At 39.0% G+C, this 230,686-nt stretch carries 251 protein-coding genes, 3 pseudogenes and 2 riboswitches (2 of these 256 only partly in view); of the genes and pseudogenes, 46 read left to right on the forward strand and 208 right to left on the reverse strand.

Translation table 11 applies throughout. The annotated features are described in order from the left end of the window. The 5 genes in view from bshA to L1999_RS20495 are tightly spaced (at most 10 nt apart) and all read right to left on the reverse strand, a layout consistent with a single transcriptional unit that may run on beyond the window. Window positions 1-369 carry the beginning of an N-acetyl-alpha-D-glucosaminyl L-malate synthase BshA gene (bshA, locus tag L1999_RS20475; RefSeq protein WP_235740258.1) on the reverse strand. It extends 759 nt beyond the left edge of the window, so only the first 369 of its 1,128 coding nucleotides appear in the window; its start codon is at window positions 367-369; its stop codon lies off the left edge, out of view. Continuing rightward, the gene (bshB1, locus tag L1999_RS20480) at window positions 357-1,082 is read right to left on the reverse strand and encodes a bacillithiol biosynthesis deacetylase BshB1 (protein ID WP_235744412.1); all 726 of its coding nucleotides are present in this window, start codon (window positions 1,080-1,082) and stop codon (window positions 357-359) included. Before bshB1 ends, bshA begins: the two co-directional genes overlap by 13 nt. After that, window positions 1,072-1,491 carry a methylglyoxal synthase gene (gene mgsA, locus L1999_RS20485; RefSeq protein WP_235740259.1) on the reverse strand — a complete coding sequence of 140 codons (420 nt, stop codon included), beginning with the start codon at window positions 1,489-1,491 and terminating at the stop codon, window positions 1,072-1,074. Before mgsA ends, bshB1 begins: the two co-directional genes overlap by 11 nt. A 10-nt stretch (window positions 1,492-1,501) precedes the next feature. Further along, on the reverse strand, window positions 1,502-2,305 hold the full coding sequence (dapB, locus tag L1999_RS20490) for a 4-hydroxy-tetrahydrodipicolinate reductase (RefSeq protein ID WP_235740260.1): 804 nt from the start codon (window positions 2,303-2,305) through the stop codon (window positions 1,502-1,504). A gap of 4 nt (window positions 2,306-2,309) precedes the next feature. Further along, window positions 2,310-2,654, reverse strand: coding sequence for a nucleotide pyrophosphohydrolase (locus tag L1999_RS20495; RefSeq protein ID WP_235740261.1), 345 nt, complete (start codon window positions 2,652-2,654; stop codon window positions 2,310-2,312). Window positions 2,655-2,852: 198 nt separating this feature from the next. Here L1999_RS20495 and L1999_RS20500 point away from each other — a divergent pair, with 198 nt between their 5' ends. After that, the gene (locus tag L1999_RS20500; protein ID WP_235740262.1) at window positions 2,853-3,725 is read left to right on the forward strand and encodes a YitT family protein; all 873 of its coding nucleotides are present in this window, start codon (window positions 2,853-2,855) and stop codon (window positions 3,723-3,725) included. Window positions 3,726-3,808: 83 nt separating this feature from the next. Here L1999_RS20500 and L1999_RS20505 read toward each other — a convergent pair whose 3' ends face one another. The 29 genes from L1999_RS20505 to L1999_RS20645 all read right to left on the reverse strand — a co-directional run bounded on the left by L1999_RS20505 (window position 3,809) and on the right by L1999_RS20645 (window position 29,415). After that, window positions 3,809-4,486 (reverse strand): zinc metallopeptidase, encoded by a 678-nt coding sequence (locus L1999_RS20505; protein WP_235740263.1) that lies wholly within the window; start codon window positions 4,484-4,486, stop codon window positions 3,809-3,811. Window positions 4,487-4,543: 57 nt separating this feature from the next. Further along, a complete protein-coding gene (ypjB, locus tag L1999_RS20510) occupies window positions 4,544-5,338 on the reverse strand; it encodes a sporulation protein YpjB (protein WP_235740264.1) in 795 nt (264 codons plus the stop codon). 62 nt (window positions 5,339-5,400) lie between these two features. After that, window positions 5,401-5,997, reverse strand: a complete 597-nt coding sequence (locus L1999_RS20515) for a lipoprotein heptaprenylglyceryl N-acetyltransferase LhaT (RefSeq protein ID WP_235740265.1) — start codon at window positions 5,995-5,997, stop codon at window positions 5,401-5,403. Between the two features lie 62 nt (window positions 5,998-6,059). After that, window positions 6,060-6,836: a menaquinol-cytochrome c reductase cytochrome b/c subunit gene (locus tag L1999_RS20520; RefSeq protein WP_235740266.1), complete on the reverse strand. Its 777-nt coding sequence runs from the start codon at window positions 6,834-6,836 to the stop codon at window positions 6,060-6,062. A gap of 58 nt (window positions 6,837-6,894) precedes the next feature. After that, entirely contained in the window at window positions 6,895-7,569 is a 675-nt protein-coding gene (gene qcrB, locus L1999_RS20525; protein WP_098530418.1) for a menaquinol-cytochrome c reductase cytochrome b subunit, read from the reverse strand. Between the two features lie 3 nt (window positions 7,570-7,572). Next, complete coding sequence (locus L1999_RS20530; RefSeq protein ID WP_251028649.1) at window positions 7,573-8,097, reverse strand: QcrA and Rieske domain-containing protein; 525 nt, start codon at window positions 8,095-8,097, stop codon at window positions 7,573-7,575. Between the two features lie 120 nt (window positions 8,098-8,217). Next, complete coding sequence (locus tag L1999_RS20535; RefSeq protein WP_235740267.1) at window positions 8,218-8,682, reverse strand: YpiF family protein; 465 nt, start codon at window positions 8,680-8,682, stop codon at window positions 8,218-8,220. Between the two features lie 135 nt (window positions 8,683-8,817). Continuing rightward, window positions 8,818-9,384 carry a ReoY family proteolytic degradation factor gene (locus L1999_RS20540; RefSeq protein WP_235740268.1) on the reverse strand — a complete coding sequence of 189 codons (567 nt, stop codon included), beginning with the start codon at window positions 9,382-9,384 and terminating at the stop codon, window positions 8,818-8,820. A gap of 32 nt (window positions 9,385-9,416) precedes the next feature. Beyond that, complete coding sequence (locus L1999_RS20545; protein WP_235740269.1) at window positions 9,417-10,682, reverse strand: tetratricopeptide repeat protein; 1,266 nt, start codon at window positions 10,680-10,682, stop codon at window positions 9,417-9,419. 24 nt (window positions 10,683-10,706) lie between these two features. Next, window positions 10,707-11,603 (reverse strand): hypothetical protein, encoded by an 897-nt coding sequence (locus L1999_RS20550; protein WP_235740270.1) that lies wholly within the window; start codon window positions 11,601-11,603, stop codon window positions 10,707-10,709. Between the two features lie 104 nt (window positions 11,604-11,707). Beyond that, the gene (gene aroA / locus L1999_RS20555) at window positions 11,708-12,997 is read right to left on the reverse strand and encodes a 3-phosphoshikimate 1-carboxyvinyltransferase (RefSeq protein WP_235740271.1); all 1,290 of its coding nucleotides are present in this window, start codon (window positions 12,995-12,997) and stop codon (window positions 11,708-11,710) included. Between the two features lie 37 nt (window positions 12,998-13,034). Further along, window positions 13,035-14,141 (reverse strand): prephenate dehydrogenase, encoded by a 1,107-nt coding sequence (locus L1999_RS20560; protein WP_235740272.1) that lies wholly within the window; start codon window positions 14,139-14,141, stop codon window positions 13,035-13,037. Window positions 14,142-14,174: 33 nt separating this feature from the next. Next, window positions 14,175-15,263 (reverse strand): histidinol-phosphate transaminase, encoded by a 1,089-nt coding sequence (gene hisC, locus L1999_RS20565; protein WP_235740273.1) that lies wholly within the window; start codon window positions 15,261-15,263, stop codon window positions 14,175-14,177. A gap of 35 nt (window positions 15,264-15,298) precedes the next feature. After that, a complete protein-coding gene (aroH, locus tag L1999_RS20570; RefSeq protein ID WP_235740274.1) occupies window positions 15,299-15,673 on the reverse strand; it encodes a chorismate mutase in 375 nt (124 codons plus the stop codon). Window positions 15,674-15,691: 18 nt separating this feature from the next. Further along, window positions 15,692-16,762 carry a 3-dehydroquinate synthase gene (gene aroB / locus L1999_RS20575; protein ID WP_235740275.1) on the reverse strand — a complete coding sequence of 357 codons (1,071 nt, stop codon included), beginning with the start codon at window positions 16,760-16,762 and terminating at the stop codon, window positions 15,692-15,694. Then, window positions 16,762-17,934, reverse strand: coding sequence for a chorismate synthase (gene aroC, locus L1999_RS20580; protein ID WP_235744413.1), 1,173 nt, complete (start codon window positions 17,932-17,934; stop codon window positions 16,762-16,764). The genes aroB and aroC overlap by 1 nt, the downstream gene beginning before the upstream one ends. Before the next feature lie 167 nt (window positions 17,935-18,101). Beyond that, entirely contained in the window at window positions 18,102-18,548 is a 447-nt protein-coding gene (ndk, locus tag L1999_RS20585) for a nucleoside-diphosphate kinase (RefSeq protein WP_235740276.1), read from the reverse strand. A gap of 108 nt (window positions 18,549-18,656) precedes the next feature. Then, on the reverse strand, window positions 18,657-19,619 hold the full coding sequence (gene hepT / locus L1999_RS20590) for a heptaprenyl diphosphate synthase component II (protein WP_235740277.1): 963 nt from the start codon (window positions 19,617-19,619) through the stop codon (window positions 18,657-18,659). Window positions 19,620-19,662: 43 nt separating this feature from the next. Then, on the reverse strand, window positions 19,663-20,367 hold the full coding sequence (locus L1999_RS20595; protein WP_235740278.1) for a demethylmenaquinone methyltransferase: 705 nt from the start codon (window positions 20,365-20,367) through the stop codon (window positions 19,663-19,665). A gap of 3 nt (window positions 20,368-20,370) precedes the next feature. Then, window positions 20,371-21,177: a heptaprenyl diphosphate synthase component 1 gene (locus tag L1999_RS20600; RefSeq protein ID WP_235740279.1), complete on the reverse strand. Its 807-nt coding sequence runs from the start codon at window positions 21,175-21,177 to the stop codon at window positions 20,371-20,373. Between the two features lie 186 nt (window positions 21,178-21,363). Beyond that, on the reverse strand, window positions 21,364-21,600 hold the full coding sequence (gene mtrB, locus L1999_RS20605; protein WP_235740280.1) for a trp RNA-binding attenuation protein MtrB: 237 nt from the start codon (window positions 21,598-21,600) through the stop codon (window positions 21,364-21,366). Window positions 21,601-21,634: 34 nt separating this feature from the next. After that, window positions 21,635-22,201 carry a GTP cyclohydrolase I FolE gene (folE, locus tag L1999_RS20610; protein ID WP_235740281.1) on the reverse strand — a complete coding sequence of 189 codons (567 nt, stop codon included), beginning with the start codon at window positions 22,199-22,201 and terminating at the stop codon, window positions 21,635-21,637. A 185-nt stretch (window positions 22,202-22,386) separates the two neighbouring features. After that, window positions 22,387-22,659 carry an HU family DNA-binding protein gene (locus tag L1999_RS20615; protein WP_007084878.1) on the reverse strand — a complete coding sequence of 91 codons (273 nt, stop codon included), beginning with the start codon at window positions 22,657-22,659 and terminating at the stop codon, window positions 22,387-22,389. 360 nt (window positions 22,660-23,019) lie between these two features. Further along, entirely contained in the window at window positions 23,020-24,498 is a 1,479-nt protein-coding gene (gene spoIVA, locus L1999_RS20620) for a stage IV sporulation protein A (RefSeq protein WP_235740282.1), read from the reverse strand. 358 nt (window positions 24,499-24,856) lie between these two features. Then, window positions 24,857-25,567 (reverse strand): hypothetical protein, encoded by a 711-nt coding sequence (locus tag L1999_RS20625; protein ID WP_235740283.1) that lies wholly within the window; start codon window positions 25,565-25,567, stop codon window positions 24,857-24,859. 34 nt (window positions 25,568-25,601) lie between these two features. Then, on the reverse strand, window positions 25,602-25,787 hold the full coding sequence (locus L1999_RS20630; RefSeq protein ID WP_215043149.1) for a DUF2768 domain-containing protein: 186 nt from the start codon (window positions 25,785-25,787) through the stop codon (window positions 25,602-25,604). Between the two features lie 432 nt (window positions 25,788-26,219). Beyond that, entirely contained in the window at window positions 26,220-27,278 is a 1,059-nt protein-coding gene (locus L1999_RS20635; protein ID WP_235740284.1) for an NAD(P)H-dependent glycerol-3-phosphate dehydrogenase, read from the reverse strand. Between the two features lie 19 nt (window positions 27,279-27,297). After that, a complete protein-coding gene (der, locus tag L1999_RS20640) occupies window positions 27,298-28,608 on the reverse strand; it encodes a ribosome biogenesis GTPase Der (RefSeq protein WP_215043160.1) in 1,311 nt (436 codons plus the stop codon). Between the two features lie 198 nt (window positions 28,609-28,806). Further along, a complete protein-coding gene (locus L1999_RS20645) occupies window positions 28,807-29,415 on the reverse strand; it encodes a YphA family membrane protein (protein ID WP_235740285.1) in 609 nt (202 codons plus the stop codon). Window positions 29,416-29,521: 106 nt separating this feature from the next. Between L1999_RS20645 and L1999_RS20650 the strand changes: the two genes are divergently transcribed. Continuing rightward, window positions 29,522-29,668, forward strand: a complete 147-nt coding sequence (locus L1999_RS20650) for a YpzI family protein (RefSeq protein WP_235740286.1) — start codon at window positions 29,522-29,524, stop codon at window positions 29,666-29,668. 30 nt (window positions 29,669-29,698) lie between these two features. Here L1999_RS20650 and fni read toward each other — a convergent pair whose 3' ends face one another. The 14 genes from fni to L1999_RS20720 form a co-directional block, all read right to left on the reverse strand. Next, the gene (fni, locus tag L1999_RS20655) at window positions 29,699-30,757 is read right to left on the reverse strand and encodes a type 2 isopentenyl-diphosphate Delta-isomerase (RefSeq protein ID WP_235740287.1); all 1,059 of its coding nucleotides are present in this window, start codon (window positions 30,755-30,757) and stop codon (window positions 29,699-29,701) included. Window positions 30,758-30,768: 11 nt separating this feature from the next. After that, window positions 30,769-31,908: a 30S ribosomal protein S1 gene (gene rpsA / locus L1999_RS20660; RefSeq protein ID WP_235740288.1), complete on the reverse strand. Its 1,140-nt coding sequence runs from the start codon at window positions 31,906-31,908 to the stop codon at window positions 30,769-30,771. A gap of 160 nt (window positions 31,909-32,068) precedes the next feature. Continuing rightward, window positions 32,069-32,650, reverse strand: a complete 582-nt coding sequence (locus tag L1999_RS20665; RefSeq protein ID WP_235740289.1) for a lysophospholipid acyltransferase family protein — start codon at window positions 32,648-32,650, stop codon at window positions 32,069-32,071. 2 nt (window positions 32,651-32,652) lie between these two features. Then, complete coding sequence (gene cmk, locus L1999_RS20670; protein WP_235740290.1) at window positions 32,653-33,327, reverse strand: (d)CMP kinase; 675 nt, start codon at window positions 33,325-33,327, stop codon at window positions 32,653-32,655. A gap of 232 nt (window positions 33,328-33,559) precedes the next feature. After that, window positions 33,560-33,745, reverse strand: a complete 186-nt coding sequence (locus L1999_RS20675; RefSeq protein ID WP_235740291.1) for a YpfB family protein — start codon at window positions 33,743-33,745, stop codon at window positions 33,560-33,562. 267 nt (window positions 33,746-34,012) lie between these two features. Continuing rightward, the gene (gene ypeB, locus L1999_RS20680; protein WP_235740292.1) at window positions 34,013-35,362 is read right to left on the reverse strand and encodes a germination protein YpeB; all 1,350 of its coding nucleotides are present in this window, start codon (window positions 35,360-35,362) and stop codon (window positions 34,013-34,015) included. A gap of 14 nt (window positions 35,363-35,376) precedes the next feature. Next, window positions 35,377-36,069, reverse strand: a complete 693-nt coding sequence (gene sleB / locus L1999_RS20685) for a spore cortex-lytic enzyme (RefSeq protein ID WP_345790907.1) — start codon at window positions 36,067-36,069, stop codon at window positions 35,377-35,379. Between the two features lie 188 nt (window positions 36,070-36,257). Then, the gene (gene prsW / locus L1999_RS20690) at window positions 36,258-36,947 is read right to left on the reverse strand and encodes a glutamic-type intramembrane protease PrsW (protein ID WP_235740294.1); all 690 of its coding nucleotides are present in this window, start codon (window positions 36,945-36,947) and stop codon (window positions 36,258-36,260) included. 96 nt (window positions 36,948-37,043) lie between these two features. Further along, on the reverse strand, window positions 37,044-38,000 hold the full coding sequence (locus L1999_RS20695; RefSeq protein WP_235740295.1) for an asparaginase: 957 nt from the start codon (window positions 37,998-38,000) through the stop codon (window positions 37,044-37,046). Window positions 38,001-38,006: 6 nt separating this feature from the next. Then, window positions 38,007-38,978, reverse strand: a complete 972-nt coding sequence (locus L1999_RS20700; protein ID WP_235740296.1) for a YpdA family putative bacillithiol disulfide reductase — start codon at window positions 38,976-38,978, stop codon at window positions 38,007-38,009. Window positions 38,979-39,109: 131 nt separating this feature from the next. Next, window positions 39,110-40,390 (reverse strand): Glu/Leu/Phe/Val family dehydrogenase, encoded by a 1,281-nt coding sequence (locus tag L1999_RS20705; protein ID WP_215043186.1) that lies wholly within the window; start codon window positions 40,388-40,390, stop codon window positions 39,110-39,112. A 208-nt stretch (window positions 40,391-40,598) separates the two neighbouring features. After that, the gene (locus L1999_RS20710; RefSeq protein ID WP_235740297.1) at window positions 40,599-41,180 is read right to left on the reverse strand and encodes a genetic competence negative regulator; all 582 of its coding nucleotides are present in this window, start codon (window positions 41,178-41,180) and stop codon (window positions 40,599-40,601) included. 74 nt (window positions 41,181-41,254) lie between these two features. Then, on the reverse strand, window positions 41,255-42,043 hold the full coding sequence (locus L1999_RS20715) for a metallophosphoesterase (RefSeq protein WP_235740298.1): 789 nt from the start codon (window positions 42,041-42,043) through the stop codon (window positions 41,255-41,257). 111 nt (window positions 42,044-42,154) lie between these two features. Then, window positions 42,155-42,787, reverse strand: coding sequence for a CBS domain-containing protein (locus L1999_RS20720; RefSeq protein ID WP_235740299.1), 633 nt, complete (start codon window positions 42,785-42,787; stop codon window positions 42,155-42,157). Window positions 42,788-42,932: 145 nt separating this feature from the next. Here L1999_RS20720 and L1999_RS20725 point away from each other — a divergent pair, with 145 nt between their 5' ends. Genes L1999_RS20725 through L1999_RS20735 form a run of 3 tightly spaced genes read left to right on the forward strand, consistent with a single transcriptional unit; the run spans window position 42,933 to window position 44,011 of the window. Then, entirely contained in the window at window positions 42,933-43,163 is a 231-nt protein-coding gene (locus tag L1999_RS20725) for a spore coat associated protein CotJA (protein WP_235740300.1), read from the forward strand. Further along, complete coding sequence (locus L1999_RS20730) at window positions 43,160-43,420, forward strand: spore coat protein CotJB (protein ID WP_235740301.1); 261 nt, start codon at window positions 43,160-43,162, stop codon at window positions 43,418-43,420. The genes L1999_RS20725 and L1999_RS20730 overlap by 4 nt, the downstream gene beginning before the upstream one ends. 21 nt (window positions 43,421-43,441) lie before the next feature. Continuing rightward, window positions 43,442-44,011 carry a manganese catalase family protein gene (locus L1999_RS20735; RefSeq protein ID WP_235740302.1) on the forward strand — a complete coding sequence of 190 codons (570 nt, stop codon included), beginning with the start codon at window positions 43,442-43,444 and terminating at the stop codon, window positions 44,009-44,011. Window positions 44,012-44,043: 32 nt separating this feature from the next. On the opposite strand, the gene L1999_RS20740 is transcribed toward L1999_RS20735, so the two are convergent. From L1999_RS20740 to L1999_RS20760, 5 genes are all read right to left on the reverse strand, one after another. Further along, window positions 44,044-44,499 carry a DUF2663 family protein gene (locus tag L1999_RS20740; protein WP_235740303.1) on the reverse strand — a complete coding sequence of 152 codons (456 nt, stop codon included), beginning with the start codon at window positions 44,497-44,499 and terminating at the stop codon, window positions 44,044-44,046. 89 nt (window positions 44,500-44,588) lie between these two features. Continuing rightward, entirely contained in the window at window positions 44,589-45,305 is a 717-nt protein-coding gene (locus tag L1999_RS20745) for a LysM peptidoglycan-binding domain-containing protein (RefSeq protein WP_235740304.1), read from the reverse strand. Continuing rightward, window positions 45,298-45,906: a CPBP family intramembrane glutamic endopeptidase gene (locus L1999_RS20750; RefSeq protein WP_235740305.1), complete on the reverse strand. Its 609-nt coding sequence runs from the start codon at window positions 45,904-45,906 to the stop codon at window positions 45,298-45,300. The genes L1999_RS20745 and L1999_RS20750 overlap by 8 nt, the downstream gene beginning before the upstream one ends. After that, the gene (locus L1999_RS20755) at window positions 45,903-47,417 is read right to left on the reverse strand and encodes a RecQ family ATP-dependent DNA helicase (RefSeq protein WP_235740306.1); all 1,515 of its coding nucleotides are present in this window, start codon (window positions 47,415-47,417) and stop codon (window positions 45,903-45,905) included. The genes L1999_RS20750 and L1999_RS20755 overlap by 4 nt, the downstream gene beginning before the upstream one ends. Further along, entirely contained in the window at window positions 47,408-48,451 is a 1,044-nt protein-coding gene (locus tag L1999_RS20760) for a YpbB family protein (protein WP_235740307.1), read from the reverse strand. The genes L1999_RS20755 and L1999_RS20760 overlap by 10 nt, the downstream gene beginning before the upstream one ends. A gap of 261 nt (window positions 48,452-48,712) precedes the next feature. Here L1999_RS20760 and L1999_RS20765 point away from each other — a divergent pair, with 261 nt between their 5' ends. Beyond that, a complete protein-coding gene (locus tag L1999_RS20765; protein WP_098533024.1) occupies window positions 48,713-48,961 on the forward strand; it encodes a ferredoxin in 249 nt (82 codons plus the stop codon). Between the two features lie 107 nt (window positions 48,962-49,068). Here the strand turns inward: L1999_RS20765 and L1999_RS20770 are convergent, their stop codons facing one another. The 18 genes from L1999_RS20770 to L1999_RS20855 form a co-directional block, all read right to left on the reverse strand. Beyond that, window positions 49,069-49,644, reverse strand: a complete 576-nt coding sequence (locus L1999_RS20770; protein ID WP_235740308.1) for an ECF transporter S component — start codon at window positions 49,642-49,644, stop codon at window positions 49,069-49,071. 162 nt (window positions 49,645-49,806) lie between these two features. Continuing rightward, a riboswitch (FMN riboswitch) is annotated at window positions 49,807-49,939 on the reverse strand. 123 nt (window positions 49,940-50,062) lie between these two features. After that, on the reverse strand, window positions 50,063-50,818 hold the full coding sequence (locus tag L1999_RS20775; protein WP_235740309.1) for a peptidoglycan DD-metalloendopeptidase family protein: 756 nt from the start codon (window positions 50,816-50,818) through the stop codon (window positions 50,063-50,065). A gap of 176 nt (window positions 50,819-50,994) precedes the next feature. Beyond that, window positions 50,995-52,173 carry a hypothetical protein gene (locus L1999_RS20780; protein ID WP_235740310.1) on the reverse strand — a complete coding sequence of 393 codons (1,179 nt, stop codon included), beginning with the start codon at window positions 52,171-52,173 and terminating at the stop codon, window positions 50,995-50,997. Beyond that, window positions 52,148-52,699 (reverse strand): RNA polymerase sigma factor SigX, encoded by a 552-nt coding sequence (gene sigX, locus L1999_RS20785; RefSeq protein ID WP_235740311.1) that lies wholly within the window; start codon window positions 52,697-52,699, stop codon window positions 52,148-52,150. The genes L1999_RS20780 and sigX overlap by 26 nt, the downstream gene beginning before the upstream one ends. A gap of 280 nt (window positions 52,700-52,979) precedes the next feature. After that, window positions 52,980-54,761, reverse strand: coding sequence for an ATP-binding protein (locus tag L1999_RS20790; protein WP_235740312.1), 1,782 nt, complete (start codon window positions 54,759-54,761; stop codon window positions 52,980-52,982). Continuing rightward, window positions 54,758-55,474 carry a response regulator transcription factor gene (locus L1999_RS20795; RefSeq protein WP_235740313.1) on the reverse strand — a complete coding sequence of 239 codons (717 nt, stop codon included), beginning with the start codon at window positions 55,472-55,474 and terminating at the stop codon, window positions 54,758-54,760. The genes L1999_RS20790 and L1999_RS20795 overlap by 4 nt, the downstream gene beginning before the upstream one ends. Window positions 55,475-55,657: 183 nt before the next feature. After that, window positions 55,658-56,842, reverse strand: a complete 1,185-nt coding sequence (gene ccsB / locus L1999_RS20800) for a c-type cytochrome biogenesis protein CcsB (protein WP_235740314.1) — start codon at window positions 56,840-56,842, stop codon at window positions 55,658-55,660. Beyond that, window positions 56,843-58,468: a cytochrome c biogenesis protein ResB gene (resB, locus tag L1999_RS20805; RefSeq protein WP_235740315.1), complete on the reverse strand. Its 1,626-nt coding sequence runs from the start codon at window positions 58,466-58,468 to the stop codon at window positions 56,843-56,845. A gap of 23 nt (window positions 58,469-58,491) precedes the next feature. Next, window positions 58,492-59,016, reverse strand: a complete 525-nt coding sequence (gene resA, locus L1999_RS20810) for a thiol-disulfide oxidoreductase ResA (RefSeq protein WP_235740316.1) — start codon at window positions 59,014-59,016, stop codon at window positions 58,492-58,494. A 98-nt stretch (window positions 59,017-59,114) separates the two neighbouring features. After that, a complete protein-coding gene (rluB, locus tag L1999_RS20815; protein WP_235740317.1) occupies window positions 59,115-59,852 on the reverse strand; it encodes a 23S rRNA pseudouridine(2605) synthase RluB in 738 nt (245 codons plus the stop codon). 191 nt (window positions 59,853-60,043) lie between these two features. Beyond that, window positions 60,044-60,580: a spore maturation protein gene (locus L1999_RS20820; protein WP_235744414.1), complete on the reverse strand. Its 537-nt coding sequence runs from the start codon at window positions 60,578-60,580 to the stop codon at window positions 60,044-60,046. 7 nt (window positions 60,581-60,587) lie between these two features. Beyond that, a complete protein-coding gene (locus tag L1999_RS20825; protein WP_235740318.1) occupies window positions 60,588-61,175 on the reverse strand; it encodes a nucleoside recognition domain-containing protein in 588 nt (195 codons plus the stop codon). Further along, window positions 61,168-62,313: a D-alanyl-D-alanine carboxypeptidase family protein gene (locus L1999_RS20830; protein WP_235740319.1), complete on the reverse strand. Its 1,146-nt coding sequence runs from the start codon at window positions 62,311-62,313 to the stop codon at window positions 61,168-61,170. Before L1999_RS20830 ends, L1999_RS20825 begins: the two co-directional genes overlap by 8 nt. A gap of 279 nt (window positions 62,314-62,592) precedes the next feature. Next, the gene (locus L1999_RS20835; RefSeq protein WP_235740320.1) at window positions 62,593-63,483 is read right to left on the reverse strand and encodes a superoxide dismutase; all 891 of its coding nucleotides are present in this window, start codon (window positions 63,481-63,483) and stop codon (window positions 62,593-62,595) included. 120 nt (window positions 63,484-63,603) lie between these two features. Beyond that, window positions 63,604-64,092, reverse strand: coding sequence for a YpuI family protein (locus tag L1999_RS20840; RefSeq protein WP_235740321.1), 489 nt, complete (start codon window positions 64,090-64,092; stop codon window positions 63,604-63,606). 28 nt (window positions 64,093-64,120) lie between these two features. Further along, window positions 64,121-64,540, reverse strand: coding sequence for a hypothetical protein (locus tag L1999_RS20845; protein WP_235740322.1), 420 nt, complete (start codon window positions 64,538-64,540; stop codon window positions 64,121-64,123). Between the two features lie 98 nt (window positions 64,541-64,638). Further along, window positions 64,639-65,226, reverse strand: a complete 588-nt coding sequence (gene scpB / locus L1999_RS20850) for an SMC-Scp complex subunit ScpB (protein ID WP_275677174.1) — start codon at window positions 65,224-65,226, stop codon at window positions 64,639-64,641. Beyond that, the gene (locus L1999_RS20855; protein ID WP_235740323.1) at window positions 65,227-65,982 is read right to left on the reverse strand and encodes a segregation/condensation protein A; all 756 of its coding nucleotides are present in this window, start codon (window positions 65,980-65,982) and stop codon (window positions 65,227-65,229) included. It lies immediately after the preceding gene. Between the two features lie 212 nt (window positions 65,983-66,194). Here L1999_RS20855 and L1999_RS20860 point away from each other — a divergent pair, with 212 nt between their 5' ends. Both L1999_RS20860 and L1999_RS20865 read left to right on the forward strand, forming a co-directional pair. Then, a complete protein-coding gene (locus L1999_RS20860) occupies window positions 66,195-66,281 on the forward strand; it encodes a YjcZ family sporulation protein (RefSeq protein ID WP_160722190.1) in 87 nt (28 codons plus the stop codon). A gap of 151 nt (window positions 66,282-66,432) precedes the next feature. Continuing rightward, on the forward strand, window positions 66,433-66,954 hold the full coding sequence (locus L1999_RS20865; RefSeq protein WP_235740324.1) for a DUF309 domain-containing protein: 522 nt from the start codon (window positions 66,433-66,435) through the stop codon (window positions 66,952-66,954). A gap of 21 nt (window positions 66,955-66,975) precedes the next feature. Here L1999_RS20865 and L1999_RS20870 read toward each other — a convergent pair whose 3' ends face one another. Further along, window positions 66,976-67,326: a GNAT family N-acetyltransferase gene (locus L1999_RS20870; protein ID WP_235740325.1), complete on the reverse strand. Its 351-nt coding sequence runs from the start codon at window positions 67,324-67,326 to the stop codon at window positions 66,976-66,978. A gap of 489 nt (window positions 67,327-67,815) precedes the next feature. Here L1999_RS20870 and L1999_RS20875 point away from each other — a divergent pair, with 489 nt between their 5' ends. Beyond that, the gene (locus tag L1999_RS20875) at window positions 67,816-68,679 is read left to right on the forward strand and encodes a DUF1002 domain-containing protein (RefSeq protein ID WP_235740326.1); all 864 of its coding nucleotides are present in this window, start codon (window positions 67,816-67,818) and stop codon (window positions 68,677-68,679) included. Window positions 68,680-68,759: 80 nt separating this feature from the next. Here L1999_RS20875 and lysA read toward each other — a convergent pair whose 3' ends face one another. The 18 genes from lysA to L1999_RS20965 all read right to left on the reverse strand — a co-directional run bounded on the left by lysA (window position 68,760) and on the right by L1999_RS20965 (window position 84,459). Further along, on the reverse strand, window positions 68,760-70,064 hold the full coding sequence (gene lysA / locus L1999_RS20880; protein WP_235740327.1) for a diaminopimelate decarboxylase: 1,305 nt from the start codon (window positions 70,062-70,064) through the stop codon (window positions 68,760-68,762). 164 nt (window positions 70,065-70,228) lie between these two features. Continuing rightward, on the reverse strand, window positions 70,229-71,719 hold the full coding sequence (locus tag L1999_RS20885) for a spore germination protein (RefSeq protein ID WP_235740328.1): 1,491 nt from the start codon (window positions 71,717-71,719) through the stop codon (window positions 70,229-70,231). After that, entirely contained in the window at window positions 71,703-72,281 is a 579-nt protein-coding gene (locus L1999_RS20890) for a stage V sporulation protein SpoVABEA (protein WP_235740329.1), read from the reverse strand. The genes L1999_RS20885 and L1999_RS20890 overlap by 17 nt, the downstream gene beginning before the upstream one ends. A gap of 76 nt (window positions 72,282-72,357) precedes the next feature. Beyond that, complete coding sequence (locus tag L1999_RS20895) at window positions 72,358-72,780, reverse strand: stage V sporulation protein AB (RefSeq protein ID WP_235740330.1); 423 nt, start codon at window positions 72,778-72,780, stop codon at window positions 72,358-72,360. After that, window positions 72,770-73,390 (reverse strand): stage V sporulation protein AA, encoded by a 621-nt coding sequence (locus tag L1999_RS20900; protein ID WP_235740331.1) that lies wholly within the window; start codon window positions 73,388-73,390, stop codon window positions 72,770-72,772. The genes L1999_RS20895 and L1999_RS20900 overlap by 11 nt, the downstream gene beginning before the upstream one ends. An 88-nt stretch (window positions 73,391-73,478) precedes the next feature. Beyond that, the gene (gene sigF / locus L1999_RS20905; protein WP_235740332.1) at window positions 73,479-74,237 is read right to left on the reverse strand and encodes an RNA polymerase sporulation sigma factor SigF; all 759 of its coding nucleotides are present in this window, start codon (window positions 74,235-74,237) and stop codon (window positions 73,479-73,481) included. A gap of 12 nt (window positions 74,238-74,249) precedes the next feature. Beyond that, the gene (gene spoIIAB / locus L1999_RS20910; protein ID WP_235740333.1) at window positions 74,250-74,690 is read right to left on the reverse strand and encodes an anti-sigma F factor; all 441 of its coding nucleotides are present in this window, start codon (window positions 74,688-74,690) and stop codon (window positions 74,250-74,252) included. After that, the gene (gene spoIIAA / locus L1999_RS20915; protein ID WP_235740334.1) at window positions 74,691-75,041 is read right to left on the reverse strand and encodes an anti-sigma F factor antagonist; all 351 of its coding nucleotides are present in this window, start codon (window positions 75,039-75,041) and stop codon (window positions 74,691-74,693) included. A gap of 159 nt (window positions 75,042-75,200) precedes the next feature. After that, window positions 75,201-76,373, reverse strand: a complete 1,173-nt coding sequence (locus L1999_RS20920) for a D-alanyl-D-alanine carboxypeptidase family protein (RefSeq protein WP_235740335.1) — start codon at window positions 76,371-76,373, stop codon at window positions 75,201-75,203. A 148-nt stretch (window positions 76,374-76,521) separates the two neighbouring features. Further along, window positions 76,522-77,826 (reverse strand): pyrimidine-nucleoside phosphorylase, encoded by a 1,305-nt coding sequence (locus L1999_RS20925; RefSeq protein ID WP_235740336.1) that lies wholly within the window; start codon window positions 77,824-77,826, stop codon window positions 76,522-76,524. 60 nt (window positions 77,827-77,886) lie between these two features. Then, window positions 77,887-78,708: a purine-nucleoside phosphorylase gene (locus L1999_RS20930; RefSeq protein ID WP_235740337.1), complete on the reverse strand. Its 822-nt coding sequence runs from the start codon at window positions 78,706-78,708 to the stop codon at window positions 77,887-77,889. Between the two features lie 14 nt (window positions 78,709-78,722). Continuing rightward, entirely contained in the window at window positions 78,723-79,907 is a 1,185-nt protein-coding gene (gene deoB / locus L1999_RS20935; RefSeq protein ID WP_235740338.1) for a phosphopentomutase, read from the reverse strand. Between the two features lie 226 nt (window positions 79,908-80,133). Then, window positions 80,134-81,027 carry a site-specific tyrosine recombinase XerD gene (gene xerD / locus L1999_RS20940; protein ID WP_235740339.1) on the reverse strand — a complete coding sequence of 298 codons (894 nt, stop codon included), beginning with the start codon at window positions 81,025-81,027 and terminating at the stop codon, window positions 80,134-80,136. A gap of 5 nt (window positions 81,028-81,032) precedes the next feature. Then, window positions 81,033-81,260 carry a YqzK family protein gene (locus tag L1999_RS20945; RefSeq protein ID WP_235740340.1) on the reverse strand — a complete coding sequence of 76 codons (228 nt, stop codon included), beginning with the start codon at window positions 81,258-81,260 and terminating at the stop codon, window positions 81,033-81,035. Between the two features lie 124 nt (window positions 81,261-81,384). Then, window positions 81,385-81,846 carry a ferric iron uptake transcriptional regulator gene (locus tag L1999_RS20950; protein ID WP_235740341.1) on the reverse strand — a complete coding sequence of 154 codons (462 nt, stop codon included), beginning with the start codon at window positions 81,844-81,846 and terminating at the stop codon, window positions 81,385-81,387. A gap of 108 nt (window positions 81,847-81,954) precedes the next feature. Further along, window positions 81,955-82,602: a stage II sporulation protein M gene (gene spoIIM, locus L1999_RS20955; protein ID WP_235740342.1), complete on the reverse strand. Its 648-nt coding sequence runs from the start codon at window positions 82,600-82,602 to the stop codon at window positions 81,955-81,957. Between the two features lie 142 nt (window positions 82,603-82,744). After that, window positions 82,745-83,908, reverse strand: a complete 1,164-nt coding sequence (locus L1999_RS20960; RefSeq protein WP_235740343.1) for an endonuclease Q family protein — start codon at window positions 83,906-83,908, stop codon at window positions 82,745-82,747. Further along, entirely contained in the window at window positions 83,905-84,459 is a 555-nt protein-coding gene (locus L1999_RS20965) for an NUDIX hydrolase (protein WP_235740344.1), read from the reverse strand. Before L1999_RS20965 ends, L1999_RS20960 begins: the two co-directional genes overlap by 4 nt. 75 nt (window positions 84,460-84,534) lie before the next feature. Here L1999_RS20965 and mciZ point away from each other — a divergent pair, with 75 nt between their 5' ends. Together mciZ and L1999_RS20975 are read left to right on the forward strand one after the other, a co-directional pair. After that, window positions 84,535-84,669 carry a Z-ring formation inhibitor MciZ gene (gene mciZ / locus L1999_RS20970; protein WP_235740345.1) on the forward strand — a complete coding sequence of 45 codons (135 nt, stop codon included), beginning with the start codon at window positions 84,535-84,537 and terminating at the stop codon, window positions 84,667-84,669. 64 nt (window positions 84,670-84,733) lie between these two features. Then, window positions 84,734-85,645, forward strand: coding sequence for an aldo/keto reductase (locus L1999_RS20975; RefSeq protein WP_235740346.1), 912 nt, complete (start codon window positions 84,734-84,736; stop codon window positions 85,643-85,645). Between the two features lie 24 nt (window positions 85,646-85,669). Here L1999_RS20975 and L1999_RS20980 read toward each other — a convergent pair whose 3' ends face one another. The 3 genes from L1999_RS20980 to L1999_RS20990 all read right to left on the reverse strand — a co-directional run bounded on the left by L1999_RS20980 (window position 85,670) and on the right by L1999_RS20990 (window position 87,702). Beyond that, window positions 85,670-85,924 (reverse strand): YqkE family protein, encoded by a 255-nt coding sequence (locus L1999_RS20980; RefSeq protein ID WP_235740347.1) that lies wholly within the window; start codon window positions 85,922-85,924, stop codon window positions 85,670-85,672. Between the two features lie 396 nt (window positions 85,925-86,320). After that, window positions 86,321-86,989, reverse strand: a complete 669-nt coding sequence (locus L1999_RS20985; protein WP_235740348.1) for a CoA transferase subunit B — start codon at window positions 86,987-86,989, stop codon at window positions 86,321-86,323. 23 nt (window positions 86,990-87,012) lie between these two features. Then, window positions 87,013-87,702: a CoA transferase subunit A gene (locus L1999_RS20990; protein ID WP_235740349.1), complete on the reverse strand. Its 690-nt coding sequence runs from the start codon at window positions 87,700-87,702 to the stop codon at window positions 87,013-87,015. Between the two features lie 171 nt (window positions 87,703-87,873). Between L1999_RS20990 and L1999_RS20995 the strand changes: the two genes are divergently transcribed. The 3 genes from L1999_RS20995 (at window position 87,874) to L1999_RS21005 (ending at window position 90,186) form a co-directional block, all read left to right on the forward strand. Beyond that, entirely contained in the window at window positions 87,874-88,779 is a 906-nt protein-coding gene (locus L1999_RS20995; RefSeq protein WP_235740350.1) for a hydroxymethylglutaryl-CoA lyase, read from the forward strand. A 75-nt stretch (window positions 88,780-88,854) separates the two neighbouring features. Beyond that, the gene (locus L1999_RS21000) at window positions 88,855-88,995 is read left to right on the forward strand and encodes a hypothetical protein (RefSeq protein WP_176541399.1); all 141 of its coding nucleotides are present in this window, start codon (window positions 88,855-88,857) and stop codon (window positions 88,993-88,995) included. A gap of 270 nt (window positions 88,996-89,265) precedes the next feature. Continuing rightward, the gene (locus L1999_RS21005; RefSeq protein WP_235740351.1) at window positions 89,266-90,186 is read left to right on the forward strand and encodes an alpha/beta hydrolase; all 921 of its coding nucleotides are present in this window, start codon (window positions 89,266-89,268) and stop codon (window positions 90,184-90,186) included. 45 nt (window positions 90,187-90,231) lie between these two features. Here the strand turns inward: L1999_RS21005 and L1999_RS21010 are convergent, their stop codons facing one another. After that, entirely contained in the window at window positions 90,232-90,567 is a 336-nt protein-coding gene (locus L1999_RS21010; RefSeq protein WP_235740352.1) for a YolD-like family protein, read from the reverse strand. A gap of 18 nt (window positions 90,568-90,585) precedes the next feature. Then, on the reverse strand, window positions 90,586-91,845 hold the full coding sequence (locus L1999_RS21015; protein WP_235740353.1) for a Y-family DNA polymerase: 1,260 nt from the start codon (window positions 91,843-91,845) through the stop codon (window positions 90,586-90,588). Between the two features lie 143 nt (window positions 91,846-91,988). On the opposite strand from L1999_RS21015, the gene L1999_RS21020 reads away from it, so the two are divergent. Next, window positions 91,989-92,180, forward strand: coding sequence for a YqzH family protein (locus tag L1999_RS21020; protein ID WP_235740354.1), 192 nt, complete (start codon window positions 91,989-91,991; stop codon window positions 92,178-92,180). A gap of 323 nt (window positions 92,181-92,503) precedes the next feature. On the opposite strand, the gene L1999_RS21025 is transcribed toward L1999_RS21020, so the two are convergent. The 3 genes from L1999_RS21025 to L1999_RS21035 all read right to left on the reverse strand — a co-directional run bounded on the left by L1999_RS21025 (window position 92,504) and on the right by L1999_RS21035 (window position 97,600). Beyond that, window positions 92,504-95,686 (reverse strand): DEAD/DEAH box helicase, encoded by a 3,183-nt coding sequence (locus L1999_RS21025; RefSeq protein ID WP_235740355.1) that lies wholly within the window; start codon window positions 95,684-95,686, stop codon window positions 92,504-92,506. Window positions 95,687-95,805: 119 nt separating this feature from the next. Continuing rightward, a complete protein-coding gene (locus L1999_RS21030; RefSeq protein WP_235740356.1) occupies window positions 95,806-96,603 on the reverse strand; it encodes an SDR family NAD(P)-dependent oxidoreductase in 798 nt (265 codons plus the stop codon). A gap of 34 nt (window positions 96,604-96,637) precedes the next feature. Continuing rightward, on the reverse strand, window positions 96,638-97,600 hold the full coding sequence (locus L1999_RS21035; protein WP_235740357.1) for an MBL fold metallo-hydrolase: 963 nt from the start codon (window positions 97,598-97,600) through the stop codon (window positions 96,638-96,640). 194 nt (window positions 97,601-97,794) lie between these two features. Here L1999_RS21035 and proC point away from each other — a divergent pair, with 194 nt between their 5' ends. Continuing rightward, window positions 97,795-98,637 carry a pyrroline-5-carboxylate reductase gene (proC, locus tag L1999_RS21040; RefSeq protein WP_235740358.1) on the forward strand — a complete coding sequence of 281 codons (843 nt, stop codon included), beginning with the start codon at window positions 97,795-97,797 and terminating at the stop codon, window positions 98,635-98,637. 69 nt (window positions 98,638-98,706) lie between these two features. Then, a complete protein-coding gene (locus L1999_RS21045; RefSeq protein ID WP_235740359.1) occupies window positions 98,707-99,855 on the forward strand; it encodes a glycosyltransferase family 2 protein in 1,149 nt (382 codons plus the stop codon). 126 nt (window positions 99,856-99,981) lie between these two features. On the opposite strand, the gene rnz is transcribed toward L1999_RS21045, so the two are convergent. Beyond that, window positions 99,982-100,905, reverse strand: a complete 924-nt coding sequence (rnz, locus tag L1999_RS21050; RefSeq protein ID WP_215043325.1) for a ribonuclease Z — start codon at window positions 100,903-100,905, stop codon at window positions 99,982-99,984. Between the two features lie 234 nt (window positions 100,906-101,139). Between rnz and zwf the strand changes: the two genes are divergently transcribed. After that, complete coding sequence (zwf, locus tag L1999_RS21055) at window positions 101,140-102,606, forward strand: glucose-6-phosphate dehydrogenase (protein ID WP_235744416.1); 1,467 nt, start codon at window positions 101,140-101,142, stop codon at window positions 102,604-102,606. A 73-nt stretch (window positions 102,607-102,679) separates the two neighbouring features. Here the strand turns inward: zwf and L1999_RS21060 are convergent, their stop codons facing one another. The 4 genes from L1999_RS21060 to mce all read right to left on the reverse strand — a co-directional run bounded on the left by L1999_RS21060 (window position 102,680) and on the right by mce (window position 107,255). Continuing rightward, window positions 102,680-103,957: a DNA polymerase IV gene (locus L1999_RS21060; protein ID WP_235740360.1), complete on the reverse strand. Its 1,278-nt coding sequence runs from the start codon at window positions 103,955-103,957 to the stop codon at window positions 102,680-102,682. Window positions 103,958-104,040: 83 nt separating this feature from the next. After that, entirely contained in the window at window positions 104,041-105,162 is a 1,122-nt protein-coding gene (locus L1999_RS21065) for a tripeptidase T (protein ID WP_235740361.1), read from the reverse strand. Window positions 105,163-105,288: 126 nt separating this feature from the next. After that, a complete protein-coding gene (locus tag L1999_RS21070; protein WP_235740362.1) occupies window positions 105,289-106,839 on the reverse strand; it encodes an acyl-CoA carboxylase subunit beta in 1,551 nt (516 codons plus the stop codon). Beyond that, complete coding sequence (gene mce, locus L1999_RS21075) at window positions 106,836-107,255, reverse strand: methylmalonyl-CoA epimerase (protein ID WP_235740363.1); 420 nt, start codon at window positions 107,253-107,255, stop codon at window positions 106,836-106,838. The genes L1999_RS21070 and mce overlap by 4 nt, the downstream gene beginning before the upstream one ends. 164 nt (window positions 107,256-107,419) lie before the next feature. Here mce and prli42 point away from each other — a divergent pair, with 164 nt between their 5' ends. Continuing rightward, window positions 107,420-107,518, forward strand: a complete 99-nt coding sequence (gene prli42, locus L1999_RS21080; RefSeq protein ID WP_235740364.1) for a stressosome-associated protein Prli42 — start codon at window positions 107,420-107,422, stop codon at window positions 107,516-107,518. Between the two features lie 294 nt (window positions 107,519-107,812). Here prli42 and L1999_RS21085 read toward each other — a convergent pair whose 3' ends face one another. The 18 genes from L1999_RS21085 to L1999_RS21170 all read right to left on the reverse strand — a co-directional run bounded on the left by L1999_RS21085 (window position 107,813) and on the right by L1999_RS21170 (window position 129,560). After that, window positions 107,813-108,298 carry a L,D-transpeptidase gene (locus tag L1999_RS21085; protein ID WP_235744417.1) on the reverse strand — a complete coding sequence of 162 codons (486 nt, stop codon included), beginning with the start codon at window positions 108,296-108,298 and terminating at the stop codon, window positions 107,813-107,815. A gap of 49 nt (window positions 108,299-108,347) precedes the next feature. Continuing rightward, entirely contained in the window at window positions 108,348-109,331 is a 984-nt protein-coding gene (locus L1999_RS21090; protein WP_235740365.1) for an aromatic acid exporter family protein, read from the reverse strand. Window positions 109,332-109,435: 104 nt separating this feature from the next. Then, a complete protein-coding gene (locus L1999_RS21095) occupies window positions 109,436-110,158 on the reverse strand; it encodes an amino acid ABC transporter ATP-binding protein (protein WP_235740366.1) in 723 nt (240 codons plus the stop codon). Further along, window positions 110,151-110,810 carry an amino acid ABC transporter permease gene (locus tag L1999_RS21100; RefSeq protein WP_215043339.1) on the reverse strand — a complete coding sequence of 220 codons (660 nt, stop codon included), beginning with the start codon at window positions 110,808-110,810 and terminating at the stop codon, window positions 110,151-110,153. Before L1999_RS21100 ends, L1999_RS21095 begins: the two co-directional genes overlap by 8 nt. 52 nt (window positions 110,811-110,862) lie before the next feature. Then, window positions 110,863-111,639 (reverse strand): transporter substrate-binding domain-containing protein, encoded by a 777-nt coding sequence (locus L1999_RS21105; protein ID WP_235740367.1) that lies wholly within the window; start codon window positions 111,637-111,639, stop codon window positions 110,863-110,865. Between the two features lie 407 nt (window positions 111,640-112,046). Then, entirely contained in the window at window positions 112,047-113,219 is a 1,173-nt protein-coding gene (locus tag L1999_RS21110) for a M20 family metallopeptidase (protein WP_235740368.1), read from the reverse strand. A 123-nt stretch (window positions 113,220-113,342) separates the two neighbouring features. Then, window positions 113,343-113,780, reverse strand: coding sequence for a BrxA/BrxB family bacilliredoxin (locus tag L1999_RS21115; protein WP_215043346.1), 438 nt, complete (start codon window positions 113,778-113,780; stop codon window positions 113,343-113,345). A 107-nt stretch (window positions 113,781-113,887) separates the two neighbouring features. Continuing rightward, a complete protein-coding gene (gene meaB, locus L1999_RS21120; RefSeq protein ID WP_235740369.1) occupies window positions 113,888-115,012 on the reverse strand; it encodes a methylmalonyl Co-A mutase-associated GTPase MeaB in 1,125 nt (374 codons plus the stop codon). After that, window positions 115,013-117,211, reverse strand: coding sequence for a methylmalonyl-CoA mutase (gene scpA, locus L1999_RS21125; protein ID WP_430539983.1), 2,199 nt, complete (start codon window positions 117,209-117,211; stop codon window positions 115,013-115,015). It abuts the gene before it with no gap. Beyond that, window positions 117,192-119,087 (reverse strand): methylmalonyl-CoA mutase subunit beta, encoded by a 1,896-nt coding sequence (locus tag L1999_RS21130; RefSeq protein WP_235740370.1) that lies wholly within the window; start codon window positions 119,085-119,087, stop codon window positions 117,192-117,194. Before L1999_RS21130 ends, scpA begins: the two co-directional genes overlap by 20 nt. 185 nt (window positions 119,088-119,272) lie before the next feature. Continuing rightward, entirely contained in the window at window positions 119,273-120,592 is a 1,320-nt protein-coding gene (locus L1999_RS21135) for a dihydrolipoamide acetyltransferase family protein (protein WP_235740371.1), read from the reverse strand. A 15-nt stretch (window positions 120,593-120,607) separates the two neighbouring features. Then, window positions 120,608-121,591 (reverse strand): alpha-ketoacid dehydrogenase subunit beta, encoded by a 984-nt coding sequence (locus tag L1999_RS21140; RefSeq protein ID WP_235740372.1) that lies wholly within the window; start codon window positions 121,589-121,591, stop codon window positions 120,608-120,610. Between the two features lie 12 nt (window positions 121,592-121,603). Beyond that, window positions 121,604-122,605: a thiamine pyrophosphate-dependent dehydrogenase E1 component subunit alpha gene (locus tag L1999_RS21145; RefSeq protein ID WP_235740373.1), complete on the reverse strand. Its 1,002-nt coding sequence runs from the start codon at window positions 122,603-122,605 to the stop codon at window positions 121,604-121,606. 65 nt (window positions 122,606-122,670) lie between these two features. Continuing rightward, window positions 122,671-124,092: a dihydrolipoyl dehydrogenase gene (gene lpdA, locus L1999_RS21150; RefSeq protein WP_235740374.1), complete on the reverse strand. Its 1,422-nt coding sequence runs from the start codon at window positions 124,090-124,092 to the stop codon at window positions 122,671-122,673. 22 nt (window positions 124,093-124,114) lie between these two features. After that, window positions 124,115-125,218, reverse strand: coding sequence for a butyrate kinase (gene buk / locus L1999_RS21155; protein ID WP_235740375.1), 1,104 nt, complete (start codon window positions 125,216-125,218; stop codon window positions 124,115-124,117). Window positions 125,219-125,317: 99 nt separating this feature from the next. Beyond that, window positions 125,318-126,421, reverse strand: a complete 1,104-nt coding sequence (gene bcd, locus L1999_RS21160; protein ID WP_235740376.1) for a Leu/Phe/Val dehydrogenase — start codon at window positions 126,419-126,421, stop codon at window positions 125,318-125,320. Between the two features lie 28 nt (window positions 126,422-126,449). Continuing rightward, entirely contained in the window at window positions 126,450-127,355 is a 906-nt protein-coding gene (gene yqiS / locus L1999_RS21165) for a phosphate butyryltransferase (protein WP_235740377.1), read from the reverse strand. A 129-nt stretch (window positions 127,356-127,484) separates the two neighbouring features. Then, complete coding sequence (locus L1999_RS21170) at window positions 127,485-129,560, reverse strand: sigma-54 interaction domain-containing protein (protein WP_235740378.1); 2,076 nt, start codon at window positions 129,558-129,560, stop codon at window positions 127,485-127,487. A 187-nt stretch (window positions 129,561-129,747) separates the two neighbouring features. Here L1999_RS21170 and L1999_RS21175 point away from each other — a divergent pair, with 187 nt between their 5' ends. After that, window positions 129,748-129,981, forward strand: coding sequence for a DUF2627 domain-containing protein (locus L1999_RS21175; RefSeq protein ID WP_215043367.1), 234 nt, complete (start codon window positions 129,748-129,750; stop codon window positions 129,979-129,981). A gap of 74 nt (window positions 129,982-130,055) precedes the next feature. Here the strand turns inward: L1999_RS21175 and L1999_RS21180 are convergent, their stop codons facing one another. Beyond that, entirely contained in the window at window positions 130,056-130,784 is a 729-nt protein-coding gene (locus L1999_RS21180; protein ID WP_235740379.1) for a glycerophosphodiester phosphodiesterase, read from the reverse strand. Window positions 130,785-130,820: 36 nt separating this feature from the next. Here L1999_RS21180 and L1999_RS21185 point away from each other — a divergent pair, with 36 nt between their 5' ends. Further along, window positions 130,821-130,961, forward strand: coding sequence for a YycC family protein (locus L1999_RS21185; protein ID WP_235740380.1), 141 nt, complete (start codon window positions 130,821-130,823; stop codon window positions 130,959-130,961). Window positions 130,962-131,032: 71 nt separating this feature from the next. Here the strand turns inward: L1999_RS21185 and spo0A are convergent, their stop codons facing one another. From spo0A to spoIIIAA, 22 genes are all read right to left on the reverse strand, one after another. Continuing rightward, entirely contained in the window at window positions 131,033-131,824 is a 792-nt protein-coding gene (gene spo0A, locus L1999_RS21190) for a sporulation transcription factor Spo0A (RefSeq protein ID WP_215043373.1), read from the reverse strand. Between the two features lie 289 nt (window positions 131,825-132,113). Further along, window positions 132,114-133,412, reverse strand: coding sequence for a SpoIVB peptidase (gene spoIVB, locus L1999_RS21195; protein WP_430539984.1), 1,299 nt, complete (start codon window positions 133,410-133,412; stop codon window positions 132,114-132,116). 117 nt (window positions 133,413-133,529) lie between these two features. Next, window positions 133,530-135,218: a DNA repair protein RecN gene (recN, locus tag L1999_RS21200; RefSeq protein ID WP_235740382.1), complete on the reverse strand. Its 1,689-nt coding sequence runs from the start codon at window positions 135,216-135,218 to the stop codon at window positions 133,530-133,532. Window positions 135,219-135,234: 16 nt separating this feature from the next. Next, a complete protein-coding gene (gene ahrC, locus L1999_RS21205; RefSeq protein WP_235740383.1) occupies window positions 135,235-135,684 on the reverse strand; it encodes a transcriptional regulator AhrC/ArgR in 450 nt (149 codons plus the stop codon). Between the two features lie 251 nt (window positions 135,685-135,935). After that, complete coding sequence (locus tag L1999_RS21210; RefSeq protein ID WP_235740384.1) at window positions 135,936-136,772, reverse strand: TlyA family RNA methyltransferase; 837 nt, start codon at window positions 136,770-136,772, stop codon at window positions 135,936-135,938. A gap of 3 nt (window positions 136,773-136,775) precedes the next feature. Further along, window positions 136,776-138,677: a 1-deoxy-D-xylulose-5-phosphate synthase gene (dxs, locus tag L1999_RS21215; RefSeq protein ID WP_235740385.1), complete on the reverse strand. Its 1,902-nt coding sequence runs from the start codon at window positions 138,675-138,677 to the stop codon at window positions 136,776-136,778. A 167-nt stretch (window positions 138,678-138,844) separates the two neighbouring features. Continuing rightward, on the reverse strand, window positions 138,845-139,738 hold the full coding sequence (locus L1999_RS21220) for a polyprenyl synthetase family protein (RefSeq protein WP_235740386.1): 894 nt from the start codon (window positions 139,736-139,738) through the stop codon (window positions 138,845-138,847). A gap of 3 nt (window positions 139,739-139,741) precedes the next feature. Continuing rightward, window positions 139,742-139,975, reverse strand: coding sequence for an exodeoxyribonuclease VII small subunit (locus L1999_RS21225; protein ID WP_215043384.1), 234 nt, complete (start codon window positions 139,973-139,975; stop codon window positions 139,742-139,744). Further along, window positions 139,965-141,323, reverse strand: a complete 1,359-nt coding sequence (gene xseA, locus L1999_RS21230) for an exodeoxyribonuclease VII large subunit (RefSeq protein ID WP_235740387.1) — start codon at window positions 141,321-141,323, stop codon at window positions 139,965-139,967. The genes L1999_RS21225 and xseA overlap by 11 nt, the downstream gene beginning before the upstream one ends. A 115-nt stretch (window positions 141,324-141,438) precedes the next feature. Next, entirely contained in the window at window positions 141,439-142,296 is an 858-nt protein-coding gene (gene folD, locus L1999_RS21235) for a bifunctional methylenetetrahydrofolate dehydrogenase/methenyltetrahydrofolate cyclohydrolase FolD (RefSeq protein ID WP_235744420.1), read from the reverse strand. Window positions 142,297-142,330: 34 nt separating this feature from the next. After that, a complete protein-coding gene (gene nusB / locus L1999_RS21240) occupies window positions 142,331-142,726 on the reverse strand; it encodes a transcription antitermination factor NusB (protein WP_235740388.1) in 396 nt (131 codons plus the stop codon). Window positions 142,727-142,983: 257 nt separating this feature from the next. Beyond that, the gene (locus tag L1999_RS21245; RefSeq protein ID WP_235740389.1) at window positions 142,984-143,391 is read right to left on the reverse strand and encodes an Asp23/Gls24 family envelope stress response protein; all 408 of its coding nucleotides are present in this window, start codon (window positions 143,389-143,391) and stop codon (window positions 142,984-142,986) included. 18 nt (window positions 143,392-143,409) lie between these two features. After that, a complete protein-coding gene (accC, locus tag L1999_RS21250; protein ID WP_235740390.1) occupies window positions 143,410-144,765 on the reverse strand; it encodes an acetyl-CoA carboxylase biotin carboxylase subunit in 1,356 nt (451 codons plus the stop codon). Window positions 144,766-144,779: 14 nt separating this feature from the next. Then, window positions 144,780-145,289 (reverse strand): acetyl-CoA carboxylase biotin carboxyl carrier protein, encoded by a 510-nt coding sequence (gene accB / locus L1999_RS21255; RefSeq protein WP_235740391.1) that lies wholly within the window; start codon window positions 145,287-145,289, stop codon window positions 144,780-144,782. A gap of 507 nt (window positions 145,290-145,796) precedes the next feature. Beyond that, entirely contained in the window at window positions 145,797-146,354 is a 558-nt protein-coding gene (locus L1999_RS21260; RefSeq protein ID WP_235740392.1) for a SpoIIIAH-like family protein, read from the reverse strand. A gap of 13 nt (window positions 146,355-146,367) precedes the next feature. Next, window positions 146,368-147,018 carry a stage III sporulation protein AG gene (gene spoIIIAG / locus L1999_RS21265; protein ID WP_235740393.1) on the reverse strand — a complete coding sequence of 217 codons (651 nt, stop codon included), beginning with the start codon at window positions 147,016-147,018 and terminating at the stop codon, window positions 146,368-146,370. Then, window positions 147,011-147,640, reverse strand: coding sequence for a stage III sporulation protein AF (gene spoIIIAF, locus L1999_RS21270; protein WP_235744421.1), 630 nt, complete (start codon window positions 147,638-147,640; stop codon window positions 147,011-147,013). The genes spoIIIAG and spoIIIAF overlap by 8 nt, the downstream gene beginning before the upstream one ends. A gap of 11 nt (window positions 147,641-147,651) precedes the next feature. After that, window positions 147,652-148,851: a stage III sporulation protein AE gene (gene spoIIIAE, locus L1999_RS21275; RefSeq protein WP_235740394.1), complete on the reverse strand. Its 1,200-nt coding sequence runs from the start codon at window positions 148,849-148,851 to the stop codon at window positions 147,652-147,654. Between the two features lie 26 nt (window positions 148,852-148,877). Then, window positions 148,878-149,267: a stage III sporulation protein AD gene (gene spoIIIAD, locus L1999_RS21280; RefSeq protein WP_098530063.1), complete on the reverse strand. Its 390-nt coding sequence runs from the start codon at window positions 149,265-149,267 to the stop codon at window positions 148,878-148,880. A 16-nt stretch (window positions 149,268-149,283) separates the two neighbouring features. Next, window positions 149,284-149,487 (reverse strand): stage III sporulation protein AC, encoded by a 204-nt coding sequence (gene spoIIIAC, locus L1999_RS21285; RefSeq protein WP_026572556.1) that lies wholly within the window; start codon window positions 149,485-149,487, stop codon window positions 149,284-149,286. 11 nt (window positions 149,488-149,498) lie between these two features. Further along, window positions 149,499-150,014, reverse strand: a complete 516-nt coding sequence (gene spoIIIAB, locus L1999_RS21290; RefSeq protein WP_235740395.1) for a stage III sporulation protein SpoIIIAB — start codon at window positions 150,012-150,014, stop codon at window positions 149,499-149,501. A 1-nt stretch (window position 150,015) separates the two neighbouring features. Further along, window positions 150,016-150,939: a stage III sporulation protein AA gene (gene spoIIIAA / locus L1999_RS21295; protein ID WP_235740396.1), complete on the reverse strand. Its 924-nt coding sequence runs from the start codon at window positions 150,937-150,939 to the stop codon at window positions 150,016-150,018. Between the two features lie 210 nt (window positions 150,940-151,149). Between spoIIIAA and L1999_RS21300 the strand changes: the two genes are divergently transcribed. Beyond that, a complete protein-coding gene (locus L1999_RS21300) occupies window positions 151,150-151,821 on the forward strand; it encodes an SIMPL domain-containing protein (RefSeq protein WP_235740397.1) in 672 nt (223 codons plus the stop codon). 55 nt (window positions 151,822-151,876) lie between these two features. On the opposite strand, the gene L1999_RS21305 is transcribed toward L1999_RS21300, so the two are convergent. The 16 genes from L1999_RS21305 to L1999_RS21380 all read right to left on the reverse strand — a co-directional run bounded on the left by L1999_RS21305 (window position 151,877) and on the right by L1999_RS21380 (window position 164,331). Continuing rightward, on the reverse strand, window positions 151,877-152,386 hold the full coding sequence (locus L1999_RS21305; RefSeq protein ID WP_215043413.1) for a TlpA family protein disulfide reductase: 510 nt from the start codon (window positions 152,384-152,386) through the stop codon (window positions 151,877-151,879). Window positions 152,387-152,455: 69 nt separating this feature from the next. Continuing rightward, on the reverse strand, window positions 152,456-152,587 hold the full coding sequence (locus L1999_RS21310; protein WP_235740398.1) for a CcmD family protein: 132 nt from the start codon (window positions 152,585-152,587) through the stop codon (window positions 152,456-152,458). 12 nt (window positions 152,588-152,599) lie between these two features. After that, the gene (locus tag L1999_RS21315; protein WP_235740399.1) at window positions 152,600-153,361 is read right to left on the reverse strand and encodes a cytochrome c biogenesis protein; all 762 of its coding nucleotides are present in this window, start codon (window positions 153,359-153,361) and stop codon (window positions 152,600-152,602) included. Window positions 153,362-153,364: 3 nt separating this feature from the next. Beyond that, window positions 153,365-154,045, reverse strand: coding sequence for a heme exporter protein CcmB (locus tag L1999_RS21320; RefSeq protein WP_235740400.1), 681 nt, complete (start codon window positions 154,043-154,045; stop codon window positions 153,365-153,367). Beyond that, window positions 154,042-154,749, reverse strand: a complete 708-nt coding sequence (locus L1999_RS21325; protein ID WP_235740401.1) for an ABC transporter ATP-binding protein — start codon at window positions 154,747-154,749, stop codon at window positions 154,042-154,044. The genes L1999_RS21320 and L1999_RS21325 overlap by 4 nt, the downstream gene beginning before the upstream one ends. Window positions 154,750-154,770: 21 nt before the next feature. Continuing rightward, window positions 154,771-155,766: a hypothetical protein gene (locus tag L1999_RS21330; RefSeq protein WP_235740402.1), complete on the reverse strand. Its 996-nt coding sequence runs from the start codon at window positions 155,764-155,766 to the stop codon at window positions 154,771-154,773. Continuing rightward, the gene (locus tag L1999_RS21335; protein WP_235740403.1) at window positions 155,763-156,137 is read right to left on the reverse strand and encodes a hypothetical protein; all 375 of its coding nucleotides are present in this window, start codon (window positions 156,135-156,137) and stop codon (window positions 155,763-155,765) included. The genes L1999_RS21330 and L1999_RS21335 overlap by 4 nt, the downstream gene beginning before the upstream one ends. A 12-nt stretch (window positions 156,138-156,149) precedes the next feature. Further along, entirely contained in the window at window positions 156,150-156,653 is a 504-nt protein-coding gene (locus L1999_RS21340; protein WP_235740404.1) for a cytochrome c-type biogenesis protein, read from the reverse strand. A gap of 2 nt (window positions 156,654-156,655) precedes the next feature. Continuing rightward, window positions 156,656-158,638 (reverse strand): heme lyase CcmF/NrfE family subunit, encoded by a 1,983-nt coding sequence (locus tag L1999_RS21345; protein WP_235740405.1) that lies wholly within the window; start codon window positions 158,636-158,638, stop codon window positions 156,656-156,658. Window positions 158,639-158,662: 24 nt separating this feature from the next. Then, window positions 158,663-159,115 carry a cytochrome c maturation protein CcmE gene (locus tag L1999_RS21350; protein ID WP_235740406.1) on the reverse strand — a complete coding sequence of 151 codons (453 nt, stop codon included), beginning with the start codon at window positions 159,113-159,115 and terminating at the stop codon, window positions 158,663-158,665. Window positions 159,116-159,128: 13 nt separating this feature from the next. Beyond that, the gene (locus tag L1999_RS21355; protein WP_235740407.1) at window positions 159,129-160,181 is read right to left on the reverse strand and encodes a hypothetical protein; all 1,053 of its coding nucleotides are present in this window, start codon (window positions 160,179-160,181) and stop codon (window positions 159,129-159,131) included. 590 nt (window positions 160,182-160,771) lie between these two features. After that, window positions 160,772-161,428 carry a c-type cytochrome gene (locus L1999_RS21360; protein WP_235740408.1) on the reverse strand — a complete coding sequence of 219 codons (657 nt, stop codon included), beginning with the start codon at window positions 161,426-161,428 and terminating at the stop codon, window positions 160,772-160,774. 9 nt (window positions 161,429-161,437) lie between these two features. Then, the gene (locus tag L1999_RS29705) at window positions 161,438-161,887 is read right to left on the reverse strand and encodes a PCYCGC motif-containing (lipo)protein (protein ID WP_345790861.1); all 450 of its coding nucleotides are present in this window, start codon (window positions 161,885-161,887) and stop codon (window positions 161,438-161,440) included. Window positions 161,888-162,117: 230 nt separating this feature from the next. Next, window positions 162,118-162,675: an elongation factor P gene (gene efp / locus L1999_RS21370; protein ID WP_098530045.1), complete on the reverse strand. Its 558-nt coding sequence runs from the start codon at window positions 162,673-162,675 to the stop codon at window positions 162,118-162,120. A gap of 20 nt (window positions 162,676-162,695) precedes the next feature. Then, on the reverse strand, window positions 162,696-163,757 hold the full coding sequence (locus L1999_RS21375; protein WP_235740409.1) for a M24 family metallopeptidase: 1,062 nt from the start codon (window positions 163,755-163,757) through the stop codon (window positions 162,696-162,698). 76 nt (window positions 163,758-163,833) lie between these two features. Further along, window positions 163,834-164,331, reverse strand: a complete 498-nt coding sequence (locus L1999_RS21380) for a YqhR family membrane protein (protein ID WP_235740410.1) — start codon at window positions 164,329-164,331, stop codon at window positions 163,834-163,836. Window positions 164,332-164,571: 240 nt separating this feature from the next. On the opposite strand from L1999_RS21380, the gene L1999_RS21385 reads away from it, so the two are divergent. Beyond that, on the forward strand, window positions 164,572-165,516 hold the full coding sequence (locus L1999_RS21385) for a DUF1385 domain-containing protein (protein ID WP_235740411.1): 945 nt from the start codon (window positions 164,572-164,574) through the stop codon (window positions 165,514-165,516). A gap of 57 nt (window positions 165,517-165,573) precedes the next feature. Beyond that, on the forward strand, window positions 165,574-165,966 hold the full coding sequence (locus tag L1999_RS21390) for an SA1362 family protein (RefSeq protein WP_345790862.1): 393 nt from the start codon (window positions 165,574-165,576) through the stop codon (window positions 165,964-165,966). Window positions 165,967-166,006: 40 nt separating this feature from the next. Here the strand turns inward: L1999_RS21390 and L1999_RS21395 are convergent, their stop codons facing one another. The 7 genes and pseudogenes from L1999_RS21395 to L1999_RS21425 form a co-directional block, all read right to left on the reverse strand. Continuing rightward, on the reverse strand, window positions 166,007-166,891 hold the full coding sequence (locus L1999_RS21395; protein ID WP_235740413.1) for a patatin-like phospholipase family protein: 885 nt from the start codon (window positions 166,889-166,891) through the stop codon (window positions 166,007-166,009). A gap of 80 nt (window positions 166,892-166,971) precedes the next feature. Next, window positions 166,972-167,997, reverse strand: a complete 1,026-nt coding sequence (gene splB / locus L1999_RS21400) for a spore photoproduct lyase (protein WP_215043451.1) — start codon at window positions 167,995-167,997, stop codon at window positions 166,972-166,974. Between the two features lie 140 nt (window positions 167,998-168,137). Continuing rightward, a pseudogene (locus L1999_RS21405) lies at window positions 168,138-168,740 on the reverse strand (hypothetical protein); the annotation flags it as partial. Window positions 168,741-168,824: 84 nt separating this feature from the next. Then, the gene (locus L1999_RS21410; protein WP_235740414.1) at window positions 168,825-169,490 is read right to left on the reverse strand and encodes an HNH endonuclease; all 666 of its coding nucleotides are present in this window, start codon (window positions 169,488-169,490) and stop codon (window positions 168,825-168,827) included. A 406-nt stretch (window positions 169,491-169,896) separates the two neighbouring features. Continuing rightward, window positions 169,897-170,412, reverse strand: a pseudogene (locus tag L1999_RS21415) (vitamin B12-dependent ribonucleotide reductase); the annotation flags it as partial. A 249-nt stretch (window positions 170,413-170,661) separates the two neighbouring features. Continuing rightward, a pseudogene (locus L1999_RS21420) lies at window positions 170,662-172,098 on the reverse strand (vitamin B12-dependent ribonucleotide reductase); the annotation flags it as partial. A gap of 325 nt (window positions 172,099-172,423) precedes the next feature. Continuing rightward, window positions 172,424-173,260, reverse strand: a complete 837-nt coding sequence (locus tag L1999_RS21425) for a lipoate--protein ligase family protein (protein ID WP_235740415.1) — start codon at window positions 173,258-173,260, stop codon at window positions 172,424-172,426. A 190-nt stretch (window positions 173,261-173,450) separates the two neighbouring features. On the opposite strand from L1999_RS21425, the gene L1999_RS21430 reads away from it, so the two are divergent. After that, window positions 173,451-173,834 (forward strand): rhodanese-like domain-containing protein, encoded by a 384-nt coding sequence (locus L1999_RS21430; protein WP_235740416.1) that lies wholly within the window; start codon window positions 173,451-173,453, stop codon window positions 173,832-173,834. A 90-nt stretch (window positions 173,835-173,924) separates the two neighbouring features. On the opposite strand, the gene gcvPB is transcribed toward L1999_RS21430, so the two are convergent. The 3 genes from gcvPB to gcvT are packed head-to-tail and all read right to left on the reverse strand — an operon-like array spanning window position 173,925 to window position 177,849. Further along, window positions 173,925-175,385, reverse strand: coding sequence for an aminomethyl-transferring glycine dehydrogenase subunit GcvPB (gcvPB, locus tag L1999_RS21435; RefSeq protein WP_235740417.1), 1,461 nt, complete (start codon window positions 175,383-175,385; stop codon window positions 173,925-173,927). Then, complete coding sequence (gcvPA, locus tag L1999_RS21440) at window positions 175,378-176,724, reverse strand: aminomethyl-transferring glycine dehydrogenase subunit GcvPA (RefSeq protein ID WP_235740418.1); 1,347 nt, start codon at window positions 176,722-176,724, stop codon at window positions 175,378-175,380. Before gcvPA ends, gcvPB begins: the two co-directional genes overlap by 8 nt. A gap of 21 nt (window positions 176,725-176,745) precedes the next feature. Beyond that, complete coding sequence (gene gcvT, locus L1999_RS21445; protein WP_235740419.1) at window positions 176,746-177,849, reverse strand: glycine cleavage system aminomethyltransferase GcvT; 1,104 nt, start codon at window positions 177,847-177,849, stop codon at window positions 176,746-176,748. Between the two features lie 159 nt (window positions 177,850-178,008). Continuing rightward, window positions 178,009-178,097: riboswitch (glycine riboswitch) on the reverse strand. A 209-nt stretch (window positions 178,098-178,306) separates the two neighbouring features. Here gcvT and L1999_RS21450 point away from each other — a divergent pair. The 12 genes from L1999_RS21450 to L1999_RS21505 all read left to right on the forward strand — a co-directional run bounded on the left by L1999_RS21450 (window position 178,307) and on the right by L1999_RS21505 (window position 186,668). Beyond that, complete coding sequence (locus tag L1999_RS21450) at window positions 178,307-179,995, forward strand: DEAD/DEAH box helicase (protein ID WP_235744422.1); 1,689 nt, start codon at window positions 178,307-178,309, stop codon at window positions 179,993-179,995. Continuing rightward, complete coding sequence (locus tag L1999_RS21455; protein WP_235740420.1) at window positions 179,973-180,764, forward strand: YqhG family protein; 792 nt, start codon at window positions 179,973-179,975, stop codon at window positions 180,762-180,764. The genes L1999_RS21450 and L1999_RS21455 overlap by 23 nt, the downstream gene beginning before the upstream one ends. A 149-nt stretch (window positions 180,765-180,913) precedes the next feature. Continuing rightward, window positions 180,914-181,999: a competence type IV pilus ATPase ComGA gene (comGA, locus tag L1999_RS21460; protein ID WP_235740421.1), complete on the forward strand. Its 1,086-nt coding sequence runs from the start codon at window positions 180,914-180,916 to the stop codon at window positions 181,997-181,999. After that, window positions 181,986-183,017: a competence type IV pilus assembly protein ComGB gene (comGB, locus tag L1999_RS21465; protein WP_235740422.1), complete on the forward strand. Its 1,032-nt coding sequence runs from the start codon at window positions 181,986-181,988 to the stop codon at window positions 183,015-183,017. The genes comGA and comGB overlap by 14 nt, the downstream gene beginning before the upstream one ends. A 272-nt stretch (window positions 183,018-183,289) precedes the next feature. Then, window positions 183,290-183,598: a competence type IV pilus major pilin ComGC gene (gene comGC, locus L1999_RS21470; RefSeq protein ID WP_235744423.1), complete on the forward strand. Its 309-nt coding sequence runs from the start codon at window positions 183,290-183,292 to the stop codon at window positions 183,596-183,598. Window positions 183,599-183,606: 8 nt separating this feature from the next. Then, window positions 183,607-184,047 carry a competence type IV pilus minor pilin ComGD gene (gene comGD, locus L1999_RS21475; RefSeq protein WP_235740423.1) on the forward strand — a complete coding sequence of 147 codons (441 nt, stop codon included), beginning with the start codon at window positions 183,607-183,609 and terminating at the stop codon, window positions 184,045-184,047. Then, a complete protein-coding gene (comGE, locus tag L1999_RS21480; protein WP_235740424.1) occupies window positions 184,031-184,369 on the forward strand; it encodes a competence type IV pilus minor pilin ComGE in 339 nt (112 codons plus the stop codon). The genes comGD and comGE overlap by 17 nt, the downstream gene beginning before the upstream one ends. Beyond that, window positions 184,317-184,793 carry a competence type IV pilus minor pilin ComGF gene (gene comGF, locus L1999_RS21485; RefSeq protein WP_235740425.1) on the forward strand — a complete coding sequence of 159 codons (477 nt, stop codon included), beginning with the start codon at window positions 184,317-184,319 and terminating at the stop codon, window positions 184,791-184,793. Before comGE ends, comGF begins: the two co-directional genes overlap by 53 nt. Beyond that, a complete protein-coding gene (gene comGG / locus L1999_RS21490; protein WP_235740426.1) occupies window positions 184,790-185,173 on the forward strand; it encodes a competence type IV pilus minor pilin ComGG in 384 nt (127 codons plus the stop codon). Before comGF ends, comGG begins: the two co-directional genes overlap by 4 nt. Window positions 185,174-185,229: 56 nt before the next feature. Continuing rightward, entirely contained in the window at window positions 185,230-185,418 is a 189-nt protein-coding gene (locus tag L1999_RS21495; protein ID WP_235740427.1) for a YqzE family protein, read from the forward strand. A gap of 225 nt (window positions 185,419-185,643) precedes the next feature. Next, a complete protein-coding gene (locus L1999_RS21500) occupies window positions 185,644-186,342 on the forward strand; it encodes a helix-turn-helix transcriptional regulator (protein WP_235740428.1) in 699 nt (232 codons plus the stop codon). A gap of 83 nt (window positions 186,343-186,425) precedes the next feature. Beyond that, window positions 186,426-186,668 carry a DUF2626 domain-containing protein gene (locus tag L1999_RS21505; protein ID WP_235740429.1) on the forward strand — a complete coding sequence of 81 codons (243 nt, stop codon included), beginning with the start codon at window positions 186,426-186,428 and terminating at the stop codon, window positions 186,666-186,668. Window positions 186,669-186,737: 69 nt separating this feature from the next. On the opposite strand, the gene L1999_RS21510 is transcribed toward L1999_RS21505, so the two are convergent. Continuing rightward, window positions 186,738-187,832 (reverse strand): class I SAM-dependent methyltransferase, encoded by a 1,095-nt coding sequence (locus tag L1999_RS21510; protein WP_235740430.1) that lies wholly within the window; start codon window positions 187,830-187,832, stop codon window positions 186,738-186,740. Window positions 187,833-187,837: 5 nt separating this feature from the next. Further along, complete coding sequence (locus L1999_RS21515; protein ID WP_235740431.1) at window positions 187,838-188,473, reverse strand: MBL fold metallo-hydrolase; 636 nt, start codon at window positions 188,471-188,473, stop codon at window positions 187,838-187,840. A 193-nt stretch (window positions 188,474-188,666) separates the two neighbouring features. Here L1999_RS21515 and L1999_RS21520 point away from each other — a divergent pair, with 193 nt between their 5' ends. After that, window positions 188,667-188,843 (forward strand): DUF2759 domain-containing protein, encoded by a 177-nt coding sequence (locus L1999_RS21520; RefSeq protein ID WP_235740432.1) that lies wholly within the window; start codon window positions 188,667-188,669, stop codon window positions 188,841-188,843. Window positions 188,844-188,881: 38 nt separating this feature from the next. Here the strand turns inward: L1999_RS21520 and L1999_RS21525 are convergent, their stop codons facing one another. The 26 genes from L1999_RS21525 to L1999_RS21650 form a co-directional block, all read right to left on the reverse strand. Beyond that, window positions 188,882-189,208: an MTH1187 family thiamine-binding protein gene (locus tag L1999_RS21525; RefSeq protein ID WP_235740433.1), complete on the reverse strand. Its 327-nt coding sequence runs from the start codon at window positions 189,206-189,208 to the stop codon at window positions 188,882-188,884. Window positions 189,209-189,298: 90 nt separating this feature from the next. After that, complete coding sequence (locus L1999_RS21530; RefSeq protein ID WP_235740434.1) at window positions 189,299-190,447, reverse strand: YqgU-like beta propeller domain-containing protein; 1,149 nt, start codon at window positions 190,445-190,447, stop codon at window positions 189,299-189,301. A 231-nt stretch (window positions 190,448-190,678) separates the two neighbouring features. After that, on the reverse strand, window positions 190,679-191,866 hold the full coding sequence (locus L1999_RS21535; RefSeq protein WP_235740435.1) for a M14 family metallopeptidase: 1,188 nt from the start codon (window positions 191,864-191,866) through the stop codon (window positions 190,679-190,681). A 73-nt stretch (window positions 191,867-191,939) separates the two neighbouring features. Continuing rightward, the gene (locus tag L1999_RS21540) at window positions 191,940-192,152 is read right to left on the reverse strand and encodes a YqgQ family protein (protein ID WP_235740436.1); all 213 of its coding nucleotides are present in this window, start codon (window positions 192,150-192,152) and stop codon (window positions 191,940-191,942) included. Between the two features lie 11 nt (window positions 192,153-192,163). Beyond that, window positions 192,164-193,723 carry a rhomboid family protein gene (locus tag L1999_RS21545; protein WP_235740437.1) on the reverse strand — a complete coding sequence of 520 codons (1,560 nt, stop codon included), beginning with the start codon at window positions 193,721-193,723 and terminating at the stop codon, window positions 192,164-192,166. A gap of 221 nt (window positions 193,724-193,944) precedes the next feature. After that, window positions 193,945-194,139 carry a hypothetical protein gene (locus L1999_RS21550; RefSeq protein WP_215043607.1) on the reverse strand — a complete coding sequence of 65 codons (195 nt, stop codon included), beginning with the start codon at window positions 194,137-194,139 and terminating at the stop codon, window positions 193,945-193,947. Between the two features lie 99 nt (window positions 194,140-194,238). Next, entirely contained in the window at window positions 194,239-195,192 is a 954-nt protein-coding gene (locus L1999_RS21555; RefSeq protein WP_235740438.1) for an L-lactate dehydrogenase, read from the reverse strand. A 70-nt stretch (window positions 195,193-195,262) separates the two neighbouring features. Next, window positions 195,263-196,051 carry a DUF92 domain-containing protein gene (locus tag L1999_RS21560; protein ID WP_235740439.1) on the reverse strand — a complete coding sequence of 263 codons (789 nt, stop codon included), beginning with the start codon at window positions 196,049-196,051 and terminating at the stop codon, window positions 195,263-195,265. Beyond that, complete coding sequence (locus L1999_RS21565) at window positions 196,048-196,614, reverse strand: 5-formyltetrahydrofolate cyclo-ligase (protein WP_235740440.1); 567 nt, start codon at window positions 196,612-196,614, stop codon at window positions 196,048-196,050. The genes L1999_RS21560 and L1999_RS21565 overlap by 4 nt, the downstream gene beginning before the upstream one ends. Window positions 196,615-196,672: 58 nt before the next feature. Further along, complete coding sequence (rpmG, locus tag L1999_RS21570) at window positions 196,673-196,822, reverse strand: 50S ribosomal protein L33 (RefSeq protein ID WP_015594975.1); 150 nt, start codon at window positions 196,820-196,822, stop codon at window positions 196,673-196,675. A 64-nt stretch (window positions 196,823-196,886) separates the two neighbouring features. Beyond that, window positions 196,887-197,513 (reverse strand): hypothetical protein, encoded by a 627-nt coding sequence (locus L1999_RS21575; protein WP_235740441.1) that lies wholly within the window; start codon window positions 197,511-197,513, stop codon window positions 196,887-196,889. A gap of 20 nt (window positions 197,514-197,533) precedes the next feature. Beyond that, window positions 197,534-198,790: a glycosyltransferase family 4 protein gene (locus L1999_RS21580; protein ID WP_235740442.1), complete on the reverse strand. Its 1,257-nt coding sequence runs from the start codon at window positions 198,788-198,790 to the stop codon at window positions 197,534-197,536. Next, window positions 198,787-199,359 (reverse strand): DUF4912 domain-containing protein, encoded by a 573-nt coding sequence (locus tag L1999_RS21585; protein WP_235740443.1) that lies wholly within the window; start codon window positions 199,357-199,359, stop codon window positions 198,787-198,789. Before L1999_RS21585 ends, L1999_RS21580 begins: the two co-directional genes overlap by 4 nt. A gap of 438 nt (window positions 199,360-199,797) precedes the next feature. Continuing rightward, the gene (locus L1999_RS21590) at window positions 199,798-200,769 is read right to left on the reverse strand and encodes an agmatinase family protein (protein ID WP_235740444.1); all 972 of its coding nucleotides are present in this window, start codon (window positions 200,767-200,769) and stop codon (window positions 199,798-199,800) included. Next, on the reverse strand, window positions 200,750-202,030 hold the full coding sequence (hutI, locus tag L1999_RS21595; RefSeq protein WP_235740445.1) for an imidazolonepropionase: 1,281 nt from the start codon (window positions 202,028-202,030) through the stop codon (window positions 200,750-200,752). Before hutI ends, L1999_RS21590 begins: the two co-directional genes overlap by 20 nt. Then, window positions 202,030-203,706 carry a urocanate hydratase gene (hutU, locus tag L1999_RS21600; protein WP_235740446.1) on the reverse strand — a complete coding sequence of 559 codons (1,677 nt, stop codon included), beginning with the start codon at window positions 203,704-203,706 and terminating at the stop codon, window positions 202,030-202,032. Before hutU ends, hutI begins: the two co-directional genes overlap by 1 nt. A 94-nt stretch (window positions 203,707-203,800) precedes the next feature. Beyond that, on the reverse strand, window positions 203,801-205,276 hold the full coding sequence (locus L1999_RS21605; RefSeq protein WP_235744424.1) for an amino acid permease: 1,476 nt from the start codon (window positions 205,274-205,276) through the stop codon (window positions 203,801-203,803). Window positions 205,277-205,414: 138 nt separating this feature from the next. Further along, window positions 205,415-206,932, reverse strand: a complete 1,518-nt coding sequence (gene hutH, locus L1999_RS21610; RefSeq protein WP_235740447.1) for a histidine ammonia-lyase — start codon at window positions 206,930-206,932, stop codon at window positions 205,415-205,417. 326 nt (window positions 206,933-207,258) lie between these two features. Beyond that, a complete protein-coding gene (phoU, locus tag L1999_RS21615; protein WP_235740448.1) occupies window positions 207,259-207,918 on the reverse strand; it encodes a phosphate signaling complex protein PhoU in 660 nt (219 codons plus the stop codon). 13 nt (window positions 207,919-207,931) lie between these two features. Continuing rightward, window positions 207,932-208,705, reverse strand: a complete 774-nt coding sequence (gene pstB, locus L1999_RS21620) for a phosphate ABC transporter ATP-binding protein PstB (RefSeq protein ID WP_235740449.1) — start codon at window positions 208,703-208,705, stop codon at window positions 207,932-207,934. A 12-nt stretch (window positions 208,706-208,717) separates the two neighbouring features. Then, entirely contained in the window at window positions 208,718-209,509 is a 792-nt protein-coding gene (gene pstB / locus L1999_RS21625; RefSeq protein WP_235744425.1) for a phosphate ABC transporter ATP-binding protein PstB, read from the reverse strand. 47 nt (window positions 209,510-209,556) lie between these two features. Then, window positions 209,557-210,444 (reverse strand): phosphate ABC transporter permease PstA, encoded by an 888-nt coding sequence (gene pstA / locus L1999_RS21630; protein ID WP_235740450.1) that lies wholly within the window; start codon window positions 210,442-210,444, stop codon window positions 209,557-209,559. Further along, window positions 210,444-211,364, reverse strand: coding sequence for a phosphate ABC transporter permease subunit PstC (gene pstC / locus L1999_RS21635; protein WP_235740451.1), 921 nt, complete (start codon window positions 211,362-211,364; stop codon window positions 210,444-210,446). The genes pstA and pstC overlap by 1 nt, the downstream gene beginning before the upstream one ends. Window positions 211,365-211,653: 289 nt before the next feature. Next, window positions 211,654-213,756, reverse strand: a complete 2,103-nt coding sequence (locus tag L1999_RS21640) for a peptidoglycan D,D-transpeptidase FtsI family protein (RefSeq protein WP_235744426.1) — start codon at window positions 213,754-213,756, stop codon at window positions 211,654-211,656. Window positions 213,757-214,330: 574 nt separating this feature from the next. Continuing rightward, entirely contained in the window at window positions 214,331-215,548 is a 1,218-nt protein-coding gene (locus L1999_RS21645; RefSeq protein WP_235740452.1) for an MFS transporter, read from the reverse strand. 109 nt (window positions 215,549-215,657) lie between these two features. Next, window positions 215,658-216,266, reverse strand: a complete 609-nt coding sequence (locus tag L1999_RS21650; RefSeq protein WP_235740453.1) for a superoxide dismutase — start codon at window positions 216,264-216,266, stop codon at window positions 215,658-215,660. Between the two features lie 367 nt (window positions 216,267-216,633). Here L1999_RS21650 and L1999_RS21655 point away from each other — a divergent pair, with 367 nt between their 5' ends. Beyond that, window positions 216,634-217,329 (forward strand): Crp/Fnr family transcriptional regulator, encoded by a 696-nt coding sequence (locus tag L1999_RS21655; RefSeq protein ID WP_235740454.1) that lies wholly within the window; start codon window positions 216,634-216,636, stop codon window positions 217,327-217,329. A gap of 59 nt (window positions 217,330-217,388) precedes the next feature. Here L1999_RS21655 and L1999_RS21660 read toward each other — a convergent pair whose 3' ends face one another. Beyond that, window positions 217,389-217,871 (reverse strand): DUF456 domain-containing protein, encoded by a 483-nt coding sequence (locus L1999_RS21660; protein WP_235740455.1) that lies wholly within the window; start codon window positions 217,869-217,871, stop codon window positions 217,389-217,391. A 145-nt stretch (window positions 217,872-218,016) separates the two neighbouring features. Between L1999_RS21660 and L1999_RS21665 the strand changes: the two genes are divergently transcribed. From L1999_RS21665 to ispG, 3 genes are all read left to right on the forward strand, one after another. Next, a complete protein-coding gene (locus L1999_RS21665; RefSeq protein ID WP_235740456.1) occupies window positions 218,017-218,784 on the forward strand; it encodes a DUF1189 domain-containing protein in 768 nt (255 codons plus the stop codon). Window positions 218,785-218,869: 85 nt separating this feature from the next. After that, complete coding sequence (locus tag L1999_RS21670; RefSeq protein WP_235740457.1) at window positions 218,870-219,199, forward strand: hypothetical protein; 330 nt, start codon at window positions 218,870-218,872, stop codon at window positions 219,197-219,199. Between the two features lie 179 nt (window positions 219,200-219,378). After that, window positions 219,379-220,494, forward strand: coding sequence for a flavodoxin-dependent (E)-4-hydroxy-3-methylbut-2-enyl-diphosphate synthase (gene ispG, locus L1999_RS21675; RefSeq protein ID WP_275677193.1), 1,116 nt, complete (start codon window positions 219,379-219,381; stop codon window positions 220,492-220,494). 73 nt (window positions 220,495-220,567) lie between these two features. Here ispG and L1999_RS21680 read toward each other — a convergent pair whose 3' ends face one another. Beyond that, window positions 220,568-220,924: a DUF4190 domain-containing protein gene (locus L1999_RS21680; RefSeq protein WP_374104058.1), complete on the reverse strand. Its 357-nt coding sequence runs from the start codon at window positions 220,922-220,924 to the stop codon at window positions 220,568-220,570. Between the two features lie 331 nt (window positions 220,925-221,255). On the opposite strand from L1999_RS21680, the gene L1999_RS21685 reads away from it, so the two are divergent. After that, on the forward strand, window positions 221,256-221,852 hold the full coding sequence (locus L1999_RS21685) for a 5' nucleotidase, NT5C type (RefSeq protein ID WP_235744428.1): 597 nt from the start codon (window positions 221,256-221,258) through the stop codon (window positions 221,850-221,852). Between the two features lie 16 nt (window positions 221,853-221,868). On the opposite strand, the gene L1999_RS21690 is transcribed toward L1999_RS21685, so the two are convergent. Genes L1999_RS21690 through L1999_RS21700 form a run of 3 tightly spaced genes read right to left on the reverse strand, consistent with a single transcriptional unit; the run spans window position 221,869 to window position 223,900 of the window. Beyond that, window positions 221,869-222,282 carry a zinc uptake transcriptional repressor Zur gene (locus tag L1999_RS21690; RefSeq protein ID WP_215043654.1) on the reverse strand — a complete coding sequence of 138 codons (414 nt, stop codon included), beginning with the start codon at window positions 222,280-222,282 and terminating at the stop codon, window positions 221,869-221,871. Then, window positions 222,279-223,130 (reverse strand): metal ABC transporter permease, encoded by an 852-nt coding sequence (locus L1999_RS21695; RefSeq protein ID WP_235740459.1) that lies wholly within the window; start codon window positions 223,128-223,130, stop codon window positions 222,279-222,281. The genes L1999_RS21690 and L1999_RS21695 overlap by 4 nt, the downstream gene beginning before the upstream one ends. Beyond that, a complete protein-coding gene (locus L1999_RS21700) occupies window positions 223,127-223,900 on the reverse strand; it encodes a metal ABC transporter ATP-binding protein (protein ID WP_235740460.1) in 774 nt (257 codons plus the stop codon). The genes L1999_RS21695 and L1999_RS21700 overlap by 4 nt, the downstream gene beginning before the upstream one ends. 167 nt (window positions 223,901-224,067) lie before the next feature. On the opposite strand from L1999_RS21700, the gene L1999_RS21705 reads away from it, so the two are divergent. Continuing rightward, entirely contained in the window at window positions 224,068-224,325 is a 258-nt protein-coding gene (locus L1999_RS21705; protein WP_235744429.1) for a DUF2624 domain-containing protein, read from the forward strand. A gap of 27 nt (window positions 224,326-224,352) precedes the next feature. On the opposite strand, the gene L1999_RS21710 is transcribed toward L1999_RS21705, so the two are convergent. Together L1999_RS21710 and L1999_RS21715 are read right to left on the reverse strand one after the other, a co-directional pair. Continuing rightward, complete coding sequence (locus tag L1999_RS21710) at window positions 224,353-225,246, reverse strand: deoxyribonuclease IV (RefSeq protein WP_235740461.1); 894 nt, start codon at window positions 225,244-225,246, stop codon at window positions 224,353-224,355. 22 nt (window positions 225,247-225,268) lie between these two features. Next, entirely contained in the window at window positions 225,269-226,585 is a 1,317-nt protein-coding gene (locus L1999_RS21715; protein WP_235740462.1) for a DEAD/DEAH box helicase, read from the reverse strand. A gap of 257 nt (window positions 226,586-226,842) precedes the next feature. Between L1999_RS21715 and L1999_RS21720 the strand changes: the two genes are divergently transcribed. Both L1999_RS21720 and L1999_RS21725 read left to right on the forward strand, forming a co-directional pair. Beyond that, window positions 226,843-227,490, forward strand: coding sequence for a YqfQ family protein (locus tag L1999_RS21720; protein WP_235740463.1), 648 nt, complete (start codon window positions 226,843-226,845; stop codon window positions 227,488-227,490). A gap of 186 nt (window positions 227,491-227,676) precedes the next feature. Beyond that, window positions 227,677-228,627, forward strand: a complete 951-nt coding sequence (locus L1999_RS21725) for a 4-hydroxy-3-methylbut-2-enyl diphosphate reductase (protein ID WP_235740464.1) — start codon at window positions 227,677-227,679, stop codon at window positions 228,625-228,627. 86 nt (window positions 228,628-228,713) lie between these two features. Here L1999_RS21725 and L1999_RS21730 read toward each other — a convergent pair whose 3' ends face one another. The 3 genes from L1999_RS21730 to cccA form a co-directional block, all read right to left on the reverse strand. Continuing rightward, window positions 228,714-229,829, reverse strand: coding sequence for a Nif3-like dinuclear metal center hexameric protein (locus L1999_RS21730; protein ID WP_235740465.1), 1,116 nt, complete (start codon window positions 229,827-229,829; stop codon window positions 228,714-228,716). After that, complete coding sequence (locus tag L1999_RS21735) at window positions 229,807-230,535, reverse strand: tRNA (adenine(22)-N(1))-methyltransferase (protein ID WP_235740466.1); 729 nt, start codon at window positions 230,533-230,535, stop codon at window positions 229,807-229,809. The genes L1999_RS21730 and L1999_RS21735 overlap by 23 nt, the downstream gene beginning before the upstream one ends. A 77-nt stretch (window positions 230,536-230,612) precedes the next feature. Continuing rightward, a protein-coding gene (gene cccA, locus L1999_RS21740; protein WP_235740467.1) for a cytochrome c550 crosses the window boundary here: on the reverse strand, window positions 230,613-230,686 show its 3' portion. It continues 295 nt past the right edge of the window; the window shows 74 of its 369 coding nt (coding positions 296-369); the start codon falls outside the window, past its right edge; it ends in the stop codon at window positions 230,613-230,615.

Below are 230,686 nucleotides of genomic sequence, written 5' to 3' on the forward strand. Positions count from 1 at the left end.
TGTCCCATGTAAGGTTGTGACAATCTTAATTTCCCTTTTTGACATTTGCTTTGCTAATATAGCACAAACAGCATGTGGAATCGCGTAATGGACATGGAGAATATCCAATTTTTCACGATCAGCTACTTCTGCCATTTTACTCGCTAAGGCAATATCATATGGGGGGTATTGAAAAACTGAATATTGATTAACTTCGACTTGGTGATAATGGATATTATGGTACATCCTGTTTAAACGAAAAGGGAGACTTGACGAGATGAAGTGGATTTCATGCCCCTTCTCAGCAAGCATTTTCCCTAATTCAGTAGCAACAACTCCCGACCCACCAACAGTCGGATAGCAGGTAATTCCAATTTTTAGTTTCCGCATGGTTCTTCTCCTAGTAAATCATGTTTCAAAACAAGCGGCACCTTCGTCTTAAATCCTTCAGCATAAGACACACCAACCAGTTTTCCAAACATTCTTTCCCTTGACTCGACCGTTTCGATATAATCATTCACAAGCGGTGTTTGAACACTTTCCGTTGTTAATTCAAACTGGCTTCGATAAGCCCTTAAGGAGGCCAGCTTTTTATCCATCACTGGTGTAATATCAAAGGTAAAATCAGGTTTATGAAATCCGTTTATCATATAAAAGTACATTTTTTCCACGCGATGCGGTTCGTTCCATTCATCTGTTCGATATTTTCTAATCCCAGCAGAAAATATCGCTTCCTCGACAATTTTCGCACAATTCCCATGATCCGGATGCCGATCTTCCGAATATGGAGCAAACACTATCTTCGGTTTGTACTTTCGAATGGTTTCGGCAACCTTTTGAATATACTCTTCTTTTAGGAATAACCCTCTATCCGGAAAACCTAGCGAAGTACGGACTGATACACCTAAAATATCTGCCGCTCTGCCAGCTTCCTCTTTTCTTAGGACTACATTTCCATTGGAAGATAAATCAGCATCGGTTAAATCACAAATACCTATCTGTTTTCCTTCTTCCGCTAATTTCGCAATGGTACCAGCCATGCCGATCTCTACATCATCAGCATGTGCACCAAATGCGAGGATATGTAATTGATTAAGCTTCATTAACATCACCATTCTCTTTAGCTACATTTCTCCATTCCAACAATCCCATTTCTAATCCTCTTATGAGTAATTCAGCAGTACCCATATTTGTTGCTAAAGGAATCGAATAGACATCGCAAAGTCTTACTAACGCTGTTACATCAGGTTCATGTGGCTGCGCGGTTAATGGATCTCGGAAAAAGAAAATGGCATCCATTTGATTTTTAGCAATCATTGCTCCAATTTCTTGGTCTCCACCTAGAGGTCCGGATTTAAAGCGGGTTACATCTAATCCTGTAGCTTCATGAATCCTTGATCCTGTGGTTCCCGTGGCAAATAAGGTATGTTTAGCAAAAATGCTTCGATAGGCTGTAACGAATTGTACTAAGTCATTTTTCTTTTGGTCATGTGCTATTAATGCTATATTCATATCCTTGCCCCTAATCTAATATATTTTCAAGTCCATAAACAAAAGTATTGTTCTTCATAACGGTTTCAACCGCAACTTTTACACCTGACATAAAAGAACCGCGGTTATAGGAATCATGCCGAATCGTTAATGTTTGTCCATCAGAACCAAATAAAACCTGTTGATGGGCAATTAGTCCTGGCAAACGAACAGAATGAATATGCATTCCATCGTATTCTCCGCCTCTTGCCCCTGTAATAGTTTCTTTTTCATTCGGATGACCTTGTTTTTTACTTTCCCTTACAGCAGAAATCATCTCTGCTGTTTTTACCGCGGTTCCTGATGGTGCATCAAGCTTCTGGTCATGATGCATCTCAATAATCTCAACATCTGCAAAGTATTTAGCGGCCATTTGTGAAAATTTCATCATTAATACAGCACCAACCGCAAAGTTTGGTGCAATGATACAGCCAAGTTCTTTTTCAAAGCAAAGCTTCTCAAGTTCCTCCAAATCCTGTTTGGTAAACCCAGTCGTTCCAACAACAGGACGAACATTATGTTCAAGTGCAGTTTTTGCGTGGTACATACCTACTTCAGGGGTCGTTAAGTCAATTAATACATCTGCTTCAATATCTAGGAGACATTTTTCAATGTCTGAATAAACAGGTACATTAGGAATGGATTGAAAACCTTCCACATCACTCAACATCATTCCATCATTCTTATGGTCAATAGTCGCAACTAGTTCAAAGTGTCCTGTATTAGTGACTAATTTGACTGCTTCACTGCCCATCCGACCGCGTGGGCCTGCAATGATAATTTTAATCGAATTCATATCTTCACTCCACACTCTCTTGATCAAGTCTTGTCCAACGGTTTTTATCCCTGGTATTAAATTTATTCATCACATAATCATGAGCCTCTTCTAAATCAATGTTTAAGGAATTAGCTAAACAAATTATGACAAAAAGGAGATCCCCAAGCTCTTCTTCAATTGCTTTTTCCGTCTCCGTCGACTTTTTCGGTTTTTCTCCATAATAATGGTTAACTTCCCTTGCCAGTTCACCAAGCTCCTCTGTAAGTCTTGCAAGCATAGCGAGTGGACTAAAATATCCTTCTTTAAATTGACTTATGTATTGATCTACTTCCGCTTGAAGCTCTTTCATCGACTTCCCGTTAGTCATTTCACTCCACCTCATTTTCGTAAACGGGCAATTTGCTTTTTATTAATATTCCTTATAATGTTAGCTAAATTACGCTTGATTTACAAATGTTTTCGCTTTTAAGAAGCGGTTTTCCTAGTTCACATTGCTCTTCATAACCTTATTGGTTATAATTAGAAAAGCCATTATAGAGAAAGAAGAAAAGAGGCGAAAAAAATTATGATCCTGGGTATGAAAATAAAGAATATACTATTTATCCTTATTGGTTCCGCAATTATGTCATTTGGACTAGTAAATTTTAATATGCAGAATAAACTTGCTGAAGGAGGATTCACGGGTATTACATTACTCGTCTATTTCCTGTTTAAATGGGATCCTTCTTATACGAACTTAATTCTTAATATTCCTTTGTTTTTTATAGGATGGAAGCTGTTGGGAAGGAATGCCTTTTTGTATACCATGATTGGAACGGTTGGGGTTTCGATTTTTTTATGGATATTTCAGCGCAATACAATTGAAATGCCGCTAGAACATGATTTAACATTGGCTGCTTTATTTGCTGGGGCTTTTACTGGGATTGGATTAGGTATTATTTTTCGATTTGGAGGTACAACCGGCGGGGTAGATATTATTGCACGACTTGTTCAAAAATATGCAGGCTGGAATATGGGAAAAACAATGTTTCTATTCGATGCCTGTGTGATTGCAATTTCATGGTTTACATACTTAAATTATAAACAAGCAATGTATACGTTAGTAGCTGTTTTTGTCGGTGCTCGGGTGATTGACATTATTCAAGAAGGAGCATACTCGGCAAGAGGGGCAATGATTATATCTGATCTAAACGAACAAATAGCTGCAAAAATAATGGCCGAGATGGACCGCGGTGTAACTGCTCTCAGAGCCTATGGCTCTTATACAAAAAATGAGCGTGAAGTGCTCTATTGTGTTGTGGCCAAAAATGAAATTATCCGATTGAAGAATTTAGTTACCTCAGTCGATCCACATGCCTTCGTCTCTATCTCCGTAGTCCATGATGTTCATGGAGAGGGTTTTACCCTTGATGAAAATAAAATGCCGATTGGCCAGTAAAAAAAAAGTCCCCACTTGAGATCTGCCTGTGAATGTTAGACATCAACTAACATTCACAGGCAGATAATTGTGAGGACATTTTTTTAATCGTCATTTCTATTCATTCCAGTAAAAATCAACACAAGTCTTAATAATTCTAATACGGCCACAGCGGCAGCTGCAACATACGTAAGTGCTGCTGCGTTTAATACCTTCCTTGCTTCTCTTTGTTCCCGATTACCGATTAATCCAAGTGAAACCACCTGTTTCATGGCCCGGTTTGAAGCATTAAACTCCACTGGCAGGGTAACCAGTTGAAAGAGAACAGCTGCGGCCATAAAAATAATTCCAAGCAACAATAGCCCGCTTAAATGAGCAAAGATACCAATCATAATCAGAATCCATGAAGCATTTGAACCTAGATTTGCAACTGGTACTAAGGCGTGACGGAAGCGTAGGAAAGCATATCTCTCTCCATCTTGAATAGCATGTCCACATTCATGGGCAGCAATAGCCGATGCTGCAATCGAATGTCCATGGTAATTTTCAGGTGAAAGACGAACAGTCTTACTTCTGGGATCATAATGGTCGCTTAAAAACCCTCGACCTTCTTCTACCGCTACATTATATAGTCCATTTGCATTTAGGATTTCCCTCGCAACATCAGCCCCTCTTCGATAGCTTGATGTTGGTACACGTGAATATCTTGCAAAAGTATTTTTCACTCTCATTTGTGCCCATAAAGGAATTAAAACAATGATTGCAAAGTAAATTAGATACATTGAGTCCTCCAAATCAGCTCGTGATGTTATTAGTATAGGTCTTGCCGATTAGACGCGTCAATCCTTTAAGTCTCTGGAACGGCCCTTCTTTAGTTCTTTATCTCCTTGGTACTTTCTCCACCCTACATAGGATAATGTCATGATAATAATACTTCCTGTTGAAATAATCACCCACCATAATGATGGATCTGCTTCATCCTCTTCCATATTGGCAAAAAGATTTTTAAGGTCAGTGTCAAGGGCATCAAGTTCTTGCTGGCTTTTTACATCACTAACCACTTGTGATTGGTATTCATTAATAAAGTCAATGCGTGCATCCAACCTTTGAATATTTTCCACAGGAACATCTATTTTCATACTTGGATAAATGACATTATATAAGGAGAGGAAGGTGTTAAAATTGGTATGGAAATGGGCAGTATCACCCATTAGGGCTGCTTCTTTCGCCTGGTGGAAGGAAGTCATGATTTGATCTTCCATTTCTGTCCATAAAGGTTGATGACTCGTTGCTAATGCATCAATAACAAGACGGAACTTAGTTAGTTTATTTAGTCTTTCTTCATATTTCATATTGGGACTTACGGCCGCTTCCATCGCCTCATCATGGGAGGTATTTACAATTCTAACCTCATCCATTGATAGCGGTTCTTCTGTCCCTTTAATGCTTGTAAATTGATCCGAAAAATAATCAAGCAATTTTTTTGCATCTTCATATCTTTGAAACTTCACCATTTGGAGAGCTTCATCCGAGATATCATCGAGCTTCTCCATTGGAGATTGCTGTTCGGCAAAAACAGTTATGGGAGTAAGCATCATGATCATTACAAAAAAAGATAACCATTTGGATTTCAAACCCTGTCCCCCCTTTCCTTACTAATAAAATGTATGTAGGGGTGGACAAGGTTAGACCATCTTCAACTATTAATTTTTAATTTAAAGCGGCCAGGCCTCATTCCTAAATAATAGGCGATGCCAATGGAGATACATGAAAGCCAAAAGGTAAAATAACCAATTTGCGGTATATATTTATCTAGCATTTGATAGCTTGGCATCATAAAAAAAACATAATCAATTACATCATTGTGGAATGTCCAAATCGCAGTCACAATTAAGTGCCAACCCTTGAATCGATAAAATGGCGCATATAATATCCCTTGAACAGCCATAGCAAAATGAGAGAAAATTAGCATGTAGCCAATCCAGTCCAGTTCTCCTTGGACAATGAAAACGAGTATGTTCATCACGACAGCCCAAATCCCGTATTTAAACAAAGTCACGATTGCGAGTGCTTCAATTAACGGCCAATTTCTTTTTAGTAAAAACGCCAGCAGGACAAGGACAAAAAATAAGCTCGCTGTTGGACTATCAGGTACAAAGGCAAGAAACACAGGCGGCGTTTCTCGTAACTGCCAGCCATACCAGTAATATCCATAAATCGTTCCAGCAATGTTAACAAGCAGTAAAAGTTTCATTACCGACCGATTAGACAGGAGAGGATAAATCCACCTCACAAATACTCCCCCTTTCAAGAAAAAAGCTGACGAATTTCCGTCAGCTTTTACTATTGCTTCAATTATTTTTTTCCAAGACCTGAGATATACTCAGAGAGTGTTTTAAGTTCCGCGTCGGTACCTTTAAAAACACCTGCTGGCATCTTTCCGCCTTTACCTTTTTTAGCAATCGTAGCCACTTCTTCTGCGGATAAGCCTGTACCAATTAGGGTAGGAGCACCAGCCCCACCTTGGAAGCTGTCACCATGACAGGTAATACACGTATTGGCGCTAGCGATTTTATATCCTGCACTATTCTTGTCAATTTCAACCTTGGCAACAATTTTACCTTGTCGTTCTGCAGCTGCCCAGTCATGTGTTGCAACTGACTGCCATGTTAAAAATACAGTTGCTGCAAGTGCTAACAGCATAAACCCGGTTGCGAACGGACGTTTTCTTGGACGACGTTCTGGTCCCCGATCAAGGAACGGAGCTAGTAGTAGCCCTCCAAAAGCTAAACCAGGCATAATCATTGCACCAATAACCGTATATGGGCCAGATGCAAATGAGTATTTTAATAATTGATACAAGAATAAGAAATACCAGTCTGGTAATGGAATATAACCTGTATCGGTTGGATCTGCTATCCTTTCAAGCGGAGCCGGATGGGCTACTGTTAAACATAAATAGCCGACAAGGAATACTGCTCCAACCATCCATTCTTTCAAAAGAAAGTTAGGCCAGAACGCTTCCGTTTTACCTGGATATTCAGAGTAATCTTTCGGAAGTTTTGGCGTCCGCATTTCTGGTGCTAATACACGTGAATCACCGACAAACTTCATACCTTTACCGCGATGCATTGAGCAATCCCCTCCTTTTTTCTGTAATAACCCTTACACTGTCAGAAAAAAATGTTTTTTAAAGCGGTCCAGAGATCCCTTGTCTACGAATCATGATAAAGTGTGCCGCCATTAATCCAAACAGCACTGCAGGTAAGAAGAATACATGAATCGCAAAGAATCGGGTTAATGTTTGAGCACCAACAATGTGTTCATGTCCGGCTAGTAAAACTTTTACATAAGATCCGATGAACGGTGTTGCCTCAGCAATTTGCAGACCAACTTTTGTAGCGAACAGCGCTTTCATATCCCAAGGTAATAGATAACCAGTAAAACCTAAACCGAGCATGACGAAGAAAATTAGTACTCCGACAATCCAGTTTAATTCACGAGGTTTTTTATAAGCACCTTGGAAAAAGACGCGCAACGTATGTAAAAACATCATTACAAGTACTAAACTGGCTCCCCAGTGATGCATTCCACGTACGATTTGTCCAAATGCAACTTCATTTTGCAGATAATAAACCGATTCCCATGCATTCTTAATGTCCGGTACATAATACATTGTTAAGAACATACCGGAAAGTATCTGAATAACAGTAACAAAGAATGTCAGACCACCAAAGCAATAAACAAACGCTGAAAAATGATGCGCTGGGTTTACATGCTCAGGAACTTCATGGTCTGCGATATCGCGCCACAGCGGCGTAATATCTAAACGTTCATCTACCCAATCGTAAATTTTGTTTAACAATGATTACGCCTCCTTCCGTGGTTCAGCTTTTCCTAAGTATAGATAGCCGCCTTTTTCCTTGTATGGGTATTCATCAAGCGGGGCTAACGGCGGTGTACCTGGAATATTGGTTCCATCCTTCTCGTAGCGTCCATAATGGCATGGACAGAAAAATTGGTTTGGATGATCCTTGTTCGTATTCCAGCCAACAGTACAGCCCAGGTGTTTACAAACTGGTGAAAGGGCAATAATTTTGTCCCCATCCTTATAAACCCAAGCGGTGTTCGTAACTTCTGACTCATACCATGCATCCTTTTGTTTAAAGGTAAAGTCTACACGAACTGGTTCATCGGTTAATTCAGAAACCTTTTGTTTGGTCGCGATGAAATTTCCGGCTGCTTCTCCTTTTAAAACAGGATCGACAGCAAATCTTACCATTGGCATTAACATTCCTGCTGCCATAAATCCGCCTACACCAGTTAATGTGTAGTTTAAAAATTGACGTCTTGAAACGCGTTCTTTACTCAAGCTTATCCCCCCCTTGTTCATAAGTTTTTAGTCCAACGGACACAATTTAAACACATATAAAACTAGGACATAACAATGATATATCAATCTTAAAGCAAGGTCAATATCATACTATTTTAAAAACATATAATATAGGTTGTTTTACTCGTTATTACTCCATTTCTGTGTGAAAATCGATAATAACTGCTTCACTTGACTATCAACAAGCTCAATTTTTTGAGTTTCACTCATGTTTCCAAGCGGCAGGGCTGGAAGCCAAATTAATGATCCGCCTATTCTGTTTTCATACATACGCCAATCAAGCTCAGAAGTTATGTAAAAAATGTGTTTAAATTCATTTTTTAAAACGGTTTCTTCCCATTTTAGTAATTCGCTTATTACCTCTTCCATATTATTGCTTTTTAGATAGGTAAAAGGAGGGAACATTAAGATTCTTCCTGTAAATTGCCTTTCAAGATAACCTGTCAAAAGCGAAATGAATTCAAATGCCGCAGCTGACTGTTTCATCTCCTCTCCAAACGATAAAGAGTAAACTGGAATAACCGCGGTATCAACGAACTCCTTGGCATTTAGATACGTTTCAACCTCTTGTGGTATCCATTTCATTCATTACACCAACCTTTTTAATTCACTAGTTCTATCATAACATTATCTCCCAAAAATATAAAAGATAAAGTAGAATATTTTGAAAGATTCTTCACATGCGATTGGGAGATTAAAAAATTGAAAAAGGAAGCCGGCTTAGCGCAGACTTCCCTTTTCCTGTGTTTGAGATAATTTATTTAATTTCTCGGTTAGCATTTGGAATAATTGCTGATCCTGTTGATCGAGAGCCTCATCAATTAACTCCATTAGTTTTTCCCGTTGAAAACGCTCGATGCTGTATTGCAATAATTGTTCGGCGACGATGCCATCCTTCTCATTTACCTGTAAATGCTTGGGAACAAACGGATTTTCCTCCAAAACTGCTGCATACTGATGTGCCTGATTAGAGGCATGAAAATTTAACTGAATAAAAATATCCTCGTCTCGATTCAGGCGAATATCATGAAAGGATTTTTCAGCATCGGTTGTCATGACATTTTCCTTATAAAAACGAAACGGAACTTTATCAACACAGTGTGTAGACATAATTAGACCGCGTGGACAATATTGTGCCTGCTCAACAAAATGTACCTTCTCCATTAATTGGTCGTGGCTCATTAGATAGTTTAAAATCCAAACACATTCTCTTCTTTTCAATTGATAATGATTTAAAAACCAGCGAATAAAATCCTTCTTCTCGTTGACAGAAACAGGGGTTGTCATGATAGTTTCCCTCCTCTGCATAATCAGCTTTTTTAGATGTTCACATCAGTAAGACGTTCAAGTAAATCCAGATACTCTTCGTTTGTTGGATCCCCCATTAACAGCTGTTTAAAAATTTCTACGGCGCGTTCGTTTTTTCCTTCTTCTACAAGAAAATAACCATAATCCTGTAAAAACGCTTCATTATTCCTAAAAAAAGTATATGCAGCTTCATATTTGTCTAATGCGAAAGAATATTCTTCAAGTTTATCGGAGGCTAAAGCTGAATCCCAAAGCAGCTGTGGCTCCTCTTCACCATGAATATCTAGCTGGGTGATTAATTCAATTACATCCTCGTACCTTTCCTGGCGGAAAAAAAGCTTATTTAACGTAATGGCAGCTTCCATAAATCCTGGGTCTAGCGCAAGAGCTTCACGGAAATATTGCTCTGCGTCCTCTTCATTGCCAAGTTTTAAACTGATTTTACCTCCATAGAAAAATAACTCTTTATTAAATTCATCTTGTTTAATGCCATCTTTAATAGCTTGTAAACTATTTTCAAGTTCTTCTTCCCGTTCATATGCCTTAGCTAGATGCAGATATAGGGAATGGTATTCCGGATCGAATTCTTTTAATTCATTAAACCTTTCAATTGCGGTCCGATTATATCCTGCTTGAAGTGCTGTAAACGCATAACCAAATAGAGTATTAATCTCTATCTTTTCTCTCAATGCCTGATCATAAAAGGAGAGAGCCTCTTCAAATGCTCCTGAGGCACTTAATAGGTCAGCGAGCCTGCCATGGATATTAACTCCGGCAATTTCATCTTCTTCTCTCAAAACTCGTTCATATGCACTCTGAGCTTTGATAACTTCACCTGTCTCACTGTAGAGCTCCCCTAAGGCAAAATCAATAATAACCTCATCAGGCAGCAGCTCTTTTGCTATTAATAACTTTCTTTCACACACTTCATAAAGCCCTTGAATTTGGTAAAGATCTGCCAGTAATAATAGCGACTGAGCAAAATGGGCATCCTGCTCTGAAATTTTCTCTAAAACAAGGATTGCTTCTTCCTCTTCACCTGCTTCAACCAGTATTTCCCCCAGCAGAACAAGGAGCTCGCCTTCTTCAGGATAGATTTTCAACAAACTTTCCATCAGTGCCTTTGCCTCTTCTAAAAAACCATAATGGTACAGTTCTTCCCCGAGAAGAAATTTTTCTTCCGGATTTCCGCTTTGTAATACATCATTATATTCATTTAAAGCCTCTTTATGTTGGCCGTTTTCTAACATTTGAATAATTTTATCTACACGTTCCATGGCTTATACCTCTACTTCCCAGAATTACAATGAAAAATAAGATGGGGTTTTCACCTTTACATATTCTCCACTTCCCGGGCTATATAAAACTTTTTTGCCCGAGCGAATCACTTTTCCTTTGTGAACTGTTACAACAAGTCTATTACTATGATAATGAAATAAACTTTCTTCATCAACCTTCCTGATTTCTTTTTCCATAAGATATAAATTATAGCTTAATTCCGTCCCCGTCATAAGGCTGCCTTTTTGCGGGTAAAGACCAATCTTATTAAGAATAGGAATGGACAAGGGGTGATTTTCTTCTATTGGCTCGTATAAGGCTGGAATTTTTTCTTTTACCATCCTATCTTTCCATTTCGACAGAACCAGGCTGGCTTCCTTCTTTTGTGGGAAAGAAATTAATGGAATTAATGGACAGTTAAAGGGAAACATTGCTTCCCTAACCCATCCCCACGGAATCGACTCCAATTCATCAAACTCATGCAGTTCAACAAAAATGGCTGGAATTTTATATTTTTTACAGGTTCTCATAAAAGAAGGAGTAATCAAGTTAGCGGAAATCTTAACCCCAATGAAAAAATCGATTGGACTGCTGATTAAGGCCGTCTTCAATTCATTTATTTTGTCTAACAGTTGATTTTCGTATAATAGGTCAACATAGGTGAAAATGGTGGTACAACCTTTTAATAAGAATTGTTCAGATATATAGGACTTTAATGCTTGAAAGGATTCTTTATACGGTATGGATGAACTTAAAAGGACATAAGAAGGGGTCATGATAAAGGGCTCTACGTTCATTCTCATATACTGATCATGGGATGTACATTTTTTAACCATTGTTATTCGTTCATCCGCAATGAAAAGTGAAGTAGTTGTTATCTGCTTATTTTTAAGGATATTGGCATTTTCAATAATATACATCGTCCACCACCTTTTTACTTTTCTTAAGACAAGCTATGCTAAAAATGATAAAACTATGACTTTAATACAGTGTAAAAATAGCAAAAAGCTGCACAAAGGCAGCTTTATCGGATTAGATTATTTAAATGCGTGAAAAAGTTCGGGTAGGAAACAGAAATAGCCTCGGATTGTTCAAGGTCAACAGTATCCTCACATAAAAGGGCAGCTATGGCAAGCATCATCCCAATCCGGTGATCTCCATGACTAGAGACCTTTCCACCTGTTAATTTAGATTTCCCCTGGATGATCATCCCATCTTCAGTGGCTTCAATAACAGCCCCCAATTTACCTAGCTCTTGAACGACTGTATCGATGCGATTTGTTTCTTTTACCTTTAATTCTTCGGCATCCTTGATGATCGTTGGCCCTTCTGCTTGTGTAGCTAGGAGAGCAATAATCGGAATTTCATCAATTAGTCTTGGAATTAAGCTTCCCTCTACTACAGTCCCTTTAAGATTCGAAGTTTTTATTATGAGATCCCCAGCAGGTTCAAAACCATTTGAAGCAGCTTGAACAATCTCTAAATCTGCGCCCATTTTCTGCATAACCTCAATAATTCCGGTCCTAGTAGGATTTAATCCCACATTTTTTAAGATAATTTCACTTTCAGGGATAATAGCACCTGCAACAAGGAAAAAAGCTGCCGACGAAATATCACCAGGAACATGAATGGTAGATGCTGTCAGTTTTTGTCCGCCTTTAACCTGAATAGTCTGGTTATCTTTGGTTATTTCACCGCCAAATTGTCGAATCATCCGTTCTGTATGATCACGAGTCTCAGCAGGTTCAATAATGGTACTAACCCCATCTGCCTGTAATCCGGCAAGGATTATTGCAGATTTAACCTGTGCACTGGCGACTGGAAGTTCATATTGAATAGGCTGTAATTGCCCTCCACGGATCGAAATCGGAGTAAAGTCACCGCTTTTTCTGCCATCCAGTTTAGCACCCATTTGCGTCAATGGAACCGTTACCCGAGTCATTGGCCGTTTACCAATCGAAGCATCACCCACTAAAGATGAGAAAAATGGTCTGCCGGACAAGATTCCCATTAATAAACGAATGGTTGTTCCGGAATTTCCAACATCTAAAACCTCAGAAGGCTCTGTTAATCCTTCAAAGCCATTTCCATAAATTCGCAGCTCATCATTAGATTCCTCAATCGTTACGCCAAGCTTTCGAAAGCAGGAGATGGTACTTAAACAATCATCACCCGGCAAAAAATTAGTTACCTTTGTTTCCCCATGGGCGATAGAACCAAACATAACAGAGCGATGAGATATAGATTTATCACCTGGGATTGTTACTTCACCAACTAAACGATTAATGTTGGTCTTAAGTTTTAATGTTTCCATCAAAAATCACCTTTTTAAATTCATAATATTTTATCCATTACGTACCCACTGAAGTTGCGTAGTTGGAATAACTCTCTATACACCGCTCAGCTCTTTGACGATCCTCTTCCGTTTGAAAACTGATAACTAACACTCCATTAATATCCTCGCGCGTTTCTAAAATACGAATATTAGTGATGCTAATGTGTTCCTTTGCTAGATAACCAGTTATCTCAGAGATCACCCCAGGATAGTCCGGAATATCCACAAACAAGTCATAAAATGAAGGAATAGCCCCTTTTTCTTTCTGAGGCAGCCCGTCACGGAACTGCTTTGCTTGATTAAAATAATTATATATTGCAGTACTGTCTTCTTGTTCTAACAGCGTTTTGACCTCATTCATTTCTGAAAGCCATTGGTTAAGTAATTCAATTAATATTTCACGGTTGTGAAGCAAGATATCTTTCCACATTTTTGGACTGCTGGAAGCAATCCTTGTAATATCACGAAAACCTCCCGCAGCAAGGCGGGGGATTAGACCCTCTGATTCAGAGAGTCTTTCAGTTTGCCGAACAATTGAAGCAGCGATAATATGCGGAAAATGGCTGACAATACCTGTAAGATAATCATGTGTTTCCGGGGTTATTGTTAAGAATTTTGCATGTGTCCCGGTTAACCACTCTTTTAGAATATCCACTTTAGAGTTTTCAATATGGTCCTCAGGTGTTAACAAATAAAAGGCATTTTCAAATAATATTTCCTTTGCAGCTGATACTCCGCTTTTATGTGAGCCCGCCATAGGATGACCGCCAATGAAAGTAAACCCACGTTTTGTTAAACATAGACTACTCTCAACAATTTTCCCCTTTGTACTGCCTGTGTCAGTTACTATTACTTCTGGATTAAGTGGGAGTTCAGAGAGTAGGTGAATGATTTCTTTTGTTTCATTAACTGGCGCAGCAATAATAATTAAATCGGCACCAATTGCTCCATCCTGTATACTATGTGCTATTTCATCAATGACACCAAGCATACTAGCCAGCCTTGCCTGTTCGTTGTTAATATCGAATCCTACAATTTTCGAATCGAAATGTTCCTTCTTAATACATAACGCCAAGGATCCACCTATTAATCCTAAGCCAATGACAAAAACCCGGCCCTTCAATGTCCATCCCCCTATTTAGAAAAAACTGCTTTTCTAGTTTGTCCTAAGAAATTCACTTAGTACCTTTAAAACACCATCGTTTTGTTCTGTGGAGCCCACCGTTATTCTTACTGAGGTTGGGAAGCCCAGTGCTTTTCCGGAACGAACAATAAATCCTCTCTCTTGTAAATAATGAAAAATCTGATCTCCGTCTACTTTAAAATCTATTAAGATAAAGTTGGTCTGGGTAGGATAATATTCTAGATTATGCTGTTCGCAAAATTGATAAAATTGTGCAATTCCCTGTCTGTTCTTATCTTTACAGTCTTCGACAAATTGCTGATCCTGAATTGCCGCACTTGCAGCTAGCTGGCCTAAAGAATTAACGTTAAATGGCTCCCTAGCAGGTTCTAAGGCCTTGATAATTGCTGGATTAGCTACTCCATAACCAATCCTTAAGGCTGCCAAACCATAAATTTTTGAAAACGTTCGTAATACGATTAGGTTATCAAACTTACGGGTCAAACTAATAGAATTATAATAATCCTCGGCCACTACGTACTCATAGTAAGCTTCGTCAAGAACGACCAGAATGTGTGGCGGAACCTTTTCAAGGAACGGGATTAATTTATTCTCCGAAACATATGTACCAGTCGGATTATTAGGGCTGCACACCCAAATGACATTAGTCTGGTCATCAATGGCCTCTAACATAGCGTCTAGGTCATGCTCTCCGTTTACAAGAGGGATTTCTTTAATAATGGCTCCTTCAATTACCGCATTGTGCTTATACTGGGAAAAAGTCGGATGAGCCATTACTGTACTTGCTTTTGGATGTAAAAGAGCCCTAGAAATCATTTGAATTAAATTATCTGAGCCATTTCCTAAAATGAGCTCGTTCTCTTCAACCTCCAAAAAGGATGCTAATGTTTCTCTTAAATTTGTCGCATAGCCATCAGGATAAATCGCCAGACTGGTTGAATTTGAATTTAGTACAGAATGAACTGAATCTGAACACCCAAAGGGGTTTTCATTGGAAGCTAATTTTACGATTCTTTCAAGATTAAATTGTTTCTTCACTGCATCAATTGACTTTCCTGGTTGATATGGAGTCAGTGTTAATAACTGTTCTTTCCATCTCATTTTCCACACCCCGTTTGCTTTAAAAATTTGAAATTTTATAATGTCACGCTATTATTTAAATCAGGTCTTAACACTTGTGCATCATTTAGATAAACATGGACAATTTTTTCCTGTGGAACACTTGTATTGACGTGCATCATTACTCTTACACACATCTTTAAGGAGTTAGGCACAGGCATTTCTCGCATACACATTACTGGTACATAGGTCCAGCCTTGGAATTTCCGCAATGCCTTAGCTGGAAACGCAGCATCAACATCATCAGTTGTTGAAACTAATACGGAGGCAACGGAATCAGGTTGAATTTGATTTACTTCAATTAATTTAGCAAACAGTTCCTCTGTCGCAGTAATAATAGCTTCTTCAGAATTAGCAGTAACCGTAGTGGCACCCCTCACACCTCTGATCATAAAACATTCTCCCTTATATTAAAATCTTGTCAACTCTTTCCATAATACCTCTTCTGACACTTCCTGGAGTAAAGGATGCCCCACTTGTTCAAGTAAAACAAAACGAATTGCATCCCCAACAGATTTTTTATCCTGCCTCATTTTCGCTATCAAGCTTTCAAAGGATAATTGTTTGGGAACAGTGGTTTCATAGCCCAACTCGGTAACCCAATCAATAAATTCATTGGTATTAAACGATAAACCTAATAAGTTTTTACTTAATTTCAAGGCAAAGATCGTCCCAATCATCACTGCTTCACCATGGGTGAAATTTCCGTAGCCCATTTCTGCTTCGATTGCATGTCCAAGGGTATGTCCTAAATTCAAAAAAGCACGGACTCCTGTTTCTTTTTCATCCTGTGAAACGAATTTGTTTTTAATCTTTATCCCTTGAACAAGTGAAGCGGATAATTGTTCTTTAGTAAGAGTATTTAAATCATGAATATTTAACTTTAACCAATCATAAAAAGGAGGATCAGCAATAAGGGCATGTTTAATAACCTCTGCAAACCCTGAACGAATTTCATGAATGGGAAGGGTATCTAAAAATTCAAGATCATAAAATACAGCTTCTGGCTGATAAAATGCACCAATCATATTCTTCCCCAGAGGATGATTGATGGCAACTTTCCCGCCAACGGCACTATCATGTGCAAGAATGGTGGTAGGGACTTGAATAAAAGGTATCCCGCGCATAAAGGAAGCTGCTACAAATCCAGTTAAATCTCCGACTGCCCCTCCGCCAAGAGAAAGAACAACCGATTTACGATCCAAATGACTTGCTAAAGCAGTTGAAAGGGCCTCATAATACACCTCGAAGGTCTTTGCTTTCTCACCTGATGGCGCCGTAAAAATAACTGGTTCCAACGGTTTCAGTCCTTGAAGTAATTTATCAAGATGAAGCTTTGCAACCGTTTCATCGGTAATTAGTAGTATTTTGGTTAAGGTAGGAAAATGGTCTGCCAGGAATGCGCGAAGTTCATTTCTCACCCCATCTCCTACAAAAACAGGATACTGTTTGGATTCAGTTAGGATTTGAATCGTCTCCATTAAAATTCCCTCGCATATTCACGATGTCTATTAATTTCATCGACAAGGGTATCAAAACGGTCACTATTAAACTGTTCGATCAATGCGTTGGCAAGTTCCCATGCTACTACTTGCTCGGCAACAACAGCCGCCGCAGGAACTGCACAACTGTCAGATCGCTCAACACTTGCTGCAAATGGCTCCTTTGTTTCAATATCGACGCTCATCAATGGTTTATATAGTGTTGGTATAGGTTTCATGACCCCTCTCACTACAAGCGGCATTCCAGTCGTCATACCGCCTTCCACTCCGCCCAAACGATTGGTCTTACGGTAATAGCCCGTTTTTTCATCCCATGCTATTTCATCATGTACCTGACTTCCAGGTAATCTTGCGGCTTCGAAGCCAATTCCTATTTCAACGCCTTTAAAAGCGTTAATACTCATAATCGCTGCTGCTAACTTCCCATCGATTTTCCGATCGTAGTGAACATAACTTCCAATACCTGCAGGCATCCCTGTTGCTATAACCTCGACGACCCCGCCTATCGAATCACCATTTTTCTTTGCTTCGTCAATAGCAGACATCATTGCTTGCTCGACAGTAGGATCTGCCACACGAACTGGAGATAATTCAGTTACTTCTTTTAATGTTTCTATCGAAAGATTAGGATCAACATTCGCCTTAACTCCTCCAATTTCGACAACATGTGCGACGATTTCCACACCAACTAATGAAAGCAGCTTCTTTGCTACAGCACCAGCTGCAACTCTGACAGTTGTTTCTCTAGCTGAAGAACGCTCTAATACATTTCTCATATCGCGGTGGCCATATTTAATGGCCCCATTTAGATCAGCATGACCAGGCCGTGCTCTTGTCACCTTCCGCTTTACTTCATCCTCTTGACCTTCCTCTAAAGCCTCAATACCCATTATCTTAGTCCAATGCTTCCAATCATTGTTCTTTACCACAAGGGCTATCGGTGAACCAAGTGTTTGTCCATGACGAACTCCTGAAACAATTTCTGCAGTATCCTTTTCTATTTGCATACGTCTTCCACGGCCATAGCCTTTTTGCCGCCTGGCTAATTCATTATTTATATCTGAAGCTTCAATCGGCATACCTGCCGGTAAGCCCTCTAATATTGTCGTTAACTGCGGCCCATGGGATTCTCCTGCTGTTAAATATCTCATTCCCATCGCTCTTTCCCCCTTCAACTCATTAAAGAATTATGTATCAATATAACATATTGAGCAAAATAAACATAGTATAACTATTCAGAAAATAAGGAAGAAATTTTTGTAACCGGATACAAAAAAAGGCACTTGTACATGACTTATACAAGTGCCTTTCCGATAAATTAATAAATCCACTCATTAACTAACTTAGAATAATCAACTAATTCTACTTCTTTAAAGAATAAGCCAATTTCACGTTCCGCACTAGCAGGTGAATCAGAACCGTGAATGATATTTTTACCAACAGTTAGGCCAAAATCTCCGCGAATCGTTCCTGGCGCTGCGTCCTTAGGATTTGTAGATCCCATCATTTGACGAGCTGAGAAAATCACATTTTCTCCTTGCCAAACCATCGCAAATACAGGTCCGGATGTAATGAAGTCCACTAATTCCCCAAAAAATGGACGTTCCTTATGCTCACCATAATGATGTTCAGCAAGTTCATTCGGAATTGTCATTAATTTTGCCCCTACTAATTGGAAACCTTTCTTTTCGAAACGAGCCACAATTTCCCCAATAAGGTTACGCTGAACACCGTCAGGCTTGACCATTAAAAATGTTTTTTCCATGAAATCCCACTCCCAAAGAATATTATGTATATTGATTGTTAGTTTGAACAATCCATGAAAATGTTATCATTTTTTTGAATATTTAGCAAGATGATGTCGGCAGAGAAATTAAAACTTTCGTCTGCCTATATATTTAGCGATATCTCTTAGTGTTTTTTTGGTTTTATTTTCAGGTAACTCTTCTAGAATAGTTAATGCTTTATCCAGGTAGTGGTCACTTAAAGCAAAGGACTTTTCAATCGCACCCGATTGTTTGATTAAGGAAATAATTTGTCCAATTTCATTAGGTTCCATATTTTCATGGACCTTTTCAATTTCACAAAGTATATGAGGATTATCCATAGCAAACAAGGCAGGGGCTGTAATATTTCCTTGGAGGAGGTCGCTGCCAGCCGGCTTTCCAAGTTCCTTTTCATTCGAAGTAAAATCCAAAATATCATCAATAATCTGATAGGACATGCCAACATAATAACCAAATCGAAATAGTTTCTTATGATAATATTCCTCTACACCTGCAGCAACAGCTCCTAATTGGCAGCTTACTGCAATTAATAAAGCAGTCTTCCTTTTAATTCTTCTCAGATAATCCTTCAGGTTTTGATTAAAGCGGTATTTATCTTTTATTTGTTGAATTTCCCCAATCGTTACTTCGACAATGGTGTTGGCCAATATTTTATGAGCTTCTGGGCTTTTAATATTTGTCATCAATTCAAGGGCCAATGCAAATACAAAGTCACCTGTATACATGGCTATTTTGTTGTCCCATTTGGATTTGACAGTGGGCTGCCCCCGGCGCAGATCCGCATCGTCAATGACATCATCATGAACGAGCGAGGCCATATGAATTAATTCTAATGCGACAGCTACATTTTTCAGGACATGGATATCGTAATGTCCAAATTTACCTGCAAGTAAAACAAAAACAGGACGAATTCGTTTACCTCCGGCTTGTAGTGTATGCATAGAAGCCTGTTTCAAAAGAAGAGACTCCGGTTGGATGGTCTCTTCAAGTTCTTTTTCTATTATGCTAATATCCGAATTCAAAAATGAATACATCATTTTTAATTTCATTTGTATTCACCCTGCTTTTCATCCTGTCTTCATTTTTGACGAATTAAAGTTTTTTACCTATATGAACAGCGGCAGCGCCACCACTATATGGTTTATATTTCACTTCTTTAAGCCCTGCTGTTTCAAACAACCTAGCTAGCTCTCTCATTCCTGGAAAATCACGGGCAGATTCATGGAGCCACGCATATTCCCGATAGCTTTTCGCCAGCATTTTTCCAAACAGCGGCATGATAAAACGAAAGTAAAAATAATAAAGCTGTTTATAGCCAATTAAGGTAGGCTGTGACGTTTCCAAGCACACTGCTATTCCGCCTGGTTTTAGAACGCGATGCATTTCCTTTAATACCTGCAGGTAATCAGGTACATTCCTTAAGCCAAAGCCAATTGTAACATAATCAAAGCTGTTATCAGGGAAAGGTAATTCCATTGCATTTCCATGAATTAATGTCACCTGGTCAAGCCCTAGTTCCTTAACTTTTTCTATCCCAACATTTAACATGTTTTGGCTAAAATCGAGGCCTGTAACTTTTCCGGTCGGGCCAACTGCTTCCGCTAAGGCAATGGTCCAATCAGCTGTTCCGCAGCAGACATCGAGAGCTTTTGAACCAGGTTGAACATTCATTCTTCTCATGGTATCCTTCCGCCACTTGATGTGCTGCTGAAAACTAATAACCGAATTCATTTTATCATAGTTATCAGAAATCTTTTCAAACACATTGTGAACGCGCTGTTCTTTCGATTGCTGCATGTTTTACCCTTCTTCCACAAAAGTTTTTGCATATGGATGGTACTGACCCAATAACACGCTGACCCTTTTTGCAAGGAAGTCATTCAAGTAAGGAAGTTGTTTTTCAACCGCATGTTTGGAACGTTCTAAATATTCGTCACAAGCCTGTATTAAACGCTGTTGCTGTTCTTCAGTTAAATCTTCCATTTTCGCTCCCGAGAAAAGGAATTTCTTCAGAGTTTGAAATAAAAAAGAACATCCCGATTGGAAATATTGGTTTCTCTCATTTAGTAACCTTTTAAATAAAAACAGCTCACAAAGAAACTCGTTCCAAACCTCTACTTTAAAATAATCAGCAACCTTAGTCAGTAAAGAACTTTCAATTCTTTTAATACTAGCCATCAAGCTCTCTATTCCATCCAGGTCATTTTTGTTGTAAACAAAAATTTTATGTTCGTTTACTTCTTTTACCCCTGCAGATAGACATTTTATCATGTTAATATCTTCTGCATCTGCAAGAAGTTTATAGTATAGTCCGCTAAAATAGTCTCCAGCAAGTACTGTTAGTTGCCGTTTTTTCTCATCTATGGCAGTACTTGATATATAATCATGGGTGTCAAGGGCAATTTGAATTAGCATGGTTGACAATGTATAGTTTTGAATCTGATTAAAAGACAGTTCTAGTGGTTCCATCATAGAGACGAGGACTAACAACTTTTCCTCATCAATCTTTGGGGGTTCTATATATTCAAGCAAGTAGGAATCAAAAACCCTCTTTTCGACCTGCTCTTTAATCGTTATATATTTTTGTCGAATGTCATGCACTGTCATCACCCTTGCTTCCCCGATGTAATCACTTTATGTATTTTATATTGTCTATTTTCACGAAGATTTCATGCCCACTAAAAGGAAAAATTACTGTCTTCTTAATAAAATAAGGCAGACACAATTATAACATAAAAGGTTTGATGTGGGCAGGAATTCACAAAATAATCACTTACCATTCTATGTTCGGATTTATTTCTTCATTTCACTCTCAACTTCACCGAATTGAGTGAGAATTTTAGCGTTACCACGAATTTTAATCGCAGAGGTATGCTCGGTAAATTGAGCAATGAGGACTTCCCCTTTATCAAGCTTTTCCGAATGATGGAATCTTGTATCCGATCCCCTTGTTAATCCGATTACACTGACACCATCATCTTCAGCTTTAATCACAACATAATCACTATTTTGTGGATTACGCTTTTCCAATTTGATCACTCCATATGCCAAGAAATAATTACTTTTAATATTTAATTAAAGATAGAACCTCTGATCGTGCCACTGAATCCTCTGCAAGAACTCCTCTAACAGCTGTTGTAACCGTTTTGGAACCAGGCTTTTTTACACCACGCATCGTCATGCACATATGCTCAGCTTCCACAACAACCATTACACCTCTAGGATCAAGCTTTTCCATCATACTATCTGCTATAGTGGATGTAATCCGTTCCTGCAGCTGCGGCCTTTTAGCAACAGCTTCGACAGCCCGGGCTAATTTACTTAGTCCTGTAACACGTCCATTCTGTGGAATATAGGCTACATGGGCTTTTCCAAAGAAAGGGACTAAATGATGTTCACACATTGAGTAGAATGGAATATCTTTAACTAAAACAAGTTCTTCGTGATCTTCACTAAAAATAGTTTCAAAGTGCTGCTTTGGATCTTCCTTTAATCCGCTGAATACTTCTTCATACATTTTTGCTACTCGCTTTGGTGTGTCAAGAAGTCCTTCACGATTTGGATTCTCACCAATTGCCTCTAATATTAAACGTACCGCCTCTTCTATTTGGGCACGATTGATTTCCGACATACCGATTTCCTCCTAAAGTATATCTTTTAAGAATAAACAACAACTACATATTAGCACAATCATTTCCCTGCAAGCAAAAAAATAGATACTTACTCATATGTTTAACTTTAAAATAGAAAAAAGGCCATGGAGTGATCCATGACCTTTTTGCCTAAGCTACCCGCTTTAAGCAATCATTTATGTAATTACTTAACTGCATCTTTAAGTGCCTTACCTGGTTTGAAAGCTGGTACCTTGCTAGCAGCGATTTCGATTTCATCACCTGTTTGTGGGTTACGACCTTTACGGGCAGCACGCTCACGTACTTCAAAGTTACCAAAACCAATTAGTTGTACCTTATCACCATTCTTTAAAGCATCTAAAATCGCATCAAAAACAGCATCAACTGCTTTTGTAGCGTCCTTTTTTGAAAGCTCGCTAGCTTCAGCAACTGCGTTAATAAGTTCTGTCTTGTTCATGCCATTCACCTCCTCCCGAAGAAATTATCAAGATTCGTAAATAAGATTACTTATCTACATTTCTAAACAATTTTTCTAATTTCTATACGTCATAGCAAGGTTTTATTACCAAAGTAATCCATTTTGACTACTTTAGTGACCTTAAATCTATTTTTTTAATAAAAACCCAATGATATAAAGGGTTTAAGGACTATAACGTAATTCTGTTAAAAGATTATCATAATCATTTCCGCATATCAAGAAGATTTCATGAAATTATGGTAATCTTTTCTTTGTTTATCAACATTCTTCTATAATTGACCTAAATTTTGTCATAATTAGCCCAAATAAAAAAAGGGACTCCGAATCGGAGCCCAAAAATTAGAGGATAATCGCGATTAATCCGCCTGAACCCTCGTTAATAATTCTCTCTAATGTTTCTTTTAACTTATATCTGGCATTCTCTGGCATTAAAGATAGTTTACCTTGAATCCCCTCTCGAACAATAGAACTCAAAGACCGGCCAAAAATATCGGAATTCCAAATCGACAATGGATCATCCTCGAAGTCCTGCATTAAATAACGGACTAACTCTTCACTTTGTTTTTCCGTACCGATAATCGGAGCAAATTCTGATTCTACATCGACTTTGATCATATGAATCGATGGAGCGACCGCTCTAAGCCTTACACCGAACCTAGCACCCTGACGGATGATTTCTGGTTCTTCAAGACTCATATCAGAAAGTGATGGTGAGGCAATCCCATAACCTGTTTGTTTAACCATTTTTATTGCATCGGAGATATGGTCATATTCTGCTTTCGCATGGGCAAAATCCTGCATTAATTCTAGAAGATGATCCTTACCTCTGATTTCCACTCCGACGATTTCTTTTAAAATATCATCATATAACTCATCTGGAGCGATTAAGTCGATTTCAGCAACACCAGAACCCATCTCTATACCGGCGAGTCCGGCTTTTTCAATGAAATCAAAGTCACTAAACTGCTGCACGACACGATCTACATCTCGTAATCTCTTTATATCTTTAACTGTTTCTTTCACCGCATCTTGATAGCTTTCACGGAGCCAGTGGTTCTCTCTTAGTACCATAACCCAGCTTGGCAGGTTTACATTGACTTCAAGTACCGGGAACTCGTATAGTGCCTCGCGAAGGACATTGTATACATCACTGTCACGCATGCTTTCTACACTCATTGCAATAACAGGAATATCATATTTCTCTGCTAAGCTTGATCTTAATGTTTCTGTGCTAGGGTGGTATGGCTGAGCGCTATTGACCACCATAATAAATGGTTTGCCCACTTCCTTCAGTTCGTTTATGACTCTTTCTTCGGCTTCGATATAGTTACTCCTAGGGATTTCACCAATTGTTCCATCGGTTGTAACTACAACCCCAATCGTTGAATGTTCCTGGATTACTTTTCTTGTGCCAATTTCTGCCGCTTCATGGAATGGAATAGGTTCCTCATACCATGGAGTATTAATCATCCTAGGTCCATTTTCATCTTCATATCCTTTAGCACCCGGGACTGTGTATCCCACACAATCCACTAACCTGATATTAACATTAAGTCCCTCATCAACATGTACAGTAGCCGCCTGATTTGGGACAAATTTCGGTTCAGTTGTCATGATGGTTTTACCAGCTGCACTTTGTGGAAGCTCATCCTGTGCGCGAGACCTCTCCGCTTCACTGTTTATATTTGGTAAGACAACAAGCTCCATGAACTTTTTAATAAATGTTGATTTGCCTGTTCGTACTGCTCCGACTACTCCTAGATAAATATCACCGCCTGTTCTCTCGGCAATATCTTTAAAAATATCAACCTTTTCCAAGTGATCCCCTCCCGATCATAGAGTAAAGTGGGATAATAACATCCATTTTAGGTATTTTTGGACAGTATATATTTATGACGTTGTCCTATCTTGTTATGACACTTTTCTAAAATTTTTACCCCCTTGTTAATATTTCACACGATGTAATGATATCTGTTTTCTCTGAACTTTTAAGTTGTATGGAGGGTTTCTAACTATGGTTAACGGATAAGGCAATAACAATTGAATCTATACTGCCATTCATGATTAATCATAAAAAAACCCTTCTCCTACAATATATTTCATAGGAAAAGGGTTATGACAAAAATTAAAGCAAAGGAGGTTCTCTAGGAGTAGTGAGGAGGACCTAATCAAATTCTTATTTTTCTAAAAAAATAGGTTCCTTTGTCTTAGAATCAATGGTATAGGGCAGCGAATAGGCGGGAACAAACATGGAATTATCCACTAAAATAGAACGGATATCCTCGCCTGGTTTCGGCTCCTTACCCGTCTTTTTTAAAATTTGATAGAGGTCGGGCCGATAATCAACGTAAACCTCGGCATCACCTGTTATGACGAACGAAAGGTTTTGATTTGTAAAGGGACTCACTGCGTATGGAGCTTTCTTGAATCCAAGTTTTGAATAGTCAAGTGAATAAACATTTTTGGCCAATTGCGTTTTATATGGTGGATAACCATTCGTTCTTATCCTTAAATTAATATCACGAATCGTTTCCGCCATCCGCAAATCCAACAATTTAACGGTAGGATTTGTCTCCTCATTTACAAGTACATATTGAAATATACCACCGCTCTCATAAGCATTTCCAGGTGGTTCTGCTATATACTTGGGCGCAATTTTTTTAAAATCTATAGGATACTTTTGATAAATCGGTGTTTCAGCTTCCTTGGTTTTAATGGGCAGAATTCCGCCATTATCTTTTTGAAAGTCATCTACTGCCGATTGTACTGCCTTAATTTGATCTTTATAAGGTACCTGGTTTTGCGTTAATTCCTCTTTCGGATACATGCAGCCTGATAAGATAACTGCCATAATCATGAGTGTGCTAAACAACATTATTCTTTTCATAAAATCACCTTTAGATTTATGTATGGTCGAAAATTCAAGTTAAAAAAACAATCAGTAAGGTTATTCCTGCCACAATCATAAACAAATAAGCAATAATAGCAGTTAGAATTCGAAATACTCCTTGTAACTTATACCGGCTCAAATAAATCGTAACGATCGCAAGAAACATAAGAGCCATACCCGCAATGGATATCCACATCTTTATCATGGCTGGCGACAATTTTATTCCCCCTTTTTCGAAGATTAATTATAACATAGCTATTATTATAAAAAAATTCATTTGAACAAAAGCGCAAGCGCCCGTTTAGCGGCGTATGGCCTGGAGCCCTTTGACTGAGATAAAGGAAACACGAAGAGCGTTAGCGATTCGATGTTGACTTATCGTAGGGAAAAGAGCGAAGGACACTAGCCGTTGGGCGCTGGAGCTGGACGTGTATATACCTGTAAAAAGGTATTTCAAATTACTAAATCTATAATATTCTAGAACATAAAAAAACTGAAGTAAAGAGGGGCGAGTTCTTTACTTCAGCCAAATTTGGACTAAATAACCCATTCTCCAGCGTCTACTACTAGGTTGCTTCGTTGCATTGTATGCAACCTAGAGAAAAAACGCATCATAAGATTGCCTATTTCTTAATAAAAAAGCACATTTTTATTCTTCAAGGGATTTTTCCTCAAGAACATTGACTAAGTCTTCCATCTCATGGGTTCTTCCGCGCGACATTAAAACATCAACTGCATCTTTCGCGTTTTTGCCATTAAACAAAACATTATACAAGACAGATGTAATCGGCATATTAACATTATACTTTTCTGCAAGCTGATTCGCCGCTTTCGTTGTTCTTACACCTTCGACCACCATTCCCATATTATCGAGAACCTCAGTTAACGTTTTCCCCTTACCAAGCAAATTTCCTGCTTTCCAGTTTCTTGAATGTACACTTGTGCAGGTAACAATTAGATCTCCTATTCCCGCTAACCCTGAGAACGTTAATGGATTGGCACCCATTTTTGTTCCGAGCCGGGCTATTTCCGCTAATCCCCGCGTCATTAAAGCCGCCTTAGCATTATCACCGTAACCAAGTCCGTCTGTAATACCTGCCGCCAAGGCTATAATGTTCTTTAAGGCTCCGCCAATTTCCACGCCAATGACATCTGAATTGGTATATACGCGGAAATTTTGATTGATAAAAAGATCCTGTATATGTTCAGCTGCTTCCATATTTTCAGATGAGACTGCAACGGTTGTAGGGTGTCTAAGACTGACTTCTTCCGCATGACTAGGTCCTGAAAGAACCACGACATCTTTAAGAAGTTCTTTAGGCATTTCTTCTTTAATGATTTCGGTTATTCGCAGCAGGGTATTAGGCTCTATCCCTTTACTCACATGCGTAATCGTCAATGGTTCACTCTGAACTGCCCGAATACTGCCTAGCACTTCCCGAATGGCTTTTGTCGGAACAGCCAGGATAATGTTTTCCACTCCCTTTAATGCATCATATAACGAAGCATACCCCACAATTAATCCTGGCAATTTGATATCAGGTAAATATTTTTTATTGGTATGGAATTGATTTATTTCCTTTACCTGATCCTCATTATGACTCCATAAACGTACTTCATGACCGTTGTCTGCAAGTACCATTGCGAGGGCTGTTCCCCAGCTTCCTGCACCAATAACAGTTACGGCTGTTTTGCTATCCTCCCGCATAACCCTTCACCTGCCTTTATTATTTTCTTTCTCGAGCATAAATCTTGATTGGCGTCCCCTCAAATCCAAAGGCGTCCCGAATCCTGTTTTCAAGAAAGCGTTCATAGGAAAAATGCATTAATTCAGGTTCATTTACAAAAACAACAAAAGTTGGTGGTTTGACAGCCACTTGGGTAGCATAATAAATTTTTAATCGTCGGCCCTTGTCTGTCGGAGTTGGATTCATCGCGACCGCATCCATAATGACGTCATTTAACACGCTTGTTTCAACCCGCATCGAATGGTTATCACTTGCCGTATTGATCATTGGCATTAGAGTATGGATACGCTTTTTCGTTTTTGCCGATAGGAAAACAATTGGAGCATAGCTAAGAAATAAGAAATGTTCTCTTATTTTTTGTTCCAATTCTTTCATTGTTTTCTCATCTTTTTCAACCGCATCCCATTTATTCACCACAATCACGACAGCTCGTCCTGCTTCATGGGCATAGCCGGCAATTTTCTTATCTTGCTCAATAATTCCTTCTTCAGCGTTAATGACCACTAAAACAACATCTGAACGTTCAATCGCCCTTAGTGCACGCAACACACTATACTTTTCTGTAGTTTCATACACTTTTCCTCTTTTTCTTATTCCAGCTGTATCAATAATGACATATCTTTGCCCGTTATAAGTATAAGGGGAGTCAACTGCATCTCGAGTGGTACCCGCAATATTGCTGACTATGACACGATCTTCTCCTAATATCGCATTTACGAGAGAGGACTTTCCAACATTCGGTCTTCCAATTAAAGAAAACTTGACCACATCTTCATCATATTCTATTGGCTTTGATTTTGGGAAATATTTAGCTGCCTCATCTAATAAATCACCAAGGCCAAGTCCGTGAGACCCTGACACTGGGATTGGCTCACCAAAACCCAATGAATAAAAATCATAAAGTAACTCTCTCATTTCAGGGTTATCGATCTTATTTACTCCTAAGACGATTGGCTTTTTGGACTTATAGAGGATTTTTGCCACTTCTTCATCCGCTGCTGTTACCCCTTCACGACCATTTGTTAGAAAGATAATGACATCAGCTTCATCAATTGCAACCTCCGCCTGCTGACGAATCTGCTCTAAAAAAGGCTCATCTCCAATATCAATCCCGCCCGTATCGATCACATTAAAATCATGTGTTAACCATTCACCTGAACTATAAATCCGATCTCTAGTAACTCCCGGCACGTCTTCAACGATGGAAACACGCTCACCCACAATCCTATTAAAAATGGTGGATTTTCCAACGTTTGGTCTTCCGACAATGGCAATAACAGGTTTAACCATCTTAATCGCCATCCTTTCTAATATATTTCACAATAGTGTTATTAGTTAGCATTATTCAAATTGAAAGTTCTTACGTAAGTAAGGCGGACAATAGCCTTAAGTAAAGAAACCCTTCTGTTAACAAGAAGGGCCTAACTTCAATTATTTTAACAATGTTAGTCCTTTCCTGCAATGGTAAGGATTCTCCAAGCTGCCCATTTAGGATGATTTTTGTTTTCCTCTTTCAAAAAAATGATAGTGTGTTTGAAAAAACGTTCCTGCATTTTCGAATGCACTCCAAGCAACCAGTAAAGCAGAAATCAACGCACATGCATCTAGATATTCAAACCCGCCTATTTCATATGGAAAAGGAAATTTACTTAAGGTATATGCATAAAGAAACTCCCCTTGCATCGTTCCACAAATCGCAATCAGTAATCTGCCTTTTAAGCTTTTTTGCAGCAGGATGGCCAGGTATCCAAAAGTAATTCCCATCATCCATTCCTTTTTAAAAATAATCCATACTGGGTCAAAAATCTCAAACAAATGGAACGCCACATATCCTATTGATACAATCAATGAACAAAGATAGAAATAAAGAATAGCTCCCCGTTTTTCACGGCTGAAAAAAAGATAACACATTACTAATAAAAATATTCCACTGGCATGAATGTCATATTCCCCCAGTTTAAAGTGCAGATTGGACAATAGGATTGCGATTAAAATAATTGCAGATAGTTTTCTCCGATACGGGTTTTTCTTATCTGTCAGAAAAGTAAGATAAACCCAAAATGACCAATAAATCCAATAAAACATCGTACCTTCCATGCATACACCTCCTATTATTTTCATTATTGGTAAACTTTATGTACTTTCATACTTCCTTGAATAATATTTCAGTAGTGAATCATCTTATAAAGAGGAGGTGTGGAAAATGGGAAAAGACCGCCAAGAAAAAAAGCTTAAAGCTAGTAGAAGAGTGGAGTCAGACCGGGACCAAGCATTACACTATGCTGGGTCTACCAAATTATCAGGTCCTGAAGAAGCAAGGGACTTAAACGATGGAAAATATGATGAATAACTAGTAAAAGCTCCCGCATATGCGGGAGCTTTATTTAATCTCTCGTTGGCTATATTGCTTTGTATCGATTCCTCTTTGCATTAACCAGTGATAGGTCTCACCTGAAATAATGACGGGCGCATTTTTTAAGTCTGAAATAGACTTTGCACCTAATGCAGTCATAATCATTGTTAATTCCGAATGGAGAGTGTTAATTTCTTCAATTAAAGCATCCAGACCATCCTGTACAAGTATTTGCAAGAAGAAGCCAGCTAGACCAATCGCACTAGCACCAATTGCTAACCCTTTTGCAATATCAATGCTTGAGGAAAAACCTCCAGATCCAATAATCGGAATACGATTAGGAATACTTGCTGCCTCAAGAATTGAAATAGGTGTAGGGATTCCCCAATTATTGAAAAACGGAAGAGATTGTTTCCTGCGCTTATTTTCTATTTCAGCAAAATTTGTCCCTCCGGAACCTCCTACATCAACAAAAGCTATACCTGCCGAAATGAGAGACTCAACCGTTTCCTTAGACATACCAAAGCCGACTTCCTTTACGATAATCGGTACGTTTACCCCATTGGCAATCTCTGTGATTCTGTTTAGAGATCCGAAAAAATTTCGATCCCCCTCCGGCATCGTTAATTCTTGAATCACATTTAAATGAATTTGTAAGGCATTGGCCCCAATCATATCAATGGCCAATTTAGCATTTTCAATGGTCGCTTCACTGCCTAAATTGGCGATGACAATCCCATTGGGATTCTCTTTACGGACAATTTCATATGTATATCTTTCTTGTTTATCCCTGATAGCAGACATTTGTGACCCAACAGCCATAGCCACTCCGGTATGCTTTGCAGCGATTGCCAGCTGCTTATTAATTTGATAGGTTTTTTCGCCGCCGCCGCCCGTCATAGCATTGATAAAAATTGGCGAACTTAAAGAAAGTTCGCCAATTAAATAATTTAATCGAACATCGGACACATTGATATTCGGTAAGCTTTGGTGAATAAATTTGATATCGTCGAAAACTGTAGAACGATTTTGCCTATTTTCCAAGGCAAAGCGAATATGATCCCATTTTCGTTCAGATCTTGACACTTACATCACCATTATTTTCCTAGATTCTTTAATTTATCTCCAATCATTTCACCAAGCTGGAACCCTTTAGACTCTTCTGGAAGCTCGTAATCAAAGTTTTCCTCCACTTCTTTTTCAAGCAATTCCTTTATGCTTAATGATAAACGCTGATCCTGCTCATTGACATCAAGAACCTTTACATTTACTTCTTGACCTTCTTTTAAAACTTCATGCGGAGTTCCGATATGTTTATGAGCAATTTGAGAGATATGAACAAGTCCTTCTACACCAGGAAATACTTCCACGAAAGCCCCATAAGAAACCAATCTTTTCACTGTTCCGCTTAAAGTACTTCCTTTAGGAGCTTTCTCTGAGATATTACTCCAAGGTCCTGGAAGGGTTTCTTTAATTGATAATGAAATTCTTTCATTATCGCGGTCAACACTCAACACTTTTACATTCACTTGTTGTCCTTCGTGTACAACATCAGATGGTTTATTAACATGTTCATGGGAAAGCTGTGAAATATGAACTAGTCCATCAATTCCGCCGATGTCTACAAAAGCGCCAAAATCAGTAATTCTTTGGACAGTTCCCTCAATAACTTGCCCCACTTCCAGAGCACCAAGACGGTTTTGTTTTTGCTTTCCTTTTTCTTGTTCGACAACTGCACGATGGGAGAGAATTAAACGGTTCTTTTCCTTGTCAAGTTCAACGATTTTAAATGAGAGCGTACGGCCTTTGTAATCACTGAAATCCTCGACAAAATGCGCCTCTACCAAGGAAGCAGGAACAAATCCACGAACGCCAAGGTCTACAACCAATCCGCCTTTAACAACGTCTTTAACCTCTGTTTCGAAAATCTCTCCAGCCTGGAATTTATTTTCTAAGCTTTCCCAAGCTTTCTCTGCATCCACTTTCCGTTTCGATAATACTAATGCATCTTCTTCTACCTTTGTTACTTCTAATTCCAGTTCATCGCCTTCTGCAACAGCATCAGATGCCTTTTCAATATGAAGGCTTGAAAGTTCACTGATTGGGATAATTCCATCCAGCTTGCTGCCTGGAATATTCACAAGCACCTGTTTTTCCTCAACCTTAGTAACTTGTCCAGTTACTTTATCCCCGATTTCAAAGTTTTTCACTTCTACTTGATTTAATTCTTCCGACATATGTATTCCTCCTTATTCCATTTACTCTTAAAAATCTATATATGATTTGGTGAAAAACACTCTGTTCACCACATATAAAATAAAACAAAACCAATAGAATTTTCAAAAAAAATCTCTTTTTATTAACTTCTTACAAATAGCCTTTTTTGTCAAGCAGAAGCTATTTATGCTCTTTTATAAGTTTATCGATTTCTGACATAATTAATTCAGTTACTTCCTCAGCTGAGGCTTTTGTTTGTCTCATTTCAGTCATATCGATTGGTTTACCATAAACCATTTTTAATTTTTTTAGACTTTTATAAGGACCAATGACCGCACAAGGTACTACTTGAGCTTCCGTTCTTAATGCAAAAAAGCCTGCTCCTGAAAGCCCTTTTCCTAGTTCCCCAGTTTTGCTTCTGGTTCCTTCCGGAAAGAGTCCAAAAACATGTCCGTCCTTTAAAAGCTTTAATCCTGTCCTTAGCGCCTCTCGGTCACTGAATCCCCTTTTTACAGGGAATGCATTACATTTTCTTACGATCCCTCCCAATACCGGGACCTGAAAAAGCTCATCTTTAGCCATATAATGCACGGGACGGGGACACATGATACCGACAACGATTGGGTCGATTACAGAGATATGGTTGGAGCAAAGAAGCACGCCACCCTCTTTCGGGATATTTTCTACACCTACTGCTTGTATCCGATACCACGGTTTAAAAATGGTATAAACCACTGATTTGGCAAACCCATAAAACGTCATACTCAACCAATCCTTTCATTCACCAACGCCATTATTTTTTCGACAACATCAGGAATGGTCAAAGAGGTTGTGTCGATTTCAATTGCATCACTTGCCTTTTTTAAAGGAGCTACTGCTCTTTCCGAGTCAATTTTATCACGCTGGGCAATCTCTTCTTTTAATTTTTCCAAATCAGAAGGAAAGCCTTTCTCTAAGTTTTCAGTATGCCTTCTCTCAGCTCTCTCTTCTACACTTGCAAGCAAAAATACTTTTACTTCAGCATTTGGTAAAACATGTGTTCCGATGTCTCTACCATCCATCACCACTCCGCCTTCTGTGGCGAATGCCTGCTGTCTCTTCACCATTTCTTCACGGACTTTTGGCTGCCGTGCCACGTAGGACACAGAATTAGTTACTTCAGATGTACGAATTAAATCTGTAACATCGCAGTTATCAAGAATAACCAATTGTCCTGTATTGGAAGGTTTTAGTTCAATAACTGTCGATAAGAGCGTGTCCAATAATGATGCTTCATCTTCCAGATCAAGTTGATTGTTGATTGCTTTATATGTCAATGCTCTGTACATTGCACCAGTATCAATATAAATATAAGAAAGTCTTTCTGCCACAATTTTTGCTACTGTACTTTTCCCGGCTGCGGCAGGGCCGTCAATTGCAATTGATATTTTATTTTCCATAAATCCTCCTAAATGCTCTCATGATCGTCTCATCTACCTTATTTATTTTACCACAAGATAAAGATATGCCTCTTTTTTTTAGCAATTATATAAAAGAAAAATGCTGAAATAAACCCCATTTAATTAGTACAATTGCCTAATACTCTATAATAAAAATAGGAAAGTATAAACCTTCCAACTAAGAGGAAGCATTTATACTTTCCTATTTTATTTTGTTAACAAAATGTGCAGGTTATGGGTTATTATCCTGAAAGGTTTGCAGAATTTCAGTTATTGTATTTTCATTAACCCCTTCGTATTTTGTTAAATGTTTAATTTGCGGAAAAATATCTAACTGATGCAATAGTAATTGTGATAAAAATAAAAAGATAAATTGTACAATCACCAATTTAATTAAAATTCTTTCTATTGTTTTCATGCCAATCACTCCAAAAGCCATATGTCGTTAGTATTGGAGCAGCCTGCCGATTTTATTCTTTTCTTCTAATTATGGACTGATTTAAACTAGTCTGTTGATTTCCGCTTCAGGCGCTTCGCTTTCCGCGGGCGGTACGGGGAGCCTCCTCGTCGCTTCGCTCCTGCGGGGTCTCCCCTGCCCCGTACTCCCCCAGGAGTCTGTGCGCCTTCCGCTCCAATCAACAGAGTGTGTGCAATATTATTTATCAAATACCTTTTGGGTCAGGCTCTATAAAACATCTTCGTATGTTGCCTCAGCATTTTTTAGTTTTTCTACTTCTTCTTCTAATCCTGTTTTAGCATTAATAAAGATCCGATAGGTATCATCACCCAATGTTCCTAAGAATTCATAGCATAATACATCCTCATTTAGATCATTAACAATCATGGCTTGGCGTTGTTCCATTACCTTTAATTTTGGATTTACCTTGGTACGAGCTTGTTCAAGTGTAAGCGTTGGTTTTTCTATGGTTCGTGTTTGGAATGATTTTAAGTATTCTTCAGCAGAAATACCAACTATATCTCCATTATCCAGCGCTACTTTGACTTTCACTGATTCTGGATAAATTCTAACTCCATTTATATTGGTAACAAAATCAAATACTCCCACATTATCATATTGTGTACTCTCAAATGTTTCTAAATTTTTAAAGCCTGTTTTCTTCAAAAATGCTGCCGCCTTATTATTGGCATCATTTAAACTCAAAGATTGTTTTTTGATATCACGGTTATTAATAAACCAAATGGGCTTGCCTGCCTTTTTCGTAATATCCATACTTGCTTCTTGCCCTGCCGTTTTATTTTTAATGGATACACTGTAAAAACCATAATCAGAGCCTTTACCATTATCGGTGACTTTTACGTTTGCATTTCCATCAAACTTCATATACCTTTTTGCAATTTGAATTGCCTCATTGCGGGTAATGGTTTTCCCTTTAATTTTCTTATAGTTTTCATCCTTTTTTTGAAAATTGCTAAATGTTGGCCCCAAATCTGATTCCGCAAAGCTTGTAACTGTTTTTTCAACAGTTTTAAACCCATCAATAATCGTATTGTCTGTGTTTTCCTTCCCAGATGCCAGGGCAAGTTCCACATCCATCCACCGAAGATTATTTTTCAAGACCATATGCTGTACATTTCGAAGCTCATTTTGGATGTCACCAGACTGCTTGTACAGTGCTTGAAGTGTTTGATATTCTTTATCAGTCAATGGTTCCTTCGATAAATCTCTAACTGCAGTACGATAGCTAAAGTTACCAATATTCGCTAAAAATTCCTCAGTTTTATTGAAAGGCAATAGTGTTAACGGAAGCTGTCCAACATCGCCATGTGCCTGTGAAGTGAGCCTCCATACTTCGATTAAGGAGGGCGATAAGGATTCTTTGGAATTCATCGCAAGTGTAGTTCCTATTTTATCATTTAATAGATCCATACGATAAGAAAGATTATGGAATGCCCGTTGATAGTTGTTTTCCGCATTGATAAGGATTGCATTTTTTTCCTGATGTTCTTGATAGCCCCAATAAGCTGTTCCCGCAATACCAACAGCGAGAACACCTATCAATATGCCTCTAATCAATTGAGCTCACCCCTCTATTTACAAAAAATATGCTTGCCAATACGTTTAATTTGCGGTCTGCCCCAAATCCATCCGCTGGTGGCCGTTGCTGGATTAAAGTAATACAGTGCCTCTCCCGTTGGATCCCATCCATTTATGGCATCTATTACTGCTTTTTTAGCGGATTCATTTGGAGTCAGCCAAATTTGTCCATCTGCTACTGCTGTAAAGGCACCCGGTTCAAAAATAACACCGGAAACTGTGCTTGGAAATGATGAGCTGTTGACACGATTCAAAATAACTGCAGCAACAGCCACCTGACCAATATACGGTTCTCCCCTTGACTCACCATGAACAGCATTGGCCATTAATCTTATATCATTTTGCGAGTACCCTTTTGGTGTGTTTAAGGCTGTCGGCTTTTTTGCGGCTGCCTTGGGCGACGTTGAATTCTGTGCTGTTTGTTTGTTATATTTCGTGGCTTTTGTTAATTTTGTTTTTGTTGTAGCACCTGCAATTCCATCAATAGGTAAACCGAATTCATATTGAAAATTTCTTAATGCCCAATAAGTGCCCCATCCAAATACCCCATCAATTTTCCCATGATAGAAGCCTATATATGTGAGCCTAGATTGCAGCTCGATTACATCCTCCCCTACTGCTCCTCTTTGAATTACCTGATTCGAAAACGCATATACCTTTTGGCTCTCCAAGGAAGAAAATGTCATGGTACATGAAAAGATTAAGATGAAGAATCTGATGAAGATGTTTTTCTTTATCATGGAATAATAACCCCCATTATGAATCTTTTTAGCATTAAGGCTATTTTTTGTTTTATTGGTATTTTTATTCCATTTCTCGCAGAAAAAAACCCTTCAACCAATTGTGAAGGGCTTTAAAAGGTATTATCGGTAAATTAAACAGGTGCTTGTGCTTTATGTTCGGGATATTTTTTAAAATGATTTGCACTTAAAATTTTCGCTTTTTTTACTTTTCGTAATCCAAACCACCAAAGGAAAATCATAAATGGAAAAATAATAAACAACCAGTTTTCAAGTGAAATCAAAATAAAGTCATAGGAGCCATGCAAAAGAATCGGCAACAACAAGGATAATAAGATCCATTTTGCTTTATGATCCTTCGTAAACTTTGCTTTTCCTAGATAAAAGCCCATAATAACACCGAATAGTGCATGACTAGATACAGGCAATAGAGCACGGGTCATGGCATGCTCAATTCCATTTGCCACTAAATAAAAGATATTTTCAACAGTAGCAAAACCAAGCGAAACGGCTACACCATAAACAATTCCATCAAACGGTTCATCAAATTCGACGTGCTGATATATAAGATAAAAAAGGATAAACCATTTAAAAAACTCTTCTAAAATACCTGAACCAAAAAAGGCATTTATTAAATCGGATTGTAATAAATGCTCTGTTTCCAAAACATGCTGGATAAACATAATGGGGAACACCAGCAGCACACCGTACAAAAATGTTCGAAAAACAAAGGAAACAGGCTCTGGTTCATATTCATCCTTTAAATAAAAATAACTTAATAAGGCCAAACCTGGAGCAATTCCGGCCGATAATATTCCAAGCATGCTGAACCTCTTTTCCAATCCTTTTTCTTTATGGTACCATGTAAAGCACGTAAAGAAAATGAAAGATTCATTCCAGCGGCCGAAGAAACCTACGCATTAAAAGTTTATGTTTTCAATGCTGCTTGCCATCGCAACAGCCAATTTCATCCTTGCTTTTTTAGAATCATTATCACTTCCAAGAATGACTCCCTTTTTATAAAGATCATATGCACTGCCTTCATAATCGTACGTTGTATAGACCGCACCCTCTTCAGCACTGGTAGTTATGACTATTTTGATCCCCGCTTTTATGGACGCTTCGATTTCTTCCATCATTTTCGGAGCTACCTGACCTCTTCCCACTCCCTCAAGGATGATTCCAGATACACCTGCCTCTCGGGCAGCCTTTATAAACTTCCCATCTGCCCCAATATAGCACTTAATAATTTCTACAGCCGGAATGGGCGATTTTAATTGATAGTACTCTCTTCTAATCGGTCTCTGGAAAACATGGACATTGTCATTATCAATAATACCAAGATAACCAAACCCAAAAGCATTAAAACCCTGAATATTAGAGGCATGTTCTTTTTTTACATATCTCGCCGCAAAAATTCGTTCATTAAACACAACGACGGTGCCTACATCGTGTAGATCGGGCGAACATGCCGAATAAATGGCATGTCGCAAATTAATGTACACGTCACTACCTAAATCCTCCGGTGAGCGCTGCGAGCCTGTGACGACAACAGGCCTGCGGTCATTAATAGTTAAATCTAGAAAATAGGAAGTTTCCTCCATCGTATCAGTCCCATGGGTGACAACCACACCAGAAACGGACTCATCCTTAAAGTAATCCTCAATTTTAGTTTTTAAAAAGACTAAATCGTCAAATGTAATATGTATACTCGCTTTTTGAAAGACAGAGTCCACGATTACTTCTATTTCATTGGGTAAATGACACATCGCTGCCAGTTCTTCTCCGGTAATAGCTCCGGAAGCTAATTTACCAGAGGTTTTATTTGGTTTACTAGCAATCGTCCCCCCTGTTGTTAATAAAACGACCTTTTTCATTATTTATCACCCTTTAGCTTCTTTATCTAGTATAGATTGTGCGATTTGACCGCCATGGAAACGACCATTTTCAATAAAAATTTCATTTGCATTATTGCCTGCTGCAATAACCCCAGCAATATAGATTCCACTGATATTAGTTTCCATTGTATCAGTATTATAGAAAGGTCTTCCGGTTTCTTCATCCATTCTTATCCCCATCTTCACTAGGAAATCATGGTCAGGATGATATCCGGTCATCGCAAAGACAAAATCATTCTTTATCGTTAGTTGTTCCCCATCCTTTATATAAGTTACTTGATTTTCAGTAATTCCTTTTACATCTGCTTCAAACTCCATTGTTATGGTTCCATTTTTGACTAATGATTCAAATTCAGGGAGAATCCATGGTTTTATACTTGGTGAATATTCTTTACCTCGGTATAAAACCGTTACGCGGGCTCCTGCCTTTACAAGTTCAAGTGCCGCATCGACACTTGAATTTTTTCCTCCGATTACACAAACATCCTTATCAAAATAGGGATGTGCTTCTTTAAAGTAATGGAATACTTTTGGAAGGCTTTCACCTGGTACATTCATAAAGTTTGGATGATCATAGTAACCCGTTGCAATGACAATATAACTACTCTGATAAATATCTTTATCTGTTTTGACGTGGAATAGTTGTTCATCTTTTGAAACTTCTATAACTGTTTCAAATGCATTTATCCGTAGCTGTTTGCGCTTAGCAACCTCCCGATAATACACTAATGCCTGATTACGTTTGGGCTTGTAACTATCCGTCACAAAAGGAAAACCACCTATTTCTAATTTTTCGCTTGTACTAAAAAAGGTTTGATGGGTTGGATAATGATAGATGGAATTTACAACATTCCCCTTTTCGATAATTAATGGCTTCTTCCCAATTTCTTGTAAAGCGATTGCTGCAGCTAATCCACAGGGACCCCCGCCAATAATAATGATATCTTCAATTTGCATTTAGGCCAGCTCCTTACAACGAATATATATAAAGTATTATTTCTCTACAAAAAAATCTCCTACCGTATCATGATAGGAGATTTTTTATTTAGTTTCAACAAACAAAACTTTTAATCATGTTACTTATTTGGTTAAATCCAGCCTCTGAAGCGGCTGGCCTCTGCCATTTTCCTTACCCCGACCATATAGGCAGCAAGCCGCATATCCACTCTGCGAGTTTGCGCAGTATCATATATATTCATAAATGATTTGACCATTACTTTTTCTAGTTTTTCTTCTACTTCTTCTTCTGTCCAATAATACCCTTGATTATTTTGAACCCATTCAAAGTAGGAAACCGTAACGCCACCAGCTGATGCTAGAACATCTGGAACAAGCAGAATACCACGTTCAGTTAAAATTTCTGTTGCCTCCAAGGTTGTTGGACCATTGGCAGCCTCGACCACAATTTTCGCACGAATATTATGAGCATTTTCAGCTGTAATTTGATTTTCAATAGCCGCAGGAACTAAAATATCACAATCAAGCTCAAGTAATTCTTTATTTGAAATCGTATTATTGAATAATTTTGTGACAGTTCCGAAGCTATCCCGTCTATCTAATAAATAGTCGATGTCTAGACCATTAGGATCATATAATGCACCATAAGCATCTGAAATACCGATTACGATAGCACCGGCATCATGCATGAACTTAGATAAATAACTTCCTGCATTTCCAAAGCCTTGAACGACTACCTTGGCTCCTTCAATTTGAATGCCTTTCTTTTTAGCAGCTTCACGAATACAGATGGTCACCCCTTTTGCGGTTGCAGATTCTCGACCATGGGAGCCTCCTAATACAAGCGGCTTTCCTGTGATAAATCCTGGAGAATTGAATTCATCAATTCGGCTATATTCGTCCATCATCCAGGCCATAATTTGTGAATTAGTAAATACATCCGGAGCAGGGATATCCTTTGTTGGTCCAACAATTTGACTGATTGCTCTCACGTAGCCACGACTAAGTCTTTCAAGCTCTCTAAAAGACATGTCCCGCGGATCGCAGACAATTCCGCCTTTCCCTCCGCCATATGGGAGATCGACAATCCCGCATTTCAAACTCATCCATATTGAAAGGGCTTTCACTTCCGTTTCAGTTACATTAGGATGAAAACGAATACCGCCCTTTGTTGGTCCGACTGCATCATTATGTTGTGCACGGTATCCAGTAAATATTTTAATAGAACCGTCATCCATTCTGATTGGAATTTTGACTGTCAGCAAACGTAATGGCTCTTTTAAAAGCTCATATACTTCTTCAGGATAACCTAACTTTTCAAGGGCTTTATGTATAACGGTTTGTGTTGATTTCAACACATCGTGGTGCTCTCCCTCTTGATTAGTTTGACCATTTGCTTTTTCGGCAACCATTTAAAATCCTCCTAGAAAATGCTTTACGAATGTTGTCTTCTTTCAGAGACAAGTATACACGTTTCATTGATTTATGCAAGAAGAAAAACCAAGACTAAATCTTAATTTGTAAACGCTGCGCTAAAATTTAAACCTAACAAAGTATGGAGGTTTAAAAGACCTTATAAAGGGGCATCCGCCCCTTTAGGGTGATATTGATCCAATCAAGTTATTTAAAAAAATGGAGGATTGTTTCAACAGCAAATTGTTTCATCACAGGCTTACCATATTCAGCAAGAACGTATGGACTTAGAATAGATGGGGTGCCAAACTCCGATAAAATACAGGCAACCATTTCTTTTTTATCAGTTTCGACCTCATCCATTACAAGGTAATAGCGGTTATGCATGGCATAAAGGCTTCCACCAAAAATGTCTATAATTGATAATCTTTTGGCTAGGCCTACTAAATCCTCAAATTCATTAAACTCGTATAAGAGAGCTTCACAGCCTTCAACTCTTACCTGCATTTCAATATACCCATCGTATAATAATTCTTCATCGTCTTTTACTTCATCAACGGTAATGATTAAAATCATTCCTTGAGCCTGAAGGGAGAAAATTTCTACAGCTACAGAACCCTGGATATCAACATCAAATTCCTCACTTGCCTCTTCGAGCATATCATGAAAAAGCTGATTCCATTTACTAGAATCCTTCCAAATATCCTCTTTTGAAAGTCCTCTTTCAAATAAATCATCAGAGGTTAAAAATATTTTTATTTTATTGGCCGTTAAGCGTTCTAAGCGCATGCTTTTGCCCCCTGCCGTGACGTAACTCTTGTTTTCAGTGTATGCCGCAGGGAATCTTTGGTGAATTGTCTAACTTAGCCTATCTTTTCTAAACCTCGTTTAAGTGTAATAAGATGCGTTTCAGCAGGAGCTCCTAACCGTAAGGGCACAGTTGTTGTTCCATAGCCGTTACTAATTAACAGGATTGTATTTTTAAGTTTTTTTAAGCTTCCTCTTGGATACGGGCTATACCCCAAAATATGTATTTGTCCGCCATGGGTATGTCCGCTCAGTACCAGCTGAATATTATGCTCAGGTAAAATCTTATCTGTAATGGTTGGAATATGACAAGCTAAGATTTTAAAACTGCCCTCCTCGGCATCCATAAGCGCAAAATCAAGCCGGTCTCGCTCCTGGCTGCAGTCATCAACCCCCAAGAGAGATAATTTATCCCCACGATTTGACTCAAAAGTAACGGCTGTATTATCCAAGACTTTTATACCCATATCGAGCAATATTGCATCCAATTTACGAAAATCCACTTCATAATCATTATTTCCCCAGACAAAATAAGCAGGTCCCACTTGTTTTAATTTCCGCAAATTTTCCTTTACTTGCGAAAAGGATACCCCTTTTTCCATCAAGTCTCCTCCGATTATAACAAAGTCGGCTTTCCCTTTTACATTCTGAATAATACGATCGGAAATAACCCGTCTATGAATATCCGAAATAAAAAAAATGGTCACCTTGCCAAACGAGTCAGGAAAATCTGGAAAGGTTATCTCATGCTCTACCACTTTATTTAAAAAGGCCTCTCTCACCATAAATAAGAAGAGACAGATACCTCCCAATAACAATAAAACGATTATCCCCCATATAATCATCTTGTTCTCCCTCCTCAACAGTTCTACGGAAATCATACCATAAAGACGACTTAAACTAAAAAAATCCCCCCATACAATGTATGAGAAGGATTTTCTTTCTTTCCCTTGATTTTAATCCTCATGTATATCTAGAATACGGAAGCCGTGTTCTTCGAGCTTCTTAGTAAACCTGTCAATATTGTCTTTCTTTTCAATCTTCATCACAATTCTGCGTACAAGCTTATCGGTTTCATCGAACGTAACAAGAGAGATGATGTGCTCATGGAATTGATGGGCTATTTCTGATAGCCTTGCAATCCTTCCTTCCGTCTCAACTGATGTAAACGCAATCCTTACTCCCGGTCGATTTACACCAAATGCACTTTCAAATGCAGTTAAACAATCAGATCGTGTGACTACCCCATGAAAGGTCTTCCCATTATCAACCACAGCTAATAATGGGAAATCCTTCAAATCAAGAAGTGTTTTTTCAAATAATTCCCCACCTAGCAAAAACTGATCTTCATGGGATGCAATATCCCCCACCACTGTCGATGTCAGATATTCATCCTTTTGTTTCCCGGACTTAAAAAAACCTTCATATATATTAAATCTTGTTACAACACCTACATATTTATTACCCATTAAAACAGGGAGCCCATCAATTTGGTGTTTTTCTAACAGCTCCAGTGCATCCTTAAGGGTTACATCAGGTTGAGTGGTAATACACTCATGCTTGGGGATCATAATATTTTTAACAAACACTTACTATCACCTCATAAATTAGTCCTATATCCATTATTATACATCTACCATACCATTAAAAACCCCTCTTATTATTAAAGTTTTATGTCATGTAACGGAAATACTCTCATAAGATTAAATGATATCGAAATAAGGGAGGGCAACTATGAATACACATTTTAAAACCTATCATCCCTATGCTAGTCCGTTTGACCCTTGTCCACCAATCCTTGAGAAGACATATTCCACACCACCCAATTTATATATGGGCTTTCAGCCGCCAAATTTGCCCCAATTCACCCCGCTTGAAGCACTTAGGGCAGGGACATTGTGGAAAGCCTTTCATGACCCTTGGTTTAGCCCGCTTGAACCAGGTAAAGGGGGACTCCCGCAATGAAACAAGTTCCTGCGGAATATTATCAACTAATGGAACAGCTTCAAGCTGTGGACTTTGTATTAGTTGAGTTAACCTTGTACTTAGATACACATAATGATGATCAAGAAGCTATTAATCAATTTAATCATTATGCCAAAGAAAGAAAACGATTAAAAAAATTATTTGAGAGCCAGTTTGGACCTTTACAGCAATATGGAAACAGCTACTCTGGTTATCCTTGGAACTGGGATGATGCACCATGGCCATGGCAAGTTTAAGATGGGGAGGGATTTCATCCAATGTGGATTTACGAAAAAAAACTTCAATATCCTGTTCGGGTTAGTTCATGTAATCCAAGATTAGCTAAGTATTTGATTGAGCAATACGGCGGAGCCGATGGAGAATTAGCAGCTGCACTTAGGTATTTAAATCAAAGGTACACAATTCCTGATAAGGTAATCGGCCTTTTGACAGATATTGGAACTGAAGAATTTGCTCATCTCGAAATGATTGCTACTATGGTCTATAAATTAACGAAAGATGCTACACCTGAACAAATAAAAGCTGCAGGCATTGAGGATCATTATGTTGACCATGACAAGGCATTATTCTATCATAATGCCGCGGGTGTTCCATTTACTGCCACTTATATTCAAGCTAAAGGGGACCCAATTGCCGACCTCTATGAGGATATTGCCGCTGAAGAAAAGGCGCGGGCTACTTATCAATGGATTATTAATATTAGCGATGATCCAGATTTAAATGATGGATTAAGATTTTTACGGGAAAGAGAAATTATTCATTCACAGCGATTCCGCGAGGCTGTCGAAATCTTAAAAGAAGAACAGGGTAAAAAGAAAATCTTTTAATTCGTAATAAGAAGCAGTTGAAGGTCTGCTTCTTATTTTTTTTCATGGTATAGGTTAATATCATATTGCTTTTTCATTATTTCAAAGACAATATGCCGATTTTTCCATTCCTCTTCCTTTTTCCACAAATCCTTACTCCGATCAACAATTTCGCATCGCAACTCTTGATATTCCTTTTCCTTCTTTTCCTTTTGCTGTTTTAACAAATTCATAGCCCCAAACCCGACAATTGTGAAAGCCAACAAGTAAACAGCAACGGCATCATTTAATACCGCCGACAACATGGCTAAAAAAGAAAATGAAAATGGTTTTACGAAAGTAATATAGAAATACACAGTAAATATAAAGGCAAAAAAGAGTGTTGCATAAACCGATAGATAATGCCACATTTTAATGTCATCAAATTTCTTCTTTCTCTTTCTTACATTCTCTAACATTTGTTTGGTTGCCTGATCGGTATATTCTAGTTTTTGAATTGCTGCATCCATCTCTGTCACCCTCCCTATTTCGATATATATATTTATGTTCTTGTCCTATAAATTATGTTGGGAAACAAAAAAAACCGATCAAAGATCGGCTAATTTAAAGGTATTTTGAGTACTTGACCAACATATATATTTTCATTTTGCAGATTATTAGTTCTCTTGATAATGGTGACACCACTTTTAGAATGGTAATACCTTATCGCTAGTTTAAACAATGTTTCTTGAGGCTTTACCTTATGATAAATAATTTTACTATTTTTTTGGGGTGCAGTTGGTATGGGTTGACTTTTTACTGCCTCGATTGGCTGACTATTTTTATCTGATACCTGCTGATCAGCTGTCCCTTGATTTGATGTTGGAAAAGACGTTTCAGCAGGGCTATTCGCTGGCTGCTCAACCTGTGTGGAAGTTTCTACACTTTTTTCCTCAGGACCCGTTACCTTTTCATCATCTTGAGCAGGTTTTGATGATTCTTCTAACATATCTTCATTAACCGGAATAGACTTTTCAAGATTAATGGTTTCATATCCAACTGAACTTCCAGAAGTTTTTTGTGTTCCATTGACTTTCCCGCCACTGTCCCGATAGGAAATGACACTAAAAATAATGATGGGAAGGAGAATAAAACATAAAACTAATAGCCGGATAACAGGATATTTAACCTTCCATTTAGTTTTCTTTCTTTTTTGTCTGTGGACCTGCTCCCTTGGCGGCAGTTTTTCATTGTCACCATCCACTTTTTCATTTATTTTTTGAATCCGTTGTTTTAATCGTTCCGCTTGGTCTCTGTATGGTTCTTCTTTATTCACAGAGCTGCTCCTCCCTGTTCTGATCATCTGTTTTCTTTCTAAATTTTATATATACTCCCAGAAGAAAGTCTATGACAAAATGCATCATAATGGTCACTGCTAAATTACCAGTCCATTTATAAATAAATCCTATCAAAAAACTTAACAGAATAATATTCAAAAAGAGGTACCAGTTAAAGAGGTATCGATAATGAATAATGGCAAAAATTATACTTGCCATGATTAGACCAACCTTTGTTTGGATAATTCCCCGGAAAAGCAATTCTTCGCTAAACGCAACAAAAAAAGCAATGACAAATGTATGAACTACATGTCTATTTTTAAAGATTCTCTCATTTAATCCCCCGTCATCATAATAGGATGCAGGCAGCCATTTCATTAACAAAATATCAGCTATTACAATGATTACTCCTGCAGGAATACCTATTGTAAGGATATGGTCGTCATTCAAATCTATATTTTGCAGATAAGAAAAATGATCAAACAAAATAGCTCCCAAGATAAGTGAGATAACTAAAAGGATGACTTGCGTAAGGTATAAGTGAGATAACAGCTCTTTATCTGTTAAATCTGCGATAATTTGGTTATACTTTCTTTTCATTCACTCAACTCACATTTAATTAGAATTTTGGCAAGGTAGTCCTTCCAGTTCTCTTCACGAGCTTGTATGGATGGTGTATTTATATGTGTTTGGTAATCATTTAAATTTACTCCGCATATATCACAACAGCATGGAATCTTCTGGAACCTGTCTTCGGCAAAGTACTGTAAAATAAATTCTCGCCTGCATGTTTCGGCATCGACCAGTTTTTTCATATAGAAGATATTATCATGCTTTAGCTTAAATCTTTCCCTTACAAACTCTTTAAGTGAAGTTTTTAACATCTCAAGATTAGTGATCTGGTGGTCTGGATGATTCACATATTCCTTTATGATTCGCCATTGGATTTCTGAAAACCCGCCCAGTGTACTTAACTCCTGATTTAATTCAATTACACCATCGTTTAACATACGCTGATTGATTAATTTTGTAAATAACCAATCGATTTGCTGCTCAGATGGCAATTCACCCTCTACAAGTTGAAAAGGAAGCTGCTCATCACCTGGTGCATATAAAAGAATGGCGACACTCGGAAGCCCATCCCGCCCCGCCCTTCCAATCTCCTGGAGATACGACTCAATCTGCATCGGCATATGATAATGGATAATAAAACGAATATTTTCTTTATTGATTCCCATACCAAACGCACTTGTAGCACAAACAACATCCAGTTGATTATGAATAAACTGCTGTTGAATCAATACTCTCGTTGTTGCATCCAATCCCCCGTGATAGGCCATTGCTTGGCAAATCCCTTTTTCCATTAAGAGAGACGCCATTTGATCAGCAGCCTTTTTACTAGAAAAATAGATAATACCAGGTTTTTGCAGTTGTGATACAAGTTCGATGATTCGATTTTGCTTATCATGATAATCCGTTAATTTTTCAAAACGGAAAGCTATGTTAGGCCGATCAATGGTTGATTCTATTTTAATGATTTCATCATTTTCGAACCCAAGGGAAGTTACAATATCTTCGCGGACCTTTTTGGTTGCAGTTGCTGTAAGTGCAAGGGTTAAGGGATAGCCTAATTTCTTGCGGATATCACCTAACTTTGAATAGTCGGGCCGGAAATCAAATCCCCATTGTGAAATACAATGAGCTTCGTCTACAACGAATAAAGAAATAGTAAGCCCCTGCAGAATCCTAATAACAAATGGAACACTTAACATTTCAGGGGAAATAAAGATGAACTTATATTCTCTTAAATGACGAAGTACCTTATTTCTCTCTGTCAAAGAAAGAAAAGAGTTCAATGCAACAACTCTTTTCTCTCCTAATCGCTTCATTTGCTCTACCTGATCCTGCATTAAAGATAGTAAGGGAGAAATAATCAAAATCTGCCCACTAAAAATATAGCCAGGTAATTGGTAACACAATGATTTTCCTGTTCCTGTCGGGAGCATAGCTAATGTATGCTGACCAGAAAGTATGGAGGTTACCACCTCTTTTTGTCCTTTTTTAAAGGTAGAATAACCAAAGTACTTTTTTAAAAGAATTTCTAATTCCATTTTTCATCACCATACTTCGCCAGTACTAACCTTATTTGAAAATAAGTCACAGACTTCAATTCATCCTTTATCCGCTTTAATTGTCTCGTTCCTATACTTCGAGAAATTTCAATAATCTTTGTTTGTAACTCCTTATCTACATATGGATCAATTGAGAAGTTGGGGAGATGCAGGGCAAATTCAACGAGATGATCTTCTATTGTACTTAATTTTAAGTTTCTTAAATCAGCAATTTTTCCAGGTGAGTTTCCCTGTATTAAAAAATTCCAAGTTTTCCTTGCAGAAATAGTTAATTCATCATCCTTCTCTAAATCTTTCAATAGAAAAGTTAGTATATGAAAGCTATTAGAATCCTTAATTTTTTGAATTAAATAATGCAGTGTGTTAATAAATTCAAGCTGGTAATCGTGAAGGGCCATTTCTCTCTTTCTTGCTGCTTGGAGTGCTGTCAATCCTATTTGCTGGAAACCTGTTAATCTATAAACTAAAATAGCCGGGTCTAAATCTTTTGCCCCATTTAAGCAGTCAAGTATTTCCGAATATAAAATGCTGCCTAATTCATTCCTAGGTACCTGTATTTCTGTTAACAGCGATTTAAGCCAATTATGCACATCTTTATTTTTTTGAATTGGGATATATTTAGACTCCTCATAAACGAGATTTGAAGTGACCTGAATAAGAAACGAGAGTCTTTCCCAAAACAGAGTTGTAAATAAGTGAAAATTCCATCCATTTAAATAATGATCCATTGACGTATTTTTTAAATGATCTAATCCTAAAACCGTCAATTGGTATCTTTGTTCACCACAACCATCAATTAAGTTCTTTTTGAATAAATCTTCTGTGATATGTTCGAAATCTTCTCTTGTTAACGTCTCATATACACCAAAAAATTCCTTCAAGGAGAATAAATGGGCATCTTGAATGGTTTGCGATGACTTTTTTCCATTTAGTAAATGAAAGATAGAATAAATAGTTCGTTCGTTATTGAGTTGTTTTAAACAATATAAAATAACGGTTTCTAACTGTAGCATCTTTTTCCACCACTTTTACCCATTTATTCGACAAAAATCCTCATTTTTTCTTATTTTATTTTAACATGAATTTTGTATAACGGGTTGGTTAATAATGAAGAAGTTTCATCAATTTGATCTCATTCAATCATTTCACTAATATCATTTTTCTATTGAAAAGTTGACCATACAGCTTTACAATAGGAATGAGTAATTCGTTTCCATAACTGTGAAGGAAACAGGGAAGCATATTATCTGTTATTTACTGGGAGGTTTTTTTTCATGGCAAAGTATACAATTGTTGACAAGGAAACTTGCATCGCATGTGGTGCATGTGGCGCAGCAGCACCAGATATTTATGATTATGATGATGAAGGCATTGCATTTGTAACTCTTGACGAAAATGAAGGAATTGTTGAAATTCCAGATGTATTAATCGATGACATGATGGATGCTTTCGAAGGCTGTCCAACAGATTCAATCAAAGTTGCTGACGAGCCATTTGAAGGTAACCCAACTAAGTTTGAATAAAATCATCTTTAAGCTACTGTAAAACCACACCTCGTCTTCCCTAGACGAGGTTTTTCTTTTAGCGGCACAACAACAAGAGCTGCCAAATGGCAGCTCTTGTTGTTGTGCTATGCACCCTTTACAACTGAAAATTTATTAATCCATGCTTGCATTTTAATAAACAATAGCATGAAGATACCTGACATCATGACACCTTTTAGGATATTAAAAGGTAAAATTGCTGGAACGACCAAATTTCTCATATCTGGAAACCCCATGAGTAGTGTGTAGGCAGGAAGGATGACGAGATAATTTAAAATACTCATAACCACAGCCATAATAGCTGTTCCGACTACTAACGCAATCGTCATACCCTTCTTAGTTTTGAGTTTATTATAAACAAATAATGTCGGAAGAACAAAAACAATCCCTGCAATAAAGTTTGAGATATGGCCTACAGGTATTCCAGTTTGACTTCCAGTGGCAAGATAGTTAAGCACATTTTTGAAAAATTCTACTAAAATTCCTGCAAGCGGTCCAAAAACTAATGCAGCAATTAACGCTGGGATGTCGCTGAAATCGACAAATAGAAAATTTGGGAATATTGGCAGTGGAAAATTTAGTAACATTAATAAATAAGCGATACTGCTCAGCATTCCAATTGAAACATAAGCTTTTACATTTAACCTTTTTCTTTTTTCCATTTTCCTCTCTCCTTTTTGATCCATCACGTTAGGAAGAGAGGTTCAGCATATAGACGACCCAGGTGACTAAAAAATCCCTCAAGAAGAATCACTTGAGGGATTTTACAAAGGCACGCTTAATAAACATTCAATGTATCAACATTTTTTGAATGTCTGCAGAACCTCCATCTTCTCCCATCCAGACTATACTGTCGGCTTTGGAATCACACCAAATCCTGCCCCAAAAGGCTCGCGGGCTTAAGAGCACTGCTCTAATACCGCCGATCGGGAATTTCACCCTGCCCCGAAGATAGATCGATATTAAATTACGATTTTATTATACTAAAGAATACACATTTTGTTAAGAAAAAAGTTTTAAATCCTTATTTTTCATCCTATAATCTAAAAAGAATCCGCAGTCTAAGGCTGCGGATTCTTTTTAAGGTACCATTAGTATCTGGTTAGGTTTAATAAGATCTGATGTTAAATGATTGAGATTTTTAACTGCCGATACAGTTGTATTCTGTCTCTGGGCTATAGAGGATAAGGTGTCCCCTTCTTTGACCATATACTTGTCCAAAGGTTGAGAGCTGTTTGTACTTTCATTCTGCTGTAAGCGCAGCAGTGAGCTTGCTGCTAACACCGAATCACCCATACTTGCAATTCCTGCTTGTACTGATTCTCCAACATTAGCTTTACCTAATAGCTTTTCAGGGTCCAGGGCAAATTTTTTATCATATCTCCATTCCAGTTGATGGGCTTCAAAATGTAAATGTGTCCCAGTAGCTTGACCTGTCCTTCCCATCTTTCCTATAACATCGCCTTGTTTAAGCATTTGACCTTTGGCCACATTCCGTCTATTTAAATGTGCATATACAGTTACAAAATGACTTGGATGCTTAACAAAAACTACATTTCCATATGTATTAGAATAATAAGACTTTTCAACAACGCCATCCTCAACGACGAGGATGGGTGTATCTATTCTTCCAGCAATATCAATTCCTTTATGCCTTCCCTGCCTTGTTCCATATGTATCTGAAATGATGCCGTCTGCCGGCCAAATCCAGTGGTCATTGATGACTTCAGCGTCTTGTGTCCCTGCTGCTTCGGAATGTTTTCCTCCTAAAAATAATAAACTGACACAAAGCGCCATAATAATGGCAATTAAAAATCTCTTTATGTAGTCACGCATTCCTTTCTTTTCCTCCTTGTATATTGTACTCTCCTCCACACCATATGTTATATGGGTCCTATTTAGAACGAATTGAATAGTAAGTTTTATGGGGAGCGTGAGCATATTTGTTATAATTTGGAGACTTATCGGATTTTATTCATAAAAAAATCAACCACAAGGGTTGATCCGTATTTTTATGGTATATTCCGTAAATTAGGAGCAATTGGGACGTTAATTTCTTTCGTTAGATCAAATGGACCAAGATTTGCTAAAGGAGAATTTTTTATCCTTACTTTTTCAATGCCGAACTCTTTTGCTGTTAAGAGTAATGCCTCGAAAGATAAGATTGATTCCTGATTATCCTGTAAACTGGAGTTAACATCGAATGTTAGATACATAATTTTATTAGAAATTGATACATGATCTATTTGAGGGAAAGACTGTAAAGAACTTTTTAATCCCCCTGATTGATCTGTTTTCATTGCTTCAAAAGCAGAGTTTATATTATTATAAGTTTCTATAGATGGTGCTAGGAAAGGTAATTTACTATCCACAGGGAAATAGAAGTAATAGGCATGATTATTCTGAGAAGCAATATCAATTTCTTCCTTCCTGCCGATATTTCCTAACTCAATACCGGGTAGACCATTGGTGGTAAACTTAATTTTTTTACAATTACTATTGGTTGATATATCCTTCTGTACTATATTAATGAAATTCACTTCAGTAGTGGAGCCTTGACCATATTGGTGATTGGAAGGAACATCCACAATTACTGTATTTCCATCTTTCTCGAGTTTCATAGTTGCATTTAGAGGATAGAAGTCTGATAGCCCCCACTCTTCTTCCTGTAAATTGGCCATTAATTCAGTATAGTTAGTAAGCCAGGATTGTCCAGAACTCTGATTAGCAATGATTGAAACGGGTATGAGTATTTGGGCTTGTGCATCTGGTACCCAATAAGTTAAAACAGTTCCTTTGCCGACTTCATCTTCATAAATGGCTGTCTTAACATTTTCCGTTTTAAGCAAATTGGCCTGCTGGCTCTTAGTAGTCACCGCATCTTTGGATGAAGCATTCTCTTTTTTGAAGGCACTGCTGTCCTTTTGCGCAGCTGTATTGCCACTGAACGAGGACTTTTCTTCTGCGCTTTCATGAGAGAAATGCATTCCCCCCATCAACTTAGGCATTAAAATTAGGAAAAGCAGCAAGGCTGCTGTTGCAGCTAGGCCCGGTAACATCCATTGTCTAGTCTTTTTTCTTTTAAGAGAAATATTTTGGTAAATGTCACGAGGATCGCGATAATCATGTATTCTGGGCATTTGTCTTAATAGTTCTTCGAGCTCTCTATCGCTCCACTCTGACTTTTTCACTAGATAATCCCTCCTTTTCATAAAACATTTCCATATACTTTTTCAATACTTTTAAGGAGCGATGTTGAGTTGTTTTCACTTTACTCTCTGTCCAGCCTAGAACTTTAGCTGTTTCGGATATGGATAAATCCTGTAAATATCGAAGAACGATGACAGACCTCTGATCCACCGTACAAAATTCTAGACATTTGTATATCCCTTTTATCTCCTCATTTTGGATCGTGATTTCCTCTGGAATAGGGTATTCATCCTTTACCTGGTTGGTTGACCAATCAAACTTTTCAAGCAATCGATCTTTCCACCCCTTTTGTTTACGGAAGTAATCGATTGCAACATTCCGGGCAATTGAAAAAAGCCATGTTTTCTCACTACTTTTCCCTTCAAAACGGTCATATGACTTGAATACCCGAATGTAAACCTCTTGGACAAGATCCTCGGCCTGCTCCTTATTTCTAACCATATAAAATAGAAATTGAAAGACATCATGATGATATTTTTGATAAAGCTCATCGAAAACGGAGTCCATCCATTCCCCTCCCCGTTCATTACTATTAGTCGATTTATTTATTTAAAAAGTTTCACTCATATTAATATAGACTTTTATTGGGTAAAAAGGAAGATATTATCAGAAAATGATTACACTTTAGGCTACGAAAAAAAGCTCATCTTTATGGATGAGCAGTTAATCTTTACTAAATATCTAGCAACAGTGCCTAGGGGCGATAGGTCATAAGCCCCTAGGCAAGTCACTTCGCCTTTAATTGTTCCTTGTGAATCAAGAACAATCGGCAAATTGTTTGTAAATTTTACTTTTTTCGTGGTAAGTAGAAGGAAAAGGTGGTTCCCGTTCCAATTTTACTTCGAACAGAAATCGTCCCACGATGGGCATCAATGATATTCTTTGCAATGGCAAGTCCTAAACCAGTACCTGCCCTGCCCCTCGTTCGAGCCTTGTCCGCTTTATAAAAACGTTCAAAAACAAACGGCAAATCCTCTTCTGGAATGCCAGAGCCAGAATCCTTTACTTCCATTCTAACTCCCCTGTCTTCTAAAACAACTGATACCTTTACCTTGCCGCCTTTTGGTGTATGTCGCATCGCATTATCGATTAAATTTGTCAACACTTGCTCGATTCGATCAGGATCAAAAAGTACCGGTGAACCGTCGTTTTCTACTTCAGAATACAATTGGATTTCATTATCCTTGGCTAGACCTTGGAACTTATAAATAATCCGATTAATAAATGCGGACAAATTTACCTCTTCCACAGAGAGATGGATATGTCCAGCCTCCATACGAGCTAAATCCAATAGTTCATTCACAAGCCGTCCCATACGTAAGGATTCATCGTAGATGACTCTTGCCATTTCTTTTTTCTCTTCCTGCGATTCAGCAATATCATCAACAATTGCTTCACTATAGCCCTGCAGCATTGAAATAGGCGTTCTTAGTTCATGTGATACATTGGCAATAAAATCTTTCCGCATTTTTTCCAGCTGTCTTTCCTCGGTCATATCCCTAAGGACGACAACTGCCCCTCGAATAAATCGATTGCTATAAAGCGGACTTACTAAAATCACCCAGTGGTGCCCTTGAAGAGATAGTTCCCCGATTTGCTCCTTCTCTGTTTCCAAAGACTTTTGGAAGAGATCCATAACTTGTGAAGGAATGGCTTCAGCATCATTTGTAAATCCGCCCTTTTCGAAATACCAATATTGCAAAAAACGATCTGCAGGAGGATTGGTATTCAATATCGTGCCATCACGGTTAAAGGTGATTACCCCATCAGCCATACTACTTAGAATACTTGCCAGCTGCTCTTTTTCCTGGCTTAACGCATTCATATTAAACTTTAATTGTCTTCCCATTTGATTAAATGCTGTGGCCAATTCCCCGATTTCATCATGTGTTAAAATCGGAACTTTTGTATCGAATTTTCCTCTTGCCACTTCAAAAGCAGCTTCTCTCATTTTTCTAAGCGGCGCTGTAATTCTGGTAGACAGGAAAAAGGCGAAGATAGTAGTTAAAATAATAGCAACACCAGCAACAAGTAAAATGTATTTCGTTGTTTCATTAGATGTTTCCTTCATAACCTCGAGTGATTGATAAATAAATACAGCTCCATTTTTTTCACCAGGGAGCTGCAAAGGAACACCAATGATGGAAAAACTCGAATCCTGATTATTGTTTTTTGAAGATAAATTAGAAACCTTATCAACAGATTTTTTGTGATGAAACACAGCAAAAAAATCTGGATCCTGTTTGATATCATCAAAGGATAGCTTGTTATCCTTCTCCGTATTTGGAGAATAATAGACTTCATGATCATTTTTAACAATTACTACTTTGGTCACATCATCAATAATCTCCCAAGAAATTTCTAAACCCAGTGGAAATTTGTCATTGGGATGGGCTTCCAATACATCGGCAATCTTCTCGGCTGTATTGGTTAAATTATTTTTTGTTTCAAGAATGTTATGGTTTTGAAAAAGCTCAAGGAGCATCACTGTTAGGATGAAAAGTACAAATGACACTAAAAAAATAATGGTAAACCAAAGTTTACCTACGACACTTCGTAAAAAGGTCATTCATTAATTACCTCAAATTTGTAACCCACACCCCAAACAGTAACAATCATTCTTGCAGCCTGCTCTGAAACCTTATTTAATTTTTCACGAAGTCGTTTTACATGGGTATCCACAGTTCGTAAATCCCCAAAGAATTCATAATGCCAAACTTCTTTTAATAATTGCTCACGATCAAATACTTTATCTGGCGCTTTAGCCAAGAAATAGAGCAATTCGTATTCTTTGGGAGTTAAACTGACCTCTTTCCCATCAGCCGTTACCCGGTGTGCATCATTATCAATAGTTAAATGCGGAAAAACAATTACATCTTTTGTCGTTGTTTCTGTTTGTAAATAGCTTGTTTGAGATGAGCGTCTTAACAATGCCTTTACACGTAAAACCACTTCCCTTGGGCTGAATGGCTTGACAATATAATCATCTGTTCCAACTTCAAAGCCCTGTACCCTGTTGATTTCCTCACCTTTAGCAGTCAACATAATTACAGGAGTTGCCTTTTTTTCTCTGAGCTCACGACAGACTTCAATTCCATCTTTACCAGGCATCATTAAATCAAGCAAAATAACATCGTAATCATTAGCAAAAGCTTTTGACAAAGCATCATTACCATCTTCCGCTTCATCAATTATATATTCTTCACGCTCTAAATACATTTTTAATAAACGGCGAATTCTTTCCTCATCATCTACTACTAATATTTTTACGTCTCTTTCCATTATTAATCCCCCCATGGAGTTTATTTTACAAAATGGTACTGAATTTTGCTACATTTTCAAGGTAATTACTCTTATAAAGTGTGTCAATAATTTGACAATATGATTTTTCTATTAAAATCCCTTGATTTTATAAAAGCCTTCACTTATTCAAGTGAAGGCTTATTTGGTTATGCGGCACTTTTCTTAACCTGCGTAGGAATGAAGCCCTGCAATAACAAGATTAACTGCAACCAAATTAAACATAATAATGACAAAGCCAATTACGGCAAGCCATGCTGATTTTTCTCCGTGCCACCCTTTGGATAAGCGAAGATGTAAAAATGCTGCATAAAAAAGCCAAGTGATTAAAGCCCACACTTCCTTTGGATCCCAGCCCCAAAATCTTGACCAGGCCATCTGCGCCCATATCATCGCAAAAATAAGGGCACCCAGTGTGAATACAGGAAAACCGATTAATACGGAGCGATAACTAATTTCATCGACGAAGTCCAGTTTAATATTTTTCACAAATGGTTTAAGGGCAGCGGCAATCCGTTTGCGTAACACAGAGCGGATTAATCCATATAAAATTAACCCTCCAATTAAAGACCAAATAACTGTATTTAACTTTTTCGCATTAATGAAAGCTGGTACTTCAACTAACGGTTTAAATGCATTTTTAGTTAATAATTCTCCATCATGAGGGCCAGTAATAGCTGGCATTGTATACGTCACAGCCACTTGATTATCATGTTTATCTACCCAATTAAATTTTTCATGATAACCCATTGCTGAAAAGATAGATGAAACTGCTACAAAGCCAAGGACCGTGACAAGGGCAAACATCACAACCTCGAGCCAAAAAGTTCGTTTATTCGACTTTGTCTGATCTATTGCCTTTACAAGATAAATTAATCCGGCGGCAAAACTAATCGCAAGAATGGCCTCTCCCATTGCTGCAGTTGTCACATGGATATGGAGCCAATAACTTTGTAAAGCCGGAATTAAAGGTGTAATCTCTCTTGGAAACATACTTGCATAGGCGATCACCAAGATTGCGACAGGCATGGTAAATAGTCCAAGCAAGGTGGTTCTGTAAATATAATAAATAACAATAAATGCACCAACAAGAGCCATTCCAAAAAAAGTGGTAAACTCAAACATATTACTGACTGGCGCATGACCTGCTGCGATCCATCTAGTGATAAAATAGCCTAGTTGAGAAATGAAACCCACGATTGTTAAGGAAACAGCAATTTTCCCCCATGTGTTTGTTTCTGCTTTTTCACCCGAGCTAGTCTTCGATTTAATTGATCCTCCATAAAATAATGTTGCAATTAAATAAAGAATAAAAGCAATAAATAATAAATTACTACTTAATGCTGCCAACTAATCTCCCTCCTTATCCAAATTATCTTTTTGTTGCTGATCTTCTGGAATATCAAGTTTGGTATCTTTTAATACTGCCTCAATTTCCCGCTTTAAGCCGTACCAATTTTTATTGGTATGGGCCGCAATCCAAACTTGTCCGTTTTTATTTTGAACCCATATCCGGCGATGGTTCCAATATGCCCCTTGCATAACACCGAGCATAAAGATAATCCCGCCGATAATAATCACCCATAACGATGAGTCCTTTCGAACGGTGAATCCCGAGACATTTTTAGTTTGAATTCCTTGAAAGGCCATTTTATAAGTGTTTTCTCCTAATGGCTCTAGCGTTTGTTTAATAGCTACAAAACTTGTTTCAGGTTTAGATTTATCCGGTGTAACCATCTGGAACACGAAGGCAGGATTATTAGGGAGCCTTGATTTTGTAGATGGTTCGTTATTTTTATCAAATTCGAAATCCGGAAAATAATTAATTATTTTTACAGAATAGCCATTACCTAAATCATATGTAGCTTTGGGATTCTCAAGATCAATATTCACTGCTCCAAATGATTGTCCTGTCTTTTTATTCGCCAGCACAAATGACATTGTTTTTAGCTCACTGCGATAGGATGATTGGAAAACAGAATAACCATTAAAATCTAACGGATGATTCACTCTGACTTTATATTCCTTGAGCTTTTTAAGCTCTGGTTTTTCCCCCGGAAGATTTTTGCTGACACGTTCATACAGAACAACATTTGATTGGTAGTTTTTAACTACTTGGCCTGCTTGTTCTATTGCTTTTTCAAACGTCTTATCTTTGTTTTTATCATAATGCTGCAGAATAAATTGATTGTTTTTTATATAGTATTTTTCACCTGTTTCAGGAACAACAGCAGTTTCCCCTTCTTTTACCCACAGATTTTCATTCACATAAAATCCCGGAATAAACCGGAGCATGGCACCTAATAGGAAGATAATTAACCCAACATGATTAATATACGGACCCCAGCGAGAAAAACGGCCTTTTTCCGCTAACAAGTCGCCATTCTCTTCCCGAACGTGATAACGTCTGCCCTTTAAATGCTCTTTGATCGTTGTCAAATCCTTTTCGTCTGCACGCTCAGTTACTCCAAAAATCCGCTGACGTTTTAAAAAGCCCTCATGTCTTGTAACCCTTTGAGCTTTTAGGGCTTTATAAAGCGGTACTACTCGGTCAAGACTGCAAATAACTAAAGAAATACCAATCATAGCAATTAATAATAAATACCACCATGAACCATATAAATCATGCAAACCTAATTGGTAATATAATTTTCCGAACCAGCCATATTCCTGCTCGTAATACACTTCCGGAGGAAGATTAATATACATTTTTTGCGGAAGGATGGTTCCAAGGGTGGATGCAAGTAACGTGATCACAATCAGCCAGATCCCCACCTTGACTGACGAGAAAAAGTTCCAAATTTTATCTATAATCGTCTTATTGTATGTTTGTGAACGGCGTGCACTTCCCTCATAGCGCATGTCAAGAAGTTCTTTATTATTTTTCTCTTGCTCATCCAGCACTTTTCCACAGGCCTCACACAACACGGTTCCATGCGGATTTACATGACCGCATTCACATTTAACATCGTTCATTGTAAAAACTCCCTCAGGTCCCCTTAAGGTTTTATTTGCTCCATAAATTCCTTTACCTTGTTTTCAGATAGTTCGCCTGTATAATATTTGACTACCTTCCCGTTCTTGTCGACTAAGAATGTTGCCGGTAAGAGATCAATCCCGTATACATTCATTACTTCCTTTTCAGTGTCAATCATGATGGGAAAGTCCAACCCAAGGCGTTCGGCAAATTGGTTTACAGCAAGCTTTGGTTCCTGAATATCTACACTCAATACCTGAACACCTTTGTCCTTATATTGGAGGTACTGATTATTGATATAAGGCATTTCTTTCTTACATGGGGGACACCATGTTCCCCAAAAATTTAAAAATACCCCTTGCCCTCGATATTCAGAGAGACGATGTTTATTCCCTTGCATATCAACTAAAGCAAAATCTGGAGCTGTGTCCCCAACCGCAACTTTTTGTTTTGTATCTTTTGTAAGATTAGCATAAAGTGAATAGGCAACGGCAGCACCTAAGACAACTAATATAAGCGTTCTAATGACTAATCGCCGTCTTTTCATACATTCCCCTCCAGTAGATCCCCCAACACATTCGTCTAAGATTATAGCACTTTACAACAAATTCATAGTGTTAATGCAAGAAACTAAATGTGACGATTTTATGAATTTTTTTTCGATTGGTCCATGGCAAGGGCCCTCAATTGTTTCACCTCATGGGGAGTCAATTCTCTTGCTTCCCCTGCTTTTAAGCCGCCCAGTGTTAAAAATCCATAACGTTCTCTTTTTAATTTTATCACTTCATTACCGATTGCCTCAAACATCCTTCTAACCTGACGATTCCTGCCTTCATGGATTGCGATTTCAATGATCGCCGTTTGCTTCTTATTATCTGCAGAAAGAAGCTTCACTTTAGCAGGTGCTGTTTTACCATCCTCAAGACGAATTCCTTTTTCTAATTTCCTTATATTTTCTCTTAAGGGTATGCCTTTCGTCTTAGCCACATAAACTTTGTCGATTTCGTTTTTAGGATGCATTAATAAATTAGCAAATTCACCATCATTCGTTAAGATTAATAACCCCGAAGTATCATAATCCAGCCGGCCAACCGGAAAAATTCTTTCTTTAAAATGAGAAAAATAATCGGTAACGACCTTTCTCCCTTTGTCATCGCTTACACTTGAAATCACACCTCTTGGCTTATACAGAAGAAAATAAACAGGCTCTTCCTTCTCAATCTGTACTTCATTAACCTCAACTCGATCGGAAGGCGATACCTTCAGGCCTAATTCTGTTACTACTTTGCCATTTACTTTAACTTTGCCTTCTTTAATGAGTTCCTCGGACTTTCTCCTAGAGGCAATTCCTGCTCGAGCGATAACCTTTTGCAATCTTTCCATTATTTCACCTCAAAAATTCTATTTGTTGCAATCATTGTTAGTAGTAAAGAGATTTATTTCAATTGATTCACGAAAAAATCACTATTCTATCCTAATGAATTATGACACAATTTCTCCACTTTTCAAAGTAACGGGTATTAATTACACAAAAAAAAGCATGTTCCAATCAGAACATACCTAGGTCACTTTTATTAGGTTGTACCAAAAATGAGGGCGACTACTAAAATAGACACAATAATCCCGACTACATCTGCAAGTAAGCCCACCTTTAATGCATCTCCCATTTTCTTAATTCCAACTGCACCAAAGTAAACGGTTAATACATAGAAGGTAGTATCTGTACTTCCTTGAAGAACAGAGGCAAGTCGGCCAATAAATGAATCAGGACCATAAACTGCAATTAAATCACTTGTCATTCCTAATGCCGCAGTCCCTGAAATAGGTCTAATAATCAATAATGGCACAATCTCAGCTGGTACCCCCATTGTTTTCATAAAAGGTCTCAACCAATTCATTAGCGCGTCCAATGCACCTGATGCACGGAAAATGGATATGGCTACAAGCATCCCAACCAAGAAAGGAATGATCGACACCGCAATTTTAATTCCTTCTTTTCCACCCTCAACAAAGCTTTCATAGGTCGGTACCCGCTTATACGTTCCATATAATAATATAATTCCTATTAGTAAAGGAATAAACGTTAGCGAAATATACGAAATGAATTCCATTACTTCATCATCCTTTTCGACTTCGGCGATAATAAAAATAGCGGTCAATCAATATAGCACCTATAGCTGAGAGAATGGTAGCGATAATGGTTGGAACCACAATTTCTGTTGGGGATCCAGAATGATAATTTATTCTTATCGCAATTACTGTTGTCGGGATTATGGTAATACTGGCGGTATTAAGGGCCAAAAAGGTCACCATACTTCTAGAGGCTTCAGGTTTCCCTCCATTTAGTCTTTTCAGCTCTTCCATTGCCTTTATTCCAAGAGGTGTTGCCGCATTTCCTAAACCAAACATGTTAGAAATCATATTAGATAAAATATAGCCCATTGCAGGGTGATTAGCAGGCACTTCAGGAAATATTCTTTTTACCATCGGTCTGAAAAGTTTCGTAAGTTTCTGAAGTAGTCCTGACTCTTCAGCGATACGCATCATACCAAGCCAAAAAACAAGTACGCTGATTAACCCGATACATAAAATAACAGCTTCTTTGGCTCCATCAAAAACAGCTTTATTCACTGCTTCCATAGTTCCGTTTATAAGTGCAAAGACAATACCAATAATAGTCATAGCAACCCATATATAGTTAACCATTGACGTTCACACCAATCACTGATAGAAACATTTCTTTTATAGAGTTAAGCAATCCCTTCTTCTCTTTTTTTTGAATTTTTTCGAAGTAGATTGGAGCTTCTTCCACCACTCGGCCATTCAAATAAACTTCAGCCTTTCCCACGATGGCTTCATTGTGGGAGGCAATCAGGTTTTTTCGAGGTTTTTCCACTTTATATTTAATGGAAAATTGGTCCATCTCCTTACTCGTGACCGGGTACACAATCGACTTTTTGAGAAATAAATGGCCTTTATAAAGTTTATTCTTGGAAATATCGACCTTTCCCTTTGTTAACACTTCCGCCATATCAAAATCTTTAAATCCGTTTTCGTACATAGAAATATGGTCATTCCAATCGTCCGGATCGTTTAGAGTTACAGCAATTAAGTTCATATCCCCTTTTGTTGCGGTTGTCACCAATGTTCGCTTTGCCCGTTTTGTGTATCCTGTTTTTCCACCAGTAGCAAATTTATATTTGGTTAGGAGGCGATTTTTGTTCTTCCATACTCGATCCCAATCCTCTGTGGGGTTAGGAGCACGATAGACCTTTGTGCCAGATATTTTTTGAAATGTTTTATTTTGCATGGCATAACGCATTAGGATTGCCATGTCATAGGCTGTTGAATAATGATTTTCATGATCATCTAGTCCATGTGGATTTGCAAAATGGGTATCATACATCCCTATTTCCCTTGCCTTCTGGTTCATTAAATAGGCAAAGCCGTCCACACTTCCGCCAACATATTCAGCAATAGCCACGGCCGTGTCGTTTCCAGACCTCAGCATTAAGCCGTAGACAAGGTCATTTAGTTTAATCTTTTCTCCGGGTTTTAAATAAACCGAAGACCCTTCCGCTCTTGTCGCCTGTTCACTCACCTTTACATATTGGTTCATTTTCCCTGATTCAATCGCAAGGATAGCCGTCATGATTTTTGTTATACTTGCGATTCTTCTCTTTGTATGTGCATCCTTTTCAAACAAGACCCGCCCAGATTTTTGTTCAATCAATACGGCACTCGCAGCATTTACACCAGTAGAAGCACCAACCTTTTGAGGAATGTTTACGATCAAGAGTGAGATCATGAGGGTTATAATAACTAGCTTGGAAATCAGTCTCATCAGATTAACCTCGTCTCCTTTATGTCTGTTAACTTGTCCAGCTTAAGAGCCAAAGGCAAGGCGCCTCCGCTTTTCTTATTGTCTAGCTCCGGCGCCTAGGGGCTCGGGGTCATAAGCCAATCCGTCAAGAAGGCTAAAGTACAGCCTTCTCGCCGGCTCGTCTTATGCCTGTCACCCCTGGGCAAGGCGCCTCCGCTTTTCTTATTTGTACAAGTTTATGCTGGACATGGTAGGTTATGACACTAAATAAGGAAAACTCGCCCATGAGCGAGTCCCCCATTAAAATGCCGGCCATTTTATGTCGGCTGCTTTTTCAAATCTCATTTCAACATCATGCCAGTTTACTAGATTCCACCACTTGTCAACATATTCACTTCGATTGTTTTGATATTGTAGATAATAGGCATGCTCCCAAACATCCAAAACAAGTAAGGGAATTGTATCCCATTGTGTTAGTAGATTATGACGTTCAGATTGAAGTACCTCTAAATGCCTTGCTCTCGGACTCCAAACAAGTAATGCCCAGCCAACACCCTCTACTTGCTTGGCTGCCTCCGAAAATTGACGCTTGAAGGCATTAAAACTTCCGAAATAATTCTCGATTTCTCCTTTTAGTAAACCCTGGGGATTGCCGCCGCCATTTGGACTCATGTTATTCCAAAAAATGGTATGCAAATAATGGCCTGAACCGTGAAACGAAAGCTCTCTTGACCAATGCTTAACCAACGAAAAGTCATTCGATTCCCTAGCTTTCTTTAAATTAACTTCAGCTCGGTTTAATCCCTCCACATAGGAACGGTGATGTTTGTCATGATGCAGCTTCATGATTTCCCCATTAATATACGGTTCTAAGGCGTTATAGTCGTACGGTAGTTCCGGCAATGAATGTCCACCAGGCGGGAGTGCTTTTTCCACCATCCAAATCTTCCCGACTTCTTGTTTATTCCTAAAGTAATATTCCATTTGCTGATGGATGTTTTCTGCCTTTGCTTGAAGACTGATTAGCTCCTCGTTGGATAGCTCTCGATTCGTACTTTCAATTAATTCCGTAAACTCATCTAATTTATCCCATAATTCCGCGTCTTGACGGACCTGCTCAGATTGAAGAAATTGTTTCATTTGCTCATTCCAAACAAATAAATCGTTAATATATTGGCTAAAACGTCCCATCAAATTCCCTCATTTCAGCTTATAAGTAATCCTTCTAAATGGTATGAGGAGCCACACTCAATAAGAACGAAAAAAGACTGTTCACAGGGGAACAGTCTTTAGAGGTATTGATTCATTTTTTTATTTTGATTGAATCATTTTTGTTCGATAATCTGTTTCATAGTATTCAAGTTCTTCCCTTATTCTCTGGAAGTCACTTTCTAAGCTCTTGATCAGCGCTGATATTTTTTCAGATACATTGCGGTAAAATTTAATCGAGTTCCTGCCTGTATAGGCCGAGCGGCTATTTTCAAACCATGCATCATTTTTAGGTGAGAAAAATTCTTCAATACATTGATGATAAATCTTATATAGCGTTTTCTCAGCGGCAGCTTTTTGAAAAGGCTCGCTTTGTAAGAGAACTGAGCATGCCTCTAACCCCTCTTCACTATAAACAACCAACTTCCGCATGTTTGCCAAGATTAATTTAATATAAACTCGGTCTTCTTCGTTTTCTACATTTAATTGTGAAATGGTGGTTTCATTTAAAAAATCTTCAAGTGTGAAAATCGATTTTGTTAAGAATTCCTTTACATCATTAAGTTGTGTTTTCACCAAGGTATTTCCCATAATTACCCTCCTAAATTAGCTGTGCTTATTAATGTGATTGCAAAATGAACTCAAGTGGAGAACTGAGATCAAACTCTTTGTTTTGCTGAATACCAAGAAATACTGCAGGCAATTTATCAAAATTTATATCTTGAAAATAGGAAGCAAATTCGTGCTTAGAATTAATATATAATCTTTTTCGACTGCGAAGTCCTGGATTTTTCAAGAGACAAACAAGTGCAACAATATCCTTAAAATAAACTTCATTGCTTCCTTGATTTAAAATAGGGTCTTGCTTGTACGGAGTAAACTCTTGAAAGAGCTCATCAAAATACCTAACGTATAAAACATGAAGCGTTTTTTCCTGTCCATCTTCGAAAAACGTAACTTCACTTCTGTTAAAAAAGTCCTCTGAAGTATTTGATTTTTCTTTCTCCAATTCATACCCTTTACACTCTTTGATTAGCAATGTACTCCCTCTCCTTATCAACTGGCTGCACAATAAATAAAAAAGAAACATCTTTTAAATTTATATTTATTTTAGCATAAATTCCATCAGAAGATTGATTAAGAGTTAATTGTTTCCTGAAATTTCTCAAAAAACAAGTCTGCTTCCTCCTGGATATATTCTTCCTCCACTTTCTCAGGTAATTGGGGCAGTTCTTTTAAGTTCTTTAATCCAAAGTAGTCTAGAAATTCTTTTGTTGTTCCATACAGAATGGCTCGTCCTGTTCCTTCTGCTCTTCCAACCTCTTTTATTAAAGCTTTAGCCATTAGGGTATGGAGTGGCCGCTCTGTTTTCACTCCACGGATATCTTCAATTTCGGCACGGGTAATTGGTTGTTTATAAGCTATAATTGCCAATGTTTCTAAAGCAGCTTGTGATAAGGCAGAAGTATTCGGAGAATCTACTAATTTTTTTAAATACGCGGCATTTTCCTTTTTAGTGGCAAGCTGAAATGTGCCAGCCATTTGAACAATCATAATGCCTCTTTTCTCATCTCGATCGTACTCTTGACGCAAATCCTCAATCATTTCACTAGCATGCAGCTCATTTACTTCTAGTACCTCAACAAGTTGCTTTAGGGATAGACCCTCATCTCCGGCGGCAAATAGGAGACTCTCTAGTATGCTGTTCCAATTAATCATTTCCACCTAATTTGCCCCTTCCTTTACAGCTTCCACAAATATATCTCCAAAATTTTCTTTCTGGTCTACATCTATGACATTTCTTTTGATTAATTCCAATACGGCCAAAAAAGTAACCACAATATGCTCTTTTCCTGGGTAAGGAAACAAGTCATTGAAATTTTTCCTTCCCTGCAATTGCTGTAATTCATCCATTATTTCAGTCATTCTTTTTTCAATCGAAATCTCTTGACGGGCAATCTTTGTCGCCATCGGCCGCTGCAATTTTTTTCTACGCAAAAGTTTCTGAAAGGCAGCAAGCATATCATACAAAGATACATTTAATTCTGTCCGGTCAGGCTTGGTCTCTTTTGTAAAATCAGAAAGATCACTTGGGGGTTTGGTATACATGAGCCCACGTTCTTCCTCCAAAGCTTTCAAGTCATGGGCAGCTTCTTTAAATTTTCGATATTCAATTAAGCGCTCCACCAGCTCATCTCTAGGATCGTCCCCATAGGCTATTTCCGGGTCGACTTCATCTAAAATCTCTTCATGCTTTGGTAAGAGCATTTTGCTCTTAATGGCCAGCAATGTCGCAGCCATAACCAAGAACTCACTAGCGACATCAAGCTGCAGTTCATTCATTGTTTGAATATATAGTAAGTATTGCTCCGTAATTTCAGCTACCGGAATGTCATATATATCAATTTCGAGCCGGTTAATAAGATGAAGAAGTAAATCTAACGGCCCTTCAAATGCATCAATTTTTACCTGATAAGGCATTTTCATTCACCAAAATTCTAAATATAAAATGATCTTTGTTCATTAGTCTCATTGACTATTATTAGTATAGAGGATTCAAGTTTGTTATCCAATAGAAAATTCACCCTATAGATGGTTAAACACAAAGTTGGGGTGTTTGCCCATAACAATGGACAAATATTCTACATATGATGACAAGGAAAAGAACATAAATTTTCAAGGAGGTCTTTCATATGGATGGCGGATTTGGATCCGGTTTTGCTTTAATCGTCGTTTTATTTATCTTGTTAATTATTGTTGGTGCTTCCTGGGTTTACTAAGAAGTCGAGAGCTCCGGCAAGACGTTTTAATTAGTCAATAAGAAATTAAAAGGAAAGGATCCGTCAATTTGGCGGATCTTTTTTACCGGTTAAATGGCTAAGCCCTATATGGTAAACTATACATACACTACAATTATAAAGGGGTGATTTTTTGTACCCAAATGAGTATATCCAATTTTTAGCTCATTTCCATGGTGACAGAGATTATTTTGAATGCCATGAGATACTTGAAGAGTATTGGAAAAAAAACGATAGCAGAAATAAAAACTCCATCTGGGTCGGCCTTATTTTATTAGCCGTATCGACCTATCATCACCGGAGAGAAAACTTTAATGGGGCCAAAAGAACATTAGAAAAAGCGATAAAGATTTTTAAGACACAGTCCGATTTGGTAATAAAACTTGGAATTAACTTCCCATTGCTTCAAGATTTATTAAAAGAGCGCCTTTCCATCATCACCAATCAACAAAGATATAGTAGTTTTAACCTGCCAATAGGGGATCTAGCTCTATTGGAACTTTGCAAGAGATATTGTGAGCAGAATGGGGTTGTTTGGGGAATGGACAGTGACGTCGCCGATGATCATTTAGTTCATCGACACGTCTTACGTGATCGAACTAGTGTTATGGAAGAAAGAAATCAAGCTCTAAGATTAAGAAAAGGCAACGACTAATTCGTTGCCTCTTTAGATATCTTAGCAAACATCACATTTTTCTATAAATGGAGCCGTGTTCTCATTCGAAATAATTACTTTATCTGCATACATCTCTTTTAACGCTCTCACCATTTTTTTCCCTATCCCTTGAAACCGATGTGACGGGTTTACAGAAATATGTTGAATGATAATCTTATTTCCTGGATGATCAAAGAGGACACCGAGCAGACCGATTATATCTTCTTCCTTCCAAAGAAAAAGCTGCCAATTCTCTTCTGTTTCATATTCCTTCATGGTTAGCTGAAGCTTCTTTAAGTCCTTTTCATCCGGCATAAAGGACAATAAACCCATAGCAATCTTTTCAAAAGTCTTCTTGTATCGAATTAACATTTTGATCCCTCATTATATTAAATAAACCGCTTATTCTGTCTGGTTTAACAATAGTATATTTTTTCCCAATCATTAAATTATAAACCCTTATTCATTATATGTAATTTAAATTTATAGTGTTTCACTAAACATCATCATACATAAATAATGGGCATTCTCCAAAAAGTAGCATCCATTATCTACTAGGAACAATAAAAATCCAGTAAATCAATCCCCAGATTACAGAGAGACCAATAAGGATACCAAATAATAACCAGTTACTTTTCATAATAGAAAGTTCCTCCAAAAGCATTCTATCCTGCCATCATTCTACACTATATAACAAAAATAATCTATTCTCTCTTTTTAGTGTTCTTGAATGTACACGAAAGTTTCAAACTATGAAACTCCCAGATAAAAAATTCGTTTATATTTGAGCTTTCAGTTATATTAGTAAAAGAGATTTTATATTTATTTTAAGATCTGCTTAAAATTTCAAGGAGGCATAAAATGAAAAGATTTCTCATTCTTCTGCTCGTATCACTAATTAGCCTTTATCCTACCCATAGTTTGGCTGATATGGCTGAAGGGGATATGATTGTTACTCTAGGAGAAAATTTAACAGAAGAGCAAAAAAGTAATTTATTAGAAGAGATGGGCGCACCTGCAGATGTACAAATTGTTACTGTTACAAATCAAGAAGAACATCAATATTTAGGAAAATACATTGCGAAATCTCTTATTGGCACCAAGGCCATTTCCTCATCTGCTATAACTATTTCCTCTAAGGGTGCGGGGATTAAGGTTAAAACAAAGAATATCAACTGGGTTACGGATGAGATGTATGTCAATGCCCTGATTACAGCTGGGGTTAAAGATGCCAACATCTATATAACTGCCCCTATTTCTGTATCAGGAACAGCCGCTTTAACAGGAATTATTAAGGCCTATGAAATTTCTGCAGATAAAACAATTCCAGAAGATGTAAAACAGGCTGCGAATGAAGAAATGGTGGAAACAGCAAAACTAGGCGACTCTATTGGAGATAAGAATGCCGCTGCACTTATTGCAAAAGTAAAAGAGGAAATTGCCAAGAATAAGCCGAAAAATGACGCAGAATTACGAAGCATCATTGAACAAGCTGCTAAAGATTTAAATGTGGCTTTATCAGAAGCTGAAATGAACAAGTTAATGGACTTTTTTAACAAGCTGATTGATTTAAATATTAACTGGAACCAAGTAAGTGATCAGCTTAATAAAGCTAAAGATCAAATTTCTAAATTTCTGCAGTCTGATGAGGGACAAGGCTTTTTAGAGAAGCTTAAACAATTTTTCATCTGGTTAATTGATGCAATAAAATCACTTTTTTCATAAATTTTCAATTATGAAAAGCTGCCGCAAAAATTGCGGCAGCTTTTCTAATGTTCTAGTATTAACAACAGGTACTTTCGTGCTTATTTTAATGGTAAATCCAATCGGACTAAGTCCTCATAGGTTTCTCTTTTCACTACAAGTGTGGCTCTTCCGTTTTCTGCGAACACCACCGCGGGGCGAGGAATCCGGTTATAGTTGTTAGCCATTGAATAGCCGTATGCCCCTGTACAAAATACTGCGAGTATATCTTCTTCCCCAGCTTCGGGCAGCGGAAGATCCCATATTAACATGTCACCTGATTCACAGCATTTTCCAGCAATTGAGACGGTTTGATTTGCCTTAGCTAATGGTTTATTAGCGAGCACAGCTTCATATTTTGCTTGATAAAGGGCCGGGCGGATGTTATCACTCATACCCCCATCAACAGCCAAATATTTTCTAACACCTGGAACATCCTTTGATGAACCAACCTGATATAAGGTAATACCAGCATCCCCAACAAGTGAGCGCCCTGGCTCAATCCATATTTCTGGCATTTTAAGGGAATGCTGCTCCGTCAAATGTTTTACTTCGGTAATGATTTCACGAACATACTGTGAGGGAAGAATCGGTTCATCTTCCTTTGTATAACGAATCCCGAAGCCGCCGCCTAAGTTTAGCACTTTAGCTTCAAATGAAAATTCATTTTTCCACTGTTCTAGCTTTTCAACTATTTTTTTAGCTGCCAATAAGAAACCGGTAGTTTCAAATATCTGCGACCCAATATGGCAATGCAGACCTAGAACATGAAAGTAGTTATCATCCATTGCCATTTTTACTGCCTCTTCTGCCTGTCCGTTTTGAAGGTCAAAGCCAAATTTTGAATCTTCTTGACCGGTTAAGATATAATCATGTGTATGTGCTTCAATGCCAGGTGTAACCCTTAAAAGAATATTCACAGTGGCATTTTTTTCCCGGCACAGTTCTTTTAACAGATTGAGTTCAAAAAAATTATCAACGACAATACAGCCAATTTTATGGTCTAATGCCATCTCCAACTCTTCTCTGCTTTTATTATTACCATGAAAATGAATTCTTTCCACAGGGAAACCAGCAACGATAGCCGTATATAACTCCCCTCCAGATACTACATCCAGAGATAATCCCTCTTCCTCAGCCAACTGAATCATGGCGACGGTTGAAAAAGCTTTGCTAGCATACGCTACCTGGGCAACTACATTTAAATCATCAAATGTTTGCTTAAACCCCCGTGCTCTTTCTCTCATTAAGGCTACATCATATACATACAGAGGAGTCCCATATTGCCGTGTTAACTCAACGGCATCAACTCCGCCTATTTCTAGATTTCCGTTCTTATTTACACCTGTTGAACCGTAAAAATACATTCCCTCTCCCTCTCTCCGCCTGCGCTACTATAGTCTATGGACAATCTTCAAATAAATAGACAGAATCTACAAAAAGATAATGCCTATTTTTTGACTATTTTAACCCTTTAGTTAAATAAAATAAATTTAGCACAACTTATATAAAACTGCAATTACAAAAACGATTATTTCTTATTTGCACCTGGCGGCTGCCTATAACGATTTCGCGGCCGAACAATACTTGGTCTTAGCATCGAGCCTGGAATGGCACGACGAACGAGAATTTGCATAAATCCTTTGGGCTCAAAAGGAAGAAAAGGCCAAAAGTATGGTGTGTTAAACGCACGCATATTGACAGCAAATAAAAACATAACCGTACTTCCAATCACCAATCCTGGTGTATGGAACATCGCTACCAAAATCATAAGTATCATTCTGCCAATCTTATTCGCTACACCTAATTCATAACTTGGGGTTGTAAAAGTACCAATTCCGGCTACTGCAACATAAAGGATGACTTCGGGAACAAATAGTCCTACATCAATCGCAATCTGACCAATCAAAACAGCGGCAATTAAACCCATTGCTGTTGATAACGGGGTTGGAGTATGTATAGCGGCCATTCTTAAAAATTCAATCCCAAAATCAGCTAATAGCAATTGAACAACTACCGGAATATTGGTTTGTTTATTCGGTCCAATAAACGCTATATTTTCAGGTAATAGTGACGGTTCCAACACAAATAGTAACCAAAGTGGCAGTAATATGATGGAAGCTAAAATGCCTAAAAATCTTGTCCATCTAACAAAGGTTCCCATTGCCGGGGATTCACGAAATTCTTCTGCGTGCTGAACATGATGAAAATAAGTTGCTGGAGTAATAATGACACTAGGTGATGTATCACAGTAAATAATGACATGACCTTCTAATATATGGGCTGCAGCAACATCTGCTCTTTCAGTATATCTAACCATTGGAAAAGGATTCCATCCTTGTTTTACTATGAATTCCTCAATCGTTTTATCTCCCATTGGAATCCCGTCTACTTGAATCGCTTTTATTTCTTTTCTTAAAATATTTAATAAATCAGCATCTGCGACATCTTCTAAATAGCCTAGTGCCACATCCGTTTTTGACCTCTCGCCTACTTTAATCATTTCAAAACGCAGGCGTTCATCCCGAATTCTCCGTCTCGTTAGCGCTGTATTTAAGATGATATTTTCAACAAATCCATCACGTGAACCCCGAACAACCTTCTCCGTGTCTGGTTCTTGAGGAGTCCGCCCTGGATAACTTCGGACATCAACGGCTAATGCCGTATTTTCACCTTCAATAACGACGACAATCTGACCGGAAAGGACTAAATCCACGAGTTCATCTAATTTATGAATCGGCTGTACGGATTGATTGAGAAGGCGATTATATATAAGTTTATAAATATCAGCCGATTGTTTTTCATGGTCGTTTAGCTGGACTAATTCTTCTATTAGTTCAATGATATAACGGGTATCACAAAGACCATTACAATAGTATATTTGTACATCTTTCTTGAGGATGTTCAGCTTTCTAACCCCTAAGTCAAAGCTGATGCCAAGCCCTACTCTTTGTTTCATATAGTTTTCAATCTCATTTACGGATTCAGGGATTGGCCATTTTTGCTCATTGCTCCTTGACATGAAAGCCACTCCTTTCAAGTATAAGTTCTACTGCCTTTTTGGTGATGGGAGCACCCAATTTATATGAATCATGCCGGGCCATTTTTCCAATATCACCAACTCCAACAATAATAGGGATATCTAATTCATCAAGACAATATACTGTATCTCCGTTAATCCTCCCTAGTTCAAGCTCTTGTATTCCATATTTGTCGACACCATAGGGGGTTAAGATTCCATCACGATCAATACTAACATCTACCCTTGTCCATTCCTCATGCCTTGATCTTGCCGCAACTGCTATGGCTCCTAAAACTTCTATATCCTCATGTGTGGCAACATATTTCAAAGCCGATTCGCCCGCACCTTCCCCCACGATACCGCTATCATCAAACATCACTAATACTGGGTCATAAGGTGTTTTTTTTATTAACTTCACGATTTCTGGTCCTGATAATTTGGAAGGATTTCCATAGGAACTGGTAATACAACGCCCACCAATCTCTTGGGCTACATGTTCAACAGCCCTTTTTGCATATTCATCACCGTCAGTAATTAAAATGACGTGCCTCCGAATACTCATACTTTGATGTCCCTTCCTAATTAAAGAGTAATGTTGTCTTACATATTTGGGTTGTTCAAGGCCGTTTTTTTATTTTTTATTGTTTTATAAAATATAGCCACTGAAAAATCGACCCAAAAATTTTCCCTAACACAATCGCCATGATTAGAATGATAATTTGTCCATCTAGCCGGATTCTTTTTGTGAGAATGGGAAACACATTTACGACCTCTGTTAACCCTGCGGCCAGCATTCCAACAAATACCCCCCCAGTAAGTCCTAAGGGGATTAAAAAATAGACAGAGATATGTAATGCCGGGTCTCTTAAGCTTGCGAACACTCCAGCTAGTACTCCCAACACAACTGCCCATTCGTATAAATGAATCATTTTCATGGATTTTGAAAGCTGTGTCAATCTAGGGATAATCCCCAGTACAGTTAAAAATGCCACAAAACCAGCGCCTACCATCAATCCACTTGCCAGACCTATAAAGATTACCGACAGGATTTTAATCGTCATCAATTTGCTTCATACTTTCCTTATTTTCATGGATAACCACATAATTATCTAAATCAAGCTGATAATTAAAAATTTCTACTTCAAGTGGACTAGGTTCTTCATTTAAACGGTGTTTAAACACATGATTGAAAAAAAGAATCATTCCAAGCCCAAGACCAATCGAATAGGGGATTTGGAAGAGCAATGGTTTTACTGCCTTTTTTTCGGTAATGATGGTATATATCTTTTCCTGAACGCTTTGCATACTTACATCATCATGAAAATTCATAATGGTCATTGCTGAACCAAAAAATAATAAAAACCAAATGAGGAGAAAAATAGGTAAAGAGACCTCTTTTTTCTTAAAAACCACTTCAACGATGGTTTGAGCCGGACCGATGGATTGAACTTCGGCTTCCTCAATGATGGAGGTTATCTTCTTGATAACCTCCATCACATCTATGACGATGATATTTCGATCCATCTCTGTTACTTGATAAATTATCATTGATTGTAATTTCATTAAAATCACTTCTGGGGCAATGATCTGGGCAACATCCTTTAAATAAATCTTTTCTTCTGGCCGGACATGGACACGATGCCGCATGCGGATGTAGATTGTTTTTTCCAAAACATTCACTTCCCACACATTAATTTCCTCATCAATAGTATGGATAATATTCAATACTTTCATGTAAGTAAATGAAAAACCGCATGGATCAGAGATCCATGCGGTCCTTCATTTGCTGTAATATCTTTTTTTCAAGCCGAGAAACCTGTACCTGGGATATTCCCAGCCTAACGGCCACTTCAGATTGGGTTTGATCTTTATAGTATCGCAAATAAACAATCAGTCTTTCTCGCTCATCAAGTTCACGAATTGCTTCTTTTAATGCTATTTTATCAAACCATTTCCCTTCATTACCGTCATCAATTTGGTCCAGTAAGGTGATTGGATCGCCGTCATTTTCATATACAGTCTCATGAATAGAAGATGGTGTCCTGCTTGCTTCTTGGGCAAGGATTACATCCTCAGGAGATAATTCCAAATGAGCTGAAATCTCGTTCACAGTCGGAATTCTTCCAAGCGTTTTTGATAATTCATCCTTCGCTTTTCGAATTCTATTCCCCATTTCTTTCAATGACCGGCTCACCTTTACCGTCCCGTCATCACGGATAAACCGTTGGATTTCACCAATAATCATTGGTACTGCATAAGTGGAAAATTTGACATCGTAGGAAAGATCAAATTTATCAACAGATTTTAATAATCCAATACAACCAATTTGGAATAAGTCATCCGGGTCATACCCCCTGTTTAGAAAGCGCTGGACAACAGACCAAACAAGCCGCATATTCTTTTCAACAATTAAATCTCTAGATTCTTGATCACCAGCTTGGCTCCTTTTAATGAGCTCTTTTACTTCATGATCCTTTAAATATGGTTGACTTTTATCGTTCTTGACCTCCACATCCATCGGCAAGTCTCCTTAATTGCAAAGCATTTTGTTAAGTTTTAAATGCTTCCTTAATCTAACCTCGGTTCCGCTGCCTGGCTGTGAATGAACCTCTACCTCATCCATGAAATTTTCCATGATGGTGAATCCCATACCGGAACGTTCCAAGTCCGGCTTTGTTGTAAATAATGGCTGACGAGCTTCCTCCACATCTGCTATACCTAAACCAACATCTTTAATTGTCATATCAATTAGACTGTCCTCAATCGTTACCTGAATATAAACGATCCCGCTTGGATCATTTTCATAGCCATGAATAATAGCATTTGTTACAGCCTCTGATACGACCGTTTTAATCTCCGTTAACTCATCCATTGTTGGATCAAGCTGGGCAATAAAAGCGGCGACGGTTACACGGGCAAACGATTCATTTTGACTTAAAGCACTGAATTGAAGATTCATTTCATTCTTCACTCAGGCCACCCCCAATCTTTGCAATGCAAATTCCTCAGTCGGTTCCATTTTGATGATTTTGAATAAACCAGACATATCGAATAATCTTTGTATTGCAGGGGAAATCGCACATACCACCATTTCACCGTGCACTTGCTTTATTTGTTTATATCTCCCTAAAATAACTCCTAATCCTGAACTATCCATAAAGGAGAGTTGTTCTAAATTTAAAACAATATGGCGAATATTATTTTTTTCAATAACAGTTGTGGCTTGTTCACGAAGGTCATCCGCTGTGTGATGATCTAACTCCCCACTTAAGCGAATGCATAAAACATCGTGTTTGGTTTCCATATCAATGTTAAGACTCACTATTTCCGTCCTCCTTAATCTGGTATAGTGAGTCAATTCGCTTTTTTATCGAAAATATCCTTCTCTACCTACAAAACTAGTCCTATTTCGCTAAAATTAGAATTGTAGTTTGAAGTTTCGACAATGCTGTTAAACCATTTTTTCATCTTAGGAAATGCATTATTTTCCGGACTTTGTAAACATTCCAAATGCACGTTTATAAAGCGTCCACCATCCTGCTTCCTTCACACTCTTACTAGCTACTAATGGACTTTCCAGAATGACTTTACCATTCTTAGTTAACTTAATGGTTCCAACCTTATCGCCTTTGGTGATTGGAGCCTTTAGATTTTTTTGCAGAATGACTTTTTGCTTAACATCCTGGGTTTTTTCACCCTTTTTCGTCAGGATGGAAATCGGTTCACTTGTTACTGCTTCCACTTTCTTTTCCTTGCCCTTGCTTACTTTAACCATACCTATCGTTTGACTTCTTTTAAACATTGGATGTGTTTGATATTGGGCAAAGGCATAGTTTAGCAATTTTGTTACTTGTGCATTTCTTTCCTTAGAGGTTGGTGCACCAAATACAACCGCAATGACACGCATACCATCTTTTTGGGCCGTCGCTGTTAAGCAATACTTTGCCTCTGCGGTAAAACCTGTTTTTAATCCATCTACTCCAGGATAAAAACGGACCAATTTATTTGTATTTACCAACCAAAATTTTTTATCGGTATTTTCACGAAGATAAGCTTCGTACATACCTGTAAATTTTGTGATATCTTCATATTTAAGCAGTTCTTTTGCCATAATAGCCATATCAGCCGCGGTACTATAGTGTCCGCTGACAGGGAGGCCAGTTGTATTTTTAAAGAATGTATGCTTTAATCCCAGCTCTTTGGCTTTTGCGTTCATCATATCTACAAACGCATCTTCAGAGCCAGCTATCCTTTCGGCCATTGCAACGGACGCATCATTTCCTGAACCGATCGCAATGCCTCTTAACATTTCCTTTGTTGTCATGGCTTCACCTGGTTCAAGAAAAATCTGCGAACCTCCCATTGAAGCTGCATACTCACTTGCTCTTACTTTTTCATTCCAAGACAGTTTTCCTTCGTCTATTGCCTCCATAATGAGGAGCATCGTCATGATTTTTGTCATACTCGCAGGCGGCAGCTCTTGGTTACTATTCTTTTCATATAAGACTGTGCCTGTATCTCGTTCAATTAAAATAGCGGATTTAACATTGCTGACAATATCAGTATTCTTTTTCTCTTCAGCAGCAAATGCAGATGGAATCCATAAACTTGTTAGTAAAAAAGATGTCACTATGAAAGAGACAAATCGTTTCATTCGCATAACCCTCCATTCTTTATAGTATCCATTTTTTCCAAATTGTTTTTCTTTATACAATTATTTCCTATATTTCCTAATTAAATAAGGTAATGAAATCAAAAAGGGTGACAGGCACCATAAATGGTGCCTGTCACCCTGTCTATTTTTATTCTGTTATTTCTCCATGAATAAGGATTGGAGCTTCTATCTTTTCGGCAGTAATCTTAATATTTTCGTAAAGCTTTTGTTTAACTTCGTCTACCTTTTCAAAGTTGCTGTAAATAGTAACGAGTGAGTCCCCTTTTTTCACTTGGTCGCCGATTTTCTTTCGTAAGACTAGACCAACTGCTAGATCAATCGTAGATTCTTTAGTCGCTCTTCCTGCACCGAGGATCATAGCTGCCGTCCCCACTTCATCGGCTACAATTTCCGCTACATAGCCATCTTCTTTAGCTTCAAGTTCAAACGTATATTTTGCCTGCGGCATGTTAGAAGGGTTATCCACGATCGAGGAATCTCCACCTTGAGAGCTCAAGAAGACTTTAAATTTCTCTAGTGCGGAACCGTCTTTAATAGCGTTTTCGAGCTTGTGGCGGGCCTCTTCTAACGAACTGGCTTTTTCAGCCAAGTAAACCATATGACTTCCAAGAGTTAAACACAATTCGGTTAAATCCTCTGGACCCTCGCCTTTTAAGGTATCAATTGCCTCTTTTACTTCTAGGGCATTCCCAATTGCATATCCAAGCGGCTGGCTCATATCCGAGATTACAGCCATTGTCCTTCTGCCAACATTATTTCCAATTCGCACCATTGCTTTTGCTAAGTCCCTCGAATCGTCCAATGTCTTCATAAATGCACCGGCACCTGTTTTCACATCAAGGACAATCGCATCGGCCCCAGCGGCTATTTTTTTACTCATAATCGAGCTTGCAATAAGTGGAATACTGTCAACAGTTGCGGTAACATCCCGTAAGGCATATAGCTTTTTGTCGGCTGGCGTTAGGTTTCCACTTTGTCCAATGACAGCAATTTTATTTGTATTGACTAAATCAATAAATTCCTCATTTTCAATTTCCACATGAAAGCCTTTAACTGCTTCTAATTTATCTATGGTTCCACCTGTGTGACCTAACCCGCGGCCAGACATTTTGGCTATCGGTACGCCGACGGCAGCTACAAGGGGGCCAAGAACAAGAGTAGTGGTGTCACCTACTCCGCCCGTGGAGTGCTTATCGACCTTAATCCCTTTAATTTGTGATAAATCAATTTGATCCCCCGATTCAACCATTGCCATCGTTAAATCTGCTCTTTCTTTTTCTGTCATACCTTTGAAATAAATGGCCATTGTTAAAGCGCTAATTTGGTAATCAGGAATCGATCCATCTGTGTAACCATTAATAATAAATTTTATTTCTTCTGTTGATAATTCTTGTCCATCTCTTTTTTTCTCAATTAAGTCAACCATTCTCATTAAATATCACCACATTTTTCAAGATCATTTTGGTACCCTTTTTAAAAGGGGCAGTGCAGATTACTGGACCATTCCTTTAACAATTTCGTTAATATATAAAAGGAAATCGGCTTTGACTTTTTCTGTCGTTTCAATTACTTCATCATGTGTTAATGGCTGGTCAAGGATACCTGCTGCCATATTAGAAATACAGGAAATCCCAAGAACCTTCATTCCACTGTGACGGGCTACAATGACTTCTGGGACAGTAGACATCCCTACAGCATCTCCACCTAAAATACGAACCATCCTGATTTCCGCCGGGGTTTCATATACCGGACCAGGGTTCCCAAAGTATACGCCTTCTTTAACATTAATTTTTAGCCTGTCAGCAATATCTCTTGCTATCTTTCGTAATTCTTTCGAATAAGCTTCAGAAAGATCTGGGAAACGAACACCTAAATTGGCATCATTCGGGCCAATCAGAGGATTGGTTCCCATATTATTAATATGGTCTGTGATAATCATTAAATCGCCAGGGGAAAAGCTTTCATTTACCCCGCCTGCGGCATTTGTGACAATTAACATTTCTACACCCATTTCTTTCATAACACGAACTGGGAATGTCACTTTATCCATATTGTATCCTTCATAGAAGTGAAATCGGCCTTGCATGGCCACAACCTCAACCCCATTTAATTGGCCAAAGACTAGTTGTCCTGCATGACCTTCTACTGTGGAGACTGGAAAATCTGGGATTTGGTTGTACGGTATTTTAACCGGATTTTCGATATCATCCGCTAGGACACCAAGACCTGAGCCTAATATAAGACCCAATTTTGGTGTAGTCTGATATTTTCCCTTTAAAAAATCGGCTGCATGTTGAATGCTTTCAATATTCATTTTTATCCCTCTCTTTACTTCAATTCTTTTAGGAAGCTTTTTCCATAGTTAGGCAACTTAACATTGAAGTTGTCAGCGACTGTCGCACCAAGGTCTGCGAATGTTTCCCTTAATGGAAGTTCCTTACCCCCGTTCATACTCTTAGAGTAGACAAGTAATGGAACGTATTCACGTGTATGATCTGTTCCCGGTGCAATAGGGTCATTTCCATGGTCCGCTGTGATCATTAACAAATCATCGTCCTTCATTTTTGCAAACACTTCAGGCAGGCGGGCATCGTATTCCTCCAGTGCCTTTCCATAGCCTTCTGGGTCACGGCGATGACCGAATAACGCATCAAAATCAACCAAATTCAAGAAGCTAATGCCAGTGAAATCCATATCGATGGTTTCAATCAGCTTATCCATTCCGTCCATATTGGATACTGTTCTAAGAGATTTTGTTACCCCTTCACCATCGTATATATCAGAAATCTTACCAATCGCAATGACATCGAAACCTGCGTCTTTTAACTCACTCATAACAGTTCGATCAAAAGGTTTTAAGGCATAATCATGACGATTTGGCGTACGCTTGAAGTTGCCAGGTTCCCCTAAAAATGGCCGGGCGATAACACGGCCTACCATATATTTTTCATCAAGTGTTAATTCACGAGCAATCTTACAGATTTTATACAACTCTTCAAGCGGGACAATTTCTTCATGTGCAGCAATTTGAAGCACAGAATCAGCAGAAGTATAGACAATTAATGCCCCTGTTTTCATATGCTCCTCACCAAGCTCATCTAATATTTCTGTGCCGCTTGCAGGTTTATTTCCAATAATCTTTCTGCCTGTTTGTTTTTCAAGCTCTGCAACAAGCTCATCCGGAAAACCTTCGGGAAAAACACGGAAAGGTGTTTGAATATTAAGACCCATAATTTCCCAATGACCCGTCATGGTATCTTTTCCGTTTGAAGCCTCCATCATTTTTGTATAGTAAGCTAAGGGCTTTTCTGCTTTATTGATTCCGTTAATCTCGCGAATATTGCTTAATCCTAATTTTCCCATATTAGGCATATTCAGACCATTCATTCTTTCGGAAATATGACCAAATGTATCTGCACCTTTGTCTCCAAACTTCTCAGCATCGGGTGCTTCCCCGATTCCAACCGAATCCATTACGATGATAAATATACGTTTGTATGTACTTGCAGTCATACACTACTACCTCCTTTGGCATAGAAAACGTTTGCAAATTAGAATCAGACAATTATAGGTTGTCCGCTTAAAAATAGGTTTATGAAATTGATTAATTCACTCATTCGTCAGAAGTCTGACATCTTTATTTTACTCTAAGTTTTTGAAAACACAAGAAAAAAAGCCGCCAAAATTTAAGGACGACTTTTTACACTTTTGTGAATGAGTCTATAAGGCTCGAATTCTATTAAGCTCGGGGATGAAATTTTGTATAGACATCCATGATTCTTGATTTTGAAACATTAGTATATATTTGCGTTGTGGAAATATCGGCATGCCCTAACATCTCTTGAACCGACCTTAAATCGGCACCATTCTCAAGCAGATGGGTGGCAAAGGAATGGCGCAGGGTATGAGGAGTGAGTTCTTTATCAATGCCCGCCTCACGTGCCAGTTTTTTTAATATCTTCCAAAAACCCTGTCTTGTTAAACGATGCCCTTGATGATTTAAGAAAAATGCATCATCCTTGTGCTTCTCCGTAACAAAATGAGATCTGCCGTTTTCTAAATATTGCTTAACTGCAGTTAAGGCTGTTTTTCCAATCGGAATGATTCGCTCCCTGTTTCCTGTTCCAATACAACGTATAAACCCAAGTGTTAAATGGACATCGTCTTTTTCCAAAGCTATTAATTCACTTACCCGTATTCCTGTTGCATATAAGATCTCCAACATGGCCTTGTCCCTTAAACCAAAGTGATCATTTGCGATGGGTGCATTTAACAGTTGCTCTACTTCTAGTAAGCTCAAAACCTTTGGCAGTGCTCTTTCTAATTTAGGTGATTCAATTAAAACAGAAGGATCCCCCTCTGCTGCCTTTTCCCTTAGTAAGAACTGATGAAACGCTCGAATAGAGGCAATATGTCTTGCCAAGGTTTTTGAGGACTTTCCCTGGTCCTTTAAAAAATTTAAAAAGTGGATAATATGAATACGCTGAATCTCATTAAAGGACTGAATTACTTCCACACTTTTTAAATAATGAAGGTAGCTTTTTAAATCTCGTTCATACGAAATAATCGTATTCTTAGCCAACCCTTTTTCTACTATTAAATAATCCAAAAAAGCTTTTAATTGGTTTTCCATTACGATTACTCCCCATTTAAATAAAACAACTTCAGCCGGTCTAACACCGATGAACGGTCTTCTTTCACCACATTTGAAACCTTTAACGCAGACCCTTCCGGCATATCATAGCGATGATAATTTTGATATTCTTCAGATACCCACATGATACCATAATAAAAGAGAATCGTGCACCCGGTGAAAATGATAAACACCTTTACTGTTTGGAATGCCACTTTAAAAAAAGAGACCATCTAACATCCTCCAATACTAATTTCTATTAAAAGGTATGCCAAAATGGACAAAATATATACCTGCTTCCTTAAGTTAACATAAAAGAAAAAAGTCCTTTCAATGAAAGAGACTTTTGGTTTCATATTATTCGGTTTCCTCTTCTTTATCCTTATCCAGGCAGCGATGACAGATCCCATGAAAGGTTAGGCGATGGTCTTTTATTTTAAAGTTCCATCTGCTCTCCACAACGGCTTCTACATCTTCTAGTAAATCCTCCTGAATTTCATCAACAGCACCGCATTCAATACAAACAAGATGATGGTGAAAATGGGCTGCACCTTCCTGACGAAGATCATAACGTGAGACTCCATCACCAAAATTTATTTTATCGACAATTTTTAATTCCGTTAGCAATTCCAATGTTCGGTAAACAGTTGCTAAACCAATTTCAGGCGATTTTTCTTTTACGAGGAGGTACACATCTTCTGCACTTAAATGATCCTCTTCATTTTCTAACAAAACTCGAACGGTTGCTTCACGCTGGGGAGTTAATTTATAACTCGCTGAATGCAACTGTTTCTTAATTCTCTCAATTCTAGTTTCCATCCTGAAGGCCCTCCCTCGCCACTGTTAACTCTCATTATAACAGATGGAGAAAGAGATTCAAAATAAAATTATTATAAATAAGATTCGATAATCATTACCAAATAATAATTATTTTAGTGCCACTGAACTTATGATACTTTTCATTAACCATGGAGACAAATACGCTTCTACTCCTGAAGCAGCAGAAATAAATAGTACAGCAGCAATTAAGGACACAATGTAACGTTTAAAAAAAGGCATGATTGGCGAAGCATATTTCTTCATAAATTGCCGTTTAATCATCCTCATTGAAAAAATGACTGAGAATGCTGCCATCAATATAAACACAGGAATAATAATTAGATTCTGCGGAAGTATGGACGCAAATGCTAACAAAAAGCCTTTCCAGCCCATTTGACTAACTAAGAATCCCACTGTAAAACCCACAACCATTCCTTTAAGGAATAGGAGAATTAATATAATTGGAAGGCCAATAATGGAGATTCCTAGAATCCACATAAGACCAATAAATTTACTGTTGTGTAAAAAGCTTTGCATAAATAAATCGTTGTCGTCTGTTACCGTTCCATCGGAAACTTGGCCAAAGAATTGCGATAAATAATAGAATAAATCTTCCTTTTGGGTAATGCTCATGCTATTGACGACTATTGCCCCAAAAATTACTCCCATTAAAAATAAAACCACAATAAATAAAAAGATTGAGGAATGTTCACGAAAATAACTGGCGGCATCTGACTGGTACAATCGTTTTTTCATTTTTAATTTCCTCCTACTACAAAGGTCGATTAGTACAGTCTATGCTAGACTAGTTTTTCTATGACGAAATTTACTAGATTTATCTATCCGGTTGATGACATTTTAACCATAAAAAACCGGCAGTTACTGGCTGCCGGGGAATTTAATCTGCAATTTTTCCATACTTGCCGCCGCCTCCGGCAGCAAGATTAATGCTTCCTTCTCTTGCTTTTAGAATGAGCTCCGCAATTTTAGCGGGAACCACTTCAGTTAATGCATCATATGGAACCTCATGTAAAATGGCCATTTCACTGCCAAAATGATTGACCAGCTTTTCCAACAGGCGCGGGCCTAATCCAGGAATGAATTCCAGCGGCACTTGATGGACGTATGGCGGACGCCCAAGCGGACTGGCATCTGCCGTCTTCAACTCTAGGATTCGGTCTGCCACACCTTTAATAATTTTATTTTTTCCGCAAAGATTACATATTTGATCGTCAGGGGTTAGTGGATTTAAACATTCTGCACAGACGGTTTTATGATACTTACCCAATAAAGGATCGAGACCATAATTGGCAATGATATGGCGGCCGTCTTCCCCTTTTAATGCTTTATGTAATTCTAAAAAAGTTGGCTCTTTCATGGCTATCACTTGATATTCTCGAGCAATTTTTGCCAGTGAGTGGGCATCAGAGTTGGTTACAAACGTATATTTGTGAAGCTCTCCTAATTGGTCTGCCATATGTGTATCAGAGCTTAATCCAAGTTCAATTCCATCAATTAAATTTGGATCTAAAACCTCGCTCAGCGACTTCTTTACCCCTTTGCCATATAAACTTTTGAAAGGAGTAAACACGTGGGCTGGAATAAAAATGCCCCCTAGGTCTTTAACCTTTTTTTGTAATACGAGACCTGTTACGTAGATTCGCTGAGAACTTAGTTGAATATTTTTCAAATGGGCTGAAAGCCAGGAAGAAAATTCCCGCATGATCGTAAGGTTAGGAAAAAACGTAAGCAGGTGAATGGGACCATTTGATTGTTCATCGTAAATCTCCAATTCAGAGCCGGGAATAACCGTTAAATCTCCGAAAACCAAACCACCATCTGGATGTTCGCTGATTTCTCCGCTTTGAATTAGACTCTCCATTTCCAAGATCACTTCCGGTGAATGACTGTCAATGATTCCTATCATATTCAGTCCCTTTTCATGCCTGGCATGTTCAATAATATTGGTAAATGTCAGCGATTTCGCACCAGTTATTTTAACCGGTTTTCCTGTCCAGGTCCGGCCAATATGAATGTGTAAATCCACATAATAACGGTTCATTTATGTTTCAACGCCTCTTGTAATTGTAAGTACTGTACAGCAAAAATGGTTTTTGCGTCAAAAATCTTTTGTTCTGTAATATAAGATTGGGCTTCTTCTAGAGTTAATTCTTCTAGATTAACAAACTCATCTTCGTCAAGACCTGCTGCATCCACTTTTTTAGTAAGCCCTTTTGCGAAATATACGTGGACGATTTCATCCGCAAACCCCGGGGATGTATAGAAGGATGTTACCAGTTCCAAGCTGCTGCATTCATAACCGGTTTCCTCTTCTAGTTCTCTCCGGGCACAATATTCAGGATTTTCACCCTTTTCTAGCTTGCCAGCTGGTATTTCTACAATCGTTCTTTCTAATGCCTTTCGATATTGTTCCACCATAACAACCTTATTTTCATCCGTAACGGCTATAATAGCCACCGCTCCCGGGTGTTTAATGATTTCCCGCTTTGACTGTTTTCCATTTGGCAGCTCGACATCCTGTACATGAAGGCTGATAATCCTTCCCGAAAATATTTCCTCACTTTTTATGGTTTTCTCAGTAAGATTGTCCATTAAAGTCAACTCCTGTTCTATTCCGTAAAGACATACGTATACATTTTACCATACTTTAATTGGAGGGGTATGGTCATGAAGGTGTATACCCATAAGCAGGGAATTACTCTTGTTGGCAAAGCTTGGGAAATCATGCAGAAGTTGAAAGAATATAACAAGGATTATATTTTCATCTCTGAATGGATTAAAGATGTAACACAAAAAAAGTAGCTTCCATTTGTAGTCTGCCCAATTGTTTATTAATATTGAAGGAAAGTAGCAGGGAGGTTTTAACATGAAGAAAAGAAAACTGGGTCATTCCGATTTGTACGTTACAGAACTCGGACTCGGCTGCATGTCGATCGGAACAGAGGAGAAAACGGCAAGATCGATCATCGAGGCAGCACTTGAGGAAGGGATTAATTATTTTGATACTGCTGATCTCTATGACTTGGGTGAAAATGAAAAAATCGTGGGACAGTCATTAAAAGCGGTCCGGGAAAATGTCATCCTGGCAACCAAGGTAGGAAACCGCTGGAAACCTGATCAATCCGGCTGGACTTGGGATGCTTCAAAAGCCTATATAAAGGAAGAAGTAAAAAATAGTTTAAAACGCCTTGGGACGGACTATATCGATTTATATCAACTCCACGGCGGAACAATTGAAGACCCGATTGAAGAAACGATTGAAGCGTTTGAAGAATTAAAGGCGGAAGGATTTATTCGCTATTATGGCATCTCCTCCATTCGCCCTAATGTCATCCGTGAATATATTAACAAATCTAGTATGGTCTCGGTAATGATGCAATACAGCATTTTAGATCGGCGACCAGAAGAAGAAGCTTTACCACTTTTACATGAACATGGGATCAGCGTTGTGACACGCGGGCCGCTTGCTAAAGGCCTTCTAACTGATAAACTGCTGAGCAAAGCATCTGAAAAAGGCTATCTTGATTACAGTTATCAGGAATTAAATGAAATTTTGCCTCTTTTGAAAGAGAAACTTGCGCATGATCGGCCGTTTACAGAGGTTGCACTTCAATATAATTTAGCAAACCCTGCTGTGGCTTCGGTTATTGCTGGAGCGAGCAGCCCTGAACAGATTAAGCGTAATGCTGCGGCGGTAAGAAGTACTCCGCTGACCGAAGAAGAAGTGTTGGTCATTAAAGACTTAACAAAGCCAAGTATTTATAAGGAACACAGATAAAAGGAGAGCCTTAATCTCTCCTTTTTATTTGAACTCTTTCCAATTCATGCCACTTTCGTTTAGTAGCTCTGCAAAAGATTTATTCTTTTCTTTTAATCTTCGTTCTTCTCGTTTTCTTTGTTCTTCTGCTTCTTTTTTTCTATTTTCTTCAGCCTTTAGCTGATCTTGCTGCTCTTTAAGCTGCTTCATTAAGTCCGGATTAATCAAATCTTTGAGCGTTACTGCGGTGTCTTCCTTTTTTGGTTTAGATTGATTGGTTTGTCTTTTTTGTTTTTTCATTCTAAACTCCTCCATATTAAAATCTTATCCTATTATACCATTTCTTAAAACGCTGCTGAAATTAAAAAACAGACTGTGCCCGTGAGTGCACTGAAGGAAGTCCCTTAAATGGTTTATTAAGAATCTTAAAGTAACAACAAAAAGGTATAATCCCTCTTAAATGATGAGAAATTATACCTTTTTTAATTTAGACTAGGTAAAAGAACTCTGTTGATTGGAGCGGAAGGCAGCGAAGACTCCTGCGGGAGTACGGGACAGGGGAGACCCCGCAGGCGCTAAAGCGCCGAGGAGGCTCCCCGGCACGCCCGCGGAAAGCGAAGCCGCCTGGATCGGAAATCAACAGACAAATTGCAGATGGTTTTTCAGTGCCAAGTGCCCGTCAGACTGTTTTTACCATTAATAAGCATCCAATCTAACATTTTGGTCGACACTTAATAGGGCCTCTGTTGACTTAACAACTTCTTCAACTGTATAGCCGCTGGCCACTTCTACAAGTCTTAACCCTGAATCGGTCACGTCCATTACCGCTCGCTCGGTGATAATCCGATTCACAACCCCTTGTCCGGTTAACGGCAATGTACATTGTTTTAATATCTTTGATTCACCTTTTTTGTTGACATGCTCCATAATAACAATGATTTTCTGAGCCCCATGGACAAGGTCCATGGCGCCGCCCATTCCTTTAATCATTTTTCCTGGAATCATCCAGTTGGCCAAATCCCCTGTTTCCGAAACTTCCATTCCTCCGAGGATCGCCAAATCGACATGCCCCCCACGAATCATGGCGAATGATTCCGCACTATCAAAATAGGCTGCCCCATTAATGGCCGTGACTGTTTCTTTCCCTGCATTAATTAAATCAGGATCCACTTCTTTTTCATGCGGATATGGGCCTATTCCGAGAAGACCATTTTCTGATTGCAAAACAACCTGTTTATTATCTGTTATATAATTGGCAACGAGGGTGGGCATACCAATACCAAGGTTTACATAGTAACCATTCTCTATTTCCTTTTCTGCCCTGATTGCAATTCTTTCTCTAACACTGACTTTATCATTTGCCATCGCTTTTACTCCCTTCCCCCACTCTATTTTTTTACGGTTAATTTTTCTATCCGTTTTTCTTGTTTCCCCTCAATAATGGTTTGAACATAAATGCTTGGTGTATGAATAAAATTAGGATCTAGTTCACCTATTTCATAAAGCGCTTCCACTTCTGCAATGGTTACTTTCCCAGCAGCAGCAATCATCGGGTTAAAGTTTCTGGCAGTTTTATGGTAAACGAGATTTCCCATCTTATCTCCTTTCCATGCCCTTACAAGACTAAAATCAGCTGTGAGAGCTTCCTCTAATAGATATTCACGGCCATTAAATATCTTTGTTTCTTTCCCCTCTGCAATAGGTGTCCCAACCCCTGCTGGAGTATAAAAGGCTGGAATCCCGGCACCACCGGCCCGGATTTTTTCTGCTAGTGTTCCTTGGGGCGTTAATTCCACTTCCAATTCTCCCGTTAATACCTGTCTTTCAAACTCTTTATTTTCCCCAACATAGGAACCTATCATTTTTTTTATCTGTTTATTGTTTAATAGAAGACCCAAGCCCCATTCATCAATTCCGCAGTTATTTGAAATAACGGTTAAATCCTTTACTCCTTTTTCAGCTAAAGCTAATATCAGGTTTTCTGGAATACCGCATAACCCAAATCCGCCAACCATCAATGTTGCCCCATCCTGGATATCGGCAACTGCCTCCTGGAAGGAAGTACAAATTTTCTTCATCCTTTCTATCTCCCCTTTAATTAATGTTTCACTGCCGCATTACAATCCGTTGATTTTTACTATTTCTACTTATCCGGTAGAAATTCCTCTAATTTTGTCAAAATTCCATTAACTCTTGCTTTTCAGAAATTAACACCACTACAATGAAGGTATGAACATGGGAGGGGGAAAATGATGTTACATTTACCTAAAAAAGTGACGATTATTGAAGTTGGTCCACGCGATGGTCTTCAAAACGAGAAGCTATTAGTCCCAACTGATATCAAAAAAAATTTTATTACCAGTTTAAGGAATGCCGGACTTAAGGAAATGGAGCTGACGTCGTTCGTGTCACCAAAATGGGTGCCGCAAATGGGAGATGCTGCTGAAATCACAGCCGATTGTCTTGATGAAAAAACGAGAAATATCGTCCTTGCCCCTAATCGTAGAGGAATTGATCGGGTTTATTCGACCAATTGCCAAACAGTTGCCGTATTTGTCGGTGTCAGCAATAGCTTTAATATCAAGAACATCAATAAAACAACGCGAGACAGTATGGCAGAATTAAAGCCCATTATCCGTGAATTAAAAGAAAAGAATTATTTTGTCCGGGCCTGTATTTCTACGGCCTTCTATTGTCCTTATGAAGGAAAAGTAAGCGAGAAAGATACGTTAGATCTCTGTCGTGAATTTGTTCTTGCTGGAGTTGATGAATTAAGTGTCGCCGACACGATTGGTATGGCAGCCCCAAATGAATCCTTTTCTCTGTTTACCCAATTAAAGACTCAATTTCATGAAAGCCTTATTACGGCCCATTTTCACGATACGCGCAAGCTTGCCCTTGCTAATATTCTCGCTGCCCTCCAAGCGGGAATTGATCGCTTTGATACATCTGCCGGAGGCCTTGGCGGCTGCCCGTTTGCTCCCGGCGCCGCAGGAAACGCCGCTACCGAGGATGTTGTTTACATGCTGGAAAGAATGGGAATTGCAACAGGCGTTGATTTGGATAAATTAATGGAAGCTATTGAAGTTGTCATCCCTTATCTTTCAAGGAAAATCGACACCGGCTATTACCGCCTTCATGCCCAAACGGTTTAACTTAACTTCTTATGAATAATCAGTCTCCTCATCAACCATCATAATAATTGAGACTACTAGGAAGGGAGACTGAATATGAGCCAGAAACGGGAAAAAGGAAACAGTCAAAGCGGCAAAAATTATGCGGACACTGCAGGAGGCGGCAAACGAATGATTGCTGCTGAAGAACTCGAAAAAGCCCTCCACCCAACAAAAAGACAAAACTCAGAGCAATAAGAAACGCGGAAGCGCCTTGAACAGGGGCGACAGGCATAAGACGAGCCGGCGAGAAGGCTGTTCTTTAGCCTTCTTGAAGGATTGGCTTATGACCCCGAGCCCCTAGGCGCTGGAGCTAGACATAGAGAAAAGCGGAAGCGCCTATATTTAAAGCCGCTCTTTGGTGTCAGCGGCTTTTTTTATGCTAAAATTAAATTTGTTAATTTATGGGCTACGTGTAGTTTTCTTACATATTTTATTCTAAACTTTATTTCTGTGGGAGGTGCCAATATGAAAAAGGCATTCCGGGCTTTGTTTATTGTGTTATTTTTCTGGGTATCTCTCGGTTTGTATTTTACAAACCGTCTGATGTATATGAAAAAGAAGGACGAGGAATTAATCCTTAGGCGCGAAAAAGAAGCAGGCAGGTATAATCCTGAGAAATTTGAGTCGCTTCCAAAGCGGGACGTGGACATCCCTTCTCCATTTGGCTATATCATTAAAGCACTGCTTGTTGAACCACACCAGACGAATCGGTATGTGATCATTTCTCATGGTGTGACGGAAAATAAAATTAACTCGATTAAATATGCAAATCTTTTCTTAGAGCGCGGCTTTAATACCTTAATTTATGACCATCGCCGTCACGGACAATCGGGTGGAAAAACAACGAGTTTTGGCCACTATGAAAAGTTCGATTTAAAAACTGTTGTTGATTGGCTGAAGCAGGAGATCGGTCCCAAGCTTGAACTCGGGATTCACGGGGAATCAATGGGTGCTGCTACCATGCTTTTGTATGCGGGACTATTAGAAGATGGGGCTGATTTTTACATTGCGGATTGTCCCTTCTCTGATTTCAAGCAACAGCTTGCCTATCTTATAAAAAAGGACTTTAAGCTCATCCCTGGTCTTTTACTGCCTATCGGTGATGCACTTTTACGCTTGCGCGATAAATATTCGATACAACATGTTTCTCCCATTTCGGTTATTGAAAATATTAAACATCCGGTGTTGTTTATCCATAGCAAAAAAGACGATTTTATTCTTCCTTCCATGTCAAAGGATTTATTTGAACAAAAAAAAGGGCCAAAAATGCTTTATATTGCCGAGAATGGACGTCATGCCCAGTCTTTCAATGAAAATCGCTCCGATTATGAACGAGCCATTGATGAATTTTTACAAAAGTACGTGGATCAACCACTGCCCAGTTAATAGCTACTAGTTAAATGGGCGGCTTGCCTCTAAGCCGCTCTTTATTTATAGATCGGTCAACCGGATATCTGCAATATCTGCCAGTGGTATCCGGTGCACTTCCTCAAAACGGTCCACCACGTGAAGCTTTTGCGTTAATTCATCCCAATAATGGATTTTACCAATAACCATTTCATAGTTTTGATTTCGATAATGAGTAATCGTAACAAATTGGTTAAACTCAATTGCTTCGGACAAGGTTTCGTTCATTCGCTCCAGCTGCTGCTCATCCATTTCCTTTTTCTGTTCGTATCGATCTTCCTTTACCCAGTCCCTAAGCAATTTGACGTGTTCAGGCAGCATCATGGACGTCCATTTGATTTTCCCACGGTCACGAATCATAGGTATTTCCTTCTTTCATTACATTTTATGTCCCCCAACCAATGTCGCGCGGTGTTTAGCGGTTCCCGCAGATGTATAAGAAACAGCCCGCAGTAAAGAACCTGACCCAAAACGTCTGCGGATCGAATCCACTACATACCCAAGCTCTCGTCGCTTGGACGCACCCATGTCAAACAAATCAAGCTGAAGTTCCCAATCGTCAACAATATTTCCAATTGCGATTGAAATTTGCCGTACCGTTTTTCCACTATAATGTTCATTAAATAATTCGAGGCAGATACGATAAAGTTCCATTGTTACATTTGTTGGCTGTTTGATCGTTCGAGAACGATGAAATCCGCCGCCAAATTCATCTTGACTATACCCCACTCCGAGACTAATCGTTCTTCCTGCTTTCCGATGGGTGCGTGCTCTTCGGGCAACCTCTTCACATATTTCTAACATGACAGCCTTAATCTCCTCTACCTCTTTATAATCCCTTAACAAAATTTGACTCTTCCCAAAGCTGATTTGTCCTTGGATAATGGGCGCTCCTAAATCGGATAGATCTACCCCCCAAGCATGATAATAAAGCTGGTTTCCCATAATCCCGAATTTCTTTTCCAGCTTTTCTAAATCATAACGAGCCAATTGGCCAACAGTAAAAATACCCATGCTATTTAATGTTTTTTCGACACGTCTGCCGATTCCCCACATTTCTCGCAGGGGTGAGACATTCCAAAGTTTGGCTTGAACATCTTCATATGTCCATTCCGCCACCCCTTTTTTCTTGGCATCAAGGTCAAGGCAAAGCTTTGCTAATAACATATTAGGTCCAATACCAACGGCGCATGGCAGCTGAAATTCCCGCTCAATATCCTTCTTTACTTTTTCGGCAATGGTACAGGCATCCCCCCACAGTTGCGCAGCACCATCCACTTTAATAAAGCTTTCATCGACACTATAGACATGGATGGCTTCCTTTGGAACATAGCGGTTAAATACACGGGTAATTTCAGTTGAAATCCGTAAATAAGTAGCCATTTTGGGTTCGACAATTTTAATCCTGGGGTCATCTGGTATTTCAAACAAACGTGAACCGGTTTTAATTCCAAATTCCTTTTTTAAGCGCGGTGAAGCGGCAAGCACGATGCTCCCCTGGCGCTTTTTCTCACCTACAACGGCCAAATAGCAATTCAAAGGGTCAAGACCTTCCATAACAGCGGAACAGCTTGCATAAAAACTCTTCATGTCCACACATAAAATTTTACTTTTCGGCATCGCGCTGTAATCAATCATGACTTTTCCCTCACAATTTAAATTATCGAACGTTTGTTCTTTAGTCTATTCACATTTTAAGCGAATATGCGTTCGTATTCAATGGAAATTTTTGAGCGGTCTCCAATGGAGAAAAAACGTTATAATGATGGTGAGGTGTCGTGATGGATAAAAAACTAGTCGTCAAAATGATTAAAAATTGTTTTAAACAATACTACGAAACAGATTCTCTGCCAGTAAGCGAACAGGATTTAGCACAATTAACGAATCGGATTCTTGAATGGAAAAAGGGAGAGCCCACAGCGGATTTATATGAGGTTGTAAATGATGTCGTCTATGAATTTTTGACCAATTAAAGGAACAAAAGCGCAAGCGCCTTGAACAGCCCCGACAAGCATAAGACGCTCTGGGAAGGAAGGCGCTCTTTGCCTTCCTTCCCAGAGTGGCTTATGACCTCGAGGGGCTAGGCGCTGGAGCCAGACGTCGACAGTCCTTATATTAACAGTTATCCACAAGCGAAAATTTTATAATTTCTTAAACGAATAAAAAGCCTCTGAAAAAGAGGCTTAAATCATTTTAATAATTGGCTGTTTATCTTGAATGTTGATTTCCGCTCCAGGCGGCTTCGCTCCAATCAACAGGCTAAAAATTAACAATAACCTTTAACACAGCCTAATAATTAAGAAAGAATTTCACGAATATCTTCCTCGGTTAAAAGGGAAGTTTGCTGATCATCAGAAGAATGAATAATTTCTTCAATCAGGTGTCGCTTTTTATCCTGAAGCTCACTGATTTTCTCTTCAATCGTCCCGCGAGTAACAAGTTTAATCACCTGGACTACATTTTTTTGACCAATGCGATGAGCCCGGTCCGCTGCTTGGTCCTCCACTGCAGGATTCCACCAAATATCATACAGAATGACCGTATCAGCTCCAGTCAAATTGAGGCCTGTCCCGCCGGCTTTTAACGAAATCAAGAAAAAGTCACGTTCACCTTCATTAAAACGACGGCAGATTTCCACTCTTTCTTGAGCAGGCGTTTGACCATCCAGGTAGAAAAAAGGAAGTCCCATCATGGCTAAATTTCTACCGATTAACTCAAGCATTTTGGTAAACTGTGAAAAAATCAGGACCCTGCGCCCAGACATCCTCGACTCTTCAACCATTCTAAGGAGCATGTCCAATTTTGCAGACCCCCCTTTATAACCATCAACAAACAAGCCTGGGTGACAGCAAATCTGCCGCAAACGGGTTAGACCAGCGAGAATTTTTATCCGATTTTTCCGAATCGTCTCCTTATCAAGATGCTTCAACGTATCCTCCCTTAATTTTGCCAAATAAGCTGCATACAGCTTCTTTTGGTCCGGCAAAAGCTCTGCCATTTCTAGGGATTCTACCTTTTCGGGAAGCTCTGCCGCTACATCCTCCTTCATCCTGCGCAGCAAAAAGGGACGTACTCTACGGGCAATTTTTTTCTTAGTAAGATGGCTAAACTCTCTTAATCCCTTAAATAATTCTGGAAAAACAACATGAAAAATCGACCACAATTCTTCGGGTGCATTCTCTACCGGTGTGCCGGTGAGAGCGAAGCGATAATCGGACCTAAGCCTTTTTACACTCCTTGCCGTTTGCGTGATCGGGTTTTTAAAGGCCTGCGCCTCATCAAAAAAGATGGTATGAAAGGGTTGTTTCTCATACCACTGAATATCCCGCCTTAGCAGTGGATAGGAGGTAATAAGCACATCTAATTCCATAGCCTCTCTCTGAATTTTATCCCTTTCCCGCTGATTACCATCCACTACAACGGATTGTAGTTCGGGAGCAAATTTCATTATTTCATTTAACCAGTTATAGGATAAAGAAGAAGGACAAACGATAAGAACCGGCTGTTTTCGATCTCGAATAGAGGTAAGCTCCGATAAAATAAACGTTATGCTCTGCAAGGTTTTCCCCAGTCCCATATCATCCGCAAGAATTCCGCCAAAGCCATAATGGGCAAGGGTCTTCATCCATCGATAACCGTATTTTTGATAGTCACGCAGAATAGACTCCAAACTTACCGGCACCTCAAAGCTTAGACTGCTGGGATTTCTTAATGTTTCAAGAAACTGTTGAAAGGAGTCCTCCAGCCTTAGCACCTTACTGTCATCCACCGAGTCGAACAACGAGAGCCCCTGCATGATGGAAACCTCAAAGATGTTTTCAATCTCATCCCTCTGGACAGGAAGTTCTGTTAAGAAACGCTGAATTTCTTCAAACTCTCTTGTCTCTAACGAGAGAAGACTGCCGCTCGGCAGACGGTAATATTTACGCTTTTCTTCTAATGCTATTAATACCTCTTTGATTTGCTGCTGAGAAATGCCATCGAGCTCGAATTTAAATTCCAGCCAGTTCGTTCGTTCCTTTTTCAAGCTTACCCTGAGAGCCGGGGGGGCCGGTCCTCTAAAGATTCGATTTCTTACTGCAGTCGTTGCATAGATTTGTACCTGCTTTTGCAGTTTGGGGACAACATGGTAAAGAAATTCATATTCTAGTTCTTCATTGTGTAAAAAATACCCGCTGTCTGTTTTAACAAAAGAGCTTTCCTCCATTACTTCTAAAATTTGCTCTTCCTTTTCTTTATCCCTGATTATCCGAACGCCGGCAAAGACAGTGTTATCTTCCAAAGGGTTGATCACTAGATTTTCATAATGAAACTCCAGCCCGGCCAGAAGCCGATTTTTTACCCGATCTAGGTATAGTTTTGCTGTCAACGGCGTTTTCATAAACTTTCTGGCAAGGACAGTTGATAACTGGACATGACCTAATCTTCTCAGCCCTGGAACTACCTTTTCGAAAAAGGGCGCTATTTGCTGTTGGTCAATAAAGATTTGGTTCGTTCCTGAAATATCCAGCATCCGTTTAATCTCTTCCAAATGCTGACAATCCTCAGCGTTTAGGTTAATTATTTTACCGGCAGACACAACTGAACCATAGGCAGTCAAGACAACCATACGCGACAGCCCTTTTACCTTTAACCAATAACCAGTGGTTTCAGCCTCCAGAAATTCAAACTGTAAGGGCGGTAGTTCTTCTGTCATTTGTAGAGGATTAAAAGTAAACCCTTCATGTTCCAACTTTACGAGAGGCGCCCTCGTTAACAGAGTTTGCAGCTGCTTCCAAGAAGACGGTGGAATCGGCAGCAGGTCTGTGTTGTTAAACACGGAAGAATCAGCGCCGTCATGGATTAGCTGAATGAGATGCTGAATAACTGAATCTGCCTCTGATTGAAAACAATGCAGGCTCGGATCATACAAAAATAAGCTAGAAAGCTGGTATGAATGACCAGATTGGACTCCTTCAAGGAAGCTCCTGATATGCTGCACTTTCGTCTGTTCAATGAACATCTCCATTCCAAGTGAAGGATATCCCATATTATCCATAGTAGGTTTAATCATAAACTCCAAATTAAGAACGGCTCTATTTTCAAAATGACGCTGATGACCGCTCGGTCGTTTTTGTTTGCTTCCAAAGAGATTCAGCATACCTGCAGCCAATTCTTCTCGTTTAACTGGGGCTGAACTGACCGGACTTGTTCCTTTGATTTGAAAATCATGAACGGCTAACAAAACGGCGGCAATATGCTGACAATCCTTTTGAAAAGAGGCAAGTTTAGGGCAGCTGCATCTAGAAAGAAACTGCTCATCGTTTTCCTTTTCAATCACCACGGAAAAATTCTCTGTTCCGGAGACGATTGCTTTATACCGCTCAGGTCCAAATTGTTCAAATAATACTTTATTAGAGCGGAAAAATGCCTCACCTCTTTTAAAGGAGACAGTCCCGCATAATTCTTTAATCATTTTTTGATTTATTTTAATACTCAAATCCCTGACTCCTTCCCGAAGACAGTCCTATCTATCTAAGAATTAATCCATTATACCATTTCTAAAAAAGAGAAATGAAAAAGCTGCCTTCTTTTAAAAAGGCAGCTTTTTCCAACTCTCTATTTAGAATTAAGTACTCGTTTTCCGATTCGCTCAAACAGCCGAGGAAAGAGGACATAAACAACACTTCCCATATTCATCCAGCGCGGAAGATTAATTTCCCTTGTTTTAGTCAGCATGCTATCAACTACTTTTTGAGCCACATACTCAGGCTCCAGCATGAACTTCTGCACATTTTTTACGTAAGTGCCTTGTTCATCAGCAATATTAAAAAAGTTAGTCGCAATCGGTCCGGGGTTGACAGAGGTCACTTGGACATGATAATCATCAAGTTCCATTCTAAGAGCATTTGTATAGCCGAGAACCGCATGCTTTGTAGCCGAATAAACACTCGACTTTGGCGTCGCGAGCTTGCCTGCCTGAGAGGCAATATTAATAATATGACCAACCTCGCGTTCCCGCATCTTTGGCAAGACCATGCTGGTGCATGCCATCAGACCAATGACATTAACATTAAACATCCCTTTTATTTCGTCCATCGTGGCTTCATGGGCCTCACGAAATACCCCAAATCCCGCATTATTAACGAGAATATCAATGTGGCCTATTTGTTCAAAGATTTGTTCAAAGACCTTTTTAACTTGGTCTGTATCAGAGACATCAAGCTGGAACACATCAACTCGGATGTGATGGTGCTCCATTAAGTTTATTTGCAGCTGCTCGAGTTTATCGACACTCCGTGCCAACAGGACAAGATTAGCACCGCTCTCCGCACAAAGCTTGGCAATTTCTGCACCAATTCCGCCGGAAGCACCTGTAATGACAATATTTTTACCTTTCAATCGTTCCCTCACCATTTTAACACCCCATCAGAGTTACAGCCCTAACTATCTAAACCCTTGCTTGATAGAAAATAGGCTTACTAGTACTACTAATAATTTCCCCGATAGATGATAAATAGTCAAGCTGGGCTACACTTTCCGATATCGTTAACAACAATTCACGCTGATAGACCGTTGGAAAAAGACGTTTACAGATTTCAAATGCCGTGAGCGGTTCTTCCTTTAGCCAGCTATACACTGTCATTGCACGTTCATGCTGCCGGGTAAGTCTTTTTTCAATCAGCTCAGCTAAATGAGTGACCTCTTCCCCATGCCCCGTATAGACACATTGAATCGGGTAAGATAATAGTTTTTCCATAGAATCATTATGCTGCAGCTGCGGTTTCGGCCTTTCCGTTTCCCCAGGCACGGGAGGCTCTAGTAAGGGATTAGGTGAAATATGAGCTAAAATCAAATCACCCGCAATTAGAATTCCATCCTTTTCGCGAAAGAGCGCAATTTGACTTTGGGCATGGCCTGGTGTTTCGATTACCTTCCAGTCACTAAGTCCAATAGGGTTCATTCCCTCGACTAAAGTCCCTGTTAACGAGCGGTTACACGAATATTTAAATGGGGTTCGAAGCCTAGATAAGAAAGGAAAATATTCTTCGGGCAAACCAAACTCCCTAAAACTTACTTTAAAGAATTCTTCCTGTAATTGAAAAAATTCTTCTGTGGGATGGATCCATCTTTCGTTAAAAGGATGACCGTATACCTCTAGCGAATCCGAAAAAAAATCAAGCATCCCAACATGATCAGGATGATGATGGGTAAGAACAACTTGCTCAATATCCTGTGGGCTTAAATCTAATTCAGCCAACTGTTCTGTAAAGGAACTCCAGCACTCATCTGTTTTTACTCCGGCATCCACTAGGGTTAAGCGCTCGCCCTTTATCAAATAGACATTAACATCGCCCACGGGAAACGGCGTTGGCAGTGTCATTTTCGCGATTCCATCTTTCCATTCTGTCATTGAAAGAACTCCTTACCTTTACTAAAAGAATGTATTTTTAAATTTAGTTGATAGCTTAAAGTTTAGCCACTTTTTTATTTATTGTCATGTTTAAAGACTCTTTTTTGGAAAAAATAAAAAATTCTTATAATTACTCTCTTGACAAACTGTCTGTCTTCAAGCATAATCACTTCATTTAAATAGGAGGAGTAACAATGAAAAAGATTGCAATTATAGGTGCTGGTTCAATGGCTGAAGCTTTCATTTCAGGCATACTAGAGAATAAATTAATAGATAGACAACACATTTGGGTGACGAATCATGGTAACAAAGAAAGATTAGCTCTTCTTGAGGAACAATATGGCATCTCTAGTACGTATGAGTTGAGTACTCTTTTTAAAGGGGCAGATATCGTTATGCTTGCGATGAAGCCAAAGGATGCCGATACCGCGATTAACCATATTCATGAACATTTAACAGAGAATATGCTGATTGTTTCCGTTCTCGCAGGTGTATCGATCAACACAATTGAAACATTAGCAAGAAAGCCCCTTTCAATAGCCCGGTCAATGCCTAACACATCGGCAGCAGTTGGAAAATCAGCGACGGCTATCGCCGTAAACGAACGGGTAACAACGGAGCAATTAAAAACCATAAAGATGCTTTTTGAGACAGTTGGTTTGGCAAAATTCGTTGAGGAGGAACAGCTTGATGCTGTGACAGGATTGTCGGGAAGTGGTCCAGCCTACATTTATTATCTTATCGAAGCAATGGAAAATAGTGCAGATGTGATTGGTCTTGATAAGCAAATTGCTCAGGAACTGATTGTTCAAACCCTTATCGGGGCTGCTGAAATGGTGAAAAACTCCTCTAAATCGCCTGAACAGCTGCGCAGGGAGGTAACTAGTCCTGGTGGAACAACGGAAGCAGGGATCCGTGTTCTGGAGGAATATGGAGTACAGCAAGCATTTATATCTTGTATCAAGGCCGCTAGTGCCCAATCAAAATTAATGGGTAAAAGCTTAAGTTCAGAACTAAATGTAAGTAAACACCTATAAATTGTATAGATATTCAACGAATGGAAAGCCACTTCGGCCTGCTCAGAAACTAAGCAAAGGACTGGAGAAATGGAAAACATCTTAATTATTTTGTTCACCATCGGGATTCTCGTTTGGATTGTTTTTCTACTAGATGCAGTCCTCGGATTTCGAAACTTCGATTCTTTGGAATTGGAAGATGGTCTTGATTCCGGGCCGCTGCTCTCTGTCATTGTAGCAGCAAGAAATGAAGAAAAACAAATCGAAGAGAGTATCCTAAGTCAGTTAAAGCAAACCTATAAAAATGTTGAGTGGATTCTCGTAAATGACCGCTCTACAGATGCGACTGGATCCATCATGGACAGATTAGCAAGAGAAGACTCCCGAATCAGGGTCCTACATATTAAGGAATTGCCTCTTGGCTGGCTTGGCAAAAACCACGCCTTATATAAGGGGACACTGCAGGCTTCCGGCGAATGGATTTTGTTTACAGATGCCGATGTACGATATGGGAGCGAGGCATTTGCAAAAGCATTGCATTATTTTGTGAAGCATCAATTAGACCATCTAACAGCAGCACCTAATTTAAAAGCCAACCATTTCTGGCTGAAATCATTTGTTGCCTTTTTTTTATTCGGATTTTCCTATTTTAAACGGCCTTGGATGGCCAATAATCCAAAATCCAAAATTGGAACAGGGATTGGTGCCTTCAACTTAGTATCCAAAAGGGCATATGAAGCATTCGGAACACATAAAAAATTAAGAATGAGGCCCGATGATGACCTGCAGCTGGGGATGAAAATGAAAAGAGCTGGATACCGCCAAAAGATTGTTTCGGCATTACGGCTGATGGAAGTGGAATGGTATGGAAGTCTTAAAGAAGCATTTGTCGGCTTGGAAAAAAACACGTTTGCTGGTTTAAATTATCGAATTAGCATGGTGTTTTTTTCTATTTTCGGTGTCTTTATAACCAATGTCCTTCCCTTTTTCACCATCTTTGCAGAAAATAAAACCATTGTCCTGCTAAGTCTGGGGAACATTGTTACCAGTGGCATTCTTTATTTTATTGTCATCAAGAAAATGACTGTTTTTTCCCCAGCCTTGTTTCTAGTTCTACCAATCACTGCTTTACTCTTTATTTATTCGATTATCCGAGCCAGTTTTCTTACATTTAAACGTGGAGGCATCGTCTGGCGTGGGACAACTTATAAGTTAAGTGAGCTGAGAGAAAAGGATTAAGAGTAGAATTCCACAAATTCTCTAGTCCATTTGCTATACATAACAGGTTGTCATTTGGACTAGAAGATATCGCTTATACACAAAAAGCACTTACCAATCACCGATGGTAAGTGGTAAGTGCTTTTATTACCTAAGTGGAATGTTGAATTCTTTAAAATCCTCAGCAATAACCGTTTGCGGAAAAATTTCTTGTGCTTCGCCCACAAGTTCAAGCCATGCCTGCCGATCATAGCGGGAACTTATATGGGTGAGGCACAATTGTTGACAGGAAGCTTGTTTAGCAATCTCTGCTGCCTGCCTTGTGGTCGAATGAAAATAATCAAAGGCAAGCTGCTCCTCGCCTTTTGCAAAGGTAGCTTCATGTACTAAGAAATCCGCATCCTGAGCTAGCCAGCGTGAATTTTCACAATATCGGGTGTCTCCAAGTATGGTGACAATCCGTCCCTTTTGGGAAGGACCAAGAAACTTGTCCGGTTCGATCACCCTGCCGTCTTCAAGTGTGACAATTTCACCATTTTTTATTTTTCTAAAAATAGGTCCTGGCTGTACCCCTGCTTCCTTCAGTTTGTCGGCAAGAAGGGTACCCGGTCTGTCTCTCTCGACAATCCTGTAGCCGTAGGAAGGAATTCCGTGGTCTAACCGCCGTGCCTCCACTTTAAATTGCTCATCCTCAAAGATAATACCTTCGGAAATTTCAGTTACCGTTAATGGGTATTTTAAATACGTTTGACTTAACGAGAGACTAACCTGAAGGTATTCCTTAATGCCTTTTGGTCCGTAGACGGTTACGCCTGTCTCTCCACCTTGAAAGGAGCGGCTTGATAACAGCCCTGGCAGCCCGTAGATATGATCACCATGGAGGTGGGTAATAAATATTTTTTCGATCCGCCGTGGTTTGATGGATGTATGTAATATTTGATGCTGCGTTGCTTCGCCTGCGTCAAAAAGCCATACCGCCCCTCGTTCTTCAAGTAATTTGAGGGCAATAGACGTAACATTTCGTAGCTTTGCCGGCATCCCGGCGCCTGTTCCTAAGAAAAATAGATCCAAATAGAAGGCTCCTCTCTTCTCCGTTTTTTCTTATGAATAACTATATCACAAACTTTTTTCTTATGCTCAACCTGCTCAAGTTCTACAACTAAATTAAAATTTTTTGTTACATGCAATTCAATATATTTGCGAAACCTAAAGAAAACAGATAAATTAAATAAAAGTAAAAAATACATAACTAGGCTATTAGAAAAGAGGTTACATAACGTGGAGCAAAACATGACATCGTTAATAATGATATTTGGAGCAACTGGAGATTTGGCTAAACGAAAATTATTTCCTTCGCTTTACCGCTTATTTTCACGGAATAAACTAGACAAGTTTGCCGTGATTGGAGTTGCAAGAAGGTCCCTTTCTAATGATGATTTTCAAGCATCTGTAAAGGAATCCGTGATCTCATCTTTAGGAAACAAAGAAGATCTTGACCAATTTGTTTCCCATTTCTATTATCAATCACATGATGTAGCGGATTCCAGTTCTTATGTATCATTAAGAAATTTTGCTGATCAAATTGATGCAGATTATGAGCTGGAGGGAAATCGAATCTTTTACTTGGCAATGGCTCCGGAATTTTTTGGTCCGATTGCCCTGCATTTAAAATCCGATGGCCTCACCGATGTTAAAGGATATAAACGGCTTGTCATTGAGAAACCATTTGGTCACGACTTAGAATCGGCTAAGAAGTTAAACCAACAGATTAGAAGTGCCTTTTCTGAAAAAGAGGTATACCGAATTGATCACTATTTAGGAAAAGAAATGGTTCGAAACATCGAGGTCATTCGTTTTGCCAACGCAATTTTTGAACCACTTTGGAATAACCGATATATTTCTAATATACAAATAACATCAAGTGAAACACTTGGGGTTGAAGAGCGCGGCCGTTACTATGAAACAAGCGGCGCTCTTCGGGATATGCTGCAAAATCATATGATGCAAATGGTAGCCTTGCTTGCAATGGAGCCGCCAATTAGTCTGACCACAGACGAAGTAAGATCGGAAAAGGTTAGAGTGTTTAGGTCCCTAAGATCTGTCGAGGGTGAGGAAGTAAAACAATATTTTGTCCGCGGTCAATATGGTGAAGGAATGGTTGAAGATGTTACTGTTCCTAAATACCGTGATGAAGCAATGGTTGATCAAGAATCCAATACGGAGACCTTTGTGGCTGGAAAGATTATGATTGATAACTTCCGCTGGGCAGGTGTACCATTTTATATTCGTACCGGCAAAAGAATGGCCACAAAATCAACCAAAATTGTCGTCCAATTTAAAGACATTCCAATGAATTTATATTACCAAACAGAAAAAATGTTAAATCCAAACTTGCTTGTTATCCACATTCAGCCTGAAGAAGGAATAACACTGCATCTAAACGCTAAGAAAGCGGGCGGACACCTTGATGCTCAAGAAGTAAAATTAAGCTTTGCCAATACAGGCATACATGCCATGAATACTCCTGAAGGGTATGAGAAACTCTTATACGATTGTATGAGAGGGGATGCTACCAATTTCACGCATTGGGATGAAGTAGCGTACTCTTGGGCTTTTGTAGATAAGATTTCAGCTGTATGGGAGAAAACGAAAGCAGCATTTCCTAATTATGAATCCGGAACAATGGGTCCTAAGGCAGCAGATGAACTTCTCGAAAAAGACGGCTTCTTCTGGTGGCCTATGGCTGAATTAGAGGTTGATATCTGTAAGTAAGACAAGCGGAACCGCCTTTTATCTAGTTGACAAGTAACTAAAAAGCTCCCTTTGTTTAACAAAGTGGAGCTTTTTAGTGTTCATCCTTGTTTTTATCGGGAAACGAGCGTAAAAAATCTTTATTAAAGCTTGTCCCAGTTCCAACATTTTCAGCTTGTACATCATTATGGGAGCCTGCCGTTTCAATAATATTTTTCCCATACTTTTCACGGAGGCTGGAAAGGGTTTTTAAGAGCGGCTCTTTTTTAGCATCTTTTTCGAACGAAAATAAATCCAGCTGTTTAAAAGCATGGTCCTGTTCTACTAAATCATTCCCAGTTATCCCTAATAATCGTACAGGGTCGCCATTCCAAGCCTTTAAAAAAAGCTGTTTCGCAAATAACGAAATATCTTCTTTATGATTAATCGGGTTCAGCAGTTTCATACTTTTGGTAATGGTCTTCCGATCTTTATAACGGATTGTAATTGCCAAAGCAGTTGTCATAACTGTTTTACGCTTTATTCTGGTCGACACGGTTTCGGCCAATCCATCGAGCACCTGGAACAGTTCTTGTTGATTGCTAATATCTCTTGGGAGGGTAGTTGAATTTCCGATACTTTTAAATTCCGATACAGATTCAGGGTCCACAGGCCGAGAGTCAATACCGTTTGCTCGATCTTTAATGCGCATCCCATTAATTCCGAGAAGTGACTTCAATTGGATTTCATTTCCTTTAGCTAAGTCTCCAATCGATTGAATTCCAATTGTTTGTAATTTTTCAGCAGTCTTTTTCCCTATCCCATGCATTTCATTCGTATTTAAGGGCCACAGGACGGCAGGAATATCGCGTTTCCGCAGGATCGTTATTCCCAGCGGCTTTTTCATATCAGAAGCCGTTTTGGCTAAAAACTTATTTGGAGCAATCCCAATACTGCACGGTAAATCCAATTGATTTAGGAGTCTGTTTTGGATACTTTCAGCAATCTCAATTGGACTCCCTAAGGAAAAGCTTTCAGTTATATCCATATATCCTTCATCAATCGAAACAGGTTCGACTAGTTCGGTATATTGTCTAAGTATTTCAAACATAGCAGTCGAGGCAGAACGGTATCGGTCAAAACTCGGTTTCATCACCACTAGCTGCGGACAAAGTTTTTTTGCTTCCCAAAGCGGCATGGTCGTTTTTACACCAAACTTCCTCGCTTCATAGCTGCAGGTCACAATAATTCCGCGTCGCTCCTCAACATTTCCCGCAATGGCAAGCGGTTTTCCCTTCAGTTCAGGGTTATAAGCCATTTCAACAGAAGCGTAAAAACAATTCATGTCTACATGTAAAATCACTCGTCCATTTTTCGGATACATTTCCTTCATACCGAACACACCCTTAAAACATTTGTTCTACTTTATTATAACAAAAAAGGAGGCCATTTGGCGCTCCTTCCGAAGAGAGTTGGTTATTGATTGGTTACTTCATCGATAATGGCAAGGGTCATCTCTGCAAGCTTATACAATTCTACAACCGGCATACGCTCGTTTGTGGTATGAATTTCTTCATATCCTACAGCTAAGTTTACAGTCGGAATATTGAACCCATTAAATACATTGGCGTCACTGCCTCCACCGCTATGCTGAAGTTCACAGCTGCGGCCAATCTTTGCTGCGGCCTTGCGGGCAATTTCTACAACTTGGTCGCCTTCGCCAAATTTAAACCCAGGATACATAACTTCTACTTCAACTTCTGCCCTGCCTCCCATTTGTTCGGCAACTGTTTCAAAAGCATCCTTCATTTTGTTAACTTGGGCCTGCATTTTTTCAGGAATGAGTGAGCGAGCTTCCGCTAAGATATCAACGCGGTCGGCAACGATATTAGTAGCTTGTCCGCCTTCAAAACGGCCAATATTAGCGGTCGTTTCATGATCGATTCTGCCTAATGGCATTTTCGCAATAGATTTGGCAGCGATGGTAATCGCAGATACTCCCTTTTCAGGTGCGACACCAGCATGGGCTGTTTTGCCATAGATGATTGCTTTTACCTTTGCTTGTGTTGGTGCGGCAACAACCACGTTACCCACTAAGCCATCACTATCAAGGGCATAGCCATATTTTGCTTTTATTAATGATGGATCAATTGCTTTGGCACCATGTAAACCAGACTCTTCACCGACAGAGATGACAAATTGAATTAATCCATGTGGAAGGTTTTGTTCTTTAAGCAGACGAATGGTTTCCAGCATCACGGCTATACCTGTTTTATCATCGGCACCAAGAATCGTTGTACCATCTGTTACAACATAGCCGTCCTTTATGGAAGGTTTAACACCCTTAGCAGGGGTTACAGTATCCATATGACAGGAGAAATAAAGAGGATCTACTCCTTCTTTTACAGCAGGCAATGTACAAATTAAGTTACCTGCGCCATGCCCCGTTATAGCAGTTGTATCATCTTCAAAAACTTCGAGACCTAATTCGGTAAATTTTTGTTTTAACACCTTCGCAATCTCTGTCTCAAACTTAGTTTCTGAATCAATTTGGACAAGTTCTAAAAATTCATTCAAAAGACGTTCCTGATTAACCATTTATGACCCTCCAATTATGTACACACTAATATCTAGCCGTAAGCACTAATCAAGGTGCTTCCGCTTTTCTATTTCAGTATACCTCTTTATTTGTTATATCATCAAATGAAAGAGCTACGTGGTAAATTAGAGAGGGATATTTCCATGTTTTTTGGACGGCCGGGACTCTTGTTTCGTTTTTAGCATATCCAGTGCTTGAATAATTTTTATCCTAGTATCACGTGGATCAATAACATCATCGACCATGCCTCTGCTTGCGGCAACATACGGGTTAGCAAATTTCTCACGGTATTCTTCAATTTTTTGCTGTCTAGTAAGCTCTGGGTTTTTACTACTGTTGATTTCTTTTGCAAAGATAATGTTGGCTGCTCCTTGTGGACCCATTACGGCGATTTCCGCATTTGGCCAAGCAAATACTAAGTCTGCACCGATCGACTTACTATTTAATGCCACATATGCACCGCCATAAGCTTTTCTTAAAATAACCGTCAATTTAGGCACCGTGGCTTCAGAGTAAGCGAATAAAATCTTCGCCCCATGGCGAATAATTCCACCATGTTCCTGTTTAACCCCAGGAAAGAAACCGGTTACATCCTCAAACGTAATTATTGGGATATTAAAAGAATCACATGTCCTGATAAATCTGGCTGCTTTATCTGATGAATCAATATCTAGCCCCCCCGCCATTACTTTTGGCTGGTTACAGACAAGTCCGACTGTTACGCCTTTCATCCTTGCAAAACCTACGACAATATTTTTTGCAAAGTTTTGATGAATCTCCATAAAGGAGCTGTCATCGACTACTTGTTCAACTACCTTTCTAACATCATAAGGGCGAACTGCATCAAACGGGACAACATCCAATAAATCAGGACGATAATCGTTCTCTTCCTCCACATCTAACACAGGTGGCTTTTCTTGATTATTTTGTGGAAGATAACTCAAAAGTCTGCGGACATTTTCCAAGACCTCAGCTTCAGTCCCAGCTTGAAAATGGGCGTTTCCACTGATAGAATTATGAACATTTGCGCCGCCAAGATCTTCGGGAGAGATCTTTTCTCCCGTTACGGTTTCAATTACTTTTGGACCAGTTATAAACATCTGACTCGTATTTTCAACCATAAAAACAAAATCGGTAATCGCTGGTGAATAAACGGCACCACCTGCGCACGGTCCCATAATGACAGAGATTTGCGGAATGACTCCGGAATATATGGCATTCCGATAAAAGATATGTCCATACCCATCAAGTGAAACCACACCTTCTTGTATACGCGCTCCGCCAGAGTCATTAAGGCCGACAAAAGGAGTACCGTTTTTGGCTGCTAAGTCCATTACCGCTGCAATTTTTTTCGCATGCATCTCCCCTAATGCACCACCAAAAACAGTGAAGTCCTGTGAGAATAAATAGATTGGTCTGCCATTCACTTTTCCAAAACCTGTTACAACCCCATCACCAGGTCCTTTTTGTTCATCCAAGCCAAAGTCGTTGGTACGGTGTTCAATAAATGGATTTAATTCAATAAAACTGCCCCTGTCTACTAACAGGTCTATTCTCTCGCGCGCTGTTAATTTCCCTTTTTGATGCTGCTTATCAATTCGTTCATCTCCGCCGCCAAGCTCTACTTCCCTGCGCTTATCATACAGTTCATTGATTTTTTCATAAATATCAATCATTTTACCCCTTCATCCCCTTTTTTCTCACAAAGCTCAACTAGAACACCCGCTGCGGATTTCGGATGCATGAAGGCGATTTGTGCCCCGCCTGCCCCTAGCCTCGGCTTGTCATCGATCATCTGAATCCCCTGCTCCCTCATATTAGCTATTCTTTCTTCAATCGAAGTCACACCGAGAGCCACATGGTGAATCCCTTCTCCGCGTTTCGCAATAAAACCTGCAATCGGGCTTTCCTCTGAGGTTGGCTCAAGAAGCTCCAGTTTGGTTTCACCAGCACTAAGAAAAGCCACTTTAACCTTTTGGGTGTCAACCACTTCAATCCCTAACAATGGCAGTCCTAACACATCCGTATAAAATGGCAGCGTATTCTCCAGAGACTTTACAGCAATTCCAATGTGGTCGATTTTTTTAATCATGTTTTTCCCCTCTGTTCCAAAATTAAAATAAATCTGACAGTTACCATATTCGTTAAAAAGTTCATAAATCCTTCCTAAAATGCTTAGTTGTTCCGTTGTCCATTTAGGCTTTTCCTAGTAAAATAGGGATAAAGCTCATAGAAGTTAGAGGGAGGTACTTAAAATTGTCTAAAAGGAAAACACGAAAAATTATTGTCTATCTCATGCTTTTTGCCATGCTGGCCTCAACCCTCCTATTAGGTATTGCAAGATTCTTATCTTAAAAAATACGAAGGGACTGTTCATATTTGAACAGTCCCTTATCTTTGTCCAGCTCCAGCGCCCTAGCGGCTAGTGTCCTTCGCGCTCCGCCCTACGATAAGTCAACATCGAATCGCTACCGCTCTTCGTGTTGTCTAGCTCCGGCGCCTAAGGGCTCGGGTCATAAGCCAATCCGTCAAGAAGGCTCGTCTTATGCCTGTCGCCCCTGATCAAGGCGCCTCCGCTTTTCGACTTTCCTTTATCTCAGTTGGAGCGCTCCAGGCCATACGCCGCTGACCAGGGCGCTTGCGCTTTTCTTATTTCATAGCTCCGTTTTCTTTTGCTAGAATTTCAAAGGATTTATTGGAGGAGGTAACCAATATTTTTGTTCCAAGCGGGATTAATGGAAAAAGCGAGGATACGACCTCGTTTTGGGTCCGGATACAACCATGTGATACATACTTTCCAATGGAAGCTGGTTGATTCGTTCCATGAATACCGTAGATTCGGCCGTCAGTTCCTTTGGCATCAAAGCCAATCCATCTAGCTCCAAGTGGATTTTTGGGCGAGCCTCCAGGAATATTCTTCTTGCGGTAATATGGATTCTTTGCCTTTACCGTAATAGTAAAAAGGCCTTCAGGAGTTAATTCTTTAGTTTTGCCGGTACCTACACTGACAATCGTTTGAACTTTGTTATCATTGATAAGCGCTAGTTCATTTTTTGTTTTATTGACGATAACGAAGGGGTCGCCAACCATAGGGTTAGGTCCTAATGGCCAAAGGGGTGAGAGAAAAAAAGTCATGAGAAGAGGCGATAATAGTTTAAGCAATCCAACCACCTGCCTTTTTCCCTTAATTTGCCTTGACCTTCTTCGTTTCATTCATTTTTTTAACATAAAGGGAACTTTTGATAATAAGATACTCGTTCATTTCGTTAACTAATTGCAGCAATGCTGCCCTGACTTCAAATTCCTGTCTTGTTTTAGGCAGTTCCATATCTTCGAATTCTTTTTTCATTTCTTTTAATTTATCTATATAAATATAAGCTGTGTTCCCCGGATGAATATTCTCTGAAAGTTCCTCAAGAAAATCAGCCACCATATTTCCCTGTTTCACGGTACTACTAAGTGATGTGACAATTGGTAAAACGCGTTCAATTATTTCAAATTGTTTTTCTCTGATTTTAAAATATTCAAAGTACAGGTTTTCTTCACGCCAAATACGGTTTTCAAAATCTCTATACGCAAGCATTTTTGCCTCATCAAGCAGCTCGGCACTTTCAGTAATTTCTTTTCCATCCCAGCTGCTCTCCCCAGTTCTTAAGTACCTTACCATTTCGCAAAAGATGATTTTAAGATTTTCCTCAATCTTCCCTTGAAAGTCTTTTAGTTTTTTATCTACACTAGGCATATACAGATTAATAAGTAACGCAACACCTATACCGACCGTTATTACCCCAAGTTCATTTAAAAAAATTGACCATGAAATGTGATGTGCCATGTAAATATGTAAAATAATAACACTGCTTGTTACAACGCCATCTTTTGCTTTTAGCATGACAATGGTAGGGATAAAGAATAGCAGCATTAGTCCAATAACAATGGAATGATAGGCAATTCCTTCGAAAAAGACTGCTGAAAAAGGCATGGCTAAAACACAGGCTAAAAATCGGTCCCAAGCAGTTCGAAGTGATCTCCTTTTTGTCACTTGAACACATAAAATCGTTAATATACCGGCCGAGGCAAAATTATGCAGTCCTAACTGCTGTGCAAGTAAAATGGAAACAGCCGTACCTACAGCTGTTTTAATTGTCCGATATCCAATCGAAAATTTCATAAATATCACCCCACAAAAAAAGATGATCATTTAGATCATCTTTAGCATATCCCTATTTAGACATTTTTTCCAAGAAAAACGATGATGGAAGTAAGATTCATCCACTATAATACTTTTTCTAAAAAATCCTTTGCTCTGCTTGTACGTGGATTATTAAAAAACTCACTTGGTGAGCCTTCTTCTAATAATCTCCCTTCATCAAGGAAGAGGATACGGTCAGAAACCTCACGAGCAAACCCCATTTCATGTGTTACAATGGCCATCGTCATTCCGGATTGAGCCAAGTCCTTCATAACAGTTAATACTTCCTTAACCATCTCGGGATCGAGCGCTGATGTAGGCTCATCAAATAACATTAACTTTGGTTCCATTGCAAGAGCACGAGCAATAGCAACACGCTGTTTCTGACCACCTGATAAATTATTCGGATAAGCAGTCTCTTTTTCAGTAAGACCCACTCTGGCGAGTAAATCACGAGCTTTAGCTACAGCGGAGTCACGGGATTCCCCTTTAACTTTCTGCGGGGCATATGTTAAGTTATCCAATACTGTCAGATGCGGGAATAAATAAAAGTGCTGAAAAACCATTCCGATTTGTTCCCGAATTTTCATGATGTTTGTTTTTTTATCGGTAATGTCTTGATGATCGACCCACACTTTTCCTTTGGTTGGAACTTCCAACAAATTTAAACAACGCAGGAAAGTAGATTTTCCAGAGCCTGACGGGCCAATAATAGAAACAACTTCACCACTGTCAATGTTGGTCGAAATATTTTTTAGGACTTCGTTTTCTCCGAATTGTTTATAGAGGTTTTCAACTTTAATCACTAAATTTCATCCTCCTTTCAACTCGTTTACCAATGAGTGTCAGTACCATAACTAGTATCCAATAGATTAATCCAACAAAGATTAAGGGCTCAAAATTACGATAAGTATCTGCCCCAACAACCTGGGCGCGGCGCATCAAATCTAAATAACCAATTGTTGATACGATTGCTGATTCTTTTGTTAACGTAATAAATTCGTTCATAAGGGCCGGTAATATATTTTTTAACGCTTGAGGCATGATAAGATCTTTCATCATCAGACGATAAGGTACACCAAGAGCTTGTGCTGCTTCTGTCTGACCTTTATCAACTGCTTGAATTCCTGCCCGGATAATTTCAGAAACATAGGCAGAAGAATTTAATCCAAACGCTAGGATAGATGATAAGAATGGTGAAATGTCATAGCCTGTTAACTGAGGGATGGCAAAATAGATAAGCATCAATTGCAAAATTAACGGTGTACCCCGAAAAATAGATGTATAAAAATCTCCGAACCAATTTAAAACTTTTATTCTTGAAATTTTACACAGTGCCAAAAGAGTACCAAGAATAAAGCCTAAAATAATTGAAATTATAACAAATTTTAATGTAACCCATATTCCTTCTAAAATAAAAGGAATATAAGGCACAATTTGGCTAAAGTCCAAATTCATGCCTTACACCTCACTTCAATTTATTCATCAAACATTTAAGAAAATTAATCAATTACTGTTGATCTTTTAGCCACTTGTCCTTCAGCGCTTGAAGTTTTCCGTTCTCTTCTAACTTTTTAAGAGCTTTATCCACATCGCCAACTAAGTCACTGCCTTTTGGAAAAGCTACTGCCATCCCTGGAGAACTAGATGTTGGATCATCAAAACCTGCTAATCCTTGTTGCTTAATGTATCCAGTTGCAACTGATTTATCTAAATAAGCTACTTGGATACGATTTGATAATAGCTCTTGGATTAAGTTTGTCGCATTATCTAATGGCTTAAGCGTAAAATCAACTTTTTTCTGAAGCGCTTTGGCCCCTTCTTCTTGTATGGTTCCTAATTGTACAGCAACCGTTTTTCCTTTAAGATCATCAATCGTTTTAATATCGGCATCTTTTTTTGTTACAAACATTTCACCTGAGTGGTTGTATGTTGTAGAAAAGTCAACATTCTTTTTACGTTTTTCTGTTGCTGACATCCCAGAAATAACCATATCTACACGTTTTGCTTGCAATGCCCCGATTAATCCATCAAACTTCATGTCTTTAACTTCTAGTTTATAGCCCAATTCATCCGCAATAGCATTACCTAGGTCAATATCAAATCCAATAATCTTTCCTGATGGCTCTCTTGATTCAAATGGAGCAAAATCAGCTGATGTAGCCATTGTTAATACTTTTTTAGTAGAAGCTTTTTCTCCAGTTGCCCCGTCCTTATTACTCTGCCCGCAAGCAGCCATAACTAATAATGTAAAGATAAACATAAAAGATAAAATTGTTTTTTTCATGATGTACCCCCTGTGTAAAATATAAGAATCTGTGTAGTTAGATTGAATTTTTATTCAACAAAACGAATAATAACACATGAAATTATATTTGAAAAGATGTTTTTTAAATATAAAAATATTCTAACAATTTAATATGCTACAATTATTTACTTTCAAAAAAAGAGGCAGACCCAAAAGGTGGTTGATTAATAATTTTTGCACACTCTGTTGATTGGAGCGGAAGGCGCGAAGACTCCTGCGGGAGTACGGGGCAGGGGAGACCCCGCAGGAGCGAAGCGACGAGGAGGCTCCCTGTACCGCCCGCGGAAAGCGAAGCGCCTGGAGCGGAAATCAACAGACTAGTTCAATGTATAGAAAAAGAAGGTGCCCCTAAAAGTTATACTTTTGGGACACCTTCCTTTAAGGAGTTAGGCTTTAATTAGCTCGACCTGACGAAATTCATTTTTCATTTTTTCGAATACATCTTTATTCGTAATTAAATCATATCCTGTTAGTGCAAGAGCCAAAGCACCTCTAGAGAGAATCTGATGAGAATTGTCCGTAATGGTTAAGTCGGCAAATTCTCTGGTATGAGCAACTAATCCAGGTGAATCAAGACCAATATACGGGTGAATAGCTGGAACAACGTGACTCACATTTCCCATATCAATTGAGCCGTAAGAATCCTTCGCTTTCTCCACTTGCTTAACACCCGTTGTCAAAAGATTGCTGGTAAACAGCTGAGACAATGTTTGATTTGTAACCATATTGTCATAGCTCAATTCATAATTATCAATATGAACCTCTGCACCTGTCATGGATGCTGCACCTTTCGCTACGTTTATCACCTTTTGAACTAGTTCATTTAAGTAGGATCTGTCCTTTGCCCGAATATAAAATTGAGCTACTGCTTTATCTGGAACAATATTAGCAGCTACTCCACCCTCCTTAATAATTCCGTGTATTCTAACATCGGAAGTCACATGTTGACGGAGAGCATTGATCCCGTTAAATAATTGTATAACGGCATCCAGTGCATTAATCCCCTTTTCGGGCGATGCGGCTGCATGACTCGTTCTGCCGCGGAAGTCAAATTGAATAGCATCCATCGCTAACGATTCCCCACTCTCATAGGAAACATCTCCAGGATGCACAATCATCGCTGCATCAATATCGTCAAATACTCCTTGTTCCGCCATCGGTACTTTTGCTCCATTTGTTTCTTCTGCAGGTGTACCCAATACAACAACCCGGCCGCCAATTTCATCCACCACTTTACTTAATAAGACTCCTGCCCCTGCACTCATAGTTCCAATCATATTATGACCACACCCATGTCCAACTTCAGGTAAGGCATCGTACTCGGATAAATAGGCAATAGTAGGTCCTTCTTTCTTACTATCATAAACCGCTTTAAAAGCTGTAGGTCTACCAACGATTCCCTTTTCTACAGAAAATTGATGCTGCTCAAGTAATTCTACTAAAAGATTCATAGACTCATATTCTTGATCACCAAGCTCTGGATGATGATACAAAATATCGTTGATTTCCCATAATCTGTTTTGTATAGTTTCTAAATTATTTTTTAATAATTCTTTCATGTCAAAACCCCTCTGAATGTATGATTAAAATTACAAAATAATTAATAAATATACACCAAAAAGTATATTTAGACAACAAAAAAGATCAAACCCTTTTCGATTTGACCTTTTTTTGGTTATTCCTTAAACTTCTTCGCAATATTGATCAAATTCACTTTGCAGCTTTGCCACTACTGTTGCAGGGTCAAAGCCCTCAATTTGATGTCTTTCAATCATGGTCAGAATTTTCCCGTCTTTTAACAAGGCAAAAGATGGGGAGGATGGCGGATAACCGGTAAAATAGCTTCTTGCTGTTTCGGTTGCCTCCTTATCCTGTCCAGCAAATACCGTAACTAGGTGGTCAGGGCGCTTGTCATTGTGAAGAGCATGTGCTGCTGCAGGGCGCGCAATACCACCCGCGCATCCGCAAACTGAATTTATCATCACTAATGTCGTTCCTTTTTGATCAAAAGCTTCTTCAACTTCTGTTGGAGTTTTTAATTCTTTATATCCAGCAGACACGATTTCTTCACGTGCTTGCTTAACTACATCATTCATGAAAAAGTTAAAATTCATACTCATCAAAACACACTCCTTCTATTCCGTATATAACTACATCATAACAGTTTAAATGAGTTTTTTTCAAATGAAATGCCAAAGCTAAGAGAAAACTGTCATAAAACAACTATTTACCTTTTTGTTGGTAAAAAGGTTTCAAATAATGTCTCTACAGCTGAAGCTACTGTCATTTCTCCAGAAATGACCTCATTCTCAAGTTTTGGCAAAGCACTTTTAACCCCTTTATGATGGTAAAAAAGAAATTGAAGCTGATCTGTTATCATTGAATATAACCATTCCTTGGCTTGTATTCTCCTTCTTTCCTCAAAAACTCCTGAAGATTTTACGGTTTCTTCAAAGTTCTGAATAACACGCCAAATTTCATTAATGCCTTCAAAAGTGATGGAAGAGCAAGGATATGCCCTTGTCACCCATCCTTTTGTAGCTGGCTGGAGGAAATGAAGGATTCGATTATACTCTTGCCTTGTATGTTCCGCTCTCTGTTTATTGGCTCCATCCGCTTTATGCACAACGATGAGATCCGCTAGTTCCATAATCCCTTTCTTCATTCCTTGAAGTTCATCCCCTGCCCCGGTCAAAACTAGCAACATGAAAAGATCCACCATATCTCTAATAATTACCTCACTTTGGCCCACCCCAACCGTTTCAATTAATATAATATCAAAGCCGGCCGACTCACATATTAACATGGCTTCCCTCGTTTTTCGGTGTACACCGCCAAGTTTTCCTCCCGTAGGTGACGGACGAATAAAAGAGTTCCTATTCTTTGATAATTGCTCCATCCTAGTCTTATCGCCTAGAATACTGCCACCCGAGATACTTGAACTCGGATCAATGGCTAGTACAGCAACCCGGTACCCTAAACTGCACAGGTACATACCAAAAGCCTCAATAAAGGTACTCTTACCGGCACCTGGTACACCAGTAATACCGATTCGAATTGAGTTTCCGGTTTTAGGCAGGAGCTTTTTCAGCAGCTCCTGTGCTTTTTGAAAATGTTGTTCAGCGTTACTCTCAACTAGTGTAATGGCTCGGGCAATCAGGCTGCGATCACCGTTCAGCACCCCATCATAAAGTACGTCAAGGGATGGTTCTGTTGTATTTCGTTTTTGGAAGCGCACATTTTTTTCAATAGCTGCAGGATGACCTTCAAGTTCTTCCCCTCTGCGTACAATACTTAAACAGTTGTCAGGTATATGAGGGTCACTCCATTCCGGCTTATGGTCCTTTCCCATTTATGGCGACACTTCCTCATAACCGAGTTTTAAATAAATCTCCCTAATTACTTTTTGAGCGGCCACAGGAATGATTGTGCCAGGTCCGAAAATGGCCGCTGCACCATGGTCATATAAAAATTGATAATCTTGTGCAGGAATGACTCCCCCAACAACAACCAAAATATCCTCTCGGCCCAATTTTTTCAATTCATCCACTAGTTGTGGAAGCAATGTCTTATGTCCGGCTGCAAGCGAGCTCATGCCCACTACATGAACATCATTTTCAACGGCTTGAATCGCTGTTTCTTCTGGCGTTTGGAACAATGGACTAATGTCGACATCAAAGCCTAAATCTGCAAAAGCAGTGGCGATGACCTTTGCTCCCCGATCATGACCGTCCTGACCCATTTTCGCAACAAGGATTCTTGGCCGTCTCCCTTCATTCTCAAGGAATTCATCCGTCATTGTTTTTACTTCATTTATCTCTTCCTCGTTGCTGAAAGCTGTGCTATATACCCCACTAATGGAACGAATGACAGCTTTATGTCTTTTAGCCACACGCTCAATAGCGTCAGAAATTTCACCCAAGGTGGCTCTCACTCTTGCTGCGTTTACAGCAAGTTCTAATAGGTTTTGTTCTCCTGTCTCAGCAGCTTTCGTTAATGCACTAAGCGCCTCGGCTACTTTTTGATGATCCCGAGCAGCTTTTAAAGCCGTTAATTTCTCAATTTGCTTTAAGCGGACAGCGGTATTATCAATATCCAATATATCAATTGCTTCTTCCTTTTCGAGCCTGTAGTGATTAACCCCAATGATCGTTTCCTTACCCGAATCAATTTGTGCCTGCCGTCTAGCAGCGGCTTCCTCGATTTTCATTTTTGGAAGACCTGTTTCAATAGCTTTAGCCATACCCCCAAGTCCTTCAATTTCTTCAATGTGTGTCCAAGCCCTTGATATTAAATCATCTGTCAGCTTTTCAACATAATAAGACCCACCCCAAGGATCGATGACCTTAGTGATTCCTGTTTCTTCTTGCAAGAACAACTGAGTGTTTCGGGCAATCCGGGCAGAGAAATCTGTTGGTAAGGCAATGGCCTCATCCAAGGCGTTCGTATGCAGTGATTGGGTATGACCCATAGCTGCAGCATGGGCCTCAAGTAGTGTTCGGGTAACATTATTAAATGGATCCTGTTCGGTTAAACTCCACCCCGATGTTTGTGAATGAGTTCGTAATGCTAACGATTTTTCATTTTCTGGATGGAAGGACTTCATCATTTTGGCCCATATGAATCTTGCTGCCCGCATTTTGGCGACTTCCATAAAATAATTCATCCCAATTGCCCAGAAAAAGGACAGCCGAGGTGCAAATGAATCAATGTCAATCCCCGCTTTAAGACCTGTTCGGACATACTCCAAGCCATCTGCAAGTGTATAAGCTAACTCTAAATCTGCGGGAGCACCTGCTTCTTGCATATGATAGCCGGATATACTAATACTATTAAACTTTGGCATGTATTTAGATGTATATTCAAAAATATCGGCAATAATCTTCATCGACATTGCTGGAGGGTAAATATAGGTATTGCGAACCATATATTCTTTTAAAATATCATTTTGAATCGTTCCCGAGAGCTTTTCTTGGCTGACCCCCTGCTCCTCAGCCGTTACAATGAAGAAAGCTAGAATGGGCAAGACTGCGCCGTTCATAGTCATCGAAACAGACATTTGGTCCAAGGGGATTCCAGCAAAAAGGGTCTTCATATCAAGAATAGAGTCTATGGCAACTCCCGCTTTACCAACGTCGCCAACTACACGAGGATGGTCCGAGTCGTAGCCGCGATGGGTAGCTAAATCAAAGGCAACAGATAATCCCTTTTGTCCCATAGCAAGATTTCGGCGGTAAAAGGCATTACTTTCTTCAGCAGTTGAGAAGCCTGCATACTGCCTAACCGTCCAAGGCCGATTCACATACATGGTCGGATACGGTCCCCTCGTATAAGGAGGCAGACCCGGAAGGTCATCAATGTGTTCTAACCCTTGACGATCTTCTTTTGTATAAATAGGCTTAAGGGATATTTGTTCATTTGTTTCAAACAGCAAATCTTCAATGGAAGAAGAAATTTCATGATGAACTTTCTCTTCCCACTCTTTTTTTGTCATAAATGTTTGGTTAGCAAACAATGGAATACTTTGAAAATCAGGCTTTTGTTTCTTCAACCGTATTCACCTCCATATCTGTGAGGATAGCAATAAGAGTTTCATAACAATTAGTCCCTGTATGAATGAACTGCTTAATGCCCAGACTCTGCCACTGGGGCTGTTTTTCTACTTCAGGAAGCCCGGCTAAATAAAATTGGCGGTCAGGAAATTCGGATTTTAGGACTGAAAGTATGTTTTCACCTGCTAGTTCGTACTGTTCATTTGTTCCACAAAAGCAGAAAAAGGATGTAGTTGATTCTAAGATAAATTGTTTAGCATGTTCTATAGTTACAATCGGCTTGCTTTCTATTACGTTCAAACCACCTGCCGCAAGAAAGCCTTTCATAAAATCAAGCCTTGGTTTATAGTGCTTTAATTCTCCAAGACATACGATCCCTACAGATGGAATAGTACCAACTTTTCCTTCAAGCTGCTTTGCCTTTTGTCGCAGCTCTTCAAATGGCTCTGTAAGTCTTCGTGCGGGAATTGCTTCTATTTTGCTTAATGAATACGTTCCATTTGAAAAAAATGGTTTTATGTTCCCCTGTTGAGGGTTGGAGGCGATTTCATTTATATCTGCATAAACATTGGTTCCAACCATACTTTGCTTTCTTGTTTGAATATCCAGATTCTTACTGTCATAGACAGCTTTAATTTCCTGCTGCAGCCAATTGGATTTTAAACTATTTAATATACCGCCCTGGGCTTCGATTTTTTGGAAATAATCCCAAGCTTTTTCGGCAAGTTCATTCGTTAGTTCTTCCACATACCAAGAGCCACCTGCTGGGTCGATTACTTTTTCTAGGTGTGCCTCATGTTTCAAGAGTAGTTGAATATTTCTAGCGATTCTTTCTGCAAATGGTGTAGTGACTGTAAGATGATCAAAAGGAGAAACTTGTAAATATTGAACCCCTCCGATGATGGCAGCAAATGCTTCATTTCCTGCCCTTAGAAGATTGACATAGGGGTCATGTAAGGATTTTGTGAAGGAAGAGGTTTCAGCAGAAATAATCATCCCTTGGGCTTCGTCTTTGATACCGTAAAGTTCCGTTATTCGATTCCAGAGTACTCTTGCTGCCCGAAGTTTAGCCATTTCCATGAAGAAGTTACTTCCAATCGAGAATTGGAAGACGATTTTTTTTACGATTACAGGAAGGTCCAGTTCACTCTCCTGAAGGATATCGAGATACTGAACCCCTTCTGCTATCGCAATGGCCAGTTCTTGGACGGCATTTGCTCCGCCATTATGATATGGGGTAGTATCAATTAGAATGGTGCTTAGTGATGAAAAACTTTTACTATACTTGTTTATATTTTTTTTCCATTCCTCGATATATTCCTGTGAGAAAGCTCCTTCCTCAGCAAATAGTGCAATCGGGTCTGAACCAATATAGCCAGTAACCTTATCAGCTGTGTTTTCATCTTCGGCCAGTTTGGCTAAAACTTTTAGAACCGCTGATTGCCATCCTTTTGCATTAATCGCCAAGGGATATTGATGATAGAGTCCTTCTAAAACGCTAGAAAGGCTGTGATTTGTTTCAATTAATTCCTCCGATACCTTAAAGGCAATGGCCGTTTGCCCTTTTTCTACGGCATCATGAAGTTTCTCCTTTAATTCACTAGGTGATTGGTAGGCTAACTGCTGAGCAACTTTCCACTTATTCGTGTGGTAGCCCAATGGATCAATTCCTCGCCGATAATCGGAACCTCCCGGATAATCTGGAACTGGCTTCTCATCGTTCCGTGAATAAAGCGGTTTCAAAACAATGTTCTCATATGTATGTTGATGTAAAGAATCAATCTTTTTCCCTTTGAGAGTGCTTTCCGCTTTTTCTTGCCAATCCTCAATTGTTTTCTGTAAAAATGATTGATTTTTTATGCTATCCAACTCCATCTCCCCTTTCTTCCAAATTGAAGTAAAATTCAATTAATTCTACTTATTTCTATTTTATGGTACAAATAGTTTTCAAGCAATAACAAAAGGCGCTGGAGCTGATTTCAGAGTCCTAATTCAATTATTTAAAATTTCCTATACCGTCATAAAAACCGCTGTCAGTCCTGACAGCGGTTGTTTAATGCCTAATAAATAGATGTTGTTGATTTAGAGGTATTTTCCACAATTTCTTTCACTCGCTGTAAGAAACGGCCGCAAATCAGTCCGTCTAATACCCTGTGGTCCAATGACATACATAGATTCACCATATCCCTGATGGCAATCATGTTATTGTTCATAACTACTGGCCGTTTAACAATTGACTCCACTTGAAGGATCGCTGCTTGCGGATAGTTAATGATTCCCATCGATTGAACTGAGCCAAATGAACCCGTGTTGTTCACCGTAAATGTCCCGCCTTGCATATCTTCTGATTTTAATTTCCCTGTTCGCACTTTTACGGCCAGTTCAGAGATTTCTCGAGCTATTCCTTTAATGGATTTTTCATCTGCATTTTTAATGACAGGAACATACAAGGCATCTTCCGTAGCAACTGCAATAGAAATATTAATGTCTTTCTTTTGAATGATTTTATCCCCGGCCCACATTGAGTTTATTTGCGGAAACTCTTTCAAGGCTTGGGCTGTCGCTTTTACAAAAAAGGCAAAAAAGGTAAGATTGAAACCTTCATTCTTCTTAAAATCATCTTTTAGACTGTTGCGATATTCCACAAGATTAGTTGCGTCCACCTCCATCATGGTCCAGGCATGCGGCGCTTCATGTTTACTGCGAAGCATATTAGCCGCAATCGCTTTACGTATCCCAGTGACTGGAATCTCAAGGTCTCCTTTACTAACGGGAACTGTCACTTGTTGAGGCGCCGGCGCCGGCGCCGAAACCGCTGCTGGCTGACTTGGCACAGCTGGTACTTCTTTTGCTTTGGCTTCGACCGCAGGTATTAATTCACTTACGGATTCAACCATTTGGGCTGAGGTTGGAATATGACCCGATTCAATTAATTTCAATAGGTCCTTTCTAGTAATCCGTCCCCCTGCACCTGTACCAGAAACCTTTGTTAAATCTATCCCGTGCTCTTGGGAAATTTTTAGCACAGCAGGTGAATACCGAGTTTTATTTGGTTGAACCGATGTGCTTGTCGTTTCTGTTATTCTATTTTCTTCTGGTTTAGGATTTTCTGCAGCAGCAGCGTCCAGTGTAGTATTAGCTTCGATTTCAATGGTGCAGATTATTTCCCCGACCGCTAGTGTCTCGCCTTCTTCAGCAATCAGCTCTTTAATCACACCAGTAAAGGAGGACGGGACTTCTGCATTTACTTTATCGGTCATGACCTCGGCAAGTGGGTCGTATTTATTTACTCGATCACCCGCAGTGACTAACCACTTGCTAATAGTCCCTTCGGTTACACTTTCCCCTAATTGAGGCATTCTAATTTGTTCAATTGCCACGAGTTCCATACCTCCTTAATATTCCGCCAGCTCACGCATTGCTTTTTCAACTTTGTCAGGATTAATCATAAAGAATTTCTCCATAGTAGGAGAATATGGCATAGCCGGGACATCCGGTCCTGCGAGCCGTTTAATCGGTGCATCTAAATCAAATAAACAATTTTCCGCTATAATGGCTGATACCTCACCGATGATGCTCCCTTCCTTATTGTCCTCTGTTATTAGCAGGACCTTGCCTGTTTTAGAAGCTGCCTCAATAATTGCCTCTTGGTCTAGCGGGTAGACAGTTCTTAAATCAAGAATATGAGCAGAAATTCCGTCGCGGGCTAATTTTTCTGCCGCTTGAAGGGCAAAATGAACACATAGACCATAAGTAATAACTGTAATATCTTCTCCTTCTCGTTTTACATCAGCTTTCCCGATCGGCAGGGTATAATCATCTGCAGGGACTTCACCCTTTATTAAACGATAGGCCCGTTTGTGCTCGAAAAAGAGAACGGGGTCATTGTCGCGAATGGCTGCTTTTAATAGGCCTTTCGCATCGTATGGTGTCGAAGGCATGACTATTTTCAAGCCCGGCTGATTAGCAAAAACAGCTTCCACTGACTGGGAATGATAAAGTGCTCCATGTACTCCTCCTCCATAAGGGGCACGGATAACAATTGGACAGTTCCAATCATTATTAGAACGATAGCGAATTTTTGCCGCTTCAGAAATAATTTGGTTTACCGCAGGCATGATAAAATCAGCAAATTGCATTTCTGCAATTGGGCGCATTCCGTACATCGCTGCCCCGATTCCTACACCTGCGATAGCTGACTCTGCAAGTGGTGTATCAATGACCCGTTCCTCGCCAAATTGTTCGTACAACCCCTGGGTTGCTTTAAATACGCCGCCTTTCACCCCTACATCTTCTCCAAGGATAAACACCTTTGGATCCCGTTCCATTTCTTCACGCATCGCCATTGTGATTGAATCAATATATGAAATAATCGCCATTTTACGTCCCCCTTACTCTTCCGTTTCCGCATAAACATATTTCAATGCATCTTCTGGTGCTGAATAAGGAGCATTTTCAGCATAATCTGTCGCCTCATTCACCAGTTTCATCACACGGTCATTGATTTCTTTTTCCAGTTCATCATTTAAGACATTCGTTTCTTTCAAATAGGCCCCAAAGGTCATCAGGGGATCCTTTGTTTTTGCTTTGGCCACTTCATCCGGTGCGCGGTATGAACGATCGTCATCATCCGAAGAATGTGGTGTAAGACGGTAAGAGACCGTTTCAACCAGTGTTGGACCTTCACCGCGGCGGCCTCTGTCAGCAGCCTCTTTTACAGCCCTATACACTTCCAAAGGATCATTACCATCAACTGTTACACCTGGCATCCCATATCCGATTGCACGATCTGACACCTTTTCACAGGCCAATTGTTTTTCAATTGGGACAGAAATAGCATATTTATTATTTTCACACATGAAAATAACCGGAAGTTTATGCACACCTGCAAAGTTTGCTCCCTCATGGAAATCTCCTTGGTTTGAGGAACCTTCCCCAAAGGTAACAAATGTTACGAGGTCTTTTTTCTCCATCTTTCCTGCAAGAGCGATTCCTACAGCGTGAGGAACTTGTGTCGTAACAGGAGACGATCCTGTTACGATTCTATTTTTCTTTTGACCAAAGTGTCCAGGCATTTGCCGGCTTCCCGAATTGGGGTCCTCCGCCTTGGCAAAACCCGAGAGCATCAATTCTGTTGGGGTCATCCCGAATGTTAATACAACCCCCATGTCACGGTAATATGGAAGTACATAATCCTTCTCTCGGTCAAGAGCAAAAGCGGCCCCTACTTGTGCTGCCTCTTGGCCCTGACATGAAATAACAAATGGAATTTTCCCAGCACGATTCAATAACCACATCCGCTCATCAATGCGCCGGGCCAAAAGCATCGTCTCATACATTTCCAATACCTTTTGGTCGCTTAAACCTAAACTTTCATGACGCTTTTCTGCCATATATTTCTTACCTCCCGATTGTTCGCTATACACTAGCAGTGATTTTAGCATAAAACGTTTATATATTATGAATGAATGGCCTTGCCATCAACGGCTAAGGCAGCTTCTCCAATGGCTTCTGTTAAAGTTGGATGTGGATGAATGGTATGAGCAATTTCCCATGGGGTTGCATCTAATACCATGGCAAGCCCAGCCTCTGTAATCATATCTGTTACATGCGGCCCGATCATATGCACTCCTAGAATATCATCAGTCTCCGAATCTGCGACAATTTTTACAAAGCCATCTGATTCACCGAAAACCAGAGCTTTCCCGATTGCCCGGAAGGAAAACTTACCTATTTTCAATTTATGGCCTTTTTCTTTTGCATGCTCCTCAGTTATTCCGACACTGGAAACCTCCGGGTTACTATAGATGCACCTGGATACTAAGTTATAATTCATTGGCGATGGTTTTTCTTCTGCTATATGCTCCACTGCAATAATCCCTTCGTGTGAGGCAACATGTGCAAGTTGTAAACCACCGATTACGTCACCTATCGCATAAATATGGGACTCTTTCGTTTGATAAAATTCATTGGTCACAATAAAGCCATTTTCAGCTTGGATATCGGTATTTTCAAGTCCAATTCCCTCTAAATTTGCTTGGCGGCCAACTGAGACTAAGAGTTTTTCAGCCTTAAACTGCTTAAGAACGCCTTTAACCTCTGCTGAAATACGAACCTCTTGATCTTTAACCATTGTTTCAGGAAGCACCTTAGCACTTGTAACCAGGTTAATCCCTTTCTTTTTCATTACTCGCTGCATTTCTTTAGAAATATCTATATCCTCTGTTGGAATAATGCGGTCAGCAGACTCAAGAACTGTAACCTCAATACCAAAATCAGACAGCATGGAAGCCCATTCTATTCCAATTACACCGCCTCCAATTATAAGGATGGATTTGGGCAACTCTTTAAGCTGTAATGCTTCATCAGAAGACATCACAAATTCACCATCGATATCTAAACCAGGAAGTGTTCTAGGTCTTGAACCTGTGGCCACAATTACATTTTTCGGAATTAACATCTCGTTTTCCGTTCCGTTGTTCATTTCCACAGAAATAGTGCCTGGCATTGGTGAAAAAATTGATGGTCCAAGGATGCGGCCGATTCCTTCATAGACATCAATCTTTCCTTGTTTCATTAAATGTTGGACGCCTTTATGTAATTGATCAATAATTTTATTTTTTCTAGCTTGAACTTTTCCAAAATCTAATGAAACATCGCTCGTGATCACACCAAAATCCTCACCGCGCTTTGTTGTTGCAAATACCTCTGCACTTCTTAATAGGGCCTTACTTGGTATGCATCCTTTATGCAGGCAGGTCCCTCCCAACTTTCCTTTTTCTACAATAGCTGTTTTTAAACCAAGCTGAGAAGCACGAATAGCTGCTACATAGCCGCCAGTTCCACCTCCAAGAATGACCAAATCATATTCTTGAGCCACTTATGTTTCCTCCCCATATTCGTTAAATTTTTGCAGTAGAAAAATTCCCTGGATATACCTTTACTTCTTCTTCACCGCTTAAAACCCGAAGTGCCCCTTCTGCCAAGGCTTGAAGTTCATTTTCTCCGGGTTGAACAATTACATCCGCAATCCAATTGACTCGATCGCTAATAGATTTCACAAATCCATTTGCAAAGCTGAGTCCGCCTGTTAAGATAATCGCATCCACCTTGCCGGAAACAACCGCACTGCAAGCCCCTATCTCTTTTGCTACCTGATAGGCCATCGCCTCATAGACTAGCTCTGCCACTTTGTCCCCCGCAGCAATTCTCTTTTCTACCGTTACAGCATCGTTTGTGCCAAGGTATCCGACAAGTCCACCATGTCCTACAAGTTTCTTCATCATTTCTTCCCGATAATATTCGCCTGAAAAACAAAGGGCAATTAAATCCCCTGCAGGCACCGTCCCAGCCCGTTCAGGACTAAAAGGTCCATCACCGTGTAAACCATTGTTTACATCAACAACCTTTCCTTGTTGATGGACACCGACCGTAATGCCGCCGCCCATATGGGCAACAATCAAATTTAATTCACTGTATTCCTTTCCCAGTTCCTTTGCTACTCTTCGAGCAACTGCCTTTTGATTCAAGGCATGAAAAATACTTTTTCTTTCAATTAAGGAGAAACCGGAGATCCTAGCAATTGGGGCGAGTTCATCAACAACAACCGGATCGACAATGAAGGCAGGAATATTTAAACCTGAAGCAATTTCATAGGCTATAATCCCACCTAAATTAGATGCATGCTGCCCGGCATAGCCAGATCTTAAATCCTTTAACATTAAATCATTGACCTCGTATGTTCCGCCTTCAATAGGCCGAAGTAAGCCGCCACGTCCGCAAACAGCTGATAATTTTGATATGTTAATTCCTTCATTATCCAGTGTTTCCAAAATTACAGCTTTTCTAAATTGGTATTGGTCAATAATATTTGTAAAAGTATTAATGATTTCTACATCATGACGGATTGATTTTTCAAACATAGAAACTTCATTATCAAAAACACCAATTTTAGTCGATGTTGATCCTGGGTTAATGGTAAGTATCCGATCTTTATAATCCGGCAACGTCGTAACCTCCACTTTAAAACATCTATCTAAAGGCAAATGCGCTGAATCCAATTCAGCGCTTTGCCTTAACATCATGTTCCTGGTATGGTCCTTGTATTATCTTGAAATTCGATGGCTTAAGATGTGATGGCCATTCTGCAAGAATTGGCTTCTTGAATTACGAATTCGGTCAATTCTTTCTTCGGCCATTCGATCAGCAGCAACATAGGTTGGGATGCCATCCCGTTTCGAAATTTCAATGACCTTTTCAATTGTCGTATAAAGCTGTTCAACCTTTTTCATGGCACGTTCTTGATTGTATCCATAAAGTTCATCAGCCACATTGATAACGCCGCCAGCGTTTATTACATAATCCGGGGCATAGACAATTCCCATTTCATGAATGATATCACCATGACGAGCGTCCTTTAATTGATTATTAGCAGAACCCGCAATTACTTTAGCCTTTAATTGAGGGATTGTGTCATCATTAATCGTTGCCCCTAAGGCACAAGGAGCATAAATGTCACACTCAGCTCCATAAATATCATTCGGATCAACTGCACGAGCACCAAATGCTTGAACCGCACGATGAACAGCTTCTTTGTTAATGTCCGTTACAATAAGCTGCGCCCCTTCTTTATGCAGATACTCACAAAGTGTATAAGCAACATTACCAACTCCCTGAACAGCAACGACTCTTCCTTCAAGAGAATCTGTACCAAATGCTTCCTTTGCGGCTGCTTTCATTCCGCGATATACACCGTAAGCGGTGACTGGAGATGGATTGCCAGATGAACCAAATGCAGGCGATATACCAGTTACAAAATCTGTTTCCTCATGGATTAGGTCCATATCCGCTACAGTTGTACCTACATCTTCAGCTGTAATATATCTTCCATTCAACCCTTGGATATAACGGCCGAATGCTCTAAATAACGCCTCACTCTTATCTTTACGAGGATCACCTATGATAACCGTTTTTCCGCCTCCGAGATTTAAACCTGCCGCTGCATTTTTATAGGTCATCCCTTTAGCTAGCCGAAGAGCATCTTCAATCGCTGCTTCCTCAGAGGCATATGTCCACATGCGGGTGCCACCCAGTGCCGGACCAAGTGTTGTATCATGAATAGCAATAATAGCTTTTAGACCTGATTGCTTATCTTGACAAAAAACTAATTGCTCATAATCATATTTCTCTAAATACTTGAAAATTTCCATGAAATTTCCTCCTCAAATGGGTAAAAATCTATTTATTAACACAGCATAAGGCTAAAGCTAATGAGTAGAGCTTACTTTCAGCGGAATCCGCTCTTGATGTCAGTACAATGGGGGAACTCGCTCCCGTAAGGACCGCACCTACCTTTGCCTTAGCGAAGTAAATTAATGATTTGTATAACACATTTCCAACTTCAATAGAAGGCACCAATAAGATATCTGCTCTACCTGCTACATCGCTTTTAATCCCTTTGTGTTCTGCAGCTAATTCTGAAATAGCATTATCTAGACCTAATGGTCCATCGACAATGCAACCCTTAATCTGCCCGCGTCTATTCATCATTGTTAATGCAGCTGCATCAAGGGTTGCCGGCATATCTGGGTTTACCGCTTCAACCGCAGCAATGACAGCCACTTTTGGCATTTCGATTCCGATTGATTTGGCAAGTGTAACGGCGTTATTTACTATTTGTACTTTTTGTCCTAGGTTAGGAGCAATGTTCATTGCAGCATCTGTAATTAAGATTAGTTGGTTATAGCCAGGGATTTCAAAAACGGAAGTATGTGATAAAACATTCCCTGTCCTAAGTCCATATTCCTTATTTAATACTGCCTTTAATAATATACTGGATGGAATATTCCCTTTCATCAGTACATTTGCTTGTTTGGTAAATACTGCTTGGACCGCGGACTCTGCGGCAACAACGTCAGAATCTGAATGAACAATTCTTAATTTATAATTATTCAGCAAATCATGTTTTTGCAATTTAAGCAGTAAACGGATTTTTTCTTGATCGCCATAAAGTATAAATTCAGCAAGATTTCGCTTTAAGGCATCTATCACGGCCTCAATAACTTCTGCCGTGTCTGCTGCAGCTACAGCAACCGTATTATGGCCTTTTCGGGTTGCTTGGTTAATCAGTGAATCCAGCAACAAGCGGTCATCAACCCTTTCTTCACTTCCTCAATCCGATAATAAAATATGCAAGTTTTGTGCCAAAACACTTCTATGTAAACGTTTTATTTTCTTAATCCGAACAGTGCAATAATTTTCTTACCATGAAAATTATTGCATGCTATTTTTTTCAAGATTAAACTTATCCAGCTTATAATAAAGGTTTCTTACTGATAAACCTAATGTTTTAGCTGTTAATGTTTTATTTCCCTTCAATCGTAAAAGAGTTTCCCGGATAATCCTCGCTTCGTATTCATCCACCATTTCAGGCAAGGTCCTTTCTACATGAACCGGTACAGCCGAGTTCATTCCAGAAGAGTCAAACGTAAATGTTTTATTTCTTAATTCTGGAAGATGATGAACATCTATTAAAGTATCACTATAATTCATAAAAATAATCGCTCTGCCCAAGATATTTTCTAATTCTCTTACATTTCCCGGCCAGTCATATTGCATTAATTGAGTTAATGCTTTTTTCGTTACACCTTCCACATTTCTTCCATAGTCTCGATTGATCTTTTCAATCAGTCTGCTGCATAAAACAGGGATTTCCTCTTTACGTTTCCTGAGCGGAGGAATTTGGATTGGCATACGGTTTAATCGATAATATAAGTCTTCCCTAAACGTTCCTCTAGCAATACCCTTTTCCAGATTTACATTTGTTGCAGCAATGACTCGGACATTTATATTTATTGGCTTTGCAGCACCCACACGGATAATTTCACTTTCCTGCAGAACCCTTAGGAGCTTTGCTTGCGTATTGGCAGACAATTCCCCTATCTCATCCAAAAAGATACTGCCATTGTTCGCTTCTTCAAAAAAACCTCGTTTCCCTCCCCTTTGTGCGCCGGAAAAGGCACCTTCCTCATAGCCAAATAATTCACTCTCTAATAATGATTCCGAAATGGCTGCACAATTTACCCGAATAAATTTATTGTATTTTCGGTCACTTGCATTATGGATCGCATGAGCAAACAACTCTTTACCCGTTCCTGATTCCCCTCTGAGCAATACTGTGGCAGGAGTTTTCGCTCCAAGCTTTGCCTGTTCAATCGCAATGACCATTTCCTCTGAAATACCGATAATATCCTCGAATGTGTATTTTGCTTCAAGTGTTCGAATGATTTGTCTAGCCCGATTTAATTCTCTACTTAACGATTTCATTTCTGACATATCATGGATAACACCCACGCTGCCTTTTAATTTCCCTTCAACTATGATCGGAGCAACATTAACAATTACTTCCCTTTTATTTGGTCCTACCCTCATCGGCACACCACGAACAGCTCTTCTTGTTTGTAATACTTTCATATGCATACTCTCACCCTCAGAAATGTCTGTCGTTGCAGGCTGCCCAATAACTTGATCATTGGTAAGACCTGTTAGTCTGGTGTAGGCGGGATTAATGAGGATTCCACGGCCACTTTCATCCACAACGGAGATAGCATCATCACTCGAATGGATAATGGCTTGAAGCATGGTTTGGATTTCTTTTAAATTGGTTATCTCCTCTGCTAAATTGACCACTTCGGTTATATCCTTAAAAACAGCAAATGCCCCCATCAATGTTCCATTTTCTTCAATGATAGGAATTCGGGTCGTTATAATTTTTCGTCCATTACCTAATTTCATTTCCTGGTTAGATTCTACTCTTCTTGTTTTCAAAATTAATAAAAGCCTGCTCGTTGGGATCACTTCTAGAACAGGCTTGCCAATTGCTTGCTCTTTTTTTACACCCATGATCTCCTCGGCTCTTTTATTAAACAGGATGATTTGTCCTTGTTGGTTGATTACCATCATACCATCGTTGGCTGCGTTAAAAATGAGTTCCTGCTTATATGAATCATTCTGAAGCTTGGCCACAAGTTCTTCCTTTTCTTCCATGAGCTTTGATACTAAGAAGGCCACACTCCCGGGAATTAATACAGTTTGCTTACTTTTAGCATTTCGAATTTCTTGAAAAACTTCATCACTACCTGTTACTTCAATAATGATATCAATATTCTCATTTAAAAAGGGCTCCCAGCTTGTCCCTGTGTTAATTCCTTCTTTCCTAGCAAAGAGGATTCCCGGTGCATCTTCGTTTCGATCAATTACAACGTGAACATTAAGCACTTCAGATTCCTTTAAAATTTTTAAGATTGCCGTTCCACCTTTACCAGCACCAACAATCATAATATTTTGCATTTTTTATACCCCTTTTGGCATTAGGAAATTTTTTGCACTCATCCAAGAAAAACCTCTGCAAATATCTTCATTACCAATTTTATAACTAAATGACCCTCCTTGACAATTTTCTTCTATATAAAAATATTTTGTTGAGATATAATGATAGAGAAGTCAGAAATTATCTAGTAATTGGAAGGATTTATTTATGATACGTATTATTGCTCTCATCATTTTAGTCATTCCAGGTGCATTAGCAGCTTTAGGAATTAAATTAATGCGTGATATGACTTTTGGAATATTGCAAGCACCATTTCCAAATTTATTATTGCAATTCTTAACGGGTTTGATTTTTTTTATCGGGGGTCTTGGATTTGTAGCTGGGTTTATATTTCATCGAGACCGGAAGCGCAATAAAGTTCAACCTAAGTTTAAGAAATAGTTTGCAGCTATGGGCATTTAAAAAAGGAGAGGCTGTTCGATGTGAACAGCACTCTCCTTTTCAATTATCAAATACTATGATTTGTTCTCATATTGTTTCCGGATACGGAGAGCCTTAACAGGGTTATCCGTTATGATGGCCGTACAATTTATTTTAAAAAGCCGGTGCATATCTTCGTCTTTGTTAACTGTATAGGGTCGTACCGCAATGCCATTTTCCATTGTATTAACAAGAATCGTATCAGACATAGCGGAGTGTTTGGGATGAATCCCTTTTGCTCGGATGGATTGGGCATAAATCCAAGGCATATAAATTCCTTCGATAAATAATGGGGCTGTTTCAATTTCTGGTGCAATCCTATAGCTGTAAACAATACTATAATGATTAAAAGAAGAGATAATGATCCGATCACTAAGTCCATAATTTCTAACTAGCTGAATTACTTTTTCTTCCATTCCCTCATATGGAATGAGACCGTTCTTCAACTCAATGTTACAAATTAATTTATTTGATTGGAGCCATTCCAATACTTCAATTAAGGATGGGATTGGTTCCTTTTTTTGTCCGTCTTTGTTTGCATTTAATTTTCTAATTTCTTTAAATAAGAAATCTTTAACAAAGCCCTTTCCCGTAGTAGTTCGGTCCACTTTTTCATCATGAATAACGACAATTTCTCCATCCTTCGTTAACTGAACATCGAGTTCTAATCCATCAGCACCAGCTTTTTCAGCCTCTATAAAGGCCCCCATAGTATTTTCCGCAAATAAGGTGGAATATCCACGGTGCGCAAAAATTTGTGTCATATTTTCACTTCCCAATATAAAAATGGAGGAATGGACATGAAACCATTACAATTATCAACAGAAACTGCCCTAAAACTATCTAAGGAACTAGAAATACCGTTAGAACAGCTTATGCATTTACCTCAACATATTCTTATCCAAAAACTAATGGAAGTAAAAAAGAAAGAAAATAAATAAACCACCTTAAACCTAAAAAAGTAAGGCCTTCATTCAATGGAATGAAGGCCTTATGCGTATTACTGGTCATTTCAAGAAGCTTTATGTTCAAGACGTAATTTATCTGCTACCATAGCAATAAATTCGCTGTTAGTAGGCTTTGCTTTCGACATACTAACTGTATAACCGAAAAGGGACGAAATGGAGTCAATATTCCCCCTGCTCCATGCTACCTCAATCGCATGACGAATAGCCCGTTCCACACGGCTTGCTGTCGTATTATATTTCTTGGCAATATCTGGATATAATACTTTTGTGATGGAACCTAAAAGTTCGATATCGTTGTAAACCATTGAGATGGCTTCACGCAAGTATAAATATCCTTTTATATGCGCCGGAACCCCTATTTCATGGATAATACTCGTGATGCTTGCATCAAGATTTTTTGGTTTTTGTTCGGCTTGGGAACGGTAACTTACAGATGGGGCCTTCCTTGTAAACGTATTACCATTACCGCTTACTTGTCGAATGTGACTGCCAAGGTTCTCCATATCAAATGGTTTTAAGATAAAATAAGAAGCACCAAGTTCAACAGCCTTTTTGGTCACATCCTCCTGCCCAAATGCAGTTAGCATAATGACATTGGGAATCGTTCCTTTTTTCACATCACGTAAACGTTCAAGGACAGCTAAACCGTCAAGATGAGGCATTATGATATCCAGCACAAGAACATCAGGATCTGCGGAGGTTAGCATATCTAAACATTCTTGACCATTATGTGCAATACCGACAACTTCCATATCATCTTGGGAGGAAATATAGTCCTCTAATAATCCAACTAACTCTCTATTATCGTCAACAACGCATACCTTGATTTTTTTCAATTCCAGTTCCTCCCTCATCAAATCCAGTCTCTATTTTTAAGTGAACATTTTAATCGTGCGTTTTATCTCTTAATTCTATTCTAAATTAGAAATTCGACAATGCAACTAAAATTCCTTTCATTTTTTAAATATTTGTTAAAATAGTGATAAAATCTCATCTTTTCTTTGTTTTACTTCTTTTTTCGACTTAAATCGCATCTTTTCCAATTTATAACTGTTTTTTGTCGAATTTCCTTTATATAAAAAAGAAGCAAAATAGGCTAAATTGCCTATTTTGCACTTTTCAACGTCAACTTGCTTTCTCTTTCGGCGTTTCGTATATATTAATTCCAGCTTCATTCAGCATCCACTCAATATGGACTCCATAGCCAGAGGTAGGATCATTGACAAAAACATGAGTGACAGCTCCGACAAGCTTGCCATTCTGGATAATCGGACTTCCACTCATTCCCTGTACAATTCCTCCTGTCTTTTCAAGCAGCTTTGGATCGGTTACTTTAATAACCATGCCTTTCGTTGCCGGAAACTTTTGCGGGATTGTACTAACAATTTCGATATCAAATTCTTCCACTCGGTCGTCATTAACCACTGTTAAAATCTTAGCAGGTCCTTCTTTTACCTGATCGGATAAGGCAATTGGCAGTGGTTTATCCATTATGCCATTTTTTAAATCTCTGTTTAATTCTCCAAAAATCCCAAACGGACTATTCTTTTGAATGTTTCCAACAATTTGATGATCTGAAGAAAAACGAGCTAGCTTTTCACCTGGGTCACCATTACTTCCTTTTTCAATAGATGTTACCGTAGAACGGACGATTTGACCATCTTCAACAACGATTGGTTTTTTTGTGTCCATGTCTGAAATGACATGTCCAAGGGCACCATATTTTTTAGATTGCGGGTGAACAAAGGTCATGGTACCAATACCAGCTGCAGAATCTCTGATATATAAGCCAAGCTTATAGGTGCTCTCTCCCTTATCTTTCAATGGAGTAAGCTTGGTTGTGAATTTACCACTTTCTCGGCTGATTACTAAATCGAGGGGCTTTCCATCTTGCCCTGCCGATTGAACATATGGAGCTACGTCTGTCATCTTTTCAATTTTACTGCCATTGATTTCTGTAATGATATCCCCAACTTTAATTCCTGCAATTTCACCTGGAGATTTTTTTCCGTTTGCTGTGTTAATTAAATGGTGACCAACCACTAACACACCAACTGTATTTAGTTTAACGCCAATTGATTGACCACCGGGTAAGACACGGAAATCTTTTAAGACTCGTACATCGACCTTTTTAATGGGAATCCCTGCGTATTCTAGAAGCATTTCGTTTTTGCCATATTCATTTGCTTTAACAGATACCGATTTTTTTCCCTGATTAAGCGTGATATTTGTATTGTGAGAAGCTATGGCGGCTGTTACCGGGGCAGCCTTTTGGAACGTGTAATCTTGTCCTTCAAAAACGGTTATTGATTTTGGTATTGAAAGGTATTGCTGTAAGGGCTGAAAAAAAATAAGGCTAATTAATGAAACAAGGAGAATTCCACCAATAATCTTTCTAATTATTTCTAACTTCAAATCCTTCACTCTCCTCGCTTCTTTTCAACTGCACTTATAAAAATGGCTACATCTATAATTTTGCCTCCTTGACAATCATTTATAACTTCGTTCAACATAAAAAAGCTACCCAATTTGGATAGCTTTTCATTTTTTCTTATTTTTACCAGCTAATTGCAATAATTCCTCTGCATGTTGCTTCGTTAAATCGGTAATTTCTGTTCCCGAAATCATTCGGCCGATTTCCTTGATCTTTTCCTTTGTCTTTAAGGATGTAACAGAGGTTTTTGTACGGCCGCCCTTAATATCTTTCGCTATATACAGGTGTGTATCAGCCATTGCTGCTACTTGGGGTAAATGGGATATACAAAGAACCTGAGAACCTACAGCGACTTTATAAATTTTTTCAGCAATTGATTGGGCGACCCTTCCGCTGACACCAGTGTCTACTTCATCAAAAATGATCGAGGTTACCCCTTGATGTTTAGAGAAGATACTTTTTAATGCCAGCATGATTCGAGACAATTCTCCACCTGATGCCACTTTTGACAATGGTTTTAATGGTTCCCCAGGATTGGTGGAAATATAAAATTCGATATGATCGACGCCAGTTTTAGCAAAATGAAGCTGCTCGGATTCAAAACGAATTTCAAAAATAGTTTTTTCCATATACAGTTCTTTTAATTCCTGATGAATTAATTTAGTTAACTTTATTGCCCATTTACGGCGAATATCGGTTAATTGTTTTGCCTCAAGGACTAAGTCTTTTTTTATAGATACTAATTCCTTTTCGAGCTCTCCAATATGCGTTTCTTTATTTTGGAGTGTTTCAATTTCTTCTTCAATTTTGGCAGCGTATTCTAATATTTCTGGAATAGTTTTCCCATACTTCCGTTTCAGTTGATTAATCTCATTTAAACGGGCTTCAATTTCATTTAATCTCTGCGGATCATATTCTAGAACGTCTAATTCATTTCTTAATGTTTGTGCTGCATCCTCTAATTGATAAAAACTATTTGAAACCAAATCAGATAATTCTCGGTAGCTTGTATCAAGTGCAGCCGCCTCTTCTAGGGAGCCCATGACCATCCCTATCCAATCAAGTCCCTTTTGTTCCCCCTGTAAAGCGTTATAGCCTGTTTGGATGGCTTCAAATACCCTCTCGAAATTCCCCAGTCTTCTTTTTTCCTCAGATAATTCTTCGTCTTCGTTCGGCTTTAAATTTGACTTATGAATTTCATCTAATTGAAATTGAATTAAGTCGAGCCGATGGGCTGTCTGCTGGTCATTTTCACTCAAGGATTTAAGTTTATATAACGTCTGCTCATAGCGGCGAAATACTTGAGCATATTCATTCTGAGCAGGATCAATTTCTTCCGCGCCGAATTGATCAAGTAGTGGCAAATGTCTCGCTTCATCCATAAGCTCCTGATGTTCATGCTGACCATGGATATCGACAAGTGTAGCACCTATTTCTCTGAGGATGGAAATGGTCACAAGTTTCCCATTAATTCGACAAACACTTTTCCCTGTTCGAGCGATATCCCGACGTAATATAACCATGCCCTCTTCAATTTCAATGCCAAATTCACATGCTTTTGACATAACAGGATGGTTAGGGTCATCTATTTGGAATAAACCTTCAAGTACGGCTCTTTCTTCCCCATGGCGGACAAATTCAGCCGATCCTCTGCCTCCAACGATGAGGTGAATCGCATCAATAATAATGGATTTACCTGCACCGGTTTCCCCTGTCAAAACCGTTAACCCTTTTTCAAATGAGATTGATAAATTTTCAATAATAGCGAAATTTTTTATTGATAATTCTGCTAACAAGGAACTCTCCCCCCATTTAAAGCATGTCAAGGAACCGGTTTGTAATGACCTCTGTATCTTCCGGTGTTCGACAGATAATTAACATGGTATCATCACCACATATCGTTCCCAATATTTCTTCCCAATCGAGATTGTCAATTAATGCCCCTATTGCCATGGCATTACCGGGCAGGCATTTCATGACCAGTAAATGGCCCGCTGAATCAATTCTGACAAACGCGTCAATCAACGATCTTTTTAATTTTTGTAGTGGGTTAAAACGCTGATCTGCAGGCAAACTGTATTTATAACGGCCATCTGTTAATGGCACTTTAACTAAATGTAATTCCTTAATATCTCTTGAGACGGTAGCCTGTGTTACGTTATAGCCTGCGTTCTTTAATTCATCCACTAAATCATCTTGCGTTTCAATATCACTTCCGGCAATAATCTCTCTTATTTTAATATGACGTTGGCCTTTATTCATTCTTTCACCTCGTAATAATAAAAGCGTAAGCGCCTTAGTTAGCCCCGACAAGCATAAGACGAGCCGGCCGAAAAGTTGCTTTTTAACCTTTTGGACGGATTGGCTTATGGCCTCGAGGGGCTAGGCGCTGGAGCTAGACAATAAAAGAACATCAGTGTATGTCCTATATACCAATATGTTAGCCCATTTCTGAAGGAATGTACATTTTTTTAATAATAATACATTACAATGCATAAGGATAGGCTAATTGCCTACCCTTCTTCATGCTTTGTATGAAATTCCCGATGGGATTGTTCCACAACTTCCACAGGCTGAAACTTCAGCTGATTAGCACCTATTTCTTGTTCACCTTCCCAATGCAGGTGAAGCAAAAATTCAATATTTCCGTCTCCTCCGGTAATCGGGGAGAAGGATAAGTTTTTTACAAAGTAACCTTCCTTAATAGAAAAATTAATAATTTTCTCAATGACTTGTAAATGAACTTTCTCATCCCGAACTATTCCCTTTTTTCCTACTTGCTCCCGTCCTGCTTCAAATTGCGGCTTGACTAAGGCAATTATATCACTTCCAGGAATTAACAAGTTTTTCAATACAGGTAAAATTAAGGTTAGTGAGATGAAAGACACATCGATAGTCGCAAAGTTTGGCATCTCACGGCTTAAATCTGCTGGTGTTACATAACGAAAATTGGTTCTTTCCATTACAACGACTCGTTCATCCTGCCGCAGCTTCCAGGCAAGCTGATTATAACCAACATCGAGCGCATATGACATCTTAGCACCATTTTGTAGTGCACAATCCGTAAACCCTCCAGTTGAAGAACCGATATCCAATAAGACCTTCCCTTCGACATTAACATCAAATACCTTTAATGCCTTTTCAAGCTTTAGACCACCACGACTGACATATGGAAGTACATTTCCTTTTATATTCAGGGGTATATCAACTTTAACTTTTTCACCTGGTTTATCTAAGCGTTCTTCATTTGTATATACTAGGCCTGCCATAATGGCCCTTTTAGCCTTTTCTCTTGTTTCAATAAGTCCTCTTTCAACTAATAAAACATCTAACCGTTCTTTATTTTTCATATTTTAAGCCCTTTGTTGTTTTTTTCTGGCATTCGCTAAAATAGAAGTTCTCTTAATGGTTTCTTCCGTTGTTAAACCGATTTCCTCAAGTAAGGAATTTACATCACCGTGTTCAATAAACTGATCTGGGATTCCCATCCGGTCAATAAGTGCACCGTGAAATCCCTTGGACCCCGCAAATTCAAGAATTGCACTGCCAAATCCGCCCTGCAACACGGCCTCCTCAATCGTAAGGATAGGAATACCTTTATCAAGAAGTTCCGTAAGCATGGTTTCATCAAGGGGCTTGATAAACCTGGCATTGACAACGGATATGGATAACCCCTGTTTTTCAAGTTTTTGTGCGGCCTCCATAGCCATTGGAATGGTGGTGCCAAAGGTTAGGATTACCGCGTCACTTCCTTCTTTTAGCGTCTCCCAAGTGCCAATTGGTATGTTATGGAACGCTTCATCCATTTCTACCCCAAGTCCATTTCCCCGGGGAAATCTCATGGCTATCGGTCCATCATTATAATTTAAAGCCGTATAAACCATATGCTGACCCTCATTTTCATCCTTTGGCATCATTAAAACCATGTTTGGCATAGGTCTTAAAAAGGCTATATCAAAAACCCCTTGGTGGGTTTCGCCATCAGCACCAACTAAACCTGCGCGGTCAATTCCAATAAAAACATTTAAGTTTTGCCGGCAAATATCATGCAGCACTTGGTCATAGGCACGTTGTAAAAAGGTTGAATAAATGGCTAAGAATGGCTTCATATTTTGAGTTGCCAACCCTGCGGCGACTGTTGCCGCATGCTGTTCAGCAATCCCGACGTCAAACATACGGTCAGGGAACTCGCTTGCAAATCCTTCTAACTTGGATCCTACAGGCATTGCCGGAGTGATCGCCACAATACGATTATCATTTCTTGCCAGCTTCCGAACAGTTTCACTGACCATACTGCTCCAAGCAGGCGGTTGTTTTTTTGATGGTTTAACAAAGGCTCCTGTATCCATTTTATATGGTCCAGTCCCGTGCCATGTACCAATCTTGTCACTTTCAGCTGGTCTAAAGCCCTTCCCTTTTTTAGTAATTACATGGAGAAGGACAGGTCCGTCGGTTTTTTTAGCGTATTGGAGACTTTCAAATAAATTATCAAAGTTATGACCATCAATAGGTCCTAAATAAGTAAAGCCAAGCTCTTCAAAGAACATACCGGAAACCACCAAATACTTGAGGCTATCCTTTATTCTTTCGGCAGTCGCAGCAAGTTTCCCACCTACTGCAGGGACCTTCTTCAATAGTACTTCAAGTTCATCTTTTACCCATTGGTATTTACCGGCGGTCCGCAATTGGCCAAGAATATTATGAAGAGCACCGACGTTAGGTGCAATCGACATCTCATTATCATTAAGCACTACAATCATATTCTTTTTTTCATGACCAATATGGTTCAATGCCTCTAGTGCCATTCCACCCGTTAAAGCCCCGTCACCGATTACTGGAACCACAAAGGATTTTTCTTTTTTTAAATCCCGAGCAATGGCCATACCCATGGCAGCAGAAAGAGATGTAGAACTGTGTCCGGTTTCCCAAACATCGTGTTCACTTTCACCCCGTTTTGGAAATCCGCATAATCCCTTATATTGTCTTAACGTGTCAAATTCACAGGCCCTGCCTGTTAATATCTTATGGACATAGGATTGATGCCCTACATCCCAAATCAGTTTATCCTTTGGACTATCAAAACATTTATGTAAAGCGAGCGTTAATTCTACTACTCCCAAATTAGGTCCGATATGTCCACCGGTTACAGATAATTTCTGAATTAAAAATTCGCGAATTTCTTGACTAAGAGCCTCTAGCTCCTGATTCGACATCCTTTTTAAGAAGGATGGGTCCTTGATTGATAATAAATCCATTTTTGGACCACTCACTTTCATACTTATTCGTTCTACCCTTTTATACCCTAGTATTTCTATCTTTATCTGAAAAAATAGCCGCTAACACACTAAGTGATAACGGCAATTAACAACTTCTCTAAAATGAGAACCATTAGTACATACTCATACTGCAGCCAAAAAACACTCTAGTGATCCCTTGATGCAACTAAATCCGTTATTTCGTCAAGAAGATTAGTATTTAAGTCTGTCTTTTTTAAATATTCTTTGGACAGCTTAATTTGATTCTGAAGAGCATCTCTCGCCCCTTCCAAGGATAATAATTGTGGATAGGTGCTTTTATGGTTAACGGTATCACTGCCCACAGGCTTTCCAATTATTTGTTGATTGCCTACCAAGTCTAGAATATCATCCTGTATCTGGAAAGCAAGTCCAAGGTGATGTGCAAACGCTGAAAGGTTTTGTAATGAGTTTTCGTTTGCTTGAGCCATAATGGCTCCTGACACCACACTGAACTTTAGCAGCTTGCCTGTTTTGTGAATATGTATATACTCTAGTTCTTCAAGGGACAGAACCTTGTTCTCCCCTTCCATATCAGCTACCTGTCCGCCAACCATTCCTTCAGCGCCGGCTGCTTTTGCCATTTCTACAATCAAGCTCATTTTCACAGCCGGTGGAGCAAAATCAACAGAAAGCATATTTATTACTTCAAAACTATAAGTTAATAATGCATCCCCGGCAAGTGTTGCAATAGCATCTCCAAATACCTTGTGATTGGTCGGTTTACCTCTTCTTAAATCATCATTGTCCATACTGGGCAGGTCATCGTGGATTAAGGAATAGGTATGAATCATTTCAATTGCGGCTGCAGCCGGTATACCCTGTTTAGGGTCGATTCCAAATGCATCTAAAGTTGCAAATAACAATAATGGCCGAATTCTTTTACCGCCTGCTTCAAGAGAATAAATCATAGAATTCTTTAAGACGGAAGGGGCATCCATTTTTTCTACAAGCGCTCGAAGTTCCCGATCTAGCAGTTGTTGATATTCTTTTCTAAATGCGTCTAGTAATCCGGTTTTCAAGCCCTAATCCTCCTCTGCAATAGAAAAACGCTCAGTACGCCCATCCTCCGTAATAATTTGCGTAAGTTGTTCTTCCACAGTTTTTAATTTATCATGACATAATTTGGATAGTTCCATACCTTCTTTGTAGAAAGTAATCGCTTCTTCTAATGGAACGTCGCCTTCTTCCAGCTTTTCAACAATTTCTTCAAGCTTTGTCATGGCCTCTTCAAAGGTTAAAGTTTTTTCAGTTGTCACTTGCTTCTCTCTCCTTTATGGTTTTCACATTACAGAAAAGGCTTCCATCTGTTAATTGAATTTGAACTTGCTCATTTGTCTTTACTTGTTTAACACTTTTGACGAGCCGGTTATCCTCTGTATAGGCTAAACTATAGCCGCGCTCCATTATTTTAAGAGGGCTTAAGGCCTGCAGTGTAGAAAGAATCCGATCAAATTCAGTTTGTTTTTTTTCATAAATTTGCGTTACCGTTCGGTTTAAATCCTTTTGTGTCCTTTCAAAACGTTTTTTTGCCTCCAGCAGTCCTTCTTTTGGATGTTTTCGCTGCAACCGTTTTGATAGGATCTCATGCTGTTCTATTTTTACAGCGGATAATCGAGAAACTCCTCTTTTCAATCCTTCAGTTAACCGATCTACCTGCTCAAGTTTTTGCTCATAAAGCCGGTGTGGATAGCGAAATGCATACGATTTTTGAACACGACTTAACCGTTCATTTTCAAACTTAAACCTCGAGCTCATAACACGAATTAGACGGCCTTGACGCTGCAAAACCCTATCCACCAGTTCTTCAATATGTGGAACTGCTAATTCTGCTGCACCTGTTGGTGTCGGGGCACGCAAGTCAGCAACAAAATCAGCAATTGTAAAGTCTGTTTCATGGCCTACTGCTGAAATTATCGGAATTTTAGAAGAAAAAATAGCACGTGCTGTTAATTCTTCATTGAATGCCCATAACTCTTCAATCGAACCACCGCCGCGCCCAACAATTAAGACATCGATTTCTTTCATATTGTTGGCCTTTTCAATGGCTTTTACGATTGAAGGGGCAGCATTCTCTCCCTGTACAAGAGCAGGGAATACAAGAATATTCGCGATAGGATAACGCCTTTTAATTGTAGTAATGACATCCCGAATGGCCGCACCAGTAGGGGAAGTAATCACGCCCACTGTTCTTGGATATAAAGGGATGGCTTTTTTTGTTTCAGGAGCAAATAATCCTTCCGCTTCTAATCTTTGTTTAAGTTGTTCATAGGCTAAAAATAATTCGCCAATGCCATCAGGCTGCATTTCTCTTATATATATTTGATACTGGCCGCTTGGTTCATATACACTGATTTCACCCTTAACAATCACCTTCATCCCGTTCTCTGGTGAGAATTTCATAAAACGGGATTGTCCAGCAAACATCACGGCAAGAATTCGGGCTTTCTCATCCTTTAAGGTAAAATACATATGTCCGCTTGAATGCTGTTTGAAATTAGAAATTTCGCCTCTTACATGAACTTCCCGTAAATGGGGATCAGCATCAAATTTTCGTTTTATGTATTTTGTTAAAGCATTCACAGATAAATATCTTTGTTCCTGCATGTGCAGCTCCTTTTAACGAAAGAATAAAACTGTCCTTATCCATTATACATTTAGCTCGATTTTTTGTCTGTAAAAACAAATTGAACTATCTGTATGAGATAAGGACATACTTTACTTAATCTCGAGTAAGACTTTCAGCAGCAGACTTCACGGTATTGTACATAAGCATGGTGATGGTCATTGGGCCAACACCTTTGGGAACTGGAGTAATATATCCAGCCTTTTCGGAAACTTCATCGAACGCAACATCGCCACAAAGTTTTCCAGCTTCATTACGATTGATTCCAACATCAATTATAACCGCACCATTTTTAACATGTTCCGCCTTAATAAAATTCGGTATTCCAACGGCAGCGATCAAGATATCCGCTTGGTTTGTATGAAACGGTAAATCGTTTGTTTTCGAATGGCAGTAGGTAACCGTTGCATCTTGATTTAAGAATAATTGGCCAACTGGCTTACCAACGATATTGCTTCTTCCCACAACGACAACATGCTTTCCTGGAATAGAAATACCTGTTTCTTCTAATAAGACCATAATCCCATATGGTGTACAAGGCAGAAAGGCATTTTGGCCGGTCATCATCCTGCCAATATTAATTGGATGAAAGCCATCGACGTCCTTTAATGGAGATATGGATTCAATTACTTTCTTTTCGTCAATATGCTTTGGCAGCGGCAGCTGTACTAAGATTCCATGAATATCCGGGGTTTCATTTAATTCAGCAATTTTCGTTAATAATTCGTCTTCAGAAACTTCTTCCTGCATTTCAATTAATAAAGAATGCATACCTAGCTCTTTACAAGCCTTTTCTTTATTCGTTACATAAGTCCTTGATGCATGGTTATTGCCAACGAGAATAACGGCTAAACCTGGTGTTACGCCAAGATCTTTGAGCCTCACAACTTCTTCGGCAATTTCCAACCTTTTTTTTGCAGCTATATCTTTTCCGTTAATTATTTGTGCTGTCATCATAATTCCTCCCCAGTCCGTAAAAAATAATCGATTAATTGTTATGAAGTTTTTCTTTTATCTTAGATAAAACCCCATTAATAAACTTACTTGATTGGTCATCTCCGTATATTTTTGCTATCTCTATGGCTTCATCTAGTATTACATTATCTGGAATATCCTGAGAAAATTTCAATTCAAATGCAGCCATTCTTAATAAGTTACGATCCACGGTAGCTAATCGGTCTAGAGTCCACTTTTCAAGATTTTCGCTAATAAGAGTATCGATTTCATCTTTTTGCTCAACTACCCCAAGAACCAGTTGGTTCAGATAGTCATCACTAGTCTCTCCTTCTAAAACATGTTCAATCGCTGATGATGGTTCGGTGTCACTAACATCAATTTGAAAAAGTGCCTGTAACGCCTTTTCCCTAGCTGTTCTTCTTTTCATTCTACCTTTAACTCCTTTAGCTATATATTAACTAATTTTTGTTTAATTTTTGTTTTTGACTGGCATTATGTACTTGAAACTAGCTTGCACATAAAAAGATAATAGCATAACTAAAAGGGAATCGCACTATGTCTTATTATTTTATAAAGGATCAGCCATTCAATTATGGTTTTGTACTTTTTTTCGCCAATAAATCGTTTTAAAACTCATAAAAAAATAGAAGAACCAAAGGATCGATACCTTTGGTTCTTAAAAAGTTAAAGTTCAGCGTCAATTTCCTGTTCGTTCTTTTGATTTTCAAATTGAATTCCGACTACGTGAATGTTTACTTCCTCTGCATCTAATGCAGTCATATTCAACAAAGCTTGACGAATATTATCTTGAACCTTTCCTGCAACCGTTGGAATAGATGTACCAAACTTCATTAAGCAATAGACATCCACTTTAATTCCTGTTTCAGTAAGTTCTACCTTAACACCCTTACCGTGATTTTTTTTCCCAAGACGTTCCACAACGCCCGTTGCAAAATTACCGCGCATCCCAGAGACACCATCCACCTCGGATGCTGCAATTCCAGCGATCACTTCAATAACCTCCGGCGCAATTTCAATTTTACCATGACCATTGCTTCCTTGATCCATTTCCAAGACACTAAATTCGCTCATATTAAACACCTCCAAATTTTAGACAGACTTCATCACATCATGTAATTCAAGAAACTTCGTATTAAAATTGCCTTCAACGAAATTTTCATGCTCTAACAATTTTAAATGGAACGGAATGGTTGTATGAATGCCTTCCACAACAAACTCACTTAACGCCCGCTTCATTCTTGAGATGGCTTCTTCTCTGGTGTTCCCATATGCGATAACCTTCGCAATCATGGAATCATAGTATGGCGGAATGGTATATCCTGGATACGCTGCTGAATCAATACGAACTCCTAATCCACCTGGCGGCAAATACATCTTAATTTTCCCTGCTGAAGGAAGAAAGTTCTTTTCTGGATTCTCTGCATTAATCCTGCACTCAATTGCCCAGCCTGTGAACGTAACATCCTGCTGTTTAAGGGTTAGTTTTTCACCATTTGCTACGCGGATTTGTTCTTTAATCAGGTCAGTCCCAGTGACCATTTCTGTCACAGGATGTTCGACCTGGATTCTTGTGTTCATTTCCATAAAATAAAACTTGCGATTGCGATAATCATAAATAAACTCCACCGTGCCGGCACCCGAATAATCAACTGCTTGTGCGGCTTTCACGGCTGCACTTCCCATTTCTTCACGAATCTCACCATCTAAAGCTGGTGATGGCGATTCTTCTAACAATTTTTGAAGCCGGCGCTGGATAGAGCAATCTCTTTCACCTAAGTGAATCGTATTTCCATGTTTATCGCCAAGTACTTGTATTTCAACGTGACGGAAATCCTCAATATATTTTTCTATGTAGACTCCAGAGTTTCCGAAAGCCGTCAACGCTTCCTGCTGTGTGATATTGATTCCTTTTATTAATTCCTGCTCATTTTTAGCAACACGGATTCCTTTACCGCCTCCGCCTGCAGTTGCCTTAATGATGACAGGGTATTCGATTTGCTTCACAAGCTCAAGTGCTTCATCAATATCATTAATAATGCCTGTAGATCCTGGAACAATTGGTACTCCAGCTTTACGCATCGTTTCCCTTGCAATGTCCTTGGTTCCCATTTTTGTGATTGCTTCTGGACTTGGCCCGACAAAGGTGATATTGCATTCTCTACAAAGTTCTGCAAAGTCTGCATTTTCAGCAAGAAATCCATATCCTGGGTGAATCGCATCACATGAGGTCAAGTTTGCAACACTGATTATATTTGTAACGTTTAAATAACTGTCTTTTGATGATGTTGGTCCTATGCAATAGGCTTCATCTGCGAGTTGAACATGCAGGGCTTCACGGTCGGCTTCTGAGTATACGGCAACCGATTCAATTCCCATTTCCCGGCAGGCACGAATAATCCTAACGGCAATTTCTCCTCTGTTTGCAATTAACAGTTTCTTTATCATCCTGTTATCGCTCCTTATTCTGGCTTGACTAGAAATAGCGGTTGTCCATATTCAACTAATTGACCATTTTTCACTAGTATTTCAACGATTTCTCCGTCTACTTCTGCCTCAATTTCATTAAATAATTTCATCGCCTCAACAATACAAACGATTGAATCCTTTGATACCCGGTCTCCTGCTTTTACATAATTATCAGCATCTGGAGTTGGCGACGAATAGAAGGTTCCAACCATTGGTGAAGTGATTTTGTGTAAATTTGCTTGCACTGCTGATTCATTTCCTGCTGCTTTTACAGCTTCCGGTGCAGCCTCTTGGACTTGAGCAGCTGGTGCTGGCTGTACAGCCGGAACAGTTTGTACAGCTGCAGAGGCTGGCTGTGGTACTGAAACTGGCTGGGAAACAATCGTGGTTTGATTGTTTTTCTTCATTTGGATTTTTGAACCATCCATTTCATATACAAATTCATCGATACTGGATTGATCAACTAATTTAATCAATTCACGAATTTCTTGTACTTTTAACATTGAGTAACACTCCTTGTACAACTTAATTAGTACTAACTACTAATACTATACGATAATAGCTAGTAAAAGTTCAATCATCTTAATTGAAAGGCTGCTGACAATTTCAAGATGTCTCCCCTTATATATTAATCTTTTTTGATCAAAAAAAGAAATATTTTACGATTTCCCTCCTTACAATTGAAGATTTTTACCTATTCTTAGTGGATTTAACCATAAAAAAATTATTGGTATATCCACTTTAAACAGGTCTGTTGATTGGCGCTCCAGGCACTTCGCTTTCCGAGGGCGTGCCGGGGAGCCTACTCGGCGCTGAAGCGCCTGTGGAGTCTCCCCAGCCCCTTACTCCCGCAGGAGTCTTCGTGCCTTCCGCGCCAATCAACAGGGTGTTTTCAATAGACCTTCAACTCAACTATTAAAAATAAAAAATAAGTGTTTAAAATCATTTGGATCCCTTAACATAAATAATTGCCGAGAAAAATACCCTTTCTCGGCAATTTTTTATGTTATTTATTTTGCAGGCTGATATTCAACTGCTACATAGTTTGTTTCATCAATTTCTTTTTTTACTTCCAGCATAATCTTATTAGCATCTGAAACAGATGGTTTTTTCTTTGCTTTGACGGTAACGATTACCTTTGGTCCATCCGCTCTTACAAGCACATCTTCATAACCCATTGTTTTAATGAATGTTTCAAGCAATTCTTCACTTTGAGCCACTTGATTTAGTTTGTCCATTTGATCTTTTACTTTACTTTTTTCATCAGGAGAAAGATCAGTGGAAGCTAATTCGCTTGTCAATTCTTCCTGTTTTTGGCTGCGTAAGTCTTCCAGCTTCATACGGAGTTCTTCAAATGCTGAATCGCCAGCAACGCTGGATACAACTGTTTTGTCAACCTTTTCCTTTGTTCCCGTTGATGATTTCCCTAAATTTTGATCCTTGGCCTTTTGTTGAACGGCAGCTAGATCATTGCTCTTTTGCTCTGGTGATGTAATGTAATAAACCGATAAGACCACAACTAAACTTAACATCGTTAATAACCAAACTGTTTGTTTTTTTAATAGCATCTTCTTTTCCCCCTTATTTTTTAGGCATGACAGCCACTCGATGACTAGGTACTCCCAAAGCCCTAGTAACTGCTTCCTTAATCCATTTTTTCACTTCAATATTATCTGCGCCCTTAGCTACTACGAGGACCCCGCGAATATCAGGTTTCTTAGTTTCTACGACAATAGGAACCTCTTTATCTCCATTACGAATAATAACCAATTGTGTATCTGTTGAAGAATCAACTACCTTACGTTGTCCGCCTTCACGGTCTGTTTCATCCGTCGTTTGCGATTTTGTTACTGTATTTTTTTCAAGTATTTTCTTGTCGGTTGAATCAATTGTTACGACAACGGTAACATCATTAACACCCAGCATTTCCTCTAAGGCCTTCTTCATTTGGTTTTCATACTTTTCCTCATATTGAGTTATGACCTTATTCTCAGATGATTTCTTAATACCAAAGGCCGGAACATCCTCAGAAGCGATCTTTTCATTTGTTGCTGCCGGCTGTGCTTGAGTAGTCGAATTGTCTTTAAAAACAATATTTCCCACAAGCATAAAGGCAGCTCCAATACAGAGAACCAGCAGCATATATTGGTATTTCCCAGGTTTCTTTTCACCCTTATTTTCCGGTTTAAGTATTTTCTTAAGCCATGATAATGGTCCTTGATTGTTATCCATTTTTCTTTTTAATCCCCCCTTCAATCGAAACTTCTACAGTTTTCTCTGTTACATTCCATTTCTGTGACAGAAATGAAGCAATTTGTTTTGTTTCTTTGGTTGATCCTTCAGAAGGAAGAGGTTTTTCGGTGTTTATTTCAATTTGTTTAATTGCTTCGACTGTCTGAACGCTGTTTTCTGGCTGTTTTAGAAGAACCGTAACCTTTTGGAGGTTTTCAGGGAATGCTTTGTCGCTTTCTTCGTTCACTGCTAGGTCAATTTTTTCTATCTCCAATCCGTATTGATTCATCAACTCCTCCTTAACACCCTTTTTTAGCTGGACAGCCATTTCTTCTAAAATATATGCATGTTGGGAGGCTTGTATTTCTTTTTTCTTTAAATCTATTGAATTTTTGATATTTTTTTCTCCCGGAGCCTGATAGGAAGGGATAGCGCTCATAGTTGTTTCAAAGTCCTTGGAGATCAGCTTAAGGATAGGAGTAAGAATAATTGCGATTAAAAGGAGCCCGGTCACCATTTTGGTATATTTCTGCATACTAGAGTTTGGAAGCAGCATATCGATGACCGTAGCTAACAGGATAAACAGGATAATATTCGTTACCCATTCTTTTAAGAAATCCATCATTCTCCCCCTTACCTCATCATCATCGTTAAATTTCCAGCCGCAACGATGACGGTAATACTTAAAAAGAACATAAGCGAGACAATTCCCAGGGCTGCAAATACATAGATGACACTTTTGCTGATAATATCAAGGCATTTAATAACTGGACCGCCCCCTAATGGCTGAAGGATGGCCGCTGCAAATTTATAAATAAACGAAATCATTAATATTTTTAAAGCCGGAAATGCCACGATGATTAGTAAAATAGCAACACCGGCGATTCCAACCGTATTTTTTAACAGGACGGAAGCACTGACGACCGTATCTGTTGCATCGGTAAACATTCTTCCTATAACAGGAATAAAATTGCCGGTAACAAATTTAGCTGTTCTAATGGCTACTCCGTCGGTTACGGCAGCTGATGCTCCTTGTACCGAAATAACTCCAAGAAATACAGTTAAGAAAAGGCCCATTAACCCGATGCTCCAGTTTCGCAGAAGCGCTGCTAACTGCGACACTTTGTATTGTTCAGACATGGTACTGACAATACTCAGTAAAGTTGCTAAAAAAAGAAGTGGAAGAATAATATACTGCATAATTAAGCCGCTCGAATTCATTAAGAAAAGGATGACTGGGTGAAAAAAGGCAGCTGAGACAACTCCTCCTGACGCTGCAATTAAAGCGAGGAGAAGAGGAACAAGGGCCAGGACGAAGGAGATCATCGTTCCAATCGCTTCATTTGTATAGCTAATGGCAATATGGAAACTATTTAAAGCTATAATGACGAGCACCATATAGATAATGGAATAGGCTACTTTACTAATCGTGCTCTTTTCGAAGGCATTTTGCATCGATTGCAAGAACATGCTGAAAATGGTTAACATGATTAATGAACCCAATAATTTTCCATTCGCTACAAACTCATGAAAGGCGAATTTTAGTATTCCTTGACCCCATTCCTTAAAGGAAAATTTCTTGTCGCCTTTAACAAAATCATAAAGACTGCCCTTTTGACTTTCCGGGAGAAAGCCGCCATATTTAGTAGTAATATCCTCCCAATATTGTTGAAGCTCACTTATGTCCAATGTCTCTAACTGTTGGTCGACCAAATCCTGTGCTGAGAGTGACGCTTGAGTGTTTTTAGATTCTTCGGCAGCTTGTACACCTGGAATATGAAAAAATAATAAAACGAGAATCATGATGGGAATAAACTGCAGCTTTTGCTTCATTTCTACACCTCATTTTGGGGCTGTCCTCAACTAGGAATAAGTTTTATTATGGTTTCGATTAAGACGGTTAAGATAGGGATGGACATAGCTAGAATGATAATTTTTCCGGCTAATTCGATTTTTGATGCAATAGCTCCTTGACCTGCATCCTTCGTGATCTGTGTAGCAAATTCTGCAATATAAGCAATTCCAATGATTTTAAGGATCGTCTCAACATAAACCATATTTACCTTTGCATTTACGGCAAGTTTTTCTAGCATATGAATAATTTCAAAAATTTTATCAACTAAAAAGAGAAAAATGACACAACCCACAAAAACAACTAAGAGAAATGCAAAATTAGGTTTTTGCTCTTTGATTATTAACGCAAGAAAAGTGGCGATAAGGGCTACACCGACTATTTTTATGATTTCAATGGCTGAGCCCCCCTCTCTATTGAAACAAGAATACAGATTTTATTTTTTGGAAAAGGTCATCCACAATTGTAGCCACTTGGAACAAGATGTAGATAAACCCAAATAATGTTACCCATTGGGCGTATTCTTTTTTCCCGACCTGATCCAGGACGGTATGCAAAAAGGCAACCACAATACCTACCCCAGCGATTTTAAAGATAATATCGACTTCTAACCCCATTGCTTTTCCCCCTAAAATAATAAAATAATCAGTAACAACCCGGATAAGAATCCTAAACTCTTTAGCATTTTTTCATATTTCGCCTGTCGGTCAATGGCATCAGCTTCTTCTCTTTCAAGATGGGAAAGTGTAAGCAAAATATGCTTTTGCTGGGAAATGCGGTCATGGCGTCCTAATGTTTCCCCAAATTGCTTCATTACCTCGAATTCACCCTGTTTTAAAGCGGTTAATTTCCAAATTTCTTGTAAACTTGTCTCCCAGGCATCTTTAACCGTTGTTTCTGTTTTCGTTAATCGACTCGCAAAGGTTTCAAAGAACTTTGACAGCGGATTTGTAAGCTGGGCGGCTAATCTCCGGGCAGCCTCATGTAACGGTGTATGGCTGTACATAATTTCAGCTTCGAGTGATTGTAAGGCTGACCGTAATGCCCTTAATTGCTTAGGTCGGTCACTAAAATTCCGGGCAGCCTCGAACCCTGTCCAGGTCGTGGCAATAATAATGATAATGGCTCCAATTAGTTTAATCATTTTATGTCACTCTCACTTTATGAGGCATTTCCTTACCCTCTGCATCGAGAATGCGGGCAATCGTTCCTGGCCCTGATAATCTGCTTAAGATGACAAAACGTTCAAATATCTTTTGGTCCATAATGTCCCTTAATGAGGGACGTTTTCTAATTTCATCTATATTTGAACCGTGGGTGGTCATCATCAGTTTAATTCCTGCATGTACCGCCTCTTGGATAGCTTCTGCATCTTCTCGGCGGCCGATTTCGTCCACAATCAGCACATCCGGACTCATCGAACGGATCATCATCATCATTCCTTCTGCTTTCGGACAAGCATCTAAGACATCTAGACGATGACCAAAGGTTAACTGTGGTACTCCATTCACGCACCCAGCAATCTCACTTCGCTCATCAACAATCCCCACTTTATTTGCTTTAATACCTTTTGAATGATTCCCCGATGAAATGATTCTTGCAATATCCCGTAGCATTGTTGTTTTTCCTGTCTGCGGCGGTCCAATGATCATGGTATGCATCCAGTCTTCTTGAAAAACATAAGGAATGATTGCCTCAGCAATCCCAACCTTCTCTCTGGCAATTCTAATATTAAAAGAGGAGATATCCCTTATCGCCTTGACCTTTCCATCTTCAAGAATGACCTTTCCAGCCAGTCCAATCCGATGCCCTCCGGATATGGTAATATAACCGCGTTTAAGTTCTTCTTCCAGTGTATAGATGGAAAATTGACTAATTTTATTCAGAAGATGAAAAGCATCCTCAGGCTGAATAATATACGATAAAAACCTAGGAGCACCCTTTAGAGTAATCTCAATGGGACGGTTAATCCGGATGCGGATTTCCTCTACTTCTTCTTTTTGATTAGGAGGGATTTGATTGATTAGGCTGGCAATATTTTTAGGTAAAAAGGTAAGAATCGTTTCCACGTATGTTTCCTCCTCCATTTTTCCTTTCTCATTAATTAAAATGTATGCCTGCTTGGACACAATATGACATCCACGCCTGTTAATTTCATTCTATTTTTCGGTAACTGTTAATAGAACAAAATACCACTTTTACTAGACTTTTAAGATACGAGGAACATAATCCGGTGACAGCATAATTTATTAGGAGATCAATGAAGGGACGGAGAATAAATGTATCCTTATCATGTACCTAATCGAAATGGACTCCATCCAAAAGGTCACTTAATAAAAGTGATCGGGGAAGGGGAACTCAGCCTGCCGCCGGATTCTGCATCGGTGAACTTAGGGGTCATAACAGAAATGAAAGATCTTATACCCGCTCAGCAGCAAAATTCTGCTGCGGTGACTAAAGTAATTAATGCGATTAAGACACTAGGCATTCCTCAAAATTTAATCCAAACCTCTGATTATCGAATGGAGACTGAATACGATTATGAACAAGGGAAACAACTTTTTCGCGGGTACAAAGTAACTCATTTATTACAGGTAAAAATGGAAGAACTTTCATTAGTAGGAAAAGTTGTAGACACTGCGGTTCAAAATGGGGCGAACTTTGTATCTAACGTTCAATTTAGCTTAAAAAATAAAGATGGTTATTATTTGCAAGCCTTAGCTCTTGCTCTAAATAACGCCAGTGAAAAAGCTAAAACGATTGCCACAACCATTCATGCTACTTTAAATCCGACACCTACTTCGGTAGTGGAAAGCGGTTCTAGTGTACAGCCCATTCATTATCAAGCCGATGCCTTAGCAAAAGGGTTTAGTTCTACTCCAATGGAACCTGGTCAACTTAAAATTAAGGCCGTTATTTCAGCAGAATTCCACTATCAAACAACGGTTTGACAAACAAAAAAGGACTGAGCCGAATATTGGCCTCAATCCTTTTTCCATAGTAAGCTTATTTATCATATTTCTTTGCCCAATTATATAATTGCATCTCCGTGACAGGGCCGTTAAAGTGCTCTCTGATCGTTCCTTGTTTATCAATGACAAAAGTTTCCGGTTGTCCTGTCACATTAAACATTTTTGATACCTGAGCATTATAATCGAATAAATAGTTCATTCCTTCTTGATTGTTTTTGGTGGACTTTTTTATCCTGTCAATTGTTTCGCCGCGGTTAATCATAAGAAATGGATATTTTCCACCATAATCCTTTTGAAATGCTGCAAGTTCCGGGAATTCCTCCTTACATGGTTCACACCAGCTCGCAAAATAATTAATGATCACCACTTTGCCTTTATATTCAGAGAGTTTCGTAGTCCCACCCTCATATTTTGGCAATTCAAAGTTATACGCCTTATCACCGACATCGGTGTTTTTAGCCTTTGTTACCAAACTATATGCGAAAAAGCCAAACATGCCTATAATAAGAATTAGTACGAGTAATTTGATAACTCGCTGATTCATCGTGTTTCCTCCTGACACCAATAAGTTTTTAACAAAGGGCCTGGATACGGTTCACAGGCCCTTAAAAAATCACTTATCAAGTTCCTTTAAAAACTCTATTTCCTTTTTAAGCTTTGTGTGTCTTTTCCCTAGAATTAACATATAAGCAAAAATAACCACCCATACTACGGAATAAGCCCCATACATATATTCATAACCCATGTTAAATTCCTCCTATTTTTCCATGTCTGCTCTTAATTTTTCTTTAAAACGCTCAACTTTTAGTTTCATGTTTTCAAAGGTAACACCTTTATGAAGTAGGTAAGAATATAAAATGGTGAATGCTGCGAGTGATACAAACAATGCTGTCAGCATTGAACCATCTATTCCCCCCCCCTGCTGGGAAGGACCATTTCCAAAAACGATTGGATGGAATTTTGTTTGCCACCAGCGAATAGCAAAAAATACAATGGGCACATCGGCAAATCCGATAATTCCAAATACCGCTGCAAGCCTTGCCTTTTTATCCCATACACCATCCATTTGGCGAATCATAATGTAAGCAATGTAAATAAAAAATAGGATTAACGTTGTAATTAACCGTGGTTCCCAAACCCACCAGGTATTCCATGAAGATTTTGCCCAAATTGGACCGGTTGTTAACACAATAATTGTAAAAACAATTCCAATTTCTGCAGAAACATAGGCATAAGTATCAAAAATTCTTTTTCGCTTAATCAAGAATAATATGCTAAATACAAATGTAACGAAAAAGGCCATAAACGCCAGCCACGCTGAACTGACATGAAAATAAAAGATCTTCTGTGCAGCGCCCATTGTTTTTTCTTCCGCAGCATAGATAAAGATAAAATAGAGGGCAACTAACATGGAAACAACTGTCCCGCCAAACAAGAAACTAGATATATTGTTTGGCTTAGTTTCCGTGAAATTAGCTCCGGGAAGTACTGCTTTCTCTCGTTCGAGATTCATACTCATCACTTAAACCTCCAGCACATAATCTATTAATAAGAAACAAACAACAAAGAAGATTAGATCGTAAGCTGTAACAAGCTGGATCCAAGCTATGGCGCTCGAAATTTTCTCCATATTCGTTAAAATTATCTTTGTTGCTTGCACAACCCCAATTAAAATAGGTGTTGTGATTGGAAACAGCAATAGCGGCAGCAGCATTTCACTGCTTTTGGAATTTGCTGCAAGGGCTGCTAAAAACGTCCCAATTGCGATAAATCCAAAACTTCCCAAAAAGACGACTAAGAGGAAATAAGGAAGACTGCCGAGAAATTTAAAATCAAATAGTAAAAATAAAAACGGAATCGAAACGATTTCAACCACTAGCATCATGGTGAAATTGGCCAGGAATTTTCCTAGATAAATACTGGCTGCTTCCATTGGCGCTACCAACAAACCTTGCATCGTATCATTTCGCTGTTCGGAAATAAACGATCGATTGAGTCCAAGAATCCCGGCAAACACGATAATAACCCAGATGACTCCAGGAATAACCGCTCTTGTTGTATTATTCGCAGGGTCAAACGCAAAACTGAAAACAACGATAACGAGCCCCGCAAAAATAATTTGTGTAGTCAGGATTTGTTTTGTTTTTAGCTCTGAATATAGGTCCTTCTTTGCTAGGAAGAGGGCTGTTCGGAAAAGGTTCATGATACACCCTCCACTTGAAGTTCATATTTTTCAGTAACAAAACTGAGATTATCATTTTGGATCCTAAAGTCATCCACAATTTTTCCATTCTTAACAATGATGATCCTGTCACAGATTTCCGCTGCTTGTTTAAAATCATGGGTTACCATTAATGTTGTTGTACCTTTTTCCTTCATGGATAAGATAACATTATTTAAAATGGCAATCGCACCTTGATCCAAACCTGTATGCGGTTCATCCAAAAGGAGAATCTCGGGATCATGGATAATTGCCCTTGCAATCGCAATCCTTTGTATCATACCGCGGGAAAAGTTTTTAACTGGCTCATTCAAAAAGAAGGATAAGCCCACATCTTTTACAAGCGTCCTTGCCTTATGTTCCACATCCTTAACCCTGTATATATTCCCAAAGAAGACGAGATTTTCTAACGGTGAGTAATGATCATAAAGCAAGCTGGAATGAGGTAAATATCCCAATAGTTTTTTTATCGGAATCTGGTTCTTTCTTAAATCTAAGCCATTCATTATTACCTGGCCGGATGTCGGCTTTATTAAGGAAGCCAGTACCTTTAACAGTGTACTTTTCCCCGCACCATTTGGTCCTAGGATGGCAACTGTTTCCCCTTTTTTTATGGAGAGGTCAACGCCACGTAAGATTAGCTTATTATCAGCTTGCTTCGTCAGCTTTTTTATTTCAATCATCATGAGTCCCTCCCATCCCAGCTGTTATTCAATAAACGTACGTAGATTTAGCTTAACTTGAACTAGATGCTGTTTGTAAGCAGCAAGCTTTCCATGGTAATCGTCTTCTGAGATTTTTCCTTCATCAAAGGTTTCTTCTAGTTCAATGATCTTCTCCATGATTGCTTTTTGTTTTGCTAGTAATTGTTTAAATGCCTTTTCTTCTTTATCTGCGCCTAGTCTTTCTTCTTCTAATCTAGCTTTTCTTTTAAAGTAGATAAAATAGGCAATACCTGCAATTATGATTGCTCCAATTATAATTAGGAAGATGTGTGGGTTGAAACTGTGTAATGGTGATTGTGCCCACATTCTTAGATGTCCAGGGTTATGAAATGCCGGTGCAGTGTGAGTTACCCCGGTTGTGCTATTTTTATCTGTAGTTGCTGCCGCCTGCTTAGTTTCATCTGCTGGCGGTTGAACATCTTTTTTGTAGACTAGTGTAAATGTCTGTTTTTCCTTCAACCCTTCAATGCTGTAGCCAAAATAGTTTTGATCATCAAATTTGAAAAGACCTTGACTAGTTGCTTCTGCACCTGTAACTTCAACACTGCCCATTCCTTCAGGAACAAGGATTTGCATCATTTCAACAGGATAATCCATGGATAATTTGATTTCTTTGCCTTTAGGCATTCGATAGCTGTAAGGGAGCACAGTTGTTTGATTCGCCGGAATTGGGGTCGTTGTAATAAACCCTTTTTCCTCTTGCTTAAAAGCGATTTTACTATCTAAAAAATTAAGATCCTTCGCATTTTCAGGCAGCGTAACCTTTAAAACTGCCTCACTCTTACCATCACCTTTATACTCTTGTGAAGAAGTGTTGGTATAATTGACCATATTCATCATATTAGTTGACCCGTCTTCTGCGGGGCTTACAACCAAGTAATGCATGTCAATGGCTATCTTTGAATCTGTAGCTGCTAATCCTTGGAAAGGAAATAATAGCAATAGTCCAAGGAAGAAAACGGTGATTTTTTTGATCACTTTCCTTCCCCCTTTTTCTTTGCGTAGTTTTTCATTTGTGCTTCAATTTCTTTTTCGACTTCTGCCATTAATTCCTTATCAACACTTGTGTCTACAAATTGGTCTTCTTCCTTCATAATCTTGGCTACTTCTATTTCATATTGTCTTTTTAAATTCTTATAATCAGCATGTGAGATTTTATCCATCTTGTACTCAAACTCGATTTCATTAAGTGTGGTCAATAAGGCCTCTTTCGTGGCAGCTATATCTTGGTCCTTTGAACTTAATTGGATAAACGTATCCCACTTAAAAAATGGAGCTACTATTAAAAACAAACATATTAGAGCCAATGCTACTGTAAAAATTATTGATATGATTGAGATATCATGCATTTTATTCACATCCTAAAGATACTTTTTGCGTTCTTCATCGATCATCGAGGTAAGGATTTCTCCCTCCACTTCATCCTCAGTGCTTTCGTAATCAGTCATTACGACATCTGTACCTTTTTTCTTCACCCACTTACGGATAATGATGAATACAGCTATTGCCGCTAATCCTAAAACGACAAACGGAAGAACCCATGCTGTTAAACTAAAACCGCTTTTCTCAGGGGATGTTAAGATTTCTTCACCATAAATATTGACATAGTATTGACGAATTTTATCTTTATCCCAGCCTTTGTTCATCATCCCTACCAAGTCCTTTTTAAACTCAGTAGTCAGATTACAAGTATTTGGATCGCATTCATAGTGATCTTGACCACAACCGCATGTACAGGCAAATTGCTGGGCAACTGCTTTAAATTCAGCCGATTTATAATCTATTTGTCTTGCTTCTGCTCGAATAAATAAACCTTGAAAAATAAACGCAATTACTAGGAGCCCTAAATAGAATTTCTTTTTCATTATTAAGACACCTCTTTGCGTACTCCTGTGTACCTCGGAGTGACATTTCCATATTTTCCGTTCCAAACTGCAAATAATGCACCAATTACAATCATAAAGGAACCAAACCATAGCCAATCCATCATTGGATTAACTTTCACAACAAAAGTTGCTTTTCCATTATCTTCCCATGCGCTTAATACGATATATAAGTCTTCTTTAACCGATGAAATGATGGCTACTTCAGAAGATGGCTGCTCCCAGTTACCGTAAAACACTTTTTCAGGTTGGAAGGTGCCAAGTTTTTTACCTTTTCTAAAAACGGTAACGTCTGCATAAACGATATCGTTAATTCCCTCTTTCTTTTGATCAAGACGATCATAATTGATCCGGTAATCCCTAAGCTCAATTGATTGGCCTAAAGAAACAGTTTTCATCGTTTCCACATCATAATTTTGTGAACCGATAATCCCCATTGTTATAAAGGCAATACCAAGGTGGACAATATATCCTCCATAGCGGCGGCGGTTGCGGACCATTAAACGATATAAGGCAACCAATGGAGATTCTTTTGTCATTTTACGTCTAGCTTTCACACCTCTATAAAACTCTAAGAAATGTGTGACCAACAATAAAATAATAACTCCGTATCCAATTACAGCCCACGCTTTTTGGATGCCTAGTACAGCCATTAAAACCATTCCAATTACAGCAAGAATCGCTGGAATCAAAAAGTTCTTTCGAAGGTTTTTTACAGTAGATTTCTGCCATGCAAGCAATGGACAAACGGCCATAACAAACATCATTGACAATAGAATTGGCGCTTCTACTTTGTTAAAGAATGGCATACCCACTGTTACTTTCGTACCTCGGACAGCTTCAGATACAAGCGGGAAAACAGTTCCCCAAAAAGTAGCAAATGCTGCACCTACTAATAATAAGTTATTAACTAAAAAACTACTTTCTTTCGAAACAATCGAATTGAACTCGCCTGCACTTCGTTTAAGCAAATTGTACCTGCTCATTAGTACATAGAGAGCCAGAATGACCGCTACACCCATGAAAATTAAGAAATATAATCCTAGATTAGAGTTAGCGAAAGCATGGACAGATGTTAAAACACCACTGCGCACAAGGAATGTTCCAAATAAGGTTAATGCATAGGAGACAATAATTAAGCTTATATTCCATATTTTCAACATATTTTTACGTTCTTGAATCATAACGGAGTGGAGGAAGGCTGTCGCTGTCAGCCATGGCATAAATGATGCATTTTCGACTGCATCCCACGCCCAATATCCACCCCAGCCAAGCTCTACATACGCCCATTGTCCACCAAAGATATTTCCAAGACTTAAAAATAACCAGGCAACAATTGTCCAGCGTCTTGTCATTTTAATCCAAAAATCGTCAACGTTTTTCATGATTAATGCTGCCATCGCAAAGGCAAAAGGTACGGCGAGACCAACATAGCCAAGGTAAAGTGTCACAGGATGAATAATCATCCCCGGGTTTTGCAGCATTGGATTTAGTCCCTTACCCTCTGCCGGAACGGCTGCCAATAAATTGAATGGTTTTGCGACAAATCCCAGAATAAAAAAGAAGAAAACCGCATTGGCCATTAAAATGGCTGAGATGTAAGGAACCATTGGGTTTCCTTTCATCTTTCTTGAAAACGCAATCATCACCATGTAAAGAGTTAAGAAAAAGGTCCATAATAATAATGATCCCGCATTTCCAGCCCATAGAGCAGTAAGTTTATAAATGATTGGCAGTTCACTGCTGGTATAATCGGTAACGTATTCGTATTGAAATTGAGAAGTGGCTAATAGGTAGAACATAACAATCATGGCCATACCTGCACAAACAAATAATGCAATCATGCCACTCTTTCCACTATTGACGAGTTTTTGATTTTTTGTGCTTATCCCCAGAGTAAGGATGAGGAGCGAATATACTGCGATGGCTAAACCTATATAAATCGTTGCGTTGGCAAATAAATACATTTCGTCACCTTCTTACGTTGACTATTATTTTTCATTCACTGGCTTATCAAGCAATTGTTTATGTTTTTCAGGGTCATAGTTTTTCATATCTTTTCCTTCGTATTTAGAAGGGCATCTCGTTTTGACCGATTCTGCATCAAACGTATTCCTTTTCGTAGGGGCACCTTGAAGGATGGTAATTACTCCCTCTGAAAAATTATCTGGTTTTGTACCATGATAGATCACGTGCATGACGTTGCCATGATTATCTTTTACATCAAATTTCAGTTGAATTTTGTCCGGATTCCATTTAATCGTTTTTTCTATTAATAATCCCTCGACCGTAACAAAATCGTCTTTGTGCTGGTCTTGAGTCGCCAACAATTCTTTCAAAGTCAGTTCCACACCACTAGAACCTGGCGTCGCAGCCATCAATAAGAATACAATCGCACCCGCAATAATAAAGCCGCCTAACATCACAAGCGTATTTTTCTTCACTTAGCTCACCTCATTAGATCAATTTTTTCATTTCTTCCTCGTACATTTCCTGGTCAATTTTACCCGTTAACAACTTTTTACGAAGTTCCTTTTTTTCTTCGGCATTATTTGGTTTATAATCTTTTTTCCCAGCTAATTGTTTTGCAGGCTGCTGTTTTTGTTTTGTTCCTTTCGCTGCAGAACGCCGGCCTCTTTGAGCATTACCCTTTAATCCTAAATAAACGAAAATCCCTGCGATGATTAAAGCTATCCCAATAATAGAAGCTCCGCCTACCCCAATAAGCGGCTGATTAGTGGTACTGCTTGATGTTTCTTTTTTTACTTGGTCTGTTGCTGTACTGCCGCTTTTGTCCGTTGAAACCTGTTGTTTGTTAATTGCCTCCATGGTGGATTCCGTTCCAGTCTTCTGGTATGAAAAAGAGTATGTAAGATTTTCTTTTGCTTTGACACCCTTATATTGGTAGTAATAAAGTTCTTCGCCATACTCACTCTTAGTGTTGTTAGCCGCTTTTGGCTCTAACTTTATATTTTTTGCATCCATCGGAGAGTAAAAAACGACATCTAATTGGTCAATTGCAGCGTTATTCATCAACTGATATGTAAAACTTTTTTGTTCTTTTACCTCAATCGTTTTCGTGTAATATTCAATTACAAATTGATAGGTTTCATTATTTTTGATTGCCTTTGCCGGCTTCCAAGATACGATTCCTTTTTCCTTATCCACATCATATGGCCGTTGGACCTCTGGCTTATTTTCCTCTGGAAACTCTGCTACTAAATAGGCTACAAATCCCTTTTCCTTTGCAGGAACGGGTATTTCAATTTTCCCATCATAATCTTGACCGCTTTTGTTTGTAATGGTTCCATACTCGCCAACTAGTAATGACGGCACATCCCTTGATCCCCAATCTTCCGGGTAGTCAAACTCTGGCATAACTTGTACTTGCATTTCCTTAAATGGAAACTTCTCCGCTTGAAATATTGTTTCAGCACTAGTTTTAGAGCTTATAAAACTAGTTAGAAATGATGCAATGACGAACATTGCCAACCACTTTTTCTTAAGCATTTTAATCCTCCTTGGCTTGGAAAACTCATCACTTGAACATCCAATTTTCACTATAGTCCTCTTAGAAATAAATATAATCGTTCTGCTGCCTATAAAGTTGAATCACTATTGAACATTTTGTTAAAGGGCGAAAACGTTTGAGTTTTTGACAAAAAACCACCACAAAATGTTCACATCTTTAAGATTACTTCGGTTTATTGAGTAATTTGTCGGATTTTAAAACTCTAAACATAGGAACAAAAGCGAAAGCGCCTTGGTCAGCCCCGACAACATAAGACGAACCAGCCGTAAGGTTGCTTTTTAACCTTTTGGACGGATTGATCTAAATGTGGAGGCGACTGTTCTGGGACGAATGCATAAGACGCACCTGTAAGAAGGCGTTCTTTGCCTTCTTCAGGGGGTGGCTTATGACTTTCAGTCCCAAGGAGCCGCAACTGGATAAGCTTATGACCTCGAGGGGCTAGGGCTGGAGCTGGACGATTCTAAACCTGTAAATAATTATCCACAAGAAATAAATCTATAATTTCCTATAACACAAAAAAACCTGCATCCAAAATAGCAGGATACAGGTTTTTACCATCTTCTCTAATTTATTTCTTTTCTTCCAAGGATCGGATATAGCTCACAATATCTGAGATATCCTGTTTCTTTAACTGACGGACACCATCAAGACCTTTTAAAGACGGACCCATTCTCGTCTCTTCACGGCCATACGCAGTACTAATCCATAATTGCTTATCGGTTGTTAATTTTAAATATTGAGGAGACGCAAGAGCTGTTCCCATTCGTAACATCCCCGCGCCTGCTTCCATATGACAGTTCTGACAATAAAGATTGTACAGTTTTTTTCCATTTACCGAATTCCCTGAAATGGTAGTTGGCGCATTAAAACTAATATCTTCTGTCTGCCAATCACGTATATAGGCTACTAGGTTTTTTAACTCTGTCTGAGATAATCTTGGTCCATAAGCCGGCATACCGGTTCCTTCTCTTCCAAACTTTATATAATTATATAGATCCTTATCAGTTACAGAGTTTAAGAAATTTTGATTATTTAAAGCAGTTCCGGCCTTTTCCCCTTCACCTTTTCCGGTATCACCATGACAGATCATACAATTTTTATTGTATACCTTTTCACCTGCTGTGATGGCTTGTGAATTCTCTTTACCAAAAATATTACTATTATTTAAACAAACGATAATACCAATTATAACCAATACATAAAATCCAATTAATATTTTCTTCATGGGTTACCCCTACTTTGGCTGAGGTGTTGGGGTTGCTTCCCCTAAGTCTTTGTATTTTCCACTAATTAATTCATAAATTTTCTGAGGACTCTTACCGTTAAGATGCATATCTATTGCCTCCCGGGCAATATTGACACACGTATCTCACGATATACCATGTGAATCCCATTCTTGTACCGCGTTGTTTTCACCAACAGACTTAACAAAGCAATCTAAATTGCTCTTATGACCATCTGCCACACAACCACAGTAACAGGGTACTTGAGCAACAACCTCTGGATAAGTTGATGCCATTATATACGTTTCCTGAACTTTTTCAGAAGAGTTTAAAACAAAATCAGGTAGTGGTGTATGTTTCTTATCAAGCTTCCAACTTTGGTCATCAAGTTTTGAGCTGCATCCTGCAGCTGCAATGGCTAATAGAATGAAAAGGAAGAAGAAAGTTGTCATTCGTTTCATCTATTGATTCACCCCTTTCCAAATATTCTTATACTAGTTACTAGTTCATTTTATCAAACCGATGTTTGGTGACTTGCTCTTAATTCTTACTATTTAGTGAAGTTTTAAATCTTTATAAAGTAAGTGCTATGGCGAGGAATGGAATAATACCAAACAAATAAATCTTATTTTTCTATACCACGAAAAAAACCTTAGACCATATGATGATCTAAGGTTTTTTGCTTTAGAACTTATGCACGAGAAACATAGCTTGCTTCTGTGGTGTTAATGATGAGTTTATCCCCTTGGTTAATGAAGAATGGCACTTGAACAATAAGACCGGTTTCAAGTGTTGCAGGTTTAGTACCGCCAGAAGCTGTATCACCTTTGATGCCAGGTTCTGTTTCAGTAACTTCTAATTCAACTGTGTTTGGCAATTCTACACCAAGAGTTTCATATTGGAACATCATGATATGAACTTCCATGTTTTCTTTTAAGAATTTTAATTCGTATTCAATGTTTGCTGCTGGCAGTTCCACTTGCTCATATGATTCCATATCCATGAACACATGAGAATCACCGCTTGCATATAGATATTGCATTTTACGATTGTCAATCTGTGCTTTTTCAACCTTTTCACCCGCACGGAACGTTTTTTCTTGTATCGCTCCATTTCGTAAATTACGAAGCTTTGAACGAACAAATGCAGCTCCTTTTCCCGGCTTCACGTGTTGAAAGTCTAGAACGCGCCATAGACCGCCATCCACCTCAATGGTTAAACCTGTTTTAAAATCGTTAACAGAAATCATATTTAAATCCTCCTAAATTCTTACAATATAATTAATTCCTTTGTTGAGTGGGTTAGAGCTTCATTATGAGTGTTCGTAATCAAGGTATCATCTTCTATACGAACTCCGCCAAGACCTGGAATGTAAATTCCCGGTTCACAAGTAACCACCATGCCAGGCTCTAAAATGATATCCGACTTCATTGATAAGCCAGGGCCCTCATGAACTTCAAGTCCAATCCCATGACCAGTAGAGTGACCGAAATATTCACCATAACCTTTTTCTGTTATGTAGTCTCTGGTAATGGCATCTGCTTCTTTTCCTGTAATACCAGGTTTAAATCCAGCCATCCCGCGGAGCTGTGCTTCAAGGACAATCTCATAAATTTCCTTTATTCTTACATCTGGTTCTCCAACGGCAACTGTCCGGGTAATGTCGGAAACATAGCCATTATAATAGCAGCCATAGTCCATAGTTACAATATCTCCAGCTTCAATTACCTTATCACTTGCAACACCGTGTGGAAGGGCTGAGCGATGACCAGAAGCAACGATGGTATCAAATGAAGAAGAGGTAGCACCGGCCTTTCTCATAAAAAACTCAAGCTCATTTGATACTTCTAATTCGGTTTTACCTGGACGGATAAAATCCAAAATATGTTTAAATGCAGCATCAGCGATATCTGCAGCCACCTTTAATATCTTAATCTCTGCGTCTGTCTTTATCAAGCGTAACTTTTCAATCACTCCGGAAATAGGAACAAGTTCATTATCAATTTCTTTTTCATATACTTTAAAGGAGGAATAAGTTAGATAGTCCTCCTCAAAACCAAGTTTTTTAATCCCTAAATTTTTCACTTGTAAGGCAATTTCTTCCGGAATAGAACCAGAGTATTTTATGATTTCAAAGCCTTGGCATTGTTCACTAGCTTGTTCAATATAACGGAAGTCCGTTATAAACAAAGCCTTCTCTGCACTTATTAAGACAACACCTGCTGACCCGGTGAAATTTGATATGTAGCGGCGATTATAAGGACTGGTAATCAGAATACCATCAATGCCGTTTTCCGAAAAAGCTGATCGTAACTTCTCTAATTTTCCCATTGTATCTCCATTCTCCCTTTCATGGTTAAGATAAAGATATTTTATCATAACCTTGAATCATTCGACTATTTAGAACTTAGGTTGAAGCCTCTTTGTCTTGCACTTTACTAATTTCATATTCATAATTAATGGAATAACCAATAAAAGTTCCATATAGGATATATAAACAAATAGAAGTTATAATGGTGTTCTTGGTTAACTCCATAAATGGTTTAATTCCCGGGAAAATGGGGTTAAGGACAAAAAAGACCAATAAAAATAATACAATACCAAATCCCATCCCGAACCAGATACCCTTTAATTTTCTTAGGACTGCATAATAAACGAAAGCGATGATAATTGAAACAATTATTAGAAATATCAAGGAAATTACTTTACCAATCCAGCTGTACTTCCAATCACCCAAAGCCCATGGTTCAAGTATGACATTGGGGCTAACTTCTGTAAAATTAAAAAAATAAGCGATATACCCTATGACTCCCCAAAAAAATCCTCCAAATAAACCAGTCCAAAATACCATCATTAAGAATGACATTGGTTTTGGGTAATTATTGATATGCTGTTCGTTTGTCATGATGATCCTCCGTTCTTTATTTTATCCATGTTCATTTTATGTAGTTCTAAGTAAATTCCATCATTATTATGCCCGTAGAAAAATCAATCCTTACATAGAAAAAATTTTTTCTGTTTTTATATGGAAATATTATGTCATCCTAGAGGTTTTTTCACTTTTCTAGTAGAATAAAATTAAGTACATACAGATTTATCATTTCTGCTATTGTGCAACTAAGTTAATAGGTTGGTGTTAATAACCATGTCTAATTCTCAAAAACCGGTATATGGCGGTCAAGCAGTAGTTGAAGGTGTCATGTTTGGCGGCAAGCATCATTATGTTACCGCTGTCCGCAGGAAAGATCATTCTGTAGAATACTTTCATTTACCACGAAAAGCCAATCCTTCTTTATCTATTTTAAAAAGGATTCCGTTTCTGCGTGGGATCATTTCAATTATTGAAGCTAGTGCGAATGGCTCAAAACATTTGAACTTTTCAACTGAAAGATATGATGTCGATCCAGAAGATGATGATACGATTAAAGAAAAAGAAGTTTCAAAATTGACGATGTATTTAGGGGTAGCTGTTATAGGAGTAATCTCGTTTTTATTTGGGAAATTTGCTTTTACCTTAATTCCCGTTTTTTTAGCGGTCCTAACAAAACCTATTTTCCCATCAGATTTTGCTCAAGTCCTTGTGGAAGGCTTCTTTAAGCTCTTACTACTCCTATGCTATATATATTTTGTTTCATTAACCCCCCTTATCAAAAGAGTGTTTCAATATCATGGTGCTGAGCATAAAGTAATAAACACCTTTGAAGCAGGGGTAGAATTAACAGTTGAAAATGTGCAGGCACATTCTCGGCTGCATTATCGCTGTGGCAGCAGTTTCATATTATTTACAGTAATTGTTGGAGTTTTTGTGTATTTACTTGTTCCAACAACACCACTTTGGCTGCGGGTTGTTGACCGTATTCTTTTAATACCAGTCGTGTTAGGAATTGCATTTGAGGTCTTACAGGTAACCAATAAATTAAGGGATATTCCCGTATTAAAGTACCTGGGTCTGCCTGGACTTTGGCTTCAATTGTTAACAACAAAAGAACCAAATCATGACCAAGTAGAAGTGGCTATTCTCTCTTTCCAAGAATTATTAAAGAGAGAGCAGGAAACAGAGTTTGACACAAAAAATGAAGAAATTGTCTAAATCTTTTTACCTATGTGTTTAAAAGAATAAAAAAATGCTTAAGATGCTCTTAGGGAGGTGGCTTTCTTGAAAAATCGGACATCAACGATTATTGTTGGGGTACTTATTATTCTTGCGTTACTTGGACTTGTCAGTTCGTTTACAGCAAATCCTGCCGGTTTCATTCAGGGAATAGCTGTCGTAGCATTGATCGGTTTAGTCATTTATTTCCTTTTTCGAAGGTTTTCAAATTCAAGCCCTCAGAAAAAAGAGCAGCGGGCATTTCTTAAGGCAGCTAAAAAATCTAAAAAACGATTACAGCAAAAGAGTGGGGATTCTACTGCCAGAACCTCCTCTCTAGGAACTTTAACATCATTAAAGAAAAGCACCAAGACAAAAAAGAAATCTCCTGCTCATTTGACCGTTATTGACGGCAAGAAGGGTAAAAAGAAAAATCGAGCGTCTTTTTAGACACTCGATTTTTTTTGCGGAGTAAACAGTTCTAAAAGAATTAGTAAGTCCACCGATTTAAAAACTTCTTTGCATGATCCCTGCCAATTTCAAACAACATCTGTTTCTTTTCATCTGTAAGATTAAATTCGGTTAAGGATACCCCTTCCGCTTTAATAAAGATAATATTATCTACATGTTTTTTAGAAATATACCTTTGATCGTGAGCGTCTTTCATGGTTTCAAATAAGGCACTAAATAATTGAATGCCGTTTTTTATTTGATGTTTTTCATGTTCATATTCGCTTGGACTCAACTTAATACCTAGAACTGGCCTGACTTTTTTAACATTTTCTGAATCGAACAGCCACATCGGGAAATTACTAAGTACTCCCCCATCCACTAACACGTTGACTCCATCTATGGACCGTAATTTTACAGGTTCAAAAAAATAGGGAATGCTGCAGCTCATTCTAATCGCTTTGGCAATCGAAAAAGTTCCGGGATTGATCCCGAACTTTTCTAAGTCATCGGGTAATACCACCATTTGTCCATTCGACAGATCCGAAGTAATTACTCTAAGTGTTTGGGGAGGAAGATCGGAAAATGTCCTCAACCCTTTTGCTTCAAGTTTCTTTTTCAGCCAATTTTCAAGTTCATTTCCTTTATATAGACCTAGTTTCCAATAAACGAGCAGCCATTTAGCAATTGAAAATGGGATGATCGTTTTACGCGAATCAAGCATTTTAGGCAAATCGAACTCATCCACCAATTGATAAATCTCCTTACTTGTATAGCCCGCAGCAATTAAAGCCGCAATAATAGAGCCAGCACTTGTTCCTGCCACTCTGACAAATTGAAACCCTCTGTTTTCAATTTCTTCATAGGCTCCTATAACAGCAAAGCCCTTAATTCCCCCTCCAGAAAAAACGCCGTCTATTTTCATGGGCAGCCACTCCTAAAGATGAACTTGTTACATCTTTAGTCAGTGTGTTTAGAATATAGTACGGCGGACAAGTAGAAAATTTAAGTGAAATATTGGACTACCGCATTAGGGAAGAATTCCTGAACATACTCCCGGATGGTCGTTTCAAGGTCTTTTGCCTCTTCGGTTGGGTAGACATATTTCCCAATACCATACCTTCCCCATTTATATTTTCTTTTTTCCTCGTTCATTTCAAGCTTTGTTTTCGGATAGCGCTTAGCAATAACGTTTTTAGCTGGTTTCGTAAAACGATGCTGGATCAGTTCAAAAGTGAGATCGGGAATGTCTACTCCTGTTAGCTCTTCACTTAACCGTTCAAATAATTCACGATAACCTGCTTTCCAATCTTCATGCATGTAGATCGGTGCCACGATAAAACCTAATGGATACCCTGCATTCGCCACTTTCCTCGCAGCTTTTAATCGGTCTTCAAAGGAAGAGGTTCCGGGTTCAAAGTTCTTAATCACATAGCGAGAATTGACGCTAAACCTGAATCTTGTTTTTCCATTATGTTTCGCATCGAGAAGATGGTCGACATGATGGAATTTGGTCACAAACCGAAGCTGACCATATTCGGACTGCCCAAAGAATTCAATCGCTTTTTTTAATGAATGGGTAAGATGGTCTAATCCTACAATGTCGGATGTACAGGCTGCCTCAAAGCGGGTAATTTCTGGTTTTCGTTCATCCATATACTTTTGGGCCTGTTCAAAAATCTCATCTAAATTAACATAGGTGCGTATGTAGGGTTTACTCCCCAGGGTGGTCTGCAAGTAACAATAGTGACAATGCCCCATACATCCGGTCGCAAGCGGAATGGCGTACTCTGCAGATGGCTTTGATGTATCGAATTTTAACGTTCTTCTTATTCCTACTACTAAAGTCGATTTGGCATTGCGGTACTGCTGCAGTTCGTTATCACCGGGTATTCCTCTGACTTGATTATGGGAAGTGGTTTCGCGTATCTCGAGACCTAATTTTGTGAACTTTTCTTTTAGCTCTTTGCCAAGGGGATATTCTAAGGCTTTGGGTTCGATATAGACAAGCTGTGGCATAAAAGGGTCCATAACTGACTCCCTCTTTTCTGTTTGTTTTTTAGTAGTATGAGTTGTAGAGAGGGAAGATAATAAATAATTATGGAGAGAAGTTTTTCCATCTTATTAGCGCAAGAAAGAGGATGGAAAATATCCCATCCTCTAAATAATTATTATAAACCGCACTTTAATTGTGCATTACAGTTGGTACATGTATTACAGCCGCCGATTTCTTTAACTTTTCCTTTACGGCAGACTGGGCAGGTATTTCCAACTTCAGATCCAATTGTTACATCTGTTGAACGAAGGTCGCTAATTGTGTCTACTAGAACGACATGTTGATGCGGTTTTTCTTCGAACATAGATAGTTGTTCATTTGTATTTTCCTCTGCTTTTAGAGTCAATACTTGTGAATCACGTGAACCGTCGACATATACGGTACCGCCTTTGGCACCGCCTCGATATAGACGCTCGTATACTTTTTCTACTTGTTCTACGCTGTATCCTTTTGGTGCGTTAACGGTTTTACTGATAGAGCTATCGATCCAGCGCTGAATAACACATTGAACGTCTGCATGGGCTTCTGGTGCAAGTTCCATGGCTGTAACGAACCAGTTTGGCAGGTTGTTTGCGTCTGCTTCAGGGTGCTGATCAAGGTACTCTTGGACGATATCTGCTTTTACTTCAATAAATTTACCAAGACGTCCGCTGCGGAAATAAGAGAATGAGAAGTAAGGCTCTAATCCTGTAGAGACGCCAACCATTGTTCCAGTACTCACGTTTGTTACTCTCTATAATTCATAGAGGGCGGGGTTATTAGTACCCGCTCCATATGTCGCCATATGGGTCAGACTATATCATCAACCATTTTTTGAATGTCTTTTTCGATGACAAGGATATTCACAGAGACAAATAAGGTTTGACAATTTATTTGCACTTTCCCAGTCTCCATTAAAATTACGAAATGGAATAATATGATGAACTGATAGTTCTTTACCATATTGTTCTTCAGATATTCCACAGTTTTGACAGGTAAATTGATCTCGTTCTCTGGCCAATCTTCTTTGGCTTAGCCAATTCGGTCCATAATAGTCAATGTCTCCACCGTTCCAAGTTCCACTTTTTTCACCAGAAAACATCTTACTGTCACTGTAATATTTGCCCATGCACATTATTGAGCAAAAATTAAGCGGTCGTAATGTAGAAGGTTTTTTCTCAAAATCTTTACCACAATTAGTACATGTGACGTGGACTTGATTTTTATATTGTATTTTCCCTCTTCTACCATTAGCTTTTCCCAGACAACCTCTGGAGCAATATTTAGCTGTTCTTTCTCTATTCTGAGGAACACTAAATTTTTGCCCGCAATTAGCACATATAATATCAACCTGTTTTCTTAAATGTTGATTAAATAGATGCCCATTTTGAATCTGGTAAGCTTGCTTACAGTTTTGGTTACAAAAGTTGGTATTAAATATCACTGACGGTTTACGAGTTATTGTACTTCTACAAAAACTACATCTCACCTCTATCTTCTTAGACAATTCCTTTCAGAAGTCTGGTGGATGATTTTTGTGAAATATCGTTTGACAATTACGAGAACAAAATTTCTTCCTATCAAAATGACTAGGTTTTGCTCTAATATCCTTACCACAATTAAGACATTGTTTAATCACAGTAATTCTCCTTTGTCCCTTTTTTATAATTATAAAAGAGAACAAATGTTCCTGCAACTAAAATGGTTGCTCAGCATGTAGTCGTTGAGGGGTCAGCCACGACTTCCCTGCGGATTGTCTGGTAGGCTTTCGCCAACACTCTTACCTTTTTACCTATTAATAGTTGGCAAGACAAGGTAGTAAGAGATTCGCCAGGGTTTCCCGCATATAGCTAAGTTTACGCAGCGCTCTTACGAACACTGGGGGCAATATTTTTACCCGTTGGAGCAACAGTCAGTAAATGTGAATTTCTAATTCCTTTTTCTAGTATTGATTCACGGATATCTTCAGGCATTTTTTTCATAAATCCTGTATTAATGAATGACTGTCTTAAGCGATTCTGTTCCTCAAGTGTTTCGCCTGTTAAGAATGGGAAGCTTCCCTTTTCTGTTGCTAATTCAACAGATGTTCTATATGCAGTGGTTGCAATTGTTTCAAATACTTTATCAACTAGTTCATTACCTTCTGGTGAACCATATTCTGTTTCACAGTAGATTAGGAGATCATGTAATCCCATGACACCAAGGCCAACACGGCGCTCACCAAGAGCTTGTTTTTTGTTTTCTTCTAAGAAGTATGGAGTAGCGTTTATGACGTTATCCTGCATTCGGACACCGATTGCTACAGTTTGTTTTAGCTTTTCAAAATCAACAGTTTTGGTTTCTTTATCTGCCATTTCAGCAAGGTTTACTGCAGCAAGATTACAGACTGAAAATGGTGCAAGTGGTTGTTCCAATTGTTATCCTAGCGGCTTTTTATCCACTAGTTCTAACGGTTGATTTCCCGTTAGTTCAGCATATCTTTTCATTACAAAATGTAATGTTGCGGCCTCGTGCGAAGATTATAGTCTGCCTATGGCAGGATCACTTCGTATGCGTTGCCCCTGACTGAATTTTTACCTTCAGCCTTCGGTTCGGATTCTCAATCTCAGAGTTCCCGCTTAATTCCGCAATTTTTAACGTGAGGCAAACTAAGCCACTTTACCACACGGGTTTGTCGCAACGACTTGTTGCCCATATGCTTTTGCGTTTGTCATGTCGTTTGCATTATCAATAAAGAATATACCTGGTTCTGCAGAGTAAGTAGCACATATGTTAATTAAATTCCAAAGTTCTTTTGCTTTTATTTTCTTATAAACACGAACTTTATGGCCAAGTTTTTCCCACTCACGGACGTCACCGACTTTATGCCATTCTTCATTGTAGATTTTCATTTCTTCTTGATTATAGTGTTCAACATATGGGAATCGAAGTTCATATTCACCATCGTTTTCAACGGCTTCCATGAATTCCTTTGTTAAACATACTGAAATATTAGCACCAGTTAGGAACTCAGAATTATGAACGGTATAATTGCCGCCAGTTACAAGCTTTTCCTCAGCATGAGCAATGCTGCTTTCATCAAAACCACCAAATCCAGGAATACTTTTGTAATTCACAATCCCTTGGTACATTGCCGTTTCTTGAGCTGTTAAAGGTGTAAATTTAAGTTTATCTTTTGCATGCTTTTTAATCGTTTCATCGCTTGTATTTTCAATTAAGAATCGTAGAATTCTAGGATTCTGCATTTTAGAAATAATAAATTCAATAATATCCGGATGCCAATCAGCCAGCATGATCATCTGGGCCCCCCGGCGCGAACCGCCTTGCTCAACTAGATGAGTCAATTTCGCAATATCATCAAGCCAAGAAACCGAACCAGAAGATTTACCATTTACGCCTCTAGCCAATGTATTACGCGGTCTTAATGTTGACCCATTCGTTCCCACACCGCCGCCGCGGCTCATGATTTCCATAACCTGTTTACGATGGTCGGAAATGCCTTCACGTGAGTCTGCAACAAATGGCATGACATAACAGTTAAAATACGTAACATCCGTATTGGCCCCTGCACCATAAAGAACCCGGCCTGCAGGAATAAAGTTCAGGTTCACTAATTCTTGATAAAACTTCTCCGTCCACTCTAAGCGCTTCTCTTCCGTTGTTTCAACTGCAGCAAGACCAGTGGCATTCCTTTTCGCAATCTGCTCATAGAAGAGCTCCAATGGCTTCTCAATCACATCTAAAGACCGGATGATCTCCCCAGTTGCAGCTTCCTCAGAATCAAGTACGCCTCTAAATTCTTCTTCAACCAAAACTTTTGCCTTTTTCTTTTCCCAATCAATCTCCAAAATCGTACCTAAGCCGCGAGCCGGGAATTTTGGATCCTCTTTAATGGTTAATACAACAAAGTCGCCAGTTGTTAGGGTAATTTTTGCTGTGTCTTTAAAGGTATAACGATCGAGCATAACCAATCTTGATACACCTTTATGAGTTATTTTCATATCTGGGGTAACCGGGTGCACTTGGGGAAATAAGCGGATATCCTCATTCAACCTTTCAAAATCAATATTCATTTTTTGTCTAAAAACTACAGACATGAGAACAACTCCTTTAAAAAAATCTCTATATTGTGCTAGATTCTAGTAGTAACGCTATATCTAGTTGTCTTAATAAATTTAAGTTACCACGTTATATCCTATAAATCAATATATAGTACCGAAAATATTTTCGACACCACTATATATTGTATACCCAGCAAATCAAATTCAATTTGTCAAACTCAAAAAAAACTAGAATGAGAAGAAAATAAAAGATTTCAGCTGAATTTCGTCAAATAACAGGAAGATTTAACAAATTTCGAGGCTTGCCTCTTTTTTTAAAAAGTATTAACAAAAGAAAAAGCGGCATGCGCCGCTCCTTAGCTCACCTTTTAAAATTCCATTCATCACTTTCATAACGCTCTTTAGCAATTTTATCGACATAAGCAATTTCGTCTTCTGTTAATTGGTAGGGTTCCAATTCAATATTTAGCCCTTCAGCAAAGCCTTTATAAAAAGCCTCTTTCGCTTCTTCAAGTGTTATTCTGCGGGGACTAATAGCATTAATGGCAACGGCCTTATCCTTAAAAGCCTTTTTCATCCGTTCTTTCACTCTGTCATTAGAGTATTTAAATAAACTAAATAACTTATCCTCATCCAAATCTAGAAGAATGGATCCATGCTGCAGAATAACACCCTTTTGTCTTGTTTGTGCACTGCCTGCCACTTTTCTGCCTTCAACAACTAATTCATACCAGCTTGGGGCATCAAAACATACTGCCGAGCGCGGATTTTTTAATGCATCTCTTTCTTCCGCTGTCTTCGGAACCGCAAAATAAGCCTCGAGTCCTAAATGATGAAATCCTTTTAAGATTCCTTCTGAAATTACACGATAAGCCTCCGTAACTGTTTTAGGCATCTCGGGATGATCTTCGGAAACAATGACACTATAAGTAAGTTCATGTTCATGGAGAACACCTCGGCCGCCAGTCGGTCTTCTAACAAACCCTAAATGATGCTCTTTGACAGCATCCATATCAATTTCCTTTTCTACTTTTTGGAAATAACCAACAGACAAGGTTGGTGGATTCCAACCATAGAAGCGTATGACCGGAGGAAACTTTCCTTCACTATGCCAATCAAGCAAAGCCTCATCCAAAGCCATATTATAGGATGGTGAACCATTACCGGAATCTATAAAACGCCAAGTTTCTTTTTTCATGTTAAAACCTCATTTAATAAAATAATTACAAATTTTAGTCTACCAAAATCTGATAGGAATTCAAAACGAGATGTTTCTGGTATAATTTTATTAGGCATCAAAAAAAGTTTTTCCTTAACATCTTTATCTTTAATGGAATGACTTATATAATAAATACTAGTGCAGTAAAGCTTGAAAGGAGCAAAAGAAGTTGAATTCACTCTATTCTTTATTAATTATTATTTTAGCCGTTATTATCTACTCCCTGTTTACCTATTTTTATCAAAAGAGGATTGTTAAAACGGCAACAGAAGAAGAATTCCGTGCAGGATATCGTAAGGCACAACTAATAGATGTTCGTGAACCGAACGAGTTTGAAGGCGGCCATATTTTAGGAGCACGCAATATTCCCATGTCACAACTAAAAATGCGCATGAAAGAAATTCGCCCAGATATGCCGGTATTTTTATATTGCCAAAGCGGTATGCGCAGTGCACGTGCAGCACAATTCTTACATCGCAGAGGATACAAAGATTTAACTCAGCTTCAAGGCGGATTTAAAAAATGGACAGGTAAAGTAAAAACTAAAAAATAACAAAACTAAGGGTTCCGGTTTACTTCCGGGACCTTATTTAGTTTTTAAACGTAACAAAGGTCAGATATCAGGATCTGACCTTATGTTTACTTAAGCCTTCTGGTATTTTAAAACAGGTTTACGTGCTGCTAGTGTTTCATCTAGTCGGCCGACAACCGTGGTATGCGGAGCCTCTTGTACAATCTCTGGATGTTCTTCAGCCTCTTTGGCAATTTGAATCATCGCCTCAATGAAAAAATCAAGGGTTTCTTTTGATTCTGTTTCCGTCGGCTCAATCATAATACATTCTTCGACATTTAACGGGAAGTAAATCGTTGGTGGATGATAGCCAAAATCAAGCAGACGTTTGGCAATATCGAGTGTCCGTACGCCTAATTTTTTCTGGCGTTTACCGCTTAGCACAAACTCATGCTTACAATGTCTATCAAAAGGCAAATCATAATATTCGGCAAGTCTTCTCATCATGTAGTTAGCGTTTAAGACTGCATACTCGGTGACCGCTTTTAAGCCATCGGGTCCCATCGAACGAATATACGTATAGGCTCGAACGTTTATCCCAAAGTTTCCATAGAACGGCTTTACACGTCCAATGGATTGCGGCCGGTCGTAGTCTAGTATATATTCATCGCTTCGCTTTGTAATAATTGGTTTTGGCAAAAATGGAATCAGATCAGCTTTCACCCCAACTGGACCTGAACCAGGACCTCCGCCGCCGTGTGGACCTGTAAATGTTTTATGAAGGTTTAAATGGACCACATCAAATCCCATATCGCCTGGTCTAGCCTTTGATAAAACCGCGTTTAGGTTTGCACCGTCATAATACAGTTTTCCACCTGCACCATGAACAATGTCAGCCATTTCAAGAATTTGTTCTTCAAAAAGACCAAGCGTATTGGGATTGGTTAACATAAGAGCAGCCGTATCCTCACCGACAACACGTCTTAAATCTTCGAGATCAACCAGACCTTGATTGGTAGATTTCACCGTAATGGTTTCAAATCCAGCAATCGTAGCCGAAGCAGGGTTAGTACCATGTGCAGAATCCGGAACGATTACTTTCGTCCGTTTTGTATCACCATTTGATTCATGGTACGCCCGGATGAGCATTAATCCTGTCCATTCACCATGGGCACCTGCAGCAGATTGTAAGGTGACTTCGTCCATACCAGTTATTTCAATTAAGTGCTGCTGAAGATCGTATAGAAGTGCAAACGCCCCTTGAACGGAACTCTCATCCTGCAGAGGATGAATATGTGCAAAGCCGTTGAATCTCGCAACATTTTCATTGATTTTCGGATTATATTTCATTGTACAGGAGCCAAGTGGGTAAAATCCCGAATCCAGGCCATGATTCCTTTTTGAAAGAGCTGTATAGTGACGCATAATATCAAGCTCAGAAACCTCTGGAAGTTCCGGCTCTTCTTCACGCAAGTAACCTTCTGGAAGCAGGCTGCTCACCTCTAACTCCGGTATATCCATTTCCGGGAGGCTGTATCCGATTCGCCCGGGGGTACTACGTTCAAAAATGAGTGCTTGGTCTTGGTTATGCATGCAAATCCCCCAATTCTTTCACAAAAGTATCAATTTCATCCTTTGTTCGTTGTTCCGTAACCGCAATCAACATATGGTTAGACAGTTCTGAATAGTCACGTCCTAAATCATAGCCCCCGATGATTCCTTTTTGTAACAATGTTTGATTAATTTCTTTAACAGGTTTGCCTAATTTTACAACAAATTCGTTAAAGGAGAAGCCATCATAAGCCACTTCAAACCCTGCCTCTTTAAAGGCATTCTTGGCATAATGCGCTTTTTGCAGATTTGCTGCAGCCATTTCACGAACACCCTTTTTACCTAATGCGGTCATCGCCACAGATGCAGCAAGGGCATTAAGGGCTTGGTTTGAGCAAATATTTGAAGTCGCCTTTTCACGCCGGATATGCTGTTCACGAGCTTGAAGTGTTAAGACAAACCCGCGTCGTCCTTGGTCATCAACCGTCTGTCCGACAAGACGGCCTGGGACCTTCCTCATTAATTTGCTGGTAACGGCAAAATAGCCGCAGTGCGGGCCTCCAAACGCTGCTGGGATACCAAATGGCTGTGCGTCGCCAATGACAATATCTGCCCCAAACTTGCCTGGTGGCGTTAATACACCTAATGAAAGTGGATTGCTATTTACAATGAACAACCCTTTATGGGCATGAATCATTTCCTCCACTTCTTTTAACGGCTCTAAGCGTCCAAAAAAGTTTGGATATTGGACGATTACGGCAGCCACGTCCCCGGTTACTAGGTCCTTTAAGGAAGCAAGATCTGTTACTCCATCTTTAATAGGAGCTTCTACAACTTCAAGATACTGTCCTGTTGCATAGGTTTTAAGGACCTCGCGATACTCTGGATGAACCGCGCTTGAAACGACAATTTTCTTCCGTTTTGTATGACCTGCACTGAGCATAGCAGCCTCGGCAAGGGCAGTACCCCCATCATACATAGAGGAGTTGGCAACATCCATACCGGTTAACTCACAAATCATCGTTTGAAATTCAAAAATAGCTTGAAGTTCACCTTGAGAGATTTCAGGCTGGTATGGTGTATAAGCTGTATAAAATTCAGAACGGGAAATGACATGGTCCACGATTATAGGCATATAGTGATCATAAACACCTGCACCTAAAAACGACACATTTCTTCTGAAGTCAGCGTTTTGGTCTGCTAACTTAAATAGTTCTTTCAACAGTGCTGTCTCAGACTTTGCCTCTTTAATGTTATACTCACCCTTAAATCTAACTTGTTCAGGGATATCACTAAACAGTTCATTTATTGAAGAAACGCCAATGGTTTCGAGCATAGCCTTCTTATCTTGTTCAGTCATGGGTAAATAGCGATGTTTCATAACCTTGCTCCCCTCGTGTTTTTACTTTTCTCTTTTATAAAAAGGTGTTGGAACAACTGATGCTTTTAATCGTTTGCCGCGGATTTCAACTTCCACCTTTGATTCTAAGTCGGCATATTCCGTTTTAATAAGTGCTAAACCTATATTTCGCTTTAAAGTAGGCGACTGTGTCCCCGTAGTCACTTCACCAATAAGTTCTTCGCCTTTATACACAGGGTATCCATGACGTGGAATTCCACGGTCGATCATTTCAATCCCTACTAATTTTCTAGTTAAGCCCGTTTCCTTCTGCTTTCTTAACGCTTCCTTCCCGATGAAGTCAGCTTCCTTATTTAATTTCACAGCAAAAGAAATCCCTGCTTCCAAAGGAGTAATCTCAGCGGATAGCTCCTGTCCATAGAGTGCTAGGACAGATTCAAAACGCAGGGTATCACGTGCCCCTAATCCGCATGGAAGAACTCCGTCTTGTTCTCCTGCTTTTAATATGGCTTTCCAAAGGTCAACCGCATCGTCAGCATCACAGTAAACCTCAAAACCATCTTCGCCGGTATATCCTGTTCTTGATATTAATGCCTTTTTATTGTTTAAAATGACTTCTTGCTGAAATTTGAAAAAGCCGATTTGACTTAAGTCTGTATTTCCGGCAAGCCTTTGCAGAACCTTTTCTGCAAGTGGTCCTTGAAGTGCAAGCTGGGCTGTCTTGTCGGATAAGTTATCAAGGAGCACCTCTCCTTCAACATGGTCCTCAAGCCATTTATAGTCCTTTTCAATATTGGAGGCATTAACCACAAGTAAATAATGATGGTCCTCCATTTTATAAACAAGTAAATCATCGACGGTTCCGCCATTTTCATAACACATCGCGGTGTATTGAGCGCTGCCGTTTTTAATTTTTGAAATATCATTCGTCATCATTTTTTGTAAAAATGGTAAACTATCTTTCCCTTTAACTTCCACTTCACCCATATGGGAAACATCAAACAGACCTGCTTTAGTACGGACCGCTTCATGTTCTTCCTTAATGCTGGAAAATTGGACCGGCAGTTCCCACCCTCCAAAATCGATGGTCTTTCCTCCGTATTCTTTATATACTTCCAAAAGCGGAGTACGTTGTAATTCAGTCATCCATTTATCCCCCTTATACTGAATCAGGCTTTTTACGATAAAAAAAGGACAGAAACCTCCCTATGAATATAAGAAGGTCTCTGTCCTTGCACCTGAAAGTTTACCTAAAGTGGTTTTCCCCGTGGGTGGCTGCTAATCTTGCAGCGCTCTCCAGAGCTGCGTCAAACAAGAGTTCTTTTGCCTGAGAGATTCACATTTCTGCTTGCTCCTTCGGCGCTACGTACTGTAGTCTCTCCCCTTGCTGTCATCCGCATTATAATATTTTTTAATTGGGTAATACTAATTATACTTAAAAAATAAATTACTTTATTAAAATATTTAAAACATTCTAAGCTATTATCATCCTATCATTAAACTACAACATTGAGCAATAAATTTATTAGAAAATTAGAACACCATTATCCCTTTTAATTGGCAAAAAAAATGATACAACATTGTATGAAAAGGAGCTGTAATGATGTCAGTTGAAATTGAATTTGATTCCTCTTGGCAGGATGATTTTTTACATAGAATAGACAACGATGGTCCGTGGGGCAATTGGGAGCTTTTTAAACTAGCAATCGATGTGGAAAAACATTTGGTGATCCCTGAGTTTGAAGGCTTGCAGGCTCCAAATCACCTTCCAAATTTAACCCCACTTCCGCATCAGCTGGAGACAGCCAAACAGGTGATTGAAAACATGAATGGGAAAGCCATTCTTGCTGATGAAGTGGGACTAGGAAAAACAATCGAAGCAGGATTAATTTTAAAAGAATACATGATCCGCGGTTTAGTAAAAAAGGTGTTAATTCTGGTCCCGGCCTCTTTGGTAACCCAGTGGGCAATTGAACTCAACAGCAAATTTTTTATACCTGCTATTACTCAAAGAAAAAGCTATGTCTGGGAACAGTGCGATGTCGTTGTTTCTTCCATTGATACAGCCAAGCGAGATCCTCACCGGGACATTATTTACAAGCAGGACTATGACCTTATTATCATTGATGAGGCCCATAAATTAAAAAATAACAAAACGAAAAACTACGAATTTGTCCAAAACCTTAAAAAGAAATTTTGTTTATTATTAACGGCCACGCCTATCCAAAACCGAATCGAAGAAATCTTTAATCTTGTTTCCCTTCTAAAACCCGGGCACCTGGGCAGTGAAAGCGCCTTTTATGAAAAATATAAACGGGATGCCCGTTCGTTAAATGATAATGAACATTTAAAAGAATTAGTCAACAAGGTCATGATTCGGAATCGCCGTGCCGATACTGGTATTGAATGGACAAAAAGACAGGTTGAAACCATTCCGATCGAATTTTCCCCTGCGGAAAAGGATCTTTATGAATCCATTTCTATGTTGAAAAATGAAGGCGATTGGGCTCAAACAAGTGCTTTTTCGGTAATGACCTTACAGCGTGAGGCTTGCTCAAGCCGTGAGGCTGTTTTCTATACGCTAAAAAACATGCTGCAAAAGAAAGAGGAGCCTACTCCTGGTTTTGAAGAACAAATCCAATTTTTAATTAACAAGGTTGAGGCTGTCCAGCAAAATTCAAAGGCTGAAAAAGCGCTTGAATTAATCCAGCAGGTAAATGATAAGGTGATCATTTTTACGGAATATCGTGCAACTCAGATGTATTTGCAATGGTATTTAAAGCAGCACGGAATCAGCTCGGTACCTTTCCGTGGTGGTTTTAAACGGGGAAAGAAAGATTGGATGCGGGAATTGTTCCAGAAGCATGCACAAGTTCTCATTGCTACTGAGGCTGGAGGGGAAGGAATCAATCTACAGTTCTGCAACCATATTATCAATTTCGATTTACCCTGGAATCCGATGCGGCTTGAACAGCGGATTGGGCGGATCCATCGTCTGGGTCAGGAAAAGGATGTCATGATTTATAATTTTGCGATCAAAGGCACGGTGGAAGAACATATTCTGAAGTTGCTTTATGAAAAAATCCACCTATTTGAAAAGGTCATCGGTGAATTGGATGATATCCTGACAAAACTGGAATTTGGTAATATTGAAGACCACCTAATTGATATATTCGGTCAATCCAGTTCTGAGGGTGAAATGCGAATAAAAATGGAGAACTTATCATCTATGATTGAATTTGCGCAATCAATGAAGGAGGGTGAATCACATGCAGCAGCAGGAAATTCATGATTTTCTTCTAAAGTATTTTCAGGCAAACGATTGCCCCATTGTTGAAAATAAGCCAGGATATTTAATCGTTCAGTTAACGGTGGAACTTGATAAAGAACTGATGAACCGTCCTTTTTACTGGCATTACCTCGAAAAGACAGGCGGCATCCCAAATCCAATGAGCTTAACAATGATCACTGACCAAAAAAAAGCTCCGGAAAATATGAAGGGAGAAATTATCCATTTTGGCTCTCCCCGGCTTCATCAAATCTTTGCTTCAACCAAAAAGTTAGCCAGCTATATTCGTTTATATGAAAATCACCCGTACATTCAAAACCAAACAGCATTGTTTCCATGGCTGTGTATGAATGTAAAAATCTCTTATCAGTGTGACCGGAAACGGGATATTTTTAAGTCGATTGGTCTGCAGCTTATAAACGGTCAAATGGTCGAAAATTTTCACGACCGACTCCAAAAAGTTTCTCTTACCCCCAAGATTCCGGATTACTCGTTTACGCTATCGCCGTTGGTTAAACCAAAAAGCGGGATGATTCGAGTAGAAAATTATTTACGAAACGTGATCTCAGAAGAGGACCACACTTGGGCCGAAGCGGCTCGCAATCGGTGGGAACAAGACTTGCGGTTACTAAATCATTTCTATGAAGATGAAGAAGAAACAAGTGAGAACTATGAAACCGAAAAAATGGCGCTGCAAGAACAATATGAACCCAAAATCAACATCTCCTTCATCAACGGCGGTCTCTTCTACTTAACTGAAAAAGCTATATAAACTACCCTATACGGTGACAGGCACCATGTGAATTTTTCACATGGTGCCTGTCACCGTTATGCCCCCTAAAAAATTTTTTTATATTTTTTAAAAATAAAGAAGGATAAACATGAACCCTGTCGAATTATGAGTATTGAAAAAGTAAAAAGGTGGTGGTACCAATTGTTAGCTCGATTGAAATACTAGCTAATCGAATCATTAAAGATGCTGTCCGAAATCAAGCAACCGATATTCACATTATTCCTCGTAAGAATGACACACTTGTTCAAATCCGTTTAACCAACAAACTCATTCCCAGATTGTCCCTCCCAAAAGATGAATGCGACAGGTTAATTTCACATTTTAAATTCACGGCGAATATGGACATCGGGGAAAGAAGACGCCCTCAAAGCGGTGCCGTTTTTTGTGAAGTAGACGGGCATTTAATGGGGCTTAGGCTTTCCACACTCCCTTCAAACAACAGAGAGAGCCTTGTCATCCGGCTTTTACCACAGCAAGAGCAAATACCCTTCCACCAACTTTCATTATTCCCTTCTATGACAAGAAAGCTGTTAGCCCTGCTGAAACATGCACACGGATTAATCATTTTTACAGGTCCAACCGGTTCAGGCAAAACGACAACACTTTATTCCCTGCTAAACGAAACTGCCCACCTCTTTCATCGCAATGTTATCACCCTTGAAGATCCTATCGAAAAAAACTATGACTCCGTCCTGCAAGTACAAGTAAACGAAAAAGCTGGTGTGACTTATGCAGCCGGTTTAAAAGCGATTCTTCGCCATGATCCGGATATTATCATGGTCGGGGAAATCAGGGATGCAGAAACAGCCAAAATCGCTGTCAGGGCTGCTCTTACTGGGCATCTAGTCCTTTCCACTATGCATACTCGAGATGCAAAAGGAGCCGTTTACCGTCTCCGTGAATTTGGTGTGAACTGGCTAGAAGTTGAGCAAACATTAATTGCTGTTACGGCTCAAAGATTAGTAGAACTTACCTGCCCTTATTGTGAAGGAGAGTGTTCGCCTTTGTGTTATTCCTATGGCAGATGGAAAAGAGCAAGTGTTTTCGAACTTTTATCCGGCCGGAACTTAAACAATGTTATGAAGGCCGCAAAAGGTGAAATGTTTAACACACACTACCGTACATTAAAAGAAGTTATTAACAAGGGCATTGCCCTCGGTTATATTCAAGAAACCGAGTATGAACGGCTGGTGTATGAAGATGAGCCGTCATAAATGGACTGTAAATGAACAAGCCCATTTCTTAAGAAGAACAGGAGATTTACTTCTACGCGGGTATCCAATTGCAGAAGCAATTGAATCCATAGCATTACAATTGCCAGCCAATCGAAAGGAGGAATTATATGGGTGTCTAGTTGAGTTAAAGCAAGGGTCACCCTTTCATGTCGTATTGAACCATCTTGGTTTTCAAAAAGACTTGATTGGCTATGTCTATTTTGCTGAACAGCATGGAAGTTTTGCTGAGGCACTTTTGGAAGGAAGTGAACTCGCGCTATTAAAAGATAAAGATATGAAAAAGCTTTTAAAATTACTGCAATACCCCTTGTTATTGATGTTTATTACTGGGTTTCTATTTGTTTTCATTGAGAACACCTTACTGCCAAGATTTACAACGCTGTTTGCTTCACTCGGACTTAAGGAGAATTTTTTCACGAAGGTCCTCTATGCTTTTGATCATTATTTCCCAGCCGCCATTTGCATCGTCCTTACTTTACTCGGACTGACAACGATCTATTATTTTTTTGTATTTCGAAAGCTTCCAATCCTCAAGCAAAGGGTCCTGCTTGTCCGTATCCCTATTCTGGGTAAAATCCTCAAATTGTTGTTCACACATTACTTTTCCATTCAACTAAGTTTCCTTTTATCCGGAGGCATTTCTGTCTCAGAGGCACTTTCCCTTTTTGAAAAGAATCACCGACAGCCATTTTACAGCCAATTAGCCGAAGACATCAGAATCAAGCTGGTAACCGGAGAAAAATTAGACACGATTATAGCCTCCTTTTTCTTTTTCGAGAAGGAATTTCCGATGATTATTAAACATGGCCAAGAAAATGGAAAATTAGAGCAAGAATTACTGTTTTTTAGCAGACATTGCGTGGCAGTCATGGAGGAAAGGATTGAAAAAAGCTTTAAAACCATCCAGCCTATTCTTTACATATTTATTGGCTGTTTAGTTGTATCAATGTATCTAGCGATTCTATTACCGATGTTCCATCTGCTTGATGGTATATAGGAAAGCGCAAGCGCCTTGTTCAGCCCCGATATAGGGCGAGTTGTCGACTGACCGGCGAAAGCAAGGTCAAAGACTAGTCGCCCTTAATGCGTACAGAAAGCGGAAGCTTTATGTAGCCAAGCATAAGACGAGCCGGCCGAAAGGTTGCTTTTTAACCTTTTGGACGGATTGGCTGTAGACCATCGAGGGGCTAGGTGCTGGAGCTGGACAATTCTCTAAGTCGAAAACCTTATACTTTCTTACCTTATAAAAATATGGGGGAATTTAAAATGATGAAAAATGAAAAAGGGTTTACCTTAATTGAAATGATGATTGTTATGTTAATAATTTCCGTTTTGCTTTTGATTACCATCCCTAACGTTACCAAGCATAATTCTAATATCAACAATAAAGGCTGCGAAGCTTACGTGAAAATGGTTCAAGCACAGGTCCAAGCCTATCAAATGGAAAAAAATAAAATCCCAACACTCGCTGAATTACAAACCGCTGGCTATTTAAACGATGTCAAGGGCTGTCCGAACGGTCAAGAAGTTGCAATTGATTCGGAAGGTAAGGTCACCTCTGTTGCAAAAGCAGATTAATAACCAGAATGACCAAAAATCAAAAAGGCTTTACATTGGTTGAGTCGTTACTAGTTCTCTCGATTTTTATGATTATCTCCTTCATCACAGCCTTTTCATTGAAACCTGAGCACTCTGTATTAGAAGATGAGGTTTTTTTGACACAACTCCGTGCTGATCTCCTTTATGGGCAACAATTTGCTATTTCGCATCAAAAAGAAGTTACCATTGTTATTTTGCCTAGCAAACACAAATATAACTTGTCTTTACAGGGACGCTTGCCGGCTATAATTGATAGATCCTTTTCTCCTAATATTTACCTTACCGAAGGCTCAATGCCCTTATCTTTTAAATTCCTGCCAGATGGCAATATCAATAAATTTGGATCCTTCTTTATCAAGACGAAGGAAAAGGAATATCGGCTGACCTTTTTGATTGGGAGAGGACGATTTTATGTTACGGAGCAATAAAGGTTATTTTCTGTTGGAATTACTGCTGTCACTTTCGACTATGTTAATGATTTGCCTTTTCTTACTTCCCTTATTAATGGAGGTCAGAGAACAATCAAGGAAAGTAGAGATAGAGAAAACGGCTCAAAGGATGATGTATGAGGAACTAAAGGCAAGAATCATTGACGGCCGGACATTTTCCAATTACACCATCCGAGAGAATAATATCGACTACAACATTATCTGGAAGAATCCTAATCAAACTGGTCAAAGGGAGGTGTGTGTAAGAGTTGAAAAGAATTCAGTTTATCCAGAAGCCACTATTTGCGGTATCCTCGAATGAAAAGGCTTTTACCTTAATTGAAGTATTAATTGCCTTTTCAATCTTTTCCACTATCATTTTCTTTATGGCTCCTATTTTTCATATCATCCTAAACCAAAAAAGCATGCAAATGGAAATGCAGGAAATGGAATGGGAAGTTTTTTACAGTCAAGTTACAAAAGAAATTAGCACCGTCTCACATGCTGAGGTATCCTCTGGACGTTTAATACTAACTAAAGGTTCAGATACCATTCAATATGAAAAATATGGTTCAAACCTCAGACGAAGGGTAAATTCAACGGGACATGAGGTTATTCTTCAAAATGTTTCACAATACTCCTTTTCCATCGTGAATAATGCAGTGAAAATTACAGTTGTGGACATATGGGGAAAGGAGTATTCAGTTCTGGCATACTCCTTTCTAAACTGGACTGCCAATATATGAAAAACAGTGAACATGGGTTTACCTATCCCTTAACGTTGTGCACGTTACTTCTTTTCCTCCTGTTTTTCTCCTTGCATATTGAGCAATTACTTTCCGAACGTAAAATAGCAGTTGAAACAAAGGTAATTCATATGCAGGAATATTACTTTCTGTCTTCTGTCAAAAAAGTGGAATCGTTATACCAAACTCGCGGGACTATGCCTGCTAAAGGAACACTTATCTATCTAAATGGAACAGTGGATTATCGTGCGGAGACCCCTTCTGCCTATATACAGATAGTGGATTTCACGCTTGTTCTTCATGATCGTGAACCTATAGTGGGTTATGGGTACTTTGATACGCGTTCAAAAGCGATGATTAAATGGGTAGAGGTCAATTAGCTGTATGAACGATTAAAAAATGGACATAATGTAGGTGTATAAAGGCAGGTGTGTCCATGAAAACAAATGATTATATTAAATATATGACGCAAACGATCGTTAAATATGCTGACCAGCCTAAAGACGAACGGAAACGCATCCGTATTGAGAAGAAACAAACGAAAGCGGATTTCTGGTACCGTTGGTTTGGCATCCTCCCCTACATCCTTTACTCAGAAGTAAAGAAAAAACGAAGATTTAAATAGCGGTGTTTCATACCGCTTCTTTTTTTTGTCAAAAAATCCAATAAATTATATTGACAAAGAAGAAAATTTCCATAAATTAGAAACTTTATCTAATATTGTTACAATAAAAAGACAGGAATTGTGAACATTTTCTAAACATATAGTGTTAACATTGTTAACTTCATTCCTTTGTTAATTTGGCTGTATTATAATGGAATAAATTATGGGGGTTCGAGGTGAACAGTGATGGAACAAACATTAAAAATAACAAACGTTTTGTCAGATCCAACACGTTACTACATTTATCAATACATTACCAAACGCCATCAAGAAGTAACAGTTCAAGAGGTGGCTGAAAATTTTAATATTCATCCAAATGTAGCACGACTACATTTATCAAAGTTAGAAGATGTAAATATGTTAGCATCTGAAACAAAGAAAACAGGAAAAGGCGGCAGACCCAGCAGACTATACCGTTTATCCGATGATGTTATCCAGCTGCATTTCCCATACCGCGACTACATGCTTTTATCCAAAGTAGCCATTCAGACGATGATATCACTCGGTGAAGCTGGTAGAGAAGCACTGTTTATGACCGGTAAACGATTTGGAATGGAAATAATTGAACAGGAACTGGCAAAGCGAGCATTGGGTGATGATTTGACATTCGATCAAAAGCTGACGATTTTAAAAAGCGCTGCCACTCTTGCCGGATTTTATCCAGAGTTTGAAGTGGGCGGTGACCAATCAAAAATTTACTTCCAAATCTTCAATTGTCCATTTAAAGAAATTGCTGAGGACCACACTGAAGCAGTTTGCAATATGCACCATGAATTTTTAAAGGGAATGTTTGAAGTTTTATTCGATTCAGTTGAATTGATTGAAAAAGAAAACATGATTTCAGGCTGTGAGACATGCTCTTATCAAGTACTTGTGTCAAACTAATTCGAGTCTGATGTTTACATTATGCCTCCTTTTACTTTATAATATTGTATTGATGGTATCGCAGGCTAAAAGGGGGTATACATATGGATCGCATGTTCAGAGTTTGTGGTTTTTGGACTGGTATTTTTACCGTATTTCTCTATCTGGGTGGTTTGGATAGAACAGCCATGCTATTCTTGGCTCAAACAGGATTTTTTGTCCTGCTTAGCTACCTAAAGCTTTCCGAACGTATGTATTTGTATGTGTTCGGAGCATATTTAACTATCTTCTTCGTTGGCTTTACTTATTGGACAACGTTCATGATGCCGCTAGGCGGAGGAGAGTAATAAGACCGTAGGCGTATAGAATCGTATTCTAATGCCGCAAAAAAAAAACGCCGGTGCTCCGGTGTTTTTTTATTCCCAAAAAATGTCCTGTTCACTTAAATGGAAACCTTTTTGTTGGATTATGACATGAAAATATGTGCTCATCCCTGACGGCATTATTAAACTGCGTATGGCACGATTTCTTCTGCTCACCTCGGAAAAAGGATTAGGATCATAATGTTCCTTTAACTCCTTCAAAATACCTGCCTTTAAAAGAAACTCATCCTGCCTTAGTTTGGTTAGCAACTCGAGCTGATACTTCATCCCTTTTTGGATAAGCTGATCAAAGTGGATATGAGTGGTTATGTCCATTTCCCCTGGATGCAAAAAGACATTGTCTATCATCATATGTTCGTGGTATCCTCTTAGACTCCCTTGTTTACGCTGGGGAGCTGCCCACTCCTCATTGGTATAGCCGTAATCCGCAGTGACTACAAAACCTTCACTTAAGACCTTTGAAATATCCTCCATCATGGTCTCCATTACTAAAGGAATCTCAATCCGTTGTTTTTCTTTTATAACCAGATGACTGTCTGCAAGAAATGAAAGGATCGCTTGATTCGTTAATGGTTCCCTCTGTTCAAAAAGCTGTCCGTCCTCTGACATTCCCACCATCACTTCCACAAGTTCACCGTTTATTTTTTCAATCACATGAACCGGAAGAGCATCAAAAAGTTCATTTGAAAAAACCATGCCGGAAAAAGGTTCAATCATCGCGAGGCTCTCCACTTGAACAAAGGAAAGGTGAGGATGAAGTAATTCACGCTGTTGCTTGCGATGGTAAGGACTACTCTCCACTATTAGATAGGTAAGGGGTGCTCCAAACGACTTTTGCCACTCTTGTAAAAAGGCATTCGCAAAACGGCCGGTTCCAGCTCCAATTTCACAAAAAACAGGAGGCAATTTCGTTTTTTCACAAATATAAAAAAACCATTTTGCTAAAAGTCTGCCGTACACATCCGAAATATTGCTCGTAGTAATAAAATCCCCTTGTCTTCCGATTTTTGGTTTATCCTTCATATAATAGCCTAATTCCGGATGATAGAGGACGGCTGAAATATAATCAGCATAAGTGATCAGCCTTTTAGGTGAATTCGCAATTAAATTCTTTAAATAGGAAATCATAATTTCTAAAACCCATTTAAAAATGGGTTGCTGTCCATTTCCTCTCCAATGGTGGTAACTGGACCATGGCCTGACAGGACATATGTTTCTTCTGGCAAACTTAGCAGCTTGTCATGAATACTTTTCATAAGCTGTCCTGAATTCCCTCCAGGTAAATCAGTACGGCCGATTCCCCCCTGAAATAAAGCATCACCGGAAATAACTACATCATTTCTCTTAAAATAAAAGGAAACACTGCCAGGTGAATGTCCTGGAGTATGGAAAACCTGAAAAGTAAATTCGCCGATTTCCATGTTTCCCTCATTATGTATAATGTGATCTGCTGGTTTAGCTATGATCGGTTCAATTTCCATAAATAATTGCGAGCCATTCAACCTTGGGTCTTCAAGCCACTTTTCTTCCTGTTTGTGAACGTAAACGGGAACTTTGTATGTATCCCTAATAACATCCACAGCACCAATATGATCAAAATGAGCGTGAGTTAACAGGATTGCCATCGGCTTTAGTTTTCTTTGATTTATCAAGTTAATCAATTTTTTCCCCTCTTCACCTGGGTCGATGATTAAACAAGTCTTATCAGGATTTTCAACAATATAGCAATTCGTTTGCAGGGGTCCTAAAGGAATTTGCTGCCATTTCATAAATTTGTTCCTCCCATACATATATACATCAGGTTTATTTTACACTAAAGAACATAGGAGAGAAAGCGGTTCAATCATGGCTGTATTTTTGCCTCGACAAATTAAAGAAAAAAATATAAAATAGGAAACGAATGGATATAATATAGTTACATAATTTATGGAGATCGCGTTTACGAAAAAGGGGGAATAAAAAATGGGTTTAGTTATTATTTTTGCTCTTGTAACAATCCTTGCAGCTTTCAGCGGTTATAAGTCACTGAAAAATAAAAACTTCTTGGCTGCTTTTTGGGGTGTAGCTTCATTTCTAGTTTTCGGCTGGTTTACGGTCATGACAATTATTGAATCTGGGTTTCCAACAGGAACTCACTAATAGGAATAAACAAAAGACTGTCCGCTGACAGTCTTTTTTCATTTATCCTCGTTCTCATTTACAAGGCTGTTAACCCGTTCAACCTTATATTCCATCGTTCGCTTCACATCTCTGCGGTCATCAATTCGAATGGATGTTGCAACCCGCTTAATTCCCTCAGAGAAAGGAACCTCATGCATTGCCTGAATGACTTCAAATAGAATTGGCAGGTCTCCTTCAATAATCGTATTCATCGGTGTTAATTGGAACTTAATTTTCTCTTCTGCTTCATAGCTCCTTAATATCTTTTGAATACTAGCTACATACTTGCTTACACTTGGCGTTTCAGTCCCAATAGGAATTACAGTTACATCTACGATTGCCATTAGATTATCACCATCACTTTAGCATTTTTATATCTCTTTGTGATTTTACCATATCTGTTAACAAAGGAAAAAAGAATGACACTTTGTTTGTCATTCCTTTATTAAGTCGACGCTTTTCTTTTTGTTTAGATCAATTAATTTTTCATAACTATTCCCTAATAAAGCTGTATCCCCAGATGGTGAAATCGAAATAGGAACATTGTCCAAACCTTCCAAAATCACTTCACTACTGCCTTTCTTTAGGTCATAGCGAACAAGTTGGAAACCCTCTGTATAGGTATCCGCCTCCCCGCTTGTGAGCGGTCTAAGGGTGATAAATTGTTTTTTAAGTTCGCTATAATCATAAAAAGGGACCAGCCAATCTGAAAACTTAGATAACTGTGGTACGGAAAAGCTAAATAGTTTTTTTTGCTCTTTATTAAAGAATGAATAGTTCGCCATAGACGGCTCCCCGTCTTTTACAGCCACTGTCATGAGCATTTCTCGATAGGCATCAAATTGAATAATCTTCGAAAAAACAGTCTTGTCCACTTCACTCCCTATTTTTTTCATTATTAATGGCGCAACTAACGATGGACTAGTCTGGTCCCAATCTAGATATGCTACTTCATCCTTTTCGATCCATTTAATAAATGGCTGCGGAAGATTTAGTTGAGTTGTACTAGCATTAGTAAAGTCTAATAAATATACTTGGAAGCTCCAGTCTTCTGCGAATTTTGTGATGATAACCTGGCTTTCATTATAGCGATTCCATTCAAAACCTAAATCGTACGATGGAAAAGTCTTTTTTAACCGTTCCTTCCCATTAGAATCAATAATCGTTACCATTCCCTGATAAGAGGTCGGTGATGAGTGAATTAACAGATACTTCTTAGATGGGCTTATTTGGACATTGACGATCGGATTCTCGGTTTGATAGATTAATTTACTTTTTCCGGTTAATAAATTATATAGAAACAGATTTGAGGTTTGGTTTAAGTTCGTTACATAGTAAATTTGTTGGTCGGTATACCAGCCAACAACCTTATAAAACTCACCTTGACCCGCGGGAATTGATATTGGCAGTTTCCATTCGCTAGGAAGGATTGCTGTCGGTACTTTTGTTTTGTTATTTTGAATTGGATTTTTTTGTTTAGACTGTTCCTTTGCAGAACATCCACTTAAGAAGAGAGACGACAAAATAAAGAGTAGCAAAATAAATGTACTATTCGCTCGTTTAAATTTGTTCCAATTAATCAAGTCGTCTCCTCCTATCCCATATTGGTTACGACGTTAAATTCACGAAAAGGTTTCAACCATTATACGTTTTATGCTAAATAGGAAAAAAGCCGTGGATACCCGGCTTTTTTCAATTAATTGTTTGTCATGGATGGTACGAGAGACCCCATCAATGTCTGAATTTTCTCATGCTAGTTTCATTCTATTTTAATAACAGTAGATAGAGATTACAAGTAAGGAGACAGGAAAATTTTAATAAGCTAAAGCTGCAAAAAAGATTTCCGATGCCTGCTTAAGTATTCTGGGAAATTGTGAAAGCGGTAAGGGATTAATTCCTCTTCCCAGCTCTAGTGTAAACCCAGGCTTATGAAATTCTTGAATAAACCAATCTTTATAGCCTGCATGACTGTTAACATAACGAATCGCTCGGTAGCCGCTGACTTTTTCAAATTCTTTTGCGAGTAATTCTGACTCAGGTGGTTCAAGTCCTTCATACCCCCAATAAAATTCCTCTCCCTGGGTATGAAAGGCCAGAATGAGATCAAACTGATTTTTTCTAGCTAATTCTTCCATGGCAGCGGCTTCTGGTTCTGTTAATGGTTCTATTCCTGGAAAGTCGCGTGAGGCTGGTGTCTTTGGCTTCTTATTTTTCCTGCAAAGATCCCAGTTAGCCGGAAATTGGTTATTTAAATCGATGCCTCTTATATTTGCTTTCCAATGAATAAAGTCATCGCTGCCTTCGTTGATTTCAATAACCTCTTGTCGTAGATGAGAAGGCGCCCCGTTTAATACCAAATCTACACCGTCAGGATTTACCATTGGAACGAGGGATAGCTCTACATTCTCATACAGAGCTGTCGCCTTCTTACCTTTAACAGATTGCTCATTCGTAATTGATAGTAAATATTGATTTAGCAGCCTCATTAGGACCAGGGTGGTTATCCATTCATTAGCATGGAAGGAAGCATTCATATGGATCTTTTTATACCCTTTTCCAATTCTTAGTTCATGAATCGGATTACCTAATACACTCGTACCAATCTTGGAAACTTTAATGAAAGGGTAAATATGTGTAAGGTTTTTTATTAATTTCACTAATCGTTTAGAATCTAATGGCGTTTTCTCTGTGACGAAGGGCACCCTTACCAATTCGGGAACAAAAATTTGATCGCCAATAACCAACTGATCTGCATCTTTCGTTTGGTTAAGCAGGAAAAGGGAATCAACCTCCATATTCTTTTGTTCAGCTATCTTAGCAAAAGTATCTCCCTCTTTAATCGTATAGGGATTTAAAACATGACCAGGTATCTTAATTTTCTCTTTTGATTTCATTTTATTTGGATTTACATGTGAATTGGAATCCACTATTAATTTGAGTGGGATCTTAAATAACCGGCTTAAAGATGACAGAGTATCCCCAGGTCGTAAAATAATCTCCATATACTCTCCTCCCATCATAAAAAGATATGAAGATATTCATAAAAAAATGATGAAAACCCGTATTTCTACGGGTTTAATCATGTTTACCAATTAATTCTTTTTGAATTCGAATTTCATGTCTTACTATTAACAAAGCACTCTGATATTCTCTTGGTTCAATTAGTTGTGCCTGATAAAGGTCTTTTAACTCTGCTTCCATCAGTTCAAGGTCACCAATTCGATCACCTATATATATGATGGTCCCAAATCGTTTTAAAAATTGCTGAATATCATAAATTGTCTTCATCTAGAGACCCCTCACTCCTTTGTAGATTGATGTTGCTGATTAATTTCACTTAGTAAATCCCTATATTGTTCTTTTTTCGGTTCAAGATTTGCCGCCTTTTCAGCATTTAATTTTGCCTGTTTAAGATCATTTTGTTCTAAGTTAATCAGTGCAAGGTTAAAATAAGCCTCATCCAATTTTGGGTCTAATTGAATCGCTTTTTCCAAATGGGTTTTCGCTTCAGGCAGCATATTCTTCTTTATTTCTACAAAAGATAAAAGAAAATAAGTTCTTTCTGAAAGGTTAGCTGCATTTTTTTCTGTTTCTTTTAATAGTTGGTAAGCTTGATTGTATTTACCTTGTTTGACATATTCCTCTGCCATAATTAAGTTAGAGTTTTCATCCTTTGCTTGCGGCGCAGAAGAGCTAAATCCATATGATAAAGAAGACCAAACAATAGCTATTGAAGCAATAAGAAATACCATTTGCCATAAAAGTTTTTTCCTTTTAGGAAAATGAGTAACACCAGCTGCTAAAAATCCTCCTGCCAGCCCGCCAAGATGCCCGGCATTATCAATTCCTGATGCCGAAAAACCAAACACAAGATTTATTCCAAGCACAACCAGGATGTTCAGCCCCATCGTTCTAAAAAATAATTTAGGATACATGGCACCAAAATACAACAGAGCGCCAAAGCATCCAAAAATTGCACCGCTCGCACCTGCAGACAAGTTGGAACTAAACAGGAAACTGGCTATAAAACCCGTAAACCCGGCGAATAAATAGATAATAAAGAAACGAGATTTACCGAATATCCGTTCAACCGTCGTTCCTAGAAAGTATAGCGCAAGGGTATTCATTAGCAAATGCAGGAAACCGATGTGCAGGAAAATAGGGGTGATGAATCTCCACCATTCACCTTGATCAATCAAGGCATTTACTTTAGCACCATATTTTATTAGTGTTGACGTATTCGTGCTCCCCCCATTAATTTCTAACCAGAGGAAGACTGCAAGTTGAATGACGATAAACATATAGGTAAATAAAGGTTTTCCATTAAATAGAATTTCTTGTTCCGCTTTTACTTTATGAATGGCAAGATCTAAGGCCGATTTCTTTAATTCATCCACTTCTTGTTCCGAATATTCATTAGAAATTTCAAAATAAATATTCCAGCCGAGCTTTTCAGACAATCTCCTAAAACCTGATTCCAATTCATCGTTTACTAAAAGGACGGAAGTTACCGTCGTTTTATTTCCTTGTGGAAAGACAAATGGTCTTTCCAGACGATATTCATATTCATCAACCGGTGGAAACTTACTAACATATATATTCATTACATTTAGTTCGCTTTTACCGATTTGTTTACGGACTCTTTCCCCGTTAGTAGCCGTAAATTCAATATCTCTCTGCATGGCATTACTCCAATCTAAATCATGGAGCAGCATTCGTATGATTGGAGCTTTTTTATTTTCTAATTTTTCAAGCCACAATTCTTTCTGATTTTCAAATAATTGAATAACCCTATATCCATGATCAGAGATGAAAGAATAGGCCAACCTCCAGAAGATGTAACCTTCTCTATTATTCATTTCTCCCCTACTTTCTATTTCAGCTATAAGTGAATTGGTCTTGATACGGTCATGACCAGTACAAGTTTACAGCTTAAGCTATACATAACGAAGAAGTATAATCTGTATTCATTTTTTCCCCGTTTCTTTCATTATAAACGATATGAACCTTTAATCATTGCTTTAAACCATCGAAGAATAGATATTTAATTATTTAGACAAAAAAGAACCATCTGTGGTTTTCACCTAGCAGATGGTCCTCCAAAAACAGATGACATTAATTTTTGTCTTACCCCAGGTAAGCTCATAATTGAGCCTACCGCAAGCCGCCGCATCCAGCCTGTACCTATTAAGGCATTGATGATTCTGTACCTGTAGCGGAATACAACATAGCCAATGGAACCAATCATAAATATCGATGTTAAAAGACGAGACATCTTCATCCCTCCTATTACTATTCTGTGATAGGAACAAAGGATTTATCCATTTATTCTCGAAAAAGAGACGGAAGAAGAAATCCGTCTCTTTTATTCCATTTAGAATTTCGTAAACACAGGTTCCATTGTCTTTTTTAATACCTGAACAGAGTTTGCAAACTGTGCCTTTTCTTCTTCATTCAAATCTAGTTCAACGATTTCCCTGACTCCATTGCGATTTACAACGGCAGGAACACCGATATAGATATCATTATGACCGTATTCCCCGTCTAGATAGGTGGAAACAGTAAGGACGGAGTTTTCATTTCGTAAAATTGCTTTCGTTAACCGGACTAACCCCATAGCAATTCCGTAATATGTAGCACCTTTACGCTCAATGATATGGTAAGCGGCATCACGTACATTTAAGAAGATTTGATTTAGGTCATCCCGATTAACAGCAGACTTATTTTTTGTCCATTCAGAAATAGTTGTCCCAGCGATATCAGCATGGCTCCATACAGGAAGCTCTGTATCACCATGTTCTCCAATGATATATGCATGGACATTCCTTGTATCTACGTCAAAATAATCACCAAGTAAATAACGGAAACGGGCCGTATCTAAAATCGTACCAGACCCAATAACCCGCCCTCTTGGAAGACCAGAGAATTTCCAGACGGCATATGTTAGGATATCAACAGGATTAGTGGCAACTAGGAATATACCATTAAAGCCGCTGTCCATAATTTCATCTACAATTCCTTTGAAGATTTTTGTATTTTTTTCGACTAGATCAAGTCTAGTCTCGCCAGGCTTTTGATTTGCCCCTGCAGTAATAACCACGAGATCAGCCACACCACAATCCTTGTAATCCCCATACCAAATCTTCGTCCTAGATGGTGCAAAAGGCAGTCCATGATTCAAGTCCATGGCATCACCTTCCGCTTTCTCCTTATTTAAATCAATTAATACCAATTCTTCCGTTATTCCCTGATTTAAAAGGGCGAACGCATAACTTGATCCAACGAAACCAGTTCCGATCAGGACAACTCGGTTAACACGTCTTAACATCCTCATTCCTCCAATTTATATTTAGCAGATAATTACAGTGTAAACATTAATATGAGTACAATTTACAATTTTACCAAAAAAATCTTAAAATGACGATTGCTAACACTGCTGACATAAATCCCGAAAGAAAATTTACCATATCATTATCCACTAAGGTGTATCCTTTTATTCTAGTTGTTGGAATTTGACAATGACTCTTTTTCTCCGTTGTAATTCCACATTGTCCGCATACATAAACTTGTTGGCAGAGGGCCCCAAATAACGTATCAATGACATTCCCAATATAGCCAAATAGAAAAATAAGAATTACAAAAAAGAGATTTAATTGGAAAAGGAAATAACTAAGTGCCGAGATAAAAAAAGAGCCCGCAATCGCCGCAGTACTGCCCAAGCCACTAATTGCCCCTGAAGTTCCTCTCTCTACTCGTTTAAATGTTCGTATGTAAATAGGATTTTTCTTACTTAAACTGCCAATTTCCGATGCCCATGTATCAGAATTGGCACTCGCTAAACTAACGATAAACCCCAAAAGCCAAGTTTGATCAGGATGAATTGAATAAAGGAGACTAAAAAGTGAGGCCGCTCCCCCGTTCGCAAGGACTTGCAGCCAATCACGGGTTCCACCTTTTGCTAGTTTTTCTTCCAATGACTTTTTTGCCGTACTTTTATATTTTGACCAAAGACTGGAAGAGGCAAAAAAAGCACCGAGAAGGGCAAGTCCCTCTAGTTTAAAACCAGTATAAACAGCCGCCCCTACTAGGATCGCTGTAATGGCACCCGTTAGGGTCAGCGAATTTAGTCGGTATCCAGCCAGCGCCACGAAGATGATAAAAATATAAACCGAAATAACTCCGATCATTTTGTTGTGATAACCTCATGATTGGTAATAATTTTTGAAACAGGGATGTCATAGTCTTCAATTGGAAATTGCGGAATGATTTGCTGATCAAAGGCTAACGAAATGGTTTGACCAGAATAGTGGGATAAGAAACGATCATAGTATCCACCGCCAAATCCTAACCGATGGCCGGTCCTAGTATAGGCAAGTCCCGGTACGATTAATAAATCAATCATTTCTTCATTCATTTCGTCGGTCAATGCTACTATTGGTTCGAAAAGACCAAAATAGACTGATTCAAGCTGGGAAAACTCTGTAAGGATTCTAAAGGATAATTTCTTATCAGTTGGATTACATTTTGGTACAACGACAAGTTTCTCTTGTTCCCAAGCTTTTCGAATTATTTGGTATGTATCTACTTCTGGCTGCCTTGAGACATAAATCCCGATAACCTTTGCATTTATCCAATCATCGGCAGCAAATAAGGTTTGGGCAATCTTATAGGAATAATCCTCATAAACGGGTCTTGGAAGGTTCGAAAGAATTTCTTTAACCTGTTTCCGTAATTCATCCTTGCCACTCATAACAGATCCTCCTTACTTATTTAATGGCAACAAAAAAAGCAGCAGGAAGCCCTACTGCTTATTTTGTTTCACGATGTGCTGTTGTACGCTTTTCTCTTGGGCAATATTTCTTCAGCTCAAGACGATCTGGGTTGTTACGTTTATTTTTTGTTGAAATATAGTTACGATCTCCACACTCAGTGCAAGCTAACGTAATATTTACACGCATGTCAATTTCCCTCCAAACGATTAAGCAGTTCGTTCATACGACTTTTCTATAATATCATTTTTCATTAGGAAATGCTAGTGTGTTTTTTAAGAAGTGCATTTTCTAATAAAATCAGTTCATTTTTGTTGGAGCCGCTAATCGTCCAGGTATCCATTTTTTTCGTTTGATGCGGTTCAATTGCCATACTCATCGTAAAGATACTAGCTGCAGGACCTTTTGCCATGGGTTGATATTTTAAGTTTCCTTTTTCAATGGAATTCCAAATTCGGTCTGTATAGGCATTCCACAAAGGCACAGCCGTATATTCATTTATATTTGCATTTGTACTGTGGCCATTCACCAGATAAACATGTGTTTTCGCATGATGAATAATATGATTCTCAATTGGTGATACGAATGTCAAGTTATCTTGTCCAACATTCACCAAATGGTGCATCGCTAAAATTTGAACTTGGATCGTTTTATGACTGTGATTGCTTACATAGACACTTGAAAGACAAATCTTAGAATGAATTTGTTCATCCTTTACTTTAACAACTAACGCTTCGTCATAAATCACTTTTTCCTTCGTGTTTTGCAGCCATACATATTTCCCATTCACCCAAAGTCCCGGAACAAATTGAAGTGATTCCGTCGCTAATTCAAGATGAGAAGCATGTTTTTCATTTTGTAGTTCAGTAATTAAGTTCATCATCATGCACACCTTATTTTTCAATTATTTGGCGATGCCCCTTGTACCTTCTCATTCACTCGTTGTCGTAATACAGTATCTTCCATAATCCTGCTTGTTTCAGCAGCAATCCGATTCCAGCCATAAAGACTATGAACAATTTGCTTACCTCTGCTGCCAATTTCTTTCGCTTTCTGTGGTTGATTGATTAAAAAATCAATTTGTTCCAAAAGACTTTGAGGATTACCTGGGACCATCAGCATCCCCGTTTGCAGATGCTTAATTATCCCTTTCATACCGCCAGTATTCGATACTACAGTTGGTTTTCCAAGAACCATAGTTTCTAATACAACAATTCCGAATGGCTCGTATAGGCTTGGGATCACAGCTAGCTCACACCCCTCAATAAGGGCATTTCTTTGGTCATCAGAAACATATCCAACAAAAGAAACATAGCTCTCCAAACCACGCCCTTTAACCTGATTTTGATACTCTGTAAGCATGGGTCCTTTTCCGGCAATCACAAAAATAAAGTTTAGTTTCATTTCTTTTGCTATTGCGGCTGCCTCAATTATGGTTTCGAATCCTTTTTCTTCAACAATTCTTCCAATTGAAAAAATATACTTTTTACCGGTTAGTTCCGGAAATACTTGAGAAACTTTTTTATCAACGATTAATGGTTCAATTCCATTCGGAATAACGGTTATATTCTTATTCTGTGAAGTAAAAACCTGATTAAGTTCGTCCTTCATAAATTCACTGCAGACAATAATTTGCTCTGATTCGATCATTAATTGCTGTTCCTTTTCATGAATGAACTGCTGCATTTCGGTATAAATCCCATTATTTCTGCCATGTTCCGTTGCATGGATGGTAGTTAATAAAGGAACTCCTAATAGCTCCTTTAGGGAGATCGCGGCTGCTCCGACAAGCCAATCGTGAGCATGGATGAGATCGAAGTCTATCTCTTCTGCCAGCTGTTCCGCCTTAAATGCTATTGCCAAATTGAGACCGGCAATCCATGATAGAAAATGGTCATCGTATTCATTAACTGGTCTTACACGGTGGACAAATATCCCATTCATTACTTCAAATGACGGAAGATTATGTTTCCCTGCTGTCAGGACATGAACCTCATGTCCTTGTTCCGACAAATGAGTGGATAATCCAACTACATGCCTTGATAACCCCCCGACAATATTAGGCGGGAATTCCCAGGATAGAATTAATATTTTTAACTTCCAGGCAGCTTGGAGCTTACTTTCTGGGTTACTGGATTCTGGCTGTCGTTTATTCATTTTGCTCCCCCAGAGTTGTCTGATTTCACATAATAACTATAAGTACTAACTTGCTCAACCCATTTAGGGGATTCTTCCTCATATCGTTGAAATTGCAACATTTCCTGCTGAAATATATTTATGCCTTCTAGGTTAGCAGAAGGCGTTTGAATACAATTAGAACGATAAAGAGGGAAAAAAACTTTTCCTGAAATGTAAACACCTAATTCTGCAAGATACCTCCGGTTTTCTGCCAAGCCTTTAAAAAACCAGTGTCCGCTTTGGAAAGGAACAGTTATTTCATTAAAATGAAGAGCGTTTTTTCCATTAAACAAAATATCCGTTACGTCATAAATCCTAGTAACCATGACAAGTTCTTCAAACTTTTGATTAAAAAATCGTTCGATGATTTTTTTTGGTACTTCGGAAATGTCCCAGAAAAGTATTATTTTATGAGGTGTCACAAGCTTTGCCTTTAGCTCACCTTTTAGTGGAATTAATTCTGATGAAATAGAGTAATCTGAGGAATTGGGATCCTTAGAAGAATGCCTATTAGGTTCATTCGTGAGTTCATTTTTATTTTCTTCCAACCATTTATTCCAGCGATATTGGACTTTCCCTATGGTTGTATTCAATTCAGAGGCGATTTTACGAAATGATAAGCCATTCCCTCTTAGTTTGATAATTTCCTCAATCATTTTTTTCCTCCATTCTGTAAACAATCAATATATGCTGTTAATTGCAAAATAATTCTTACTAAATTAATGGTATCACCAGATAAAGAAGCATTCAATAAACGCATTTTGTCGTATTTTGGTTAGCCTATACAGCAAGCTTTATTTACAGGTAATAAATTTTTTTTAGTTACGCATACCCTTTCAGTTTTTACATGTATCAACAAATTACCTACCGGATAATGCTCATCTTTTCGACAACATTATCTAAAAAGGCAAAAAAAGAAGCATGGAGATTTAATCCCTATGCCTCCTAGCTTTTTAAATCTTTCCATTATTCAATTGAGCATATCGTTATCTAGTCTGTAAGACGCAGCCAGTGATAAATTGCAGCCATGCATATACCCCGGTCTTAACCGTTTCAGCAACTGCCGAATCTTTGCTTGGGTCCAGACAAACAAAATCAATATGCCGGACAATCGAATGCTTGCCGATTTCTAGTACTATATCAAACAGCTCTGCTGCTGTCATGCCGCCGGGAGTAGATGCTGGTACACCCGGTGCAACGGAAATATCCAGCACATCCATATCGACGGTGACATAAACACGGTCAACTTTTGCGGTCAACTGCCGAAGCGCATCCTGAACACTATTAATAAGTCCATGTCTACGTGCTTGCTTTAACGTCACCATTTGAATATTGTATTTTTCCGCATAATCAATAAGCGGCTTCGCATTAAAGTAGCCATGCAAACCAATATTGATAACATTCTCTCCTTTGACCGTATGACCATCAATTAGCTGCCTAATCGGCGTTCCGTTTGCAGGCCCTAATTCTGCCGGATCCCTTACATCAAGATGTGTATCAAGCTGTAAGATTCCAATCGTTTCTTCTTTAAAAACTTCTTTAATTCCCCGCACCGCACAGGCCGTTGTAGAATGGTCACCGCCAATCATGCATGTTACAGTTGAAGGATAGTTTGCTGCAAGATAGGCCGATGTCTGTTGGATACGTTGATGTGATAAAAGAATATCCGTTGTATGCATCGCCACATCTCCCGCATCTGCAACCTTGAATGACGTCAAATCAATCATTTCATCCAGGTTGTAGGTGGCAAAGCCCCTCCACATCCGTCGAAATTCATCTGGATACAAGGAAGCTCCTGATACACTTATGGATGACCGAGAAATCGGTGCACCATAAACAATTAAATTAGGTATTTCTTCCATTTCCGCCAATGGCTGCACCCAATGGTGCACATAGCCAGTTTCACCCTTTAATCGATTCCAGGACCATTCGGGTGCCTTAAGCCAATGTTCTCCCACCTGAATCCACCACCTTTACACCCTTTTTCCACACAGCCTTAACGTGATTCACTCCGAAAAGATATTGAAGCTCCTGATAGTTTTTTACATTCCATAACACGATATCAGCCTGCTTACCCACTTCAAGTGATCCTACTTTATCTTGGCGGTTAATCGCACAGGCAGCATTAAAAGTGGCTGCTGTTAAGGCCTCTGCTGGGGTTAGTCTCATGGAAATACAAGCTAGGTTCATCACAAGCGGCATTGAAGTTGTAGGTGAGGACCCAGGATTGCAGTCAGTAGAAATAGCTACAGGTACACCTGCATCGATCATTTTTCTTCCTGCTGCAGCTGCTTCGCGTAAATAGAGCGCTGTTGCCGGAAGCAGGCAGGCAATCGTGCCTGCATCTGCCATAGCTTGAATTCCTTCATGGGAAGCTTTCAATAAATGCTCAGCTGAAATTGCCCCTACCTTTGCTGCCAATTCCGCTCCGCCATAAGGCTCAATTTCGTCAGCATGGATTTTCGGGATCAATCCAAAGTGCTTACCTGCTTCTAGAATGCGTTCAGATTGTTCTGGTGTAAAAACTCCTTTTTCACAAAAAACATCGTTAAATTCTGCTAATTCTTCCTGGGCGACTTTCGGCAGCATTTCATCGACTAAATAATCGACAAATTGATCTTCCTTCCCCTTAAACTCAGGGGGCACGGCATGGGCCCCCATAAAGGTAGGAACAAGGTCAATCGCATGCTGTTCCTGCACGATCTTCATGACGCGAAGCTGCTTAAGTTCGGTTTCGAGATTCATGCCATATCCACTTTTGCCTTCTACAGTTGTTACTCCATGAACAAGGAACGAATCAAGCCGGCGTTTAGTTTGTACGACTAATTCCTCTTCCGTTGCTTCCCTTGTCATGCGGGTGGTCGCATGGATTCCTCCACCCGCATTCATGATATCCATATAGGTTGCACCTTCAAGGCGCATTTCAAATTCACGCTCGCGGCTTCCTCCGAATACAACATGTGTATGTGGATCTACAAGTCCAGGCGTTACCAAATGATTTGAGGCATCCACAATCATTGCTGTATTTAATTTTTCCTTATAGCATTCCTCAATTTCCTTCGTCGTTCCAACCGCTGAGATAAGTCCATCCTCAATCCACAAGCTGCCGTCTTCAATCAAACCAAGCTGTGACATCGCTCCTTTTGAACGGGGACCTTTTATTTCGGAAGCAAGCGTTGCAAGCTGGGCGGCATGTTTAATCCAAATTGGTTTTTCCATTACTGATCATTTCCTTTGTCAAGCATTGGGATTTTAATTCCTTTTTCCCGTGCTGTTTTCTTTGCAAGTTCATATCCGGCATCGGCGTGGCGTACGACACCCATACCCGGATCTGTTGTCAATACACGTTCAATTCGCGCCTCTGCTTCTTTCGTACCATCTGCGACAATCACTACTCCCGCATGTAAGGAATAACCCATTCCAACTCCACCGCCGTGATGGACGGATACCCAGGTAGCACCGCCCACTGCGTTAACCATGGCATTTAATATTGGCCAGTCAGACACAACATCAGATCCATCTTTCATCGCTTCGGTTTCACGGTTCGGTGAAGCAACAGAGCCGGAATCCAAATGATCACGTCCAATAACAATTGGTGCTTTTAGTTCCCCTCTAGCCACCATGTCATTCAGTATTTTGCCAAAACGGGCGCGTTCTCCGTAGCCCAGCCAGCAAATGCGGGAAGGGAGCCCCTGGAACTGGATTTTTTCCTGAGCCATCCGGATCCAGTTGCATAAATGTTCATTATCGGCAAATTCCCTTAGAATAGCCTGGTCTGTTTTATAAATATCTTCAGGGTCACCTGACAGCGCCACCCACCGGAAAGGCCCTTTCCCTTCACAGAATTGAGGACGGATATAAGCTGGTACGAATCCAGGGAAGTCAAATGCGTTTTCTACCCCTTCATCTTTAGCAACCTGGCGTATATTATTGCCATAATCAAATGTCACTGCGCCTTTTTCCATCATCTCAAGCATCGCTTTCACATGCACTGCCATAGAAGCCTTCGACCTCCTGACATACAGTTCAGGATTTGTTTTCCGCAGCTCCGTTGCAGCTTCAAATGACAAACCCGCAGGTGTGTATCCGTTCAGCGGGTCGTGCGCTGATGTTTGATCTGTCAGCACATCAGGGATAAAGTTTCGTGTGATCATATCCGGTAAAACTTCAGCTGCATTACCCAGTAAGCCAATGGATAATGCCTTTCCTTCCCTTTTTGCCTCTTGAGCCAATCGTATAGCCTCATCCAGGGAATCCGTTTTCACATCGGTATAGCGTGTTTCAATCCGGCGATCAATCCTTGTCTCATCCACATCAATACCGATGCAGACCCCACCGTTCATCGTAACGGCAAGCGGCTGAGCTCCACCCATCCCTCCAAGGCCCGCGGTTACTGTTATCGTGCCTTTTAAAGAACCATTAAAATGTTGTTTAGCGAGTTCCGCAAATGTTTCGTATGTTCCCTGTACAATCCCTTGGGAGCCGATATAAATCCAACTTCCAGCGGTCATTTGTCCATACATCATTAATCCCTTTTTGTCGAGTTCATGAAAGGTATCCCAATTGGCGTATGCCGGGACAATATTTGAATTTGCAATCAGTACACGTGGTGCATCGGTATGAGTTTTAAACACCACCACGGGCTTTCCTGATTGGACAAGTAGCGTTTCATCCCCCTCAAGATGTTTCAACGATTCTACAATTGCATCAAAACAATCCCAGTTTCGTGCCGCCTTTCCGATCCCTCCATAAACAACAAGTTCTTCTGGATGCTCTGCTACATCCGCGTCTAAATTGTTCATCAACATGCGCAGTACGGCTTCTTGCTGCCAGCCTTTTGTATTCAATTCTGTCCCTCTATACCTAATAACTTTATTTGATGTATTTGTTTTCATCTTTTCTACCTCCAAATTATGATATTTTAGTTTAATAGTGGATTCCTTGTTTTTTATTATCATTTAATAAAAATTTTACAATCTATTTTTTAACTTATTCCCTGCTGAAATCAGCGTCTTGTAATGGAACCATTTTTGATTTCTTTACTACTTTATAGCTAAGATATCCAAATAAAAATAAAGGCAGGCCAATATAAGAAACCAGAATCCCATACCAGTCTATTTGATCACCGACAAACGCTTGGTAATTACTTCCAAGCATTGCCACCAAACATAACACTGTCGCTAGAATCGGACCTAACGGGAACCATTTCGCAACATATGGAAGGTCTTTAAAATCTCTCCCTTGTGCAATAAATGCTTTTCGGAATCGGTAGTGTGTAACAGAAATACTTAACCAAGAGATATAACCTGCTAAGCCAGCAGCATTTAATAACCAGGAATAGACTGTTCCGTCACCAAAAAGAGAGGTTAGGAAGCAAAGCATTCCTACTAACGTGGTCAAATATAGGGCGCTTACAGGAACACCTCCTTTATTTACTTTTTTCAGGAATGCCGGGGCTTTTCCTTCTTCAGCTAATACCCAAAGAACACGTGAACCAACGTATAAACATGAGTTTCCTGCCGATAGAACAGCCGTAAGAATAACAGCATTCATCGCCGCTGCGGCAAATGCCAGGCCAGCATGTTTAAAAACTAGCGTAAATGGACTAACTGCAATGTTTTCAAGATCCGAACTTAATAAATTGGGATCCTTATAGGTAATTAGGCATCCAATAACGAAAATGGCTAAAATATAGAATAAAAGAATTCTCCAGAAGATTTGTTTAATCGCTTTAGGGATATTTTTTTCAGGATTTTCACTTTCACCTGCAGCTACCCCAACCATTTCCGTTCCTTGGAAAGCAAACCCCACTACCATAAAGACACTAAAGATGGATAAAAGACCTCCTTTGAATGGCGCTTCTCCTTTAGTGAAATTTTCAAATCCACCTGTATGCCCCTTCATAATCCCAAAGATCATCAGTAATCCCACAACAATAAAAAGCAAAATGGTTACAACCTTGATAATGGAAAACCAAAATTCAGATTCACCATAACCTTTTACAGATAAAACATTCAGACCAAAAATAAGGACCAGAAAAGTTGCACTCCAGACAATACCCGGAATAGTAGGAAACCAATATTTCATAATCAAGGAAGAAGCCGATAATTCAAGAGCCAGAATAATGGCATTGTTATACCAATAATTCCAGCCGACAGCAAACCCTAAGGCAGGATCAACGAATCTTGAAGTATACGTACTGAAAGAGCCCGAAATTGGTATAAATACAGCCATCTCCGCCAGGCTTGTCATGAGGAAGTAAACCATGATCCCTGCAATAAGATAGGCTGCCAGTGCCCCTCCTGGACCGGCATCATGAATAGTAGTACCGCTAGCTAAAAAGAGGCCAGTACCAATCGTGCCGCCAATGGCAATCATTGATAGGTGCCTTGTTTTTAATTTTCTTTCTAAATGTTCATGTTGTTCACCCGGATTTGTTGGTTGATTACCTTTTTGTAGGGCCATATTTTGCATAAAACACCTCTTTTATTATTTAGTATAGTTATCAATAGTAGGACCAATAGGGAACCTCATGAGGAGAGCGATGATTATTAATTAATTAACGTCTTAAAATACTAATTTATTCGTTTTGCTCCGTAAGAATTATTTTACGTTGTCTAATTGCTGGAGTAATTTTTTCAGGTCCATTGTTTTAAGACCTTCAGCTGCTGTTTCAATATCTTTTGAAAAAATACGGTCCTTTTTAATCGAAGGAACAAGTTTTCTTCCGGTATCATAAAGCCTTCTTGTTTGGTTTGCCATTTTCTCAATTCCCCGGTATTCAACCGCCTGCATCGCACAAATCAGCTCTATTGCCAGGACTCTTCTTGTATTCTGAATAATTTGATGGGCATGCCTGGAAGCGATTGTTCCCATGCTTACATGGTCCTCTTGGTTCGCTGATGAGGGAATAGAATCTACACTTGCTGGATGTGCCAGAGTTTTGTTTTCCGAAACAAGAGATGCAGCAACATATTGCATGATCATAGCACCTGATTGTAGGCCTGGCTGCGGACTTAAAAATGGTGGTAAATCATTTAATTGTGGATTGATTAATCGTTCAATCCGTCTTTCAGAAATATTCGCCATTTCTGCAACCGCAATTTTCATAAAATCCATCGCAAAAGCGATTGGCTGTCCATGGAAGTTCCCGCCGGAAATTACTTTTTCACCATCATCAAAAATTAATGGATTATCCGTTGCAGCATTCATCTCAATCTCCAATTTCTCTTTTACATAATCCAGGGCTTGCCACGTGGCACCATGAACTTGCGGGATACATCGAAGGGAATATGCATCCTGTACTCTCAATTCTCCCTGTACCGTCGTCAATAAACTATCGCTTAAGTAACCGCGGATTCGTGCTGCGGTATCGATTTGCTGTTGATAACCCCGTGCAAGATGAACCTCTTCAGCGAAGGCATCAATAATTCCAGTTAATCCTTCAATCGTCATCGCGGAAATTAACTCACTTTGGAATGCAAGTTGTTCTGCCTCGAGATAGCCAACCACGCCCATTGCTGTCATTGCTTGCGTTCCGTTGATCAGTGCAAGGCCTTCTTTTGCTTGAAGTGTTACTGGGAATATCCCTTCTAACTGAAAGGATTCAAGTGAGTCCATTCGGTTTCCTTTATAAAATACTTCTCCTTCCCCGATTAGCACCAATGCCAAGTGTGAGAGCGGTGCCAAATCACCGCTTGCTCCAAGGGAACCTTGCTGCGGAATCACGGGGATTATATCCTTGTTTACTAAATCTAATAATCTATCAATAACAATCGGTCTAATTCCAGAATAACCCTTCAAAAGGGCATTAGCGCGAAGAAGAACCATTGCCTTTGCAACAACCTCTGGGAACGGCTCACCTACTCCGCAAGCATGTGAGCGGATTAAATTGAGCTGCAGATCTTGAACATGATCCTTATCAATTAGAACATCGCTGAATTTACCAAACCCTGTTGTAATTCCATAAACTACTCTTGATTCGGATACAATCCTTTCAACCGCTTTCCGGCTCTTTCCGGCAGCCTCAATACTTTTTTCGCAAGCGGCCACCTTCTGTCCTCCGAATAAAACTTCCTTCATTTGAGTTAGGGTTAAACTTTGGCCTGTTAACGTAATCATGATATCTCTCCTCTACCACTTTAGTATAATAAAGAAAGAGGCTGGATTCCGATTCTGATTAGAATTGGAGTCCAGCCTCTTTTATTACCATTTTTGAATTTTGAACTATTTTTTTACGCCACTTCATGTGTTTTCAATCCCATCTTATAAAATTCTATTACTATGATAATTATCATATGTGAGTAAACCATGTTTTGTCAACAAAATATTCCGAATTTTAGCGCAATAATACTTTAGCACAATAGTAAATGAAAGGCGTAGCAAAAGGAATAATCTTATTTCATAGAAAAAAGGAGACTGCACATTACTAGGCAGCCCCCTCTTGTTTAAGCATTTAAGTTTAGTCGTTTTCCTGTAACAAGATAAATGACGTTCTCAGCAATATTCGTTGAATGATCGGCGATTCTCTCGACATTTCTACAAACAAATGCTAACTGAATGATTTGGTTGGTTGAATTTAGATTTTGCGGGATATATCCTATTAATTCTTGAATTAGACGGCCAAACATTTGATCCACCTGATCATCTTTTTTTGCACATTCTTTTGCCAGAGAAACATCCTCAGTGGTAAAAGCTTCAATCGACTCAGAAACCATCTCCAAAGCGATTCCCATCATATTTGGTATATCAATGATCTCCTTAATATGCTTTTCATGACCTATGTGAATGGTGGATTTAGCAATATTTACGGCAATATCAGCCAATCTTTCAATTTCTGATGATACCTTTAAAGCAGCGCTTATTTTTCTAAGGTCGGTAGCTACAGGTGATTCTCTTGCAATTAATAATAAGGCTTTATCATTGATTTCTTGTTCCAAATTATTAATTTCATTATCCCCCATTAGAACAGCTTTTGCCTTATCGAGGTCTTGATTGACTAAAGAAAGCATAGCATCTTTAATCGCCATTTCTGCTTTTTTAGCCATGGATAATAATATTTCATTTAATTGTAGTAAATTATGATCAAAATTAGACCTTGTACTCATTTTGTCCACCCCATCATCCGAATCTTCCGGTAATATACCCTTCCGTACGTGAGTCCGCAGGGTTTGAAAATATAGAAGCAGTAGCATCTAATTCAATCAGTTCCCCCATTAAGAAGAAGGCTGTTTTATCTGACACCCGTGATGCCTGCTGCATGTTGTGAGTAACAATGACGATTGTATACTTTTCTTTTAACTCTAAGATCAATTCCTCTATTTTCAAAGTAGAGATTGGATCTAACGCAGAAGTTGGTTCATCCATTAATAGGACCTCAGGTTTAGTCGCTAAAGCCCTGGCAATACACAATCTTTGCTGCTGTCCGCCCGATAACCCCAAAGCAGGTGTGTGTAATCGGTCCTTCACTTCATCCCATAATGCTACGTCCATCAATGATTTTGTGACAATCTCATCAAGATGGACCTTTTTTTTAATCCCATGAATTCTCGGTCCGTAGGCGATATTATCATAAATAGATTGTGGAAAGGGATTTCCCTTTTGGAAAACCATCCCCACATGTTTGCGAAGGTCTACAAGATCTACTTTTTCATCAAGGATGTTCTTACCATTTAAGTTAATTTCACCGGTCATTTTGACATTCGGAACCATATTAATCATTAAGTTAAGTGTTTTAATAAAGGTGGACTTACCACATCCAGATGGTCCAATTATTGCGGTAACTTCTTTTTTATTTATGGAAAAGTTTATATCTTTTAAGGCATGATGGTCTCCGTACCATAAATTTAAATCTTTTATATCAAATATTTGCCTTGTTAACGTTGAAGTTGTCATGATGATGCCCCCTTATCCGAATCTTCCAGAAATATATTCTTCAGTCTTTTTTACGGAAGGATTGGTAAAGATTTTTTCAGTAGAATCAAATTCAATTAAATCTCCATTTAAAAAGAACGCTGTTTTATCGGAAATACGGGAAGCCTGCTGCATATTATGGGTAACAATAATAATCGAATAATCCTTTTTCAAGTCAACAATCAGCTCTTCTACCTTTGCATTGGAAATGGGGTCTAATGCGGATGATGGCTCATCAAGGAGCATAACTGCCGGCTTCATCGCAATCGTCCTTGCTATACAAAGACGTTGCTGCTGTCCACCCGAAAGTGAAAGAGCAGATTTATAGAGACGGTCCTTTACCTCATCCCACAAGGCTGCTTTTTCTAGACTTTCTTGTACAAGATCATCAAGCAGGCTTTTCTTTTTAATGCCGCTAAACTTCAATGCATGGGTAATATTTTCATAGATAGATTTTGGAAACGGATTGGGCTTTTGAAATACCATACCAATTTCTTTTCTTAATGCGACTACATTGATTTGGTCGGATAAGATATTTAGGTCTTCATAAAGAATTTCACCTTCGGCTCTTGCTCCTGGAATTAGATCATTCATCCGATTGATACTTCGCAAAAATGTTGACTTCCCACAGCCAGACGGTCCAATTAATGCAGTTACCGCATTTTTCTCTATATCCATTGAAATGCCATTTACGGCGCGTTTTTCTCCATAAAATATTTCCAAATTATTTACCTTTAAGATATTTTCCATTTGGAACGGGACGGTTGTTTCAAATGTTTGTTCCATAGATTCCTTTTCCAATAGAGTCGTAACCATCCATTTTCACCTGCCCTTTATTTAGTTGCTGTAATTTTTTTATGAATCATGCTGCCAATCCATCTTGCTAAGAGGTTAAATAGTAAAACTGAAATAACCAGCACGGCGGCAGAACCATTTGAAACTTCTTCAACGTCAGGAATTAAGCCCTGTGTATTGACTGACCAAATGTGTACAGCTAGCGTTTCGGCAGGACGAAAAATATTAAGTGGGGATTGATCAGAAAATGGATTCCAGTTAGCATAATCAAGCCTTGGTGTCGATAGACCAGCCGTAAATAGCAATGCGGCCGCTTCACCAAATACCCTTCCTGCAGCAAGAATGGCACCAGTTAAAATGGATGGAAATGCACTTGGTAAAATAACCGTTTTAATCGTGTGCCAATGCGTAATCCCTAAGGCAAGACTTGCCTCTTTTAAATCGCGGGGAACAGCACGAATCGCATCCTCACTCACCCGCACTAGCACTGGAAGATTAAATACCGTTAATGCTAAAGCACCGCCCAAAATCGTATAACCCCATCCGGTTAAATTAACGAACATTAATAAACCAAACATCCCAATAACAATCGATGGCAGAGAAGCAAGGACTTCAATACATGAACGGATCATATCGGTGACCTTCCCCGGTTTTGCATATTCCGCCATATAGATTCCACCACCTACACCAAGTGGAACGGTAATTAACATCGTTATAAACAGAACGTAGAAGGAATTAAATAATTGATCGCGAATTCCTCCCCCTGCAAGTACATTACTTGAAGGTGTGGTTAAAAAATGAAGTGATACATGTTTTAGGCCATTCACTAAAATATAGGAAAATAGTCCAACTAAAATAGAAATAATAATAATGGCAATCGCTACAAATACTCCTGTGGCTAATCGGTCAGCAGTTTTGCTATTCATTACAGCTTCCTCCTCGATGATAGATAACGGATCAGGAGAATAAACGCAAACGACATAACTAATAAAATAAGACCCATCGACCAAAGTGTGTTATTTTCAACACTTCCGTAAGTGGTGTGTCCCATATTTAAGGTAATAATGGTCGTTAAAGTTGCTGAAGCATCCAATAGGCTTGTTGGTATATCTCGAACGTTACCGATTACCATTTGGACAGCTAAAGCTTCTCCAAATGCCCTTGCCATACCTAAAACTACGGCAGTCAACAAGGTGGGCAAAGCAGCCGGAATAAGAACCTTGCGGATCGTTTGCCAACGTGTTGCCCCAAGAGCATAGGATCCTTCTCGTAAACTTTTTGGTAATGAACTCATTGCGTCTGTCGCAATGGTCGTAATCGTTGGTAAAATCATGATGGATAACACAATCGTCCCTGAAAGCAAACTAAATCCTAATCCGCCCACATGTTCTCTGATAAAAGGAACTAAAACTGTAAGCCCGATGAATCCATAAACAACGGATGGAATTCCAACTAAAAGCTCAATGATTGGTTGTAATATTTTTCGTCCCCATGAAGGTGCAATTTCTGTCATGAATATGGCACCGCCAATTCCTAATGGTGCCGCAACAATTGCTGATAAAAAGGTAACAGCAAAAGATCCGAAGATAAACGGTAAGACTCCATACTCTGGATTAGCTTTATCGGTAGGATTCCAGTGGATACTGGTTAAGAACTCAATAAAATTAACACCATTCTTAATAAATGATTGCAGCCCTTTTGTGCCAAGGAAGATGGTAATCGAAATGGTGGCAGAAATCATAATCACCGCACATAATAACACAAGAATCTTTCCACGAACTTCTCCATCCATCCGATTTTTTCCGGACTTTAACAATCTTTCCCTAGCTGGTACGATCTTTTCCATTGCAGCAACACCCCTATATACGTCATAAGAGGGTAAATGCAGTTCCACACTTACCCAGTCATTCAATTAACTATCAACTTATAAATCTTTTTAATTTCTTTCCGTATCACGTTCTACTTTCATCCTTGTTCCTGTTTTCTCTTACATATACAAGCATAAACCCTAAGTGTAAACGGAGTTTTAATCGTATGTAAAGGTTTTGTAAATCTATGTTTAGATATTGTAAAGTTGAACGAAATAAAAAAAACCACCTGTCTTATCAATGACAGGTGGCTATGAGAATATTAATCTATTGTCCAATTAGTTGCGTAGTTTGAGTAGAATCTGCTGCATTTGGGTCTGCTTGCTGCTCAGACCCTGAAACACCATCTGTTAGTTGACGTGTTTTCTTCAAGTCAAAATAAGCATCCATAACTCGGCGGCCAATTAAGTTATTTATACTTGGACCACTGCTGCCTGCGTAGGCCCAAGGGACAACTACAGCAATAGCTACTTCAGGATTATCCGCAGGTGCATAGCTGACAAGACTTAAATTCCAGACTTCTGTTCCTCGTTTGGTTTTATCTGAACCATCATAAAACGCCTGCGCAGTTCCAGTTTTTCCTGCAGGGTTGTAGGGTGCACTCCTAAAGGTACTAGTGGCTGTCCCATCGCCAACTTGCATAACCATTCGGAAGCCTTCTTGAACCCGTTTGATCCAAGCATCTTTCATATCAATACGATTTAGAACCTTAGGTTCCATTTCTTCAACGATTGGTCCTAATTTATTACTATCCATTACTGGTTCGCGAATTTCTTTGACGATATGAGGCTGGACACGATTACCGCCATTAGCGATCGTCGAAACGTATTGTGCTAACTGCATCGGTGTGTAAGTATCATACTGGCCAATGGCAAAGTCAAGAAGTTTACCCGGGATATTCTCTGTTCCTTGGAAACCGCTCATTTCATTTGGAAGGTCAATTCCGGTTCGTGTTCCAAGTCCAAATTGGCTAAAAGATTGCCGCATCGTATTAAAGGTCTTTGCCGTTTCCATATTAAGCGTACCATGCGGTACATACTTTCCATGTGCCATTGCGATAACGGTTTTCCACATATAGACGTTGGAAGAAACCTGTAAGGCTCTTAGGTCATTAATGGTGCCAAATGTTTTCCATGATTTCTTTATAGGAGTATTTTTAATCACTAACGGTTCATCTAGTTGGTAGGAACCCGGTTTAATCGCACCAGTCTGATAACCAGTTAAAATGGTAGCCCCTTTCACCGCTGACCCCACGTTATAGGAGCTGGTAAAAGTACCACTAGCATAGTCTTTCATAACCGTCTTACCATTACTATCCTTACCAATTAGCTTTCCGGCCATCGACAATATTTCACCTGTATTAGGATTCGTGACAACGACAAAGGCACGATCCATAACACCAGTATTAGGTTTACTTTTAGCAGACCACATTTCTTCTTCAATAATCTTTTCTACCTGCTGTTGAAGCTGCATATCAATCGTTAAGACTAGGTCGTCCCCTCGCTTCCCTTCCGAAACAACGTCAGTCGAAAGGACTTTCCCTGCTTTGTCAGTAACAGTCTTCACTTTTGCCTTCTGGCCATGGAGAACATCTTCATATTTTAATTCTAAATAACTTTTCCCCACGCGGTCATTTCGGCTGTATCCGTGAGCGAGATACTTATCTAATTGCTCTTTCGGGATCCCAGCTTCAGAGGAAGTTACATCCCCTAAAATAGATTTCAAAGTATCACCAAATGCATACTCACGTTTCCAGTCTGTGGTTGTATCGACGCCAGGCAAATTTTCTAGATTCTCACTCACGCTGGCAAACTCTTCAGCTGTTACATCTTTATTTTTAACAATTTGCGGGGTTAATGCATAGCCACTATTGAATTTGCTATAGATGGCAAGTGTTTCAAGTTTTTCACCTTGAATGCTGTTAATTTCCTGATCAGTAACCCGGTCCAGCTGTAATTGGTAAATTTCCTTATCATCTAATTTTTTCTGATTATATAAGGCCCATTCTTTTTTCGTAATTTTTTTCTTCGCTTCCTTTGGATGTTTCATTATCCAAAAATCCTTTTTGTCTCGCACCGGAACTTTGGAGGTGTCCATCGAGATAATTTTTGCTAATTTTGCGGCGGTATCCAGCATTTCCTCTTGTGTCACATTTTGACTTTTTGTATAGGTAATCGCATTTAGCGGACTATTATCTACAATTGTGCTGCCATTACGGTCATACATTTTCCCTCTCGGTACGGGGTTATTCACGGTAATATCTTCCGTTCGTTGGATTTCCCGTTTAAAATCATCACCAAAGACAATTTGCAGTTCTCCAAGACGAAGAATAAGAACGGAGAAAAGGATAAATACAACAAAAAACACCATATTTAAACGAAACGGGACATGTGTTTTTTTCTTTTTCTTTTTAAGATTCAAGATCTATAGACACTTCCTTTACCAAAGCTTACATAACTTTCTTTATTTTAAAGGAAAATGTCCTATTTATCTATGAATAACCCTTACCAATTTTGTTAAAAATCCTGGACCAAATCGTTTCATGGCTACAAAAAAACGATGAGTATTAAAGAGGGCATTGAAAGACCTTCGGTTTATTAAGAATTTTAAAGTAACAACAAAAAAGGTATAATTCTCTTAAATCATGAGAAATTATACCTTTTTTAATTTAGACTAAGTAAAAGAACCCTGTTGATTGGAGCGGAAGGCGGCGAAGACTCCTCGAAAATGCTATCGCATTTCCTTCGTGCGTGGGCATATTCGAGGATGTAAAATCAAAGTCCTGCGGGAGTACGGGACAGGGGAGACCCCGCAGGCGCTTAAGCGCCGAGGAGGCTCCCCGGCACGCCCGCGGAAAGCGAAGCCGGCTGGAGCGGAAATCAACAGCCAAATTACATCCACAATAAGGGGATTTTCCAGTGCTCTCGTATTATACTCACCGTTTTTATGCAGCAGGTATTTGAACTCTTCGCATGAACAAATAAATTAATAAATGACCTGCACCTAAAAAGAATAACAGTATTGGAATACTTTGTTCTTCATTAAACCAAGTAACTGCTGCAAGAAAAGCCAAAATCGAAATAATCCTGCCGAGATTCAGGTATATTTCCCGGACAACAATATATTCTATCCTCATTTCTGCTGCCTTCCATCCTGACCCAATTACATCATATGTAGTTGAACTATAAGGAACAAACAATAGTGGATACGCTATTGCAATCATCCCTCCATATAATAATAATTTCACAAAATTTAAATCCCAAATAATTAGCATAACTGAAGCATAGAGGATAATCCCACCAATTAGAATGGCTTTTTTACGAAATTTTTTCTTTATCAATCGTGACGCAAAATAGTAAGCAACAAAGGATATTCCGGAATTAATCAAACCAAATGTCCCTAAAGACATTTCGCTTCCGGTTGAAATGTAGACAAAAACAGAGATAACAAAAGCAAAGGTCCCCTCTCGTAACCCTTGAACAAAATGAGCATTTGTTACAAAACGCCAATTTTCGTTTTGTTTCCTTTCCTCAATAATCCGTTTAAAGCAATACCGGCCGGAAGCAGGCCTCGGTTTTAGTGAAAAACTCATAAACACTGCCAAACCAAATAATGCTAGTGACAATCCAAAAACAAACGAATATCCGGTAAATTCTTCAAATTTTGTAATGATAATACCGGCTGCAATTGGACCAATCATGCCGCCTGCGGAAGATAATATCCCTAAAAACCCATTAAAAAAATCTCTGGTCTCTGGTTCGGTAATTTCAAAGGTCAACACATTATAAGCTAACCAATAAAAGCCATAACCAATTCCAAGCAGTCCGCCTAGTAAAAGTAAGTAAGTAGAAGCATTTGTGCCGGTAATCAATACAGCAAGATAAAACAATGCTAAAGAAATGACACCAATCCGCAGCACAATCACTCGATCGATTTTTTTCGCCCACCGCCCCGCCAAGATAAACGTTAACGGCTGCAATACGACTATTGAGAGGTTATATAGGGCAATATCGGAATACTGTCCCGTTTGCTTCCAAAGATAAATATTCACAAATGTGTTGGATAAAGCAACACTCAATGAATACAGTCCGCCAATGATCAGCAAAAGTGATAAATCCTTCGTTAATTCTACGTCACCCAAAATCTTAAATTTTTTTGCCATAAAAAAAACTCCCCTTTGTCATAAGGGTAGTCTTTATCAAGGATAAGGTTCTTATACAAATTAAAACACATGAAAAAAAGACAGCTAATGCTGCCTTTTAAACGCTCCATTACTTCGCTGCGCTATAACGCTTAGAAACTTCATCCCAGTTTACAACATTCCAGAACGAAGAAATGTAATCAGGACGTTTGTTTTGATATTTTAGATAGTAAGCATGCTCCCAAACATCAAGGCCAAGAATTGGAGTTTTACCTTCCATTAATGGAGAGTCTTGGTTTGGAGTACTAGAAACTTCTAATTCACCATTGTTTACAGATAACCAAGCCCAGCCAGAGCCGAAGCGTGTAGTTGCTGCTTTTGCAAACTCTTCTTTGAAATTATCGAAGCTGCCAAACTTGCTAGTGATTGCGTCAGCCAATTCACCAGTTGGGGCACCGCCGCCATTTGGAGAAAGGATTTGCCAGAATAAAGAGTGGTTAGCATGACCGCCGCCATTATTGCGCACAGCTGTACGTGCAGATTCTGGAACCGCATCCAAATTAGAAATAACTTCCTCAACTGATTTAGAAAGCAATTCTTCGTTTCCTGCTAATGCATTATTTAGATTTGTCACATAAGTGTTGTGGTGTCTAGTGTGGTGAATATTCATTGTTTCTTTGTCAATATGTGGTTCTAGTGCATCTTCTGCATAAGGTAATTTTGGTAATTCAAATGCCATTATTAATTCCTCCTATGTACGTATTATTTTTTGGGGCTTTAGGTAAGCTTACAACCATTACGATTTATAAGAATATTTCTAAAGCTTTACTTAAAAGATACCAAAGTTGGTTTTTCCTTTCAAATAAAATGCTTATACCCAACATAAATACAATTTCCTTTTATCAAATTTTTATACCAATAAAAAGGGGAAGAATTTAAAGCCTAACTATTATTCGTAAAATTGTCATGATTCATCAAACTAGCATCCTGTCAACGATTTTTATCATACTGCGGAAAAACAATTCCAAATCAGCGTCAATGCCTTATTGACAGGTTGTTATTAAAGGATTTTAATCAATTTGAAGGGGTAAAAAGGAGGGCCAAATATGCAAACTACAAGCATTTCAATATATACTTTACTGGTACAATTTTTCCAAAAAAATGAGCCAGTCCAAAAGGTAAAAGCGGGAACCGTCCTTTTTCACGAAAAAGATCCCGTAGAATATATCTACTTAAATCTAAAAGGAAGTATTGCACTAGGAAGGGTTCATTTACGCGGAAAGGAATTTATTTTAAAAGTCTTGGATGACAAGGAATTAATTGTGGAGTATCAGCTTTTTAAGCCAAATCCCCACTATCAGTTTTACGCCAAGACTCTGTCTGACTGTGAATTACTTGCTATAAAAAAAGAACAATTTGAAGAATTTATAGTAACGGACCCTGAAGCGATGATTGCTTTGGTTGAATGGTTAAGCACTGGTTACTTAAAGTCCCAAATGAAATGTCAGGACTTAATTATGAATGGCAAAAAAGGTGGTTTATTTTCCATCCTGATCCGGTTATCCAAAACTTACGGAGTTAAAACGGAAAACGGTATATTAATTGACTTGCCCTTAACCCATCAGGAACTTGCCAACTTAACCTATGGAACTAGAGAAGTTATCCAACGTGCCTTAAAAGAACTCCGAGAAAAAGACATCATTCTATATGAAAATCAAAAATTCACGATAAAGAACTTAGCTTATCTAAAAACGGAAGTGGATTGCCAAAACTGTCCGTCCGAAATTTGCGGAATTAATTAACAGCTTAAAAGGAAATCAAAGAAGCTGAACACTAAGCCACCTGGTTATCAAGTGGCTTTTTATAGTACAAGGATAAAAAAATAGCCAACCATTATGACTTGAATAATGGTTTTTGTGATTACACTGCTTATAAACCCAATGACCGAACCAAATCCTACTTTCACACTTTCAGTAAATCCTCTTTTGTTCACTATTAACTCCGCTGCTATCGCCCCAATAAACGGACCAATTAAAATTCCGAAAATTGGAATAACAAACGGGCCTGCTAAAATTCCTATCGTACTTCCCCAAACCCCGGCCTTGGAGCCGCCATATTTTTTGATTCCAATGAGGTTTGCTACATAATCAGCTGCAAACAATAATACGACAAATAAACCTTGGATAAGCCAAAATAACCAACTAAAAGCCCCAAATGAAAAGAACACACCGTACAGTATAAATCCAGCCAGCAGAAATAACACACTCGGAATAATCGGGTATACCAGGCCAACAAACGCAACAATAAAAAGAATACTTATGATACTCCAATAAACAATTTCCATCCGTCCCATCCTTCTTTTTTCTTATCTATTTTACGGTTTACCCTCAAAATGGTTTCATTAACCTCTACATTCTTGTATATCTCAATGACTCAGGCTACAATAGGATGTGTGTCTTGTTATCATGTTTCATTAAAAGGTGGTTATTATGAATATCTTCAAACAATTTTATAAAAGTATTTATTCCCCAAGGGATATTGCCCTATTTCGTTTTCAAGGGATTGGCAAAACGATTCTATATGTATTTTTCTTAACCTTCATCTCCATCCTGCCATCTATTATTTATTTTAGTACGGCGCTCATAGAGGGAATTGACGCTGCAAAAACAATTATAAAAGACGAAGCTCCTTCTTTCTCCATTAAAAATGGACAGCTGACAGCCAAAACAGAAGTGCCGGTTACAATCGATAAAGACAACTTTACCATTATTATTGATCCTACTGGTGCAATATCTGGAGATGACGTAGCAGAGGAAGGAAATGCATTCGCATTATTGAAGGATGGATTTGCATTGTCCTCCGGCGGCAACGTTGAGACCTATCCATATTCGATGATGAATGATATACATATTACCAATAGCGACCTGCTAAATTTTGTTGATACGATCGGCGGAATGAAAGGGATTATTATTCCTGTTGTATCACTGTTCATTTATATTTTCTCAAGCGCAGCCAGTTTTATTGAAATATCTGTTTTAGCGTTTATCGGGCTTGCTTTAAAAGGAAATCGTAAGCTTAATTACCGGCAATTATGGAGAATGGCAGCTTATAGTGAAACTTTGCCAACCTTATTCTTCACCATCATGACCGCTATTCAAACTATAGTTCCGAACAGTTTCTTAATTAATTGGTTTGTAGTCATCATTGTGTTATTCCTGGCTATTAAGGAAGTTCCAAAACCTAAAAATGCAAACTAAACGTCCTTAAACGGACGTTTTTTTGGTCTAATTTAATGTGGACAAGCATACGAATGTACAAACATTCTTTCTGGAGGCTTGTCCCATGAAAAAATTATTCGGCATTCTACTAGCTTTCTTAGTCCTATACGTTATTTATTACGATCTAACAGTCGGCACTCTTCCAACCTCCACCCCTAAACCTGTAGACGCAAAAGTCGAGCAAAGCATCCCATCTAAAACAGATTTACCTTCTTTTGATGCAAAAGTAAAACCAGGTGATACAGTGATTTCCATTGTTGAGCATAGAATCAATAAATCACTTCCTGTTCCCATCCCTGACTTAATCGAGGACTTTCAAACATTAAATGGGGGTAAGTCCCCGGAAAAAATTCAAATTGGCTCTACATATCATTTTCCTGATTACTCAAAATAAAGAGGATATATCGTAAATCTTGTCAAAAATAGCACATGGCTGATACAATAAGATGAACCTCCAAGCAGGACTATAGATTCTTCTGTTTGAGAGAACATTCGAGTGTACTGACCGTTATGACGGCAATAGATCGAATTTATTGAGATTCGAATCCATATTTGAAGGAGAGCGAATTACACGTGAGTGAAATCATACATCGCACCAAAACCCGGCCCATTAAAGTAGGAAATTTAACAATTGGCGGGAGCAATGAAATCATTATTCAAAGTATGACTACAACGAAAACGCACGATGTGGAGGCGACCGTTGCAGAGATTAAACGCTTGGAAGAAGCAGGCTGTCAAATAGTCCGGGTTGCATGTCCAGATGAACGGGCGGCAAATGCCATTCCTGAAATCAAGAAAAGAATTAATATCCCTCTAGTAGTCGACATTCATTTTGATTATAAATTAGCACTTAAGGCCATTGAAGGCGGTGCTGATAAAATTCGAATTAACCCAGGGAATATCGGTAAACGTGAAAAGGTCGAAGCAGTTGTAAAAGCAGCGAAAGAACGTGGAATCCCGATTCGAATTGGAGTAAATGCTGGATCTCTAGAAAAGAAAATTCTTGAAAAGTATGGATATCCAACAGCTGATGGTATGGTAGAGAGTGCACTTCACCATATTAAAATTCTCGAAGATTTAGATTTCCATGATATTATTGTCTCGATGAAGGCATCTGATGTTAACTTAGCTATCGAAGCTTATGAAAAAGCCGCACGTGCTTTCGATTATCCATTACACTTAGGTATTACTGAATCTGGGACACTTTTTTCCGGTACTGTTAAAAGTGCAGCGGGATTAGGTGCGATTATCAGTAAAGGGATAGGAAATACATTAAGGATTTCTTTAAGCGCCGACCCTGTGGAAGAAGTGAAAGTTGCCCGCGAGCTTTTAAAAGTATTTGGGCTTTCTTCTAATGCAGCAACATTAATTTCATGCCCAACCTGCGGAAGAATTGAAATTGACCTAATCAGTATCGCAAATGAAGTTGAAGAATATATTTCCACCATAAAAGCTCCGATTAAAGTATCAGTATTAGGCTGTGCTGTAAATGGTCCGGGCGAAGCACGTGAAGCGGATATCGGCATTGCCGGTGCCCGTGGTGAGGGATTATTGTTTAGGAAAGGCGAAATTGTCCGCAAAGTTCCAGAAGCACAAATGGTTGAGGAACTTAAGAAGGAAATTGATCAAGTCGCTGAAGAATATTTCCGCAAAAAGGCAGAAGAAGAAAAGTTGTTAAATAGAAACTAAACGCGAAGAAACCCGGTATGACTACCGGGTTTCTTTTTTTGTCCGTTTGTCTAGCTCCTATGCAGCATTACTGTTAAAAGAACGGAAGAATAAAGATACCGACAACAATTGATATGGCTCCAATACCAATTGCCCACGCACCAAGACCTTGGGCACCTCTACTCCTCGCTACAAACCCTAACACAATACCTGCAGCACCAAATAGTATAGGCATTACAAACAGTGATAAAATCGATAACGCTAAGGCAAGGGTACCAATCCCTGTTCCAGCGGCAGCTCCAGCTTTCTGCTGCTGCTGCGTATTGTTTTGATTTTTCCGCAGTGCAACAGGAACAGGTGCAGCAATTTCAGCTGCCGATTCTTCTCGGTATTGAGAAGATCTGATCGGAACAGAAGCACCAATCTCAGGTGTATTCTCTGACTTCTTCAAGGAATAAGAAGTGTTAATTGGTGCCGCTACTTCTGAAGCGGTTTCTTCCCTATATGAGGAAGGAGAATTGGGAATATCTTCTCCAATTATTGGTCCTCGAAGAGCTTCTTGCACTTTCGTGTCTCGTTCATCTGCCATCCTAATCCCTCTCTTTCAGTTATAGGAGCATTTATTAGTGTGGACCACCTGACGGTTTTTAGTATGTCAATGTTTGTCTTAAATAGGGATTTATTTGAAATTGCGGTAATGTAACTTTTTAAATTAATCCTTTATTGTTGGCCTGTCTTTGGTAAAATAAAAGGAGAACTTATGACTAACGAGGGTGAAGAATATAATGAAACGATTTGGTATAGATATAGATGGCACCGTAACCTCTCCCACCTCCCTGATTCCTTTTATAAATAAGGCCTTTAACTTAAACATTTTATATGAGGATGTAAATAAGTATGAATTGACCCCGTTTGTTAATGTACCTGAACAGGAATTCGCAAAGTGGTTTACCGAAAATGAACCGATTATTTACGAAGGCTCACCGCCTGCACCTGGTTCCATTGATGTACTAACGAGATGGAAACATAAACATGAATTATTTTTTATTAGTGCACGAGGACCTCATTTGCTCGATGTAACGGAGGAATGGTTTTTCAAGCATGGGCTTACGTTTCACCATATTGAGTTGATTGGTTCACACGATAAAGTGGAAACTGCCAAGAGGCATAATATTGATCTGTTTTTTGAAGATAAACATGATAATGCGGTAATGATTCATGAGGAGTGCCATATTCCGGTTATTCTCTTCGATACTCCCTATAATCAGGATCCACTGCCAGAAGGGGTTATCCGTGTTAAGAATTGGCGTGAGGCCTATCATTGGGTAGAAACCTGGCTAAAGAATCAGGAACCAGTACGTAAAAAACAGCTTGTGTAACCCACAAGCTGTTTTTTTAACAGCAACAATCCGGACAGCGTCCATATATTTCAAATTTATGCCCAGATATATCATATCCCTTAAGATTTTCACTTAATCCCTCCATGGGACAGGTATCGATTTCTTTGGTTTTTCCACAATCTAAACAGATAAAATGATGATGATGATGGTTTCTGGAACAAGTAAACCGGAAATGTTTTTCCCCGGATAACTCTGTCATTTCTAAGATCCCCATATCGACAAATAGAGACAGGTTACGGTAAATGGTATCAAAGCTTAAACCTGGATAATCTTCTTTTAATAAATCGAGGACATCTTTAGCCGTTAAATATTTATCGTTATCTGCAAATAATTGCAGCATATCTTCTCTTTTTCCTGTTTGTTTAAATCCATTTTCCTTTAGGTGCTGTATGGCCTCATTTACATTCACTTAGCTCCTCCTCCTAATCGATTGGTCATTTTTTTATAAAAGATTGCCATTATTAAGATGAGAACCGCGAGCATAACAATCGTACCCCCGGGTGCAAGATCCAGGTAATAGGCCGTAAAAAGTCCACCTAAGACAGAGAGTTCACCGAAGAGAACCGATAAAAAGATCGTTTGTTTGAACCCCTTGACGATGCGAATACTTGCCGCAACTGGAAGTGTCATTAAAGAGGAAACCAATAAGATTCCTACAATTCTCATCGAAGCAGCAATCACAAGTGCTACCATGACAATAAAGATGAAATGAATACTTTTCGCAGGTATTCCTGAGGCTTTGGCATGTTCCTCATCAAAAGAAAGTAAAAATAGCTCTTTATACAATAAAATAATTACGACTGTGACTAGTATACTTATAATCAATATAACCCATAAATCGGTCCGGCTGACAGCAGAGACACTGCCAAATAAATAACTATACAAATCGGTATTAAATCCATTGGCAAGCGAAATAAAAATGACTCCAAGCCCAATTCCGCCTGACATAATAATTGGAATCGCCAGCTCTTGGTATTGCTTGTAAACGCCTCTTAGCTTTTCAATAAACAATGAGCCGCCTACAGAAAAAACCATTCCCATATAAAGCGGGTTCAAACCCGCAAGCATTGTAAATTTATTTTCAATAAGCAAGCTTGCGGCAATGCCTGCCAAGGTAACATGACTTAAGGCATCAGCAATTAACGATAACCTTCTGACGACGATAAACACTCCTAGCAAAGGGGCTAGGATTCCAATCAAAATCCCTGTTAAAAACGCATTTTGTAAAAATTCATAATGAAAAATACCTTCGATCAATTTCTAACGCCTCCATGTTCATGGTTATGGGCTAATACGTGTACATCATGACCATAAACCTTAGACAATCCATTCCTGCTAACTTGTTCAAATTCTTCTGTATTACCGTGAAAATGCAAATGTTTATTTAAACAAGCAACATGCGTAACCTTATCGGAAATGGTGCCTATATCATGGGTAACCAATAAAAGTGTAATCCCCCTGCTCGTATTTAAGTCGCCTAGCATCTCATAGAACGAATGAACATTTTCCGCATCCACGCCAACGGTGGGCTCATCCAAAATCAAAAGCTTCGGTTCACTTACCAGTGCACGGGCAATAAATACCCTTTGCTGCTGACCTCCGGACAGTTCTCCAACATTTCGATGGCTAAACGCCTTCATCCCCACTGCGTCTAGTGCCTCCATTACCCGCTGCCTATGTTCCTTTTTAAAAAAGGTAAATAACCCTAACTTTTTGGTTAATCCACTTGAAACCACTTCAAAAACAGTAGCTGGAAATCCAGTATTAAAGGAATTGGCCTTTTGCGACACATAACCGATTTTTTGCCAGTCTTTAAATTTACTTATTTCCTGACCAAATAAAAAGATGTCCCCTCTTTGCAGCTTTAATAACCCTAATATTAATTTTAACAAAGTAGATTTACCTGAGCCGTTTGGGCCGACAATCGCCAAAAAGGATCCGTCTGGGACAGTAATCGTAATATCTTCAAGAACACTTTCTTTTTCATAACGGTAAAAAAGATCTTTTATTTCAATATTAGCTTGCATGGTCCACACTCTCACTTTTAATTATCAGAATGATTCCGATTTAACTTCAAGTAGTATACAATAGGACTTCCCAATTGTAAAGGCAAAGAAACTTGGTCAATCCCCACTATAATCCATTGTCACACTCTATCCCCATCTTCATACATTAGCATGGAGGAGTGATGAGGGTGAAAATATTTGAAAGCATCATTAATCATAAAATTAACACAATTACCGCAGAAGAGCTTAAAAAGTATGCAAATCAGTTTAATATTACGATCAGTAACCAACAGGCAAACAAGATCTCCGAATACTTAAGAGGCAAAAACATTAATATTTTTGATACAACACAACGGGCCCAATTGGTAAAGCAAATAGCAAAAGCAGCTGGCCCCGAAACCGCACGGGAAGTTAATAAGCTATTAGTTGAATTTACGAAAAAATAAAAGCTGTGCCGAAGCACAGCTTTTTCCTTATCCTTGCATTATTTCATCTAATAAGTTTTCATTAAACTCTTGCTCCCTGAACATGTTAATTTCAAACTTATAAGGCGGTTTTTTATTATTTTTATCTTCGCCAACAAAAGGAGTCTCCAAAATCTTTGGGACTTCTGTTAATTGAGGATGATGAACGACATAATTTAGGGCTTTAAATCCAATATGACCAAATCCGATATTCTCATGGCGGTCTTTTCTCATCCCCACTGTGTTCTTACTATCATTGATATGAAGGACTTTTAGTTTGTCTAAACCGATAATTTTATCAAATTCATTTAGAACACCGTCAAAGTCGTCAACAATGTTATAGCCGGCATCATGTGTATGACAAGTATCAAAGCAAACTGACAACCTGTCGTTAAAATTGACACCGTCCATAATCATCGCTAGTTCCTCAAAAGATTTTCCGCATTCAGAACCTTTTCCTGCCATCGTTTCGAGCGCAATTTGAAGCTGTTCCTTACCTGTTAAGACTTCATTCAAACCTTCGATGATTTTTTTTATGCCAAGTTCCGTTCCCGCCCCGACATGGGCACCCGGATGAAGAACAATTTGTTGCGCCCCAAGTGCCTCTGTACGTTCAATTTCACTGCGGAGGAATCTTACCCCTAATTCAAACGTATCCGGATTGGTCGTATTTCCAATGTTTATGATATAGGGAGCATGCACGATCATTTCTGTGATCCCGTTCATCTCCATATGTCTTCTTCCTGCTTCAATGTTCAGATCTTCAATTTTCTTTCTTCGGGTATTTTGCGGTGCACCCGTATAAATCATAAAAGTATTAGCACCATAGGATACTGCTTCCGCACTGGCAGCAAGCAGCATATCTTTGCCGCTCATAGATACATGTGAGCCAATTTTCAACATCCCATTCTCTCCCTTTAGATGATTATTTCTTTCTCTTCTCTATCTTCCGCTGCCGTTTTTTTATTTTATCCATTTCCCACTGCATTTTCTTTTTATAGCCTGGTTTTACTTTTTGTGGTTTTTTGACAATTGATTTCGCCGTTCGATCAGCCTCATCTTCTTTTCGTACACGGGTTTTCCGTCTATTTCTATCGTCGATCTCTTCAAGTCCTTCATTTTTAAAATCAACATGTTTAAATTGAATGCCCATTTTTTCCAACCGGTTTAAAGCGTCCTCATCGGAGCTTTCATAAATCGTAAGGGCAATTCCAGAATTACCTGCGCGTGCTGTTCTTCCCACCCGATGAATATAAAAATCTAAATCAGTTGGAAGTTCATAATTAATGACATGGCTGACCCCTTCAATATCAATCCCTCTAGAAGCAAGATCGGTCGCAACAATATACTGATACTCCAAGTCCTGTATTTGTTTCATCATTTTTTTTCGTTCACGAGGGTTTAAATCCCCATGAACTCGTCCTACTTTTAAGCCTTTATCATTTAAGAAATAAGCAACCTCTTCCGCCATCTTCTTCGTATTGGTAAAAACAATCGCTAGATATGGATTGTAGGCAAGCAGTGCATCATGGACAAGCTGCTTTTTATTGCGATGCCTTGATGGTAACAGATAATGCACTAAGTTCTCAGCTGCTTTTCTTTTTGCATCAATCTGAATGGTTTTAGGATTTTCCATATATTTCTTTAAAAATGGTTTTAATTTTTCAGGAATCGTAGCTGAAAAGACCAACATTTGCAATTTCTCTGGCATTTTGGCAGCAACATGATCGACATCTTCAATGAATCCCATATCAAGCATCATGTCAGCTTCATCAACTACAAGGATTTTGGCTGTATGGATAAATAATGCCTGTTCCACCATAAGATCTTTAATTCTGCCCGGGGTGCCAACCACGATTTGCGGTTGAACTTTTAATTTTTCAATTGTCCTTAGCTTATCGGTTCCCCCGATATAGCATCTAGTCATAATTTGCTGATCAGGACTGCAATGTTCAGTAACTTTCAAAATCTGGTGGTAAATTTGTGAAGCTAATTCTCTTGTTGGTGCGGTAATGACTGCTTGAACCTCTTGACGGTTTGGATCTATTCCCTGCAGAATCGGCAAAGCATAAGCAAATGTCTTGCCTGTCCCGGTTTGGGATTGACCAATCGCACTTTCTCCTTTTAACACTAATGGAATCATCCGATCCTGGATTTCTGTAGGCTCAAAAAAACCGAATTGGTTCAATGCTTCTATAATAAAAGGCTGAAACTTAAAACGCTCAAATTGATTTGCTTTCATAAAATTGCTCCTTATTCTTTTTAATCTTTTTATGGAGTAGTGTTTCCTCAAGTTTAACTTCCTTATCTATGTCCATCATGTTATTATAGTAAAATTTCTCCTAAATAACCAGTTAACTTATTTTTTTATTCACAGCTTTTACTAATTAGCCAATTTTTAAAACGAAATTATGTTATTTCCTTGTGTGTAAACCTAAACCAAATTAGGATTTATGCATATTTTAAAGTATGAAGTCATGGTAGAAAGGAGGTTTTGGAATGCAGCCAAGACCAAGAATGCCCTTTAACGGTGGAATGGGGCAGCAAATGTTCGGCGGTGGTCCCATGATGGGGTCAGGGGGCACACCTTCATTCGGTAGAAATCCGATGATGAGGCCTCAAACAGGACCTTTCGGCGGAGGAAACTCAATGATGGGAGCGAGAATGGGGGCCGGATCCGGTCAGATGGGAAGAGCCGGAGGCGGTATGCTCTCGAAACTACTCGGAAGAGGTGCACAAGCAGGTACTCCAAACGGACTTATGGGAATGGGAAGAGCCGCAGGAAGTGGCGGCGGCGGCGGCTTACTTCAATCCTTAAGCAATCCTGGGGGATTAACAGGAATTTTAAATAATACCCAGCAAGTGTTAAAAACAGCACAAACAATTGGACCAATGATCCAACAATATGGCCCTATGGTTAAGAATATACCTGCTATGTGGAAGCTATATCGGGGCATTAAAAATGCTACAAAGGACAGTGAGTCATCTACCAAGAAATCAAAAGCAGAATCAGTCACGGAGGAATCCTCTAGCAGTGAAAGTTCGGAACCCGGACATTCTAAACAGTCGGCAAATCAAAAAGGAAGCCAAAAGTCACGCTCTCATCAGTACCAAAAGGGAAGTTCAATCCCGAAAATGTATATTTAAAACTTTCGAATGCTGAAAACCAGCATTCTTTTTTTTAAAATCCTACAGGAAAAATGTATCTTTGTATTCTATCTATTAGTTTTATATAATAAATACATAGACTTACAGAAAAGCCTATTGATCCAGGGAAAAGAACGGATTGCTGATCTAATAAAAAGCAAAGTTCATGTAGGAGGACTTTTAAATATGCAAATCATTAAAATATCACCACGCGGTTACTGTTACGGTGTCGTCGATGCCATGGTTATTGCAAGAAATGCTGCTTTAGACAAATCATTGCCACGTCCCATCTACATTTTAGGGATGATTGTTCATAACAAACATGTTACAGATGCGTTTGCAGAAGAGGGCATTATCACTCTTGATGGTAACAATCGCATGGATATTCTTAATAAAGTTGAATCGGGTACTGTTATTTTCACCGCTCACGGCATCTCTCCGGAAGTACGTGAGCTTGCAAAGAAGAAAGGACTAGTAGCAATTGATGCAACCTGTCCTGATGTAACTAGAACACATGATTTGATAGAGGAAAAAACCAAACAAGGATTTCAAGTTATTTATATAGGTAAAAAGGGACACCCGGAGCCTGAAGGTGCGGTTGGTGTTGCACCGGATATGGTTCATTTAGTGGAAACTCCTAATGATGTTGAGGCATTAACCATTCAAAGTGAACACCTAATTGTTACGAACCAAACTACCATGAGTCAGTGGGATGTTGCCGATACTATGAAGAAAGTAAAAGAAAAATATCCGCATGTCGAGGTCTATAATGAAATCTGCCATGCAACGCAAATCCGCCAAGAAGCCGTTGCCGACCAAGCAACACAAGCAGATGTAACAATTGTTGTCGGCGATCCAAAAAGTAATAACTCGAATCGTCTTGCACAAGTTTCGGAGGAAATTGCTGGAACAAGAGCATATCGCATTGCCGATATAACGGAATTAGAAATTGATTGGTTAAAAGATGCCAAGACTGTTGCCGTAACATCGGGTGCTTCTACACCGACCCCTATTACAAAAGAGGTAATCACCTTTCTTGAGCAATTTGATCCAACTAATGAAGCGACTTGGGAGCGCCGTAAACAAGTTCAATTGAACAAAATATTACCTAAAGTTAAAAGTGCTGACAAAGCATAAGAAAAAACTCTAAGCACTTGTCGACTGTAACTATTTTCAAAGAAAAAGAACCGCGTCCTATAAAGACCGGTTCTTTTCTATGTAGTTTATACAAACTGAAAGGGATCTGTATTTTGTTCAGATGGGAAAATGTCAACATGGTAGCCAGACTCTTGGCACATCTTCTGGAGTACATTTGTCAGCCCTTTTTTCATTACCTTTTCCACATTATGTCCTGGGTCAATGATATTTAGGCCCTGCATCATCGCATCATGGGCCGTATGGTAATAGATATCCCCTGTAACATATACATCTGCCCCTTTAAATTTCGCACTCATAAAATATTTATTACCATCGCCGCCTAATACCGCAACCTTTTTAATCTTAGAGGTTAAATCACCGACAACCCGGACAGTGGAGACGTTTAATGCTGTCTTTACCTTTTCAGCAAATTCAGCTAATGTCATCTCTTTCACTTTTCCGATTCTGCCGAGGCCGAGTGTCTCCCCTTTATTCTCAACCGGATACACATCATAGGCAACCTCTTCATATGGATGTGCTTTAATCATCGCAGTGATCGTTTTCTTTAGAAGTGATTCAGGCAGAATGGTTTCTATTCTTACTTCCTCCACTTTCTCTAAATGCCCTGGCTTGCCCACATACGGATCGGTATGTTCACCAGGTAGAAATCTCCCTATACCATTTGCCGAAAAAGAACAATGACTGTAGTTTCCAATATGACCAGCCCCTGTATGACCTAACACTTGTCTGATTTCATCAGCATGACTAGATGGGACAAAGACAACTAATTTTTTAAGCTTTGTATCATAAGTAGGGACCAGAACCTCCGCCTCTTCAAGCTCCAAAGCTTCTGCCAATAAATCATTGACCCCGCCTTTGGCTACATCCAAATTTGTATGGGCTGCATAAACAGCTATATCATGTTTTAGTAACTTTTCAAACATCTTCCCCTGTGTGGTATCAGTTAACAGGTTTTTAAGCGGCCGATAGATGATCGGGTGATGAGCAATAATGAGCTGCACATCTTTTTCAATTGCCTCATCAATTACATGATCGAGAACATCAAGAGCAATCATTACCCTCTCAACTCTTTTATTTAACCGTCCAATTTGTAAACCTATTTTATCCCCCTCCATTGCCAACCCCTTTGGTGAAAATTGCTCAAAAAGCTGGATGATTTCATGACCGTTCGGATTCTTCATTATCTAGGACCTCCTCAACAAGTTTTATCTTTTCAATGACCTCATTCTTTTTTTCGATCGTTTCGGCCGTTTCCGAAGCCCCTTTCATTGCTTCAACAATACGCTGCCAATTTTTCAACTCTGAATGCCACTTCTTTTTAAAGATTTCATTCTTTTCCTTTAACAGGAATGGACCGAGCAAAAACTCACTTTCTCTCTTTTCCTGATATGGTTTAACCGGATCACCTTGTTCGGCAATTAATATTTCGTAAATTTTCCCATCTTCCTCGAGAATTTCTTCCGCAAGTAACTCCCAGTTATTTTCAAACAACCACGTTCGAATGGAGATTGCACTAATATTTGGCTGCAGTACAAGACGCTTAACTGAACCTAACTTGTCTTTCCCACTTTCCAAGATACTTGAGATTAAGGCACCCCCCATTCCGGCAATGGTAATACAATCGACCTCACCAGACTGAATAACCTCAAGTCCATCACCCATGCGGACAGTAATTTTGTCAGCGAGCCCTTCAGTTAGTACATTTTTCTCGGCTGATTGAAATGGTCCTTTGGCCACTTCACCTGCTATGGCATATGAAATTTTTAAATTCTTAGCTAGATAACATGGCAGATAGGCATGATCTGAGCCAATATCCGCCAACCGTGCTCCTTCTGGTACATATTTTGCCACTGTTGTTAAACGAACTGATAATTTATCTGTATTCAAGATTCCACCACTTTTATAATAATGTATTTTATTAAGTATATAAAAAAGTCCTTTACAGATGCAAAGGACTTCTTTTGCTATTTAATTTTTGAAACCCATTCTGCCATTGCTTCAGCTTGTTCTTGAGGAACAAGACCTGCTGGCATGTTGC

This window comes from Neobacillus drentensis, assembly GCF_021560175.1.
In the GTDB taxonomy this organism is placed as follows: domain Bacteria; phylum Bacillota; class Bacilli; order Bacillales; family Cytobacillaceae; genus Neobacillus; species Neobacillus drentensis_A.

What these genes read in the sequence shown, in the direction of transcription:
- L1999_RS21325 (WP_235740401.1), bottom strand. Translation starts at nt 154,749, where the DNA reads ATGATGATTGAAATAAAAAAGCTGACGAAGCAAGCTGATAATAAGCTA.
- L1999_RS20595 (WP_235740278.1), bottom strand. Translation starts at nt 20,367, where the DNA reads ATGCAGCAATCGAAAGAACAGCGCGTTCACAATGTGTTTGAAAAGATT.
- comGE (WP_235740424.1), top strand. Translation starts at nt 184,031, where the DNA reads ATGTTACGGAGCAATAAAGGTTATTTTCTGTTGGAATTACTGCTGTCA.
- L1999_RS21725 (WP_235740464.1), top strand. Translation starts at nt 227,677, where the DNA reads ATGCAAATCATTAAAATATCACCACGCGGTTACTGTTACGGTGTCGTC.
- L1999_RS21210 (WP_235740384.1), bottom strand. Translation starts at nt 136,772, where the DNA reads ATGAAAAATAAAGAACGGTTAGATGTTTTATTAGTTGAAAGAGGACTT.
- folE (WP_235740281.1), bottom strand. Translation starts at nt 22,201, where the DNA reads ATGTCGGAAATCAATCGTGCCCAAATAGAAGAGGCGGTACGTTTAATA.
- L1999_RS20725 (WP_235740300.1), top strand. Translation starts at nt 42,933, where the DNA reads ATGAATACACATTTTAAAACCTATCATCCCTATGCTAGTCCGTTTGAC.
- pstC (WP_235740451.1), bottom strand. Translation starts at nt 211,364, where the DNA reads ATGGAAAAGATCGTACCAGCTAGGGAAAGATTGTTAAAGTCCGGAAAA.
- L1999_RS20760 (WP_235740307.1), bottom strand. Translation starts at nt 48,451, where the DNA reads ATGCTACAGTTAGAAACCGTTATTTTATATTGTTTAAAACAACTCAAT.
- resB (WP_235740315.1), bottom strand. Translation starts at nt 58,468, where the DNA reads ATGAACGATGTTAAATGTGAATGCGGTCATGTAAATCCGCATGGAACC.
- L1999_RS20650 (WP_235740286.1), top strand. Translation starts at nt 29,522, where the DNA reads ATGGGAAAAGACCGCCAAGAAAAAAAGCTTAAAGCTAGTAGAAGAGTG.
- bcd (WP_235740376.1), bottom strand. Translation starts at nt 126,421, where the DNA reads ATGGAAATTTTCAAGTATTTAGAGAAATATGATTATGAGCAATTAGTT.
- L1999_RS21030 (WP_235740356.1), bottom strand. Translation starts at nt 96,603, where the DNA reads ATGGTGAGGGAACGATTGAAAGGTAAAAATATTGTCATTACAGGTGCT.
- L1999_RS20820 (WP_235744414.1), bottom strand. Translation starts at nt 60,580, where the DNA reads ATGGAATTCATTTCGTATATTTCGCTAACGTTTATTCCTTTACTAATA.
- L1999_RS21560 (WP_235740439.1), bottom strand. Translation starts at nt 196,051, where the DNA reads ATGATCGGAGTTATTTCGGTTTATATTTTTATCATCTTCGTGGCGCTG.
- gcvPA (WP_235740418.1), bottom strand. Translation starts at nt 176,724, where the DNA reads ATGAAACATCGCTATTTACCCATGACTGAACAAGATAAGAAGGCTATG.
- L1999_RS20625 (WP_235740283.1), bottom strand. Translation starts at nt 25,567, where the DNA reads ATGAAAAGAATAATGTTGTTTAGCACACTCATGATTATGGCAGTTATC.
- gcvPB (WP_235740417.1), bottom strand. Translation starts at nt 175,385, where the DNA reads ATGCATAACCAAGACCAAGCACTCATTTTTGAACGTAGTACCCCCGGG.
- L1999_RS20980 (WP_235740347.1), bottom strand. Translation starts at nt 85,924, where the DNA reads ATGAAAAAACAAAAAAGACAAACCAATCAATCTAAACCAAAAAAGGAA.
- L1999_RS20985 (WP_235740348.1), bottom strand. Translation starts at nt 86,989, where the DNA reads ATGGCAAATGATAAAGTCAGTGTTAGAGAAAGAATTGCAATCAGGGCA.
- L1999_RS20975 (WP_235740346.1), top strand. Translation starts at nt 84,734, where the DNA reads ATGAAGAAAAGAAAACTGGGTCATTCCGATTTGTACGTTACAGAACTC.
- deoB (WP_235740338.1), bottom strand. Translation starts at nt 79,907, where the DNA reads ATGACTGCAAGTACATACAAACGTATATTTATCATCGTAATGGATTCG.
- hutH (WP_235740447.1), bottom strand. Translation starts at nt 206,932, where the DNA reads ATGATTACGTTAACAGGCCAAAGTTTAACCCTAACTCAAATGAAGGAA.
- L1999_RS21550 (WP_215043607.1), bottom strand. Translation starts at nt 194,139, where the DNA reads ATGTCTCGTCTTTTAACATCGATATTTATGATTGGTTCCATTGGCTAT.
- L1999_RS20695 (WP_235740295.1), bottom strand. Translation starts at nt 38,000, where the DNA reads ATGAAAAAGGTCGTTTTATTAACAACAGGGGGGACGATTGCTAGTAAA.
- L1999_RS20870 (WP_235740325.1), bottom strand. Translation starts at nt 67,326, where the DNA reads ATGTTAATTCGATACAAGAAGACTTTTGAAAAGATTGCTATGGGTTTA.
- L1999_RS21360 (WP_235740408.1), bottom strand. Translation starts at nt 161,428, where the DNA reads ATGAAGAAAATATTAATTGGATTTTATGTATTGGTTATAATTGGTATT.
- xseA (WP_235740387.1), bottom strand. Translation starts at nt 141,323, where the DNA reads ATGCAGGAACAAAGATATTTATCTGTGAATGCTTTAACAAAATACATA.
- rpmG (WP_015594975.1), bottom strand. Translation starts at nt 196,822, where the DNA reads ATGCGTGTAAATATTACGTTAGCTTGCACTGAGTGTGGAGATCGTAAC.
- L1999_RS20965 (WP_235740344.1), bottom strand. Translation starts at nt 84,459, where the DNA reads ATGGACAATCTTACTGAGAAAACCATAAAAAGTGAGGAAATATTTTCG.
- L1999_RS20920 (WP_235740335.1), bottom strand. Translation starts at nt 76,373, where the DNA reads ATGAAACGATTTGTCTCTTTCATAGTGACATCTTTTTTACTAACAAGT.
- nusB (WP_235740388.1), bottom strand. Translation starts at nt 142,726, where the DNA reads ATGAAAAGAAGAACAGCTAGGGAAAAGGCGTTACAGGCACTTTTTCAA.
- L1999_RS20505 (WP_235740263.1), bottom strand. Translation starts at nt 4,486, where the DNA reads ATGTATCTAATTTACTTTGCAATCATTGTTTTAATTCCTTTATGGGCA.
- phoU (WP_235740448.1), bottom strand. Translation starts at nt 207,918, where the DNA reads ATGAGTACAAGGTCTAATTTTGATCATAATTTACTACAATTAAATGAA.
- gcvT (WP_235740419.1), bottom strand. Translation starts at nt 177,849, where the DNA reads ATGACTGAATTACAACGTACTCCGCTTTTGGAAGTATATAAAGAATAC.
- L1999_RS20875 (WP_235740326.1), top strand. Translation starts at nt 67,816, where the DNA reads ATGAAAAGATTTCTCATTCTTCTGCTCGTATCACTAATTAGCCTTTAT.
- accC (WP_235740390.1), bottom strand. Translation starts at nt 144,765, where the DNA reads ATGATAAAGAAACTGTTAATTGCAAACAGAGGAGAAATTGCCGTTAGG.
- spoIIIAG (WP_235740393.1), bottom strand. Translation starts at nt 147,018, where the DNA reads ATGGATAACAATCAAGGACCATTATCATGGCTTAAGAAAATACTTAAA.
- L1999_RS21720 (WP_235740463.1), top strand. Translation starts at nt 226,843, where the DNA reads ATGCAGCCAAGACCAAGAATGCCCTTTAACGGTGGAATGGGGCAGCAA.
- L1999_RS21520 (WP_235740432.1), top strand. Translation starts at nt 188,667, where the DNA reads ATGGGTTTAGTTATTATTTTTGCTCTTGTAACAATCCTTGCAGCTTTC.
- L1999_RS20600 (WP_235740279.1), bottom strand. Translation starts at nt 21,177, where the DNA reads ATGACAGTGCATGACATTCGACAAAAATATATAACGATTAAAGAGCAG.
- L1999_RS20665 (WP_235740289.1), bottom strand. Translation starts at nt 32,650, where the DNA reads ATGACGTTTTATGGGTTTGCCAAATCAGTGGTTTATACCATTTTTAAA.
- L1999_RS21335 (WP_235740403.1), bottom strand. Translation starts at nt 156,137, where the DNA reads ATGCATGATATCTCAATCATATCAATAATTTTTACAGTAGCATTGGCT.
- L1999_RS21340 (WP_235740404.1), bottom strand. Translation starts at nt 156,653, where the DNA reads ATGAAAAAGAAATTCTATTTAGGGCTCCTAGTAATTGCGTTTATTTTT.
- L1999_RS21500 (WP_235740428.1), top strand. Translation starts at nt 185,644, where the DNA reads ATGGAACAAACATTAAAAATAACAAACGTTTTGTCAGATCCAACACGT.
- comGB (WP_235740422.1), top strand. Translation starts at nt 181,986, where the DNA reads ATGAGCCGTCATAAATGGACTGTAAATGAACAAGCCCATTTCTTAAGA.
- aroA (WP_235740271.1), bottom strand. Translation starts at nt 12,997, where the DNA reads ATGGAAACATTAAAACTTAAGACCAACATTAATCGTTTAGTTGGTGAA.
- L1999_RS21535 (WP_235740435.1), bottom strand. Translation starts at nt 191,866, where the DNA reads ATGGAGATTATTTTACGACCTGGGGATACTCTGTCATCTTTAAGCCGG.
- meaB (WP_235740369.1), bottom strand. Translation starts at nt 115,012, where the DNA reads ATGGGAAAGGACCATAAGCCGGAATGGAGTGACCCTCATATACCTGAC.
- L1999_RS20925 (WP_235740336.1), bottom strand. Translation starts at nt 77,826, where the DNA reads ATGAGAATGGTTGACTTAATTGAGAAAAAAAGAGATGGACAAGAATTA.
- L1999_RS21140 (WP_235740372.1), bottom strand. Translation starts at nt 121,591, where the DNA reads ATGGCGATTATTTCATATATTGATTCAATCACAATGGCGATGCGTGAA.
- dapB (WP_235740260.1), bottom strand. Translation starts at nt 2,305, where the DNA reads ATGAATTCGATTAAAATTATCATTGCAGGCCCACGCGGTCGGATGGGC.
- L1999_RS20885 (WP_235740328.1), bottom strand. Translation starts at nt 71,719, where the DNA reads ATGTCAAGGAGCAATGAGCAAAAATGGCCAATCCCTGAATCCGTAAAT.
- L1999_RS21010 (WP_235740352.1), bottom strand. Translation starts at nt 90,567, where the DNA reads ATGATTCGTGACCGTGGGAAAATCAAATGGACGTCCATGATGCTGCCT.
- L1999_RS20990 (WP_235740349.1), bottom strand. Translation starts at nt 87,702, where the DNA reads ATGAAGAAAATTTGTACTTCCTTCCAGGAGGCAGTTGCCGATATCCAG.
- hepT (WP_235740277.1), bottom strand. Translation starts at nt 19,619, where the DNA reads ATGAAATTAAAAATGATGTATTCATTTTTGAATTCGGATATTAGCATA.
- L1999_RS20950 (WP_235740341.1), bottom strand. Translation starts at nt 81,846, where the DNA reads ATGGAAACTAGAATTGAGAGAATTAAGAAACAGTTGCATTCAGCGAGT.
- L1999_RS21185 (WP_235740380.1), top strand. Translation starts at nt 130,821, where the DNA reads ATGAAACCATTACAATTATCAACAGAAACTGCCCTAAAACTATCTAAG.
- L1999_RS21510 (WP_235740430.1), bottom strand. Translation starts at nt 187,832, where the DNA reads ATGATTTCCTATTTAAAGAATTTAATTGCGAATTCACCTAAAAGGCTG.
- L1999_RS21085 (WP_235744417.1), bottom strand. Translation starts at nt 108,298, where the DNA reads ATGACTTTTTTTCTCTCACCCCTTTGGCCATTAGGACCTAACCCTATG.
- L1999_RS21495 (WP_235740427.1), top strand. Translation starts at nt 185,230, where the DNA reads ATGAAAACAAATGATTATATTAAATATATGACGCAAACGATCGTTAAA.
- L1999_RS20545 (WP_235740269.1), bottom strand. Translation starts at nt 10,682, where the DNA reads ATGGAACGTGTAGATAAAATTATTCAAATGTTAGAAAACGGCCAACAT.
- mciZ (WP_235740345.1), top strand. Translation starts at nt 84,535, where the DNA reads ATGAAGGTGTATACCCATAAGCAGGGAATTACTCTTGTTGGCAAAGCT.
- L1999_RS21605 (WP_235744424.1), bottom strand. Translation starts at nt 205,276, where the DNA reads ATGGCCCTACAAAAAGGTAATCAACCAACAAATCCGGGTGAACAACAT.
- L1999_RS21640 (WP_235744426.1), bottom strand. Translation starts at nt 213,756, where the DNA reads ATGGTGTTTTTTGTTGTATTTATCCTTTTCTCCGTTCTTATTCTTCGT.
- L1999_RS21045 (WP_235740359.1), top strand. Translation starts at nt 98,707, where the DNA reads ATGGAAAACATCTTAATTATTTTGTTCACCATCGGGATTCTCGTTTGG.
- pstA (WP_235740450.1), bottom strand. Translation starts at nt 210,444, where the DNA reads ATGAATAGCAAAACTGCTGACCGATTAGCCACAGGAGTATTTGTAGCG.
- L1999_RS21660 (WP_235740455.1), bottom strand. Translation starts at nt 217,871, where the DNA reads ATGGAAATTGTTTATTGGAGTATCATAAGTATTCTTTTTATTGTTGCG.
- L1999_RS21555 (WP_235740438.1), bottom strand. Translation starts at nt 195,192, where the DNA reads ATGTTAAGACGTGTTAACCGAGTTGTCCTGATCGGAACTGGTTTCGTT.
- accB (WP_235740391.1), bottom strand. Translation starts at nt 145,289, where the DNA reads ATGTTAAAAGTACAAGAAATTCGTGAATTGATTAAATTAGTTGATCAA.
- comGG (WP_235740426.1), top strand. Translation starts at nt 184,790, where the DNA reads ATGAAAAACAGTGAACATGGGTTTACCTATCCCTTAACGTTGTGCACG.
- L1999_RS21020 (WP_235740354.1), top strand. Translation starts at nt 91,989, where the DNA reads ATGGATAAAAAACTAGTCGTCAAAATGATTAAAAATTGTTTTAAACAA.
- L1999_RS21320 (WP_235740400.1), bottom strand. Translation starts at nt 154,045, where the DNA reads ATGAACCTTTTCCGAACAGCCCTCTTCCTAGCAAAGAAGGACCTATAT.
- L1999_RS20830 (WP_235740319.1), bottom strand. Translation starts at nt 62,313, where the DNA reads ATGAGACTGATTTCCAAGCTAGTTATTATAACCCTCATGATCTCACTC.
- bshB1 (WP_235744412.1), bottom strand. Translation starts at nt 1,082, where the DNA reads ATGAAGCTTAATCAATTACATATCCTCGCATTTGGTGCACATGCTGAT.
- L1999_RS21105 (WP_235740367.1), bottom strand. Translation starts at nt 111,639, where the DNA reads ATGAAAAAAACAATTTTATCTTTTATGTTTATCTTTACATTATTAGTT.
- L1999_RS21345 (WP_235740405.1), bottom strand. Translation starts at nt 158,638, where the DNA reads ATGTATTTATTTGCCAACGCAACGATTTATATAGGTTTAGCCATCGCA.
- lysA (WP_235740327.1), bottom strand. Translation starts at nt 70,064, where the DNA reads ATGTATTTTTACGGTTCAACAGGTGTAAATAAGAACGGAAATCTAGAA.
- mce (WP_235740363.1), bottom strand. Translation starts at nt 107,255, where the DNA reads ATGATTAAAAAAATCGACCACATTGGAATTGCTGTAAAGTCTCTGGAG.
- folD (WP_235744420.1), bottom strand. Translation starts at nt 142,296, where the DNA reads ATGACAGCACAAATAATTAACGGAAAAGATATAGCTGCAAAAAAAAGG.
- L1999_RS20730 (WP_235740301.1), top strand. Translation starts at nt 43,160, where the DNA reads ATGAAACAAGTTCCTGCGGAATATTATCAACTAATGGAACAGCTTCAA.
- L1999_RS21035 (WP_235740357.1), bottom strand. Translation starts at nt 97,600, where the DNA reads ATGACAGAATGGAAAGATGGAATCGCGAAAATGACACTGCCAACGCCG.
- L1999_RS20855 (WP_235740323.1), bottom strand. Translation starts at nt 65,982, where the DNA reads ATGCCTTATCAGGTAAAAATTGATGCATTTGAAGGGCCGTTAGATTTA.
- mgsA (WP_235740259.1), bottom strand. Translation starts at nt 1,491, where the DNA reads ATGAATATAGCATTAATAGCACATGACCAAAAGAAAAATGACTTAGTA.
- L1999_RS20765 (WP_098533024.1), top strand. Translation starts at nt 48,713, where the DNA reads ATGGCAAAGTATACAATTGTTGACAAGGAAACTTGCATCGCATGTGGT.
- L1999_RS21110 (WP_235740368.1), bottom strand. Translation starts at nt 113,219, where the DNA reads ATGAAAGAATTATTAAAAAATAATTTAGAAACTATACAAAACAGATTA.
- zwf (WP_235744416.1), top strand. Translation starts at nt 101,140, where the DNA reads ATGATATTTGGAGCAACTGGAGATTTGGCTAAACGAAAATTATTTCCT.
- L1999_RS21260 (WP_235740392.1), bottom strand. Translation starts at nt 146,354, where the DNA reads ATGCTATTAAAAAAACAAACAGTTTGGTTATTAACGATGTTAAGTTTA.
- L1999_RS20890 (WP_235740329.1), bottom strand. Translation starts at nt 72,281, where the DNA reads ATGAGTATTCGGAGGCACGTCATTTTAATTACTGACGGTGATGAATAT.
- comGD (WP_235740423.1), top strand. Translation starts at nt 183,607, where the DNA reads ATGACCAAAAATCAAAAAGGCTTTACATTGGTTGAGTCGTTACTAGTT.
- L1999_RS21515 (WP_235740431.1), bottom strand. Translation starts at nt 188,473, where the DNA reads ATGAAATGGCAGCAAATTCCTTTAGGACCCCTGCAAACGAATTGCTAT.
- L1999_RS21665 (WP_235740456.1), top strand. Translation starts at nt 218,017, where the DNA reads ATGAATATCTTCAAACAATTTTATAAAAGTATTTATTCCCCAAGGGAT.
- L1999_RS21700 (WP_235740460.1), bottom strand. Translation starts at nt 223,900, where the DNA reads ATGCAAGCTAATATTGAAATAAAAGATCTTTTTTACCGTTATGAAAAA.
- L1999_RS20795 (WP_235740313.1), bottom strand. Translation starts at nt 55,474, where the DNA reads ATGGAAAGAGACGTAAAAATATTAGTAGTAGATGATGAGGAAAGAATT.
- L1999_RS20840 (WP_235740321.1), bottom strand. Translation starts at nt 64,092, where the DNA reads ATGGGAAATACCTTGGTGAAAACACAACTTAATGATGTAAAGGAATTC.
- L1999_RS20995 (WP_235740350.1), top strand. Translation starts at nt 87,874, where the DNA reads ATGATGTTACATTTACCTAAAAAAGTGACGATTATTGAAGTTGGTCCA.
- spoIIIAB (WP_235740395.1), bottom strand. Translation starts at nt 150,014, where the DNA reads ATGATTAAACTAATTGGAGCCATTATCATTATTATTGCCACGACCTGG.
- L1999_RS20645 (WP_235740285.1), bottom strand. Translation starts at nt 29,415, where the DNA reads ATGGAAGGTACGATGTTTTATTGGATTTATTGGTCATTTTGGGTTTAT.
- L1999_RS21655 (WP_235740454.1), top strand. Translation starts at nt 216,634, where the DNA reads ATGCAAACTACAAGCATTTCAATATATACTTTACTGGTACAATTTTTC.
- L1999_RS21385 (WP_235740411.1), top strand. Translation starts at nt 164,572, where the DNA reads ATGTCTAATTCTCAAAAACCGGTATATGGCGGTCAAGCAGTAGTTGAA.
- L1999_RS20835 (WP_235740320.1), bottom strand. Translation starts at nt 63,483, where the DNA reads ATGGGACGTTTTAGCCAATATATTAACGATTTATTTGTTTGGAATGAG.
- sleB (WP_345790907.1), bottom strand. Translation starts at nt 36,069, where the DNA reads ATGACATTTTCTTCCTTGGAGAGCCAAAAGGTATATGCGTTTTCGAAT.
- L1999_RS20615 (WP_007084878.1), bottom strand. Translation starts at nt 22,659, where the DNA reads ATGAACAAGACAGAACTTATTAACGCAGTTGCTGAAGCTAGCGAGCTT.
- L1999_RS20530 (WP_251028649.1), bottom strand. Translation starts at nt 8,097, where the DNA reads ATGAACAAGGGGGGGATAAGCTTGAGTAAAGAACGCGTTTCAAGACGT.
- L1999_RS21175 (WP_215043367.1), top strand. Translation starts at nt 129,748, where the DNA reads ATGATACGTATTATTGCTCTCATCATTTTAGTCATTCCAGGTGCATTA.
- L1999_RS21425 (WP_235740415.1), bottom strand. Translation starts at nt 173,260, where the DNA reads ATGAAAAAAGAAACTTGGCGTTTTATAGATTCCGGTAATGGTTCACCA.
- aroH (WP_235740274.1), bottom strand. Translation starts at nt 15,673, where the DNA reads ATGATCAGAGGTGTGAGGGGTGCCACTACGGTTACTGCTAATTCTGAA.
- der (WP_215043160.1), bottom strand. Translation starts at nt 28,608, where the DNA reads ATGGTTAAACCTGTTATTGCCATTGTCGGAAGACCAAACGTTGGAAAA.
- L1999_RS20895 (WP_235740330.1), bottom strand. Translation starts at nt 72,780, where the DNA reads ATGACGATTAAAATCCTGTCGGTAATCTTTATAGGTCTGGCAAGTGGA.
- L1999_RS21000 (WP_176541399.1), top strand. Translation starts at nt 88,855, where the DNA reads ATGAGCCAGAAACGGGAAAAAGGAAACAGTCAAAGCGGCAAAAATTAT.
- L1999_RS21090 (WP_235740365.1), bottom strand. Translation starts at nt 109,331, where the DNA reads ATGAAATTTTCGATTGGATATCGGACAATTAAAACAGCTGTAGGTACG.
- L1999_RS21170 (WP_235740378.1), bottom strand. Translation starts at nt 129,560, where the DNA reads ATGCAAAATATTATGATTGTTGGTGCTGGTAAAGGTGGAACGGCAATC.
- L1999_RS21115 (WP_215043346.1), bottom strand. Translation starts at nt 113,780, where the DNA reads ATGAGTATGAATTTTAACTTTTTCATGAATGATGTAGTTAAGCAAGCA.
- proC (WP_235740358.1), top strand. Translation starts at nt 97,795, where the DNA reads ATGAAAAAGATTGCAATTATAGGTGCTGGTTCAATGGCTGAAGCTTTC.
- L1999_RS21070 (WP_235740362.1), bottom strand. Translation starts at nt 106,839, where the DNA reads ATGATTGATATTTATGAAAAAATCAATGAACTGTATGATAAGCGCAGG.
- L1999_RS21395 (WP_235740413.1), bottom strand. Translation starts at nt 166,891, where the DNA reads ATGAAAATAGACGGCGTTTTTTCTGGAGGGGGAATTAAGGGCTTTGCT.
- sigF (WP_235740332.1), bottom strand. Translation starts at nt 74,237, where the DNA reads ATGGATGTGGAGGTCAAGAACGATAAAAGTCAACCATATTTAAAGGAT.
- L1999_RS21355 (WP_235740407.1), bottom strand. Translation starts at nt 160,181, where the DNA reads ATGCTTAAGAAAAAGTGGTTGGCAATGTTCGTCATTGCATCATTTCTA.
- L1999_RS20705 (WP_215043186.1), bottom strand. Translation starts at nt 40,390, where the DNA reads ATGGTTGCCGAAAAAGCAAATGGTCAAACTAATCAAGAGGGAGAGCAC.
- L1999_RS21100 (WP_215043339.1), bottom strand. Translation starts at nt 110,810, where the DNA reads ATGAATTTGGACTTTAGCCAAATTGTGCCTTATATTCCTTTTATTTTA.
- xerD (WP_235740339.1), bottom strand. Translation starts at nt 81,027, where the DNA reads ATGGAAAACCAATTAAAAGCTTTTTTGGATTATTTAATAGTAGAAAAA.
- L1999_RS20775 (WP_235740309.1), bottom strand. Translation starts at nt 50,818, where the DNA reads ATGCGTGACTACATAAAGAGATTTTTAATTGCCATTATTATGGCGCTT.
- L1999_RS20550 (WP_235740270.1), bottom strand. Translation starts at nt 11,603, where the DNA reads ATGTATATTATTGAAAATGCCAATATCCTTAAAAATAAGCAGATAACA.
- L1999_RS20540 (WP_235740268.1), bottom strand. Translation starts at nt 9,384, where the DNA reads ATGACAACCCCTGTTTCTGTCAACGAGAAGAAGGATTTTATTCGCTGG.
- L1999_RS20860 (WP_160722190.1), top strand. Translation starts at nt 66,195, where the DNA reads ATGGATGGCGGATTTGGATCCGGTTTTGCTTTAATCGTCGTTTTATTT.
- L1999_RS21455 (WP_235740420.1), top strand. Translation starts at nt 179,973, where the DNA reads ATGCAGCAGCAGGAAATTCATGATTTTCTTCTAAAGTATTTTCAGGCA.
- cmk (WP_235740290.1), bottom strand. Translation starts at nt 33,327, where the DNA reads ATGGAAAATAAAATATCAATTGCAATTGACGGCCCTGCCGCAGCCGGG.
- hutU (WP_235740446.1), bottom strand. Translation starts at nt 203,706, where the DNA reads ATGAAAACAAATACATCAAATAAAGTTATTAGGTATAGAGGGACAGAA.
- L1999_RS21670 (WP_235740457.1), top strand. Translation starts at nt 218,870, where the DNA reads ATGAAAAAATTATTCGGCATTCTACTAGCTTTCTTAGTCCTATACGTT.
- L1999_RS20710 (WP_235740297.1), bottom strand. Translation starts at nt 41,180, where the DNA reads ATGCGCTTAGAACGCTTAACGGCCAATAAAATAAAAATATTTTTAACC.
- ahrC (WP_235740383.1), bottom strand. Translation starts at nt 135,684, where the DNA reads ATGAATAAAGGCCAACGTCATATTAAAATAAGAGAGATTATTGCCGGA.
- comGC (WP_235744423.1), top strand. Translation starts at nt 183,290, where the DNA reads ATGAAAAATGAAAAAGGGTTTACCTTAATTGAAATGATGATTGTTATG.
- L1999_RS21575 (WP_235740441.1), bottom strand. Translation starts at nt 197,513, where the DNA reads ATGAACTTAATTACTGAACTACAAAATGAAAAACATGCTTCTCATCTT.
- L1999_RS20635 (WP_235740284.1), bottom strand. Translation starts at nt 27,278, where the DNA reads ATGCGGGAGGATAGCAAAACAGCCGTAACTGTTATTGGTGCAGGAAGC.
- L1999_RS21130 (WP_235740370.1), bottom strand. Translation starts at nt 119,087, where the DNA reads ATGGAGTTGGATAGCATAAAAAATCAATCATTTTTACAGAAAACAATT.
- L1999_RS20495 (WP_235740261.1), bottom strand. Translation starts at nt 2,654, where the DNA reads ATGACTAACGGGAAGTCGATGAAAGAGCTTCAAGCGGAAGTAGATCAA.
- L1999_RS21065 (WP_235740361.1), bottom strand. Translation starts at nt 105,162, where the DNA reads ATGGTTAATCAGGAACGTCTTTTGAATGAATTTTTAGAACTTGTCCAA.
- sigX (WP_235740311.1), bottom strand. Translation starts at nt 52,699, where the DNA reads ATGGACTCCGTTTTCGATGAGCTTTATCAAAAATATCATCATGATGTC.
- L1999_RS20700 (WP_235740296.1), bottom strand. Translation starts at nt 38,978, where the DNA reads ATGCAAATTGAAGATATCATTATTATTGGCGGGGGTCCCTGTGGATTA.
- L1999_RS21375 (WP_235740409.1), bottom strand. Translation starts at nt 163,757, where the DNA reads ATGGGAAAATTAGAGAAGTTACGATCAGCTTTTTCGGAAAACGGCATT.
- L1999_RS21180 (WP_235740379.1), bottom strand. Translation starts at nt 130,784, where the DNA reads ATGACACAAATTTTTGCGCACCGTGGATATTCCACCTTATTTGCGGAA.
- L1999_RS21305 (WP_215043413.1), bottom strand. Translation starts at nt 152,386, where the DNA reads ATGAATCAGCGAGTTATCAAATTACTCGTACTAATTCTTATTATAGGC.
- pstB (WP_235744425.1), bottom strand. Translation starts at nt 209,509, where the DNA reads ATGGAACAAACATTTGAAACAACCGTCCCGTTCCAAATGGAAAATATC.
- L1999_RS21645 (WP_235740452.1), bottom strand. Translation starts at nt 215,548, where the DNA reads ATGGCAAAAAAATTTAAGATTTTGGGTGACGTAGAATTAACGAAGGAT.
- L1999_RS21300 (WP_235740397.1), top strand. Translation starts at nt 151,150, where the DNA reads ATGTATCCTTATCATGTACCTAATCGAAATGGACTCCATCCAAAAGGT.
- L1999_RS20790 (WP_235740312.1), bottom strand. Translation starts at nt 54,761, where the DNA reads ATGACCTTTTTACGAAGTGTCGTAGGTAAACTTTGGTTTACCATTATT.
- L1999_RS21540 (WP_235740436.1), bottom strand. Translation starts at nt 192,152, where the DNA reads ATGAAGACAATTTATGATATTCAGCAATTTTTAAAACGATTTGGGACC.
- L1999_RS21245 (WP_235740389.1), bottom strand. Translation starts at nt 143,391, where the DNA reads ATGAGCGAATTTAGTGTCTTGGAAATGGATCAAGGAAGCAATGGTCAT.
- L1999_RS21145 (WP_235740373.1), bottom strand. Translation starts at nt 122,605, where the DNA reads ATGGCAGAAAAGCGTCATGAAAGTTTAGGTTTAAGCGACCAAAAGGTA.
- hisC (WP_235740273.1), bottom strand. Translation starts at nt 15,263, where the DNA reads ATGAGATGGAAAGAACAGTTATTAACACTGACTCCATATCAACCAGGA.
- L1999_RS20750 (WP_235740305.1), bottom strand. Translation starts at nt 45,906, where the DNA reads ATGAAAAGAAAGTATAACCAAATTATCGCAGATTTAACAGATAAAGAG.
- spoIIIAF (WP_235744421.1), bottom strand. Translation starts at nt 147,640, where the DNA reads ATGGATTTCTTAAAAGAATGGGTAACGAATATTATCCTGTTTATCCTG.
- splB (WP_215043451.1), bottom strand. Translation starts at nt 167,997, where the DNA reads ATGGACCCTTTTATGCCACAGCTTGTCTATATCGAACCCAAAGCCTTA.
- L1999_RS20945 (WP_235740340.1), bottom strand. Translation starts at nt 81,260, where the DNA reads ATGGTCTCTTTTTTTAAAGTGGCATTCCAAACAGTAAAGGTGTTTATC.
- L1999_RS20715 (WP_235740298.1), bottom strand. Translation starts at nt 42,043, where the DNA reads ATGATTATATGGGGGATAATCGTTTTATTGTTATTGGGAGGTATCTGT.
- L1999_RS20960 (WP_235740343.1), bottom strand. Translation starts at nt 83,908, where the DNA reads ATGAACCGTTATTATGTGGATTTACACATTCATATTGGCCGGACCTGG.
- L1999_RS21015 (WP_235740353.1), bottom strand. Translation starts at nt 91,845, where the DNA reads ATGATTGATTACAGCGCGATGCCGAAAAGTAAAATTTTATGTGTGGAC.
- L1999_RS20755 (WP_235740306.1), bottom strand. Translation starts at nt 47,417, where the DNA reads ATGGAATTAGAAATTCTTTTAAAAAAGTACTTTGGTTATTCTACCTTT.
- aroC (WP_235744413.1), bottom strand. Translation starts at nt 17,934, where the DNA reads ATGAGATATTTAACAGCAGGAGAATCCCATGGGCCGCAGTTAACGACA.
- L1999_RS21505 (WP_235740429.1), top strand. Translation starts at nt 186,426, where the DNA reads ATGGATCGCATGTTCAGAGTTTGTGGTTTTTGGACTGGTATTTTTACC.
- spoIIM (WP_235740342.1), bottom strand. Translation starts at nt 82,602, where the DNA reads ATGAAAAAACGATTGTACCAGTCAGATGCCGCCAGTTATTTTCGTGAA.
- L1999_RS21005 (WP_235740351.1), top strand. Translation starts at nt 89,266, where the DNA reads ATGAAAAAGGCATTCCGGGCTTTGTTTATTGTGTTATTTTTCTGGGTA.
- resA (WP_235740316.1), bottom strand. Translation starts at nt 59,016, where the DNA reads ATGAAAAGACGGCGATTAGTCATTAGAACGCTTATATTAGTTGTCTTA.
- L1999_RS20535 (WP_235740267.1), bottom strand. Translation starts at nt 8,682, where the DNA reads ATGAAATGGATACCACAAGAGGTTGAAACGTATCTAAATGCCAAGGAG.
- L1999_RS21380 (WP_235740410.1), bottom strand. Translation starts at nt 164,331, where the DNA reads ATGACAAACGAACAGCATATCAATAATTACCCAAAACCAATGTCATTC.
- L1999_RS21450 (WP_235744422.1), top strand. Translation starts at nt 178,307, where the DNA reads ATGTCAGTTGAAATTGAATTTGATTCCTCTTGGCAGGATGATTTTTTA.
- L1999_RS20825 (WP_235740318.1), bottom strand. Translation starts at nt 61,175, where the DNA reads ATGGTTAACTATATATGGGTTGCTATGACTATTATTGGTATTGTCTTT.
- L1999_RS20930 (WP_235740337.1), bottom strand. Translation starts at nt 78,708, where the DNA reads ATGAATATTGAAAGCATTCAACATGCAGCCGATTTTTTAAAGGGAAAA.
- L1999_RS20740 (WP_235740303.1), bottom strand. Translation starts at nt 44,499, where the DNA reads ATGGATGCAGCAATTCAAAAACTAGAATATACCGATCAGGCAACCAAA.
- L1999_RS21650 (WP_235740453.1), bottom strand. Translation starts at nt 216,266, where the DNA reads ATGGCATTTGAATTACCAAAATTACCTTATGCAGAAGATGCACTAGAA.
- spoIIIAE (WP_235740394.1), bottom strand. Translation starts at nt 148,851, where the DNA reads ATGAAGCAAAAGCTGCAGTTTATTCCCATCATGATTCTCGTTTTATTA.
- L1999_RS20520 (WP_235740266.1), bottom strand. Translation starts at nt 6,836, where the DNA reads ATGCATCGCGGTAAAGGTATGAAGTTTGTCGGTGATTCACGTGTATTA.
- efp (WP_098530045.1), bottom strand. Translation starts at nt 162,675, where the DNA reads ATGATTTCTGTTAACGATTTTAAAACAGGTTTAACCATTGAGGTGGAT.
- L1999_RS21565 (WP_235740440.1), bottom strand. Translation starts at nt 196,614, where the DNA reads ATGAGTGGCAAGGATGAATTACGGAAACAGGTTAAAGAAATTCTTTCG.
- aroB (WP_235740275.1), bottom strand. Translation starts at nt 16,762, where the DNA reads ATGGAGACGATTCAAATCCTAACTGAATCCAAACAGTATCCTGTTTTT.
- pstB (WP_235740449.1), bottom strand. Translation starts at nt 208,705, where the DNA reads ATGACAACTTCAACGTTAACAAGGCAAATATTTGATATAAAAGATTTA.
- L1999_RS21715 (WP_235740462.1), bottom strand. Translation starts at nt 226,585, where the DNA reads ATGAAAGCAAATCAATTTGAGCGTTTTAAGTTTCAGCCTTTTATTATA.
- rpsA (WP_235740288.1), bottom strand. Translation starts at nt 31,908, where the DNA reads ATGTCGGAAGAATTAAATCAAGTAGAAGTGAAAAACTTTGAAATCGGG.
- L1999_RS21060 (WP_235740360.1), bottom strand. Translation starts at nt 103,957, where the DNA reads ATGAAGGAAATGTATCCGAAAAATGGACGAGTGATTTTACATGTAGAC.
- prsW (WP_235740294.1), bottom strand. Translation starts at nt 36,947, where the DNA reads ATGCTTGGAATATTATCGGCCGGAATTGCTCCAGGTTTGGCCTTATTA.
- spoIIIAC (WP_026572556.1), bottom strand. Translation starts at nt 149,487, where the DNA reads ATGGGGTTAGAAGTCGATATTATCTTTAAAATCGCTGGGGTAGGTATT.
- L1999_RS21525 (WP_235740433.1), bottom strand. Translation starts at nt 189,208, where the DNA reads ATGGCAATCGTAGATGTAACTGTAATTCCTATTGGGACTGAAACGCCA.
- hutI (WP_235740445.1), bottom strand. Translation starts at nt 202,030, where the DNA reads ATGGAAAAACCAATTTGGATTAAACATGCCGCCCAGCTTGCAACGCTT.
- dxs (WP_235740385.1), bottom strand. Translation starts at nt 138,677, where the DNA reads ATGGATTTATTATCAATCAAGGACCCATCCTTCTTAAAAAGGATGTCG.
- L1999_RS21315 (WP_235740399.1), bottom strand. Translation starts at nt 153,361, where the DNA reads ATGAGTATGAATCTCGAACGAGAGAAAGCAGTACTTCCCGGAGCTAAT.
- L1999_RS20500 (WP_235740262.1), top strand. Translation starts at nt 2,853, where the DNA reads ATGATCCTGGGTATGAAAATAAAGAATATACTATTTATCCTTATTGGT.
- L1999_RS21730 (WP_235740465.1), bottom strand. Translation starts at nt 229,829, where the DNA reads ATGAAGAATCCGAACGGTCATGAAATCATCCAGCTTTTTGAGCAATTT.
- rluB (WP_235740317.1), bottom strand. Translation starts at nt 59,852, where the DNA reads ATGGAAAGATTGCAAAAGGTTATCGCTCGAGCAGGAATTGCCTCTAGG.
- ndk (WP_235740276.1), bottom strand. Translation starts at nt 18,548, where the DNA reads ATGGAAAAAACATTTTTAATGGTCAAGCCTGACGGTGTTCAGCGTAAC.
- L1999_RS21710 (WP_235740461.1), bottom strand. Translation starts at nt 225,246, where the DNA reads ATGTTGAAAATTGGCTCACATGTATCTATGAGCGGCAAAGATATGCTG.
- L1999_RS21580 (WP_235740442.1), bottom strand. Translation starts at nt 198,790, where the DNA reads ATGAATAAACGACAGCCAGAATCCAGTAACCCAGAAAGTAAGCTCCAA.
- L1999_RS21545 (WP_235740437.1), bottom strand. Translation starts at nt 193,723, where the DNA reads ATGAATAATAGAGAAGGTTACATCTTCTGGAGGTTGGCCTATTCTTTC.
- L1999_RS21310 (WP_235740398.1), bottom strand. Translation starts at nt 152,587, where the DNA reads ATGGGTTATGAATATATGTATGGGGCTTATTCCGTAGTATGGGTGGTT.
- L1999_RS20735 (WP_235740302.1), top strand. Translation starts at nt 43,442, where the DNA reads ATGTGGATTTACGAAAAAAAACTTCAATATCCTGTTCGGGTTAGTTCA.
- L1999_RS20770 (WP_235740308.1), bottom strand. Translation starts at nt 49,644, where the DNA reads ATGGAAAAAAGAAAAAGGTTAAATGTAAAAGCTTATGTTTCAATTGGA.
- L1999_RS20675 (WP_235740291.1), bottom strand. Translation starts at nt 33,745, where the DNA reads ATGAAAACAATAGAAAGAATTTTAATTAAATTGGTGATTGTACAATTT.